195 protein-coding genes, 1 tRNA gene, 7 pseudogenes and 1 CRISPR repeat array (1 of these 204 cut by a window edge) are annotated in these 230686 nt (G+C 39.1%); of the genes and pseudogenes, 113 read left to right on the top strand and 90 right to left on the bottom strand.

Annotated elements, in window-relative coordinates; translation table 11 throughout:
* The 3 genes in view from pstC to pstB are tightly spaced (at most 13 nt apart) and all read left to right on the top strand, a layout consistent with a single transcriptional unit that may run on beyond the window.
* Positions 1 to 157, top strand: partial view of a phosphate ABC transporter permease subunit PstC gene (gene pstC / locus CAP51_RS01010; protein ID WP_087618873.1) — the 3' end only. Its footprint begins 1223 nt before the window's first position; only the last 157 of its 1380 coding nucleotides appear in the window; its start codon lies off the left edge, out of view; its stop codon occupies positions 155 to 157.
* Positions 154 to 1551, top strand: coding sequence for a phosphate ABC transporter permease PstA (gene pstA, locus CAP51_RS01005; RefSeq protein ID WP_087618872.1), 1398 nt, complete (start codon positions 154 to 156; stop codon positions 1549 to 1551). The genes pstC and pstA overlap by 4 nt, the downstream gene beginning before the upstream one ends.
* A 13-nt stretch (positions 1552 to 1564) precedes the next feature.
* Complete coding sequence (gene pstB, locus CAP51_RS01000; protein ID WP_087618871.1) at positions 1565 to 2482, top strand: phosphate ABC transporter ATP-binding protein PstB; 918 nt, start codon at positions 1565 to 1567, stop codon at positions 2480 to 2482.
* A 51-nt stretch (positions 2483 to 2533) separates the two neighbouring features.
* On the opposite strand, the gene CAP51_RS00995 is transcribed toward pstB, so the two are convergent.
* Complete coding sequence (locus CAP51_RS00995; RefSeq protein ID WP_087618870.1) at positions 2534 to 3700, bottom strand: ribosomal protein uL16 3-hydroxylase; 1167 nt, start codon at positions 3698 to 3700, stop codon at positions 2534 to 2536.
* A gap of 196 nt (positions 3701 to 3896) precedes the next feature.
* On the opposite strand from CAP51_RS00995, the gene CAP51_RS00990 reads away from it, so the two are divergent.
* A complete protein-coding gene (locus CAP51_RS00990; protein WP_213062665.1) occupies positions 3897 to 4202 on the top strand; it encodes an antitoxin in 306 nt (101 codons plus the stop codon).
* Position 4203: 1 nt separating this feature from the next.
* Positions 4204 to 4605: a type II toxin-antitoxin system VapC family toxin gene (locus CAP51_RS00985; protein ID WP_087618869.1), complete on the top strand. Its 402-nt coding sequence runs from the start codon at positions 4204 to 4206 to the stop codon at positions 4603 to 4605.
* Between the two features lie 3 nt (positions 4606 to 4608).
* Here the strand turns inward: CAP51_RS00985 and CAP51_RS00980 are convergent, their stop codons facing one another.
* Positions 4609 to 5199, bottom strand: coding sequence for a Maf family protein (locus tag CAP51_RS00980; protein WP_087618868.1), 591 nt, complete (start codon positions 5197 to 5199; stop codon positions 4609 to 4611).
* Positions 5199 to 5582, bottom strand: coding sequence for a DUF2237 family protein (locus tag CAP51_RS00975; RefSeq protein ID WP_087618867.1), 384 nt, complete (start codon positions 5580 to 5582; stop codon positions 5199 to 5201). The genes CAP51_RS00980 and CAP51_RS00975 overlap by 1 nt, the downstream gene beginning before the upstream one ends.
* 143 nt (positions 5583 to 5725) lie before the next feature.
* Between CAP51_RS00975 and CAP51_RS00970 the strand changes: the two genes are divergently transcribed.
* The 5 genes from CAP51_RS00970 to CAP51_RS00950 all read left to right on the top strand — a co-directional run bounded on the left by CAP51_RS00970 (position 5726) and on the right by CAP51_RS00950 (position 11024).
* Positions 5726 to 6919 (top strand): phosphoglycerate kinase, encoded by a 1194-nt coding sequence (locus tag CAP51_RS00970; RefSeq protein ID WP_087618866.1) that lies wholly within the window; start codon positions 5726 to 5728, stop codon positions 6917 to 6919.
* 20 nt (positions 6920 to 6939) lie between these two features.
* Entirely contained in the window at positions 6940 to 7221 is a 282-nt protein-coding gene (locus tag CAP51_RS00965; RefSeq protein ID WP_087618865.1) for a hypothetical protein, read from the top strand.
* Between the two features lie 116 nt (positions 7222 to 7337).
* Complete coding sequence (fba, locus tag CAP51_RS00960; protein ID WP_087618864.1) at positions 7338 to 8372, top strand: class II fructose-bisphosphate aldolase; 1035 nt, start codon at positions 7338 to 7340, stop codon at positions 8370 to 8372.
* Between the two features lie 388 nt (positions 8373 to 8760).
* On the top strand, positions 8761 to 9609 hold the full coding sequence (otsB, locus tag CAP51_RS00955) for a trehalose-phosphatase (protein WP_087618863.1): 849 nt from the start codon (positions 8761 to 8763) through the stop codon (positions 9607 to 9609).
* A complete protein-coding gene (locus CAP51_RS00950) occupies positions 9597 to 11024 on the top strand; it encodes an alpha,alpha-trehalose-phosphate synthase (UDP-forming) (RefSeq protein ID WP_087618862.1) in 1428 nt (475 codons plus the stop codon). The genes otsB and CAP51_RS00950 overlap by 13 nt, the downstream gene beginning before the upstream one ends.
* A gap of 140 nt (positions 11025 to 11164) precedes the next feature.
* Here CAP51_RS00950 and CAP51_RS00945 read toward each other — a convergent pair whose 3' ends face one another.
* From CAP51_RS00945 to CAP51_RS00925, 5 genes are all read right to left on the bottom strand, one after another.
* Positions 11165 to 12352 (bottom strand): MFS transporter, encoded by a 1188-nt coding sequence (locus CAP51_RS00945; protein WP_087618861.1) that lies wholly within the window; start codon positions 12350 to 12352, stop codon positions 11165 to 11167.
* Between the two features lie 413 nt (positions 12353 to 12765).
* Positions 12766 to 13419 carry a glycosyltransferase family 2 protein gene (locus CAP51_RS00940; RefSeq protein ID WP_087618860.1) on the bottom strand — a complete coding sequence of 218 codons (654 nt, stop codon included), beginning with the start codon at positions 13417 to 13419 and terminating at the stop codon, positions 12766 to 12768.
* Positions 13416 to 14018, bottom strand: coding sequence for a class I SAM-dependent methyltransferase (locus tag CAP51_RS00935; RefSeq protein WP_087618859.1), 603 nt, complete (start codon positions 14016 to 14018; stop codon positions 13416 to 13418). The genes CAP51_RS00940 and CAP51_RS00935 overlap by 4 nt, the downstream gene beginning before the upstream one ends.
* Positions 14008 to 14793, bottom strand: coding sequence for a PIG-L deacetylase family protein (locus CAP51_RS00930; protein ID WP_087618858.1), 786 nt, complete (start codon positions 14791 to 14793; stop codon positions 14008 to 14010). Before CAP51_RS00930 ends, CAP51_RS00935 begins: the two co-directional genes overlap by 11 nt.
* On the bottom strand, positions 14781 to 15767 hold the full coding sequence (locus tag CAP51_RS00925) for an acyl-CoA dehydrogenase (protein WP_087618857.1): 987 nt from the start codon (positions 15765 to 15767) through the stop codon (positions 14781 to 14783). The genes CAP51_RS00930 and CAP51_RS00925 overlap by 13 nt, the downstream gene beginning before the upstream one ends.
* A 515-nt stretch (positions 15768 to 16282) precedes the next feature.
* Between CAP51_RS00925 and CAP51_RS00920 the strand changes: the two genes are divergently transcribed.
* The 3 genes from CAP51_RS00920 to CAP51_RS00910 all read left to right on the top strand — a co-directional run bounded on the left by CAP51_RS00920 (position 16283) and on the right by CAP51_RS00910 (position 18603).
* Positions 16283 to 17455 (top strand): KGG domain-containing protein, encoded by a 1173-nt coding sequence (locus CAP51_RS00920; protein WP_087618856.1) that lies wholly within the window; start codon positions 16283 to 16285, stop codon positions 17453 to 17455.
* Positions 17456 to 17605: 150 nt separating this feature from the next.
* A complete protein-coding gene (locus CAP51_RS00915; protein WP_171294689.1) occupies positions 17606 to 17899 on the top strand; it encodes a hypothetical protein in 294 nt (97 codons plus the stop codon).
* 281 nt (positions 17900 to 18180) lie between these two features.
* Positions 18181 to 18603 (top strand): hypothetical protein, encoded by a 423-nt coding sequence (locus CAP51_RS00910; protein ID WP_087618854.1) that lies wholly within the window; start codon positions 18181 to 18183, stop codon positions 18601 to 18603.
* A gap of 33 nt (positions 18604 to 18636) precedes the next feature.
* On the opposite strand, the gene CAP51_RS00905 is transcribed toward CAP51_RS00910, so the two are convergent.
* Complete coding sequence (locus tag CAP51_RS00905; protein ID WP_087618853.1) at positions 18637 to 19311, bottom strand: DUF421 domain-containing protein; 675 nt, start codon at positions 19309 to 19311, stop codon at positions 18637 to 18639.
* Positions 19312 to 19492: 181 nt separating this feature from the next.
* Entirely contained in the window at positions 19493 to 19678 is a 186-nt protein-coding gene (locus tag CAP51_RS00900; protein ID WP_087618852.1) for a hypothetical protein, read from the bottom strand.
* 610 nt (positions 19679 to 20288) lie between these two features.
* Between CAP51_RS00900 and CAP51_RS00895 the strand changes: the two genes are divergently transcribed.
* Positions 20289 to 21689 carry an iron-containing redox enzyme family protein gene (locus tag CAP51_RS00895; protein ID WP_087618851.1) on the top strand — a complete coding sequence of 467 codons (1401 nt, stop codon included), beginning with the start codon at positions 20289 to 20291 and terminating at the stop codon, positions 21687 to 21689.
* Positions 21690 to 21706: 17 nt separating this feature from the next.
* On the top strand, positions 21707 to 23863 hold the full coding sequence (gene katE, locus CAP51_RS00890; protein WP_281249249.1) for a catalase HPII: 2157 nt from the start codon (positions 21707 to 21709) through the stop codon (positions 23861 to 23863).
* A 388-nt stretch (positions 23864 to 24251) separates the two neighbouring features.
* On the opposite strand, the pseudogene CAP51_RS00885 reads toward katE, so the two are convergent.
* Positions 24252 to 24785 (bottom strand): annotated as a pseudogene (locus CAP51_RS00885) (hypothetical protein); the annotation flags it as partial.
* Between the two features lie 425 nt (positions 24786 to 25210).
* Between CAP51_RS00885 and CAP51_RS00880 the strand changes: the two are divergent.
* Both CAP51_RS00880 and CAP51_RS00875 read left to right on the top strand, forming a co-directional pair.
* Positions 25211 to 26095: an SDR family oxidoreductase gene (locus CAP51_RS00880; protein ID WP_087618849.1), complete on the top strand. Its 885-nt coding sequence runs from the start codon at positions 25211 to 25213 to the stop codon at positions 26093 to 26095.
* 331 nt (positions 26096 to 26426) lie between these two features.
* Complete coding sequence (locus tag CAP51_RS00875) at positions 26427 to 28757, top strand: TonB-dependent receptor (RefSeq protein ID WP_087618847.1); 2331 nt, start codon at positions 26427 to 26429, stop codon at positions 28755 to 28757.
* Positions 28758 to 28880: 123 nt separating this feature from the next.
* A CRISPR array of direct repeats spans positions 28881 to 31189; the repeat unit is 28 nt; unit sequence TTTCTAAGCGGTGTATGCCACCGTGAAC.
* Between the two features lie 132 nt (positions 31190 to 31321).
* Here CAP51_RS00875 and cas6f read toward each other — a convergent pair.
* From cas6f to cas1f, 6 genes are read right to left on the bottom strand one after another with little or no spacing between them, the layout of a single operon-like run.
* Entirely contained in the window at positions 31322 to 31915 is a 594-nt protein-coding gene (gene cas6f / locus CAP51_RS00870; RefSeq protein ID WP_087618845.1) for a type I-F CRISPR-associated endoribonuclease Cas6/Csy4, read from the bottom strand.
* 2 nt (positions 31916 to 31917) lie between these two features.
* Positions 31918 to 32934 (bottom strand): type I-F CRISPR-associated protein Csy3, encoded by a 1017-nt coding sequence (gene csy3 / locus CAP51_RS00865; protein ID WP_087618843.1) that lies wholly within the window; start codon positions 32932 to 32934, stop codon positions 31918 to 31920.
* A gap of 23 nt (positions 32935 to 32957) precedes the next feature.
* Entirely contained in the window at positions 32958 to 33845 is an 888-nt protein-coding gene (csy2, locus tag CAP51_RS00860; RefSeq protein WP_087618842.1) for a type I-F CRISPR-associated protein Csy2, read from the bottom strand.
* Positions 33845 to 35089: a type I-F CRISPR-associated protein Csy1 gene (gene csy1, locus CAP51_RS00855; RefSeq protein WP_087618841.1), complete on the bottom strand. Its 1245-nt coding sequence runs from the start codon at positions 35087 to 35089 to the stop codon at positions 33845 to 33847. The genes csy2 and csy1 overlap by 1 nt, the downstream gene beginning before the upstream one ends.
* A 15-nt stretch (positions 35090 to 35104) precedes the next feature.
* Positions 35105 to 38488, bottom strand: a complete 3384-nt coding sequence (gene cas3f / locus CAP51_RS00850; protein ID WP_087618840.1) for a type I-F CRISPR-associated helicase Cas3f — start codon at positions 38486 to 38488, stop codon at positions 35105 to 35107.
* Positions 38485 to 39450 carry a type I-F CRISPR-associated endonuclease Cas1f gene (cas1f, locus tag CAP51_RS00845; protein WP_087618838.1) on the bottom strand — a complete coding sequence of 322 codons (966 nt, stop codon included), beginning with the start codon at positions 39448 to 39450 and terminating at the stop codon, positions 38485 to 38487. The genes cas3f and cas1f overlap by 4 nt, the downstream gene beginning before the upstream one ends.
* Positions 39451 to 39685: 235 nt before the next feature.
* Between cas1f and CAP51_RS00840 the strand changes: the two genes are divergently transcribed.
* On the top strand, positions 39686 to 40744 hold the full coding sequence (locus CAP51_RS00840; RefSeq protein ID WP_087618836.1) for a 4-phosphoerythronate dehydrogenase: 1059 nt from the start codon (positions 39686 to 39688) through the stop codon (positions 40742 to 40744).
* A 6-nt stretch (positions 40745 to 40750) separates the two neighbouring features.
* Positions 40751 to 41731 (top strand): EF-P lysine aminoacylase EpmA, encoded by a 981-nt coding sequence (gene epmA / locus CAP51_RS00835; RefSeq protein WP_087619847.1) that lies wholly within the window; start codon positions 40751 to 40753, stop codon positions 41729 to 41731.
* 106 nt (positions 41732 to 41837) lie between these two features.
* On the opposite strand, the gene CAP51_RS00830 is transcribed toward epmA, so the two are convergent.
* A complete protein-coding gene (locus CAP51_RS00830) occupies positions 41838 to 42335 on the bottom strand; it encodes a hypothetical protein (protein WP_087618835.1) in 498 nt (165 codons plus the stop codon).
* A gap of 133 nt (positions 42336 to 42468) precedes the next feature.
* On the opposite strand from CAP51_RS00830, the gene CAP51_RS00825 reads away from it, so the two are divergent.
* The gene (locus tag CAP51_RS00825; protein WP_087618833.1) at positions 42469 to 42942 is read left to right on the top strand and encodes a hypothetical protein; all 474 of its coding nucleotides are present in this window, start codon (positions 42469 to 42471) and stop codon (positions 42940 to 42942) included.
* Between the two features lie 69 nt (positions 42943 to 43011).
* On the opposite strand, the gene CAP51_RS00820 is transcribed toward CAP51_RS00825, so the two are convergent.
* Both CAP51_RS00820 and radA read right to left on the bottom strand, forming a co-directional pair.
* On the bottom strand, positions 43012 to 44004 hold the full coding sequence (locus CAP51_RS00820; protein ID WP_087618831.1) for a Tim44 domain-containing protein: 993 nt from the start codon (positions 44002 to 44004) through the stop codon (positions 43012 to 43014).
* A 227-nt stretch (positions 44005 to 44231) separates the two neighbouring features.
* Positions 44232 to 45617: a DNA repair protein RadA gene (gene radA, locus CAP51_RS00815; RefSeq protein WP_087618829.1), complete on the bottom strand. Its 1386-nt coding sequence runs from the start codon at positions 45615 to 45617 to the stop codon at positions 44232 to 44234.
* A gap of 316 nt (positions 45618 to 45933) precedes the next feature.
* Between radA and CAP51_RS00810 the strand changes: the two genes are divergently transcribed.
* From CAP51_RS00810 to gyrA, 12 genes and pseudogenes are all read left to right on the top strand, one after another.
* Positions 45934 to 47349 carry an amino acid permease gene (locus tag CAP51_RS00810; RefSeq protein ID WP_087618827.1) on the top strand — a complete coding sequence of 472 codons (1416 nt, stop codon included), beginning with the start codon at positions 45934 to 45936 and terminating at the stop codon, positions 47347 to 47349.
* Positions 47350 to 47491: 142 nt separating this feature from the next.
* Positions 47492 to 47698 (top strand): hypothetical protein, encoded by a 207-nt coding sequence (locus CAP51_RS00805; RefSeq protein ID WP_416255993.1) that lies wholly within the window; start codon positions 47492 to 47494, stop codon positions 47696 to 47698.
* Positions 47695 to 48945: a diaminopimelate decarboxylase gene (gene lysA, locus CAP51_RS00800; RefSeq protein ID WP_087618824.1), complete on the top strand. Its 1251-nt coding sequence runs from the start codon at positions 47695 to 47697 to the stop codon at positions 48943 to 48945. The genes CAP51_RS00805 and lysA overlap by 4 nt, the downstream gene beginning before the upstream one ends.
* Before the next feature lie 6 nt (positions 48946 to 48951).
* Positions 48952 to 49794, top strand: coding sequence for a diaminopimelate epimerase (gene dapF, locus CAP51_RS00795; RefSeq protein ID WP_087618822.1), 843 nt, complete (start codon positions 48952 to 48954; stop codon positions 49792 to 49794).
* A gap of 132 nt (positions 49795 to 49926) precedes the next feature.
* Entirely contained in the window at positions 49927 to 50241 is a 315-nt protein-coding gene (locus CAP51_RS00790) for a type II toxin-antitoxin system Phd/YefM family antitoxin (RefSeq protein ID WP_087618820.1), read from the top strand.
* A complete protein-coding gene (locus CAP51_RS00785; protein ID WP_087618818.1) occupies positions 50238 to 50537 on the top strand; it encodes a type II toxin-antitoxin system RelE/ParE family toxin in 300 nt (99 codons plus the stop codon). Before CAP51_RS00790 ends, CAP51_RS00785 begins: the two co-directional genes overlap by 4 nt.
* Positions 50538 to 50595: 58 nt before the next feature.
* Positions 50596 to 51513, top strand: coding sequence for a site-specific tyrosine recombinase/integron integrase (xerA, locus tag CAP51_RS00780; protein ID WP_087618816.1), 918 nt, complete (start codon positions 50596 to 50598; stop codon positions 51511 to 51513).
* Positions 51514 to 52041: 528 nt separating this feature from the next.
* On the top strand, positions 52042 to 52791 hold the full coding sequence (locus CAP51_RS00775; RefSeq protein ID WP_087618814.1) for an electron transfer flavoprotein subunit beta/FixA family protein: 750 nt from the start codon (positions 52042 to 52044) through the stop codon (positions 52789 to 52791).
* A 16-nt stretch (positions 52792 to 52807) separates the two neighbouring features.
* Complete coding sequence (locus CAP51_RS00770; protein ID WP_087618813.1) at positions 52808 to 53743, top strand: FAD-binding protein; 936 nt, start codon at positions 52808 to 52810, stop codon at positions 53741 to 53743.
* Positions 53744 to 53820: 77 nt separating this feature from the next.
* Positions 53821 to 54651: a helix-turn-helix domain-containing protein gene (locus CAP51_RS00765; protein ID WP_087618812.1), complete on the top strand. Its 831-nt coding sequence runs from the start codon at positions 53821 to 53823 to the stop codon at positions 54649 to 54651.
* A 97-nt stretch (positions 54652 to 54748) separates the two neighbouring features.
* On the top strand, positions 54749 to 55723 hold the full coding sequence (locus CAP51_RS00760) for an MBL fold metallo-hydrolase (RefSeq protein ID WP_087619845.1): 975 nt from the start codon (positions 54749 to 54751) through the stop codon (positions 55721 to 55723).
* Positions 55724 to 56102: 379 nt separating this feature from the next.
* Positions 56103 to 58740 (top strand): annotated as a pseudogene (gyrA, locus tag CAP51_RS00755) (DNA gyrase subunit A); the annotation flags it as partial.
* A 243-nt stretch (positions 58741 to 58983) separates the two neighbouring features.
* Here the strand turns inward: gyrA and CAP51_RS00750 are convergent.
* Entirely contained in the window at positions 58984 to 59370 is a 387-nt protein-coding gene (locus tag CAP51_RS00750) for an outer membrane protein assembly factor BamE (protein WP_087618810.1), read from the bottom strand.
* Positions 59371 to 59480: 110 nt separating this feature from the next.
* Between CAP51_RS00750 and fur the strand changes: the two genes are divergently transcribed.
* From fur to CAP51_RS00735, 3 genes are all read left to right on the top strand, one after another.
* Positions 59481 to 59918, top strand: coding sequence for a ferric iron uptake transcriptional regulator (gene fur / locus CAP51_RS00745; protein ID WP_087618809.1), 438 nt, complete (start codon positions 59481 to 59483; stop codon positions 59916 to 59918).
* 110 nt (positions 59919 to 60028) lie between these two features.
* Positions 60029 to 60337: an MGMT family protein gene (locus CAP51_RS00740; protein ID WP_087618808.1), complete on the top strand. Its 309-nt coding sequence runs from the start codon at positions 60029 to 60031 to the stop codon at positions 60335 to 60337.
* Positions 60338 to 60342: 5 nt separating this feature from the next.
* Positions 60343 to 61110, top strand: a complete 768-nt coding sequence (locus CAP51_RS00735; protein WP_245809046.1) for a hypothetical protein — start codon at positions 60343 to 60345, stop codon at positions 61108 to 61110.
* A 104-nt stretch (positions 61111 to 61214) separates the two neighbouring features.
* Here the strand turns inward: CAP51_RS00735 and greA are convergent, their stop codons facing one another.
* The 3 genes from greA to carA form a co-directional block, all read right to left on the bottom strand.
* A complete protein-coding gene (greA, locus tag CAP51_RS00730) occupies positions 61215 to 61691 on the bottom strand; it encodes a transcription elongation factor GreA (protein WP_087618807.1) in 477 nt (158 codons plus the stop codon).
* 145 nt (positions 61692 to 61836) lie between these two features.
* Positions 61837 to 65070 (bottom strand): carbamoyl-phosphate synthase large subunit, encoded by a 3234-nt coding sequence (carB, locus tag CAP51_RS00725; protein WP_087618806.1) that lies wholly within the window; start codon positions 65068 to 65070, stop codon positions 61837 to 61839.
* A gap of 18 nt (positions 65071 to 65088) precedes the next feature.
* A complete protein-coding gene (gene carA, locus CAP51_RS00720) occupies positions 65089 to 66228 on the bottom strand; it encodes a glutamine-hydrolyzing carbamoyl-phosphate synthase small subunit (protein ID WP_087618805.1) in 1140 nt (379 codons plus the stop codon).
* 498 nt (positions 66229 to 66726) lie between these two features.
* Here carA and CAP51_RS00715 point away from each other — a divergent pair, with 498 nt between their 5' ends.
* Complete coding sequence (locus tag CAP51_RS00715) at positions 66727 to 67149, top strand: hypothetical protein (protein WP_087618804.1); 423 nt, start codon at positions 66727 to 66729, stop codon at positions 67147 to 67149.
* A 65-nt stretch (positions 67150 to 67214) separates the two neighbouring features.
* On the opposite strand, the gene CAP51_RS00710 is transcribed toward CAP51_RS00715, so the two are convergent.
* The gene (locus tag CAP51_RS00710) at positions 67215 to 67751 is read right to left on the bottom strand and encodes a DOMON-like domain-containing protein (protein WP_087618803.1); all 537 of its coding nucleotides are present in this window, start codon (positions 67749 to 67751) and stop codon (positions 67215 to 67217) included.
* A 10-nt stretch (positions 67752 to 67761) separates the two neighbouring features.
* The gene (gene yhbY / locus CAP51_RS00705) at positions 67762 to 68088 is read right to left on the bottom strand and encodes a ribosome assembly RNA-binding protein YhbY (protein WP_087618802.1); all 327 of its coding nucleotides are present in this window, start codon (positions 68086 to 68088) and stop codon (positions 67762 to 67764) included.
* Between the two features lie 194 nt (positions 68089 to 68282).
* Here yhbY and rlmE point away from each other — a divergent pair, with 194 nt between their 5' ends.
* The 5 genes from rlmE to CAP51_RS00680 all read left to right on the top strand — a co-directional run bounded on the left by rlmE (position 68283) and on the right by CAP51_RS00680 (position 72822).
* Positions 68283 to 68939, top strand: a complete 657-nt coding sequence (gene rlmE, locus CAP51_RS00700; RefSeq protein ID WP_087618801.1) for a 23S rRNA (uridine(2552)-2'-O)-methyltransferase RlmE — start codon at positions 68283 to 68285, stop codon at positions 68937 to 68939.
* 129 nt (positions 68940 to 69068) lie between these two features.
* Positions 69069 to 70973 carry an ATP-dependent zinc metalloprotease FtsH gene (ftsH, locus tag CAP51_RS00695; protein ID WP_087618800.1) on the top strand — a complete coding sequence of 635 codons (1905 nt, stop codon included), beginning with the start codon at positions 69069 to 69071 and terminating at the stop codon, positions 70971 to 70973.
* Positions 70974 to 71235: 262 nt separating this feature from the next.
* Positions 71236 to 72087: a dihydropteroate synthase gene (folP, locus tag CAP51_RS00690; protein ID WP_087618799.1), complete on the top strand. Its 852-nt coding sequence runs from the start codon at positions 71236 to 71238 to the stop codon at positions 72085 to 72087.
* 77 nt (positions 72088 to 72164) lie between these two features.
* Positions 72165 to 72476 (top strand): DUF5713 family protein, encoded by a 312-nt coding sequence (locus CAP51_RS00685; protein ID WP_087618798.1) that lies wholly within the window; start codon positions 72165 to 72167, stop codon positions 72474 to 72476.
* A 34-nt stretch (positions 72477 to 72510) separates the two neighbouring features.
* Entirely contained in the window at positions 72511 to 72822 is a 312-nt protein-coding gene (locus tag CAP51_RS00680) for a YqfO family protein (protein ID WP_087618797.1), read from the top strand.
* Positions 72823 to 72833: 11 nt separating this feature from the next.
* Here CAP51_RS00680 and CAP51_RS00675 read toward each other — a convergent pair whose 3' ends face one another.
* Positions 72834 to 73637 (bottom strand): enoyl-CoA hydratase-related protein, encoded by an 804-nt coding sequence (locus CAP51_RS00675; protein ID WP_087618796.1) that lies wholly within the window; start codon positions 73635 to 73637, stop codon positions 72834 to 72836.
* A gap of 95 nt (positions 73638 to 73732) precedes the next feature.
* Here CAP51_RS00675 and CAP51_RS00670 point away from each other — a divergent pair, with 95 nt between their 5' ends.
* Positions 73733 to 74323 (top strand): nicotinate-nicotinamide nucleotide adenylyltransferase, encoded by a 591-nt coding sequence (locus CAP51_RS00670; RefSeq protein ID WP_245809045.1) that lies wholly within the window; start codon positions 73733 to 73735, stop codon positions 74321 to 74323.
* Here the strand turns inward: CAP51_RS00670 and CAP51_RS00665 are convergent.
* The 5 genes from CAP51_RS00665 to dapD form a co-directional block, all read right to left on the bottom strand.
* Complete coding sequence (locus CAP51_RS00665) at positions 74320 to 74793, bottom strand: peroxiredoxin (protein ID WP_087618794.1); 474 nt, start codon at positions 74791 to 74793, stop codon at positions 74320 to 74322. The two genes, CAP51_RS00670 and CAP51_RS00665, sit on opposite strands and share 4 nt — an antisense overlap.
* Positions 74794 to 74815: 22 nt before the next feature.
* Positions 74816 to 75277 carry a hypothetical protein gene (locus tag CAP51_RS00660; protein WP_087618793.1) on the bottom strand — a complete coding sequence of 154 codons (462 nt, stop codon included), beginning with the start codon at positions 75275 to 75277 and terminating at the stop codon, positions 74816 to 74818.
* A 23-nt stretch (positions 75278 to 75300) separates the two neighbouring features.
* The gene (gene queC / locus CAP51_RS00655) at positions 75301 to 75969 is read right to left on the bottom strand and encodes a 7-cyano-7-deazaguanine synthase QueC (RefSeq protein WP_087618792.1); all 669 of its coding nucleotides are present in this window, start codon (positions 75967 to 75969) and stop codon (positions 75301 to 75303) included.
* Positions 75970 to 76064: 95 nt separating this feature from the next.
* Positions 76065 to 76763 carry a 7-carboxy-7-deazaguanine synthase QueE gene (gene queE, locus CAP51_RS00650; RefSeq protein ID WP_087618791.1) on the bottom strand — a complete coding sequence of 233 codons (699 nt, stop codon included), beginning with the start codon at positions 76761 to 76763 and terminating at the stop codon, positions 76065 to 76067.
* Between the two features lie 120 nt (positions 76764 to 76883).
* Positions 76884 to 77705, bottom strand: a complete 822-nt coding sequence (gene dapD, locus CAP51_RS00645; protein ID WP_087618790.1) for a 2,3,4,5-tetrahydropyridine-2,6-dicarboxylate N-succinyltransferase — start codon at positions 77703 to 77705, stop codon at positions 76884 to 76886.
* Positions 77706 to 77931: 226 nt separating this feature from the next.
* Here dapD and carO point away from each other — a divergent pair, with 226 nt between their 5' ends.
* Together carO and CAP51_RS00635 are read left to right on the top strand one after the other, a co-directional pair.
* Positions 77932 to 78660, top strand: coding sequence for an ornithine uptake porin CarO (gene carO, locus CAP51_RS00640; protein WP_087618789.1), 729 nt, complete (start codon positions 77932 to 77934; stop codon positions 78658 to 78660).
* A gap of 180 nt (positions 78661 to 78840) precedes the next feature.
* Positions 78841 to 79452 (top strand): glutathione binding-like protein, encoded by a 612-nt coding sequence (locus CAP51_RS00635; RefSeq protein WP_087618788.1) that lies wholly within the window; start codon positions 78841 to 78843, stop codon positions 79450 to 79452.
* Between the two features lie 345 nt (positions 79453 to 79797).
* Here the strand turns inward: CAP51_RS00635 and CAP51_RS00630 are convergent, their stop codons facing one another.
* The gene (locus tag CAP51_RS00630) at positions 79798 to 81045 is read right to left on the bottom strand and encodes an MFS transporter (protein WP_087618787.1); all 1248 of its coding nucleotides are present in this window, start codon (positions 81043 to 81045) and stop codon (positions 79798 to 79800) included.
* A 56-nt stretch (positions 81046 to 81101) separates the two neighbouring features.
* Positions 81102 to 82256, bottom strand: coding sequence for an acyl-CoA dehydrogenase family protein (locus CAP51_RS00625; RefSeq protein ID WP_087618786.1), 1155 nt, complete (start codon positions 82254 to 82256; stop codon positions 81102 to 81104).
* A gap of 302 nt (positions 82257 to 82558) precedes the next feature.
* Here CAP51_RS00625 and CAP51_RS00620 point away from each other — a divergent pair, with 302 nt between their 5' ends.
* The 5 genes from CAP51_RS00620 (at position 82559) to CAP51_RS00600 (ending at position 88266) form a co-directional block, all read left to right on the top strand.
* On the top strand, positions 82559 to 83338 hold the full coding sequence (locus CAP51_RS00620) for an enoyl-CoA hydratase (protein WP_087618785.1): 780 nt from the start codon (positions 82559 to 82561) through the stop codon (positions 83336 to 83338).
* 2 nt (positions 83339 to 83340) lie between these two features.
* The gene (locus tag CAP51_RS00615; RefSeq protein WP_087618784.1) at positions 83341 to 84858 is read left to right on the top strand and encodes a 3-hydroxyacyl-CoA dehydrogenase; all 1518 of its coding nucleotides are present in this window, start codon (positions 83341 to 83343) and stop codon (positions 84856 to 84858) included.
* An 11-nt stretch (positions 84859 to 84869) separates the two neighbouring features.
* Complete coding sequence (locus CAP51_RS00610) at positions 84870 to 86072, top strand: 3-oxoadipyl-CoA thiolase (protein WP_087618783.1); 1203 nt, start codon at positions 84870 to 84872, stop codon at positions 86070 to 86072.
* Positions 86073 to 86084: 12 nt separating this feature from the next.
* Entirely contained in the window at positions 86085 to 87302 is a 1218-nt protein-coding gene (locus CAP51_RS00605) for a CaiB/BaiF CoA transferase family protein (protein WP_087618782.1), read from the top strand.
* Between the two features lie 118 nt (positions 87303 to 87420).
* Positions 87421 to 88266, top strand: a complete 846-nt coding sequence (locus tag CAP51_RS00600; RefSeq protein WP_087618781.1) for an IclR family transcriptional regulator — start codon at positions 87421 to 87423, stop codon at positions 88264 to 88266.
* 84 nt (positions 88267 to 88350) lie between these two features.
* Here CAP51_RS00600 and CAP51_RS00595 read toward each other — a convergent pair whose 3' ends face one another.
* Positions 88351 to 88785 carry a PaaI family thioesterase gene (locus CAP51_RS00595; RefSeq protein ID WP_087618780.1) on the bottom strand — a complete coding sequence of 145 codons (435 nt, stop codon included), beginning with the start codon at positions 88783 to 88785 and terminating at the stop codon, positions 88351 to 88353.
* Between the two features lie 413 nt (positions 88786 to 89198).
* Here CAP51_RS00595 and CAP51_RS00590 point away from each other — a divergent pair, with 413 nt between their 5' ends.
* On the top strand, positions 89199 to 90881 hold the full coding sequence (locus CAP51_RS00590) for a hypothetical protein (protein ID WP_140404381.1): 1683 nt from the start codon (positions 89199 to 89201) through the stop codon (positions 90879 to 90881).
* 68 nt (positions 90882 to 90949) lie between these two features.
* On the opposite strand, the gene CAP51_RS00585 is transcribed toward CAP51_RS00590, so the two are convergent.
* The 7 genes from CAP51_RS00585 to CAP51_RS00555 all read right to left on the bottom strand — a co-directional run bounded on the left by CAP51_RS00585 (position 90950) and on the right by CAP51_RS00555 (position 94956).
* Entirely contained in the window at positions 90950 to 91735 is a 786-nt protein-coding gene (locus CAP51_RS00585; RefSeq protein WP_087619843.1) for a thiazole synthase, read from the bottom strand.
* 26 nt (positions 91736 to 91761) lie between these two features.
* Positions 91762 to 91959 carry a sulfur carrier protein ThiS gene (thiS, locus tag CAP51_RS00580; protein WP_087619842.1) on the bottom strand — a complete coding sequence of 66 codons (198 nt, stop codon included), beginning with the start codon at positions 91957 to 91959 and terminating at the stop codon, positions 91762 to 91764.
* A 13-nt stretch (positions 91960 to 91972) separates the two neighbouring features.
* Positions 91973 to 92338 (bottom strand): DUF423 domain-containing protein, encoded by a 366-nt coding sequence (locus CAP51_RS00575; RefSeq protein WP_087618778.1) that lies wholly within the window; start codon positions 92336 to 92338, stop codon positions 91973 to 91975.
* A gap of 67 nt (positions 92339 to 92405) precedes the next feature.
* Positions 92406 to 93275, bottom strand: a complete 870-nt coding sequence (rpoH, locus tag CAP51_RS00570) for an RNA polymerase sigma factor RpoH (protein WP_087618777.1) — start codon at positions 93273 to 93275, stop codon at positions 92406 to 92408.
* 157 nt (positions 93276 to 93432) lie between these two features.
* On the bottom strand, positions 93433 to 93666 hold the full coding sequence (locus CAP51_RS00565; protein WP_087618776.1) for a sulfurtransferase TusA family protein: 234 nt from the start codon (positions 93664 to 93666) through the stop codon (positions 93433 to 93435).
* Positions 93667 to 94401, bottom strand: coding sequence for a UDP-2,3-diacylglucosamine diphosphatase (locus CAP51_RS00560; RefSeq protein WP_087618775.1), 735 nt, complete (start codon positions 94399 to 94401; stop codon positions 93667 to 93669). It abuts the gene before it with no gap.
* A gap of 45 nt (positions 94402 to 94446) precedes the next feature.
* Positions 94447 to 94956 carry a peptidylprolyl isomerase gene (locus tag CAP51_RS00555; protein WP_087618774.1) on the bottom strand — a complete coding sequence of 170 codons (510 nt, stop codon included), beginning with the start codon at positions 94954 to 94956 and terminating at the stop codon, positions 94447 to 94449.
* 189 nt (positions 94957 to 95145) lie between these two features.
* On the opposite strand from CAP51_RS00555, the gene CAP51_RS00550 reads away from it, so the two are divergent.
* Positions 95146 to 96867 carry a glutamine--tRNA ligase/YqeY domain fusion protein gene (locus CAP51_RS00550; RefSeq protein WP_087618773.1) on the top strand — a complete coding sequence of 574 codons (1722 nt, stop codon included), beginning with the start codon at positions 95146 to 95148 and terminating at the stop codon, positions 96865 to 96867.
* Positions 96868 to 96922: 55 nt separating this feature from the next.
* Here CAP51_RS00550 and CAP51_RS00545 read toward each other — a convergent pair whose 3' ends face one another.
* Positions 96923 to 97804, bottom strand: coding sequence for a LysR family transcriptional regulator (locus tag CAP51_RS00545; protein WP_087618772.1), 882 nt, complete (start codon positions 97802 to 97804; stop codon positions 96923 to 96925).
* Positions 97805 to 98038: 234 nt separating this feature from the next.
* Here CAP51_RS00545 and CAP51_RS00540 point away from each other — a divergent pair, with 234 nt between their 5' ends.
* From CAP51_RS00540 to CAP51_RS00525, 4 genes are all read left to right on the top strand, one after another.
* Positions 98039 to 98380, top strand: a complete 342-nt coding sequence (locus tag CAP51_RS00540; protein ID WP_087618771.1) for an FKBP-type peptidyl-prolyl cis-trans isomerase — start codon at positions 98039 to 98041, stop codon at positions 98378 to 98380.
* A gap of 177 nt (positions 98381 to 98557) precedes the next feature.
* Positions 98558 to 99700 carry a helix-turn-helix transcriptional regulator gene (locus CAP51_RS00535; RefSeq protein ID WP_087618770.1) on the top strand — a complete coding sequence of 381 codons (1143 nt, stop codon included), beginning with the start codon at positions 98558 to 98560 and terminating at the stop codon, positions 99698 to 99700.
* Positions 99701 to 99797: 97 nt separating this feature from the next.
* Positions 99798 to 102776, top strand: coding sequence for an ESPR-type extended signal peptide-containing protein (locus CAP51_RS00530; protein ID WP_087618769.1), 2979 nt, complete (start codon positions 99798 to 99800; stop codon positions 102774 to 102776).
* A gap of 219 nt (positions 102777 to 102995) precedes the next feature.
* Positions 102996 to 106754: an ESPR-type extended signal peptide-containing protein gene (locus tag CAP51_RS00525; RefSeq protein ID WP_087618768.1), complete on the top strand. Its 3759-nt coding sequence runs from the start codon at positions 102996 to 102998 to the stop codon at positions 106752 to 106754.
* Between the two features lie 180 nt (positions 106755 to 106934).
* Here CAP51_RS00525 and CAP51_RS00520 read toward each other — a convergent pair whose 3' ends face one another.
* Complete coding sequence (locus CAP51_RS00520) at positions 106935 to 107855, bottom strand: LysR family transcriptional regulator (RefSeq protein ID WP_087618767.1); 921 nt, start codon at positions 107853 to 107855, stop codon at positions 106935 to 106937.
* A gap of 91 nt (positions 107856 to 107946) precedes the next feature.
* Between CAP51_RS00520 and metE the strand changes: the two genes are divergently transcribed.
* The gene (gene metE / locus CAP51_RS00515; RefSeq protein WP_245809044.1) at positions 107947 to 110295 is read left to right on the top strand and encodes a 5-methyltetrahydropteroyltriglutamate--homocysteine S-methyltransferase; all 2349 of its coding nucleotides are present in this window, start codon (positions 107947 to 107949) and stop codon (positions 110293 to 110295) included.
* A gap of 63 nt (positions 110296 to 110358) precedes the next feature.
* On the opposite strand, the gene CAP51_RS00510 is transcribed toward metE, so the two are convergent.
* The 6 genes from CAP51_RS00510 to exaC form a co-directional block, all read right to left on the bottom strand.
* Entirely contained in the window at positions 110359 to 110502 is a 144-nt protein-coding gene (locus tag CAP51_RS00510; protein ID WP_087618766.1) for a CcdB family protein, read from the bottom strand.
* A 112-nt stretch (positions 110503 to 110614) separates the two neighbouring features.
* Entirely contained in the window at positions 110615 to 111784 is a 1170-nt protein-coding gene (gene dapC, locus CAP51_RS00505; protein ID WP_087618765.1) for a succinyldiaminopimelate transaminase, read from the bottom strand.
* A 59-nt stretch (positions 111785 to 111843) separates the two neighbouring features.
* Positions 111844 to 114501, bottom strand: coding sequence for a [protein-PII] uridylyltransferase (glnD, locus tag CAP51_RS00500; protein WP_087618764.1), 2658 nt, complete (start codon positions 114499 to 114501; stop codon positions 111844 to 111846).
* Between the two features lie 54 nt (positions 114502 to 114555).
* Positions 114556 to 115767: a formate-dependent phosphoribosylglycinamide formyltransferase gene (gene purT / locus CAP51_RS00495; protein ID WP_087618763.1), complete on the bottom strand. Its 1212-nt coding sequence runs from the start codon at positions 115765 to 115767 to the stop codon at positions 114556 to 114558.
* 145 nt (positions 115768 to 115912) lie between these two features.
* Complete coding sequence (gene nfsB / locus CAP51_RS00490; RefSeq protein ID WP_087618762.1) at positions 115913 to 116563, bottom strand: oxygen-insensitive NAD(P)H nitroreductase; 651 nt, start codon at positions 116561 to 116563, stop codon at positions 115913 to 115915.
* A 201-nt stretch (positions 116564 to 116764) separates the two neighbouring features.
* Positions 116765 to 118276 (bottom strand): acetaldehyde dehydrogenase ExaC, encoded by a 1512-nt coding sequence (gene exaC / locus CAP51_RS00485; protein ID WP_087618761.1) that lies wholly within the window; start codon positions 118274 to 118276, stop codon positions 116765 to 116767.
* Positions 118277 to 118445: 169 nt separating this feature from the next.
* Between exaC and CAP51_RS00480 the strand changes: the two genes are divergently transcribed.
* The 3 genes from CAP51_RS00480 to CAP51_RS00470 all read left to right on the top strand — a co-directional run bounded on the left by CAP51_RS00480 (position 118446) and on the right by CAP51_RS00470 (position 122861).
* Entirely contained in the window at positions 118446 to 119612 is a 1167-nt protein-coding gene (locus CAP51_RS00480; protein WP_087618760.1) for a sigma-54-dependent transcriptional regulator family protein, read from the top strand.
* Positions 119613 to 120089: 477 nt separating this feature from the next.
* On the top strand, positions 120090 to 121799 hold the full coding sequence (locus CAP51_RS00475; RefSeq protein ID WP_087618759.1) for an AAA family ATPase: 1710 nt from the start codon (positions 120090 to 120092) through the stop codon (positions 121797 to 121799).
* Positions 121800 to 121913: 114 nt separating this feature from the next.
* Positions 121914 to 122861: a 5'-nucleotidase gene (locus CAP51_RS00470; RefSeq protein ID WP_087618758.1), complete on the top strand. Its 948-nt coding sequence runs from the start codon at positions 121914 to 121916 to the stop codon at positions 122859 to 122861.
* Positions 122862 to 122893: 32 nt separating this feature from the next.
* Here CAP51_RS00470 and CAP51_RS00465 read toward each other — a convergent pair whose 3' ends face one another.
* The 9 genes from CAP51_RS00465 to CAP51_RS00425 form a co-directional block, all read right to left on the bottom strand.
* Positions 122894 to 124111, bottom strand: coding sequence for a multifunctional CCA addition/repair protein (locus CAP51_RS00465; RefSeq protein WP_087618757.1), 1218 nt, complete (start codon positions 124109 to 124111; stop codon positions 122894 to 122896).
* A gap of 94 nt (positions 124112 to 124205) precedes the next feature.
* Positions 124206 to 126476: an NADP-dependent malic enzyme gene (locus CAP51_RS00460; RefSeq protein WP_087618756.1), complete on the bottom strand. Its 2271-nt coding sequence runs from the start codon at positions 126474 to 126476 to the stop codon at positions 124206 to 124208.
* A 128-nt stretch (positions 126477 to 126604) separates the two neighbouring features.
* Positions 126605 to 129130, bottom strand: a complete 2526-nt coding sequence (locus CAP51_RS00455; protein ID WP_171294693.1) for a putative bifunctional diguanylate cyclase/phosphodiesterase — start codon at positions 129128 to 129130, stop codon at positions 126605 to 126607.
* 558 nt (positions 129131 to 129688) lie between these two features.
* Positions 129689 to 130396: a 16S rRNA (uracil(1498)-N(3))-methyltransferase gene (locus CAP51_RS00450; protein ID WP_087618754.1), complete on the bottom strand. Its 708-nt coding sequence runs from the start codon at positions 130394 to 130396 to the stop codon at positions 129689 to 129691.
* Positions 130397 to 130414: 18 nt separating this feature from the next.
* Positions 130415 to 131251, bottom strand: coding sequence for a methylenetetrahydrofolate reductase [NAD(P)H] (gene metF / locus CAP51_RS00445; RefSeq protein WP_087618753.1), 837 nt, complete (start codon positions 131249 to 131251; stop codon positions 130415 to 130417).
* Between the two features lie 135 nt (positions 131252 to 131386).
* The gene (ahcY, locus tag CAP51_RS00440) at positions 131387 to 132769 is read right to left on the bottom strand and encodes an adenosylhomocysteinase (protein ID WP_087618752.1); all 1383 of its coding nucleotides are present in this window, start codon (positions 132767 to 132769) and stop codon (positions 131387 to 131389) included.
* A 383-nt stretch (positions 132770 to 133152) separates the two neighbouring features.
* A complete protein-coding gene (locus CAP51_RS00435) occupies positions 133153 to 134796 on the bottom strand; it encodes a PepSY-associated TM helix domain-containing protein (RefSeq protein WP_087618751.1) in 1644 nt (547 codons plus the stop codon).
* 3 nt (positions 134797 to 134799) lie between these two features.
* Positions 134800 to 135090 carry a hypothetical protein gene (locus CAP51_RS00430; protein WP_087618750.1) on the bottom strand — a complete coding sequence of 97 codons (291 nt, stop codon included), beginning with the start codon at positions 135088 to 135090 and terminating at the stop codon, positions 134800 to 134802.
* Entirely contained in the window at positions 135074 to 135322 is a 249-nt protein-coding gene (locus CAP51_RS00425; RefSeq protein ID WP_245809043.1) for a hypothetical protein, read from the bottom strand. Before CAP51_RS00425 ends, CAP51_RS00430 begins: the two co-directional genes overlap by 17 nt.
* 249 nt (positions 135323 to 135571) lie before the next feature.
* On the opposite strand from CAP51_RS00425, the gene rraA reads away from it, so the two are divergent.
* From rraA to CAP51_RS00410, 3 genes are all read left to right on the top strand, one after another.
* On the top strand, positions 135572 to 136081 hold the full coding sequence (gene rraA / locus CAP51_RS00420) for a ribonuclease E activity regulator RraA (protein ID WP_087618748.1): 510 nt from the start codon (positions 135572 to 135574) through the stop codon (positions 136079 to 136081).
* Positions 136082 to 136106: 25 nt separating this feature from the next.
* Complete coding sequence (locus CAP51_RS00415) at positions 136107 to 136892, top strand: glutathione S-transferase N-terminal domain-containing protein (protein WP_087618747.1); 786 nt, start codon at positions 136107 to 136109, stop codon at positions 136890 to 136892.
* Positions 136893 to 137022: 130 nt separating this feature from the next.
* On the top strand, positions 137023 to 138165 hold the full coding sequence (locus CAP51_RS00410; RefSeq protein WP_087618746.1) for a hypothetical protein: 1143 nt from the start codon (positions 137023 to 137025) through the stop codon (positions 138163 to 138165).
* A gap of 196 nt (positions 138166 to 138361) precedes the next feature.
* Here CAP51_RS00410 and CAP51_RS00405 read toward each other — a convergent pair whose 3' ends face one another.
* A complete protein-coding gene (locus tag CAP51_RS00405; protein WP_087618745.1) occupies positions 138362 to 139306 on the bottom strand; it encodes a LysR family transcriptional regulator in 945 nt (314 codons plus the stop codon).
* Positions 139307 to 139393: 87 nt separating this feature from the next.
* Here CAP51_RS00405 and CAP51_RS00400 point away from each other — a divergent pair, with 87 nt between their 5' ends.
* From CAP51_RS00400 to CAP51_RS00385, 4 genes are read left to right on the top strand one after another with little or no spacing between them, the layout of a single operon-like run.
* Positions 139394 to 140641: an acyl-CoA dehydrogenase family protein gene (locus tag CAP51_RS00400; RefSeq protein ID WP_087618744.1), complete on the top strand. Its 1248-nt coding sequence runs from the start codon at positions 139394 to 139396 to the stop codon at positions 140639 to 140641.
* A 13-nt stretch (positions 140642 to 140654) separates the two neighbouring features.
* Positions 140655 to 141776 carry a phosphotransferase family protein gene (locus CAP51_RS00395; protein ID WP_087618743.1) on the top strand — a complete coding sequence of 374 codons (1122 nt, stop codon included), beginning with the start codon at positions 140655 to 140657 and terminating at the stop codon, positions 141774 to 141776.
* Positions 141773 to 142471 carry a histidine phosphatase family protein gene (locus CAP51_RS00390; RefSeq protein WP_087618742.1) on the top strand — a complete coding sequence of 233 codons (699 nt, stop codon included), beginning with the start codon at positions 141773 to 141775 and terminating at the stop codon, positions 142469 to 142471. The genes CAP51_RS00395 and CAP51_RS00390 overlap by 4 nt, the downstream gene beginning before the upstream one ends.
* A 13-nt stretch (positions 142472 to 142484) precedes the next feature.
* Positions 142485 to 143228: an SDR family oxidoreductase gene (locus CAP51_RS00385; RefSeq protein ID WP_087618741.1), complete on the top strand. Its 744-nt coding sequence runs from the start codon at positions 142485 to 142487 to the stop codon at positions 143226 to 143228.
* A gap of 64 nt (positions 143229 to 143292) precedes the next feature.
* Here the strand turns inward: CAP51_RS00385 and CAP51_RS00380 are convergent, their stop codons facing one another.
* A complete protein-coding gene (locus CAP51_RS00380) occupies positions 143293 to 143667 on the bottom strand; it encodes a hypothetical protein (protein ID WP_087618740.1) in 375 nt (124 codons plus the stop codon).
* 299 nt (positions 143668 to 143966) lie between these two features.
* On the opposite strand from CAP51_RS00380, the gene CAP51_RS00375 reads away from it, so the two are divergent.
* On the top strand, positions 143967 to 144617 hold the full coding sequence (locus tag CAP51_RS00375; RefSeq protein WP_087619840.1) for a glutathione S-transferase family protein: 651 nt from the start codon (positions 143967 to 143969) through the stop codon (positions 144615 to 144617).
* A 46-nt stretch (positions 144618 to 144663) separates the two neighbouring features.
* Here CAP51_RS00375 and CAP51_RS00370 read toward each other — a convergent pair whose 3' ends face one another.
* Positions 144664 to 145041 carry a winged helix-turn-helix transcriptional regulator gene (locus CAP51_RS00370; protein ID WP_087618739.1) on the bottom strand — a complete coding sequence of 126 codons (378 nt, stop codon included), beginning with the start codon at positions 145039 to 145041 and terminating at the stop codon, positions 144664 to 144666.
* A gap of 98 nt (positions 145042 to 145139) precedes the next feature.
* Here CAP51_RS00370 and CAP51_RS00365 point away from each other — a divergent pair, with 98 nt between their 5' ends.
* A complete protein-coding gene (locus CAP51_RS00365) occupies positions 145140 to 146177 on the top strand; it encodes a zinc-binding alcohol dehydrogenase family protein (protein ID WP_087618738.1) in 1038 nt (345 codons plus the stop codon).
* A gap of 92 nt (positions 146178 to 146269) precedes the next feature.
* Entirely contained in the window at positions 146270 to 146905 is a 636-nt protein-coding gene (locus CAP51_RS00360; RefSeq protein WP_087618737.1) for an NAD(P)H-binding protein, read from the top strand.
* A 26-nt stretch (positions 146906 to 146931) separates the two neighbouring features.
* Here CAP51_RS00360 and CAP51_RS00355 read toward each other — a convergent pair whose 3' ends face one another.
* Positions 146932 to 147852: a LysR family transcriptional regulator gene (locus CAP51_RS00355; protein WP_087618736.1), complete on the bottom strand. Its 921-nt coding sequence runs from the start codon at positions 147850 to 147852 to the stop codon at positions 146932 to 146934.
* A 142-nt stretch (positions 147853 to 147994) separates the two neighbouring features.
* On the opposite strand from CAP51_RS00355, the gene CAP51_RS00350 reads away from it, so the two are divergent.
* The 9 genes from CAP51_RS00350 (at position 147995) to CAP51_RS00310 (ending at position 158604) form a co-directional block, all read left to right on the top strand.
* Positions 147995 to 149035: an aromatic ring-hydroxylating oxygenase subunit alpha gene (locus CAP51_RS00350; RefSeq protein WP_087618735.1), complete on the top strand. Its 1041-nt coding sequence runs from the start codon at positions 147995 to 147997 to the stop codon at positions 149033 to 149035.
* Between the two features lie 177 nt (positions 149036 to 149212).
* On the top strand, positions 149213 to 150178 hold the full coding sequence (locus CAP51_RS00345; RefSeq protein WP_087618734.1) for a PDR/VanB family oxidoreductase: 966 nt from the start codon (positions 149213 to 149215) through the stop codon (positions 150176 to 150178).
* Positions 150179 to 150215: 37 nt separating this feature from the next.
* Entirely contained in the window at positions 150216 to 151271 is a 1056-nt protein-coding gene (locus tag CAP51_RS00340) for an aromatic ring-hydroxylating oxygenase subunit alpha (RefSeq protein WP_087618733.1), read from the top strand.
* Between the two features lie 278 nt (positions 151272 to 151549).
* Positions 151550 to 152035 carry a nucleoside deaminase gene (locus CAP51_RS00335; RefSeq protein WP_087618732.1) on the top strand — a complete coding sequence of 162 codons (486 nt, stop codon included), beginning with the start codon at positions 151550 to 151552 and terminating at the stop codon, positions 152033 to 152035.
* Between the two features lie 268 nt (positions 152036 to 152303).
* On the top strand, positions 152304 to 153404 hold the full coding sequence (locus tag CAP51_RS00330; protein WP_087618731.1) for a BMP family ABC transporter substrate-binding protein: 1101 nt from the start codon (positions 152304 to 152306) through the stop codon (positions 153402 to 153404).
* A 104-nt stretch (positions 153405 to 153508) separates the two neighbouring features.
* Entirely contained in the window at positions 153509 to 155113 is a 1605-nt protein-coding gene (locus CAP51_RS00325) for an ABC transporter ATP-binding protein (RefSeq protein ID WP_087618730.1), read from the top strand.
* 31 nt (positions 155114 to 155144) lie between these two features.
* Positions 155145 to 156236, top strand: coding sequence for an ABC transporter permease (locus CAP51_RS00320; RefSeq protein ID WP_087618729.1), 1092 nt, complete (start codon positions 155145 to 155147; stop codon positions 156234 to 156236).
* A gap of 30 nt (positions 156237 to 156266) precedes the next feature.
* Positions 156267 to 157187 (top strand): ABC transporter permease, encoded by a 921-nt coding sequence (locus CAP51_RS00315; protein WP_087618728.1) that lies wholly within the window; start codon positions 156267 to 156269, stop codon positions 157185 to 157187.
* 46 nt (positions 157188 to 157233) lie between these two features.
* Positions 157234 to 158604 carry an amidohydrolase family protein gene (locus CAP51_RS00310; protein WP_087618727.1) on the top strand — a complete coding sequence of 457 codons (1371 nt, stop codon included), beginning with the start codon at positions 157234 to 157236 and terminating at the stop codon, positions 158602 to 158604.
* Positions 158605 to 158692: 88 nt separating this feature from the next.
* Here CAP51_RS00310 and CAP51_RS00305 read toward each other — a convergent pair whose 3' ends face one another.
* Positions 158693 to 161302, bottom strand: a complete 2610-nt coding sequence (locus CAP51_RS00305) for a Lon protease family protein (protein ID WP_425426720.1) — start codon at positions 161300 to 161302, stop codon at positions 158693 to 158695.
* A gap of 187 nt (positions 161303 to 161489) precedes the next feature.
* On the opposite strand from CAP51_RS00305, the gene CAP51_RS00300 reads away from it, so the two are divergent.
* Complete coding sequence (locus tag CAP51_RS00300) at positions 161490 to 163631, top strand: AmpG family muropeptide MFS transporter (protein ID WP_087618725.1); 2142 nt, start codon at positions 161490 to 161492, stop codon at positions 163629 to 163631.
* 241 nt (positions 163632 to 163872) lie between these two features.
* Here the strand turns inward: CAP51_RS00300 and CAP51_RS00295 are convergent, their stop codons facing one another.
* Entirely contained in the window at positions 163873 to 164547 is a 675-nt protein-coding gene (locus tag CAP51_RS00295; RefSeq protein WP_087618724.1) for a dienelactone hydrolase family protein, read from the bottom strand.
* Positions 164548 to 164726: 179 nt separating this feature from the next.
* Here CAP51_RS00295 and CAP51_RS00290 point away from each other — a divergent pair, with 179 nt between their 5' ends.
* Positions 164727 to 165671, top strand: coding sequence for an NAD(P)-dependent alcohol dehydrogenase (locus CAP51_RS00290; protein WP_087618723.1), 945 nt, complete (start codon positions 164727 to 164729; stop codon positions 165669 to 165671).
* Positions 165672 to 165732: 61 nt separating this feature from the next.
* Here CAP51_RS00290 and scpC read toward each other — a convergent pair whose 3' ends face one another.
* From scpC to CAP51_RS00275, 3 genes are all read right to left on the bottom strand, one after another.
* The gene (gene scpC / locus CAP51_RS00285) at positions 165733 to 167217 is read right to left on the bottom strand and encodes a succinyl-CoA:acetate CoA-transferase ScpC (protein ID WP_087618722.1); all 1485 of its coding nucleotides are present in this window, start codon (positions 167215 to 167217) and stop codon (positions 165733 to 165735) included.
* Positions 167218 to 167360: 143 nt separating this feature from the next.
* Positions 167361 to 168530 (bottom strand): thiolase family protein, encoded by a 1170-nt coding sequence (locus tag CAP51_RS00280; protein ID WP_425426719.1) that lies wholly within the window; start codon positions 168528 to 168530, stop codon positions 167361 to 167363.
* Between the two features lie 99 nt (positions 168531 to 168629).
* Positions 168630 to 170411 carry an acyl-CoA dehydrogenase C-terminal domain-containing protein gene (locus tag CAP51_RS00275; RefSeq protein WP_087618720.1) on the bottom strand — a complete coding sequence of 594 codons (1782 nt, stop codon included), beginning with the start codon at positions 170409 to 170411 and terminating at the stop codon, positions 168630 to 168632.
* A 512-nt stretch (positions 170412 to 170923) separates the two neighbouring features.
* Between CAP51_RS00275 and CAP51_RS00270 the strand changes: the two genes are divergently transcribed.
* The 4 genes from CAP51_RS00270 to rpmE all read left to right on the top strand — a co-directional run bounded on the left by CAP51_RS00270 (position 170924) and on the right by rpmE (position 173686).
* Positions 170924 to 171532 carry a TetR/AcrR family transcriptional regulator gene (locus CAP51_RS00270; protein ID WP_087618719.1) on the top strand — a complete coding sequence of 203 codons (609 nt, stop codon included), beginning with the start codon at positions 170924 to 170926 and terminating at the stop codon, positions 171530 to 171532.
* A gap of 168 nt (positions 171533 to 171700) precedes the next feature.
* Entirely contained in the window at positions 171701 to 172102 is a 402-nt protein-coding gene (gene gloA / locus CAP51_RS00265) for a lactoylglutathione lyase (RefSeq protein ID WP_087618718.1), read from the top strand.
* Between the two features lie 159 nt (positions 172103 to 172261).
* Positions 172262 to 173239: a bile acid:sodium symporter family protein gene (locus tag CAP51_RS00260; protein ID WP_087618717.1), complete on the top strand. Its 978-nt coding sequence runs from the start codon at positions 172262 to 172264 to the stop codon at positions 173237 to 173239.
* A gap of 222 nt (positions 173240 to 173461) precedes the next feature.
* Positions 173462 to 173686, top strand: a complete 225-nt coding sequence (gene rpmE, locus CAP51_RS00255; protein ID WP_087618716.1) for a 50S ribosomal protein L31 — start codon at positions 173462 to 173464, stop codon at positions 173684 to 173686.
* A 76-nt stretch (positions 173687 to 173762) separates the two neighbouring features.
* On the opposite strand, the gene CAP51_RS00250 is transcribed toward rpmE, so the two are convergent.
* The 3 genes from CAP51_RS00250 to epmB are packed head-to-tail and all read right to left on the bottom strand — an operon-like array spanning position 173763 to position 178672.
* On the bottom strand, positions 173763 to 175883 hold the full coding sequence (locus tag CAP51_RS00250) for an EAL domain-containing protein (RefSeq protein WP_087618715.1): 2121 nt from the start codon (positions 175881 to 175883) through the stop codon (positions 173763 to 173765).
* Positions 175880 to 177628: a hypothetical protein gene (locus CAP51_RS00245; RefSeq protein WP_087618714.1), complete on the bottom strand. Its 1749-nt coding sequence runs from the start codon at positions 177626 to 177628 to the stop codon at positions 175880 to 175882. The genes CAP51_RS00250 and CAP51_RS00245 overlap by 4 nt, the downstream gene beginning before the upstream one ends.
* A gap of 36 nt (positions 177629 to 177664) precedes the next feature.
* Positions 177665 to 178672 (bottom strand): EF-P beta-lysylation protein EpmB, encoded by a 1008-nt coding sequence (gene epmB / locus CAP51_RS00240; RefSeq protein ID WP_087618713.1) that lies wholly within the window; start codon positions 178670 to 178672, stop codon positions 177665 to 177667.
* Between the two features lie 176 nt (positions 178673 to 178848).
* On the opposite strand from epmB, the gene efp reads away from it, so the two are divergent.
* From efp to CAP51_RS00200, 8 genes are all read left to right on the top strand, one after another.
* Positions 178849 to 179418: an elongation factor P gene (gene efp, locus CAP51_RS00235; protein ID WP_087618712.1), complete on the top strand. Its 570-nt coding sequence runs from the start codon at positions 178849 to 178851 to the stop codon at positions 179416 to 179418.
* A 438-nt stretch (positions 179419 to 179856) separates the two neighbouring features.
* A complete protein-coding gene (locus CAP51_RS00230) occupies positions 179857 to 181959 on the top strand; it encodes a carbon starvation CstA family protein (RefSeq protein WP_087618711.1) in 2103 nt (700 codons plus the stop codon).
* A 2-nt stretch (positions 181960 to 181961) separates the two neighbouring features.
* Complete coding sequence (locus CAP51_RS00225; protein WP_087618710.1) at positions 181962 to 182264, top strand: YbdD/YjiX family protein; 303 nt, start codon at positions 181962 to 181964, stop codon at positions 182262 to 182264.
* 77 nt (positions 182265 to 182341) lie between these two features.
* Complete coding sequence (locus CAP51_RS00220; RefSeq protein ID WP_087618709.1) at positions 182342 to 183337, top strand: AAA family ATPase; 996 nt, start codon at positions 182342 to 182344, stop codon at positions 183335 to 183337.
* Between the two features lie 15 nt (positions 183338 to 183352).
* Complete coding sequence (locus tag CAP51_RS00215; protein ID WP_087618708.1) at positions 183353 to 184279, top strand: DUF58 domain-containing protein; 927 nt, start codon at positions 183353 to 183355, stop codon at positions 184277 to 184279.
* A complete protein-coding gene (locus tag CAP51_RS00210) occupies positions 184279 to 186369 on the top strand; it encodes a transglutaminase TgpA family protein (RefSeq protein ID WP_171294692.1) in 2091 nt (696 codons plus the stop codon). The genes CAP51_RS00215 and CAP51_RS00210 overlap by 1 nt, the downstream gene beginning before the upstream one ends.
* A gap of 56 nt (positions 186370 to 186425) precedes the next feature.
* A tRNA-Val gene (locus CAP51_RS00205) sits at positions 186426 to 186502 on the top strand.
* A 207-nt stretch (positions 186503 to 186709) separates the two neighbouring features.
* Positions 186710 to 187723, top strand: a complete 1014-nt coding sequence (locus CAP51_RS00200; protein WP_087618706.1) for a tyrosine-type recombinase/integrase — start codon at positions 186710 to 186712, stop codon at positions 187721 to 187723.
* 23 nt (positions 187724 to 187746) lie between these two features.
* Here CAP51_RS00200 and CAP51_RS00195 read toward each other — a convergent pair whose 3' ends face one another.
* Entirely contained in the window at positions 187747 to 188049 is a 303-nt protein-coding gene (locus CAP51_RS00195) for a hypothetical protein (RefSeq protein ID WP_087618705.1), read from the bottom strand.
* A gap of 245 nt (positions 188050 to 188294) precedes the next feature.
* Positions 188295 to 188996: a hypothetical protein gene (locus CAP51_RS00190; protein WP_087618704.1), complete on the bottom strand. Its 702-nt coding sequence runs from the start codon at positions 188994 to 188996 to the stop codon at positions 188295 to 188297.
* 583 nt (positions 188997 to 189579) lie between these two features.
* Between CAP51_RS00190 and CAP51_RS00185 the strand changes: the two genes are divergently transcribed.
* Entirely contained in the window at positions 189580 to 190527 is a 948-nt protein-coding gene (locus tag CAP51_RS00185) for a MobA/MobL family protein (RefSeq protein ID WP_087618703.1), read from the top strand.
* 311 nt (positions 190528 to 190838) lie between these two features.
* On the opposite strand, the gene CAP51_RS00180 is transcribed toward CAP51_RS00185, so the two are convergent.
* Positions 190839 to 192071, bottom strand: a complete 1233-nt coding sequence (locus CAP51_RS00180; RefSeq protein ID WP_087618702.1) for a type II toxin-antitoxin system HipA family toxin — start codon at positions 192069 to 192071, stop codon at positions 190839 to 190841.
* Positions 192068 to 192328 carry a helix-turn-helix transcriptional regulator gene (locus tag CAP51_RS00175; RefSeq protein WP_087618701.1) on the bottom strand — a complete coding sequence of 87 codons (261 nt, stop codon included), beginning with the start codon at positions 192326 to 192328 and terminating at the stop codon, positions 192068 to 192070. Before CAP51_RS00175 ends, CAP51_RS00180 begins: the two co-directional genes overlap by 4 nt.
* A gap of 187 nt (positions 192329 to 192515) precedes the next feature.
* Between CAP51_RS00175 and CAP51_RS00170 the strand changes: the two are divergent.
* Both CAP51_RS00170 and CAP51_RS00165 read left to right on the top strand, forming a co-directional pair.
* Positions 192516 to 192908, top strand: a pseudogene (locus CAP51_RS00170) (HipA domain-containing protein); the annotation flags it as partial.
* 10 nt (positions 192909 to 192918) lie between these two features.
* Positions 192919 to 193161: a helix-turn-helix domain-containing protein gene (locus tag CAP51_RS00165; protein ID WP_087618699.1), complete on the top strand. Its 243-nt coding sequence runs from the start codon at positions 192919 to 192921 to the stop codon at positions 193159 to 193161.
* A gap of 121 nt (positions 193162 to 193282) precedes the next feature.
* Here the strand turns inward: CAP51_RS00165 and CAP51_RS00160 are convergent, their stop codons facing one another.
* The 5 genes and pseudogenes from CAP51_RS00160 to CAP51_RS00145 form a co-directional block, all read right to left on the bottom strand.
* On the bottom strand, positions 193283 to 194128 hold the full coding sequence (locus tag CAP51_RS00160; RefSeq protein WP_087618698.1) for a hypothetical protein: 846 nt from the start codon (positions 194126 to 194128) through the stop codon (positions 193283 to 193285).
* A complete protein-coding gene (locus tag CAP51_RS00155) occupies positions 194115 to 194456 on the bottom strand; it encodes a hypothetical protein (RefSeq protein ID WP_087618697.1) in 342 nt (113 codons plus the stop codon). Before CAP51_RS00155 ends, CAP51_RS00160 begins: the two co-directional genes overlap by 14 nt.
* A gap of 419 nt (positions 194457 to 194875) precedes the next feature.
* Positions 194876 to 195052 (bottom strand): hypothetical protein, encoded by a 177-nt coding sequence (locus CAP51_RS17260; protein ID WP_171294691.1) that lies wholly within the window; start codon positions 195050 to 195052, stop codon positions 194876 to 194878.
* Positions 195053 to 195375: 323 nt separating this feature from the next.
* Positions 195376 to 195615, bottom strand: a pseudogene (locus CAP51_RS00150) (Txe/YoeB family addiction module toxin).
* Entirely contained in the window at positions 195612 to 195866 is a 255-nt protein-coding gene (locus CAP51_RS00145) for a type II toxin-antitoxin system Phd/YefM family antitoxin (RefSeq protein WP_087618696.1), read from the bottom strand. Before CAP51_RS00145 ends, CAP51_RS00150 begins: the two are co-directional and overlap by 4 nt.
* Before the next feature lie 955 nt (positions 195867 to 196821).
* Here CAP51_RS00145 and CAP51_RS00140 point away from each other — a divergent pair.
* From CAP51_RS00140 to CAP51_RS00085, 12 genes are all read left to right on the top strand, one after another.
* Complete coding sequence (locus tag CAP51_RS00140; RefSeq protein WP_087618695.1) at positions 196822 to 197412, top strand: hypothetical protein; 591 nt, start codon at positions 196822 to 196824, stop codon at positions 197410 to 197412.
* 63 nt (positions 197413 to 197475) lie between these two features.
* Positions 197476 to 200223 (top strand): autotransporter domain-containing protein, encoded by a 2748-nt coding sequence (locus CAP51_RS00135; RefSeq protein WP_087618694.1) that lies wholly within the window; start codon positions 197476 to 197478, stop codon positions 200221 to 200223.
* Between the two features lie 21 nt (positions 200224 to 200244).
* Positions 200245 to 201006, top strand: a complete 762-nt coding sequence (locus CAP51_RS00130) for a hypothetical protein (RefSeq protein WP_087618693.1) — start codon at positions 200245 to 200247, stop codon at positions 201004 to 201006.
* Positions 201007 to 201062: 56 nt separating this feature from the next.
* A complete protein-coding gene (locus CAP51_RS00125; protein ID WP_087619839.1) occupies positions 201063 to 201446 on the top strand; it encodes a hypothetical protein in 384 nt (127 codons plus the stop codon).
* A gap of 35 nt (positions 201447 to 201481) precedes the next feature.
* Complete coding sequence (locus CAP51_RS00120; RefSeq protein ID WP_087618692.1) at positions 201482 to 202702, top strand: tetratricopeptide repeat protein; 1221 nt, start codon at positions 201482 to 201484, stop codon at positions 202700 to 202702.
* Between the two features lie 267 nt (positions 202703 to 202969).
* A complete protein-coding gene (locus CAP51_RS00115; RefSeq protein ID WP_087618691.1) occupies positions 202970 to 203284 on the top strand; it encodes a type II toxin-antitoxin system Phd/YefM family antitoxin in 315 nt (104 codons plus the stop codon).
* 85 nt (positions 203285 to 203369) lie between these two features.
* Positions 203370 to 203609: an antitoxin gene (locus tag CAP51_RS00110; RefSeq protein ID WP_087619838.1), complete on the top strand. Its 240-nt coding sequence runs from the start codon at positions 203370 to 203372 to the stop codon at positions 203607 to 203609.
* A gap of 343 nt (positions 203610 to 203952) precedes the next feature.
* The gene (locus CAP51_RS00105) at positions 203953 to 204915 is read left to right on the top strand and encodes an IS30 family transposase (RefSeq protein WP_087618690.1); all 963 of its coding nucleotides are present in this window, start codon (positions 203953 to 203955) and stop codon (positions 204913 to 204915) included.
* 77 nt (positions 204916 to 204992) lie between these two features.
* Complete coding sequence (gene dptF / locus CAP51_RS00100) at positions 204993 to 206597, top strand: DNA phosphorothioation-dependent restriction protein DptF (protein ID WP_087618689.1); 1605 nt, start codon at positions 204993 to 204995, stop codon at positions 206595 to 206597.
* A gap of 2 nt (positions 206598 to 206599) precedes the next feature.
* Positions 206600 to 207901 (top strand): DNA phosphorothioation-dependent restriction protein DptG, encoded by a 1302-nt coding sequence (dptG, locus tag CAP51_RS00095; protein WP_087618688.1) that lies wholly within the window; start codon positions 206600 to 206602, stop codon positions 207899 to 207901.
* The gene (dptH, locus tag CAP51_RS00090; RefSeq protein ID WP_087618687.1) at positions 207882 to 213122 is read left to right on the top strand and encodes a DNA phosphorothioation-dependent restriction protein DptH; all 5241 of its coding nucleotides are present in this window, start codon (positions 207882 to 207884) and stop codon (positions 213120 to 213122) included. Before dptG ends, dptH begins: the two co-directional genes overlap by 20 nt.
* 12 nt (positions 213123 to 213134) lie before the next feature.
* Positions 213135 to 213455, top strand: a complete 321-nt coding sequence (locus CAP51_RS00085) for a hypothetical protein (RefSeq protein WP_087618686.1) — start codon at positions 213135 to 213137, stop codon at positions 213453 to 213455.
* On the opposite strand, the gene CAP51_RS00080 is transcribed toward CAP51_RS00085, so the two are convergent.
* From CAP51_RS00080 to dndB, 6 genes are all read right to left on the bottom strand, one after another.
* Positions 213450 to 214373 (bottom strand): hypothetical protein, encoded by a 924-nt coding sequence (locus CAP51_RS00080; RefSeq protein WP_087618685.1) that lies wholly within the window; start codon positions 214371 to 214373, stop codon positions 213450 to 213452. The genes CAP51_RS00085 and CAP51_RS00080 overlap by 6 nt on opposite strands.
* A 22-nt stretch (positions 214374 to 214395) precedes the next feature.
* The gene (locus CAP51_RS00075) at positions 214396 to 215391 is read right to left on the bottom strand and encodes a DGQHR domain-containing protein (protein ID WP_087618684.1); all 996 of its coding nucleotides are present in this window, start codon (positions 215389 to 215391) and stop codon (positions 214396 to 214398) included.
* Between the two features lie 113 nt (positions 215392 to 215504).
* Positions 215505 to 215864: a DNA sulfur modification protein DndE gene (gene dndE, locus CAP51_RS00070; protein ID WP_087618683.1), complete on the bottom strand. Its 360-nt coding sequence runs from the start codon at positions 215862 to 215864 to the stop codon at positions 215505 to 215507.
* Positions 215845 to 217851, bottom strand: coding sequence for a DNA sulfur modification protein DndD (gene dndD / locus CAP51_RS00065; protein ID WP_087618682.1), 2007 nt, complete (start codon positions 217849 to 217851; stop codon positions 215845 to 215847). Before dndD ends, dndE begins: the two co-directional genes overlap by 20 nt.
* Positions 217848 to 219341, bottom strand: coding sequence for a DNA phosphorothioation system sulfurtransferase DndC (gene dndC / locus CAP51_RS00060; RefSeq protein WP_087618681.1), 1494 nt, complete (start codon positions 219339 to 219341; stop codon positions 217848 to 217850). The genes dndD and dndC overlap by 4 nt, the downstream gene beginning before the upstream one ends.
* On the bottom strand, positions 219328 to 220422 hold the full coding sequence (gene dndB / locus CAP51_RS00055) for a DNA sulfur modification protein DndB (protein ID WP_245809042.1): 1095 nt from the start codon (positions 220420 to 220422) through the stop codon (positions 219328 to 219330). Before dndB ends, dndC begins: the two co-directional genes overlap by 14 nt.
* Before the next feature lie 588 nt (positions 220423 to 221010).
* On the opposite strand from dndB, the pseudogene CAP51_RS00050 reads away from it, so the two are divergent.
* Positions 221011 to 221214 (top strand): annotated as a pseudogene (locus tag CAP51_RS00050) (type II toxin-antitoxin system HigB family toxin); the annotation flags it as partial.
* Positions 221215 to 221216: 2 nt separating this feature from the next.
* Positions 221217 to 221618, top strand: a complete 402-nt coding sequence (locus CAP51_RS00045) for a helix-turn-helix domain-containing protein (protein WP_087618678.1) — start codon at positions 221217 to 221219, stop codon at positions 221616 to 221618.
* Positions 221619 to 221859: 241 nt separating this feature from the next.
* Here the strand turns inward: CAP51_RS00045 and CAP51_RS00040 are convergent.
* The 4 genes and pseudogenes from CAP51_RS00040 to CAP51_RS00025 form a co-directional block, all read right to left on the bottom strand.
* Positions 221860 to 222147: pseudogene (locus CAP51_RS00040) on the bottom strand (integrase core domain-containing protein); the annotation flags it as partial.
* Between the two features lie 65 nt (positions 222148 to 222212).
* Positions 222213 to 222374, bottom strand: a pseudogene (locus tag CAP51_RS00035) (IS3 family transposase); the annotation flags it as partial.
* Between the two features lie 155 nt (positions 222375 to 222529).
* A complete protein-coding gene (locus CAP51_RS00030; protein WP_087618677.1) occupies positions 222530 to 222817 on the bottom strand; it encodes an XRE family transcriptional regulator in 288 nt (95 codons plus the stop codon).
* A 42-nt stretch (positions 222818 to 222859) separates the two neighbouring features.
* The gene (locus tag CAP51_RS00025) at positions 222860 to 223180 is read right to left on the bottom strand and encodes a type II toxin-antitoxin system RelE/ParE family toxin (protein ID WP_245809041.1); all 321 of its coding nucleotides are present in this window, start codon (positions 223178 to 223180) and stop codon (positions 222860 to 222862) included.
* A 962-nt stretch (positions 223181 to 224142) separates the two neighbouring features.
* Here CAP51_RS00025 and CAP51_RS00020 point away from each other — a divergent pair.
* From CAP51_RS00020 to CAP51_RS17110, 4 genes are all read left to right on the top strand, one after another.
* Positions 224143 to 225672, top strand: a complete 1530-nt coding sequence (locus tag CAP51_RS00020) for a TolC family protein (protein ID WP_087618676.1) — start codon at positions 224143 to 224145, stop codon at positions 225670 to 225672.
* Complete coding sequence (locus CAP51_RS00015; RefSeq protein WP_087618675.1) at positions 225669 to 227807, top strand: type I secretion system permease/ATPase; 2139 nt, start codon at positions 225669 to 225671, stop codon at positions 227805 to 227807. Before CAP51_RS00020 ends, CAP51_RS00015 begins: the two co-directional genes overlap by 4 nt.
* Positions 227804 to 228994, top strand: coding sequence for an HlyD family type I secretion periplasmic adaptor subunit (locus tag CAP51_RS00010; protein ID WP_087618674.1), 1191 nt, complete (start codon positions 227804 to 227806; stop codon positions 228992 to 228994). The genes CAP51_RS00015 and CAP51_RS00010 overlap by 4 nt, the downstream gene beginning before the upstream one ends.
* Before the next feature lie 409 nt (positions 228995 to 229403).
* Positions 229404 to 230686, top strand: a 1283-nt coding sequence (locus tag CAP51_RS17110; protein WP_140404380.1) for a BapA/Bap/LapF family prefix-like domain-containing protein, incomplete at its 3' end; no start/stop codon positions are given.

Here is a 230686-nt window from a genome sequence, read left to right as displayed (position 1 = left end):
AGTAACGATTGTTAACCAGTTAACTGGCGATACAGATTTTGCCAGCCCGCAATCATTAGTGGCATTTGCTTTAGGTCTGACCTTGTTTGTGATTACTTTGGGTCTGAACATTATTGCACTTTACATTGTGCGTAAATATCGTGAGCAATACGAATGAGTACATCAAATAGTCCAACAATGGATCAGCTGCCAGAATTTGATCCCAAAAAAGCAGCAGAATTACAGGAAGAGCGTCGTCGTCGTATCGAGGCTTCCTTGGGCAAACGTCATCGTAAAGAAAAAGTATTTAAATCAATGGGCTTTAGTGCCGTAATGATTGGTTTGTTCTTTGTTGCCTTGTTGTTCGGTAGTATCCTGATTCGTGGTTTACCGGCATTTTGGCAGTCTTCATTGGTCACCAATGTTTATTTTGATCCGAATGAGATTAAGGTCGGACCAAAACCTGTACCACGTTCTGGAGAATCTCCAGCTGCATTTGAAGAGCGTTTTATTGCATGGCAGGGTGAATTTGCCATGGTGGACTGGGATAGTTTGCTGGTCAACAGCGTGATCGCCAAAGATCCAAAACTTGCCAGTCAAAAAGATGAGATTATTAATATCTTCAGTAGTTCGGAAAGCTATCGCTTACGCGATATGGTATTGGCCAATCAGAATTTGATCGGTAAAAGAGAAGATATTAAATTCTTGACTGCTGCCAATGTGGATGTCTGGTTAACAGGTAAAATTGACCGCGATTTACCAGATGAGCAACAACAACTGAGTCCGGAAATTCGTCATCTTGCGGATGAAATGAAAGCAGATGGCATTATTACCCGAAGTTTTAATACCAAAATCTTTACCAATCCGGATTCTCGTAGTGCACCAGAGCTCAGTGGTTTGGCCGGTGCCTTCATGGGATCATTGTTCATGATGATTATCGTGATCTTTATTTCGATCCCAATTGGTGTGGCAAGTGCGATTTATCTGGAAGAGTTTGCCAAACAGAACTGGCTGACAGATATTATCGAAGTGAATATCAATAACCTTGCCGCCGTACCTTCGATTGTTTTTGGTTTACTGGGTGCAGCAATTTTTATCAACTGGTTCCATTTACCGTTGTCTGCACCTTTGGTCGGTGGTTTGGTCCTTAGTCTAATGACCTTGCCAACAGTGATTATTACCACACGTGCTTCATTAAAAGCAGTTCCACCATCTATTCGTCAGGCGGCTTTAGGGCTGGGTGCTTCCAAAGTACAAAGTGTATTCCACCATGTCTTGCCGCTTGCCTTGCCGGGTATTTTAACCGGTGCGATTATTGGTGTGGCTCAGGCACTTGGTGAAACTGCACCATTGTTATTAATCGGGATGAGTGCATTCGTTGCCAGTATTCCATCTACACCACTTGATCAGGCAACTGCATTACCTGTACAGATTTATTTATGGCAGGGTAATGAATTACGTAATTTCTTCGAGGGACGTACTGCCGCTGCCATCATTGTGTTATTGGCATTGATGATTGGCTTAAACAGCCTGGCAATTTGGTTACGTAAAAAGTTCGAAGTTCGTTGGTAATTGGAGAAAGATTATGCTAACAACTGAAATAAAGAATATTGATACACAGGATACCGCAGTGAATAATCCACGTACGTCTCAACCAAACGCCAACGATGTGATTGCACAGAGTCCAAATGCACATTATGCATCTGCGCAATTTGATGTGCAGAATAAGCAGAAAAAAACCAATGCGACTGTGAAAATTAGTGCACAGGATGTTCATGTGTATTATGGTGAATCGGAAGCAATTAAAGGTATTGATCTTGATATCTATGAAAATGAAGTGATTGCATTTATCGGTCCGTCAGGTTGTGGTAAATCTACATTCCTGCGTACCTTAAACCGTATGAATGACACCATTGATAGCTGTCGTGTAACAGGTAAAGTCACACTTGATGGTCGTGATATTTATGATCCAAATTTGGACGTGGTATTGTTACGTGCACAAGTGGGTATGGTATTCCAGAAACCGAACCCGTTTCCAAAATCTATCTTTGAAAACGTGTCTTATGGTCCAAAGCTACATGGTCTAGCAAAAAATAAATATGATCTTGAAGAGATCGTAGAAAATAGTTTGCGTAAAGCCGGTCTATGGGAAGAGGTTAAGGATCGTTTGAATCAGCCTGGTACGGGTTTATCTGGTGGTCAGCAACAACGTCTATGTATTGCACGTACCATTGCGGTTAGCCCAGAAGTGATTCTGATGGATGAACCTTGTTCGGCACTTGACCCGATTGCAACGGCAAAAGTGGAAGAATTGATTTCTGAATTGTCCAATCAATATACCATTGCGATCGTAACGCATTCCATGCAACAGGCCGCACGTGTATCAAGCCGTACCGCCTATTTCCATTTGGGTGATTTGATTGAAGTGAACTCCACTGAGAAAGTCTTTACCCAACCTGACCATCAATTGACAGAAGCCTATATCACAGGTCGTTTCGGTTAATTGTTTAGCGCGTCGATGTATGAAGAGAAGAGCCGAACGTGGCTCTTTTTTTTATTCTTCGGGTTCATTTAGCATCAATATCGCCTGATTGACCGCATCTAAAATATCTTCAGCCTGAGTTTCATCCGTTAGAATATTATCTAAAAGAATATTTTCGCCATCTGCCAGTGTCTTAAAAATGTCTTGTGCGCTAGGGCCGATTTCTAGCTTTTCACCATTTGCCCAGAACTCCAGCTTTTGGTCGGACAGTGTGCGATACAGTAAGCGGCTGGCAGGTTCAAGCGTGATATAAAATCCTTGATTTTCCAATTCTTTTAAGTCATTCAGTCGTATTTCATCCAGTTCCGGAATGTTATCCGGATATTTAGGTTCACTGATCAGTTCCATCACTGCTGATTCAAAGCCTGCATTGTGTGCAATAAGCTGTAATAACTTTTGTTTTAAATCGTCAAATTCAGTCTGTTTGATTTCACCAATGTCTTGAGAAGATGATCTGTTGATATCGATCATCGGTGTTTTGGTCGTCATTTGCTCGGCAAAGCGATCACTGACACGATCAATCAGTTGTGCCGGATTGGGCATACGAAAGCCAAAGGAAAAAGTGAGGCATTCATCTTGTGCCACACCATAATGCGAAAGACGAGGCGGGACATACAGTAGATCACCTGGTGCCAGTACCTCATCAAAATCAATCTGCATGTCTGTCAATAATTTTAAGGGTTGATTGGCAATAAGTGCACTGGATTCATCACACCATTGTCCAAGTTGCCAACGACGATGTCCAAAGCCTTGTAATAAAAATACATCATAAAAATCAAAATGTTGACCGACTGAACCGCCTTTAGGCGCATATGACACCATAATATCATCACGTCGCCACTGCGGAATAAAGGCAAACTGTTTCCAGAGTTCGGCCAGTTCAATGGAATAATGGTCAACAGCTTGAACCAGTAAAGTCCAGTAAGGTGGCAATTTTTTAAAGTCTTTCTTGCTCAGGGGGGAGTTTTTAACCTTCCATTCATCATGCCGTTTGCCATTCTGAGTAATCAGACGGGCAGTAATATGGTCTTCTAGCGCCAGTTCCTTGATATCATCTGGTTCAAACATACCGACAATTTCAGGCAGGGCATTACGAACCAAAAGCGGCTTTTTTTGCCAGTATTCTGTGAGGAATTGTTCGGCAGTTAAGCCACCTAAAATGGAAAGTTGTTCGGACATGAAAATCGCCAATACGCAAGAGATAGCATATTGTTACTTGAGTTCAACAATGCTGCAAGTTGTGATGCGCTGTTTGATTTGTTTTTTGAGTAAAGTGTAATGGTTATTTCTTTTTAGGATGACGGTTTTTAATAATTTGTCTATTTCTTGGTAGTTGTATATACTGTATTTACAGTGGGATTTGAGAGGAATAACAATGAATACTAAAACGAAAATGTTCAAAAGTGGCAATTCTTTTGCGATACGGATTCCTAAAGATTTATTACCTCCTGAAATTCCGGAAGAAGTAACAATTGAGTGGCGCAATGGAGAGTGGGTAATTCGCCCGATTCAAAAGCGATCTTTAGCAGGGTTAATGGCCAAGTTTAAAGCATTTTCACCTGATTTTATGCCAAATGGGCGAGAGTTTCATGAGCAAAAAGAACGGGATTGGTCTGGTATATTTGATGAGGACAGTAATTCGCAAATAAAAGAAATAACAGCCGATCCTCAGGAAAAATAATATGCGTTATATGCTTGATACTAATATTTGTATTTATTTAATAAAAAATGACCCTGCTCACGTAGCAAAGAAGTTTGCTCATTTGAATTATGGCGATGCGGTGATTTCAGTGATTACTTTGGCGGAGTTGCGTTTTGGTGCATTCGTTTCAAAGTATCGAGAACAAGAAGAACAAGCAATTTTAGGGCTTTTAGAGGATATTCCAGTATTATCCTTTGATGAAACGATTACATTTAGCTATGCAAAATTAAGGGCAGCTCTTCCAGACAGGCGTAAGGATGCTTTAGACCGATTAATTGCCGCCCATGCGGTTGCAGCAGATTGTATTCTGGTGACCAATAATGAAGCAGATTTTAAAGGCTATCCGAATTTAACATGGGAAAACTGGGTGAGTGGTTGTTAATATTTAAGGTAAAGGAACTTCTAATTCCCGCAAATATTGACACAGTTGAATCAGTGGCAAACCCATCAATGCAGTGTAATCATCGCCATACATTGATTCAAACAAGGTCATGCCTAGACTTTCACATTTAAAACTGCCTGCACAATGTAAGGGTTGATCAAACTGGATATAACGCTGGATTTCGTGGTTTGATAAGCGACGGAATTTAACCTGAAAAGGAATCACGCTGGTTTGGCGATAATTTTTTGCCAAACATTGTACTGAAACACCCGTGCTAAAATTGAGCACTTTGCCGGATTGTCGTTGTAATTGTTGGATTGCTGCCTGTTCGGTATAGGGTTTGCCAATCAATTCCGTAGGAGATTCGGCCAGCCATGCCACTTGATCGGAGCTAATGACAATGGCATCTGGATATTGTGTTGCAATGACGCTGGCTTTTTCAATACTTAGACGATAGGCGAGTTGTTGAGCAGTTTCACCCGCTTGAGCACATTCATCAATATCTGGGCTGATGGTAAGGTAGTTTAAATTTAAACGATCCATTAATGCTTTACGGGTAACAGAGCTGGAAGCGAGAATAATTTGTTGTGCCATTACACTGCATATTCCATCAGGGTATTTAGATCAACAAATTTTAATACGCTTTGATGACATGCCTGTATTTTAATTGGTGGCGCAACTTGATGTTGATAGGCCTCAACCCAACGTTCAACGCAGATACACCAAAAATCACCCGGTTTTAATCCGGCAAAGCCGACTTCGGGTAATGGTGTGATCAAGTCATTGCCCACGCGCTGTGAAAAACTTAAAAATTCTGAGGTCATCTGGGCACATACGGTATGTAAACCATAGTCACTATAGCCGGTATGACAAAAACCATCTCGATAATAGCCTGTGATGGGATCAAAACAGCAACTGGCTAAAGGTTCACCCAGTACGTTTAAACGATTGATTTCCGGATCGGGATGGTACGACATACAACACACCTAAAAACGATAAAGCACTATCATGATAAATGATATTTACCATGAATTTCATACAATATCGAAATATAACTACCTTTTTATTGAGAATGATTTAAAATTTGCCCAATTTTATTGAAACATAATGAGAGAAGCATATGAATTTTCAGCGCATGACAGATTTGGATTTGGCTGGTAAGCGGGTTTTAATTCGTGAAGATTTAAATGTTCCTGTAAAAGATGGCAAAATCAGCAGTGATGCCCGTCTGCGTGCAGCTTTACCTACCATCAAACAAGCACTTGATCAAGGTGCGGCAGTGATGGTGTTTTCTCATTTAGGTCGTCCAGTTGAAGGCGAACCAAAAGCTGAACAGTCACTTGCCCCTGTTGCTGCTTATTTAACTGAAGCATTAGGGCAGGAAGTTCAATTGTTTACAGATTATCTCGATGGTGTTGCAGTACAACCGGGTCAGGTGGTGTTACTGGAAAATGTCCGTTTTAATCACGGTGAAAAGAAAAATAATCCGGAACTGGCACAAAAATATGCCGCACTTTGTGATGTCTTTGTGATGGATGCCTTTGGTACTGCACATCGCGCCGAAGCATCAACTGAAGGTGTCGCACGTTATGCCAAACAAGCTGCCGCAGGACCTTTATTAGCAGCTGAACTTGATGCCTTGGGCCGTGCCATGGAAACTCCGGAAAAACCTATGGTGGCGATTGTGGCAGGCTCCAAAGTCTCTACCAAACTCGATGTATTAAATTCCTTGGCCAATATTTGTGATCAGCTGATTGTTGGTGGTGGTATTGCCAATACATTCCTCGCTGCGGCCGGTTTTAATGTCGGTAAATCTCTGTATGAAGCCGATCTGGTCGATACCGCCCAAAAAATTGCTGAAAAAGTAAGTGTGCCGTTGCCTACAGATGTTGTCGTTGCAGATGCAACGAGTATTCACTTTGAAGACTTTTTAGGTTCGTTGTCAAATTGTCAGTCAACTGTAAAAAAAGTAGAAGATGTGGCTGATAATGATATGATTTTGGATGTAGGTCCTGAAACTGCCCAAAACTTTGCGACGATCTTGAAGCAATCAAAAACCATTTTGTGGAATGGCCCGGTTGGGGTATTTGAAGTGGATCAATTCGGTGAAGGTACCAAGACCTTGTCTTTAGCGATTGCCGAGAGTGATGCATTTTCGATTGCAGGTGGCGGTGATACTTTGGCTGCGATTGATAAATATCAGGTTGCAGATCAAATCGGCTATATCTCGACAGGTGGCGGCGCATTTCTGGAATTTGTTGAAGGTAAAACTTTACCAGCGGTTGCAGTCTTGCTGCAACGGGCTAAAAATTAATTTGGAATTAGGATGTTAAAATGAATATTAAATTATTAGCGGGTTTATTGATTACACTTCCTCTTGTAGCAGTTGCATGTAGCAAAAAAGAAGCGCCTGCTCAAGATCAAGCTACTGCCGAACAAACCACGACAACGGCAGAAGTAACTCCAGAGCAACAAGCAGCGATTGATTCTGTAGACAAACCAAATCCAGAGGCGATTGCAACTGATGATGCAGCGACAGCTGATGCAGCAGAAGCGACCACTGATGACGCAGCGACTGCACCAACTGAATCCACAACAGAACATCCTGCACAATAATTAGTTATTTTGTTGACAAGTCCTCGCTTAGGCGAGGATTTTTATATAAAAAACGTATTTTTAGCTGAATTAAAATCATTCTCAAGGTAAAATACGGTAAGTTTTTGGAGGATATTATGGCACTCATTTCATTACGCCAATTGTTGGATCACGCAGCCGAACATAGTTATGGTGTTCCTGCATTCAACGTGAATAATTTAGAACAAATGCGTGCCATTATGATGGCAGCAGATGAAACCAATTCTCCTGTTATTGTTCAGGCATCTGCCGGGGCACGTAAATATGCTGGGGCACCGTTTTTACGTCATCTTATTTTGGCAGCCGTTGAAGAATGGCCGCATATTCCTGTAGTAATGCATCAGGATCATGGCACCAGTCCAGCCATTTGCCAGCGTTCAATTCAATTGGGCTTTAGCTCGGTGATGATGGACGGTTCATTGGGTACAGATGGTAAGACACCGACTACTTATGAATATAATGTCGACGTTACCCGTCAGGTTGTGGCTATGGCACATGCCTGTGGTGTATCGGTAGAAGGTGAAATCGGTTGTTTGGGTAGCCTTGAAACTGGTATGGCTGGTGAAGAGGATGGCGTAGGCGCAGAAGGCGTACTGGATCATTCACAACTGCTGACCTCTGTAGAAGAAGCACAGCAATTTGTTGCAGACACCAATGTTGATGCGCTTGCAATTGCAGTGGGAACATCGCATGGTGCCTATAAATTTACCCGTCCACCAACAGGGGACATTCTGGCAATTGATCGCATTAAAGAAATTCATGCGGCATTGCCAAATACGCATTTGGTCATGCATGGTTCAAGTTCGGTGCCACAAGAATGGTTAAAAGTCATTAATGAGTTTGGTGGCAATATTGGCGAGACTTATGGTGTACCAGTTGAGCAACTGGTTGAAGCGATCAAACATGGTGTACGTAAGATCAATATTGATACCGACTTGCGTTTGGCATCTACCGGTGCAATTCGTCGCTTTATGGCAGAACATCCAGCCGAGTTTGATCCACGTAAATATTTGGCAAAAACTGTCGATGCCATGAAGCAGGTGTGTGTTGACCGTTATGTCGCTTTTGGTACAGCGGGTCATGCCGATCAAATTCGTCCCATTTCATTAGAGAAAATGGTTGAGCGTTATTAATTTTACTTAAGTTTGACAAGAACCGCTTTTATTGAAAAGCGGTTTTTTTATTACAAAATAAATATTTATAAGATATGAAATAAAAATAAACTGAATAATTTTATATGTTATTGATTTAATAATATATTATAAGGTTTGGATTTGGAATTAAACATTATAAGTTATATTTTTTATTACAAATTAAAATATATTATATCAGTTAGATTGTAAATATTATTTAAAATAACAATACATTGGATATTCATTATGTCACAAATTGATAAATATATTTCAAAATGTGAGGATGTAATGTTGCTTGTGTTTATGTTGTTTTAATGGTAAGTCCAATTGAAATACTGCGCTGATTAATATAATTATTATAAATAACGTTTTAAGCAGGATTCTAATAATGGATAATCATCATGTTAAAAATATTCAATCTTCTGATTTATATTACAGTTCAGCAAAAGAACTGGCGCATTTTATTGTGAGCAAAGAAAAGCATTATTGTTTATTTCTTGATATTGATGGGACCTTGGCAGATTTTCAGATCGATCCTGAAGATACCTTTATTCCGCAGCATACACTTGAGGTGATTCAGAGCATTCGACAGCATAAAGTGCCAGTTATTGCTGTGACTGGGCGTTCAGTAGAGGTCGCCCAACGTCTTTTTAGTCCGATGGTATTGCCCATTGCAGGGACACATGGGCTGGAAATTTGTCTGGATCAAGATATGGTTTTGCAAAGTGATGTGCACACAATAGATTTTCTAAAATTACAACAACAATTAAAAATGATGTGTCTGCCTTATCCTGAACTTCTTATTGAAAATAAAAAATATTCAGTGGCATTGCATTATCGACAATATCCGCAGCTGGCCGAAATTGCACAACAGATTATGCACGAGCTTAGGCAGCATTATCCTGCTTTAAAATTAAATCAGGGAAAATATGTGCTCGAGCTTTTACCAAAACAGGCCGATAAAGGTGAGGCCATTCAAACCATTTTAAATCATTTAAATATGGTTTCTGTACTTCCTATTTTTATCGGAGATGATCTAACCGATGAAACAGGATTTATAAAAATAAATAAGCTGGACGGTATCAGTATAAAAGTTGGACAAGGAAAAACTCATGCCAGATTCCGGCTTGAGAATATTAAAAAAGTTGCAGATTTTTTGACATCATTTTCAGAAATTCTGCATACCTCGGATAAAAAATCTCAAACGACAGATGGAGAATCACTATGTCTAAGTTAATTGTGGTATCGAATCGGGTGAGTTTGCCACATCCTGATCAGCCTTCTGCTGGTGGTTTGGCTGTAGCACTTCATGATGCTTTAAATGAAATTGGTGGCGTATGGCTTGGCTGGAACGGTGAGCAGGTTGATGATGGTCAGCTACCGGCTTTTGATCATATCGAGTGTGATCAGGTAGATTATATTACCTGCGCCTTGCAACGCTCCCATTACCAAAAATATTATTGTGGTTTTGCTAATAATACACTTTGGCCTGCCATGCATGATCGAGCGGATTTGATCAGATTTAAACAAGATGAATATGAAGCCTATCAGCAGGTGAATTATTTATTTGCACAGAAACTTGCGCAAATTGCTGAACCTGATGATGTAATATGGATTCATGATTATCATTTTTTCAGTATGGCTCGCTATTGCCGCGAACTAGGTATGCAGAACAAGATTGGTTTTTTCCTGCATATTCCTTTTGCACCGGCTGATATTTGGCAAGTGTTACCTCGTGCGACTGCATTGATTGAGGATTTGCACGATTATGATGTGATTGGTTTACAAACCGAAAATGATCAGAAAAACTGTATGCAGGTTAGTACATCTTTGTTAAAAGCCATGCAGATCAATGCACATTTAATCAGTTATAAAGGTCACTTGACCACAATAAAATGTTATCCAATCGGTATTCATCCCGATTCGATTCAGGAGCTAAGTGTAGCGGCAGCTCCGCAGGCATTGCCGATGCCGAATAAGAAAGGGACACAAAAAACCATTATTGGTGTTGATCGTATCGATTATTCAAAAGGGCTGATCCAACGTTTTGATGCGCTGGCCGATTTTTTTAATCAATATCCACGCTATCAGACTCAACTCACAGCCTTGCAGATTGCTTGCCCATGTCGTCTGGATATTGAGGCTTATCAGGCGTTGAATCATGCTTTAAACCAGCAGGTGGAACGGATCAATCAACAATTTTCTCGTGGTGATTGGCAACCGATTGATTGTCGTCAAGAGGTAATTGCACATGAATCCTTAATGCGAGTATATCGTGCAGCACAGATATGCTGGGTAACATCCTTAAGTGATGGCATGAATCTGGTTGCCAAAGAGTATATTGCTGCTCAGAATCCTTTGGATCCTGGTGTATTGATTTTGTCGAAATATGCAGGTGCTGCCGAGCAGATGTCAGCTGCACTGATTGTCGATCCGCTTGATGCTGTGGAGATGCGCGAAGCATTAAAAACAGCCATGGAGATACCAAAGTCAGAGCGATTACAACGCTATCAGCAATTAATTAAAGGGTTGTATCAGTATGATATTAATGACTGGCGAAATCAGTTCCTGTGGGATCTAATGCATCATCATCAATTGTTTGAACATTGTATTAAACAGCCTACACATCGTGCAGCACATATGGTGTTCTAAGGATGTCGTGGCATTTAAAATTTGTCCGTTATCTGAAAGGACATCATCACCATCATTCAGATCGTTATTGTATTTATACTTAAACCAGTAACTGTTGAGTTACTGGTTTTTTAAATTTAAGGGGTAATTAAGTATAATTTTTAGGCTTTTACTTGCGTAAAACGATTTAAAAAAGTAATGCTGACCAGTAGAACTGCCATCAACATAAATACGGTACCTAGACCAATCATTTCGCTTAAAAAGCCGACAAGCGCAGGGCCACTCAGTGAACCACTATAGGCAATGGTAGACACCACAGATAAGGCCACAGCTTTTGGCATAATGTTTTGCCGACCTACACGGGAAAACATCACTGGCACAATATTGGAACAGCCAAAACCCAGTACCGCATAGCCTAGAAGTGCCACACTCCAGTGCGGTGCAGCAATGATGATTCCAAGACCTAATGCTGCGCCTGCTGCACTATAGCTAATGATATTCTTTTCACCCAGCAATTTTAGCCAGTATTGCCCGGTAAAACGTCCAATGGTCATGGTGATGGCAAAAAAAGTGTAGGCTAAACCGGCAAAAGAGGCATTGATACCAAATTCGCTGATTAAATAAATCCCACTCCAGTCCATTGCTGCACCTTCGGACAGAAAGGCAATAAAACACACGATACCCATTAAAATAATATAGGGACTAGGCAGACGCTGAGCCGGTTTTGTTTCAGTTACTGAATTTGCTGGCGTTTCATCTGCAAGTTCTGTCAGGCAATGTGGTACTGCCATCATACCAATACCCAATAACATTGCGCTGATGGCAATGGCACTGATCAATGGTGAGATGCTGATCGACAATAAGGCAGTGACCAACATCACACCCGCCAGCCCGCCTAGACTGCACATGCCATGAAAACCAGACATCAGACTGGTGGGACTATTTTTTTCTACCATGACGGCCTGTAAATTAATGGCAACGCCCAGACTACCAACCACAACACCAAAGACAAACAACAGGGCAGCCATCAGTAAGGCAGTATTAAAAAGCGTTAATAAAGGTAGAATAAGCGCAATCGCAAGGATTGCCAGACCAATAATCGCTTTACAACCAACGTATTTGATTAATTTTCCGGTCACAGGCATAGCCAGCATGGAACCGATGCCCATACACAGCAGCAATAGACCAAAGTCGGCATGATTAAGATGTAATCTTTGCTGTGCAAATGGAATGAGTGGGGCCCAGGCAGCAGTACCGAGTCCCAGACTGAAAAAGCTCAGACGGGTTGATAAACATTGTGCATTGAGATCGGTTGAAGTATCAAAAAATGCTGTTTTGGAAAAAATCATCTGTGTCCCACCACATTAAACGTACAGGGCATCCCATTCCAAAGCGTTATCCATAGAAAAAACCCCTGTATGTTTATAGAACTATCTACAAATCTACAGAGGCTTTATTTGGCGGAATTATACACAATTTGCAGGGTTGTACATCACTTTTTTGGCACGCAATAAAATAATTTTGTAACTGTGAAAATGATCATTAAATGCGCAGTCATGGATAGAAAATAATTCGTTTTAGTAATATATTATTTTGTTGAAAATAATTAAAAATTTATTTTAAAAACAATGGTTTATTTTGATATTTGGAATTTATGGATTTCAGAACAGTAAAATATTTTTTGTATTGATAACAGTATTTATTCCAGAAATAGAAAATTTAATTTTAACTTGTAGAGAGGATGAAAGAAATGTGGATAATGCTATGCTTCAAGTTGCTTTAAAAAAGAAGATAATCCATTGGGTGCACGTGCATTTAAACGGCTGCTTGTGGTGACACGAACCAGATTGCTCCAGATGATTTGATATTCAAAATCTAAAAAGCGTTGAATCAATCCTACATCTTCATGACAGGTGAGTGCTTCAAAACCACCGACCTGTAAATAGGCTGCCGCGCTAAAACTTAAATTTGCACCATGAATATGACGATGATCCATACGGTCCTGATAATGGGATAAATATTTTTTTCTGGCTGTTTGACTCAAGTGTTGCCAGCAATCCAGTTCTATCACGCCACAGATGACATCGGCAGGTTGATGCTGCAATTGCTGTTGCAGCCAGTATCGATCGACACGACTATCAGCATCGGTACAGGCAATCCATTGTGCGCCTGTTGCAATCAATTGACGTATACCAAGATCACGGGCGATACCGACGCATTGCGCATCACATTGTAGATAGTCTATCCCCGCCTGTTGAATAATATTTAAGGATTGATCGGTACAATTATCTAATACCACCAGAATACGGACGTCTATGGCAAGTGAGCCAATTTCATCAATGGCGATTTGCATGGCGTGTAGACAAGCGGGTAAATCTGTTTCTTCATTATGGGCAGGAATCACGATACCTATCATATTAATTCCTCTTGTTGTGCCAGACTGTTTTGCTCATATGTCCAGATATCCACCAGAAAATCAGGATCATTTAAATTTAAATAATGCGGCATCTTTAAATGTTGATGGATCAGTTTATGTACCCGATCACCATTGAGTTCAAAACCTGCAATAGGGTGTCGCCAGTGACAACATAAAAGGGTACCTTGTGTCTGCTGCATACTGGCCTGAATTTTTTTAATCAGTAGAATCAATTCTGATTCCGACAAATAATAAGCCATTTCGCTTAGAACAATCAGATCAAAAGCTTGTGTCGGATACTGTTCGGGCATTTGTTTTTGTAAAATCTGTACATGGTTAAAAGATTTCAGCCGATCGCTGGCAAGTTGAATGGCAGTGGTATTGGCATCAATACAAGTCAGTTGTTGACCATGTGCAGCCAGATATTGACTAAAAAAACCATTAGAACAGCCAATTTCCAGAATATGGTGGTACATTGGCTTTAACAGTAAAGCCAGACAAATTTGCCGTTTACGCTGTTCATACCAGCGCTGGGCATAACCCCATGGGTCTGTATTCTCATGATACAGGCGATCAAAATAAGCTAATTTATCCTGCATAAAGATAGACCTCACGTGGCTGTAAAATACGTTCGATGGTGGAGGCTGACAAAATAGGCGGTTGGCCTGTGCTGCGATCTGCTTCGGTCTGGCTTTTAAAACAAGCAATGGCCTGACGTTTTAACGCAAGTTGAGCTGGAGTAAGGATAAGTTGCCATGCCTGCTGCCAGTTAATGCGGGGATCATTTGGACTGGCCCAATGCCAAGCCCAGATCAACACCTGATAACAAGGCAAACCTTGTTGATCGGCAAAACTTTGTACTACGTGTCCTGTGGTTTCATGATCAGGGTGGCCATCTTTTGCATAGGTACAGATCAGTAAATCCTCATTGCTGATCTGTGTTGTTAAAGCCTCATAGAGCAGCTTTTGCTGTGCATGCACTTGTCCATCTTCTAAATTCAGGGCGATGCGTTGTACACGATTTCCTAGACCCAGTACATTTAACGCAGCCAATGATTCCTGTGGACGTATATGATTTAAGTCTTGTGCGGAATAGCGACTGGATTGTGGATGGCTCTGCGTTCCATTGGTCACGGCCAGTAAAAGAATCTCTATATTGAATGTCGCAAGTTGTTGTAATAATCCTGCACAGCCTAGAATTTCATCATCAGGATGTGGGGCGACAATAACCACTCTTTTATATTCAGATACCCACTGGCTAATATCAAGTTTGGGTAATTCAGACAGGTTTTTCCAGTCGAGCCAGCTTTGTTTATCCGTGCCATTACCATAAATGATACGGTCATCAACAATCTCATGTTTTATAGTGTCCATGTAGATGTCTCCTCTAAGGCAAGTTGACCGATACGTTCCAGATCGAAAGCAGCATGACTTTGGCGAATAAAAACCGGTAAATCCGCAGCTAATCTGGCAAAAATAGCATTTTCACAATAGGGTTTTGCCCCTAATGCCTGTCCGACTTGTTCCAGTACAGTATGTGCTGCAAGTTCGGTCTGAGCGCGTAAGATTCGGATTTTTAATTCGTGATTTTCATCGGGGGATTGATCGATTTGCTCGGCAATATCTTTAAAGTATTGTCGGGTTACCGCCAGTGTATGGCTGACTTTACCCAAATACATCATGCGAAATGGGTTCGATTTTTCCTGACAGGCCTGCTGTAGAAAGCTTGCCAAACGTATAGTTGCACCATACCAACAGGCTGCTACACCGGCAGCGCCATGCCAGAAACCAGCTCGAGTTAAATATTGTTGCGGTTGTCCGATATTTTTTACCGCAGTATGTTGCAAGCTGATTTTTGCTGTTTGGGTGGCCTGCATTCCTACGGCATGCCAATCTTCATCATTAATATTGATGGTGGACTGCTGCATGTCGAGAATACATAACTGGGACTGATCATTGTGGTCCCGATAAGTCATTAAGCCATAATCCACCAGTGCTGCCCCAGAACACCATGGTTTTATTCCAGAACAATATCCATCACGATACTTGACTGGATTGGAACCACCTTCGGCTGCCCAGACGGCCCATAACTTATGCGGATCAGCTTCATATTCCAATTCATGCAGAATACTTAAGGCATCGAGATGAGACTCAAACCATTTTGCCAGCGTAAGATCTGTGGCTGCAACATTTGCCAGGATTTGCCAGCGTTGATAGGTCTGACCACTGGCAGGATAAGGAACATGTGTTGATTGTAAAACCAACTGTTTTAAAGTCGTGGAAAGGCGCGAGGCAGAAAAACACTGCTCTTGCTCAAAATCAGCTAGTATCGTTTCAAAATTTATCATTTAAGCTCTCATATTATTTTAGAATACATTTTATGAAGTAAAAAAGAGTGATTATCAAATATACCTATTTTATATTATCGATACATAACATTAGCTTGGTAAATAATTTTGGTGATAGATAGAGTAATTTGTAAATTAAATGATGATATGTAAGCTGAAAAAATAATTTTTGGTATTAATCTATATGAAGTGAAGTGGGATCAAGTTTTATTTATTAAGTTATTCATGTTGTTAAAGTAGATTTTAATCTTTTATTTAAAATTATTGATTAAAAAATCATATTAATAATGTATTTAAAAAGGTAAGTTGCTGTAATTGCTTTGGTCTAAATGGTAATTATAAATTTTTAATATTGCAATAAAAAACAGTCTGTTATGATTAAATGAAAATATGTTCGGTACATTATAAAAACTTGAAACATCTGCTTGGTGTCTTAATCTGAAAATCTATTTTAAGTTGAATAGGTCGTTAACAATGACGTGAATCTATTAATCTAATCATAGGAAGATAAAATCATGGCTACTCAAGAAAATCATGATCAAGATAGAGAGAATCGATCTAATACTTCAAATCGTGGATTTGCCAGTATGGATACCGAAAGAGTAAGAGAAATTGCCAGTAAGGGTGGGCAGGCTGCACATGCCAGTGGCAATGCGCATGAGTTTAGCTCAGAGGAAGCCCGGCAAGCTGGACGAGCTGCACATGCGAGTGGTAATGCACATGAATTTACATCTGAAGAAGCACGTGAAGCAGGTGCATTAAGCCATAAAAATGATCATCGTCGTAGCGATGAGGATGATCGAGATCGTCATCGTGTAAATAGTCGTGGTCGCAGTCGCAATGACGACGACGATTATGACGATCGTGGCAGCAATCGTTCCAATGGACGCGGCCGTAGTCGCAATGACGACGACGATTATGACGATCATGGCAGCAATCGTTCCAATGGCCGTGGTCGCAGTCGTAATGACGACGACGATTATGACGATCGAGGCAGCAATCGTTCCAATGGACGCGGCCGTAGTCGCAATGACGACGACGATTATGACGATCGAGGCAGCAATCGTTCCAATGGCCGTGGTCGCAGTCGTAATGACGACGATGATTATGACGATCGAGGCAGCAATCGTTCCAATGGACGCGGCCGTAGTCGCAATGACGACGATTATGATGATCGAGGCAGCAATCGTTCAGGTGAACGTGGCCGCAGTCGCAATGACGACGACGATTATGATGACCGTGGCAGCAATCGTTCTAATGGCCGTGGTCGCAGTCGTAATGACGACGATGATTATGACGATCGTGGCAGCAATCGTTCCAATGGACGCGGCCGTAGTCGCAATGACGACGACGATTATGATGACCGTGGCAGTAACCGTTCCAATGGACGCGGTCGTAATGATGACGATGATTATGATGATCGCGGTAGCAACCGTTCCAATGGACGCGGTCGCAGTCGCAATGACGACGACGATTATAATGATCGAGGCAGTAACCGTTCAGGTGAACGTGGCCGTAGCCGCAATGATGACGATTATGATGATCGAGGCAGCAATCGTTCTAATGGACGCGGTCGCAGTCGTAATGACGACGATGATTATGACGATCGTGGTAGTAATCGTTCTGATGGGCGGAGGAATAACTCTAATCATCAAAAACGCGATGAACATGGGCGATTTACACGCTAAGGTCTGACTGATTAAAAATCATGGTTTATTCTTCGAGCTGTAATAAAGATATATCTGGACAAAGGCTGGTGATCGCTTTGACTGAGGTAATCATCAAATTGAAGAATAAACCTGTTTCTAAATTGAAAATAATGACTTATTTATATTTTTGTGAGGTTTCATATGTTTAAAATTATTTCTATATTAAGTATTGGGTTTATTTTCGGTCTAACTGCTTGTCAGGACAGAAAAAATCATGATCCGGTTAATGATACAGCACCAGAAACGACCACCCCACATACCTTTCAGTCTGAACCAGGTCCTGATGCGAATTCTCCTAATATTCCAGCCCCAGTTAACAATGACGCACCTCGGGCTGCTGAAATGGGAGATGAAGTTTCACCTACCACTTTGCATGATGATACATCATCCACAGGGACGACTTCCACGAATCCAGCACGTTAATTAAAGCATGTGATTTGGGCATAAAAATTAGATAAAGATGGTTTTTACTTTAAAAACCATCTTTATTCTTATTCTAGTTTAAAATAATATTCAGGCATTTATGTTCAATAACGAACAATTACTTAAATAAAATGTGATATAAATCATCTTTAATAAGTTGAATTGTCAATGATATGTAAATATATTATTTTTTTAGAACAATTATTACAAAAATATCAACATTTAATTACCAAAAGTCATTCATACTTCATTTTGAGTCGATAATTCTAAGGGTTGAGGAAATGCCACAATATTTAAGAGTTGCAGAAAAAGTTTATAAGAAGCTTGAAAAAAATAAGGGTTTTATAGGAGAGACCAATGCAGATCTCAATACATTGATGATTGAAATAAAAAACGAGATTAAAGGCACAGAGTTAAAATTGCTGTACCATCGCATAGATTTTGATAGTCTAATGATGTGTGGAACACAAAGTAAAATCAAGCTGGATTTAAGCTTGATTCCTAAAATTAAAAACTCGCAGGAATTTATTTTATGGCTTGCTGGTTTTATAGAGAAAATCACGACTGGGGGAAAGCGCAGATTACCGCCCCTCGTGACGGAGAATAAATTGCCAGAAGATGTAAATAAAGAATTATCATCTGCGCCAAGTATAAATCATGCCGAGAAAATCGTAGAGTATTTTGTTAATGGAAAAGTGAGCTAATTCATTCGATTCTATGCCTAGAATAATGGATTTCTAGGCATGTGGAGAATTAAATGACTTGGCCCAGCCTATGTGGTCGCAGCGTGAACAGACCTGATCTAGATGTTGTAAATGTTGAGTCATTCCACAATACATGCAGGAATAAAACCTGTCTGTTTCATAAACTGTTGCGGTGATATACGACTTGGGAAATAAAGGTAAGCCCCAGCGCGTATCTTGCGGTGAATAAAAAAGAATACTTAAACATCCATCCGTTTCAAGTAGTGCGCTTTTCACCTGACCCAAATGTTCGATATGTTGTTGGCGCATTTCTGCAAAAAACTCATCATGGGAATATTTTTCTTTTTTGATATCTGAAATGACTAACATGCCATGTTCTACAATATATAATGGTTCACCTTCTAATAATTTTTCGATTTTCTTATTTTTCATCATCAGCCAAGTGGTCATACGATATAATATAATAATGGTGCACATCACCAAAAAGGCCTGAATAATTGGCACATCTTCTACAAACATCGGATCGCCAGCCGCAGAACCTAAACACAAAATAATAGCGAGTTCGAATATAGACAGTTGCCGAATACCGCGTTTACCTGAAATACGCAAGAATATCAAAACAAGAATATACATTGCTGTACAACGAAGCAGTATTTCCAGCATAAAATCAAAAGAAGTGTCATAAATAAATATTTTAAATAAATCCATTTAATCATTGCTCAATATTGTTTGTGATTAGCATAGATAAATCGAATAAAAAAATAAAGGTCTAATCTTTTAATTTTAAGATTAGACCTCTGTAAAATTTTAGTTCTTAAGTATTTTATAGGATATTTTTTTCTTGATTGAATTTTTATAAGACGCTAAAAGGATAATATGAATTTCATATTTAATTTTGTTGTTGGGTATGTTGATTTGCATCGATATGTTTTGAATTTTTTTGTTCATGATCTGGTTGAGGTAATTTTTGTCTATCCGGCTGTAAATGATGACCAGAATGATCTGGACTACGCGGTTCTTCACCATGTTGATTTGGAATAGGTTTCTTTTGGTGATTTTGATTTGAATGACTCATCATATTTCCTCATTGTAATGTGTTGATTTACAACTATCTGGTATATTTCAATCATTTTATTAAAGCAGGAAAAAATAAAAGTGAAATGTAATAAATGTTGCATGATATTTTTTTGTAAGCAATGAAAAATTAAGTGATTGAAATATAATTTAATATTATTTTTATTTGATAAATTAAGCATGGGTTTATATCATATCATTACAAAGTTGAGGTGTTTTTTTACAATCGATATAATAAGAGATTTAATGAGTTTTGTTGTATCCTTCATTAGAAATAATTTTATATATTTAATTGCATAAATTCTCTTTTATATACTGATTCTCAATCAAATTATAGCAAGCTTATAAATATAAATTTAACTTTACTTAAATAATTTTAATTTTATTAAGTTATTTTGAAAAACATGGACAAAATGTTGTATATATCATTTTTCTCAAATGATTCCAAATGTTTCACTGTAAATTTATATTTTATAAATTATTGAAAAAGCTCTATATTTATTATTTTGATGTAATTTTGGATACTTAAATTTACAAAGGTGGAGTATCAATAAAAGAAAGAGATTTTTATATTAATAATGAAGTTAAACATGAATATATAAGGAAAACAAATGCCAATAATTGCCAAGGAAAGATTGTTAAAGCTATTGCACGAAGTTCCTGAAAATTACTATGAGTTGGTCAATTTTTTTCTCGATGCAGATATTTCGATTGCTGATAAAAATATAAAGTCAAAAACTTTCCTGCAACGAGAAATTGATAAATTAAATATAGAAAATTTACAATTTCCGCAACTAAACCAATTAAGAGCATGGCTTGAACAAGAAAATAAATCCACTCGGGAAGAATATCAAAATTATCTTGTAATGCGTAAACAGGGTGGAAAAAGACAATATTTTAGCAATCTGGGGCAGGCATTTGAGTTTTTAACCAAAGTTGCACCGCTTAAACAGGTGGATGGTGCTTGGCTATATAGCACGGTAAATTACTGGAATAATACGGATTTACATGACTTAATCCTGATTTATCTGGAAGAACTGGGAACCGGGAAAGCGACTGCCAATCATGTATGTTTATATCATCATCTTTTAAAAAACTTGGGTTTGGATGAATGGAATTTATATCTTGAAGATGAATATTATCAACAGGCAGCAATACAGCTGGCATTAGGTTATGCACCACCGGAATTTTTACCGGAAATCATGGGATATAATCTTGAGTATGAGCAATTACCCTTACATTTATTGATTACCAATTTTGAGCTTGCTGAACTCGGTGTGGATGCTTCTTATTTTAATCTGCATATTACCATTGATAATCAGGATAATGGCCATGCACATCGTTCCATTAAAATGGTGGAAAAGTTTGCAACAAAATATCAGGACAAAGACAATTTCTACCATAAATTAAAGCAGGGTTATGCACTCAATCAATTGGGAGTTGGTAGTGTGCAAATTATTCGTGAGTTAAATCTCGATTATTTCGTTCATAAAATTTTAAAGAAAAAAGCCATAACTGGGTCACTTATTCATAATAATCGATGTGTTTTTAATCATAAGACGGTCAATCAGTGGCTTTCCAGTCCGGAGCAAGTCGAATTGTTCATTGCCTATTTAGTCGAATCAGAATGGATTAAGTTTGGCACAGATCCGGAAGAAAGCCGTTTCTGGAAATTAATCCATAGTGAAAGTGGGCGAATGTTTGGTGTATTTAATTTGGCTGAAAGACAAATTATTTATGACTGGATTCGTGGTGAGTTTCCTAGTCGATTCAGGATATCACATACCCATCCTATTCCTTATCTACACGATACAGATCGCTTTACTTTAGATTATCTCGCGCAACTTGAACATGAGAAGCTGCAATCAGTGATTCATCATTCGCCTGATATTTCAGACAAGATGAACCAGTTGATTCCCTATCTTGCACCACATTTACATCACCAGAAAATGGGTTTATGGAGTACCCATGTTTATACCCAATTACTCTTTCCTTACGTGTTACAGCCTTGAATTCAAATTTTTAACATATAGCCAATTATGAAGGTAGCCATATGAATAAGCATCAGTCAAAACACAACAACGCAAGTGAAGTTGCTGGAACAGATTCTCCGGATAAAGACAACCATAGTTTGAAATCGGATCAGTTGGATCAATTTCGTAGTGATGCTTCGCATCAGGCATTGACCACCAACCAAGGCGTCAAGATTTCTGATAATCAAAATAGTTTAAGGGCAGGGGTTCGTGGCTCAACGCTACTTGAAGATTTTATTTTAAGAGAAAAAATTACACATTTTGATCACGAACGTATTCCAGAACGTATCGTACATGCGCGTGGTGTCGGCGCACATGGATATTTTCAAGCTTATGCCGGTAATGAGAAATATAGCAAAGCCGGATTTTTAACCGACCCAGATATTCAAACACCGGTTTTTGTTCGTTTTTCTACAGTACAAGGACCACGCGGTTCTGCTGATACGGTTCGGGATATCCGTGGTTTTGCCATTAAATTCTATACACAGGAAGGAAATTTCGATCTGGTCGGAAATAATGCACCAGTATTTTTTATTCAGGATGGGATTAAATTTCCAGACTTTGTCCATGCAGTTAAACCGGAACCTCATACTGAAGTGCCTACTGGTGCTTCTGCACATGATACCTTTTGGGATTTTGTCTCTTTGGTGCCGGAATCTGCACATGCAGTAATGTGGGCGATGTCTGATCGTGCGATTCCACGAAATTTGCGTTCGATTCAAGGTTTCGGGGTCCATACCTTTCGTTTGATTGATGCACAAGGTAAAGGTCGTTTTGTAAAATTTCATTGGACGCCAAAACAGGGATTGGCTGCCTTGGTCTGGGATGAGGCACAAAAACTGGCAGGAAAAGATCCGGACTTCCATCGTCGTGATTTGTATGAAGCGATTGAAAATGGCTTTTATCCGGAATGGGAACTCGGAATACAGATTGTTGAAGAAGAAAACGAAATGGATTTTGATTTTGACATCCTTGATCCGACCAAAATTATTCCGGAAGAATTGGTGCCAGTGATTCCAATCGGGAAGTTTGTGCTGAATCGTAACGTCGATAATTTCTTTGCCGAAATTGAACAGATAGCATTTTGTCCAGGACATATCGTTCCGGGGATCGATTTTAGTAATGATCCTTTATTACAGGCACGTTTATTTTCCTATACAGATACACAAATCAGTCGATTGGGTGGCCCGAATTTTCATCAACTTCCAATCAATAAACCAGTATGTCCATTTCATAATCAACAACGTGATGCCATGCATCAAACTACCATTCACAAAGGACAAGCATCTTATCAACCAAATTCGATTGATAATAACTGGCCGGTTGAAACCCCACCAGCCGAGAAAAATGGCGGTTTTGAAAGTTATCAGGAACGCATTGATGGTCATAAAATTCGTCAGAGAAGTGAATCTTTTGCCGATCATTTTTCTCAGGCACGTTTGTATTATCAAAGTCTAGCACCGCATGAACAAGGCCATGTTGTCGATGCCTATACTTTTGAATTGAGTAAAGTGCAGCGTCAACATATCCGGGAAAGAGAAGTGCAGGAGGTTTTGGCGCAGATTGATCTGGATTTGGCCAAACAGGTCGGGGATAATTTGGGAATTGAGATTGCGACTGACCAGACTTTGCCTAAAGCTGCCGAAAAATCCAAAAAACTTTCCATGCTGGCGTTTATACCGGAAGATATTGTCGCCAAAAAAATTGCAGTATTGGTACATGATGGTGTAAATCCAGACAATATTGCAGCGATTAAAGACTGGGCAGCACAGGAGCAAGCCGTCGTTCATGTATTAACACCTTTAGCTGCGCCAGTAAAAGATGCAAAAGATCAACAGGTTGCATCAGATGGGATGCAAAAGGCTGAACCTTCGATTGCCTATGATGCCGTGATTGTTGTGGATGGTGATAATCTGGACAAAGTAGAAAAAGATGGGGTTGCCAAGCATTATATTCTTGAAGCCTATAAACATCTTAAGCCAATTATTTTGCTGGGTGATAAATCTGGCTTAACTGAAATTTTGGATTTAGAGGTGGATGATGGGGTGTTGAGTGCGGATAAATTTACTGCTGTTAAAAAAGAATTGACGGAGCGTATTCGGCATCATCGTATCTGGTCAAGAGAGGCAGTGGTTAAAAGTATTCCGGCTTAAATGAATTTTGTAATTCAATAAAAATACCCTGAACATTAATTTTCAGGGTATTTTTTATCTTTAATATTAAATGATTTGTATATTAATTGGTCCAGCGATTCCACGCATCACGAACTGCATATTTTGCATGTTCCCATTTTAATCGTGATTCACCTTTAAATTGTTCCCATTTGCTGGATAAATCATCTTCTACATCTTCAAACTTTTTACTCTTATCATAATTCGGACGATTTTTATAACCGAATTGATAGGCATTGCGATAATCCCGATCATAATCTAAATCACCATATACTTCCTGATTATTATGATAATAAGGCGTATAAATATAATTTTCCCGCCAATAAATATCTTCTGGATCACCATCGGCAGTATTCAGATAACCGTTGACTCGATTCCAGCTATCGCGAGTAGCTTCACGCGCTTCTTCCCATTTTAAATGGGAATTATTTTTTGCCTGTTCCCATTTTGTGGCAAGCTCAGGTTCGATATCCTCAAAGGTATAATCTGGGGAATGGATTCTGGATTCATAACCCAAGCGATAGGCCGAACCATAATCCTGATCATAATCCAGTGCACCGTATTTATCCGTAGCAGATTGATAATATGGGGTTGTGGTATAGGTATCTCGCCAATAGGCTTCTTCAATAGTCGGATTGAACTTCTCCGCAGTATTATGTCCTGCCAATGCGCCTGCAATACCACCGGCAATACCGCCAATCACTGCACCTACAGGACCGCCAGCCAAGCCTATTGCTGCGCCTGCTGACGCACCAAAAGCAGTCCCTATACCAGTTCCGACTGGATGAGAGCCGGGTTCATCGGTAATTGGATCTGCATTTAAAGCATCACGCTGTTCCGGGGTTAATGCTTCTTTGTCTGAATTTGGATTTAATTTATTGGAATGAATGTGATTGTCAGTCATGTCTTTACTCCTTGATTTATTAAAATTGAACGATAATTAAGTTGCTCAATGAGATTTACTTTAGAAGGTATTTTTATAAATATAAACGTAGATGTTGTTACGTTATGAGATGTGAATATTTTTTTAGGTGAATATATGTCAAATGTGTTGTTGGTTATTCATAGGAGATGTTACTAAATATATGTTATAAAATTATACAATGTAAAACTGAATAATATTCCAATTTAATGTGATATTGAAAATTAATGGTTTTTCTATTCCATTGCGGTGATCATAAATTATAAAATTTCAAAAAAATTATTTATGCTACATATTATTATATTTTATCTATATTGATTTACGGGATAAAACAATTATAAAAAAACAGCATGCCAAATTATTTGTTAATTTAATATCATCTGATTTTACATATCAAGGTAAATAAAATGGTAAATGTCAATCATGAACAACAATATCCTTCTGTTCCACCCAAACAACATCAATCTCATCAGCCGGGTCAACAGGAAAAAATGCATCCTGAGCCAGAGATTATTAAAGCCACTCACCAAGGCAGTGACAAATTAAAAGATAAGGTGGTGCTGATCAGTGGTGGTGATAGTGGCATTGGTCGTTCCATTGCAGTTCTCTTTGCTCGGGAAGGTGCAGATATTGCAATCATTTATCTAGAAGAGCAGGATGATGCAGAAAAAACCAAACAATGGGTAGAACAAGAAGGTAGAACATGTTTACTGCTAAAAGGGGACTTGAGTGAGAGTCAAACCACAGCCAAGCATGTAGATGAAGTACTTAAAACTTTTGGCAAGATTAATATTTTAATTAATAATGCTGGGGTGCAATATCCTCAATCTGCGCTAACCGATATTAGTGATGAACAATTGGCCAAAACATTTCATACCAATATTTTTGCCATATTTTATTTAACTAGACAGGTTCTGCCGCATTTACATCCCGGTGATAGTATTGTTAATACAACTAGCATTACCAGTTATCAGGGGCATGATGAGTTAATTGATTATGCCAGTACAAAGGGTGCAATTACGACTTTTACCCGTAGTCTATCCAATAATTTGCTCAAGCAGAAAAAAGGCATACGAGTCAATGCGGTTGCTCCAGGTCCGATCTGGACACCATTAATTCCGAGTAGTTTTGATGCCGAGACTGTTGCACAATTTGGGAAAGATACTCCGATGGGAAGAATGGGACAACCCAGTGAAGTTGCACCTGCCTATTTATTTTTATGTTCCGATGATGCTAGCTATATTAGTGGACAGGTCATTCATGTCAATGGTGGAACGATTGTAAATGGATAATCAATAATAGATAGCGTATGGGAATATCTCTTATTTCTACAGTATTTAGTTTCATATATCTATAAAAATGATGGGACCAATGATCTAAAATGAAAATTTGGTCCCAATCAGTTTATAAATATTGCAAGAAAATAAATATCAATAAACGTTCGTATTATTTTGCATCCGTCTTTTATAAATATGCCGTTCGCCTGAATAGGCATGTAAAGTAGCCGTAGTAAGCAAGTGTATCTGTAACGTCAACGGTCGATCCCTGCTATACAGTAGAATAACAGTTGTATAACATAATGTAATACTATAACATAACAATTAACATAAATAGGAGATTACTGTGCGCCCTCATGCTTTATCCATTGCAATTTTACTGTCTATCCATCATGCACATGCTTCTGAAACAGAAGAAATTATTTCTCTACCGCTGATTCAGGTCGATGCAGAACAACTTACTTTGGTGGACAATGTGGTAAAGGTGGAAAACCAGAATGCAGATAATAAGACTTTGGGAGATGCACTAAAACATATCTCTGGCGTACAAAGCAGTGCTTTTGGTCCAAATGCGGGAGCACCGGTAATCCGAAGTTTAAGTGGGAATCGTGTACAAATTCTGGAAGATGGCGCATCAATCTATGGTATGAATGCCATCAGCGGTGATATTAGTATTCCTTTTGATCCTTTGTTTAGCCAAACCATCACAGTCAATAAATCGTCAGATAGTGTACGTTATGGCGGTAATGCCATTGGTGGAAGTGTCAATGTTGATACAGGCTTGATTGATCAGGATATGCCGGATAAAAATGCCAATCTGGAAGTGGTGGCAAAAAAAGGTTGGAACGATTTTAATGCCAAGGGGTTTAAGCTTAATTTAAATAATCAGCATAATTTTTCGACCAATTTTCTGTTTTCTACGCAGGATATTTCTTCTTATAAAATTCACGGAAATAGCAAAGCAAGCGTATGTAATACTGCTTTATTTCCTGCCAGTGGGGGCACCAATACTGCATTAGCTGATGCCTGCCAAAAAGAAGCACGGATTCAACAGGTATATAACACTGCTTCACAGCCTTATATTGATCAATTTATGACAGAAAATCCAGATTGGGCAGATGGTACATTTTCATTTTATACCGATCAACCCACTTCAGTTTGGAGTGGTAAAACCTATATCAATCCGGAAAACCCTGATTATGTTCCAGATACACCCAAATATACTCAAAATAAAATCAATAGAGATGTGACACCGGACTACAAAAATAAACTGGGCAATAGTTATTTTGAGAATCAGCATTATGCCATTGGGAGCACTTATTTATTTGATCGCGGCTATATTGGTATCAGTGCAGATTCGAAAAAAAGTGAATATGGTGTACCGGGATTTTCGCTGGAAAATAAATCATTCCAAGCCAATTATGATGATGGATTGCCCGTTGGTGTCAAAACTGATCAACGAAAATATACGCTACAAAGCCAGTTAAATTTTGAATCACCTTTTTTAAACCAAATCCAGTTTAATACCAATAAATTGATCAACACTTCTGGTGAATATTTAGGGGCAGAAATTGCCAATCGCTATAAATTTGATACGCAACAGGCAGAATTATTACTCAAACATCAACCGATGAAATTGTTAAGTGGTTTTGTTGGATTGAATTACGTCGATCGCAAAGTTAAAGGGCAGGGCGAGTTACGTTATCTACCTGATCTCAACACACAAACACAGGCAATATTTATTAAAGAAAAGTTGGATTTTAACTGGTTAGAATTAGATGCAGGCTATCGTACAGAGCGGGTAGAGCATAAAGTTCAGGACAGTGATTTTAAGACATCCAGAAATTCACCCAATGTAGAATTAAAGGATCGTAAATTAAATCTGGATAGTTTTAATGTCGGATCATATCTAAAATTTAATGATTTAATCGGACTAAAATTACGTTATTCAGTTTCGGAAAGAGCGCCGGAAATTAATGAGTTATATGCAAGTAATGCGCATTATTCCATTATGCTACAAGAAGAAGGGAATCAAAATCTTAAAGAAGAAAAATCCAAGAATCTAGAATTAACAGGATTGATTCATTATAAGGATTTCGATTTTGAGGCGACTGTTTATAAGATGAAATATGATAATTATCTATATCTGACCCATTCAGGTTTACAAACAGCAAATCGTTTGCCGCTCAAATATTGGACGCAGACAGATACTGAAATTACTGGTTTTGAAATTGATGTCAAACAAAAAGTTGATTTAAATTATTATGGCAATTTGGTTCTTTCTGCTTTTGCAGATTTAGTCAAAAACAAGAACCTGAATCCGAATGAATATAGCCTGTTTAATGACGGCAATTATTTGCCGAATATGCCAACCAACCGTTATGGGGCAAATATTGAATGGGAGAAAAATGATTGGTCGGCCCGATTATCCAGTATTTATTATGATAAACCTCAGTATCTGGGTAAAAATGTATCTCAGGAAATTCCTTTACCTGCATATAATATGGTTGATCTACAAATTCGTAAACATTTAAAACTACATAATGCAGATTTTGATGTATTTTTAAATGGTTCAAATTTGTTAGATGAAGATGCTCGACCACAAAATTCACCATTAAAATATATTGCACCACTTCCCGGGCGTGGATTTCAAATTGGGGTAAGCATGAAACTTTAAGTATTAAGTAATTTTTGTTTGATAACATCAAGACAGCCGATGATTTTAAGGACTATAGGCTGTCTTGATGAGGTTTTATATCTTTTTAAGCGACCTATGCGGTAGAGTAAAGAATTTTTAAGGTTTCTAAGCGGTGTATGCCACCGTGAACGGGGCATTCTGTGCGAAATACGATATGGTTTATTTCTAAGCGGTGTATGCCACCGTGAACAGGCATACAACCATGTTGTTAATAGTGTGAAGTTTCTAAGCGGTGTATGCCACCGTGAACAACAGACCAAGGCACAAAAATGGTTCAATGAATTTCTAAGCGGTGTATGCCACCGTGAACCAAAGAAAATTTTGCAACAGCTTATGATCTTTTTTCTAAGCGGTGTATGCCACCGTGAACGCATATTTAAGTGTAAGCAATGGCTTTGCATGTTTCTAAGCGGTGTATGCCACCGTGAACAATACTGTCAAGAAAAAAATATAAGCTGGCATTTTCTAAGCGGTGTATGCCACCGTGAACAAAATTCACGTATCGCATGGGGGCTTCAAGCTTTTCTAAGCGGTGTATGCCACCGTGAACTATATAGCAACGCATACGCACGTGTATATAGATTTTCTAAGCGGTGTATGCCACCGTGAACTTATTCAGCAAAACATTTAATCGAACGCAATCTTTCTAAGCGGTGTATGCCACCGTGAACTTGACGTGTTGCAGCGTGACAATGGCGGACGTTTTCTAAGCGGTGTATGCCACCGTGAACCTAAACTTCGATCTGTATAACTTGCCCCGATGTTTCTAAACGGTGTATGCCACCGTGAACTTCGCACATCATAACAACTGTAGTTATGTTGTTTTCTAAGCGGTGTATGCCACCGTGAACATCCAGCAATACACTTTAATGACTGATGAAATTTTCTAAGCGGTGTATGCCACCGTGAACTAAATGAGCGTGAACTATCCGCTAACAGGTATTTTCTAAGCGGTGTATGCCACCGTGAACTGTGCCAATCCGCCCCAGTACGCTCTATTATCTTTCTAAGCGGTGTATGCCACCGTGAACCGCACACGTTTTTCGGAAATGCGGACAAAACATTTCTAAGCGGTGTATGCCACCGTGAACATTGATAGAGACATCTGTTGTTTTTCTTTTAATTTCTAAGCGGTGTATGCCACCGTGAACATTCACCCCAACAGGTAACCCAGAAGTAGACTTTTCTAAGCGGTGTATGCCACCGTGAACGCCTGCTCCCATGCCGCGATGTCGGCAGCATATTTCTAAGCGGTGTATGCCACCGTGAACTATTCAAAACCGCATCACTGTAATGTGTTCAATTTCTAAGCGGTGTATGCCACCGTGAACGAGATTGGCGACAATCCTATGCGTCCATCAAGTTTCTAAGCGGTGTATGCCACCGTGAACGATGTATATACAGCGACGCCGCTTAGAAGACTTTTCTAAGCGGTGTATGCCACCGTGAACGCATTATGGCAAACAGATACAGCACGCACCATTTTCTAAGCGGTGTATGCCACCGTGAACAAGATGTGCACACTATCGTTGTAGACTTGGATTTTCTAAGCGGTGTATGCCACCGTGAACACTGGTAATCGCTCAATATCATTAGGCCAAAATTTCTAAGCGGTGTATGCCACCGTGAACGTAGTGAGCTGTTCGCCAGCACGTTGAATGTATTTCTAAGCGGTGTATGCCACCGTGAACTTCGCACATCGTAACAACTGTAATTATGCTGTTTTCTAAGCGGTGTATGCCACCGTGAACCAGATACTATGAAGGTATGGGGATCAATCATCTTTCTAAGCGGTGTATGCCACCGTGAACAGCGAGGCAACTTCATGAAAAAATGCACTTTATTTCTAAGCGGTGTATGCCACCGTGAACCTTTCTTCTTTTTTCTGGCTTCTTGCAAAAAATTTCTAAGCGGTGTATGCCACCGTGAACAAAAGCCAACAATGTCCAAGGAAGATTTTTTTTTTCTAAGCGGTGTATGCCACCGTGAACCGGTATGCGAGGACATCGAATGCTTTCCGAATTTTCTAAGCGGTGTATGCCACCGTGAACGCTCTGTATGAAAACCTGAATAGTTATCTTTATTTCTAAGCGGTGTATGCCACCGTGAACATTCATCAATAGAATAGATTTCTTGCTCACCCTTTCTAAGCGGTGTATGCCACCGTGAACTTGATGATGCTGCGCCATAGTCACCAGTTGATTTTCTAAGCGGTGTATGCCACCGTGAACTACAGAATTTGCGATTGGAACTTTGGTAGCTTTTTCTAAGCGGTGTATGCCACCGTGAACAAAAATTTGGTTATAGCCCTGATGGATTGATTTTTCTAAGCGGTGTATGCCACCGTGAACTCCGAAACACCTAAATCCCAAAACGTCATCACTTTCTAAGCGGTGTATGCCACCGTGAACTGTAATCATAAAGCAAAAAATAAAGTTATAACAGTGCTTTAACTCTAAAAAGTAATAAATACCCAAAGTTTTAAGCAAAGTTATAACTTATTGATTTTATTAAGCTGTTAAAGAGATCAAAAAAATATTGGGTTAAAACTCAGGAACTGTCGCTGTTCGGCTGAGTCCATATGTCCCAAATTTTTTATTATTCGCTTCATCAGCGAGGGTTTTCCCGATATAAAGTCTAAACTTTCTATCATGGCTTAAACTCTTTAAATTGATATAAGGTTCAGCATTAGGCTGTTGGATTAAATCTTTAAAATGGGATTCTGCTTCATTTAATGAAATATTCCTTCGAGCTGCCTGATGCACAATCCGTTGTTCAATCGTCAATTTAGGATTTGCTTTAAAGTAACACGCATATCCTGTGATTTTCCCTTGTGGGACTTCTCTTGGGCTTGTGGTATGTACATAATCTGTTAAACGATCAAGCCATTTATTGAGATTAAGCTGTATCAGTTCATTTTCAGAGTTAGCAAATATACGAATTTTTGAACCTAAAAAACCAATATGTTTTTGTTCATTAATCCGATATTGGGGAAAAGAAACCCCATAGGGAATCTGTTCCTGCTCGTCTTTATGTTCGACAAAAGCGAGGTGGAGTTGAGTATAAAGTTTGGACCAGATGAAATATAAAGATATTTCAGTTTGCTCAATGAGGGTGATTTCTTGGTAATAGAGCATAATTACTCCTTACCACTTTGGCCAAAAACACCACCACGAACTAGAACAGCCATCACATAATGTTCTTGTTCAGGATTTTCTAAACTTTCACCTAATGCATATTTATCAAATAAACTAAAGAAATCTTTTTTGTCTTTAGGTGTGCGATAGGCTTTACCCAAATTAGTTACGGCTCCATACGGTTCAATGGCTATAGCCATTTGCTTATTATCAAACTCTGGATACCAAGTATCAATTGTACGTAAAGCATTACCGATCTTTTGTGAGTGCATTGCTGCAACATCATTGACGTGATAAAGAATTTTGCTTTTTTCACCTTTGCCTTTATCTAGTACAAGTTCTTCACTTGGATAAACTTCTTGTCCATTGCCAACAAGAGCATAAGCTTCAATGTTAATCAATAAATAGGGTAATTCACCTTTAAGTGCTTGTGCTATTTTATCTGTAAGTAATTGAATATTATCGTTAATTTTATTAAATTCGTTGAGTTTATATTGCTTGGCATCGAATGTAAGCGGTTTTTCTTCACCTGTCAATGTCACAATGACTTCCACTTTTTCAGCACCGACTCGGTTACGCCATAAGAAACGAGCATTGGCGATATTTAATGCGTAACGTTTTGCCAGTTCAGTAAAGCCGTATGTAGAGATATAGTTTTTAGCAATTTGATTGTAGGATTGTAAAAATGTTTCGTTATTACATGCAGATGGATTTTCTATACCACCTAATACTTTTAATGTAAAAGAAACTTTTAACGTATCTTGATTTTCACCTAAAGCACAAGCATCTACAGTTTGTAAATTTGCTTTCTCAACTTCTGCATTTAATTTTGTTGGGTCTCCAGCAACCGCAGGTTTTAGACGATTGGAGATTGTTCCTCGAACAGACTTTGGAATAAGTTTTAATGCACTTTGTTCGGTGCGATTATCCCAATTAGTTCCATAGAAATAACCATCTGATGGTACTAGTTTTTTTTCAAATGCTAAAACACTCGCAATTGTATTTTCTTTTTTAGCCATGATTAAAACTCCTTAATATATAATTAGATAGATTGGTTTTGGCAAAGGTAGAGGTTGTTATCAAGATCAACATAATATTGCCATAATAGTTGATCAATATTTTCAATACGATAGGGCATGACAAACTCACCAAGTGTGATTATGGCTTCAGTAAAACGGTGTGGTGTATTTGCATCTCTTTGGTTTGTGGCTTGTCCAAGTTCAGAAATTCCTTGAAAACCAACAGCAATTGGTACAAGCCAACCTTTTTCTTTACGGCTACTTGACCACGCTACTTTGCCATGTTCATCAAGTGCTGAGTTATGCGTTACTTTTAAATAATCTAATACAGCATCTAAGGCATCTTTTTGCTCATTTTCCATTGCATGCTTGACTAAATCACGACGCTCAATAAGAACATGACCTAGCATGAGTTTATTAGAAATTTTTCTAAGTTCTTGATCTTCATCCTCATCTTCATCAAAACTTAGAATTTGGCAGTTTTTTAGTGAAAGTACATCACCACTAGCAAATTTCATTGTTAATACAAGTTGTTTGACTGTCTGTAAAAGTTGTTCAATCTGATCTGGACTGATATTTTTATATTCAATTAAAAGTGAAACTTCTAAATGACATCGTGCTTCCTCAATAAAAGCAGGGCGATTACCATCTTTATCCAACGGATTTGCTGTGCCAACAATCGAAGACACAAAATCACCATGACCTTTGTAGGTTTGCAAATTGAACTCATGGCAACTTACAGCAATTTTATCTAAAGTAATGTCAGCAAAATTTAGTGCTTGTAGCTTACGTTGCAAAGCATGGATGGCACCTAGCCAAGCTGTCATCGCAGGAAAACCAATGGTAAAGGGGCTGCTCATAGCATTGGCATTATGGATTTTAAGATGAGGAATTAAAATAAAACGACGCATTAAAAAAACTCCTTATCTTTTTTCACAGCTTCATTTACCACCGTTTTGACGTGTAAAAGCTCACCATCCCCTAGTTTAAAGGCATCTTGAATCACTTTTTCATAACTTTTTAAAATCCAACTTGCAATGACTTTTGCGAGTTCATTACGCCATTCATTATCTCGTTCATTTTGATAAGCATCGTCCAACCAAATACGTTGTAATTTAGGTAAAGTTTCATAATAGTCTTGATTAGACCAGCCTTCCTCATAATGCTTACGAATTTTAAAAGCTTCTAATAAAATGCGATCAATTATAAAGTGAATAATGTTGCGAATAGCTTCACGAATATCATTATTATTTAGTTCAATCTGCATAAATTTATGCAATTGAGTAAAACTTTCTTGAAAATTATTACGATACAGACACTGTATAAAAAAATCTGTTTTAGGCAAATGAATAGAACGCTTTTCTAGTTTTGGTGGGCAGCTTGATAACAAATAAGCACGTCCAGCATTTTGGCTATTTAATACACTCACATTTTGTGGTTGTGTTCCACCAAAAGCGGTTACGGTTAAATCATAAATATCAGCATAACCAACATCATCTAATTCATTTTTTTTACGATACTCTTTGGCTTGTTTAGTCTGTTCGGAGAAACGTAGATGATCAATACGCTGTTTTAATTCTGTGATTAATCCGGAGGGTGTTAAAATAGACAATAAATGGTAATCTTTGTTTTTAATTGGAAAATAAACTTGCTTAATTAAGTGATCTGTTCTTGATGTTGTATCAGCAGCTTTGATTTTTAGAAAATCAGAACGTAAATTTTCAAAATTTGCAGTTGGAGTACTAATAATTTTTTTTAATTTTTCATCATTTTGTTCTAGATTATCCAAAAGGGTTTTGCCATTTGATAATTGGATACTTAAAAATTTAAATACGTCCATTGCCGCAGCATTACCAAAAACATCCAATGGATAATCCACATTACCACTACGTAAATAACCATCACCACTTTTTTTACTATTGGCAATAATGCTTGATGTTTTAGCACTAGGATGACTAAATTTACTCGGATGACTTACCATAGAAAGTTGTTTAACTCGGTTGGCAGCATCAGGTAACCATTCTGCCAGACTAAATTTGCTTGCTGCTTGCTGTTGTAAATCAGCAATCTCATAATCATCTTTTGCTTTTTTTAAACGATTTTTGAGCCATAGGACTTTACGATCATTTAAAAATATCTTTATATTTTCTGTCATACTGAATTTCCTCGATTATTCTTTATCCAAAACTATTAGACCAAATTGATCCGAATATATTAAGTTTTTGCCCTCAAGATATTCTGGCAACATGATTTCCCCATATTGTTTTGATAATTTTTCAACCTCTTGATCAATATCATCTATATCAGGATTTCGTGCAATAGCTAAACGACATAGAATGTCGTAATAATTACGATTTAGCCAAAGTCGTTCAGTTTCCAACCTATTCAATTCAAAATTTTTAATGCTGTACCAACTTGTTCGATCAAGATACTCACCAAAATCATCTTTGATACACATCGTAAGCTTACGATTTTTAAAAACTCTAAAAAGTTGAATGTTAGGTGAGCTTTGCCGAAATGGATTAAAACGTTGTGACAAAGCTGTCAAATACCATGTTTCATTCAGCCAAGCACTAAGAAATTTAGCACCATGGTTATCATAAGAGGTTAATTGATAGGCAGTCACTGCATGTTCAAGGTCAGCCAATTTTTTCTTAAACTCTAAAGGTTGATTTGTTTGAATACGTGGAATTGCATTAATACCATTTCCAATATTTGTAATGTCTAAGAGTTGCTTTAAATCCTTTGTATCTAGTCTAAAACGGTTATTTTGTTCAAAACCTGGTTTTTCAAAGGCAACTTTAGCTTTGCGTAATGCCCTTATGTTATATTGCATTAGCGCAATATTCGGTTGTTTAATATTTTGTTCTAATTTACGATGGCGTAAAACTCGTCCAGAGAGTTGAATAATAGAACGATAAGAAGATGGTTCTATAATCGCCCAATCAAAATCATGATCTCGTCCGACTTCCTCCACAGGTGTTGCCACTAGAATAAAAATAATATTTTCACAATCTGTATGGTCTAAATGCTGACGAATTATTAGGTCAGAAAAAGCTTTTGCTTGCTCACCTTGCTTTTCTTTGCGTTTTAGGACGTCATCTAAATGATGCTCTTGTTCACTGCGTAGCAACAACACTTGTCGACTGTGATATGCCATGATACGAGGCGCGATATTGTCTGACCATTCAGCATTAAGTAAATATTGGGTGAGCGCGACGCAAGGTGGAATATTGGCAATACGAATTACGCCAAACGAAACTTTTTTACCTGTTTTTAGATCAATCGTATGATGTGCTTGATGTAGGGTTTCCGCTTCTCGTTTTATTCGTTCAAAATATTGATTTTGGATACTTTGATCCAATTTATCTTTGGTTTTTTCTATCACCAAATCCTCGCACTCTACGATATAGGCTTTATGCTTAACAATCTGTTTTTGTAGATAATCTGAACGTACTTGTACAAAGCTATAATGAAAATTTTGATATTGCTTAATAATTTGTTCATCACGAGATAAATGAACAGTCTGAACTTTTGTTTTAAACTCATCCACCCACATACTGATGACATCATTATTTTTAATTTTCTTAAATGCACAATACAGTTGCCATCCATGTTGATAAGCATTAAAAAAACCTTCTGCCAATGCGGGTGGAATAGTGGCTGACGAAATCATGACTTTTCGTCCCAACATGCCTGTTAAATGAATCAAACGAGCAATTGCAATTAAATCCTGACCATTAAAATCATCCACTTCATCAATAACCAAGTCAGAAGATGATAGGCGTAAACTTGGCAGAATATATTTTCCACCACGTTTGGTTTCTGTTGCTGTCATGATGTGATCAATGGTACAAGCTAAAACAGGTTTATATAAGAATGCTTTATTCTTTTCTGACTTGCTTTTCATTGAAGGGTTTGTCGGAAAAAGTGCATCCATAAACTCTGCTTGTGGCATGTCTTCATAGAGTAATTCATTGTCTAGTAATTCTTCTAATGATTCTGAGCCAAGTTCTTCGATATTATCGTCTTCATCTTCTTTATGGTTAGTTTTTTGATGATGTAATTCTTGTACGGCTTTAGAGCCAATCAAAACGGCTAGTTCATCCTTGGATAAACCAATATCATGAGTATATGAATCACCGGTTTGTAAGGTAAGTGTTCTTAAGCCAAGTGCAAGGATATATCGGAGGGAGTTTCCTCCTTCGGATAAGGCCTGCATAATCTTGGCATTGGCAATGGTTTTCCCTTTACCTGTACTTGCCATATTGACAATAAACCAACCTTGGTTTTTCGAATTTTCATTCTTAATATCGAATTGCTGAATTGCTTTGACGGCTTGATCTTGCCATTCAAATTCTTGAGGACTTTTTTTCTTCAACTTTTGTAAATCGTAAGCAGACTGCATTTCTTCGGCTAAGCGACTCAATGATTGTGACACTTTTAAAGCATTATCACTAACCCGAACGAGATGCTCATCCAGTTTTTGTTTCGGCTGTCTGGTTTTTGAATCTGTATTGGCAATTAATGTTAATGATGTTTTCCATTTTAAATCGGCATCACAAGAGGAATAATAATGGTCTCCTAACATTAAACATAAGCGTGCATGATGCAAAACGATTCGCCAACTACCATCTTGTAATGTTTGATAAGCATTATCTGTTTCTTGTAGTAAGCGATTTGCCCATTTCGTTGTTTGTTTTTTCCATTCGCTCGATTGACTTAGTAAACCTTGTTGAAACTCGAAACATTTTTTTAATCTTTTTTGATAATCTGTTTCATCTTGCTTATTTTGATAGCCCCATTGTGCAGAAATAATTTTTAGTAAACTTGATAGTTCAGATTTTTCTTCATCACTATAATGTTTCCTTTCATCTTCATTTTTTAAATCTGGTAGGCGATGATGTGAAACAATCAGCCATGCAACCAATTGAGCAATTGGTGGAAGTTGATCTAGGGCATGAGTTTGGTCTAATCCTTTTGTAATCGTCGCCTTTAAAGCATCTTCTTCCCAATTTTGTTGAATAAGTAAATTCAACCAAGTCTGGTCGTTTTTAGTATCACCCGAATGTTGAACTAAGGCATGCAGCAATAAACATGAAATCCATTCATGTCGTAGAGGATCTCCTTTTTTGGAGTTATCGTTTAATTTCTGCTGAAATAAAACACTGGCTTTGCCCCAGTCATGTAAAAGGGCAGACATAGCCACCAAAGCTTTAATCAAAGGCAAATAGTGCCAATCGTTTTCCCATTTATTTTGCGAAAGTTTTTTCTGAGTTGAGTTAACAGGCACAATCCCTTCACAATTAAATTTATTACGATTACCAACAATCCACATGAGTTCGCTGCGACGACGGCTACGTATCCAGTGACATGAAACAGCAGTATTTTTCGTAACAGTTTTACGTAACAACCGTTTTACTGCCAATAACCCATCTTCAGTGATCACCGTTTGCCAAGTGTTATCACCAATTCGATCTGCAAAAGCATCTAACACACGACGAGTACGGGGCAGGGCTTTTTTCTCGCATTGGGAGATGAACGTGACAATCATAATTCATCCCCTTGATTTGAGAAGTTTTTGCAAGCTTGCGCTTTTACCTGATCAAACATCCAATCCAAACATCGATGTTCAGTAAATTTTTGCAGCACTTGTTGGCGGAACTCTTGCTCGGACATGCCTTCTTTTGCACAGATAAATGCATAGGGTAGGATTACCGCGTCTTTGATTAGATCAGCAACATCAAACACCAATGCACCCCGTCGGGTTTTACCATGCATCACGGCAAAACCGTGAGGAATGCCTAACACCCAAAGCGTAGTTGCAGCTAAGCCGTATGCCAGATAATTACCATGATTGAGAAAATCATTGGCTAAATCACCTTGTTCAGGATTTCGTTCAAAACTCAATTTACAGCGTGTCGCTGCAATTTTATAAAGTTGCTTGGTGGTCTGCGCTTCAGCAAGGAGTAAATCACCAACTTTATTTTGCATTGGAATTTTCTTTTCAAAACCATTTAAGGCTTGTTGTATATCCTGATCCTCCAGATAAAAACCTTCATTTTTGAGGTCTTGATCTTTTGCCCACACTTTACGGATAAACTCAATTCGTGCCAGTTGAAATTGCTTGGCAACTTCCAGTCTTTTGCCATCGTCAAACCAGAACGATAGCCAGCCTTGTACATATTCGGTCGGGCGATATTCACTTTGCGGTGTTAACCATTCAACTTCTGCACCGTTAAATAATGGTGTCCCACCGCCACCACAAAATCCGACTAAAACGCCGGCACTACACAACATACGCATCGCAGCTTGCGTAATCGAGGTGCCTGTACCAAGTAAAATCACTGTGGTATTGGCAATCGGAATATTCCAGTATTGATTTTCATTTTTCGCTTCGGTTAAGTACAACACCCGACCATCTTTTTGCATGACCCGACAATGTTCAAGATAGTAAAGATTGGCACGTTTGGAATGTAATATTGCTTTTAGATCTGATGGATTAAGTTGTTCCATATTTTTTGCTCTACATTTTTTTATGATCTTAGACAATCGTGCATGATTTTTATAGATTGTGGCTTGATTTAAGCGACACAATCTGACACCTGAGTTTTAACACGCTATTTTTATAGGAACGGGTTGGTCTTAGCGCTACAATGTTTTGCCAAATACCATATCTCCCGTTAATCTAGGCATTTTAAATTCGGTTGTTGGCTTGAGTAACTGGTCAAAATCTTTTATAGGTAAGTTTATGAATATCGTTGCTGATGAAAATCTGGCATTTACAGATTATTTTTTTGCTGATTTTGGCACTATTCGGCAACATGCAGGGCGTACTTTACAGCAGCAGGATTTGGTGGATTGTGAGGCCTTGCTGGTACGTTCCGTGACGCAAGTAAATGCCACGCTGATTCATGATACACCGATTCAATTTGTAGGTAGTGCTACCATTGGCACCGATCATCTGGATATTGCAGAATTGGATCAGCGGCAGATTCACTGGGCCAATGCGCCAGGCTGTAACGCCCAAGCGGTTGCAGAATATGTGGTGACAGCTTTATTAACGCTTAAACCTGAATTGATTGAAGCAGGGCAGTCATTTTGTCTGGGTATTGTTGGTTTGGGTAATGTGGGAACACGTCTGGCAGCTTTGGCGCAACATATTGGCTGGCGTGTGATCGGTTCCGATCCATTTACGCAGCATCAGCAGATAGAACAAGTTGATTTTCAGACCTTATTACAAACCAGTCATGCCATTTCTATTCATGTGCCATTAACCAAGACCGGCGAACATGCCACACAACATTTATTTGATGCACAGACATTGCAACAATTACCCCCAGATACAATCTTAATCAATAGTGCCAGAGGACCTGTGATTGCCGAAGATGCCTTGATTGCAGATATAGAACAGACTGGGCGACAAGTGGTATTGGATGTGTTCGAACATGAGCCAGTGATTTCAGAAAAATTATTAAGTTTATTAAGTTTGGCAACGCCGCATATTGCCGGTTATAGCTTAGAGGGTAAGGCAAGAGGTACACAAATGATTTATCAAGCTTTTTGCCAGACCTTTGGCTTTGATGCGCATAAACGCTTTGAAAGCCAGTTAGAGGCTTGTCCACAGCTTTTTCAAGGTCGGGATTTTAAAAATATTTTAATGCAACATCTGCAATCCTTATACGATATTCGTCAGGATGATGCCAATGTTCGCGCCTGTTTAAATCATGGTTTTGTGGATCAAAAAGCCTTTGATCTTTTGCGCAAAACCTATCCTTTACGACGTGAATGGTCGGCTTTTGGGGCCTAATTGATGATGGATTTTAAGAATACTAGCCAACCGACTTGTGACCTAGAAGCACTAAAAACCCGTGCAAAAATGTATGCACGTATCCGCCAGTTTTTTGCCGAACGGGACGTGCTGGAAGTTGAAACACCAATTTTATCAGGTGCTGCTGTGACCGATGTTCATCTTGCTTCGGTTGCGGCACAGCGCCATGTTAACGGACAATTACAGACCCATTATTTACAGACCTCACCTGAATTTGCCATGAAACGGTTGTTGGCCAATGGTAGTGGAGCGATTTATCAGATTTGTAAAGTTTTTCGTGATGATGAACATGGTCGTAAGCATAATAGCGAATTTTCTATGTTGGAGTGGTATCGTCCGGATTTTTCCTTAAAAGATCTGATGTTTGAAACCACTGATCTATTAAACATATGCTTGCAGGATCGCTTTGATACGGTACGTCCAATGATTCTCAGTTATAAACATGCTTTTCAGGACAGGTTGGAGATTAATCCGTTACAAGCCAGTCTAAAAGATTTAAAAACATGTGCTGATCGGGTCGGTTTGAATATTGATTTGGGCGAAGATCGGCTGGCCTATATGGATTTGCTCTTTTCACATTTTGTGGAGCCAAGTCTCGGGTTTGATACACCCATATTTTTAACTGATTTTCCACCTGAAATGGCTTCCCTTGCCAAAGTCCAAATTGATGAGGATGGCGAAGCTGTTGCCGCACGTTTTGAAGTCTATATTGAAGGTCTTGAACTGGCCAATGCCTATGATGAACTGGTTGATGCCGAAGTGTTAAGACAACGCTTTATTGAAGATAATCAGGCACGTCAGCAACAGGGGATTGAACAGATGCCAATTGACGAACACTTACTGGCTGCTTTGCCGCATATGCCAGCCTGTTCCGGGATTGCATTGGGATTGGATCGTTTATTGATGATTGCCATGAATCGGTTAAAACTGGAACAGGTGATTGCTTTTCCAGCCGATCGTGCTTGATTGGTTAAGCCTAATTTTTGGATAGGATGTTTGCTAATTGTTTTAAAGTATTTGGGTATAACTCAATATACCCAAGATGACTTATATTGATCGTGCTTTGTTGATTTTAATGTGCCAACAAAGTATCAATCAACGCTTCAAAATGCAATTGGATATCTTCTGCCAATATCGTGTACGTATTATCAAACTGTACCATCGGATAGCCTTCTTTCCAGAATGGAAAAACATCATTTAGATCAGGTGTTACCACTGCATCTTCAAATACAATACTTTGTGTAATGAGTAGCAGCACTTGTGCAGTTTCTGCACCATCAATCTGTAAATAATCAATACCATGCTGTTTTAAAATACGAATACGGTCTTTTTTAAAGCGTACCTTTTTGGCTTGCCCCGGGTGAAGCTGAAACCGTAAGGTGATTGCCTGTGAAAGATAATCTTCAAAACTCTGATTAAGCTCAACTAAAGCATGTTTAAAACTCTCCTGACGCTGGGTTTTACCGCCACGTTGAATGACTTTATTGGATAATGTTGATAGTCTGACTTTCTTTAAATCATGTAATTTTTCTGATAATTCAGGTGATAGCGATCTGGAGTTGTTTGACATAAAAAATGATCCATAAGTAATTGCAAAATTATAAACTGTCCTGACCTTAAAATATATCGGATAAATGGTTGAAAAACTTGAATCGGGTTATTTATTATAAAGATGGGGATGAAAATCTATTTAGGACAAATAAATGAAAAAAACTTATCTTTCTTTATCATTGTTGGTATTTATTCCATGTTCTTTATATGCCAAAAATCCCCCACAATTTCAGGATTATCCTGCAAAAACGTTTGTTGGGAAAAATCAGCCATTAAAACTGAATGCACAAAGCAAAAAATATCGGACGTTATTCACACAAATGTCACAGCAAAAGCCAAACTTTGCAGGGCAGTATGTCATGGAAACAGTAGGTTGTGGTGGTGGATGTAGCTTTGCTTTAGCCTTTAATGCCAAAACGGGACAGAGCTTTATATTGCCGGATACTTTTGCCGATTGTTATAGCGTACAAAAAGGTTTTACCCAAAATGACATTTTTTATCAAAAAGATAGCCATCTAGTCATTGCAGTGGGTAGTCGTTATGGTGATCAGGAAAAGTGCGAAACCGTATATTACCTCGTTGAAAATGATCAGTTTAAACAAATAAAAATGATTGCTGCAAAATAATTTCTTTCCATGAAAGATGGATATAAAAATGGCAACTATTAAAGTTGCCATTTTTTGATTTCTCAGATATTAAACTTGTTGAATTCCTGCAACTAACCACTCAGTAGAGCTACCGACTGGTTTTACAAAATGCCAGATTTCGGTAAATGGTTGTGGTAAGGCATTTAAATCTTCACTTACTGTTCCAGTAAAACGCACACTAACCACGTATTGACCATTTTCAGTACTTTGATCAATCACGTTTGCAGTCAGATTACTAAATTCTGCAACATCGGTATTATTGGCAACATCCGAATAAATCGCCTGATACATGTCAGGAGTGAAATATTTACGAATTTCTTCGATATTGGTGGCATTGTTCATCGCTTGAATATGGTTAAAGCGTTGACGTGCGAAACGCAGGAAGGTTGCCGGTTCGCTACCATCAGGTAATTGGTTGCCGCTATTGGTTGTTGCACCACCAAAAGGCGCTTGTACTGGTGCTTGACCACCATTCACAGGTTGACCAAAGATATTGGTATTTCCTGCTGGAGGTGTTGTACCAAAAGGTGATGAGGTTTGATTACGTGTGCTTGCACCACTGTTATTGGGTGCATAGGGATTACCTGTACCTGCGAATTGTTTTTTCGCAGAAAATTTACGAAACAGGAAGAAAGCAGCGGCAGCAAGAATAATCAACCAGAACCAGCTAAAACCACTTTTTTTCTCTTGAGCAGCCTGTTCACCATTTTGCCAGTTAGCGGCTTGTTCATTCGGATTGGCTTTTTGGCCATCATCAGCCATTGCATTTGCAGCCACTGCACCTAATGCCGCACCAGCAACACCAGCCGCTACCATACCGCCAACATTTGAACCACTACGCTGCGGTTGTTGTTGTGCTGTAGCAGGTGCTTGATTACGATATTGAGTATTCTGGTTTTGGTTATAACTTTGGCTAGAGCTTGGAGCGCGGGACATCCCGACACTTTTACCACCGCCTGCACGTTTGGCTTCTGCAAGGGGCGCAGCCAATAAACTTGCCATCATTAATGCGACAACAGCACCGCGTGCTTTATTTTGCATTGTTTTAATATTCCTATGATCAATAAAACTTCTTACCCTCAATAATGCGGGTTTTATATCAAATTTCAAGGCTAAGTTTGTGATTTTTGTTAGAAAATTTAATAAATTGCTTGCATGATTCCTGTTAAAGGCATGATTTGCAAAATACTTTTTCACTTAATCAGCCGATCTATGGAATGTATAAAAAGTAGGGACAACGTTAAACTTAATGCTGCATGGCGCATAGTTTATTCATCACAGATATCCATAGCCGCTTGTAGTGCTTCATGCAGTCGTGCCACTGAAATGACGTTTAAGCCTTTGATTGGATTTTGTGGTGCATTGGCGCGCGGTAAAATAATGGTTTTAAAACCATGTTTATGTGCTTCTTTTAAGCGTTCCTGACCATTGGGAACAGGGCGGATTTCCCCGGAAAGTCCCACTTCACCAAAGACCGCAAGATGCTGCGGAAGTGCCTTGCCCCTTAAACTTGATGCACAGGCCAGTAATACTGCCAAGTCTGAGCCTGTTTCGGTAATTTTTAAACCACCAACGATATTGACATAGACATCTTGGCCTACGGTTTGTACACCACCGTGCCGATGCATGACTGCAAGCAACATGGATAAACGATTTTGCTCCAGTCCCAATGCAACCCGACGCGGTTGTCCATGTGCATCATCGACCAGTGCCTGAACTTCCACCAGTAAGGGACGCGTACCTTCACGGCTAATCATCACCACAGATCCGGGAATGGCTTCATCATAACGGCTTAAAAAAATGGCCGAAGGATTGGCGACTTCTTTTAGTCCCTTATCGGTCATTCCGAACACGCCAAGTTCATTCACTGCACCAAAGCGGTTTTTAACAGCGCGAATCATGCGGTAACGAGAGTCGGATTGTCCTTCGAAATAAAGTACACAATCCACCATATGTTCCAGTACACGAGGGCCGGCAAGCGCACCTTCTTTGGTGACATGACCGACGATAAACAGTGATGTGCCAGTGTGTTTGGCAAATCGGGTCAGGATGGCAGCAGATTCACGAATCTGGGAAACACCTCCGGGCGCAGACTGAATGGTTTCAGTATAGAGTGTTTGAATTGAGTCTAGCACAGCCATTTGTGGACGTTCGTGGGCCAGAACTTCGCAAATGCGTTCGACACAGGTTTCTGCCATGACTTTCAGGGCATTTAGAGGCAAGTCCAGACGTTTCGCCCGCATTGCCACCTGAGACAATGATTCTTCACCTGTAATATAGAGCGCAGGTTGTTGGCTTGCCATATAGGTTGCTGTCTGGAGCAGAATGGTAGATTTACCAATACCGGGATCACCACCAATTAACACCACTGATCCCATTACTAGCCCACCACCGAGTACCCGATCAAACTCACTAATACCAGTAGAGGTACGGGATTCACGGCTTAGCTGGATTTGATCCAGCGTGGTAATTTGACTGGTTTGACCAGCATAACCGCCGGTTTTAATCCCGGATTTTGCTCGGTGAGGGGTGACATTTTCTAAACGTGCTTCGACCAAACTGTTCCATTCTCCACAATCGGGACATTGTCCTACCCATTTGGGATGGTCTGTTCCACAATGTTCGCAACGATAAACAGTTTTGGCTTTACTCATAATGATGATCTTGGATTGGATGCTAAATATACTTTGATGAAAAACAATGTAGTGACTTGTTTTGTAAAAGTAAAGGCAGCGCATGCGCTTTATTTGGATTATTACGACAAACTATGTCGTATGGATATAAGGTTTGCTGCACGGATATAATGCAAATTACTCAAAATATTTTGGTGCAGGTAATTAGGAATGCCTGTAATTCGTGCAAAAGTATAAAAAGTATAAAAATAATCAAAAATAATTCAGTTAGTGCTTTTCTCTCTATATGAATTGGAATATTTTTAGCAGGAAGAAATATAGTAGGTGTATTAAAAAAATGTCATATCCACACGATTTACCGCAAGGGGATCCAGAAAGTCTGCAACGCAGCCTATCCAACCGCCATTTGCAATTGATTGCAATTGGTGGGGCAATTGGAACAGGTTTGTTTATGGGTTCCGGTAAAACCATTAGCCTAGCAGGTCCTTCGATTCTGTTTATCTATATGATTATCGGATTGATGGTGTTCTTGGTTATGCGAGCACTGGGTGAATTATTACTTTCGAACTTGCAATATAAATCCTTTATCGATTTCTCTACCGATTTGATTGGTCCATGGGCTGGTTATTTTGTCGGGTGGACCTATTGGCTATGTTGGATTACCATCGGGATTGCCGATTTATCTGCGATTATTTATTACTTGCAGTTTTTCAACGGAGGACAGGAGTTTAGTCCGACCGAAGGGGCATTGATCAGTATCGCAGCGATCTTGTTTATTATGGGGCTCAATCTGGTCACTGTACGGCTGTTTGGTGAAATGGAATTCTGGTTTGCCATGGTCAAGATTACAGCGATTATTGTATTGATTCTCGTGGGTTTTTGGATGATCTTCACTGGATTTACCACCGATGCAGGAACAGTCGCTCAATTTAGCAATTTATGGTCAAATGGCGGATTCTTTCCGACTGGTTTTGATGGGTTTTTAGCCGGATTCCAGATTGCGATTTTTGCGTTTGTGGGCGTTGAGCTGGTGGGAACCACCGCAGCAGAAACACATGATCCAGAGCGTAATCTACCTAAAGCTGTAAACTCTATTCCAATTCGTATCATTATTTTCTATGTATTGGCATTGTTTATCGTGATGTCAGTTACGCCATGGAATCAGATTGATCCTAAAGTCAGTCCATTTGTAAATCTATTTTCACAAGCAGGTATTGCCGCAGCTGCAATTATCATGAATCTAGTGGTATTGTCTTCGGTGATGTCTTCGATGAATAGTGGGGTTTTCTCTACCAGTCGTATGCTATTTGGTCTGGCAAAAGATCATCAGGCGCCTCAGGGCTTTGGTAAATTGTCTAAATCCGCAGTACCGGCAAATGCCTTGTATTTTTCAACTGTATGCTTACTGGCAGGTGCAGGATTACAGTACCTTGTGCCAAATACTGTTGAAGCATTTACGCTGGCAACCACTTTGTCCACGATTTTGTTTATCTGTGTCTGGATCATCATTATGTGGAGCTATATCAATTATAGAAAGCAACGTCCAGAGCTACATGCAGCATCAACTTTCAAACTTCCGGGTGGTGTATTTACCTGTTGGGTGGTGATCATTTTCTTTATTGGGACTGTGTATATCCTGTCACTTGAAGCCGATACTTTTAAAGCATTAAAAGTCAGTCCATTGTGGTTGGTGATTCTGGCAATTGGCTATTATGTTTTCTATAAGCCGAAATATCTTAAAGGAAGAAAATAGGTCGGTTAATCACGGTCAATACAAAACGTCAGTTGATACTGGCGTTTTTTTATACCTCAAGATGCTTTAAGCACATGAAATGCTTTGGTCACTTTATAAATCAAGCTATACTCAACAATAATCAATAATGAGCATTTTGATTATGCGTACTTTGTGTCTTATCGGTTTATGTCTTTCTTCTCTATGTGGCCTTGTTGCTTGTGGTCAATCTGGCGCATTGATGCTGCCTTCCGATCCAAATTATGACAAGCGCTCGGAATATTTGCTCTACAAAAAAGACAAACAGACCGTTCAGGAAACACAATCATCGTCACAGCCCTCAGATCAGGATTTAGGTAGTCAACAATGAGTTTTACACGTCAACAAGGCGTTTTACACGCTGAAAATTGTTCCCTTGAAGATTTAGCTCAGCAATTTTCTACACCTTTGTACGTGTATTCCAAAGCTGCTTTTTGCAAGCATTATCTGGATATGGATGAAGCTTTTGCATTTATTGATCATCAGATTTGTTTTGCTGTGAAATCCAATTCCAATATTGCTGTGCTGAATGTATTGGCAAAATTGGGAGCCGGTTTTGATATTGTGACCGGTGGCGAACTGGCACGTGTGCTTGCAGCAGGTGGTGATCCATCGAAAATTGTATTTTCCGGTTTGGGCAAATCTGAAGCCGATATCGCCAAAGCACTGATCGTTGGTATTGCATGTTTTAATGTGGAATCTCATGCAGAACTGGATCGTATTCAAAAAGTTGCAGCAGGTTTAAATAAAAAAGCACCGATTTCCTTGCGGGTTAATCCGGATGTCGATGCCAAAACCCATCCTTATATTTCAACAGGTTTAAAAGAAAATAAATTTGGTATTCCGAGTGACAGTGTATTCGATACCTATCAATATGCTGCGAGTTTGCCGAATTTGGACATCATTGGAATTGACTGTCATATCGGTTCCCAACTGACCGAAACCAAGCCATTTGTTGATGCGCTTGAACGGGTACAAGTGATGATTGAACAACTTAAACAGTTAGGGATCACCTTAAAACATATTGATATTGGCGGTGGTCTGGGTGTTACCTACAAAGATGAAACACCCCCAACTGTTGCAGAGTATGCAAATGCCATGCGTCCGCAACTGGAACAACTGGGTTTAAAAGTCTATATGGAGCCTGGTCGCAGTATCAGTGCCAATGCTGGGGTGTTATTGACCAAAGTGGATTTGCTCAAACCGACTTCGCATCGTAACTTTGCCATTGTTGATGCAGCAATGAATGATCTAATTCGTCCGTCTTTATATGAAGCCTGGATGGATATTGTTTCGGTTACGCCACGTAAAAATACCGAAGTCAAAACTTGGGATGTGGTCGGTGCCATTTGCGAAACCGGAGATTTCCTCGGTAAAGATCGTGATCTTGCGATCAAGGAAAATGACACCCTTGCAGTTCTTGGGGCTGGTGCATATGGTTTTGTGATGAGTTCAAATTATAATTCACGTGGCCGTGCGGCAGAAGTCATGGTCGATGGTGATCAGGCATATCTGATTCGCAAGCGTGAAACCATTGAATCGCTTTGGGCCAACGAACAGTTATTACCACAGGAGTAAATTGAGATGCTATTGGAATTTACCAAAATGCATGGTTTGGGCAATGACTTTGTGGTGATTGATCTAGTTCGTCAACGTGCTTATCTGGATAGTTTGACGATTCAGCGTATGGCAGATCGCCATTTCGGGATTGGTTTTGATCAACTATTGATTATTGAACCACCGGAAGATCCGACAGTTGATTTTAAGTACAGAATTTTTAATGCTGATGGTTCCGAAGTAGAACAATGTGGTAATGGCGTGCGTTGTTTTGCCCGTTTTGTCTACGAGCATCAATTGACTTATAAAACCAAAATCCGGGTGCAGACCAAATCGGGCATTGTGGAGCCTGAACTGGGTGCAAATGGCTGGGTGCGGGTCAATATGGGCGAACCAAAATTTTTACCCGAACAAATTCCTTTTGTTGCTGACGATGTCCAAGCGCTTTATCCGTTACAGTTAAAAGATTTAGAAATTAAAGTCGACGTAGTGAATATGGGCAATCCCCATGCCGTGATTTTGGTGGATGATGTACTTAAAGCCAATGTCGCAGCAATTGGACCACAAGTAGAATCCCATGTACGTTTTCCGGAACACGTTAATGCAGGATTTTTGCAGGTTATTTCACGCAATCAGGCACGTTTACGTGTTTATGAACGTGGAGTAGGTGAAACACTGGCATGTGGTACAGGGGCATGTGCTGCGGTTGTCAGCGGCATTCGTCGTGGTTTACTGGACAATAATGTCAATATTGAACTGGCAGGTGGTATGTTGAATATTGCATGGCAGGAAGGCGATGTGGTGTGGATGACTGGTCCGACAGCGAAAGTTTATGATGGACGCTTTGATTTAAGATATTTTCAAGGTTAATCATTGAAATCTTAAAACCTATCTACGCAATGTAAGATAGGTTTTTTTATGGAATTAAATTAAAAAGACTTGTGTATTGCATTGTAGTAGTTAAAATGATTAAAGTGACTACTTTTTTTAATAGGGTGTATTATGCAGGTTATCAGTGCAAAAGATGCAAAATTACGTTTTGGTGAATTATTGGATACCATGCAACGTGAACCTGTTTTAGTGACCAAAAATAATCGTCCAGTAGGTGTATTTGTTTCCTTAAAAGATGTACAAGGTACACACTTAGAGCAACTGTTTTACACTGGGGAAGACGATTATGCGGATTGGGAAAAAGCAAAAATTTTACAGGCAATCGCTACCATCGAAAAAGATGCCACGCAAGTAAAATCGATGCAAACAGTTCATTTGACCGCATTAGAAAAAGCACGTGAATTGGTTGCAAGTCGGCAAAAATGAATTATATCGTTCTATATTCACCAGAAGCCGAACAAGATTTAATTGAGATTCTGGCATATGGTATAGAAAGATGGGGTGAACAGTTAGCCGAAGAAATGTATGTAAAAATTACTGGGCAATTGGAAACTTTATATTTTTTCCCTTATCGTACCAAAGCTAGACGATTCAATACGCGTGAGAAATTGATTTTGGATACCCCTTATCGGGCAATTATTTTAATTGATGAAAATAAAAAACAGGTATTTATTTTACGCATACTCCATACATCTAAGCACATAGATGAAAGATACAAATGAAATAGTTTTACCGTGGGGATCTAGGTTTAGAATAAAGAAGGGTCACATAGGAACTTAAATGAATCAGACCATCAATCCAGTTTTACACAATGCTCTCCCAGACTGGCTCGATCAACTTGCCATACAACAACATTCACAACATACTATTGCAGCCTATCATCGAGATCTGGTGGCATTTTTAAGCTACTGTGAACAACAAAATTTACAACCACAGCAATTACAAATCAGTGATTTACGACAGTATATGGGCTATTGCATCGAACAGAAACAATGGTCGAACCAGAGTGTGCAACGGGCTCTATCTGCAATTCGTCAATTTATGCAGTGGTTACAGCAACACGGTACACAGGTTGATGCCAACTTTAAAGATTTTAATATTAAACGCCAACCTCGACCTTTACCGGGGATGTTATCGCCTGAAACACTCAATCAATTACTGGATCAGGCGGCACCACAATCGGAAAATGATCAATGGTTATGGGCACGGGATAAAGCCATGCTGGAACTCCTGTATTCCAGTGGATTACGTTTAAATGAACTGGTCAACCTAAAACTGTCAGATATCGACTGGTCACAACACTTGGTCAGAGTAAAAGGTAAGGGCAATAAAACACGGATTATTCCCTTTGGAGGAAAAGCAGAACAGGCTTTGCGTCACTGGTTAAGCTTGCGTATAGTAAAAACGCTGGATCACGATTTTATTTTTATTTCACGTTCCGGACAAAAGATTTCTGACCGACAAGTTCAGAATCGGATCAAACAACAGGCCAAACGGGCGGGATTAAGTGCCGATTTACATCCGCATTTATTACGACATTGTTTTGCCAGTCATTTATTATCGAATAGTGGCGAATTACGAACCGTACAGGAAATGCTGGGTCATAGTAATTTAACCACGACGCAAGTCTATACCCATCTGGATTTTGACCATTTAGCCAAAATTTACGATCAGGCTCATCCACGGGCGAAAAAATAACATTTTAAAAAAGCATCAGGTGACCGATTAGTCATTGCCATTGTAAGCGTTGAACTGCATTGCTGGATGTTGATGAGTCGGTTTCCCAGTATCTATTTTTAACTGGTTTGGATCGTTTGAAAGATAGTCGGTAGTTGTTTTGGATATTGTGATGTGAGCATTTATAAGAGCTATTTTTCTAAAAGTACATTTATATAAATATATTTGAAAATTAAATAGTTATTTTAAATTCTTTGTTATTTTGATCTTTAAAGATCGAGAAGGAAATGATACTTTTTAATGTGAAAAAGTTTGATAAGACTCATTCGATATTTTCATAAACTATACTGCTATAAAGTAATAAAATACATTGTTAAATCAGGTGGCTTGATCTTGATAAAGATTTTTATTTACGTCTTTTTACATCAAGTTCACGAATCTGACTTGACCGAAATGCCCAATGCAATGCAAGATAGTGCACTATAATTTTAAGCATAAGAGTTGTATAAACTCTTCCATATTCATTTGTAAAAACAGCCGAGGAATTACATGAAGGCTCTTGTCGCTGTAAAACGTGTGGTGGATGCCAACGTTAAAGTACGTGTGAAAGCGGATAATACTGGGGTTGATTTAACCAACGTTAAAATGTCAATTAACCCATTTTGTGAAATTGCTGTTGAAGAAGCTGTACGTTTAAAGGAAAAAGGCGTCGTTTCGGAAATCGTGGTTGTTTCTATTGGCCCTAAAGAAGCGCAGGAACAAATTCGTTCTGCGATGGCATTGGGTGCAGATCGTGGTATTTTAGTTGAAACCACAGATGAAATTGGTGCTTTGGAAGTTGCCAAAATTTTAAAAGGCATTGTAGAACAAGAAAAACCGGAACTTATCCTTCTTGGTAAACAAGCGATTGATGATGACTCTAATCAGGTCGGTCAAATGTTGGGTGCTTTACTGGGTGCAGGTCAAGGTACTTTTGCATCAGAAGTTAAAGTTGATGGTGGTAAAGTTCAAGTAACACGTGAAATTGACGGTGGTTTACAAACTGTAGAATTATCGCTTCCAGCGATTATCACTACGGATTTACGTTTAAATGAACCACGTTATGCTGCTTTGCCTAACATCATGAAAGCACGTAAAAAACCACTTGAAACAAAAACTCCGGCAGATTATGGCGTTGCGACAGGTACCAAGCTGAAAACTGTTAAAGTTGAAGCACCGGCGGAACGTAAAGCCGGTGTACAAGTGAAGTCTGTTGATGAATTAATCGACAAACTTAAAAACGAAGCGAAAGTCATCTAAGATAGGGATAATAATCATGAGTATTTTAGTTCTCGCTGAGCACGACAATAAAACATTAAATGGCGCAACTTTAAACGTTGTTGCGGCAGCTCAAAAAATCGGTGGTGATATTACTGTATTAGTGGCAGGTGAAGCTGCACAAGTAGTTGCAGAACAAGCTGCCAAAGTTGCTGGTGTAAGCAAAGTATTACTTGCTGACAATGCTGCATATGCACATCAATTGGCTGAAAATGTGGCTGGCTTAGTCGCTGATATTGCCAAAGGTGGTTATAAATATGTACTGGCTGCATCAACCACAACTGGCAAAAATATTTTGCCTCGTGTTGCTGCATTGCTTGATGTCAGTCAAATTACCGATATTATTGCTGTTGAAAATGCCAATACATTTAAACGTCCGATTTATGCAGGTAATGCGATTGCGACTGTTCAATCTGATGAAGCCATCATTATTGGTACAGTACGTACGACTGCATTTGATGCAGTTGCAGCAGAAGGTGGTTCTGCCACAATTGAAACTGTAAGCGAAGTCAAAGATGCGGGTATTTCTACCTTTATCAATGAAGAAATCGTGAAACTGGATCGTCCTGAACTGGCTGCTGCACGTATCGTTGTTTCTGGTGGTCGTGGTGTTGGTTCTGGTGAAAACTATCACAAAGTACTTGATCCATTGGCAGACAAACTGGGTGCTGCTCAAGGTGCATCACGTGCTGCGGTAGATGCTGGCTTTGTACCAAATGATTTTCAGGTGGGACAAACTGGTAAAATCGTTGCGCCTGATCTGTATGTTGCAGTGGGTATTTCCGGTGCAATTCAGCACTTGGCAGGTATGAAAGATTCCAAAGTGATCGTAGCGATCAACAAGGATGAAGAAGCACCGATTAATAGTGTTGCAGACTACTGGTTAGTTGGCGATTTAAATACTGTTGTACCAGAATTGGTATCTAAACTGTAATTTACGCTCCTACGCTGTAACACGTATTGAAGACGCTCTTTGGCTATCCAAAGAGCGTTTTTTATTGGAAATATTTTATGAATATGCAGCATGAAATCAGCGATTTATATTCGTCATTAGTGGCATTAGCCAAGGCAGATGTTGCACGGGATTACTTATGTATTCGTGCTAAAAATCAACATGGTCTGTCCAGCGTTAAGGTCAACCAACTGCATTTGGGCATCATTGTATCTGGTGAAAAGAAAGTCAATATGCAGAATCTAAAAATGTCATTGCTTGCTGGTGACATCTTGATTATGAAAGCTGATGCAATTATTGATGCAGTGAATATTCCAGATCAACATACAGGCGAATATCTTACAATACTTGTGCCTGTTTGCGAGGAAGTGATTCAGGCGACCCAGTTGATCTGGGCAAAACCGATTACAGATAAAAGTAATGACATTTTTAAATTTTCGATTCGGGATTTTGCTTTGGAACTGTCCACATGGCAGGCAGCATTATTTAATCATGATCTGGCGCAGGCAAGATTGTGCATTGTGGGTATTTTGCTTAAATTATGTCAGTCTGGACATGCAGATATTTTGGTGATTCCAGCTCCAAATCTTTCCAAAAAAATTTATCAATCGGTGATGAACGAACCGCAACGGGACTGGCAATCACGAGATATAGAAATGCAAATGGCTTTAAGTGGTGCAACCTTACGAAGAAAATTAAGTGCAGAAGGCACGACTCTAAGAGAAACTATTACCCATGCCAGATTGGCTTATGCATTAAGCCTTTTATATTCAAAGAACCTGCCTTTGAAAAGTATCGCAGCAAAATCTGGATATCACTCGGTTGCTGTGTTTAAACATCGGTTTTATCAGAGATACGGTTTTGATCCACAAGTTCTGTCCATGAATTAACTCAAACTTGAGCAGTTTGTACATTGAATTGAGCGATTTTATCTGCTCGAACTGATTACAGTGAATATACATCAGGCAATCAATGGGTAAAATCTACATGAATCGTTTTAAGTTTTTGGCATTGGCAGTTTTGCTCAGTGCAAATATTGCATCTGCTCAGCCCATTATACCAGCTCAACAAGTCAGAGCAGTTCAACAAGTCGATGGTTATTTTGTGCAAAATATTGGGAATTTGAAAGTCACTGCGTTATTTGATGGCGAATTTGGGTTGCCGCGTAGTGATTTGTTGCGTATTTCCAGTGAACAGGCTGATCAACTTTTTGCAGAAAATTTTGTTCCTATAGATGATCAAAATCAGATTGTGACGGATTTTTCAGCATTTCTTGTACAAACACCTACACAAAATATTTTAATAGATGCCGGTACAGCAAAATGTTTTGGTCCAACGCTCGGGCATGTGCTAGAGAATTTAAAGCATGCTGGCATACAACCAGAGCAAATTGATACAATTTTAATCACACATGCACATCCTGATCATCTTTGTGGCATTACTGTAGATGGAAAAATGGCTTATCCGAATGCCAAAGTTTATTTAGCTAAGCAAGATGCTGAATATTGGACATCAGCGCATAACGAAGCAGAAGCCAGCCATTTTTTTAAGCCATTATTTAAAATGACTCGAGATGCATTAAAACCTTACCAACAAGCGGGGCAGTTGGTGGTATTTACTAAAACTTCTTTTAATGTACCCAATGTTCAACTTTTGGCTACTCCGGGGCATACCGAAGGGCATTCATCTTATTTGGTTGATGGGAAAAATGGACAGAAGTTTCTAGGTCTAGGTGATATTGTGCATTATGCTGCGGTTCAATTTCCTTATCCTGATGCGATATATAAACCGGATACAGATTCTGATCGTGCAGTATTAGCACGTAAGAATATTTTTGAACAGGCATATCGGAAAAAATGGTGGATTGGTGCGGCACATATTGCTTTTCCGGGCATTGGGCATATTGGTGAAAATGTAATAGGCTACCGGTGGGTTCCTGCGCAATATCGGGTAATAAAGTAATCTTGTACATATGCTGCTATTGATAAAGATGAAAAATAGCCATGCAATGTCCATATTTGAACAGTAATTATTTTTCAATGAAAGCCAAACAATATGCGAAAAGAACAGTGTTTATACAGCGTGTATTTTAACCAAATCGTAAGGATTTTTCAGATAGATTTAGAAACTTAAAACTCTGTTTTTAACTTATTCATTTTAATTAATTTTTTACTATAAAAAAATACTATTTTTAGATGGTTAAACTCCCAGTTAATAGGTCCTTTATGCTATAATTCAGGGCTGTATTTTTATTTTTTGGTTCAGGTTTTTGAGCTAAATTTTTGCAGGATTGAAGACATAAAAACAGATAGAACACTCTATCTGTAAATAAGGAGTTTGCATGAGCGTATCGGAAATCCGACCGATTGCGATTGAAGATGAGTTAAAGAATTCTTATCTTGATTATGCAATGAGCGTCATTGTGTCACGTGCTTTACCTGATGTACGTGATGGCTTGAAACCAGTACACCGTCGTGTACTGTTTGCGATGCACGAATTGGGTAACGACTATAACAAAGCCTATAAAAAATCTGCACGTGTGGTAGGTGATGTCATCGGTAAATATCATCCGCATGGTGATAGCGCAGTCTATGAAACGATTGTTCGTATGGCACAGGATTTTAGTTTACGTTATTTACTGGTCGATGGTCAGGGTAATTTCGGTTCGGTCGATGGTGATAGTGCCGCAGCAATGCGTTATACCGAAATCCGGATGACCAAACTCACGCATGAACTACTTGCCGATTTGGAAAAGGATACGGTTGACTGGGTCGATAACTATGATGGCTCAGAACGTATTCCCGATGTATTGCCAACCCGTATTCCCAACCTGCTGATCAATGGTGCTGCAGGGATTGCTGTGGGGATGGCAACCAATATGGCACCTCACAACATCACAGAAGCGATTCATGCCTGCCTTGCCTATGTGGATAATCCCAATATTTCCATCGAAGGTCTGATGACGCATGTCACTGGGCCGGATTTCCCGACTGGCGGAATCATCTATGGTAAATCAGGGATTTATGATGCTTATCGTACCGGTAAAGGTCGTTTGCATATCCGTGGTAAATATCATATTGAAACCAATGAGAAAACTGATCGCAGCACCATTGTATTTACCGAGATTCCATATCAGGTCAACAAGGCCAAAGTCATTGAGCGTATTGCCGAACTGGTTAAAGAGAAAAAGCTGGAAGGCATCAGTGAAATACGTGATGAATCTGATAAGGAAGGTATGCGAATCGCCATTGATTTAAAACGTGGTGAAAATGCAGAAATCCTGGTTAATAATCTATTTTTAAATACACAATTACAAAATTCCTTCAGCATTAATATGGTTTGTCTGGACAATGGTCAACCCAAATTAATGAATTTGAAAGATATTGTTGCTGCATTTATCCGTCATCGTCAGGAAGTTGTGACTCGTCGTACCATGTTTGAGTTGCGTAAGGCACGTGAACGTGGACATATTCTGGAAGGTTTGACAGTTGCTTTAGCCAATATTGACGAGATCATTGAAACCATCAAAACCTCGGCCAATCCGGGTGAGGCACGTGAACGATTATTGGCAAGTCAGTGGCAGTCAGGTGGTGTCATTGCATTACTGGAAAAAGCTGGTTCGGTATCAGTTCGTCCAGATGAAATTGAAGGTGAAGATTCCGAGCATCCATTTGGTCTAAATGGTGAAAACTATCGTTTATCGCCGGCTCAGGTCAGTGCTATTCTGGAATTGCGTTTGCACCGTTTAACCGGTCTGGAACAGGATAAACTGCATGCCGAATACAGTGAGATTTTGGGGCAAATTGCCGAATTAACAGCGATTTTGAACGATTTTAATTTATTGATGAATGTTATTCGTGAAGAGCTTGCTGCGGTATTGCAACAGTATGGTGATGCACGTCGTACCGAAATTATTGAATCGGGTGTGGACTTCTGCCGTGAAGACTTGATTCCAGAGGAACAGGTGGTATTGACTGTTTCTCAAACGGGTTATGCCAAGACACAGCCACTTTCGGATTATGAAGCACAACGTCGTGGTGGTCGTGGTAAATCTGCAACCAGCATGAAAGACGATGATTACATTCAGCATTTACTGGTGACGTCCAATCATGCAACGGTATTGTTCTTTACTACGCGCGGTAAAGTGTACCGCTTGAGAACATTTGAAGTACCGATTGCTTCTCGTGGTGCCAAAGGTCGTCCGATGGTCAATTTATTGCCACTGGAAGCCAACGAAAGCATCACAGCAATTCTGCCGTTAAAAGAGTTTGCTGAAAATCAGTATATCTTTATGGCAACCGCATCAGGTACGGTAAAACGTGTTGACCTAGAGCAGTTTAGTAATATTCGTGCCAATGGCTTGCGTGCGATTGAATTGAGCGATGATGACACCTTGATTGGTGTTGCCATTACTGATGGTTTACAACAAATCATGTTGTTCAGTAATGAAGGTAAAGCGATTCGTTTTGCCGAAACTGATGTACGTTCAATGGGCCGTATTGCAAAAGGTGTCCGTGGTATGCGGGTTAACTTTGCAGGCAGTGCTCTGGTTGATGAAGATACCGAATTGAATGATGATCAGGACGATAATGATGATAGCGAGAGCAATTCTAGCAGTCGTATCGTTTCCTTGGTGGTTGTGCCTGAAACTGGTGAAGTTTTATGTGCCTGTGCCAATGGTTATGGTAAACGTACACCTGTAGGTGATTTCCCGACCAAAAAACGTGGTGGTAAAGGAGTGATTGCCATTAAGACCAGTGAACGTAATGGTGAACTGGTGGGTGCCGTCGCAATTGATGAACATAAGGAATTATTGTTGATTTCTGATGGTGGCACCATGGTGCGTACGCGTGCGGTAGAGATTGCCACAACGGGTCGTAATGCACAAGGTGTTCGTCTGATTCGTCTTGCAGAAGATGAGGTTCTGGTCGGTTTGGCGGCATTACAGGACTTGTCGATTGATGATGAGGAAGAAGAGCCGGTAAATGACGTTGCTGATGGACGAAGTGAAGATGTATTAGACAATGATCCGGAAGGATCAGATCCTCAGGCTTCAAACGAGGAAGATTAGTCTTATACAGGTTTAAGTAGGAATAAGGTGTCTTTGGATGCCTTATTTTTATCAGAATCGTTTCGTTGCAAAATATATAAAAAACCAGTCATTTCAAATGACTGGTTTTTGTTCCTCGTATTTTCATCTCTTCAATATGGAGAATGATGATTTAAAGAGGTGGAGCGGTTAAGATCGCTTCTTTAGAGCCTGGAAGACCTGGTTGGCTTTCTGGAATAGTTTCTAAACCTTCTATTTGCGAAACGACGCCAGATTGGTTAAAGTATATCTTTAAATGTTGACCTTTTGACTCAGGTATTTTTGCTTTTTTGGCGTATGTACCAGGGATATAGTTGTATATATAGTCCCAGCGTAAAGGGTTTAAAGGATCGCTAATCGTTGGACTACCGAGCAAAAAGCGCACTTGTTGTGGTGTCATACCAACTTTGACCTGAGCGGCTTGTGATTGAATAAGAGGCGTTCCCTGCGGAATATCTATTTTATAGACACAGCCAGAAACGAGAAGGGTTAAGAACATGGACAACATAAATTTTTGCATTTTGCTACACTATCCCACAGATTTTTAATGCGCAGAGTTAAAAGTTAGATCATACTTTATCTTATTGTGCTTGCATATGACCACTTAATTTTGTTGAGAGATTTATTTACATGGCGATTACAAATCAAGATTTACGTAAAGCTGGCCTTAAAGTCACCTTACCACGTATTAAGATTTTAGAATTATTGGAAAATTCAAAGCAACACCATTTAAGTGCGGAAGATATTTATAAAACACTCCTAGAACAAGGTGAAGATGTTGGCTTGGCAACGGTTTACCGTGTTTTGACTCAGTTTGAGGCAGCAGGCATTATTCAACGTCATCATTTTGATAATAATCATTCTGTATTTGAAATCATGCAGGAAGATCATCACGATCATCTGGTCTGTCAAAGTTGTAATAAAGTCGTTGAATTTACCAATGATACGATTGAAGAAGAACAACATACCATTGCAGAACAACATGGATTTACTTTAACTGGTCACTCTTTAAATCTGTATGGCTATTGCGATAGTCCGGAATGTCAGGAAGCTTTAAAGAAAAAATAATCTCCAATGTAATGATGTGATTCGATTTAAAAAAGCGTACAAATACAGTACGCTTTTTTTATATAAATTATTTTCAGATTTTAGTTCAGCGTTTATCGGGATATTAAATTTTGCAGAATATTGAACTCGCCCGGCAGATTCTTGCTGTAGTTGATTTGATTCCATATGGACGGGTTGCCAGCTATGGTCAAGTCGCAAGGCTGGCAGGTCTGCCTAGACATGCACGTATGGTTGCCAAAGTGCTACAACACACGGATGATAATAGTGAGATTCCATGGCATAGAGTGGTCAATGCCCAAGGACAAATCCGAACCACTGGTGTTAATGCAAAAGGAGAAAATATTCAAAAATTAATGTTGCTGGAGGAAGGAGTTACGTTTAAAAATAATAGGATAGCGTTAAAATATTTTGAATGGTGATAATAATGCAGAAAAATTTGGCAAAGATAAAAATTATTCCGATGATCCTGGCATTGTCTTCGATGTCTACGATGCAAATTACAATGGCTGCACAGCAGCAAAAAGTGACGGCTTTGCCATTTATTGCTGTCAAAATGACGCAAGATGCCCTACAAAATATTTGTCTCTCTATTCAAATCAACTGTCGTAATGATGCACTGGGTTTATGGCAATTAAAAAATGATCCGACAGCCTATTATCTGATTGATAATACACCGCAAATGATCAAACTACAGAAATTTGATGGACAATATAAAGTACTAGACCATTGGAATTTTAAGGATTATCAGCATTCGAATCAGGCACCTATCCACGATTATGATATGGCACCTGAAGGATTATCAATTTATCCAGCACTTTATCCCTTGAATAAAACAGAGAGGGCAATTGCAATATTAAATCGATATTTTATCGGTTATTCTGGTGGTGGCGCACATGAGAATGTTGCTGATTTTGTTAGACTTGAAGCCAAAGGCAAATATCAAGTGGGATTAAAAGATATTCCATTTTCTTATTCTCAAATGATCCGGGCTTGTTTTAGCGAACAGGAATATAAAACATCGCCGCATTGCCATGATGAAGTGTGGGGCATTTTACAGATTGAGTTTAAGGACATTGGTCAAAAATATTATCAATGGACACTCAATTTTTTAGAATATGATTGGCCTGCATTCGAGCCGGAAAGCCATAAGCAAGTGCAGAAAAGCAAAAAAGTGGTGATACCGTTTCAATAATAATATTTCAGCTAGACTATATTAGATGTGATAAAAAATAAGGTTGATTTGAAAAAATTGATGTCATAAAAAACTTAACCCCTCATATTGAGGGGCTAAATTTTTTACAAATATTCAACTTTAACAACTTCGTATTCAACTTCACCCTGTGGGGTAGTGATTTTTGCATCATCACCTTCGTTTTTGCCTAGCAGACCACGGGCAATAGGGGAGTTCACAGAAATTTTATTAATTCTAAAGTCTGCTTCATCATCACCTACAATTTTATAGGTTTTTTGTTCTTCGGTATCCAGATTTTCAATGGTCACTGTTACACCAAAGACCACTCGGCCATTTTGTTCAAGGTCTTTGACATCGATCACTTGTGCAGCGCCAAGTTTCCCCTCGATATCCTGGATACGACCTTCGCAGAAGCCTTGTTGTTCACGTGCAGCATGATATTCGGCATTTTCTTTCAGATCACCATGTTCACGTGCTTCTGCAATCGCTTGAGTAATACGTGGACGATCTACAGTTTTTAACTGCTGTAATTCTTTTTCCAAAGCTATTTTGCCTTCGGGTGTCATTGGGTAGCGTTGCATAATTTTCCCTCACATCCAGAGAGTTATGATAAATAATACATATAGAATTTGCTAAACATTAAAAATGCTAGGTTCAGCAAGTTTCTTAAGTACCAAAAAAAAACTTCCGCCACCTCCGTAAAGGTGACGGAAGTGTCGAATATGATTAACCTACTGTTTGTAAATCCTGTAAGCGATATACATCCATTGGTAATTTGATTCCTAATGCTTGGCAGACTGCATCAGCACCATTCAATGTCGTGGTGTAATACACTTTGCCTTGTAATGCAGAGCGGCGAATCGAGAACGAGTCTTGCTGTGCTTGTTTACCTTCAGTGGTATTAATAATGAGGTGTATCTCGCCATTTTTCAAGCGGTCAACAATATGAGGGCGACCTTCTGTGACTTTATTTACACGTTCACAGGCGATGCCAGCCTCATTAATCACATCAAACGTACCACCTGTTGCAACCAGTTTGAAGCCATGTTCGACCAGTTGTTTGGCAATTCGTGCAACATGTGGCTTATCCGAATCACGGACTGATAGGAACACATATTTGGTTTCGCCTTCAGTTGGCTTACCAGGTAAGCGATCATTGGAACCCAATACTGCTTTGTAGAAGGCCTCACCGAAAGTTTTACCCACACCCATGACTTCACCAGTTGATTTCATTTCTGGCCCAAGTACAGGGTCTACACCCGGGAACTTGGCAAATGGGAAGACTGCTTCTTTTACCGAGTAGTAAGTTGGGATAATTTCAGTGGTAAAGCCTTGGGATGCCAGCGATTGACCCGCCATACAGCGTGCAGCAACCTTAGCCAGCGATTCACCAATACATTTCGATACGAATGGTACCGTACGAGATGCACGAGGATTCACTTCCAGAATATACACATCATTGCCTTTAACAGCAAACTGGACATTCATAAGGCCAACTACGCCCAATTCTTTTGCCATGGCAACAGTTTGGCGGCGCATTTCATCCTGAATTTCGGCAGACAATGAATAAGGCGGGATAGAACATGCCGAGTCACCAGAGTGAATCCCTGCTTGTTCGATATGCTGCATAATACCGCCAATCACCACATCTTTGCCGTCAGAAACGCAATCGACATCGACTTCGGTTGCATCATCAAGGAAATGATCCAGTAATACTGGTGCTTCATTTGATGCTTGTACCGCTTCACGCAGATAACGTTTCAGCTCTTCTTCGTTATAGACGATTTCCATCGCACGACCACCTAAAACATAGGAAGGACGTACAACCAGTGGGAAGCCCACTTTTGCTGCTTCGGCAATGCCTTCTTCAGCAGATTTAACAATACTGTTACTTGGCTGACGCAGACCGAGTTTCTGAATCATTTGCTGGAAGCGTTCACGATCTTCAGCACGGTCAATCGCATCAGGAGAGGTCCCGATAATTGGTGCACCAGCTTCTTCTAAGGCACGTGCCAGTTTCAATGGTGTTTGACCACCATATTGCACGATGATACCTTTTGGTTTTTCGGTACGGACGATTTCCAGTACATCTTCGAGTGTAATTGGCTCGAAATACAAACGGTCTGAGGTATCATAATCGGTTGATACTGTTTCTGGGTTACAGTTGACCATGATGGTTTCATAACCATCATCACGCATCGCCAGTGCAGCATGCACACAACAGTAATCAAACTCGATACCTTGACCAATACGGTTTGGTCCACCACCAATCACCATGATTTTTTCACGATTTGATGGATTGGCTTCACATTCTTCGTCATAAGTCGAATACATATAGGCTGTGCTAGACGCAAATTCTGCTGCACAAGTATCGACACGTTTGTAGACAGGATAAACACCCAGATTCCAGCGTTGTTTGCGGAACTGCTTTTGTGAAATTCCCATCAAATCTGCAATACGAAGATCAGACAAACCTTTGCGTTTAAAACTGCGAATATTTTCGGCAGTAAGATCACCAAAGCCTAATGTTTTGATTTCTGCTTCAGTTTTGACAATATCTTCAATCTGAATCAGGAACCAGCGGTCAATTTTGGTGGCTTCAAATACATCGTCCAGACTAAAACCATGACGGAATGCATCAGCAACGTACCAGATCCGTTCTGGACCGGGAACTTTTAGCTCAACTTTGATTTTATCTTTGATATTTTCAACATCATCGGTAATTTTTTCATCAAAACCACTCACGCCAACTTCCAGACCGCGTAAGGCTTTTTGTACCGATTCTTGGAAATTACGGCCAATCGCCATGACTTCACCGACAGATTTCATCTGTGTGGTGAGCACGGGTTCGGCTTGTGGGAATTTCTCAAAGTTAAAGCGAGGAATTTTGGTGACCACATAGTCGATAGATGGTTCAAATGATGCTGGTGTAATACCACCTGTGATGTCATTTTTTAATTCATCAAGGGTATAACCTACAGCAAGTTTTGCCGCAACTTTTGCAATCGGGAAACCTGTGGCTTTAGAGGCGAGGGCAGAGGAACGAGAAACACGAGGGTTCATCTCGATTACCACCATACGTCCATCTTTCGGGTTGATCCCGAATTGTACGTTAGAACCACCAGTTTCCACACCGATTTCACGCAATACTGCAATCGATGCATTCCGCATGATTTGATATTCTTTATCGGTCAGAGTTTGAGCTGGTGCAACGGTAATTGAGTCGCCAGTATGGACACCCATTGGATCAAAGTTTTCAATGGCACAGACGATGATACAGTTGTCTTTTTTGTCACGGACAACTTCCATCTCGTATTCTTTCCAGCCAATCAATGATTCATCGATCAATAATTGATGGGTTGGAGAAAGGTCAAAGCCACGCTCACAAATTTCCAGAAATTCTTCGCGGTTATAAGCGATACCACCACCAGAACCACCCATGGTAAATGATGGGCGGATAATCACAGGGAAACCGAAACCTGCCTGAATTGCTAAGGCTTCTTCCATAGTTTCTGCGATGGCAGCTTTTGGACATTCCAGTCCGATTTTACGCATTGCCTGATCGAATAATTTACGGTCTTCGGCTTTTTCGATGGCATCTTTGCTTGCGCCGATCAATTCCACGCCATATTGTGCCAATACACCATGTTCATCAAGGGCAAGCGCACAGTTAAGTGCGGTTTGTCCACCCATGGTTGGCAAAACTGCATCGGGACGTTCTTTTTCAATGATCTGTGCAACTGTTTGCCAAGTGATTGGCTCAATGTAGGTTGCATCAGCCATGGCAGGATCGGTCATGATGGTTGCTGGGTTAGAGTTAACCAAAATGACACGATAGCCTTCTTCACGAAGGGCTTTACAGGCTTGTGCGCCAGAATAGTCAAACTCACAGGCTTGACCAATCACAATTGGACCAGCACCAATAATTAAGATGCTTTTAATATCCGTACGTTTAGGCATGATTTACTCGCTCTTGAATTACTGTTTTGCTGCTTCAATCAGTTCGATAAAGTGATCGAACAATGGGGCACAATCGTGCGGACCTGGGCTGGCTTCGGGATGACCCTGAAAGCTAAAAGCAGGTTTGTCGGTACGATGAATGCCCTGATTTGTCCCGTCAAATAGGGAACGATGAGTGACTTTTAAAGTCGCAGGCAAGGTGCTTTCATCAACGGCAAAACCATGGTTTTGTGATGTGATCATTACCGTACCATCTTCAATGTTTTGAACCGGATGGTTGGCACCATGATGCCCGTGACCCATCTTAAGTGTCTTGGCACCAGAAGCAAGTGCCAGAATCTGATGACCCAGACAAATACCGAATACAGGCAGAGTCGTTGTTTCAATCAATGTTTTTACCGCTGCAATAGCATAATCACATGCTGCTGGATCGCCTGGACCATTGGACAGGAATACGCCATCTGGATTGAGTGCCAGAACCTTTTCGATTGGTGTTTGAGCCGGTACCACAGTTAATTTACAGCTGCGATCTGCAAGCATACGCAAGATGTTGGTTTTGACACCATAGTCGTACGCTACTACATGGTATTTAAGCTCAGGTTTGCTAAAACCCTGACCTAATTGCCATGAACCTTCTGTCCATTCAAAACCTTCTGGATCACAGCATTCTTTGGCAAGGTCTAGACCATTTAAGCCACCGAATGCGCGTGCTTTGGCAAGGGCTTCTTCTTCCGAAATATTTTCACCAGCCAGAATACAGCCGTTTTGTGCACCTTTATCACGTAAAATACGGGTTAATTTACGTGTATCAATATCGGCAATGGCAACCACGTTATGTTGTTTTAAATAGTCACCTAAAGATTGTGTTGCACGGAAATTGCTGTGTAAAAGGGGTAAGTCACGAATAATCAGACCATTTGCCCAGACTTTATGAATACGGACAGACTCAGTATCTTCTTCATTGCAACCAGTGTTGCCAATATGTGGATAAGTCAATGTCACAAGTTGTTGTGCATAACTTGGATCAGTTAAAATTTCTTGATAGCCTGTCATGGCAGTATTAAAAACGACTTCACCAGTGGTGAATCCCATTGCACCGATAGACGTTCCTTTAAAGATCGTTCCATCAGCAAGGGCTAAAATGGCGGGGGTGCTCAAACCAAAGCTCCTGAATTTTAAGCTGTAAAAAAGCGAGAAGACTAAAAAAAAGAAGGAAACGTGTGTACGTCCACCTTTGGTCTACTCGCTTGTAACTTAAAAACGTATTGTACGCATGAAGTAGTGAAAAGTCCATTTAAAAATAGCTAAAACTTGGTGGAATATAGTTTATGAAAATACAGCATAAAATAATCAGATAAAGTGTAGAAGTGGCTGATCGTTATTTGCGTTTTGGGATTTAAGCTGCTTAAAAATAAAGTGTCCTATTCTATATAGATAGCATTGGAGGTTGTACATAATTTAAACATTATTTTCGATATTCGACCACCTTATCAAACAATAGAAACTGTATGGTTTTTTTTACACCAAAAGTATTTTGCTGCTATTCATCGGAAAGTTTCCTCAAACATAAATTGTCAGACAATTCTTATCACTGTTTAATTCAAAACATAGTTAAATAATGATCAATTAAAATCCATTGATAGAAGGACTTTTATCATGACAGAACATACGCCAAAACCTCAAGAACCCGTGACAGCAGAAAAAGTTACAGCAGAAACACAGAAAGCGGAAACTGCTGAACAAACAACAAAACAGGATTTTGCAGAACTTGTTCAAGCACAAATTATCGAGTTAAAACAGGATTTTCTAAATAGAATTGAATCAATCAAGGCGCAGTTTCCGCTTTCTCAGGCAGATTTGCTGGAACTCAAAGATGTGGTGAAAGAAGAGTTTTCAACTGTAATAGAAGATGTGAATCAGGTCTCCAAAGAAATTAAGCAGGAAATAAGCGATATTTCTGCAAAACATAAGGAACAACTGGCAGAAATCTTTAAACGTTCAAAACAGCATACGGTGGAAGCCTTAAATAAAATTAACCTATCACAACCAAAGGAAAAGAGTGATCAGACTGAATCCTGATCAGCGATATAAAGTAAGAAAAAGAACAGGCAAATTTAGATTGGCATGTTCTTTTTTTATGTCTTTTAAAGTTGATGTAGCCAGTCTCTTTTATTATGAAAATCTGCTTGGCGACCACTGTGTTGCATGGCAAACAAATGTTGTTGCTTGGCAGTAAGGATAACCGCTGATAATCCTAAAAAGATATCCCGACTTTTGAGTTGCTGCTGATATAAGAAAGGATTGATATCCAGAGTGGCTGTCATGCCAAACTTGGTTCGTTGCAGATCAACCAGTTCTATATCATTGGCAGTTTGAGGGGGCATACTTTCAGGATAACGATATTCTTCAAATTGATAGGCTTGCCATGCATTTGAGGAGGAAAGGTTAATTTCCCGATAGATATCCTGATCTTTCACGCCAATAAAAAGTTCAAAACAGGTTTTTTCCCAGAGATAGTCCCGACGGGGGAAACCTGCCACTTTATCATCCCAGATAATCAGCTGGTTGGGATCATTGACCCAAAACCCGACCTGAATGATGCCTGTACCGGGTGTTTCTATGGCACCAATCAACTGTATATCATGTGTTGGTTCAAAAGAAATTAAATCGAAAGTTGCCATAATTAACCAATCAGGAATTGATTAAATGTGCGTAGCGCACAAGATTGGAAAGTTTCTGATTTTGTTGCGGTGCTTTTTTATAAAGCAATACAATTTTACCAATTTGTTGGACGTTCTGTGCCTGAGTACGTTCAATTAATTCGGCAATGAGTTGATTGCGTAACTCACGATCTTCTCCGCCAATTTTTACCTTGATCAGTTCATGGTCATTTAAGGCGCGCAAGGTTTCTTCGATGACATTATCTGTCAAACCATGGTTACCAATCATGACTACAGGTTGTAAAGAGTGACCAATTTGACGTAAACGCTTACGTTCTTGAATTTTTAATGCAGACATCATTGCAAACCACTTATAAAAACGCTTTATTCTAATCTTTTTTTTATGATAAAACTAATCAATCAGATGATTTTATTTTATATTAGAGTTTTCTTTTAAAGAAATTCAGCTTTAAAGCGACAATCACTTACTGCAATTGGATTTTTTTTCACGTACAATGTTCAATGTTTTATCGATTTCTTCAATGAACTATCATGGCAACCAAAATTACCAATCAAAAATTATCCAAAAGTAGTCGAGCCTGGATGCGTGAGTATTTAGATGACCCTTTTGTAAAAAAAGCTCAAAAAGAAGGTTATCGTGCTAGAGCTGCATATAAGTTACTAGAAATTCAGGATAAATATAAGCTGATCAAACCCGGTATGACTGTGGTTGACTTGGGCGCTGCACCGGGTAGCTGGTCTCAGATCGCAGGTAAACTGGTTGGAAATAAAGGGCTGGTGATTGCCTCAGATATTTTGGAAATGGATGCTTTGCCTGATGTGACCTTTTTACAGGGTGATTTTCGTGAGCAGGAAGTTTTCGAAAAATTGTTAAATATTTTAAATGGACGCACGGTAGACCTTGTAATTTCCGATATGGCACCCAATACATCAGGTAATAGGGCTGTCGATCAACCACGACAAATTTATTTATGTGAGCTGGCACTGGATTTTGCACAAAAAGTACTGGGTTCACATGGACAAATGGTGGTGAAAGTGTTTCAGGGAACTGGATTTGATGAGTTCCGTAAACAGATGGTAGACAGTTTTGATGTTTTGAAAACTGCAAAACCTGAGGCTTCTCGTGCCAGATCAAAAGAGGTATTTTTGATTGGACAGGGACGGAAAAAAGCGTTACAAGCTCAGTAGCAAATTGTCTATTTATAGACATGCTTATGAGCTGTAAAGCTGTTAGAATTTGTGTTTAGCATTTTGGTTAGGTAGAGTTTTCAGTTTGAAATCACATCTACTCAGTTTAATAAATATGGGAATAATGCTTTGAGCGATATCTTCAAGAATGCCGTATTGTGGCTGATTATCATCGGTGTTCTGATACTAGTCTTTAGTAATTTCAGCGGCCAGAATAAGACTGATACCTTAAATTACTCTCAATTCGTGACGGCTGTTGAAGCGAAACAGATCAAACAGGTCACAATTGATGGCGAACGTATAACTGGTACCAAAGCGAATGGCACTGAGTTCGAAACGATTCGTCCAGATGTTTTTGATCCACAATTTGTACCAAACTTGTTGCAAAATGGTGTGGAAGTTCAAGGAACTGCACCACATCGCCAAGGCTTATTGATGCAATTGTTAATTGCCAGTTTTCCAGTATTACTGATCATTCTGCTGTTTATGTTCTTTATGCGGAACATGGGTGGCGGTGCCGGTGGTAAAGGCGGACCAATGAGCTTTGGTAAGTCTAAAGCCAAAATGTTATCTGAAGATCAAATTAAAGTGACATTTACCGATGTTGCAGGATGTGATGAAGCCAAACAGGAAGTGGTTGAGATCGTTGATTTCCTCAAAGATCCTGCCAAATTTAAACGTCTGGGTGCATCTATTCCAAAAGGCGTATTGATGGTAGGGCCTCCTGGTACAGGTAAAACCTTATTAGCAAAAGCCATTGCCGGTGAAGCAAAAGTTCCTTTCTTTAGTATTTCCGGTTCTGACTTTGTCGAGATGTTTGTCGGTGTGGGTGCTTCCCGTGTTCGTGACATGTTCGAGCAGGCAAAACGTCATGCGCCTTGTATCATTTTTATTGATGAGATTGATGCGGTAGGTCGTCATCGTGGTTCTGGTACAGGTGGTGGTCATGATGAACGTGAACAGACCTTGAACCAGATGTTGGTAGAAATGGACGGTTTTGAAGGCAATGAAGGGATCATCGTCATTGCAGCAACCAACCGTGTTGATGTACTGGATAAAGCATTGTTGCGTCCGGGACGTTTTGACCGTCAAGTGATGGTCGGTCTGCCTGACATTAAAGGTCGTGAACAGATTTTGAATGTCCACCTGAAAAAATTGCCGTCTGTAACAGGTGTTGATGTTCCTGTTCTGGCACGAGGTACACCGGGCTTTTCTGGTGCACAGCTTGCCAATCTTGTCAACGAGGCAGCATTGTTTGCAGCTCGTCGTAATAAAAATACCGTCGATATGCATGACTTTGAAGATGCAAAAGACAAGATCTATATGGGACCAGAACGTAAATCCATGGTGATTCGTGACGAAGAGCGTCGTGCGACGGCTTATCATGAATCTGGCCATGCGATTGTTGCAGAAATTCTTCCTGGTACAGATCCAGTACATAAGGTCACTATCATGCCACGTGGTTGGGCATTGGGTGTGACTTGGCAATTACCGGAACAGGATGCGATCAGTAATTACAAGAGCAAAATGCTCAATGAAATCTCGATTCTGTTTGGTGGTCGTATTGCTGAAGAAGTCTTTATTAATCAGCAATCGACTGGTGCTTCCAACGATTTTGAACGTGCAACTAAAATGGCACGTGCAATGGTTACCAAATACGGTATGTCGGATAAACTGGGTGTGATGGTTTATGAAGACGAGAATACACAGGGCTTCTTTGGTAATGTCGGTAATCGTACGATTTCCGAAGCAACCCAACAACAAGTCGATAGTGAAATCCGTCGTATTTTGGATGAGCAATATAAGGTTGCCCGTGACATCATTGAATCACATAAAGATGTTGCACATGCGATGGTAAAAGCCTTGATGGAATGGGAAACCATTGATCGCGATCAGATTCGTGACATCATGGAAGGTCGTGATCCGCAGCCACCAAAAGTCTATGTTTCGGATAATCCGGTGCCTTTGGCTGAGGTCAGTATTTCAACTGATCCAACCACCCCGCCACCATTGCCGTCTTTACCTAAAGCTTAAGATTGCAGAAACCACCTTCGGGTGGTTTTATTTTGTAAATTTGAAAACTTCGAAGTGTAAATAACTCACAATAAATCGAATTGCTAGATAAAAAGATATGCCTACAAAAAAGCTGAGTATAAGCTCTAGCTATTGTTGAAGTTTAGTCGGATAAAGGACCCAGTAACCGATAATTAGCAGATGAATAACTTTTATAAATTGTACGCTTGTAAATACAAAAAATGAGTACAATAGCATTGTATCATTTAGGATTTTTAATATTATGCATTTAATCCCATTGCCATCAAAAGTTTTAGATTGTGGAAAACAACAATTGGATTTATCCGTACCACATATTATGGGAATACTAAATGTCACACCGGATTCTTTCAGTGATGGTGGATTGTATTTCGATAAAGCTCAGGCCATAGAATATGCTTTAAGCATGATTGACGATGGTGCAAGCATTATTGATATTGGTGGGGAGTCAACCCGCCCACATGCTGCTGTCGTGTCGATTGAGGAGGAATTACAGCGTGTAGTGCCAGTTGTAGAGGCACTGGCGAAACATGATGTTATTTTGTCGATTGACACTAGTCAGCCGGAGGTGATGAATGCAGCTGTACAGGCGGGTGCTCATATCTGGAATGATGTTCGGGCATTAAAACGTCCCCAGGCTTTAGAAACCGCAGCGGCACTGAATATTCCTGTGGTGTTGATGCATATGCGTGGTGAACCAGATACCATGAATGATTTGGCAAATTATGATCATGTCACTTTGGAAGTAAAGCACGAATTGCTGGAACGCGTTGAACAGGCATTGGCAGTGGGTATTCAAACCAAAAATATTATCATTGATCCCGGATTTGGTTTTGCCAAAAATGCCAGCCAAAATTTAACATTATTACGCGAATTATGGCAGCTTAATGAGTTGGGCTATCCGATTTTATCAGCACTATCGCGTAAACGCTTTATTGGTGAAGTATTAGATGGTGCAGCACCCATGGATCGCGATATTGCGAGTGTTGCAGGACATCTATTTTCAATTCAACAAGGCGCATCAATTGTTCGTACCCATAATGTTAAAGCTACAGCAGATGCGATTAAAATGTGGCAAGCAATACAAACCATCTAAATTAACAAAGACATACTCAATTAGAAAATTGAGAGAATGACAAATGATGATGACCAAAATGTTGAGGTGAAAAATAAATGAATGATGATCTATTGTTGCCAATGTATGAAGATGATTATTATGCGGATGATTTGGTTGATCAAATCAAAGCTGTACTTATCGATTTTTCTCAGCGTGTACAGAAAACAGCTAAGCCAGAAGATATTTACATATTTGCCAATGAGGTAGTACAAAAGATCAATCGCTTAAAACCTGTATTTGAAGAACGGGAATGTGCTATTGATGATATTGCTGCCGATTATATTGCCGAAGCGATGCTGATGATTGTTCAGGATTCTGGATATTTTGATTTTGACATACAGGAATTGATGGCATACAAGGAATTTTAATGCATTGTATTTTGAATGCTTGAGATAGAGGCTTATGCTAAAACTGATTTACTATGTGCCAGAATCGCATCTGGAGGCCACCAAAACCGCGATCTTTCAAGCGGGTGCAGGCGGTATTGGCGATTATTGCGAATGTGCATGGCAAGTGAAAGGGATTGGACAATTTAAACCGATGAATCAGGCAACACCGTTTATTGGTGAAGTCGGAAAACTGGAATGCGTGGAAGAATGGCGAGTAGAAACGATTGTGCATGAACACGATGCATTTGCTGTAAAACAAGCTCTTCAACATAGTCATCCTTATGAAGAGCCTGCTTTTGAATTTATTCAAATAATCGACATTTAATTATTTCAATGTTAATTGAATTGAGAAAAATCAGGTTTACGTTTTTCTTTAAATGCAGTCAGTGCTTCCAGCATTTCTGGTGATTGTACCCGTTTCATAAAAATTCTGGCTTCATAATCAATCCATTCTACAATCTCATCAAGATTGGCTTTCATTAATGCTTTTGCTTGTTTAAGCGATGCTAAAGGAAGCTGTGCAAGATGTTGCGCTGTTTGTTCTGCTTGTAAATAGGAATCTTCACTAATTTGTGAAATTAATCGCGCCTGTAATGCTGTTTGTGCATCAAATTTACGGGCAGAAAATAATAAATCTGCTGCCAGTAAATAACCTGCCTGTTGCTGCAATAATTTGCTTGAGCAACCTTCAGGGGATAAGCCTAGGCTGGTAAATGGGAACTGGAAAATACTTTTTTTATCAGCATAAACAAAGTCGGCATGTAAAAGTAAAGTTGCACCAATACCAATTGCAACACCTTTTACCGCAATAATCAGTGGTTTGGAGAATTTGGCTGCAGCTTGTAACAGTAAAAATGAGGGATGAAGCGTATCACTGGTAATCACTTGAGTATTGTTGATGTTTTTGGCAAAGTCCTGCATGTCATTACCGGCACTAAAATCTGCATTGGCGCCACGTAAAATGACACTTCTTACTTCGTTTGCAGCATCAGCCTGATATAATGCCTGCTCGATTGCAAGGTATAATTCACCATATATTGCATTTTTGGCTTCAGGGCGATCAATTGCTAGAGTTAAAACGCCATTTTGTAATTGGGCCTGAAGATGGGGAATCTGAGTATTTAAACAATCTAAGCTCATTTTTTCTATCCAAGAGGAAATATCATGGGTTTAAGGTGAATATAGTTTTAGCAAAGTTTGGGAAAACTGTACAGTTCACACAAATGGATGAGCTTATGTTAGGCACACAAAAAAAATTTGATTATCTCGTGTTTATTGGGCGTTTTCAGCCTTTTCACTTTGCCCATAAGGAAGTGATTGATATTGCATTTGGCATGAGTGAAAACGTTATTCTGGTTTTAGGCTCTGCACAAAATGAACGTACCATTAAAAATCCATTTTCTATTGCGGAACGTGAACAGATGATTCTGGGGAATTTTAATTCTGAGGTGCAACAGCATTTATTTTTTGTTCCGATTATTGATTTATATAATGATAAAAAATGGGTAAAGGCAGTGACAGATGGGGTTGCGGCGGTGACAGGAGAGGGGCACAAAGTTGGTTTGATTGGCCATTTTAAGGATGAAAGTTCGTATTATTTGAGATTATTTCCAGAATGGGAATTGGTAGAACTGGATAATCTAAAAAATGCCTTATCGGCAACTCCATTACGGGAGAAATATTATCAAGGTGAGATTGATCGCGAACATTTTCCTGAGAACGTACAGCAATTCTTACAACAATTTAAAAACAGTGAATGGTATCCAAAGCTACAACAATATTATTTAAAACAGGATTTGTCCGTTGTGAATCAACAAGAAGCCTAAGCTTCTTGTTGTTGTAAATTTTTAATTTCTGCCAAAACGATTTCGGCATGACCAGCAGCTTTTACTTTACGGAAACTTTTAATGAGTTTGCCTTGATGGAAAATAAAAGTAGAGCGTTCTATGCCCATTACTTTTTTCCCATACATATTTTTCTCTTTAATCACATCAAAATGTTGACAGAGTTTTTCGTCAGCATCACTGATCAAAGTGAAATTAATGCCTTGTTTCTCGATAAAACGCTCATGACTTTTAAGGGAATCACGCGATATGCCTACAACTTGGATATCCAGTGCCTTAAACGCATCATTAAACTGTGTAAACTCATTGGCTTGTGTGGTACAGCCCGGCGTTGAATCCTTGGGATAAAAATAAAGCACAAGCCAATTCTGTTTGAGCTGACTTAGATTGATGTCGCCTTGTGTCGAAGGCACACTAAAATCAGGTAAGCGAATATCTTCTTGTGTATCCATTATAATTTTATCCCAGTCAAGATTATTTTTTCGCAGCAGCTTGAGCTTGTTGCGTTAATTTGGTTAATTTCTGATCCAAATCCGTTCCTACACATTTTTTAATGCTGTCACCTTGTTTTTTCATTAAGGAAACTTGTAGTTGTTCAAACTTGGTTTTATTTTTTGCATTGGCTGCACTTTGTAATTCCCATGTTTCTGCTGTAGTCACTTGACCTTCGGCAGTCACACTACATGAACATAATTTATTAACATCAGCTTGTGTTAATGCTTTATTGGCTACGGCTGTTTTATATTTAACGCTACAGGCTTTGACCAAACCACCACGAATATCCGAGCTTTTTGCCGCAGTTTCTAGACTTTTTTGATATTCCGCTTTTAATGCTTCAAATTCTGCTTGTGAACTATTGGCATCGGCTGCAAAAGCGGCTGAACCAAATAGGGTTGAACAGGCAATAACACCAGCTGTAAGTAATTTGATATTCATAATATTTTATCAGTTCCTAAAAATCACATGATATAGCGTGTTGGATCTGCAACATTTGCCTCGATAAAGCCTTGATGGCGTAATCGGCAGCTATCACATTTCCCACAAGCCCGGCCCTGATCGTCGGCTTGATAACACGATACGGTTTGGGAATAGTCTAACCCATGTTTTAATCCGAGCTGTATGATATTCGCTTTGGATAAATGTAACAGAGGTGTTTCAATTTTAATAGGATGGCCTTCGATGCCGGCTTTTGTCGCCAAATTTGCCATTTTTGTAAAGGCATCGATATATTCCGGACGACAATCGGGATAACCGGAATAATCCACCGCATTCACGCCAATCACAATGGCTTCAGCTTCCTTAACTTCGGCCAGTGCCAGCGCATAGGATAAAAAGATGGTATTACGCGCAGGAACATAGGTAATGGGAATACCATCTTGTAATTGTTCTGGTACATCTAGATTATGATCGGTGAGAGCAGACCCACCAATATTGCCCAGATCAATATTGATAATACGGTGTTCAAGTGCAAATTGTTGTGCCAGGATTTGGGCCGCTTTAAGCTCGCTGGTTGAGCGTTGACCATACATAAAACTAATGGCATAACAATCATAATGTGCAGCAGCCCATGCCAGACATGTACTGGAATCTAAACCACCTGATAATAAAACAACAGCTTTAGGGCGCATTGAACCAACCTATATCAAAAATTGCAGCGCTTGAATTTTATCACAGTCACATCTCAAGGAGGCATCAACTTGACAGGTCTAGGATAAAAATCGATCTAACGACCCTTTTCATCCTGCCAGAGCAGTTTGTGTAATTGCAATTGAAATTTGACTGGCAGATGGTCTTGTAAAATCCATCCGGCAAGTTGGCGGGCAAAAGCGGGTAATCTAACATCACCTTCTATCGCAAAAGCAGGAGAAAACCATACTGTCCCTACTTTTTGAGCCAATTGATGTCGAGCAAGAAAATCTTTTGCCCATTGATAATCATCTTCATCGCTAATGACGAATTTGATTTGATCATGTTGTGTAAGATGCTGATAGTTGTCAATCAGATTGCGATGTTCTTCACCACTGGAAGGAGTTTTTACGTCGACAATACGGGACACACGTGTATCAACCCTAGAAATATCCAACGCACCGCTGGTTTCCAGAGAAACACGATAACCTTTATTACATAGTGCACTTAATAAGGTTAGGCAATTGGGTTGGGCGAGGGGTTCACCACCGGTTACACAGACAAATTTTGCTTGATAGGAAGCAATTTGCTGATAAATGTCTTCGAGTGTCATGCGTTTACCGCCTTCAAAAGAATAGGTGGTATCACAATAATGACAACGCAAAGGGCATCCAGTTAATCGAACAAAAACCGTCGGGCTGCCGGCTTCGTTTGCTTCGCCTTGCAGGGAATAAAAAATTTCGGTAATTTTTAAACCTGCCGCAGGATCGGTAACAGGAATAAACTGGTTGCGCATAGACACAAATAAAATATCAGACAGAAATAGAAGGCCGATGATTTTACCCTAAATTAAATAAAAAAGCCCTCTACATTTATGTGAGGGCTTATTTTTTATTTTGGTTAATACTGCTTTGACTTAATCAGCACGTAATAAATCATTTAAGCTAGTTTTGGCACGGGTCTGTGCATCTACGCGTTTTACAATGATTGCTGCATATAAGCTATATTTACCGTCTTTCGATGGTAAGCTTCCAGGTACAACAACTGAACCTGCTGGTACACGACCATAATAAATTTCGCCAGTTTCGCGATCATAGATACGGGTTGATTGACCAATATAAACACCCATTGAAATCACGGAACCTTCTTCGATAATGACACCTTCAACGATTTCTGAACGTGCGCCAATAAAACAATTGTCTTCAATAATCGTCGGACCTGCTTGTAACGGTTCCAATACACCGCCAATACCAACACCACCTGATAAATGTACATTTTTACCAATTTGTGCACATGAACCAACTGTAGCCCAAGTATCTACCATGGTACTTTCATCAACATAGGCACCGATATTGACATAAGATGGCATTAATACGACATTTTTTGCGATGTAGCTGCCTTTACGTGCAACAGCAGGAGGAACTACACGGATGCCAGCATCTTTAAATTGTTGTTCAGTCCAAGCAGTAAATTTTGTATCTACTTTGTCAAAGAAACGTAAGTCGCAAGATTCAATCACTTGGTTATCATTTAATTTAAATGACAATAAAACGGCTTTTTTTAACCATTGATTAACAACCCACTCACCACCTTGTTTTTCTGCTACTCTTAAAGAACCATTATCCAAACCTGCTAGGGCTTGTTCTACTGCGTCACGGATGTCCTGAGGACAGTTGCTACTGGATAATTGGGCACGATCTTCAAAGGCTTGTTCGATAATTTGAGCGAGCTGGGACATAATCTTGTTCCGAAAATAAAATTTTGCAATATTCTACACGATTGGTTAAAGTTGCACAGTATTTTGTAATTTTTTGAAATAAAAATTATAGAATCAATATGTTATATGAAATGTATCAAAAGATTACAAAGAAAAAACAAAAAAACAGTCACTTTATCTCGTTTTTCACGTAAAATTACCCATAATTCAAACAACAATGTCGTTTGGGTATCTTGAGGAGTATAAAATGAAAATGTTACGTGTTTTAGCTGTAGCTGCCTTGGCAAGTTCTGCAACTTTTGCAATGGCAGATGAACAAGTCATCACTGAAGAAGGGATTGCATCTTTCTCTACTTTTAAACCAGCATCTGTTCGTGCCGAAGTGGGCACAACTGGTTACGGTGGTGCTTTAAGCTGGAGTGTTAATCCATATGTTGGTTTAACAGCTGGTTATAACGGTGGCGATATTTCTTGGTCTGATGATATCAAAGTCAATGGTACCAAATACGATTTAGATATGGACAATAAAACTGCTTATTTAAATGCAGAAATTCGCCCATTTGCCAACTGGTTCTATGTTGCTGCTGGTGTGGGTTATTTAGATAATACATACGATCTTCAAAAACGTATCGGTAATGGTAATACATTAAGCATTGATGGTAAAAACTATCAATTAGCTGTAGCTGGTCAAGAAGGTGGTGTTAAAGGTAATTTGCAATATAATAATGAGTTTGCACCTTACTTAGGTCTTGGTTTCTCTCCAGCAATTACTAATCGTTGGGGTTTATTTGGTGAAGTTGGTGCGTACTATACTGGTAATCCAGAAGTTGAGTTGGCTCAATATAACTTAGCTCCTGTTTCTGGTAATACGACTTCTGCTCAAGCTGCTGTTGATCGTGAAGCGCATAAAATTGCAAATGACGACAAATACAAATGGGCTCCAGTTGCTAAAGTTGGTGTAAGCTTCCGCTTCTAATTTTTAGTCAAGTAATCCATTGATAAAAGCGAGCTTCGGCTCGCTTTTTTGTATATAGGATTTGTGTTTCATCCTAGTAGTAATTTGATACATAAGTTGTCGCAAGATAAAACCTTTTAATACTTGCAAGTTTCTCAATAACATATTAAAACTAACAAGAGTTCATAACAGGGAAACACAATGAAGCTGTATTATGCGCCAGGTGCATGTTCTCTTGCATCACATATTATTTTAAATGAAATTAATGTTGATTTTGATTTGGAACGTGTTGATCTTAAAACACATACCACAGAAAAAGGGCAGGATTATTATACGATTAACCCAAAAGGTTATGTCCCTGCACTGGAAATTAATCCGGGGCTGATTCTTACCGAAAATGTTGCGGTCTTACCATTTCTAGCACAGCATGATCCAAAACAGGATCTTATCCCGCCATCAGGTTTGGGACGAGCCAAAGTACTCGAATGGCTAGGATATTTAAATTCCGAATTACATGATGCCTATGCAGTCTTTTTTGCTCAACCCATGGATGACGAGACTAAACAACGAGCTTATGTCGAAATTGATCGTTTATTACAATATGTAGAGGATTATTTGGCAGAAGTTGATACGGATTATCTGGTTGATGATAATTTCGGTCCGGCAGATGCGTATCTTTTTGTGTTGACAAACTGGTCTAAGGGTATAGGACACGATTTGTCTAAATTTAAAGAAATTAATGATCTTCGAGATGTGGTGTCGCAACGTCAATCTGTACAAATTGCGATGCGGGATGAAGGTTTAATTGATTAAAACTTATTTGATTAAAGCATGAATGAGATTTAATTTCACAGTTATATTCTGAACTGGAAAGTAAAAGTATTATCATGTTTAGGCCTATTGATGATCTATCAATAGGCCTTTTAATTGTTGAAATAAATGATTTAAAAATGAAGGAACATAGAAATCGTAACCGAACAAACAAGCATAATGGATCTTTTATATTGTAGATTTAATGTTTTGGTACAGCTGATTTTTTCGATTCATAAGACATGTATTTATCCCCTTTAAATAAGACATACGGCATGTTTAAGTTATAAACATGCCGTAGTCATCCGCTATTAAATTTCTAAGGAATGATCTCTATTGATCTTATTCTTATGCAGCTTTTTGCGGATCATAGAGTTTTTCTTTGATGAATAATGCAGGGATTAGACCGCAAATAAAGTAGGCCGCACCCATTACCACAAAGCCCATACCAATCGAACCGCCACTGGCAAGATAGCCAATGGTTGCAGGGGCAATGGCCGCGCCTAAACGCCCCACATTATATGCGCCGCCAATGGCTGTACCACGGATAATGGTTGGAAAGCTTTCTGTCATATAGGTTGCATTTACACCATAAGGAATACCATATAGGAATCCAAAAGCCACCAATAAATATAGGATATTTGCAGGGGAGTTATAAAATACAATCAGGGGCAGAAAAATTGCAGTACCCATTGCACCAAAAGCATAAGTAAAACGACGACCTAATTTATCCGCCATAAATCCGGCCAGAACTTTACCTAAGATCATTGCAGTATATGTGCCTACCATATAGGACGTCATTTCTTTGAACTTCATCCCCAGTTCGCTTTCCAGATAGGTTGGCATCCAGTTGTTGACACCATAGTAACCGAATTGCAGAAAACCAGCAGTTAAAGCCCACAAGATAAACATGTTGCGATTTTTCTTGTCCTGAAAAATAGTTTTCCAGGTCGATTCTGCTTTTTCTGCTGGGTTGAGATCAACTTTTTTGAAACGATTTTCTTGCCATGATGCAGGTTCTGGTACCAAAAAGTGCATAAGAATCGCCATGATAATTGGAATAGCTGCAACATAAAACAGCATGCGCCAGCCATGATCCGGAATGATCCAGCCTGCAAGCAATGTTGCGACAATATAACCAACCGTCCATCCAGCTTGGAGCGTACCGAGGATTGTGGTGCGATATTTTGTTGGGACGTATTCAGCCATCAATGTATTACTGGCGATATATAAAGAACCTAAACCTAATGATGCGAAGAAACGTAAAATACCAAATTCCCAAAAACTATGGGTAAATCCAAGACCACAGGTGAGAATTGAGAAGGTCAGAATCGAAATGACCACGACCCGCACACGACCAAACTGATCACATGCCCAGCCACCAAAAATGCCGCCGATTGCCATACCCGCAAGTGTAAAACTACCCAGCATGCCGGCTTCTACAGAACTCAGTCCAAAATCTGCTTTAATGCTATTCAAGCTATATGAAAGCAGCATTAGATCTGCACCATCTACCAGTAATGCCAGAAAGGCAAAGAAGAAAGCTATTTTCCACGTATGTGGGCCAATCCTAGCGAGTGTATTTGTTACAGTCATAATCCATTACCTAAAAAAAGGACCAGTCATAAGGGAATGATGACTGGTCCAAACTGTTAACGAGTTGCTTCACGGATCATATTACGAGCAATAATGACCTGTTGAATTTGTGTTGTACCTTCATATAAACGGAATAGACGTACATCACGGTAGAAACGCTCAATGGCATATTCACTGATATATCCTGCACCACCATGAATTTGCACACCACGATCTGCAACACGACCACACATTTCGGTTGCAAACATTTTTGCACATGAGGCTTCAGTGCTTACATTTTTGCCTGCATCACGCAAACGGGCTGCATCCAGTACCATACATTTTGCAGCATAAATTTCTGCCTTGGAGTCTGCCAACATGCCTTGAATCAATTGAAAGTTGGCAATTGGCTGATTAAATTGTTTACGTTCAATCGCATATTTTAAGGAGTCATCGAGCATACGCGTTGCTGCTCCAACACTCAGTGCCGCAATATGAATACGTCCTTTATCCAGCACCTTCATTGCGGTTTTAAAGCCAATACCTTCTACACCACCAATTAAGGCAGATGCCGGAATACGACAATTTTCAAAGATGACATCACAGGTATGCGCACCTTTTTGTCCCATTTTTTTGTCACGTTTACCCAGTGAAATACCAGGAGTTTTACTATCGACAATAAAAGCCGAAATTGCAGAAGAGCCTTTTATGTCTGGATTGGTACGTGCCATAACTGTAAATACACCTGCATGTGGTGCATTGGTAATAAATCGTTTGGTACCATTGAGAATATATTCATCACCATCTTTTACTGCTGTTGTTTTTAATGAGGCAGCATCAGAACCGGAATCTGGTTCGGTTAAACAGAATGAACTGATGATTTCACCACTGGCCAAGCGTGGTAGAAAATATTGTTTTTGCTCTTCTGTACCATCAATGATCAAACCAGAAGCACCAATACCATTGTTGGTACCGATCAGTGAACGAAAAGCAGGGGAAGTACGGCCCAGCTCAAATGCAACATAAACTTCTTCTTCCATGGTCAGGCCAAGGCCTTCATATTCTTCAGGAATTGTTAAACCAAACAATCCTAACGCCTTCATTTGCTGAATGATTTCCGATGGAATTTCATCTGTTTCTGCAATGAGTTCTTCATTTGGGATTAATACACCCTCAACAAACTGATGAATCATATCGATCAACTGGTCTAAGGTTTCCTGATCACGAACCATGTTCTAACTCCATTTTAGAATTGATGAGCTTAGTGGCATATCTGTAGCTTGGTTGAGTTTGATCGACTCAACAAATTTTCATGCATACTAATTCAACTTTGATACAATAATCAATATATATGAAAATAAATTTCGCAATGCGATATATTTATCGTTTTTAAATCAATATTAATGATCTGTTTATATTTTATTTTTAGTAATTGGCAGAATTTGTAAATATTTTATACGTTATTTTTGGAATTTACAGCATCAAATAACAAGTATATTATGTTTTAAGTATCGCAGTGCGAAATGAGATTACTATGGAAAGTCAACAAATTTTGAAATTAGATATCCGTGAAGATGGTGTAGCAATCATTGAAATACATCGTCCCGAAGCGAGAAATGCTTTGAATCTTGCTTTGCGCCAAGCGCTCTCCGAGACCTTTCGGCAATTGAATCATGATGCTTCTGTTCGCGCCATTGTATTGACCGGTGGTGAAAAGGTTTTTGCTGCTGGCGCTGATATCAAGGATTTTGCCACTGCCAGTACTGCCCAGATGTATTTACGTCATACCGAACAATACTGGCAAAGTATTATTGACTGTACCAAGCCGATTATTGCTGCTGTCAATGGTTATGCGCTGGGTGGTGGTTGCGAGCTTGCTATGCATGCCGACATGATTATTGCTGGTCGTTCGGCCCAGTTTGGACAGCCCGAAGTGAAACTAGGCTTGATGCCTGGCGCAGGTGGCACTCAGCGGTTACTTCGGGCGATTGGCAAATTTCAGACCATGCTGCTGGTACTGACTGGTAAATTTATTGGTGCTGAGGAGGCCAAACAAATGGGACTGGTTTCCGAAGTGGTTGAGGATGCAAACACGATTGAACATGCAGTGGAACTGGCAAAAACGATTGCCGGTTTTTCTCCTATTGCAGTACAGCAAATCAAGGAAGTTACCAATCTAGGACAGGATATGTCCTTGCAAGCGGCGTTGAGTCTAGAGCGTAAAGCATTCCAGATTTTATTTGATACCAAAGATCAAAAAGAAGGTGTGAATGCTTTTTTTGAAAAACGTCCAGCTCGATATCAGGGAGAATAATCATGGCAATTCAAATAATGGCACTGATTGGTACAGGTGTTATGGGAATGGGGATTGCACAAATCGCAGCGCAAGCCGGCATTGATGTACGTTTGTTTGATGCCAGAGCTGATGCGGCTGAGCAGGGTTTGGCAAAACTCAAACTTACCTTGGAAAAGTTACAGGCGAAAGGGAAAATTAGCCAACAGCAATTTACCGATACACTTGCTCATTTACATATTGTAGAAAATATTGAAGCAATTGCCGGGGTCGATTTGGTGGTTGAAGCTATCATCGAGAATCTGGAAATTAAGCAAAATTTGTTTAAACAGCTTGAATCAATTGTCTCGGACAGCACCATTTTGGCAACAAATACGTCTTCACTTTCCGTCACTGCGATTGCTTCGGTGCTGGAACATCAGGGGCGTATGGCTGGACTACATTTTTTTAATCCTGTACCACTGATGAAAGTGGTGGAAGTGATTGCTGGATTTGCAACAAAAGAAGATGTGATAACCGAGCTGCTTGCCTTTGCTTCACACATTGGACATTGTGGTGTCCGTACCAAAGATACACCTGGATTTATTGTCAATCATGCTGGTCGTGCTTACGGTACAGAAGCCCTGAAAATATTAGGGGAAGGTGTGACTACAGTCAGTGAAATCGATCGTATTTTACGTGAAGGTGCAGGATTTCGCATGGGACCACTGGAGTTGTTTGATTTGACAGGTCTAGATGTGTCACACCCTGTTATGGAATCAATTTTTAACCAGTTTTATCAGGAAGACCGCTATCGTCCACATCCATTAACTCGCCAAATGTTAGCTGGTAAAAAAGTCGGACGGAAAGTAGGTGAAGGCTTCTATAAATATGTCGATGGCGCTAAGACAAACGAAGCACCAAGACAGACTGTACCACAAGTTGCGGCTTATTCGTCAGTCTGGATTAAGGCAGATCGGGAACAGGATGCTGTAATCCTACGCCAGTTTATTCAGATGCAAGGGCTGGTTTGTGACAATGCCGAACAACCTGCATCTGAGAGTTTAATTCTGTTGGCAACTTATGGTGAAGATACCACCACTGCGGCATTACGTTTTGGTGTTGATGCAACGAGGGCGGTCAATATTGATCTGCTGACAGACTTTGATAAACATCGTACATTGATGCCATCCATTGTGACACAACAATCTTATATTGATCAGGCACATGCGATTTTTGCCAGAGATGGTCATGGGGTCAGCATCATTGCAGAAAGTGTTGGCTTTATTGCACAACGTGTGCTGGCAATGGTTGTGAATTTGGCCTGTGATATTGCTCAACAAAAAATCGCCACAGTCACAGATATTGATAAAGCAGTGAAATTAGGATTGGGGTATCCCTATGGACCGATTTCATGGGGAGATGTGCTTGGAAGTGAGCGTATTTTACTGATTCTGGAACGTATGTATAGCAATACGGGCGATCAGCGCTATCGACCAAGTCCTTGGTTAAAACGCCGTTCAGCGCTAAACCTGTCTTTACTTCACAGCTCTACCATTTAAGGAATGATGAAATGTTAAATGCCTATATTTATGACGGTGTGCGTACACCATTTGGCCGTCACGCTGGTTGTCTGGCGACGGTTCGGCCTGATAACCTAGCGGCACATGTGATTAAAGCATTACTTGAAAAACATCAGCTTCCCAATGATATTTTTGCCGATGTAATTTTGGGTAATACCAATCAGGCAGGTGAAGACAGCCGTAATATTGCTCGTCATGCCACTTTGCTTGCCGGGCTGGATGTTAAGACGCCGGCACAAACGGTCAATCGTTTATGTGCTTCCGGTTTAGCTGCGGTTATTGATGCAGCCCGCGCGATTACCTGTGATGAAGGAGATATTTTTATAGCGGGCGGAGTGGAGTCTATGTCTCGTGCGCCTTTTGTATTTGCTAAATCTGAAGCACCTTTTAGTCGTGACTTTACTGTATTTGATTCAACCATCGGCGCACGTTTTCCAAATCCGTTGCTAGAAAAACAATTTGGCGATGACACCATGCCAAAAACAGGAGATAACGTTGCGGTTGAATATGGTATCAGTCGTGAAGCGGCAGATATTTTTGCAGCAGCATCACAAGCCAAATATGAAGTCGCACGACAATCCGGTTTTTTTGACGGTGAAATTGTCGCAGTAGAAGTGGCACAGGGGCGTAAATTGCCGCCTAAACTGGTGAACACAGATGAGCATCCACGTCCTTCTTCTAATCTTGAAACCTTACAAAAGCTTCGACCATTGTTTGAAGGTGGTGTGGTGACAGCAGGCAATGCTTCTGGCGTGAATGATGGTGCAGCGGCATTATTGATTGGTTCTGCACAGGCCGAACAGACTCTGGGTATTAAGCCCATGGCAAAAATTCTTTCCTCTGCGGCTGCCGGTATAGAACCACGTATCATGGGTGCAGGCCCGATTGAAGCCATTAAACTGGCATTGAAACGTGCCAAGCTAACGCTAGATGATATGGATATTATTGAAATTAATGAAGCCTTTGCCTCACAAGTGCTGGCCTGTTTAAAGGGACTGGATATTGCGTTTGATGATCCACGAGTGAACCCGAATGGTGGTGCGATTGCAGTTGGTCATCCGCTGGGTGCTTCGGGTGCTCGTTTGGCATTATCGACAGCGCGTGAGTTACAGCGTAGTGGCAAAAAATATGCTGTGATCAGCTTGTGTATAGGTGTGGGGCAAGGTCTCGCAATGGTTATTGAACGGATATAAAAGAGAAAAGACATGGGTGCATTAGAGGGAATACGTGTACTGGATTTAAGTCGAGTGCTGGCTGGTCCGTGGTGTGGTCAAATCCTTGCCGATCTGGGCGCAGAGGTGATCAAGATTGAACGTCCAAAAACAGGTGATGACACACGTTTGTGGGGACCGCCGTGGATGAAAGATGATCAGGGTGAAGATACTCACGAAGCTGCATATTATCAGTCGACAAACCGTAATAAACTGTCTATTGCAATTGATATTTCGACAGTTGAAGGTCAAGAGCTGGTGCGTGCGCTGGTGGCTGAATCTGACGTGCTAATTGAGAACTATAAAGCAGGTTCGCTTAAAAATTATGGTCTAGACTACGATACATTAAAAGAAATTAATGACAAACTGGTGTATTGCTCCATTACTGGCTTTGGTCAGACTGGACCACGGGCAGCAGAGCCGGGGTATGATTTTATTATTCAGGGAATGGGCGGTTTAATGTCTGTGACCGGAGAAAAAGATGATTTGCCGGGTGGTGGTCCACAAAAAGTCGGGGTCGCATTTGCCGATTTAGCCACAGGCTTGTATTCAACCATTGCAATTCAGGCTGCCTTACTGAATCGTACGATCACGGGGCTGGGACAATATATTGATATGGCTTTGCTGGATGTACAAGTTGCGACACTGGCAAATCAGGGTATGAATTATTTGGCATCGGGTAAAGTGCCGGGACGATACGGCAATGCACATGCGAATATCGTACCTTATCAAGTCTTTAAAGCTGTAGATCAGGAGTTTATTATTGCCTGTGGTAATGATAAACAGTTTGTTGCCTTAAGTCAGGCCATTGGATTGGCTGACTTGCCCAAAGACCCACGTTTTGCCACCAATACTTTACGGATCAAACATCGTACCGAAATTGGTGAACTGCTAGCAGCACATTTTATGACCAATACGGCAAAACATTGGGTTGAAGTAATTCATGCAGCCAAAGTTCCTGTGGGTTTGATCAACAATTTACAACAGGCATTTGCAGAACCTCAAGTTCAGGCGCGCAATATGCTAATTGAAATGAAGCATCCATTAAAAGATAAACTGCAAGTGATTGGTTCGCCGATTAAACTTTCACGTACACCGGTAGAATACAAGAAAGCACCGCCAATGCTGGGCGAGCATACTGATGAAATCTTGGCTCGAATCGTTGATCGCGAAAAACTGGCAGCACTACGTGATAAAGGTATCGTTGGATAATTATTCGCAGTTATCTTGAAGAAGCAACTTTTAATCGGTTGCTTCTTTGCCATCAATACAAGATTTATATTATAATTTTCGCCATGCGAAACAAAATTAAAGAGTTTAGGCGAATTAAATGACAGAAGTAACCGAGGCTGAACAGGCAGAGAAGCTACTTGCTCCATTAAGACATGAACTTTTGCATCCCATTGAAGATATGCAAGATGAAAATGATCGTCAATATATTACGGCGCTTGCTCGTGGATTAGAATTATTACGTTGTTTTTCGCCCAAGCATCCACATCTGGGTAATCAGGAATTATCCCATATGACAGGTTTACCCAAACCGACTATTACCCGTTTAACACATACGCTGTCACGTCTGGGTTATTTAAAACAAGTACCCAATTCAAGTAAATTTCAGCTTTCGGTGGGCGTGCTTGCTTTTGGTTATTCGATGTTATCCAATTTGTCGATTCGTTCTATTGCTCATCCGTATATGAAAGAGTTGGCGGATTATGCAGGCGCTGCAGTTGCCATGACAACTCGTGATCGTCTTAACATGATTTATCTGGATGTTGTGCAAGGTAAAGGCAATATCACCATGCGACGGCAGGTGGGTACTTATTTACCGATTCATTTAAGCTCAGTCGGACGTGCCTGTTTGGCAGCCATTCCTGTTGATGAACGTGAATTTTTACTTAATGCCATTCGAGCCCGACATAAAGATGACTGGATCAAAATTAATCGTGAATTAGATAAGGCATTTAAAGATTATCAGGATTTTGGTTATTGTTTTTCGATTGGTGAATGGCATAAAGATGTAAACTCCGTTGCTGTACCGTATTATCATGAGCAACATGGATTATTGGTCTTTAACTGTGGAGGACCAAGTTTTATTCTCAATCGTGAAAAGCTAGAAGATGATATTGCGCCACGCTTATTACATATGGTTAACAATATCCGCAATGAAGTTGGTTAAGGAAAGGGAATAGTCTGGGCCGATCCAAGAAGCATTCAGAAGCAAGCTTCCACAGGAAACTTGCCCATCATATCAATTTAGTTGCTATTTACGGATAATCATCAATGTGGCTGTTGCATGAGCATAGATTTTATTGTTTTCATCAATAATACGGCCTTCGGTGATCACCAGTGTTCGTCCTAAATTAATCAACTGTCCGACACCACGATAGGTCTTTCCGGATTGCATGGGACGGATCATTTTAATATTCAGATCGGTGGTGACAAAATTAACCCCTTTTTCCATCATGGTATGTGCAGCAGCGCCAGTGACGCTATCCAGAACCGTTGCACCAAACCCACCATGGATGCCACCTTGTAGATTGATATGTGTATCTTCCGGAGTTACTTCATAGACAATATAACCTTGTTGTACTTCAACCAGTTTCATTGGAATAATCTTGGCCATGGGTGCGTGCGGGATTTCACCATTTTTAACAGCGGTTAAAAATTCTAAACCTGTATATTCGACCTTAGACATCTATGAATACTTCCTTTTTTGCGATTTCCTTTATTTTAATGTTTTTTGGATTAATTTAAAATAAAATACCGCATTGTAAAATAAAATTTTATATTTATCTTGTGGTATTTTACTTATTATCGTTTGTACTCGTTATGTGATTTCAATATAGATAAAACCTCAACGTACCAATAACAAATGCAAATATTAATAAAGGCTTAAGAAGATGAGACTAGAAGGGAAAATGAATTAAGCATCAAAAATAGTGTTTGTTTTTTTATACAAAAATAATAAAAAATGTTAAAATCATCAAAATATTTTTTTATTTAGTTTTATATCTCACAATTAAAAAGTGTGCATTTATGATTTATATCCCTTATCTATTGAGATCTGAACTGATTCAAATCGATCCGTTGTTAGATATAGATTGGCAAATGCAGCTCGAAAACATTTTTGCATCTCTTGATATGGATGTGAAAATAGAAATTGATAAACAAATTTTACGTCCCAAACAAATCATTTGGCATCGTATTTCTAATACCTTTGAAAGCAAGGTCGACACTTCACTTCAGGTGTTAAAGTTTAAATTAGAAAATCCACGTATGCGAGAAGTGGTCAGTAATATACTGGATTCTTTACAATTTATTCATCAAAACAATAACGTATTATTTTTTGCAGACTATATTGAAAATGTTTTAAAACAAATTGATGAAATTGTGGTTGAAGATGATTTGAAACTCCTTGAGGAGAAAGAATCAATTCGTAAGGTTTTTTTATATCATATTGCCAAAATTATTCGTAAAAAAGAGCTGGTGATTGTTGATAACATTCGACATCTCACTGCCGATCAAGTGAAAAATTTTATTCTTGAAGTATATATTAAGCATCAAATTCTCGGTTATTGGTATCGACCTTTAAGTTCATTTGAGGTGCAGCAGGAAAAACATTTTTTCTTTAAATATTATATTCGTAAAGAACAAAAAATTCGTAAATTTGCCGTAGTTAAAACGAGCCGATATTATTTCTTTTTGGCGCCTGGGAAAAAAGTTGAAGAGAATATTTATTCAATTCGTCGTTTTTTGACCGAACAAGTAATTGAATATAATAATAAAACTTATATTTTTGGTTTGGTTCTACCCCTCAATCCAGCTGCCGAAAAAAGCTATATCGACTGGTTCAAGTCACTGATGGAAAAAATGGTGACCATTGAATATAAAGTGCATAAGACTGTGATTGATATAGTGGCACAAATGGAGTTTAGCTTTAGTCAGGAAATTACCCCATTATTTATAGAACCTATTGCATTGACAGAAAAAAATCTTGATTTGGTGATTTCTAATCATATTCTCAATATTGAAAATGTCATTGTAGAAAAAATTTTGACGCCATTGAAAAGAGCACTGGAACAGGATTTAACCCATCAGGATGAATATGATTTTGTCTTTCATAGTCTGCGTAATATGTTTCAAGAAATGCTGAACTGTTTTGATGTTTTTAAACAACAACCTTTATTAATTTTTAATCATAAAATACAAGAATTTGGCTATAGATTGCTCAGTTACTTAAAGTTATTGGAACGTCGTCGGGATGAGTTGTTTGTCCCTTTATCGGCAGAGGAATATAAAATTGTCAATCGTCGGGCACAGGCTCCGATTGAGGCGCTGTATCATGCAATTCAACATAAACTGGAACAATATCTGGCTTTACAGCTCGAATTGAAAGAGGTTGAACGCACTCGAGTCAAACGTTCAAATGGTGGTATGTTTAGTGCGTTTTTACCGAAACAGAAAGTACAGAAAAGCTATGGTGACTTATTTCATGATGCAATGCTGTTAAAGAAAATGGCATATCAGGATTTATTGTTTATACCCAGACAATACAAAAAATATTGTGTGATGATTCAGGATGAAAATCTCATGTCCATTCAAGGGTGTGAAACATATTACGCATTTAGTAATGGTGAAAATGGCATTAATTTATTACCGATTTTATTCCATATTCAGAATGATTTAACCGATTTTAGTATTGAAAAAATTTTTACCACACTCAATCAGGCCATGGTGACTTATAATCCTTTTAGCCCGCAAAAAGATGATGGATTTTTTATAGAAAGTTAAATTAGAAAAGCAAAAACCCTATCCATGACATATATCATCAATAGGGCAGAATAAAGCAAGAAAGAATATTACTTAAAGAAATATCCCGTTTCTGGTGAGCTAGCATGTGCCAGACGTTTGCGTGGCATACGACCAGCAAGATAAGCTTCACGACCAGCTTCTATGGCTTTTTTCATGGCACTTGCCATTAGGATAGGGTGTTGTGCCTGTGCAATCGCGGTATTCATTAACACACCATCACAACCCAGTTCCATCGCAATTGCAGCATCACTTGCAGTACCGACACCGGCATCGACTAAAACAGGGACTTTGGCATTTTCGATAATTAAGGATAACGTGTGCGGATTTAAAATACCCAGACCAGAACCAATTAGGCTGCCTAAAGGCATGATCGCTACACAACCCATGGATTCAAGTTCCTGGGCCACAATAGGATCATCCGAGGTATAGACCATGACATCAAAACCGTCATCAATCAAAACTTGCGCTGCTTTTAAGGTTTCCACTACATTGGGATAAAGAGATTCCTGATTCCCCAGCACTTCAAGTTTGACCAGATTGTGCCCATCAAGTAATTCGCGCGCCAGTTGACAGGTACGTATTGCACTTTTTGCATCAAAACAGCCAGCAGTATTGGGAAGAATGGTATATTTTTCTGGCGGAATCACCGAAAGCAGATTGGGCTGGTTTGGGTCTTGTCCGATATTTACCCGGCGAATGGCTACGGTAACAATTTCTGCTCCACTGGCTTGTATCGCTGCGCCAGTTTCTTGTAAATCCTTATATTTACCTGTTCCAACCAATAAGCGTGAGTTAAATTCGCGTTGTCCTATTTTAAAGCTTGAATCTTGCATAATGTTTTTAGCTATAACCTCCATATTTAACCGCCACCCACTGCATGGATGATTTCTATACGATCATTTGGCGCAATTGGTGTTTCGGCCAAACGACTTTTGGGAATGATTTGCTCATTCAATTCGACTGCAAACCGTTTACCTTCCAGATGAAGGTCCTGAACCAATGCTAACAGGTCAAGGTGGGTTGTTTGTTGGCTTTCGCCATTTAAAATAATGGAGATGGTCATATCGTATCTAGTGTGCTGTTTTAAATGCTTGCCATGCCAGTGTGAGCCAGCCCAGAATCATGAATAAACCGCCAATTGGTGTGATTGCACCCAAACCTCTGGGTAGGCCGAGTGCCATGATATAGAGTGAACCACAGAAAAAGACAATACCAATTTGAATCAACCAGAAGGGTGTTTTGATTGCCAGTTGCGGTAAGGTCCTGGCGATAATGCCTAAAGCCAGTAAACCCAAAGCATGATAAAAAAAGTAATCTGTAGCCGTTTGCCACCAGACCAGTTGCTCAGGAGAGGCAACTTTTTTTAAACCATGCGCCCCGAATGCACCCAACATAACGGCAAGTGCTAAATTTATTGCAGCGATACCCAGCCACATATCGTGCTCCTATTTTTTTGTAACCAATAAAAAGGCATCTAAATGATGCCTAAGTGTAACCTGATTTTTAGCCCGCAGACATGGCAACTTTGATTTTTTCCATTGCATTTTTTTCGAGCTGACGGATACGCTCTGCGGATACATTATATTCTGCTGCAAGTTCGTGTAAAGTGGATTTATTATCATCCAACCAGCGACGTTGCAGAATATTACGTGAGCGATCATCCAGTTGTTCCATGGCTTCATGTAACGCATGGGTATTTTGGTCTTCCCAGTCTTCTTCTTCAATTAGGCGGGCAGGATCGTAGCGGTTATCTTCCAGATATAATGCTGGCGCAGTGTAATGACTGTCATCGTCATCATCATTTTGTGCTTCAAATGCAGCATCATAGGCAGTGAGGCGACCTTCCATTTCCAGAACTTGTTCCGGGGTCACGTTTAAATCATTGGCAATTGCCTGTGCTTCTTCCAGTGTGAGTTTTTTACTGGATTTTTTTAGACTGCGTAGATTAAAGAACAATTTGCGCTGTGCTTTGGTGGTGGCAACTTTAACGATACGCCAGTTACGAATTACATATTCGTGAATTTCGGCTTTAATCCAATGGACTGCAAAGGAAACTAGACGCACGCCCATGGTCGGGTCGAAGCGTTTTACTGCTTTCATCAGGCCTAAATTGCCTTCCTGAATTAGATCCCCCTGTGGTAAACCATAACCTGCGTAACTGCGTGCGATATGAACCACAAAACGTAAATGTGACATTACCAGCATTTTGGCAGCATCAAGATCCTGATCATAATAATAGCGTTCGGCAAGTTCTTTTTCTTGCTCTGCGGTTAGAATCGGAATTTGATTCACCGTACTGATATAGGCACCGAGATTTACACCTGGCGCAGACAACGACAGGGGCATCAATTGGTTGCTACTGTCAGTAGTCATGTAAACTCCTTGATAGGGTATGGAATTCCCAAAGCTTTATCTTAAAGAGAAGCCCAATAATATGTAAGTGAGAATGCGTTTAAATATGTAAATAAATAATTTTAAAGTGAGTTTAAGCGCTTGGCAATCGCTTTATCGATCACCGAAGATGTATTGGTTAATTTTCAATATAATAATGAAATTCATCATTTTGAATTTCAGTTTTCAGTAATTTAAGTTGTTGTACCTGACAAAAATGCACCAGATCCTGCTGACTATGGGGATCGGTACTTTTAACCAAAATAATTTGACCTGATGGCAGGGTTTTTAAGGTACGTTTTAACATTAAAATTGGCATCGGGCAGGGTTGTTGCCGGGCATCGACAAGCTGGTTAACATGAAGTTCGGACATTTAAAATTGCCAGTCAAAAAATTCTATATCAGTTGCAGAGCGCAATAACAAAACTTTAGCACAACCATGCTGCGCTTGCCCATCTTTTTCACGCCAGTCACCTAATACGATACGCTGTTGTGTCGGTGAAATCTCATGAATTGCAGGACGATGGGTATGTCCATGAATCAGCAGATTGATTCCCTGAATTTGTCGCAATACTTCTGCCTGATTGACATCAATGGGTTGATAATGCTGAGTTGTTTGCCGAGCCTGACTTTTTTTACGGAAAAAATCGCCTAAACGTTTTTTTAAATAAAAAGGTAATAATTTCAATATGCCAAGTAATAGCGGATTACGAATAATTTTTTTAAAGCGTTGATAAGCTACATCATCAGTACATAAAGCATCGCCATGTTCCAGCCGGATGTGTAAACCTTGCCATTGATAGATATAAGGTTCAATTAATAGTTGTCCGCCAAAACGGTCCAGAAATTGTTGCCCCAGAACAAAATCACGATTGCCACACAGAAAATAAACCGTGTTTCCAGTTGCAGTAAAGGCTCTGAGTTGTTTGACAATCGGCAATAACCATTCTCCGGGATCGCCATCGGATAACCAGGCATTAAACCAGTCACCTAGAATATAGAGTGCAGTGGGTTGCTGTTGATAATGTTGTAGTAATGATAAAAACCCGTGAACCAGTCGGGGGTGATCTTCTGAGAGGTGTAAATCCGAAATAAATAATTGTTGCATAAGTATCAGCTTCCCTCCTTATGAAAAGGAGGGAAAGAAGATGGATTATTCAGCAATGATTTTTGCAGATTCAATCACAACATTTTCTAATGGCACATCTTGATGGTAGCCACGGCTGCCAGTGCGTACGTTTTTGATGGCATTCACTACATCCATACCTTCAACAACTTTACCAAATACAGCATAGCCCCAACCTTGTGCGGTTTTACCGGTATGGTTAAGGAACGCATTATTTTTCACATTGATAAAAAATTGTGCAGATGCAGAATGTGGCGCTTGTGTACGCGCCATTGCCACAGTCCCTTCATCATTGGTTAAGCCATTATCAGCTTCATTTTCAATTGAATCGCGGGTTGCTTTTTCCTTGAAGTTTTCATCCATACCGCCACCTTGGATCATAAAACCATCAATCACACGGTGAAAAATCACACCATCATAGAAACCATCACGAACATACTGTAAAAAGTTCTCTACAGTTTTAGGCGCTTTTTCACTGTTTAACTCTAGTACAATACGACCTTTATTGGTGTTTAATTCAACTTGAGGAAAACTCATTGATACATCTCCTGATCATGGACTGTAAAAAGCCATGTGTTTTTAGTTGAGAGAAGGATAAGCAAACTGTAAACTGCATGGCAAGTAAAAAAACAAATTTTCCATATAGAAAATTGCTATTTTGAGCAGGATTCCCGAAAATTTGTACTTTGTTGTTTAACTTTAACCTAATTTTAGTGATGTATGACTATGAACTCAAAAGATGCTGTAACTCATGTGCCGAATATTCCTTCAACAAATTCTGATGTTGCAAGCGAACAGCAAGTACAGCAACAGCCGGGTTTAGATTTCATCCGTCAGGTGATTACCGATGATCTGGACAGTGGTCGTACACAACATGTGGTAACACGCTTTCCACCTGAACCAAATGGTTATTTACATATTGGCCATGTCAAAGCCATTTGTCTGAATTTTGGAATAGCAGAAGAATATAACGGTTATTGTAATTTGCGGTTTGATGATACCAATCCGGATGCCGAAGAGCAGGAATATGTTGATGGTATTGCCAATGATGTCAAATGGCTGGGATTTCAGTGGCAAGATCAGCCACGTTATGCTTCCAGCTATTTTGAGCAATTGTATCAATGGGCATTGCAATTGATACAACAGGGCGATGCCTATGTGGATTTACAAACTCCGGAAGAAATTCGTATCAACCGTGGTAATTTTAATGAGGCGGGTAAAAATTCACCGTATCGTGATGCCAGTGTAGATGAAAATCTGGCACGATTCGAGCAAATGCGTAATGGCGAATTGGGCGAAGGCGAAGCGGTATTGCGTGCCAAAATTGATATGGCCAGCGCAAATGTCCATATGCGTGATCCGATTTTATATCGTGTGTTGCATTCCGACCATCATCAAACAGGGGATACCTGGAAAATTTATCCGATGTATGATTATGCTCATCCGTTATCCGATGCCATTGAAGGGGTGACACATTCCTTGTGTACATTGGAGTTTCAGGATCATCGTCCATTCTATGATTGGGTGATTGAAAAAGTTCATTCACAGGCTGTGCCACGTCAGTATGAGTCTTCCCGTTTAAATATTGACTACACCATTACCTCAAAACGGAAATTACGTCGTCTGGTTGAAGGTGGCTTTGTCAATGGCTGGGATGATCCGCGTATGCCAACTGTGGTCGGTATGCGCCGTCGTGGTTTTACCGCAGAAGGCTTAAAAGATTTCTGTAAACGTGTTGGTGTATCCAAAACGGATGGTATCGTCGATGTGGCGATGCTGGAATTTTGTATTCGTCAATCACTGGAAAATACTGCTGCACGTGGTATGGCTGTGTTAAATCCATTAAAAGTCACCTTAACCAATTTGCCTGAAGAACTGGACTTAAGTCATGCGCGTCATCCAAATGTGGACATGGGAGAACGGATTATTCCTTTGACCAAGGAAATCTATATTGATCGTAAGGATTTTGAAGAAGTTCCACCAAAAGGCTTTAAACGGTTGATTCCACAGGGGGAAGTACGTTTACGTCATGCCTATGTGATTAAATGTGATGAAGTGATTAAAGATGCCAATGGCGAAGTGATCGAATTGAAATGCTCAATTGATCCGGACACACTGGGTAAAAATCCGGAAGGCCGTAAAGTCAAAGGTGTAATTCACTGGGTCTCTGCTTCCAAAGGTATTCCTGCCGAAGTGCGTATTTATGAGCGTTTATTTACTGTAGCCGATCCGGAACAGGGTGAAGATTTTCTGGAAAATTTAAATCCAGATTCTCTCAAAGTGGTGCAGGCTGTGGTTGAACCAGCATTGGCTCTGGCAGAAAAAGAGCAGCGTTTCCAGTTTGAACGGGAAGGTTATTTTGTCGCAGATCGCTATGATCATTTATATGAAAAACCAGTATTTAACCGTATTCTAGATTTAAGAGACAGCTTTAAAGCACCTAAATAAGTCACGGTTATTTTATTCAGCGGATCTAAAAAAGACTTCAAATTTGAGGTCTTTTTTATGCTTTATGTCTTGATTGTTTGACCAGCTCGATAAAGTGCTGTGCAGCTTTACCCAAGGGTCTTTCCCGACTCCAGACCAGATCGATACATAAGGTAATACTTGGACAGAAATCTTCTACATCAATGAGTGCCAGCGTTTGATTTTTTAAATGATCTTCAATATAGGATTGCGGTAAAAAGCCCCAAGCAAGACCAGCATGAATAATATCCACAGCAAAATATTGATTATCTGTTTGCCAACTATGATAAGACAATTGCAAAACTGAGGTGGATTGATTTTCACGGCTATTAAACACGATCTGGCGATGCTGTAATAAATCATCATAACTGGCTTTTTGATGGTATAAGGGGTGATTAGGCGCAACTACAGCCACCATATTTTCTTTACCAATTTCGATAAATTGTTCAATCCCATTTAGGCTTTGACGTTCCAGTAAAATGGCAAAATTGACGCGACCCGACAATACCGATTCCAGTGCTTCCTGTTGCGGTAAGGTTAAAATTTCTAATTTTAATAAAGGATAATATTCACTAAGTTGCCGAAATATATTGGTCCAGATCAGGCTTTCCAATTCTGTGGCAAAGGCAATACTCAAGACTGGTTCAACATGATCGGCAAGTTGTAGAGCGTGGTTCTGCCATTGTTGCATCACGGCTAGTGTTTGTAAGGTGGATCGGTAAAGACTTAAAGCAGCCGGTGTTGGTTGTGGTTCGCGTTTGGAGCGATCAAACAGACTTAATGCCAATTCATCTTCGAGTTGGGAAATCGCCATACTCACAGCTGAGGGGGCTTTACCCAGTTTTCGCGCGGTGGCAGAAAATGATCCGGTTTCTATCGCGGTTTTGAATACCAGTAAAAGTTCCTGATTAAGATTCATCAATGATCTTCCCAAAAATAAAAAAATGCAGTCCAAAGGGGAACAAGGACTGCAAATACGATAATCTGCCTGGAGAACAGATTACCTTAAAATTGATCATTGGGCATGATTCTTATCTATCAATCTTGTTTATTAATATGGCGATTAAAAAAGCAAAATCAAGGTGTAATCTTTGCTTTTATTGTTTGTTAGAAACAGTTTATCATATGTTCATCAGTATGGGACATCAAAATCATGACAGAACAGTTGGAAATCATAGACTTAATCGTGGGTGAGGGGAAGGCAGCAGTCAAAGGTGCATTGATTAAAACCCACTATACTGGCTGGTTAAATGATGGAACAAAATTTGATTCCTCCCATGACCGCGGTCAATTATTCCAGTGCGTGATTGGTACAGGTCGGGTAATCAAAGGCTGGGATCAGGGAATTATGGGCATGAAAGTGGGAGGTAAACGAAAACTTATTGTACCTGCGCATCTTGCCTATGGTGAACGTCAAATTGGTCAAATGATTCCAGCCAATTCGGATTTAATCTTTGAAATAGAATTATTTGAAGTGCTTACTCGGGATGAGTAGAACGATCCTATACAAATCTTTTTGATTTAAAAAAGGATTGAATGATTGCTGAGTATTTTCCGTTGCCTCACATTGTAACGGAATTTATAAAAACTAGTATTTATGTCAAAATTTGCGCTATAAATATATCGATAAGGAAAAAATAATAACGCTGACCCAATTGCCAAGGGGAAATTGATGTCTGATATGCTATGCGAAAAACGCGTGTTAGATCTACAACATCAATTATTTGATGCTGCATCTGCATTGTTGCCTTGGAAAGATGTAATTTTAAAAATACAGGATATCTTTTCAGGGTCTGCCGCCTGTTTTTGTTATGAATATGAGAATAATACAACACAGGTCATTGCAGGGAATTGTGATCCTTATTATGCGGATTTATATCAACATGAAATTGTATCGCATAATATTTTATGGCGCTCAATGCAACAGGACAAGATTGGCACAATTTATACCGATCAAATGATTCTGCCGAAACAGCAATTTAAGAATTCTATATTTTATAATGAATGGTATCGTCCACAGGATGAACATAGTGCATTAAATATTAAAGTTGCAGAAAATCAGCAAGGTTCTGGCTATTTTGTAATTAATCGTGGCGGGTTGCAACCCGATTTTGACCAGATAGATTTACAAAAAATGCAATATATTGCACCGATATTGGTACAGGCGGCAAAGTTGCGACAGCAATTTGGTGAATTATTGTTGACACAAAAAGGGCAAAATTTTGATCATGCCAATATTGGTTTTGTTTTAACCACAGCACAGGGTAAATTATTATATGCTAATCAACTTGCAGAGCGATTTTTAACGTTAGCTAATTCACCTATTTGGATAAAGAAAGGTCATATCACGACGGTTATTGCACAGCAACAAAAACAATTGCATCAGTTTATGTTGAATGTGAGTCGAATACATCATGTATTGGTGGGTAACCAAGAGCTTATTTTAAGCAATCCATTGATGCCTTTATTAAAATTTGTGGTGTCAGTTGTTCCGGTTTATGACCAACAGACATTATCTTTACCTGTGAATCATAGTGTGGTGGGAATATTTATTCGACAATTGGGTTTTGATCAAACCATGTCTAATCATTTAAAAATACAACAGTTATTAGGACTGAGTCCCAAAGAGGCATTAATTGCGAGTTATTTATTGAATGGGCAATCGCTAAAAGAAGCCGCAATGCAAGAAGAGATCAGTATTACCACCGCTAGAACACATCTGGCTCGAATTTTTAGAAAAACCAACACCTATAATCAGAATCAACTCATTGCCCTATTGGTACAAATCCTGTCTTTGTCCTGTTTTTCATCATAAAAATTTAGATTTGTGCATTTTGTCATTCATTTAGAGGACATACAAAGCGTTTTTTTTCAGGTGCAATAACGGTAAATATCTAAATGAGAATTTACCCATGAATCGTATTTTTAAAACAATATGGAATAAAACATTAGGTTGTATGGTGGTGGCATCAGAGCTTGCTAAAAGTGGTCATGCTACTGCTCATTCAAAGACAACGGTGATTCCTGCTACATCATCTATAGCACCCATTTTTAAGTTGTCTATATTTGTACTGGCACTGTCGGGAGTGATTGCAAATAGTGTGGTTTGGGCAAGTACTTGTACGTTAAATGGTGGTGGTAATGGGGGAAGTGTTGCCAATACTGGCTTTTCTATTGCTTGTGGCCATTCAAACAATATATCAGGCGCTTTTGGAAGTGCAATCGGTGTAAATAATAATGCAGCAGGTGAATCAAGTAATGCAATAGGTTTTGGTAATAAAGCGGAAAATAAATCAAGTAATGCGATAGGTGTTGGTAATACTGCAGAAAGTGCGGCAAGTAATGCGATAGGTTACTCTAATAAAGCAACTGGGGTTTTTAGTAATGCGATAGGCGCTAGTAATGAAGCATCAGGTAGCGAGAGTAGTTCTATAGGTACGAATAATAAAGCATCAGTTCACTTGAGTAATGCGATAGGTTCTTATAATAAAGCAGAAAATGAGGCAAGTAATGCGATAGGTTATTCTAATGAAGTATCTGGTTATGCTGGTAATGCCGTTGGTTATGCAAATAAAGCCTTAGGTCGAGATAGTAATGCTTTTGGTTCTGGAAATACAGCATCAAGGGATGCCAGTAGTGCATTAGGTTATAGCAATGAGGCTGGAAAAAATAGTAGTGCAGTGGGGTTTAGGAACAAAGCGTCAAATGAAGCAAGTGCAGTAGGGTATGTCAATACAGCATCAGGTTTTCAGAGTAGTGCTTTGGGCAATATAAATATGGCGGTGGGTGTAGCAAGTAATGCCGTGGGTTCTTTTAATCTGGCATCAGAGGATTACAGTAGTGCATTAGGTTATAGCAATAAGGTATCCGAGGCAAGAAGTAATGCTGTAGGTTATATGAATGAGGCATTAGGGGAAAGAAATAGTGCTGTTGGATATAACAATAAAACTTTCGATGAATTAAGCAGTGCATTGGGTGCAAATAATACAGCAGAAAGTACTAATAGTAGTGCTGTGGGTTATCAAAATACTGCATCAGGTTCAGGCAGTAATGCCTTTGGTGCAGCGAATCAGGCGAGTGGAGATGGTAGTAGTGCCTTAGGGTCTGAAAATACCGCATCAGGAATAGAAAGTAGTGCGATGGGTTTTGGCAATATAGCATCAGGTGGCTATAGTAGTGCAATAGGTTATGGCAATACGGCATTAGCAGACGAAAGTATCGCAATAGGTTATCAAAGTGAAGCACAAGCTATAGGAAGTACCGCAATCGGTTATCAGGCGATTGCAGATCGTGAATATACCCTTTCGGTGGGTTCGGTAGGGAATGAACGTCAGATCACCCATGTTGCCGCAGGTGTATTTGATACTGATGCCGTCAATCTATCCCAAATAAAAATGCTAACAAATGGCTTTGGGGGTGGAGCAAACTTTAATAATGGTGTATTTACTGCTCCCACCTATGTGATTCAGAATAATAATTATCAGAATATTGGCAGTGCCTTTACTGCTGTAGATAGTAAATTGACAAGTTTAGATAGCCGTTTGACTACAGTAGAAAATAATGCTGGCGGTGGTCAGGGCGCACAGGGGGATAGTGCGTATCAGGTTGCGGTGAATAATGGTTTTGCAGGCACAGAACCAGAATGGTTGACTTCACTTAAAGGTGAGCAAGGCTTACAGGGTCTAAAAGGAGATCAGGGCGATAAAGGTGACAAAGGTGATCAAGGAATAGCAGGGTTAAATGGCAAAGATGGTGCAAAAGGAGATAAAGGTGACAAGGGTGATCAAGGGTTACAAGGTTTAAAAGGGGATAAAGGCGAACAAGGATTGCAGGGCTTACAAGGCGATCAGGGGTTAAAAGGTGATCAAGGCTTGCAGGGTTTAAATGGACTCAATGGTCAGGATGGTAAAGACGGGCTTGATGGTTTAAATGGCAAAGATGGCGCAAAAGGAGATAAAGGTGACAAGGGTGATCAAGGAATAGCAGGGTTAAATGGCAAAGATGGTGCAAAAGGTGATCAGGGTTTAGAGGGCAAGAGTACCTTTGAAATTGCAGTGCAAAATGGTTTTCAGGGAACTGAACAACAATGGCTTGATAGTCAAACCAATCCTTATCTTGCAATTCAATCTAATATTTCAAAAACGCAAAGCAAGCCACAAGCGACAGGAACAGATGCGATTGCACTTGGCGCGGGAGCAATTGCTCAGGGTAACCAATCGATCAGTATCGGTGTTGGTAATAAAGTGACAGGTCATAATGCAGGCGCAATTGGCGATCCGAATATGGTCAGTGGTAATGATAGTTATGCAGTGGGGAATAATAATAGCGTTGCAGGGGATAACACATTTGTACTCGGAAATAACATTAATACTCAAGCTAAGAACGCTGTAGTACTTGGCAATAATTCTACATCAAACCGTGATAATACTGTTTCGGTGGGTGCTGTTGATAGTGAACGCCAAATTATCCATGTTGCAGCAGGCACACAGGACACCGATGCAGTCAATGTAAAACAGATGAAAGATGCGGATACTGCAACTTTAAAATCAGCTCAGAGTTATGCCGATCATGGTAATGCCACAACTTTACAAAGTGCACAACGTTATACGGATAGTCGTATTAATCACCTTAATCAGAACTTTAAGGAGTTTAAACAAGATACTTATGCGGCCGTAGCATCCAGTATAGCAATTGCTTCTTTACCTCAACCAAGTAGTGCAGGATATAAAATGGTCAGTATAGGTGCTGGTACATGGAAAGGTGAGCAAGGTATTTCTATTGGTGTGAGTGGTGTTACAGAGAATAATAAATTTATTTTCAAAGCTGCAAGTACTGCCAATACTCAGGGGGATTTTGGAGGGGGGGCCTCTATTGGCTGGCAATGGAAATAGATTGAAGAGGCCTTGTTAGCTTGTGGTAACAAGGCTTGTATGTTAGAGAATCGCTTTGTTTAAATCAGTTCAATGTGCTTATTAATAAAACATCGTCATTAGTCTTATTTTAGTCGAAATTTATCTTCAAATATTTATGTTTTGTCATTCATTTAGAGGACATACAAAGCATTTTTTTTCAGGTGCAATAACAGTAAATATCTAAATGAGAATTTACCAATGAATCGTATCTTTAAAACAATATGGAATAAAACGTTGGGTTGTATGGTGGTGGCATCAGAGCTTGCCAAAAGTGGTCATACTACTGTCTGTTCAAAGACAACCGTGATTCCAGTTACATCCTTCACAGCCCCCATTTTGAAGCTATCTGTAATGGTGGTGGCACTGTCAGGAGTTATGGGGAGTCGTGTGGCGTGGGCAGATACCTGTACTTTAGATAGTGGTAATGGAGCGAGTACAGCGGGTTTAGGTGCATTTGCTTGTGGTATGAGCAATGAAGCATCAGGGCTTTTGGGTAGTGCAGTGGGTGCTGGCAATGAAGCATCAGGAAATGCCAGTAGTGCGTTAGGTTATAGCAATGAGGCAGGAAGATATAGTAGTGCAGTGGGCTTTATGAACAAAGCATCAAATGAATCAAGTGCATTGGGTTATAAAAATTTCGCATCAGGTTTTCAGAGTAGTGCTTTGGGCAATATAAATATGGCGGTGGGTGTAGCAAGTAATGCATTTGGTGCTAATAATCAGGCGAGTGGAGATGGCAGTAGTGCCTTGGGTTATAGCAATAAGGTATCCGAAGCAAGAAGTAGTGCTGTGGGTTATATAAATGAAGCATCAGGAGGAAGAAATAGTGCCATAGGCTATAACAATAAAACTTCCGATGAATTAAGCAGTGCATTGGGGGCAAATAATATAGCAGAAAGTACCAATAGTAGTGCAGTAGGTTATCAAAATACTGCATCAGGTTCTGGTAGTAATGCATTTGGTGCTAATAATCTGGCAAATGGTAATCGAAGTAGTGCGTTAGGCAGTGAGAATAAAGCATCAGGTCTAGAAAGTAGTGCAGTGGGTTTTGAAAATAGCGCATCAGGTCATTATAGCAGTGCGATTGGTTATTTGAATACATCTTTCGGCAATGGAAGTAATGCAGTAGGGATAGCCAATCGTGCCTTAAATAATCGTTCTAGTGCATTGGGTAGTTTTAATGCGGCGGTTGGTTCAGGCTCGGCAGCAGTAGGGAGTGCATCTGGTCAGATAGTTAGTGTCATTTACGACGATATCAATGATCCTCACAGTATCATTACGCATGTAAATGGTATTGCTGTCACTGCAACGGGAGAGAGTCTGGAGGATATTACTCATATTCAGGGTTTGGAAATAGATGCGACACAGCGAGAAGCATTTATCTATGCGATTGAAAATGGCGGTAATGTTGCTTTTGGATCGAATAGTAGTGCGTTAGGTGTAGAAAACAATGCTATTGGTCATACAGCGAGTGCCGTAGGTTATGGTAATAAAGCATCAGGTGAGAGTAGCAGTACAGTTGGTTATTGGAATACGGCATCAGCCACAGCAAGTACTGCCTTAGGTTATCAAAATGATGTATCGGGCGAAGCATCCAGTGCAGTCGGTAAAAATAATAGTGTGCTTGCTGAAAACAGCAGTGCTATAGGGAATCATAACCATACTGCTGGTCAGCAAAGCACAGTGCTTGGTAATCAGAATAATGTGCTGGCAGATTCAGCTGCTGCAATTGGTATTGGCAATCGGATTACAGGTGAATTTGGTAGTGCATTGGGAATTGGCAATCATGTTTTTTCTAATGGTGCCAGTGCAGTGGGTAATCATAATATTGCTTTCGCTGAAAGTTCGGTTGCAGTAGGGAGTGCTTCTGGACAGCCACCTCAATTGACGATTGAAAATGATGTGTTAATTGCAGTAAATGGTATTCCAGTGACTGCAACAAGTAATGATATTTTTAGCATTACTCATGTTAATGGTGTTGCTTTGGATTATACCCAGCGTGGCATTCTGATCAATGAATTGACTCAGGGTGCAAATGTGGCATTGGCAAAAAATAGTAGTGTATTTGGTGTGCAAAGTGCAGCAATTGCTGAAAACAGTACTGCCATTGGTTATGCTGCTGTGGCAGATCGGACCAATACTGTTTCAGTGGGGAAAGCTGGTGCAGAAAAACAAATTGCCAATGTTGCCGCAGGTGTATTTGATACTGATGCAGTCAATCTGTCCCAAATCAAAATGCTAACAAATGGCTTTGGTGGTGGAGCAAACTTTAATAATGGTGTATTTACTGCCCCCACCTATGTAATTCAGAATAATAATTATCAAAATGTTGGCAGTGCCTTTACTGCTGTAGATAGTAAATTGACAAGTTTAGATAGCCGTTTGACTACAGTAGAAAATAATGCTGGCGGTGGTCTGGGAGTACAGGGGGATAGTGCGTATCAGGTTGCAGTGAATAATGGTTTTGCAGGCACAGAATTAGAATGGTTGACTTCACTTAAAGGTGAGCAAGGCGCAAAAGGAGATAATGGAGATCAAGGCGAACAGGGATTACAAGGTTTAAAAGGCGATAAGGGTGATAAAGGAGATACAGGTTTAAATGGACTCAATGGTAAAGATGGGATTGATGGTTTAAATGGTCAAGATGGCGCTAAAGGAGATAAAGGAGATCAAGGCGAACAGGGATTACAAGGTTTAAAAGGCGATAAGGGCGATAAAGGAGATGCAGGTTTAAATGGACTCAATGGTAAAGATGGCGCAAAAGGAGATAAGGGAGATCGGGGCGAACAGGGATTACAAGGTTTAAAAGGTGATAAGGGCGATAAAGGAGATACAGGTTTAAATGGACTTAATGGTCAGGATGGTAAAGATGCGTTTAAACTTGCATTGGAAAAAGGATTTAATGGGACAGAACAGGAGTGGCTGGATTCACTTAATGGTACAGGAGATCATCCGTATTTTGCTGTACAAAACGATGTGAATAACGATGAAACTCAACATGCACAAGCACAAGGCGAAGCATCTATTGCAATTGGTCAAAGCATAGTTGCCACTGGTAAACAGTCCATCAGCATTGGTCAGGACAATGCAGTCTCAGGTGACCATTCTGTTGGGATCGGTGATACCAGTATAGTGACTGCAAATAACAGTTCTAGCCTTGGTCATCATAATATAGTTTCAGCTGATAATAGTGTTGTAATAGGGAGTAATATTACGATAACTGCTGATAATAGTGTGGTATTGGGAAATGGGGCAGCAACAGATCGTGATTATACAGTGTCTGTCGGTACAACTGATCAGGAACGTCAGATTATTCATGTCAAGGCAGGTACGGCAGATACTGATGCTATCAATGTTAAACAACTAACAGAGGGGAATGCGCTTACACTCAGTGCAGCGAAAACCTATACTGATACCACTGTCATAACACTACGTAGTGAAGCAGCAATAGAAACTGTACGGGTGAATCAGGCAATTATTGATGGTGATGTTGCGACATTAACCCATGCTAAAACTTATACTGATCAAAGAGAAATAGCGGTACGTTCAGATCTCATTGCTGCCGATCAAGTGATTTTGGAACAAGCAAAAACACATGCATCACAGCAAAGTGAGGTTGCAGTGAGCAAAGCACAAAGTTATACAGATAGTAAAGTGAATGCATTAAGTGAAAACTTAACGCAATATCAACGTCAAGTAGATGCACGTTTTTATGAACAGGATAAAAAAATTAATCAGCTTGGCGCAATTGGTGGGGCATTGAATGGAATGTCTATGAATGCGGCAAGTTTATCCGGACGAAACCGGGTTGCAGTCGGTTTAGGGTCTCAACGTGGTGAACAAGCTGTTGCAGTGGGTTATCAGATTGTTCCTACTGCAAATACCAGTGCTTCACTGGGAGCTGCTTTTGCCAGTGATCAGCAGACGATTAGCGCAGGTTTTGGTTTTAGTTGGTGATGTTCTTTACTTTTAGATTTGGCTTGAAGGTTTAATATGAACGAAGGGATTTAGCCATTAACATAGTGCATATTGGCTAAATCCCGGAATTTTCATTATAGTCAAAGGTGAGGTGCGATGTATGATAACTTGTACTAGCTCAAACCTGATCTGACAGTTATCGATATTTTATTAATGTATCTAGTCAGAATAATAACTTTGCCGTTTATTGGAAAATTTCTGTAATTGTTTTAAGAAACCGTGGAAATAATCTTTGTCTTTATCTTCTGTTCTAAACCCTGCATATAAAGTTCTGCGTAAACCTTCAGGAGAGATACAGTCCAGACGACGACTGGTGACCCAGCCTTTTTGTTCATATTCATACACCACCCAATCCGGTAAAGCCGAAATTCCCCGACCACTGGCGACCAGTTGAATCAGCATTTGTGTCAATTCTGTGGTGCGAATCTGTTTCGGCTGAATATTCGCAGGAATGAATACATGGGCCATGATGTCCAGACGGTGTTTATCTACGGGATAAGTGATTAAAGTTTCTTCTGCCAGTTTTTCAATTGTAAGGTGCTCATCTCGTACCAGTGCATGTGTGTTTGATAAGACCAGACGAGATTCATATTGAAAAATAGGAAAGTATTCAATGCCTTTAAGTGCAATCGGATCGGCAGTAATCAGTAAATCAAATTCTGAATTTTGTAATAATTCATGCGGGTTCATTTCAAAACCGGAAGCAAAATCCAGATCGACATCAGGATATTGCTGGCGATATTGATTGAGCAGCGGCATCAACCAGTCAAAGCAGCTATGACATTCCGAAGAAAAAATAATTCGCCCGGTTTGACCATGTACCAATCTCACAATATCGGATTGAGCCAACTGAACTTGCGGCAGAATATCATCAGCCAGCTTGAGTAAACGCAGACCGACATTGGAAAATTGTAAAGGACGACTCCGCCGATTGACAATTTCTACGTCATACCAGTGCTCAAGTTCTTTGAGTTGATGTGAGATGGCAGAAGGCGTCAGGTTTAAATCTGCTGCGGCAGAAACCAGTGAACCATGTTCGCGCAAAGCTTGTAATGTTCTAAGGTGGCGGAGTTCCAGCATATAAATACATAATTTGTGAATATAATTCAATATAACATGAAAATAATGAGTTTGCTTCAAAATGAATTTTATTTGATTATTGTTCTATCAAATGAATTTTATTAATTTTAATATTGAGGCAGATCTGATGGGTATTCAAACGCATATTTTGGGTTATCCCCGTATCGGTGTGAAACGTGAACTGAAGTTTGCTGAAGAAGCATATTGGAAAGGTGAAAGTACACAAGCGGAGTTTCTGGAACAAGCACAAGCAGTCGAAGTTGCAAATTGGCAAGCACAAGTGGATGCAGGGCTTTCATTACTGACTGTCGGTGATTTTGTTTTTTATGATGCGATTCTGACGCAAGCTGTACGTTTGGGCGTGATTCCAGCACGTTTTGCAGAAAGTGCAAAATTGAATCAGGTCGATCAGCAATTTTATCTAGCTCGGGGTCGTGCGCCAGGTTGTAGCGATGTGGCTGCACTGGAAATGACCAAATGGTTTGATACCAACTATCATTATTTAGTGCCAGAATTCACTTTAAATCAGGAATTTAATGCGGATTTCTCCGATTTATTGGCGCAAGTCGATCGTGCCAAAGCATTCAATCAGCCTTTAAAAGTAGTTGTTCCTGGTTTGCTGACATTCCTGTATTTATCGCGTATTGTCGATGGCAAAGCAGAAAAAGCAGCAACAGCCTGTGGTTGTGGTTCTGAACATACAGAAGCGGCAGCAGGCTATATTGCAAATCATGCCACATTAAAATTTATAGATGCTTTGGTACCTGTTTATACCAAGTTATTTGATGATTTAAAAGCCCGTGGTGTGGATTATATACAGGTTGATGAACCCATTTTAGTGCTTGATCTTGCCCCAGAATGGCAAGCTGCATTTGAACGTACCTATAATTTATTACAACGTCGTGATGGTTTAAAGCTGATCATCAGCACTTATTTTGAAACCTTGGGTGAAAATTTAAATCTTGCAGTGAATTTACCCGTTGCAGGCTTACACATTGACATTACCCGTGAAAAAGCAGGCGAATTTTTCTGGAAAAAAGTCATTGACCAGTTACCTGCGCATAAAATCCTGTCATTGGGCTTAATCAATGGTCGTAGTGTCTGGGCAAGTGATTTGGTACAACTGAATGATATCATTGCCACAGCGAAAAAATCTTTAGGTGAGCGTTTATGGTTGTCTACAGGTAGCTCATTACTCCATGTACCTGTGGATTTACGTTCTGAGCAAGTGCCTGCGGAAATTGAGGGTAAGTTGGCATTTGCCCGTCAAAAGCTGGATGAATTGGTGGCATTAGCCAATGGCAATATTAGCGGAAATCCAGCATTAAACTTTGCTTCACAGGCAGCGTTTGACTTACAGGGGCAGGCACGTCAGGAATCATTTACTGAGCGTTATGCAGCACAACAGGCAAAATTTAACTTCCCATTATTGCCAACCACAACTATCGGTTCATTCCCACAAACTGCGGAAATTCGTGCCGCGCGTGCAGCATGGAATAAAGGCAATTTGTCTGATGCCGACTATGAAGTAGCAATGAAAAAAGAAATCGCCTATGCCATTGAGCAACAGGAACAGCTTGATATCGATGTGTTTGTGCATGGCGAAGCAGAACGTACCGATATGGTGGAATACTTTGCAGGTTTATTGGATGGTTTCTGGTTGTCTAAATTTGGCTGGGTACAATCTTATGGCTCGCGTTGTGTCCGTCCACCGATCATTGTTGGTGATATCACGCGTCCAAATGCAATGACAGTAAAATGGATTACTTATGCCAATTCCTTAACCGACAAAATCGTAAAAGGCATGTTGACAGGTCCTGTTACCATTTTGAACTGGTCATTTCCACCCGCACATCGTAGCCGTCGTGAAGTGTGCTTGCAGTTGGCAGAAGCGATTCGTCAGGAAGTATCCGATTTGCAAGATGCAGGCGTGGAAATTATCCAGATTGATGAAGCCGCATTCCGTGAAGCTTTACCGCTGCGTACCGCAGATCGTGCCGATTATTGGGACTGGACGGTGAAATCATTTAAACATTGCTCAAGCAGTGCCAAAGTGGATACACAGATTCATACTCATATGTGCTATTCAGATTTTAAAGATTGTTTACCGCAAATCACTGCGATGGATGCCGATGTGATCACGATTGAAACCTCACGTTCTGGTTTACAGTTACTCGAAGTGTTCCATCAACAAGGTTATCCAAATGCGATTGGACCGGGTGTATATGATATTCATAGTCCACGGACGCCAAGCGCAGATAATATGCGTGTAGTGATTGATGGTGCATTAAAAACCGTTCCTGCCGAACGCCTTTGGGTGAATCCAGACTGTGGTTTAAAAACCCGTAACTGGGATGAAACCCGTGCAGCATTGAGCGAAATGGTGAAAATGGCAAAAACAGTACGTGCGGAATTAGAAGCTAAAAAAGCCACTGTATAAGCTCAAAAATAATAATATCCAGTTTAGCGCGCCGTATCATTCGTGATGCGGTTTTTTTTATGATTATATACCGCTAATTAAAAAATCTAACGCATTGATAATGATTTCCCGATGTTGATCAAATACAGTTACGGAAGAACCAAGTTCTTTTTTTGAAATGCCTACCAATTGCGGTGTCATTAGAATATATTTTTGCTCCAATTGCATGTCCAAGATGCATATTTGAACGACTGAGCAAATGCACGATAATAATGATTTAAAAACGCATTACTTCCCAACAAGCAATGCGTTTAGATAGTTTCTTATACACAAAAAAGCATCAAAGAATCTGTTTTAAGCGTTTAATAACTTCTTCGCATTGTTCAATGCTTGCAACCAATGCCATACGCACATGGTTCTCGCCTGGATTTCCTTGATCTGTGGTGCGGGAAAGATAGCGACCCGGTAACACCTTGATGTTAGCTTCACTCAATAATTTTTTGGCAAAGGCTTCATCATCATTGACTTGTAACCAGTAATAAAAACCGGCATCTGGTTTCTTAAGCGGTAGTAAATTGCCTAATTCCTGCTGGAATAAATCAAATTTTTTCCGATAGGCTTTACGGTTTTCTTCAACATGCGTTTCATCATTCCATGCTGCAATCGAAGCAAGTTGATGCTGTACCGGCATGGCTGCACCGTGATAGGTACGATATTTAAGATAGGGTGCCAGTAGAGCGGCATCACCTGCGACAAAGCCGGAACGCATGCCAGGTAAATTGGAGCGCTTGGACAGAGAGTGAAAAACGATACAGTTTTTATAATCATCACGGCCAATTTCTGCACAGACTTCAAGCAAGCCCACGGGTGCCTGATCAAACCACAGTTCGGAATAGCATTCATCAGATGCAATAATAAAACCGTATTGATCCGACAATTGAATCAGCTTTTTAAAATCGTCTCTGGATAACACCGCGCCGGTTGGATTACCCGGTGTGCAGACAAACAGAATGGCGGTATTTTGCCAGACTTCACTGGGTACCTGATCAAAATCACCTTTATAATCATTGGCAATCGTGCAATTGACGAAATAGGGCTTGGCACCAGCAAGTAGCGCAGCACCTTCATAAATCTGATAAAAAGGATTTGGCATCACCACATAAGGGGTTTTGCTGCGATCAATCGATGCTTGTACAAAGGAAAAAATAGCCTCACGGGTGCCGCTGACCGGTAAAATCTGAGTTTCTGCATCAATGCTGTTGAGCTGAAAACGCTGTTTTAACCAGTTGGCAATGCTTTGGCGTAATTCGGGCAGGCCTTTGCTATTGGGATAGGTGGAAAGATGATTAAAATTTTCACTGATGACTGTTTTTACAAATTCAGGTGCAGGGTGCTTTGGCTCTCCGATTGAAAGGGGAATCAATGGCAAGTTTGCTGGCACAACATCGGCAAACAGTGCATTGAGTTTTTCAAAAGGATAAGGATGGAGTAACGCCAAATCTGGATTCATTGCAAACACTCTAGTTAAAAAATATGTTGGTTAAAAATACATTCATCAGTATGGGGGCATCATCCATGTTGAATGGTGACCCGATTCGATGCTTCATCTAATGCCAATTTCAATTTCTCGGCAAAATCACTGGATTCCTCTTCATTTAGCGGCATACCATCCTGTTTGGTGACGAAGAAAATATCTTCTGCTTTTTCACCGAGTGTGGCAATTCTCGCAGAATGAATATCTAGTCCTTGCATCATAAATAAACCGCCGACGCGCGCCAGTAAACCGGGTTGGTCAAGTGTGGAAATTTCCACCATATTCTGGTTTAAGGCATGATTCAGTCGGATATCCACGGTATTTTCGACTTCAAAATGACGAAGTTGTCGTGGAATAATACGTTGCATCACTCCAGGATATTGATCGGCATGGCGTAATGCCTGCACCAATGCACCAGTGACCTGATGTATGCGTTCCGGATCAGACATAATACTGCCAAGGCGATCATGAATCACATAGGTATCTAGTGAAAAGTTGGTGGCTGCTGTGATAATACGGGCGTCTTGTACATCCAGATTCATGCGATCCAGTACAGCAACCGTGGTGGCAAACAGGTTTGGTGTATCACGAGTGTAGATAAATAACTGTACCGCTTTACGATGTTCACGGATCAATACCAGTGGATCAGGATTGTCACCATGTCGTAGAATTGCGCTGGTATGCCAGACGATTTCATCAGCACTTTCTTTGAGGAAATAGTCATCGCCCAATTCTTGCCAGACTTCCTCAATTTCCGTGGTGGGGAATTCATCAGCCAGAATATCAATCGCTGCAAATTTGGTATCTTCGATCAACATTTGATGATCGACAGGACGGTCAATACCAGCACGAATAATTTCCCGTGCCTGTGAATAGAGTTGGCGTAACAGTGAGGCTTTCCAGTTGGTCCACAAGGTTGGGTTGGTGGCGTTGATATCGGCAACAGTAAGGCAATATAAATAATCCAGATGTTCCATGTCGCCCATCTGTTCGGCAAAACCCTGTACCACATCCGGATCGGAAATGTCTTTCTTCTGAGCAGTGAGTGACATGATCAGATGGTTACGGGTGAGCCACGCCACCATTTTTCCTTCACGTTCGGTCAAACCATGCTGACGGCAGAACTCAATGGCATCTTCTGCACCTAATTCACTATGATCGCCACCACGTCCTTTGGCAATATCGTGGAATAATGCTGCCAGATAAATAATATCTTTGCGGTTTAAACGCTGGAATACACTACTGACCATAGGATATTGCTTGCTAAACTCAGGTTCGGCAAAGCGGTTTAAGTTACGAATCAGCAATAAGGTATGTGCATCTACGGTATAAATATGGAAAAGGTCGTATTGCATCAAGCCCATGATTTGACCAAAGGCCGGAATATAATGTCCCAGTACACCATAGCGTTTCATTGCGACTAAAGTTTCGTATAGACGATATGGCGAGCGGATAATAGCCATAAATAAGGCTTGATGAACCGGATTATCCCGAAAGTTCTGATTAATTTTTTTGGCAGCCAGAATCAATAGACGTAAGGTTCTGGCACGAATGCCTTGAATATCAGTACGGTTTGCCATCAAATAAAAGACTTCCAGAATGGCGCTTGGACTTTCTGAAAATACTTTGTGATGGGTGACGGCAAGCTTGTCATCAACCAGTTTGAAATTCTGATTCAGATCGATAATTTTGCGTTCATAATCCGGCAAACGTGGGGTAATCACCGCTTCATTAAAATAATTGAGCAATAATTCATTCAGCGTGGAAACCGTCTGTGCAGTACGATAATAACGCTTCATAAATTGTTCGATGGCATGATTTGGGTGTTGACCTTCTTGGCGAACATAGCCCATTTTTGCTGCAATTTCACGTTGATAATCAAACAGCAGGCGATTTTCATCACGCTTTCTTAATCGATGCAAATGATGACGAATTTCCCATAGGAAGATTTCGGCTTCTTCTAATAAACCCAGTTCAAATTCACTGATAAAGCCTAAATGTACCAGATCATAAATCCGTTGCACCCGAAAGTGCCGTTTGGCAATCCAGCCAATTTGATTCATATCCCGTAAGCCACCGGGTGCATTTTTGATATCCGGTTCCAGATTGCTTTCGGTATTATTGTGTTGTTCGTGACGCTGGCGTTGTTCCTGCATTTTTGCATCAAAAAAGGTTTTATCCGACCAGCCTTCGGATACGATGCGGCGTGGCCATTTACTCAGGCTTTCTTTGCCAGTCAACAAGCGAGATTCGATGAGTGAGGTTGCAATGGTAAGATCGGCCTTGGCTTGCTCAAAACACGATTTTAAAGTGCGTACACTGATGCCTGGTTTAAAATTGCCAACATCCCATAGAGAAGAAACAAAGGTTTTGATTTTTTCTTCTGTTACGGGATCAATCTCATCTTCCGAAAGAATCAGGACATCGACATCGGAATACGGCAACATTTCCCGCCGACCATAGCCGCCTACGGCAAAAAGACCAAGGTCTGTCTGTTCCAGTCCGGCATTTTTCCATAAAAAACGCAAGACCAGATCAATCTGATTGGAACGTTCGGTGACAATTTCACGAATGGAGGTACCCGAATTAAAGGCTGCATCGAGTTGCTCTTCAATCAGGCTACGCCAGTCATTAATGCCTTTAAGATCCTGTCCTAAAGTGACGAAATCGGAAAGCGGGGCAAGCTTGGCCATATACATCATTTCTCTACATAAAAAAGCCCAAGACAATTTGGGCTGATTTGGTGATTAATCTGTGAATTTCTCTACAACCACGAGCTGGGCCGTGGTGACTGCATGTTTACGGGCCTGATCCGTGGTTTCTGCCCGGGCAGTGGCAACCCCCATACGACGACGGCGAAAGCCTTCCGGTTTGCCAAACAGGCGCAAATCACTCTCCGGATAAGCCAGTGCTTTGTCCAGATTGGCATAGGTTAGATTGGTCGCATCCTGACCAGCATAGATTACCGCACTTGCAGCCACACTATGTCGGATGGTGTTGACTGGTAGGCCAAGAATGGCACGGGCATGTAATTCAAACTCGCTCTGGAACTGACTGGCTAAGGTTACCAAACCCGTATCATGTGGGCGTGGTGAAACTTCACTAAACCAAACCTGATCACCATTGATAAATAATTCCACCCCAAAAATACCGCAACCACCCAGTGCTGTAGTGACTTTATCGGCAATACGTTTTGATTCTGCCAATGCTGCATCTGTCATTAATTGTGGTTGCCAGCTTTCAACATAATCGCCAGAGTCCTGACGGTGTCCGATTGGATCACAAAAGTGGGTTTCGATGGCACCTGTTTCAGGATTTTTTGCCCGTACTGTCAGTAGGGTGATTTCAAAATCAAAATCAATTTGTGATTCGACAATGACTTTACCCTGATTCACCCGTCCGCCTTGCATGGCATAATTCCATGCCGCATCCACTTCCTCAAAACTGGTGACACGGGATTGCCCTTTACCTGAAGATGACATGATTGGTTTGACAAAGTTCGGATAACCAATGTCATCACAGGCAGCGCGGAAACTTTCCAGACTATCGGCAAAACGATAGGTTGATGTAGGTAAACCAAGTTCTTCGGCGGCAAGACGGCGAATGCCCTCACGATTCATGGTGAGGTTGACTGCTTTGGCCGAAGGAATCACAGTAGCGATATTTTCCGCTTCAATTTCCAACAATACTTCTGTTGCAATGGCTTCAATTTCAGGAACGATTAAATGAGGTTTAACGTCATCGATGAGTTTTTTTAATGCCTCAGCATTACTCATATCCAGCGTATAACTACGATGGGCAACCTGCATGGCTGGTGCATGATCATAGCGGTCTGCGGCAATGACTTCGACACCCAGACGTTGTAATGAGATCACAACTTCCTTGCCCAGTTCTCCAGAGCCTAAAAATAATACTCGTGTAGCAGATGATTGTAACGGCGTACCAATGCGAACAGTCATGTAATAGAAATCCTGAAATATGCAACAAAGCGTTTGAATCTAAGCATAACAGAGAGATGCGGATTCAAACAGTCTCGCATTGCTGTTAACTGTTTAAAAAAGTGACTAATGTTTACGCGAATGGATATTTTTCCATTGGGAAGACTTAAATAATTTTAATCACATCTTCTGTTTTTAAACGCCCTTTGGGTAAATCTGCATTGAAATCTGCATCACTATGATAGCCTAGTGCAAGTAAAACCACACTGCGTAAGCCTTGTGCCTGAAAGTCAAATACTTGATCCAGAATTTCATGACTGAAACCGCCAATTGGGGTTGCATCAATATTGGCTGCCTTGGCAGCAAACAGGGCACTACCCAATGCAATATGCGTCTGGTTCTCGACCCAGTCGTTGATCTTATTTTGCTGTTTATAGAGATTAATATAACCCTGACGAGCTGTTTTTTGCGTTTCTTTTGATTCAGGTGTTCTAAAGCGTCCTGCCTTGTCTTCGGCATCCAGAATTTTATCTAGGTGGGTTTGATCAATATCGGATCGAACAGTAAAAATAATGACTTCGGAAGCATTTAAAACCTTGGGAATATTATAAGCAAAGTTATCGGGCATGGCTTCGGCAATTTTTTCTTTGGCACCCTGACTTTGTGCCACAATAAATTGCCATGGCTGAATATTAATCGATGAAGGCGTTAAACGTAGAATCTCAAGCAATTGCGTTAGTGTTTCTTCTGGAATTTTTTTATTTGCATCGTAGGCTTTGCTAGTATAACGGGATTGCGCTAAATCAAGAAAATTCATAATACACCTGATGGATAGGAAGTGATCTATAGAATAAGGCCAGTGGGAAGATACCGATAGCTGATTTAATGATAACTAAATTTAATCATGACTGTTAGGGCGTGTTAAGAATTAAATCGTATCTGATTTGAAGAGTAAAAAGTAGAGGCATAAAAAACCCAGATCCGAAGATCTGGGTGGGAGAGAAGGGGTAAATGGGAGTTAGAAAAAGCCCATTGGTTTGGTTGAGTAACTGACCAACAAGTTTTTGGTTTGTTGGTAATGGTTCAACATGTCTTTGTGGTTTTCACGACCAATACCTGATTTTTTATAGCCGCCAAATGCAGCATGGGCAGGGTAGAGGTGATAACAGTTGGTCCATACACGACCTGCCTGAATTGCACGACCAGCGCGATAGGTGGTATGTGCAGAACGCGACCATACACCAGCACCCAGACCATAAATTGTATCATTGGCAATTTTGATGGCATCATCAAAATCTTTAAAGGTAGTGACTGACAATACTGGTCCAAAAATTTCTTCTTGGAAAATCTTCATGCTATTGTCGCCTTTAAAGATCGTTGGTTCGATATAGAAACCTTGACCTACATCATGACGTGCTTCACCACCGGTCAATACCTGTGCACCTTCTTCGCGACCAGTTGCGATACAGCCAAGGATTTTGTCCTGTTGTTCTTGTGATGCTTGCGCGCCAATCATGGTGTCGGTGTCGAGCGGATGACCCGTTTTAATGCGTTTTACACGTTCTACTGCTTTTTCCAGGAATCGATCTGCAATGCTTTCCTGTACTAGCGCACGGGAAGGACAGGTACAGATTTCACCCTGATTCAAGGCAAACATGGCGAAGCCTTCAAGGGCTTTTTCCAGATAATCATCTTCACGATCAAGAATATCTTCAAAGAAGATGTTTGGTGATTTACCACCCAGTTCAAGGGTTACAGGAATAATGTTTTCAGTTGCATATTGCATGATCAACTGACCAACTTGAGTTGAACCGGTAAATGCAATTTTGGAAATACGTGGACTAGTTGCCAATGGGCGACCCACTTCTGCACCAAAACCGTTGACAATGTTCAGAATACCAGCTGGTAAAATATCTTGAATCAATTCAGCCAATACCAGAATGCTGACTGGTGTTTGTTCTGCTGGTTTAAGGACGATACAGTTACCTGCCGCCAGTGCTGGTGCAATTTTCCATGCTGCCATCAGAATCGGGAAGTTCCATGGAATGATCTGTCCAACGACACCTAATGGTTCATGGAAGTGATAGGCAATAGTATCGTGATCAATTTCTGAGATTCCGCCTTCCTGTGCACGAATACAACCGGCAAAATAACGGAAATGGTCGATGGCAAGTGGAATGTCCGCTGCCAGCGTTTCACGAACAGGTTTACCATTATCCCAAGTTTCCGCAACTGCTAGTGTTTCTAAATTTTCTTCCAGACGATCAGCAATTTTTAATAAAATATTGGAGCGTTCGGTTGGAGAAGCATTGCCCCATTTTTCTTTTGCTGCGTGCGCAGCATCTAAGGCAAGTTCGATATCTTCTACAGTGGAGCGAGGTGCTTTTGTAAATATTTCGCCATTGACCGGAGAAACATTATCAAAGTATTGTCCTTTAACTGGCGCAATCCATTTGCCACCAATAAAGTTTTCATACTGTGCTTTAAACTGAATTTTTGATCCTTCAGTATTTGGGTCTGCATAGCGCATATTGACATCCTTTTGTCTAAGTAACATAGTTAAATGTATCCACGACATGATACATATATACTTAACATATCGCTGATGGCGCAGATACAATGTAGTATTGTTGAAATAGCATAGCAATATAAGGTTGGCAAAAGGTTGGAATTCCTTTACTTTGGATAAGGATGTTACAATGCTACTAAATAATGATGTAAATCAACAACGTAAAGAAATTGAGCGGTTAAAGAATAAGGCAATCATTAATGCCGGCGAAAGTGCCTGTTTGGGGCAATCGATTGCCAGCTCTTGGCAACGCTCAAAAGAAGCAAAAATTCCCGAAGATCGTGTGGCAGCGCCGATTACAAAAAATACACAATTTGAATCTGTGCTTGATCGTGCCATGAATCTGTGTGCCGATGATTTAAGGCATGTTGCAGACAGTTCCTCAATGGTGATTGCAGTTGCCGATACCACCTCATTGATCCGCTGGGTGGGTGCAAGTTGTCATATGCGTAATGCGGCTGAAAGAGTCCATTTTGTCAAAGGTGGGCAATGGCGCGAAGATTTTGTTGGAACCAATGCACTGGCACTTTCGTTGAGAACACGTCAATCAAGCTGTGTTTTTTCCAATGAGCATTACATGAGTTCAATCCATGACTGGGTATGTTATGCGGCCCCGATTTATGACAATACCAAGCAATTGATTGGTGTAGTCGATTTATCCACCAAATGGAAAAATCATAATAGCTTGGGTGTTCTTGCCGCAGAGCGTTGCGCTGGGATTATTCAGAGTGCGCTGGAATTGGTGCAGCAGGCTCAACTAAAACTCAAATGTTTTGGTGCCCCACAAGTGCAGTATCAGGGACGAACCATTTCGCTTACACCACGACAAATTGAAATCGTGACCATCTTGACTTTATGCAAGCAGGGTATGACGCTGGATCAATTGCACCATGCCTTATATGGGGAAAGAAAGGTCAGTCTTGGTACCTTAAAAGCGGAAATGTCACAATTACGTGAGCTATTGGGCGGCATGCTGGGGTCTCGGCCATATCGGTTACTACTGGATGTTCATGCCGATTTTCTGGAACTGGAAACGGCACTGGATGCGGATTATGTCCAATCAGCCTTACAGTTTTATACGGGTGTTTTTTTGTCTAAAACAGAAAGTCCTTTTCTAACCGCTTGGCGGGATTGTATTGAATCTCGGTTAAGTGAAGCAATTTTTAAAATCGAAGAAAAGGATTTATTGCTCAAGCATATTGCTTATTTTCCGGATGCGTTGGATGCGGTTGAGCGGTTAATTGAACTTATGCCACAGGATCATCCTGTTCATCGTTTATTTAAACGTTATCAGTAAAAATTGATGGATAAGCGATATAAAATTGAAGGATTTTAATGAGAATACGATCGTGTTTGGTTGATAAAGCTGAATTTGATAAAGCTATTGAAAATAGCAAAATAAAAAAAAGGGATATTGCTAGTGAACAATATCCCCAAAGTTGGGAACGGGAATTAAGTATTTAAGTCATCAAGTTAGATGTGACTTTTATAATTTCAATAACTCAATCAAATAGCATTAAAAAATATGTGTTCGATTTTCAAATGGATACTTTGCCTATCGATATAAGCGGAGTATGAGAAAATCTATAATTTTTCGCTACCTACAAAACACCTACCATTTGTAGTGATTTATTGTGGAGAGGCTTTACATTATCGTATTTGATCCAAAAGGCTTAGGTTAAGTCCGTGAAACAAGGCAGAATAAAAGAATATTTTATTGCATCAAGTTTTTCCGCTAAACTTAGGCCTGAATTTAAGCCATACGATTGTATTTATGAAACAAGAAACTGCCCTGAAATTATTAAAAGCTGGTGAAAATATATTTTTAACCGGATCGGCAGGTGCGGGGAAAACGTATACCTTAAATCAATATATTCAATATCTAAAAGCCAGGAAAGTTACGGTTGCCGTGACAGCATCGACCGGGATTGCTGCAACACATATGAATGGCATGACTATCCATACCTGGGCAGGGATTGGCATTAAAGATACTTTAACTGAATCTGAATTAAAGCGTATGTACGAACGTAAATATTTACGCGAACATATTGAAAAAACGCAAGTATTGGTAATTGATGAAATTTCCATGTTACATGCCAAACAGCTGAATTTGGTCAATCAGGTATTAAAATTTTTTAAGGATTCAGATGAGCCATTTGGTGGAATTCAGGTCATTGTATCGGGTGATTTTTTCCAGTTACCACCGGTTGGACGAAATGGTGAATTAAACCGAGATAAATTTGCTTTTATGTCGGATGCCTGGGTTGAAGCCAAATTTCGGGTCTGTTATCTGACGGAACAGCACCGTCAATCAGACAGTGTTTTGGATCAAATTCTTAATGCAATTCGTCGGCAGGACATTTCCGAGCAGCATATCCAGCATTTGCTTCAGACCAAGCATCAAGCGCATCAAAATGAAATTGTTACCCGTCTTTATACGCATAATATGGATGTGGATAATTTGAACCATCAACATCTGGAACAGATTGATGGCAAGATAAAACGTTTTGATGCCATTGTTGATGGTAATGAAAAATTGATTGAAACCTTAAAATCTTCGGTTCGTGCACCGCAGCAGCTTGAATTAAAAAAAGGTGCCAAAGTCATGTTTGTTAAAAATAATTTTGACATGGGGTATGTGAATGGCAGTATTGGGGAAATTAAGGGATTTGTCGAAGATGAAGAACAAGGCATCTTGCCACAGGTGCTGATGAAAGATGGCTCGACCATTGTTGTTGAGCCTGAAACTTGGTCAATTGAAAATGAACAGGGACAGGTCTTGGCCAGTCTTACCCAGATTCCGCTTCGTCTTGCATGGGCAATTACCATTCACAAAAGTCAGGGCATGACGCTGGAAAGTGCAGAAATTAATCTGGCCAATACCTTTGAAAAAGGTCAGGGCTATGTGGCATTGTCGCGGCTAAAATCTCTGGAAGGTTTAAAACTGGTTGATTTTAACCCTCAGGCACTTGAACTGGATCGGCTTGCCATGAAAGCCGATAGCCGTTTTCAGGAGTTGTCCTCTGAGGCAGAACAGCATTTTGCCGAGATGGATTTGAGTAAGCAGCATGATGCCTTTATTCGTCGTTGTGGTGGAACGCTGAATTTGCTTGAGATTGAACGTAATGAGAAAAAAATCGGCAAAAAAATAAAAGAAAGTTATAGCACCAATACGCTTGAGGAAACCAAGGCTTTATTTGAGGCGGACTATGAAATTGAAGATATTGCTGCCGAACGAAAATTGACAAAATCTACAATTATCAATCATCTGGCACGTTTATCGCGTGAACAAAATTTAAATATAGAACGGATTAAACCTGATGAAGAAGATTTAGAACCGATTCGCGCAGCCTATAAAAAATTGCAAAAGCGCAATAATGCCGAAGACATGAATGATGATGGCAGCATTAAATTGCGTCCATTGGTCGAAGCCACCCGTTTGAGTTATGAACAGGTGAGATTGGCACTGTTGTTTATTGTTTAGGAAAGATATGTGAATAATTTAATTACAATTTAATATGATCATAATCTTGTTAAGAGTGTAGTAACTTATATTATGAAGATACAAGTCATTTGACGATAATGAGAAATTAAAACCATGTCATTAGATTTATCAGAAATTTTAGTCATAGGGGTTTCAAGTAGGGCATTATTTGATCTTGAGAAAGAAAATGAGCTGTTTACTTTACAAGGTATTTCAGGATATCGTGAATATCAGCAAAGTCATGAAGATGAAATTTTAGCGCCAGGCACTGCTTTTTATTTAGTTCAAAATTTACTACATCTAAATATAAATGCGAAAAAAAGAATTGTTGAAGTAGTTGTGATGTCAAGAAATAGTCCAGAAACAGGCGTAAGAATCATGAATTCTGTAAGGCAGCATGGTTTGGATATTACTAGGATGGCTTTTAGTGGTGGTGAACCATTAGCATCTTACATTGATGCTTTTGATGTGGATTTATTTTTAAGTAAAGACCAAAAAGATGTTCAGTCAGTTATAGATTCTAAAACTTGTGCCGCAGCATTTATATTTGATCCGCCACACGAATTTAGGCCTTTAGATCATCGCGTAAAAATCGCTTTTGATGCAGATGCTGTATTATTTTCAGATGAATCAGAGCATCGCTATAAAACAGAGGGTATGGAAGCATTTCATCAATATGAAAGAGAACATGAAGATGAACCTCTAGCCGAAGGGCCTTTTGCAAAATTGCTTATAAAACTTTCTAAAATACAAGATGAGTTACCATCTACCATTGAGCTTTCTCCTTTAAGATTAGCTATTGTTACTGCCAGAAATGCACCTTCTCATATGCGAGTGATAAAAACTTTACGTAAGTGGGGAGTATATGTAGATGAGGCCTATTTTTTAGGAGGATTATCCAAAGATAAGATATTGAAAGCCTTTGGTGCCCATATATTTTTTGATGATCAAGCTGTCCATTTAAAAAGTGCTTCAAAAATAGTACCATCGGGTTTGGTCCCCTATAGTTCGGAGTCACCTTTAAGTAAATTATTATTACAAAGTGAGACTATTGAGAAATAAGAATATTTAAAAGGTCTTATACCAGAGCAAAATTATTTATTCTTCATAAAACTACGAATAAAGATCATACGTTGTTCGGTAAGATGCTCACCAATTTCTGCACCTTTTAAATCGGCAGGAATGTCGATTTTTAATTCACGAATCTGCTTGGCTAATTCTTGCAATACATCTGCCTGTGGATAGGCTTTATCTTCGAAATTTAAGCGGCCACGGGCATCACATAAACAAGCCTGACTAAACCAGACCACAAATTCCGGTTTGCGTAATACATCAAGATTTTTTAGTAATTTCCAGATAGTACTTGCTTTTAATGTAAACAGTTGATGGCACAGTAAATGAAACTCGCAAACTTTTAAGGCCAATTGTTGATATTCGGTAGGTACTTTGAGCCGTTGGCAGAGCGTCTTGACTGGTTCAATACCACGTTGTTCATGCATGATATGGCGTGGTAGGACATTAGCAGGGGTGAGTGCCTTACCCAAGTCGTGGCATAACACAGCAAAACGCACCATTGTGCTAAATTGATTCTGACAGGCTTGTTGTAACGACATTAAGGTATGAATGCCGCAGTCGATTTCGGGATGATACTCAGGGCGTTGCGGGACGCCAAACAAGGCATCGATTTCCGGAAAAAGAATTTTTAAGGCATCGCAATCTTTTAATACCTGAAAATAAACATCGGCATGGTCTTCTGCTAATGCACGTACGGTTTCTTTCCAGACCCGCTCGGCAGTTAAATGTTCCAACTCACCCGATTGGGAGATGCGCTGCATCAATGCCAAGGTTTCATCTGCAATTTTAAATCCGTAGGCGTGGTAACGTGCGGTAAAACGTGCCACGCGTAAAACCCGTAACGGATCTTCAATAAATGCATCGGAGACATGGCGTAGGATACGCTGATCTAGATCTTGTTGCCCATGATAAGGATCAAAAATATCACCGGCTTCGTTCATTGCCATGGCATTGATGGTGAGATCTCGACGATAAAGGTCTTGTTCTAGTGTAATTTCAGGAGAAGTGTAAAAATCAAAGCCGCCATAGCCATGGCCATTTTTCCGTTCGGTACGGGCTAGGGCATATTCATCTTTAGTGTCCGGATGTAAAAAAACCGGAAAATCCTTACCCACGGGCTGGAAACCCTGTTGTATTAATTGTTCTGGGGTTGCACCCACCACCACATAATCTCGTTCGGTGATTGGACGCTGTAATAAATGGTCACGGACTGCGCCACCTACCAAGTAAATTTGCATGAAAAAAACCTCTATCGTTAGGAATACGATAGAGGCTTTTTAAAAATTTACAAGTTAAAACTGTAGTTCAAACTTATAAATGAACAATAGATGATTACTGTTCTGCCTGTTGAATTTCTGCAACGGTCAATGCGGTCATGTTGATGACACGACGTGTCGTCGCAGTTGGTGTCAGAATATGTACAGGTTTAGCTGCACCCAACAGAATCGGTCCGATTGTGACGTTATTACCAGAAGTTGATTTCAATAAGTTAAATGAAATGTTGGCAGCATCCAGATTCGGCATAATCAATAAGTTGGCAGAACCTTTAAAGCGTGAATTCGGGAATGCAAAATGACGAATATTTTCATCCAGTGCTGCATCAGCATGCATTTCACCTTCAACTTCCAGCTCAGGCGCGATTTCGGATAAGATACGATACACTTCACGCATTTTTTGTGCGCTTGGATCATGTGCATCACTACCAAAACTGGAGTGAGAGAGCAGTGCAATACGTGGTGTCATGCCAAAACGACGCACTTCTTCTGCTGCCAGAATGGTCATCTCTGCCAATTGTTCCGCAGTCGGGTTGGTATTCACATAGGTATCTGCGATAAAGACATTGCGATCTTCAAGCATCAGCGCATTTAAGGTAAAGAAGTTGCTGCGACCTTCTTTCAGACCAATCACATTACGTACAAAGTCTAAATGAATGTCATAGCTGGAATATGTGCCACATAGCATCCCATCGGCTTTACCAAACTTAACCAGCATGGCAGCAATTAAAGTTGAACGACGACGTGTTTCACGCTGTGCATATTCTACTGTAATACCGTTACGTTGATTGGCTTGATAATAATCTTTCCAGAATTCTTCATAGAACGGATTCTTTTCTTGATCGACAATCTCGATGTTTACACCATTTTGTAAACGTAAACCGAGTTTTTTGATATTGTCTTCAATGATTGCAGTACGTCCCACCAAAATTGGTTTGGCCACACCATCATCAACTGCAATTTGTGCTGCACGCAATACACGTTGATCTTCACCTTCGGCATAAGCAATTCGTTTTGGATCGCTTTTAGCCTGTGCAAAAATCGGTTTCATGATAAATGCAGAGTTGTAGACAAATTCTGATAAGCGTTGACGATAGACAGAAAAGTCTTCGATTGGACGGGTTGCGACACCGGAATCCATCGCAGCTTGTGCAACGGCAGGGGCAATTTCCAGAATCAGGCGTTGATCAAGTGGGCGAGGGATTAAATAATCACGACCAAACGATGCAGATTTTTCACCATAGGTTGCTGCATCTGCTTCTACATGCGCCATGCGTGCAATGGCATGAACACAGGCAATTTTCATGTCTTCATTAATGGTGGTTGCACCAACGTCTAATGCACCACGGAAGATATAAGGGAAACACAGCGCGTTATTGACCTGATTTGGATAGTCAGAACGACCTGTCGCCATGATGGCATCCGGACGAACTTCATGTGCATGTTCTGGTAAAATTTCCGGATCAGGATTGGCGAGCGCAAAGATAATTGGATCTTTTGCCATATCCTTGACCATTTCTTTGGTCAGAATACCAGCCGCTGATAAGCCAAGGAACATATCTGAACCAGCAATCACTTCATGCAGTTTGGTTTCAGGAATATCCTGCATATAGCGTTTTTTGGATTCGTCCAGACCTTCACGCGAAGTCGTAATCAGACCGCGGGAATCGGCAACGATAATATTTTCTTTTTTTGCACCCAACGCACATAACAAATCTAAACAGGATAACGCTGCGGCACCTGCACCAGATGCGACAATTTTAATTTCATCAATTTTTTTATTTACGATTTGCAAGGCATTGAGCAAAGCAGAACCAACGATAATACTGGTACCATGTTGATCGTCATGGAATACCGGAATATTCATGCGTTCACGTAGTTTTTTCTCAATATAAAAACATTCTGGCGCTTTGATATCTTCTAGGTTAATACCGCCAAATGTAGGTTCCAATGCGGCAACAATATCTACAATTTTATCTGGATCGTTTTCTGCAATTTCAATATCAAAAACATCAACGCCAGCGAATTTTTTAAATAATACGCCTTTACCTTCCATGACAGGTTTAGAAGCAAGCGGTCCAATATTACCTAGACCCAGTACCGCAGTACCATTACTCACAACAGCAACAAGATTTCCACGGGCAGTATATTTTGCTGCCAAAGTTGGATCACGTTCTATTTCAAGACAAGGAACAGCAACACCAGGAGAATAGGCAAGTGCTAAATCATGTTGATTAACGAGTTGTTTACTAGGAGTGACGCTGATTTTACCTGGGCGCGGAAATTCGTGGTAATACAAAGCCTGTTGCTTTAAAGATTGATCGTCCATTTTACTCTCTATTACGTTAAGCACTTAAATACTATAAATTAAGCAAGATCAATAAAATTTTTGGTGAGCTACTATAGCATTTTATAGACATATACAATAGTACCAAGTGTTTATTTTAAGGGGCGAAATTACATGACATCTGTGATGAGAAACGGGCAGTTTTTGTAATTCGTTAAAAAATCAGTTGCCTGCTGTGGGGGCAAGGGCTTACCGATTAAATAGCCTTGTAGAAAATCACAGCCTTCCCGCATTAAAAAGTCATATTGTGCTTGTGTTTCAACACCTTCAGCAACCACTTTTTTCTCCATGGTTTTGGTCATGGCAATGATTGCCCGGACAATGGCATCTTGATTGGCTGTGCCAATTTTTGAGACAAAACTGCGGTCAATTTTGATGATGTCAAATGAAAATTGTGCCAAATAAGCCAAAGAAGAATAACCTGTCCCAAAATCGTCTAAAGATACCTTGATTTCCCGCTGTCTAAGCTGATGCATAAAGTGTTTTACATCGTCTGTATTTTCCATGATGGAAGTTTCGGTAATTTCCAGCTCCAATTGACGTGAAGAAATGCCATGTTTTTTAAGGGTACAATCAATTTCTTCAATAAAGTTTCCACGTTGAATTTGCTGCGCAACGATATTGACTGATACACTGATATTTTTAAAACCCAAATCCGACCATTTTTTTATTTGGGCGCAGGATAGATTCAGCACAATTTTACCAATAGTAGAGATCAGGCTGGTTTCTTCGGCCAGCGGAATAAATTGTGCAGGGGGAATGATGCCATGTTCGGGATGATCCCAGCGTACCAATGCTTCAAAACCATCAATGGTTTTGGTTTTTGCATTGAATTTTGGCTGATAATAGACGGTTAGCTCATTTTGCTGAATGGCACGACGTAATTCGTTTTCAAGATTGACCCGGGAAGCCGAAGACAAGCGTTTTTCATTATGGTAAATCCGAATGGTATTTCCACCAATGCGTTTTGCTTCAAGTAAGGCAAGTTCGGCATGGTTATTTAAACTGTCCATCTGACGACCATGTTCAGGGAAAATTGCCACCCCGATTGAAATGGTCATGATCAATTCCTGATGATTAATCTTAAAAGGCTCGTCAAATGCGGCGATCAGTTTTTCACAATGCAATGTGACCTGATTTGCCATTTTTCCACATTCCAGAATTACCGAAAAATCATCGGCATTCAGCCTAGCAACCACCACTGCTTCGGCATTGGCTTGACGTAAACGATTGGCAACCTGTCGTAATAATTCATCACCACCATGATGGCTAAGTAACTCATTATAATAACGAAAACGATCGAGATTAATACGAATAATGGCAAATTGGGTTAAAAATTTTAAACTGTTGGTTAAATAATTGTGTAGTTGATGATTAAAATAATAACGATTGGGCAAGTCGGTTAAAGTATCATAAGTTTGTAAATAGGAAAGGCGTTTTTCTGAGGTTTTTCGTTCGGTTAAATCCGTTACAATCCCAATATACTGGCTAATTTTATTTTGCGCATCATAAATTGCATTAATATGCATCCATAAAGGTAATTCTTTGCCATCGCTTAATTCTTCAATGATTTCACCTTCAAACTCACCTTTATTCATCAATTGTCTTAAAATAGATAAATGAATTTGCTGAAGTTCTGGTTTATTACTTTGAGTGATATCAAAAACATGACGACCTAATAATTGTTTTTCGGTTAGATTAATTAAAGTAAGATAATAAGGGTTCACATCAACATAATTTAATTTTTCATCCAGTATAAAAATACCCTGTGCTGCTTTTTTAAATACACTGGCAGAAAGTTTTAATCGTTCTTCTGCTTTTTTTTCACTGTTAATATTACGCCGAATACCGACCATACGAATGGGTTTATTGGTTTTGGGATCACGCTGAACCACGCGCCCCATATCATGCACCCAGATCCATTGTTCAGTTTGATGAAATAGTCGATACACTGCCTCATAGCGCGAGCTAAAACCGCGCAGATGTTGACGCATTTCATATTTAACCTGTTCAATATCATCACAGTGAATAAAACTACTTAAATGATGGATATAATGGTCCATATTTTTAATGTTATATCCGAATATTTTTAAGAAATTACTGGTATCAATCAGCCGATTGTGGATATCCCAATCCCATGATGCAATCCCTGCGGTTTCGTGAACCATTTCCAGGTTTTGATGAGATCGTTCCAGTCGTGCATTCATTCTTTCAATATCAAATGTTCGTTCCTGTACTTTTTCTTCGAGTAGGCTGTTATTGCGTTGAAGTTCCTGTTTAATGAGTTCCGAACGGTTTTTTTCTTCTTCAAGTTCAAGTGAAAGTTGATAGATTTGTTGTTGTTCTTTTAAATTTTCTTGTCTTAATGCTTCATTTAAAATTTTGGTTTTCATCAGGTTAATACGTGATTCTGAAATGAGATAACCAATATAGAGAATGACGACTGTGTAGGCATAGATACAAATAACATATAGAAACTTGTTTTCCGAGGCGATATCAACAAAGTGGACTTTTAAGATGGGAAACAGCGTAGGAATAATAAATGCCAGAAATAATTTATAGTGATAGGTCAGAAAAAATAGGGCAGTGATTTGTACGGTAATATGACATAAGACGAAAAGTCCAATAAATAGCATTTCTCCTGTATTAATACGTTGTCCTAGATGTGTATTAGTCAGTTGTATGCCTAATGCGATAAATATGCCACTGAGTATTGTTGAAAAATATAGAAATATGGTTTTAGTCTTGTTGGATATGGTTCGTTCTAAAATCATTAATTGGGTGATAATAATGCCAATAATCAGTAATATAACGGATATACTTGCCCAAAGTAGAATGGACGATTTTATATAATGTGTATTTAATGCATAAGTGGTAAAAATGATAATTAAGAAAAAACCGAGAAAGAACAATTGTGTCCTGAAATTTTTAATTGACTCGTCAAGCTGCAAACTTTTCAGTCGTTTGAGGTAATGACTATTTTGAGTATCCATATTCAACATAGTTTTCCTTTGATAGGAAAGTACACAATTTATACGTGTTTAATAATAAGTGTTACCCAACTAAAAATCATTGACCTAATTCAGGTATTTTGTTTAGATCATGCTAATTTTATTATGTTTAAAATACAGTGTGCCTGTTACAAAAGCAAGCGCCTGATGAATGTTTCTTATACTAATTGCATTATTATATATTTAAAGTGAATTAAAAATACTCAAAGCAACTACTGGCGCAGTTTCGGTACGCAATATTCGATCCCCAATGGTCCACGAGGCAAAACCCTGCTGATTGGCAAAATCAATTTCACTTTGACTCAAGCCACCTTCCGGTCCAACCAATACGGCAATTTGTGCAGGTAAGGGTTGCCGTAACTGGATTTTTTCCTGACTCAGTGCCATGACCAGTTTTAGATCAGCCTGATTCTGGCTAACCCAGTCCTGTACAGTGAGGGGCGCAAGAATCTGTGGAATACGGTTCATGCCACATTGTTCACACGCAGCAATGGCAATACCTTGCCAGTGTTCAATTTTCTTTTGGTCACGCTCGTATTTAAGGCGCATTTCACAACGTTCGCTGGTGAGAAGCTGGATTGCATGAACGCCAAGTTCAGTGGCTTTTTGAATGGCATAATCCATGCGGTCGCCTTTACTCATCACTTGTCCGAGGGTGACTTGAAAAGCTGGCGTATGATCCTGTGGATGAAATACATCAACTAATACAAAGGCATTTTTCTTATTAATTTCGACAAGATGAACCTGATATTCACCGCCTTTTCCATTAAATAAGATGGCCTGATCATCAATTTGTGCCCGTAATACTCGGCACCAGTGATGAAAAACCGCTTCTGATAAGGCGACTGTTGTGCCTGCTTGCAGTTCTGTATCGATATAGAAGCGGTTCATGGACAAGTTCCTGGGAATTTAAGCCAGACCCAAATCAACCACCAGTTGTCGGGTTGGTTCGGTATGATTCATGGAATAGAAATGCAGACTTGGTGCGCCACCAGCAATTAAACGCTCACACAGTTTAAGCACAACTTCATGACCAAAGGCCTGAATGCTTTTGCTGTCATCACCATAGGCAGCCAATTGTTTACGAATCCAGCGTGGAATTTCTGCACCAGTACCATCTGCAAAGCGAATCAGATTGCTGGCATTGGTAATTGGCATGATACCCGGTGCTACCGGAATCGTGATGCCTGCTTTTTGCAGACGGTCAATAAAGTAGAAGTAAGCATCTGGATTGAAAAAGAACTGTGTGATCGCCGCATTGGCACCTGCTTGTACTTTTTCAATAAAGCGCTGAATATCCTGATCAAAACTGTCTGCCTGTGGATGCATTTCCGGATAGGCTGCAACTTCAATCTGGAAGTGATCACCAGCATGTTCACGGATAAAACGCACCAGATCCTGCGCGTAAGGCAATTCACCTAAGCCCACCTGACCGGAAGGCAAGTCACCGCGCAGGGCAACGATACGATTGATTCCTTGAGACTTATATAAATCTAGCAGTTCGGCAATACGGGCCTTGTCATCACCAATACAGGATAGATGTGGTGCGACGGGTGCACCTTTGCCATTAAATTCTTCAATCGCTGCTAACGTGCGTTCACGTGTTGAACCACCCGCACCATAGGTAATTGAAAAGAATTCTGGTTGTAGTAATTGTAATTGTTGGTGTACAACTTTAAGTTTTTCGGCACCTACATCAGTTTTCGGTGGAAAAAATTCAAATGAAATCGGAATGTGTTTAGACATGGAAAATCCTTTTATGAAAATCTTTACCTGAAAAGACGCCCTCAATGACCAGCATTCAGAACGTCTTTTTTAGTACCGAATATCGTTGAAAATTCTGTTATTTATTCGATACTACTGGGCTCAAGACTTACATGATTAGTATTTATAAGCGTCAGATTTAAACGGACCTTCAACCGGCACACCCAGATAATCTGCCTGTACCTGTGTTAACTGGGTCAATACTCCACCAAAACCTACAACCATGGCTGCGGCAACTTCTTCATCCAGTTTTTTCGGTAAAAGTTCGACGCGAATATGTTTGGTTTTTTCTTCAGCAGGAAGATCGGCAAATTTTTCTGCAAATAGATGCATTTGAGCCAGAACCTGATTGGCAAAAGAACCGTCCATCACACGTGAAGGGTGACCGGTAGCATTACCAAGATTGACCAGACGACCTTCGGAAAGCAGAATTAAATAGTCATTTTCGTTTTCTGAACGATAGACCTGATGGACTTGAGGTTTAACTTCAACCCATTTGTAACCACGCAGATAGTTGGTATCAATCTCTGTATCAAAGTGACCAATGTTACATACCACTGCACCAGATTTTAAGTTATCTAGCATCACTGAATCACAAACGTGATAGTTACCTGTGGTAGTGACAATCAAATCGGTATTTTGTAAAAGTTCTAAGTTAATGTCTTCTTTTTTACCGGTTTGCACACCATTTTTATACGGTGAAACCACTTCGTAGCCGTCCATGCAGGCTTGCATAGCACAGATTGGATCGACTTCGGTAACACGTACAATCATGCCTTCTTGACGTAAAGATTGTGCAGAACCTTTACCCACATCACCATAGCCAATCACTAGCGCACGACGACCAGACAACAACATGTCTGTACCACGTTTAATGGCATCGTTCAAAGAGTGACGACAACCATATTTATTGTCATTTTTGGATTTGGTCACGGAGTCATTGACATTGATGGCAGGGACTTTGAGTGAACCATCTTTCCACATTTCGTGTAGACGGGCAACACCAGTCGTGGTTTCTTCGGTAATCCCGTGAATATGGTTTAATAGTTCTGGATATTTGTCGTGAACGAGAGCAGTTAAGTCACCACCATCATCCAGAATCATATTGGCATCCCAAGGGGTACCATTCACATTGATTTGCTGTTCCAGACACCAGTTATATTCTTCTTCGGTTTCGCCTTTCCATGCAAATACTGGAATACCACTTGCTGCAATCGCTGCGGCTGCATGATCCTGAGTGGAAAAAATATTACATGATGTCCAGCGTACCTCTGCGCCCAATTCAACCAGTGTTTCGATTAACACTGCAGTTTGAATGGTCATGTGGATACAGCCGAGAATTTTTGCGCCTGCCAATGGTTTTGCAGCAGCATAGCGCTTACGCAAACCGATTAAGGCAGGCATTTCTGCTTCGGCAAGTTTGATTTCTTTACGACCGTAATCGGCAAGGGAAATGTCGGCAACTTTATAATCTGTGAATGAAGCATTAACCGCGTTCATTAGGATCTCCTGAAAATATTGATGATCGTTCTGTTCGCGGATGCCGTTGTTGGTTATTTGTTTGAATAGATAACCGAAAAGTCGAGCCTGGCAAATTGATTCTGATACAGGCATGTATCGATCATATTGTCGCAGCATCCCTCGACTAATAGCGCAGTATTATACTTGCAATTTATTCATACTTCCATTGCAATTTTATTGATTCGCCTGATTTTAATCCATCATTTGTTGCTTTAATTAATAGACGACTTTGATGTTATGTCTTGCGATTCAAGTAACGATTAAGACGATTGGTTAATGAATATCGTACTTTAAGAAGAGTGGATAAAAATGTATGAGCACATCAAGTCTGAATCATTCAGACTTGATGTTTTAATGCTGGATCATGCTTCTGGATGAACAGGCTGTTGTGTTGTCCAGATTGAACCCACAGGCGCAATTTTTCTTCTGGCATTGGCTTGTTGATAAAAGCGCAGGAAACACACGGCAAAGATGAGCGCAAAAATATCAATCCATAGCAGAGTGCCTTTTGCATACCATAACCCTAAATCCGGCCATGCCCATGCAATCAAGCTGGTGACTGGAATAGAGAACAGTATGATGGCGATCGCCAGTAATAGATGTGGTAGTGCTTTGGCAGCACCAGCGACAAACGCATAGACAATACTGATGATGAAAATAGCATAATAACTGTACATCATCAACAGATTGATATTATCAGGATTTGGGCTGATCACATAAAACCAGCGTATGGCAGATAAACTGCCAAAGATACCCAGAACACAACCCAGACATGCGCCAATGGTAAGATTAGCCATGAATTTAACGTCATTACGTTGTTGCGGAATGGGCATATTTGCGGTTTTTTGTTTTTTCAGGCGAGTTTCTACCCATAAAATATTGCCGGAATAGAATAAATAGGCACCGCCAATGCCAAACAGTAGATAAATCCAGCGTGTGATATCCCCGCCAAAGTTACCAAAATGTAGGCTAAACATGGATTTAATGACTTTTTCAGCGACCGAGCTTTGCGTATCCAGTGTGTTGGTTTTAAAGGCTTCAGTCTGATAAGGATTAAAGCTCATATAATCGAAATTATCACCCCGTAACATTTGGTTCGGGCTATATAAGGCTGCAAATCCACTGGCTTTTTCCGGTGTATCCAGATTATTCAGGCGCATGCCATCAATACGATAATCAGGTGCGGACTGCTGTAATCGATGATAAATATTTTCGACATCAAGTTTAGGCTGTGTTTCGGCAAGCACCATTGGCGCAGGGCGTTCAAACAGTGGCTTGTCTTTAAATGCTAATTGTCCCAATGCACCATAAAATAAATCATGAAATGCAAAAACAATCACCGAAATGGCAATAATAATATGAAAGGGCAGACTGGTAATCCCAATCACATTATGGGTATCTAGCCAAAAGCGTTTTTTGTTTTTACCGGGACGGATCGCAAAATAGTCTTTTACTAGGGTTGGTAGCAGGACAATTAGACCTGACAGAATCGCCAGAAAATATAAAACAGCCACAACACCCATGACATAAACACCCAGTGTATGGTGTCCGAGCATGCCCGGAATCCCAGCTGTTTCATGGAGTTGCTCAATTAGCCAGCCAATTTTGGAAACATTTTCCCGCTGAACGATTAAATTACCTTGCTTATCCAGCGATGCCAGCATAGTGGTTTGGGCGCTGTCAAAATGATGATCTTGTTCTGCCTCTTCATGCGGTACATCCCAAAACATCGGTGCATTAAAGCCTTCTTTAGCGTGAAAACTTAATGTAAAGCCCTTGAGGGTTTCTGGATATTGCTGCTGGACTTTTTCCACCAGCTGATTGTATTGATTGGTCTCAATTGCTGGCAGTTGTTGTTGCGGTGGTGCGGCCCATTTGCTTAGATCGTGTTGAAACATGGTTAAACCGGCAGCAAAGAAGCAAATAAATAGGAAAATGCCTGCGCTAATACCAACCCATGTATGAAGATTTTTGGCAATTTTGATTAAATCGGCACGTATTTTCATGATTTAACCTCGTAGCCAGAAGACGCAGGCATAGGCAATTAGATTGGCGATGCTATAGGTGACAACTGCCTGCCAGCCTTTGGGAAATAAATAAGCCAGAAAAAATAATGCCATCCACACCCACGGAATGGTCCACATACCAAATTGTGGTACCAGTGAACGCTCGAAGTGTCCCAAGGTTAACAATGAAACCAGACTACCCATGGCAATACCGAAAGCCAGTCCAAGGAATAATCCGGCAAATGTTTTACTCCACCAATCAGGTTGTATCTTTTGATTATTTTTCGATTTCATGTGCAGTGTACCGTTTAAAAAGTGCAATAAAAGGCAGTAAACACCACATGACTGTAATGATCGCCATCCAGACGAAAACTGCAACGTGTTTTGGTAAAGCATAGAGTAGAATCAGCAAACCAAAAATAAGAATAAAAGCGCCGATATAGCGCATCCATGCAGCCAGATGCTGTTTTAATAAGGTTTGATTGGGATGGCAAAGATACAGGCTGATGCATCCCAGAAAACTCATGAGAATACCAAAAGATTTCATATCAAGTAGCAGGATAAATAAAAGTAATTATCATTTAAATTTATTAAAAAAGAAAGTCCGAAAAGGATTTAAACATTATTTATATGCTTTTTAACTCATTTTTGCATCTGTAAATGGCTAGTGAAAATCGAGTCATTGGTCGAAAGGCGATGTAAAAAACTGTACAAGCGAGCAAAGAAAGGTTAAAACATTGACATAAAATAATTGAGCAATCATGGAGTAATCAAAATGAGTGTGGCATTCGTTACGTGTGATCTGTTGGATGATAATGAAGCTAAGGATTTACAGGTGGTATCACCTTCGATTGATGGGAAAAGCTTTAAAAGCTATGGTGCACGTAAAACTTTTGGCGGTCAGGTGGTTACAGTAAAGTGTTTTGAGGATAATTCCCGGGTTAAGGAATTATTGGCGACTGATGGCACAGGTAAAGTGTTGGTGGTCGATGGTGGCGCATCAATTCGCTGTGCATTAATGGGTGATTTAATTGCCGAATCTGCGGTCAAAAATAATTGGAATGGCGTGATTATTTATGGTTGTGTGCGTGATGTTGATGCCATTGCCGAACTGGATCTAGGGGTTCATGCACTGGCAGCTATTCCACAAAAAAGTACGCGTAAAGGGATTGGTGAAACAGGTGTGACTTTGTATTTCGGTGGTGTGGAAATTGCACAGGACGATTATATTTATGCAGATAATAATGGTATTGTGGTTGCAAAAGAAGCTCTGGTGCAATTATAACTTTGATTAAGCTGTAGGAATCATTATGCGGAAAATTGCACATCAGGTACAGATCATACAGGCGTTGGCATCAAGCGTGACCGAAATGGGGCGTGGCATTATGGGAACGCCATTTCCCAAGCAACCGGAAAAAGCCTTAAAACTCTATGAGTTTGAAGGATGCCCATATTGCCGTCGAGTCAGGGAAGTATTGACCTTTTTAAATCTGGATGTGGAAATTTATCCCTGTCCCAAAAATGGCACCCGTTTTCGTCCTTTGGTAAAAGAACTCGGCGGTAAGTTGCAATTTCCATTTCTGATTGATGAAAATACCGGAGATCGGCTGTACCAGTCAGAAGCAATTATTGCGCATTTATTCAAATACTATAGTGCAGATGGCAAAGTCCCGCTGGCTTACCTGAACTATTCCAAACTTCCCGTTGTGGCTGGTGTTGGTGTATTGATTAGCGGCTTATATGGCATTGTCGCCAATGGTCATAATAAGAAGCATGCAGCACCGGAAAAATTACTGGAATTATGGAGTTTTGAAGCCAGTCCCTATTCCCGTGTGGTCCGAGCAAAACTAACCGAACTGGAACTTCCTTATATTCTGCATAATCTTCCCAAGGAACGCTGGCAAGATCAGGGACTTGCCAGTTTACGCTTAAAACCGGGCAAATATACGCCTTTAAAAGGTGGAAAACGGGAAAAGGCGATGCAACGTTTGGGTGGCAAAATCCAGTTACCTTATCTGGAAGACCCCAATACTGGCGTAAAAATGTTTGAATCAGAAGCGATTACACTGTATCTGAAACAGCAGTATGGTGGATAATATGGATTTAAGTAAATTAAAAGGGGAGAAAAAAGTTCAGGTTATATATTCTCTATCATCTGATATTAAAAATGCTGAGTTCCTTTTTTCATTGATTCAATGAGAAAAAGGCAATGCGAAACAGGCTGCTATGCAGGCATTAGCTAGTTTTGATTATGAACCAGCGTACTCAACTTGGCTAAAGTTGATCAAAAGTAAAAGCAAAGGAGAAAAAATATTTATCGGATCAAATTCCGACTCTATTTCAGACATTATTGCGAATGAATTTCTTATATTTTTAGTGCAATTGATTGAGCAAAAAAAAGGTTATATTCTTTCGGAAAGTCAGTTATCTAACTTTAAAACATTTATATCAATAATGTTGGGGAAAGGAAGTGAGAAAATGCAGGAGGTATATAGATTTGTCGCTCAAAATTCTGATAAATTAAGTACCTTTAATTTTAATCTAAATTCAAAAGATTTGTTTATAAATGATTATTTACATTTTTATAATCCAACAGCAGATGATATAAAAAGAATTTTTCCCGCTATTTTATCAATGTCCATTTTAAAGGGTATGGATAACAGATTGATTCAATTAGCAAATGAATTAAATGAAAAGTATAGTGAAAATTGGCTATCTCCGGTTTTTCTCTCTAATCTTTTGATGCAGCCTGCGCATGCTGTTTTTGATGATTTTTCCGATAATTTACATGACACAGAAAAGTCAAAATATTTGTATGATACATTTGGCGCTTTATTTTTTGATAAAGAAATTAAACAGCATGCTGGACTGTTATTTTGGGGACAATATAAATATGGTGAAATAGATTCTCGTTTTGCATTTTCCAGACCTTTATGTGAAAATTTAGATGAAAGATGGTATTTGCTTTTCACTCAAAATAATCAAGGAAAGGTTACATTACAAGCATATAATCGTAGTGGGGTATTTTATGAATCTTTTGATGAGTTATTTGTGGAAATACTTCCAGTGAAAATTAATGACCCATACATTGAAAAAATTTTAAAAGATTATTTTATTCAAAAAGAAAAATTACACAATGGTTTCAGTACATTATATATCGAAGCATTGAACATTCTTGATTGTGAAATTGGTGTAGATGTTATAAAAAGATTTATTGAATGTAAAGATAATGCTGTGGACAAATATTATTTAAAATCAATAATAAATCAATTTAGTAATTGGTCAAATCAAAAAAAACTTGAATTTTACCAAACACTTCCATCTAGATTTATACTGTCTGAAGAAATTGAAAATCTTGAAAAACAATAAATATGATTAAATACTCAACAAATTTTGTTTGATGAGTGAAAATGTACGATGATCAAATGGCAAGTATGAAAAAGTTATGTAGAGCATGAAAATGTTTGAATCAGAAGCGATTACACTGTATCTGAAACAGCAGTATGGTGGTTAAGTATATGAGATGATTTATTGTCATGAGATTTTAAATCATTCCTTTCAAAGATTAACAAAAGATTTTTAAAATCTCCTGTCTTAAAAAATTATGGCGGGGATTATCTTGTAAATCCTGATGCCAGAACATGCCCATACGAATATGTGGCAGTTCAATCGGCAATTCAAAAATGCGTAAGCTTTGATCATAATGCAGATGTTTTAAAATACTTTGCGGTATGGTCAAAATCGCAGTCGGATGTTGGGTGAGTACTTGTAAGGCTGTGGCATAGTGCTGGCAGCGTAAAAAAATCTGTCTTGACTGTTTTTGTTGAAGCTGTTGTTGGCGATGAAGATAAATATCTTCAACCAGTTGTCCGGTGCGGCGTGAAGATACACCAATATGCGGTGCTGACAAATAAATCTCTTTATTCATCTGTTGTTGTGCGGTACACACCACAAAAAAATCTTCAACCAGACACTGAAATTGTAATTTTTCATCGTTATGCTGCGCCAGATCAATGACAAAATCAATTTGTTGTGAGGCCAGATCGGCGCGCATATTTTTACGATCCAGTTTTGAACTCAAGAACTGGATTTCCGGATTGAATTGCTGGAAATGTGCAATCAGTTTGGGGAAGATCAAGGGTTCGATTTCATCATGTACAGCGATTTTTAATTGTTGTAAGGTTTTTGGATCAAATGACTGTTGTTGCAGGCTAATATTTTGCAGACTGATCAGTGCCTGTTTAATGGGGAGATAGATCTGCTGTGCAAAAGCTGTGGGCAACATTTTATTGCCTGTACGAATAAATAGATCATCGTGCAACTGTAGCCTTAAACGCTGTAAGGCATGACTTACGGCTGATTGGCTGATACATAACAGATGGGCCGCTTTGGAAATACTTTGTTGTTCGAAAATGGCAATAAATAAGGGATATAGATTGGCATCTATACGATAAAACTGGGGTAGGTCAAGATTGCTGTTTTTAGACATAAGGTTATGAATATTGTTCATGATTGGCTATAGATTAAAATCATTTCATTCATATTAATTTTTGCACTATGCTGTTGTAAAGTAAAAATCAGATAAAAAGGATATTTTATGTTTGTCCTATCCGAACGTGCTCAGGATTTTATTGTACGCAGCAAAGCATTTATACAGCAGGAAATCGAACCGGTTGAAACACAATTTTGGCATGACGTTCATCATTTAAATGTTGATGGCGACTGGACCAAATGGTCATGGCCGGCACAACTTGAACAATTAAAAGCCAAAGCCAAAGCTGCCGGATTATGGAACATGTTTTTGCCTGATCCGGTATTAGGTGCCGGATTGTCGGTACAGGAATATGCGCATATTGCCGAACTGACTGGTCGTAGCCTGATTGCACCGACTGTATTTAACTGTAATGCGCCTGATAGTGGCAATATGGAAGTCCTTTGGCGCTATGGTACAGATGCCCAAAAACAGCAATGGCTGATGCCTTTGCTGGAAGGTAAAATCCGTTCCGTGTTTGGTATGACTGAACCTGAAGTTGCTTCTAGTGATGCGACCAATATGCAGGCCACCGCAGTGGTAGAAGGGGATGAAATTGTTTTGAATGGCCGCAAATGGTGGTCGTCAGGTTTGGGTGATCCGAATGCCAAAATCATTATTTTTATGGCGCATACACCTGATCCAAGTAAAGATCGTCATCATCAGCATTCGATGGTGTTGGTACCGGTGGATAGCGAAGGAGTAACGATTGAACGTATGTTGCCTGTATTTGGCGACTATGATGCTCCACATGGGCATGGACAGATGAATTTTGACAATGTGCGTGTGCCTGTCAGCAATTTTATTGGTGGTGCCGGTCAGGGCTTTGAAATTGCACAGGGACGTTTGGGACCGGGACGTATTCATCATTGTATGCGTTGTATCGGTGCGGCAGAAAAAGCACTGGAATTGATGATTGACCGTGGTATGTCACGTCATGCATTTGGCAAAGAAATTCTGAAATTAGGTGGTAACTTGGAACGGGTTGCGGATGCAAGAGTAGCGATTGATCAGGCCAGATTATTGACCTTGTATGCTGCCTACAAAATGGATACTGTCGGCAATATGGCGGCCTTAACAGAAATTTCTGCGATTAAAGTGGTGGCACCAAATGTATTGCAACAGGTGGTGGATATGGCAATCCAGATTCATGGCGGTGCAGGTGTATCCCGTGATACACCTTTAACTGCTTTTTTTAATCAGGCACGTAGCTTACGTCTGGCGGATGGTCCTGATGAAGTACATAAGAGCATGATTGCCAAACTGGAATTGAAAAAACGCGGCTATGGCCGCAAAAAGCCATCTGAACAATAAGAAGGGAATTCATATGTCAGTGATTGATATTGGCGGTCAAGTCCGCAAAGGCGAAGAACTGGATATTCAGGCTGTTGAAACATGGTTAACACAACAGGGTGTGCAACTACAAGGAACGGCACAGGTCACACAATATTCCGGTGGTGCATCAAACTGGACTTATCGGCTGCAATATGACAATGTCGATTTAATTTTACGTCGCCCACCTAAAGGTACCAAAGCCAAATCGGCACATGATATGGTACGGGAATATACCGTGCAAAAAGAACTCACCCCATTTTATCCAGTGCTGCCGGAGATGGTGGTATTGTGTCAGGATGAGGGCGTGATTGGTTGCGATTTCTATGTGATGAAACGTATAGAGGGCATTATTCCCCGTGCTAATTTACCGAAGGAGTTACAACTTGACGAAGCACAGGTGCATGAATTGTGTATCAATGTGCTGGATAAACTGATTGAATTACATCAGGTGCCATATCAGGGCACTGCGCTGGAAAAACTTGGCAAGGGTGAGGGCTATTGTCGCCGTCAGGTTGAAGGCTGGGACAGTCGCTATGCCAAAGCACATACGCCGAACGTACCCGACTTTGCTTTTGTGCGGCAATGGCTGCTGGATAATATTCCGGCTGATTCTAGCACCTGTGTAATTCACAATGATTGGCGTTTTGACAACATCGTACTTGATCCGGCACAGCCAACCAAAGTGATTGGTGTACTGGACTGGGAAATGGCAACACTCGGCGATCCTTTAATGGATTTGGGTAGTGCTTTGGCCTATTGGGTACAGCAAGATGATGATGCCTTGATGAAGTCTACACGTCGCCAGCCCACCAATTTAAAAGGCATGCTTACCCGTCAGCAGGTGGTAGATTACTATCTGAGTAAAACAGGATTACAGCCTGAAAACTGGTCTTTTTATGAGGTATTTGGATTATTTCGTCTGGCAGGCATCGCCCAGCAAATTTATTATCGCTATTATCATCAACAAACCGATAATCCCGCCTTTAAAGATTTCTGGATCGTGATTCATGCCTTGCATATTCGAGCTTTACAATTGATTGCTCAACAGGATAGTGAAGCCAATACACTGATTCAGGAATTTTCGGCAAAATTGCAGGACATATTAAAACAATGACCACGATTTATTTTGTTCGTCATGGACAAGCGTCTTTTGGTGCAGAAAGTTATGACAAATTGTCCAGTACCGGTGAGCAGCAAGCAGTGCTACTGGGTCAGTTTTTCAAACAGATTTTAAAACAGCAGCCTGTGGTGGTTGCAGGCAGTATGGTACGTCATCAGGAAACAGCAGCACTTGCATTGGCACAGTGTTTTCCAGAAACAGAAATACTGACAGACAGCGTCTGGAATGAATTTAATCATCAACAAGTTTTTGCCCAATATGAACCACGTTTTTTGCAGCCGGAATTGTTGAAGCAGGATGTGGCACAGGAAAGTAATCCCCGAGCTTATCTGGCAAAGATTTTTGATGGCGCAATTGATCGCTGGATCAGTGCCGAGTTCGATCATGAATATGAAGAAACTTGGCAACATTTTAAAGATCGGGTTGAGCAGGCTCTGCAAAATTTATGTGTCCAACTGGCACAAACGCAGCTACGTTATGCCATTGTATTTACCTCAGGTGGCGTAATTTCTGTGGTGGCAGGTAAAATTTTGGGACTGGACGCCAAACATACCTTTGCACTCAATTGGGCCATTGCCAATAGTAGTTTGACCACCTTGCGTTTGGTCGGCAGTGAACCACAATTACTTAGCCTGAATGAACATCATTTTATCAAGGCAGCACGTTCTGATTTACTGACATGGATATAAAAGGAAGCATGGCATGAGCAAAACGATTTTAATTACAGGTGCAAGCTCCGGACTCGGTGCAGGGATGGCACGGGAATTTGCTGCCAAAGGCTATAATCTAGCGCTTTGCGCCCGTCGCTTGGAAAGATTACAAGCATTACAGCAGGAAATTCAGCAGCAGTATGCGGTCCGGGTCGAAGTGAGAACGCTAGACGTGACTCATTATGAGGATGTGTTTACCGTATTTAAGGCATTTCAGCAGGATTTTGGGACGATTGATCGGATTATTGTGAATGCTGGTGTGGGTGATGGACGACGCATTGGTAAAGGAAATTTTGAGATTAACCGTGCGACGGCTGAAACCAATTTTATTTCTGCATTAGCGCAGTGTGAAGCGGCAGTCGAAATTTTTCGTGCCCAAAATTCAGGGCATCTAGTGGTGATTTCCTCTATGAGTGCTGTACGTGGCTTACCTAAACATTTGTCGACCTATGCTGCAAGTAAAGCAGCAGTTGCCCATCTGGCAGAAGGTATTCGGGCAGAGTTGATCAATACACCGATCAAGGTATCCACGATTTTTCCGGGGTATATTCGGACTGAGCTCAATGAAGGGGCAAAAAAACTACCTTTTGAAGTCGATGAAAAAACGGGTTGTCAGGCGCTGGTTAAGGCTATTGAAAAACAACCGGTTAAGGCCTATGTACCGCAATGGCCATGGTTGCCAGTGGGTCTGGCCATGAAGGTATTGCCATTAAAATGGGTCAATAAATTAAGTTAAGGTTTTGAAGTAGATATAAAAGAGCCATGCAAATTTGCATGGCTTAATATTGCATAGTTAAAGCTTAGTGTTGTGCTGCTTCTTTAACATCTCCAGCAGTTTTCTCGATTGCGCCAGCAACTTTTGCTGTAGCATCTTTAGCCGCTGTTGCAGTCGCATCCGCTGCATCTTTAGCTGCTTGCTTGGTTGATTCTGCGGCTTCTTTGGTTGCATCCGCAGTTGCTTCGCCAGCTTGTTCTACTTTGTTGGTAGCATGATCGGCAGCAGCTTCAGCATCGGTTTTCGCTTCATCCAGTTTTACTTCTGCTTCTTGTGCATCATGGTCTACATGTTGCTCAACTTGATCTGTTTTTGCTTCTACAGCGGCTTCGTCTTTTTTAGCACAGCCTACCATTGCAACGGTTGTAGCTAAACCTAAAGTGATCAATATTTTATTCATGTTTAATCCTCGTGGATATGAAGTTGTATCAAAAAATTATTTACCGTTCTTGTTTGTCTATCATACGATGAAGAATGGTTTTTTTGAACGGGTGTCACAGTTTTTTTCAGCATATTAATCATGGGAAAAACTTATTATAGATCATACTTTGATCTATACCATCATGCTCCTTATCAATTGTAAATAAATTAATAAGTATTGCAGCATAATTCAATTGGGATAGCTCTGGCTTTTGTTATGCTTCTATATTGTAGGGTTAAGCAGAATTAATGACCAATTTATTGAACAAGCAGACAAAAATGGCACAACTTGAAATATGGGGAAGACAAACATCATCAAATGTACAGGCCTTGATGTGGTGTGTTGCAGAATTGAATTTGGCTTATATCCGTCATGATGTTGGGCATCGCTATGGCGGAAATGATCGGCCTGAATTTCTGGCAATGAACCCGAATGGCACAGTACCAGTGTTACAAGATGGTGATGCGGAGCCATTGTGGGAAACGGGCGCAATATTACGTTATCTGGCGGATCAGTATGGTAGCGATACATTTTGGCCTAAAACCAGCCATGTCCGTGCTCAAATCGATAAATGGGCAGAATGGTCAAAATTGAATATCGCCTTGAATTTTACCGGACCTGTATTCTGGCGTGTTATACGGACTGCGCCATCCAAACGTGATCCAGCTGCAATACAACAGGCTATCGCTGCTTTGGATCATTTTCTTGATATTGCAGAAGTACAGTTAACACAACATCCTTTTCTTGCTGGTGAATTTTTTACACTGGCTGATATCCAGTTCGGTCATGTTTTATTTCGTTATTTTGACATTCCGATTGTTCGTACAACCCGGCCTGCACTCTGGCGATATTATCAATCGCTAACCCAACGTGCCGCATTTCAGCAGCATGTCATGTTATCTTATGAAGAGTTACGAGTTTTGGAATAAGATTTATAAGCCGACGATACGGTAAAACAAAAGGATAAATTATGTCTCATAAAGGCAAACTGGATTCTAATTCTAAAGGTTTACCATACAGGCTAATATGTGCATCTCCCCAGTCTTTAAGTGCGATTAAAATTGGTGCTAATGTCTGGCCTAATTGTGAGAGTTGATATTCGACTTTGGGTGGGACTTGCGGATAAACGGTACGAATAATCAGTCCATCTTGTTCTAGTTCTCTGAGTTGATTGGTCAACGTACGTTGGGTCACGTTGGGTATATGCTTTTTCAGTTGATTAAAGCGCAGAATTTTTTCTTCGAGCAGATGCCATAGAATAATGCACTTCCATTTTCCATCAATCAAGCCAATGGCTGCTTCGACAGAACAGCCGGGAACACAATCAAAACGTGAATGTTTAAGTTTGGCCATAATGGTATCCTTTTTGACACTATGTATGAAATTTGTCTGTATAACCTAATTGTAATAGTAGTGTAGGCTATCAATATTCTCAACAGGAGTGTATGACCATGAAAGCAGTTGCCTATCAACAAAATGGTTCGATTGATCGTGATGATGCCTTAGTCGATATTGAAATTGCTGAACCCGTTGTTCAGCCCCGAGATTTATTGGTAGAAGTAAAAGCCATTTCGGTGAATCCGGTTGATTATAAAATCAGACAGAATGTTGCAGCAGATGCCGGACAATGGAAAATTTTAGGCTGGGATGCAGCAGGGATTGTTCGAGCTGTAGGTGATCAGGTACAAAATTTTAAAGTCGGTGATGAGGTCTGGTATGCGGGGGCGATTAATCGGCAGGGCAGCAATGCACAATTACAGGCAGTTGATGAGCGTATTGTGGCACACAAACCTAAAAGTCTGAATTTTGCACACAGTGCGGCATTACCCTTAACGGCGATTACTGCATGGGAAATGCTATTTGAGCGGTTACAGGTACAATCACCTATTTACCAAAATAATGACTCAAGCCATGATCAAAATAAACCAAGTATTTTAATTATTGGTGCAGCCGGTGGGGTAGGTTCTATTGCAATCCAGTTATTAAAGGCCAGAACTGATTTAAAAATTATTGCCACAGCCTCTCGACTTGAAACAGAAGCATGGGTAAAACAGCTCGGTGCGGATTTTGTGATTAATCATCAACAGGCAATGCCAGCGCAAATTAAGCAACTTGGTATCGATGCGCCACAATTTGTTTTTTCTACCAGCCATAGCCAGCAATATTTATCACAAATTGCCGAATTGATTGCACCGCAGGGTCGTTTGGGATTGATTGATGATCCAGATAGTTTTGATATTAATGTATTAAAGCGTAAATCTGTCTCTGTGCATTGGGAATTCATGTTCACCCGATCTTTATTTACTACACCTGATATTCAAAAACAGGGCGATTTGTTGCAATCGCTTGCCGAGCTGGTAGATCAGGGTGTGATACAAACTACAGTCACAGAGATTTATGGAGCAATTAATGCAGCCAATCTGAAAGCTGTACATGCTTTGTTGGAACAAGGGCGGGTAAAAGGTAAAATTGTGCTGGAGGCCTTTTAGTCAAAGTATGTTGTCGTTAAGCAAAGACATCACAGATTAGATCTGAATTGTGTTAGGGTAATGCGAGCACAGAGAATATAAGGATAAAAAACATGAAACTGATGATACTTGGTGCCACTGGTTTGGTCGGTGAATATGTATTACAGCAAGCCTTATTGAATCCGGTCATTACCCAGATTATTGTACCTGTAAGAAAGCCGCTTGCACTGGATTATGAAAAACTTCAGGTGGTTGAAGTGGATTTTGAGCATTTACCGGAAGACGATGCTTTCTGGCAGGTCGATGCAGTTATCAGTGCTCTGGGCAGTACCATGAAAAAAGCAGGTTCCAAAGCAGCATTTCGTCATGTCGATTATGATTATCCTCTAATTTTTGCCAAAAAAGCCCAGCAACATGGGGCAAAAATTTTTGCCCTGAATTCTGCTATGGGGGCCAGTGCCAACTCACCAATATTTTATAGTAAGGTCAAAGGTGAGCTAGAACAGGCACTTACGGATTTAAACTTTGTATCCTTGACTTTGGTACGTCCCGGTATTATTGCAGGTGAACGCAAGGAATCACGTCCGGTAGAACAATGGACGCTCAATATACTGGAAAAAATTAAGCCCATTTTACCCAAGGTTTTACAGCCAAGTCCTGCTCAAAATATTGCCAAGGCACTGTTAAAGAGTGTGGTTGAGGCCAAACCGGGTGTTCATATCATTTCTGCGTCACAGTTGGCCGAGTAAAGTATCAACCGAATTTAATTGATCATTTAGATGAATTTTGAAGTTTTAAGCTGTTCCATTTTTTCAATGATTTGGTTCATCATGATCTGTGCAGCTCTGGATACTTGGCGTTTGGGTGCCGTACATAAAGCCAGTGTCAAGGGTTGCACACCTTTTTCATGAATTGGAATAAATTTTAATTTCTTTTGTTGCAGCAGGGTATAGGCATCAAGATAACACATAATTGAGATACCCAAATGCTGTTGGAGTAGCGAGCTGATCATTCTAATGTCATTGCATTGTGTTTGCCTTTGCGGTACAAATTGATGACGTTTGTAGATGGATGTGACCCGATCATGAATCACTAAGGGGGCATCGGCAATGATATGGTGATAATCGATGGTTTCGGAAAGTTGAATTTTGTCGCGCTGTGCCAATGGATGTTCGGGCGACATAACAAAGCCGAGCGGAATTTCCATAAATGAAATCACATCCAGATGCGAATGCTGTAATGGGTCCAGAATCAAACCAAAATCAATTTCCGTATTGACAATTTTTGCGGCAATTCGGTCACTATCATGAATTTGAATTTGAAAATTAATCCAGGGAAATTTTTCATTAATTTCCGCAATACACTCTACGATAAAGCCTTCACTCAAAGCAGTAATCAAACCAAATTCAATCGAACCACGCTTTAAGCCTTGAATCTCATCAAATCTGGTACAGGTCTGTTTGAAATCTTTTTGCCAGCGTAAAATATCGGCATATAACAATTCACCTGCCAGTGTTAATTTTAAGCCATTTGGAATTCGTTCAAATAATTGCACGCCCAGCTCTTCTTCCGCCAGTACAATCTGTCGATGTACCGCAGAAACCGAAATATACAGGCTATCGGCAGCTTTACGTAAGCTACCATTTTTGGCCACTGCCAAAAAATATTCGGAGAATCGGGAAAATGGAATATTCATAACTGGCTACCAAGTTTATGGTGTTCTAAAAAACAGAATGAAAACTTCAGATCATTATAATAGACAGAATGTTAGAAATACAGCAAATTAATCACAACAGATCAATATCGTTATTTCTAATTCCATAGAGGCAGTCAAGGATATGAATATATCTATCGCAACCCATAATTTAAGCTTACCGGATCATTGCAGTTTTATGTCCCAGGATTGGGATTTGTTGGCAAAATACTGGTATCCCGTTGCCCGTATTGAAGATATCCAAAATGCGCCAGTCAAGGCAATGTTACTGGACGAACCTCTGGTGATTTACCGTATTGCAGATGAAATTGTGGTGGCCAAAGATGTTTGTCCGCATCGTGGGGTTCCTTTGACATTAGGCAAGCATGATGGTGAAGGTGTAGTTTGTCCCTATCATGGCTTGCGTTTCGGTTCACAGGGGCGATGCAATCGTATTCCCTCCAGCCCGGATCAACCGATTCCAAATAAACTGAATTTGTTGACTTATCCGGTGGTATTACGTTATGGACTGGTGTGGACATCTTTACAGTCCACAGAAGATGCAGTACCACATATGCCTTTGTGGGATGAGGATCAGGTTCAGCGTGTGGTTTGTCCACCTGTCGATATCCATGCCTTTGCCGGCCGACAAGTGGAAGGTTTTCTGGATGTTGCACATTTTGCCTGGGTACACACCGGTACATTTGCCGATCCTAACAATCAACTGGTACCTGCGTATACACCACAAGAAACTGCTTATGGTTTTATGGCGGATTATTACAGTACGGTAGGTGATTATCCAGCCAGTGATGATTTTAAAAAAGAAGAAGACTTTAGTGTATTACGGCATTTTGAACTGCATGTACCATTTACTGCGACGTTGACCATTCATCTGCGTAATGGTGCCAGAATGGTGATCATGAATGCTGCCAGTCCGGTTTCGGCACGAGAAACACGGTTATTTGCACCGATCGTTAAAAATTATGATTTGCAGGATGATGAACAGGAAATCATCGACTATAACCTGAAAATTTTTGAAGAAGACCGTTTAATGGTGGAAACACAAAAACCTGAGCGTTTGCCACTGGATTTAACGCTGGAGGCACATATTCCTGCCGATCGTAGTTCAATTATGTTACGTCGTTGCTTAAAAAAAGCTGGTTTTGGTGATTTCTTTTTGGTCTAAGTTAGGGCATTAAAATCAGAAATATAGTGTGTTCTGTTTTTTAGAACAATATGTACAAATCATTCTAATAGACAAGAAAGATGTTTATATAGATACTGGAAACATCAGCAAGATTGTGTAAATACAGGTGTGTTTTTGCATGGTGATTGTTGATTTGGTAAATACGTGGTGATGAAAATGGCAAATTTGGCAGTGGTGGTTGATCGTCTGGCAAGACAGGGTAAAGATAATCTTGAGATTTCATTGGTGGCTCAGGATCAGCAGACTTTACCGCAATGGCATGCGGGAGATCATATTGATCTATATTTGCCTAATCAGGTGATTCGTCAGTATTCCTTAACCGGTAGTCCACGTGATCAGGATGAATATTGCATCTGTGTGAAAAAAGAACGTCAATCCCGTGGTGGATCACGTTATCTCCATGAACAATTGCGTATTGGTCAAACACTGGAAATTTCTGCACCACGCAGTGCTTTTCCTTTGCTTGATGCAGAGCACTATTTGCTATTGGCTGCGGGTATTGGTATCACTCCATTATTGGCGATGGCAGAAGAGCTTGAAGCACAGCAAAAAAGTTTTGAATTGTTTTATTATGTCAAACATAGCATGGATGTGGCATTTACCAAACGCTGGTTAAAAGGTTTTCAGTATGGACAATGCCATGTGCTATGTAGTGCTGAAGGTCAGTCAATTCGTAAGGGGTTGCCTGATGTGTTTGATACGGTACAGGCAGGCACACAGATTTATCTATGTGGTCCCGAAGCATTCATGTTGTTTTGTCAGGATGCTTGCCTGAGCAAGGCTTGGCAAGCGGAGCAAATTCATTTTGAAGCATTTGCTCCGTTGAAACAAAAAGTTGTCGATGAGCAACAACAGGGTTTTATCGTGCGCTTAAATTCGACCGGACAGGAATTTATCATTCCACCTGACAAAACCATCGCACAAGTTTTGGTCGAACAGCAGCTTTCTATTCCCTTGTCTTGTGAAATGGGTATGTGCGGTGCATGTTTAACCCGAGTATGTCAGGGTGAAGTGGATCATCAGGATACGGTTCAAACTGAAAGTGAAAAAAATGCCAGTGAGCAATATATTGCATTATGTTGTTCACGAGCCAAAAGTGCAGTTTTAGAAATTGATCTTTAATTGAGTCTGTTTTTGTATTTTTAGATACGAGGTGCGTATGAACGCAATCCCAGTAACAAATTTAGTTAATAAACCCTGTTATAGCGATTTTGATGCCAGTGACTGGGATATTTTATCTTTGCATTGGTATCCGGTTGCGCGCATTGAAGATGTTAGCACCACACCGCAGCAGGTTACCTTACTTGATGTCAAAATGGCGTTGTATCAAACCGAAAGTGGTGATATTCATCTGGTACGTGATATTTGTCCGCATCGTGGCGTACCTTTGACCAAAGGCTGGGTAGAGGGTGAGGAGATTGTCTGTCCTTATCATGGCCTGCGTTATAACTCGGAAGGAAAATGTACAAAAATTCCAGCTCAACCGGAACTGACCAAAATTTCTGATCGTTTTTCTTTAACTAAGTTTCCAGTGGTGCTGAAATATGGTTTGGTCTGGACCAGCATTCAAAGTCGTGATCCGGCTACTGCGAACTTTCCGGATCTGGATACTTGGGAAAGCGAAGGCCATCAATCTATCTTGCCACCTTTTGTCGATATTGGTGGTTCCAGTGGTCGTCAGTTAGAAGGCTTTATTGATGTGGCACATTTTGCCTGGGTTCATCATCATGCCTTTGCTGATCGTGATAATCCTGTGGTACCGAAATATTCGACCGAACGTACCTCTTATGGTTTACATACCGAATATGTCAGTAATGTCAGTAACTATCCACATGGCTTGCAGCATCTTGCCCCAGCAGATTTTCTATGGAAACGGGTGTTTGATGTTTATCCGCCATTTTCTGCAATACTCACCGTTCATTTTCCACAAGACGGTATTTTGAAAATTTTAAATGCTTGCTGTCCGGTATCACACAATAAAACCCGTTTATTTGTACCGTTGACCCGTAACTTTGATACCACTGGGGATTTACAAGCGGTTTATGATTTTAATGCACAAATTTTTGCTGAAGATCAGGATCTGGTGGAAAGTCAAAAACCGGAAGAGTTACCGCTGGATATCAGTATGGAAGCTCATTTTGAAGCAGATCGCTCCTCAACGACCTATCGTCGTATTCTTGCCGAATGGGGTTTAAGTAAACGATATATCATCTAAATTTAGACTTCGCTATTTATTCTTTTCTCCCAAAATTCTAAAGTGTAAATAGATTGAAGTTAATTTATACCTAATCCAGATATTAAATGGATTAGGTGTTTTTTTAGTTAATTAAAATATGTGTATTCTATTTTAATGGTGACTTTATTTTTCTAAAAATTATTGATTCTAAAATTAAGAGGAAAAGTTAATATTGATTTATATTGCGAATAAATAAAATTATATGCTATTTATAATAAGAACATTTTAAATTGATCCTGTTTTAAGCGAGTAAAATCATGAGTCGACCAAGCCATACCCAAATTCTTCGTTTCCTGCGTCTGTCCAATGAGGTCGGTCGTCGTGCAATTTCATTAGGTCATCACCCTTTTGGTGCAGTTCTAGTGGCTCCTGATCATGAAACAGTGTTGCTCACACAATGTAATATTGATACGGTCAACCATGCAGAAGCGACCTTGGCACGGGTGGCAGCAACCAATTATCCGGCGGATTATTTATGGCAATGTACTTTATATACTGCGGTGGAGCCTTGCTGTATGTGCTCTGGCACCATCTATTGGGCCAATATTGGTCGAGTGGTTTATGGCATGACAGAGAAGCGCTTACTAGAATGTACAGGGAATCATGCCGAAAATCCGACCATGAGTGTGGATTCAAAATATGTGTTTGATCATTGCCAGAAAGATGTCGATTTAATTGGACCAGTGCCCGAAGTAGAAGAAGAAACTGCAAAAATGCAAATGGACTTCTGGCAAGTGCGTTAAAATGAAACACGTAGCATTATAAATAAAAAAATTATGCACTAAAATTATACATTCATCATTTTTTATTTCTATCCAAGTTGGAATAAATCTCACTTGGATATTTTTTTTAATATTTTTTCGGTCATTTTAAATAAAAAATAAAAGTTGGAACAGTTATTGCAATAATGATTGAAGTAGAAATATTTATATGTCGTTTTATACCGGATTGGGTTAATCCAGAATAGAACTATAAATATTTTGCCATGACATATATTTTGGAGAAAATCAAATGCAACATATTCGCCAGCTTAAAACCGGATTAAAAAAATTAGCCGGAGTATTAATTGCATCAGGTACTGTAGGACTGTTCAGTCTGGGGCAGGCATATGCAGTGGATAAAGCCGCATTTGTCTATATCGGACCAACCAGTGACCATGGTTGGACTTATTCTCATGATCAGGGCCGAATCAAGGCAGAACAACAGTTGGCAGGTAAATTTAAGACTTCTTATATTGAAAATGTACCGGAAACAGCCGATGCCGAACGTGTGATTCGTCAACTTGCTCAACAAGGCAATAAAGTTATTTTTGCGACATCGTTTGGTTATATGAATGCCATGGAGAAAGTGGCAAAACAATTCCCAAATGTCGTGTTTATGCATGCAACTGGCTATAAAACAGCAAAAAATCTGGGTGTGTATGATGTAAGAACCTATGAAGGTGCCTACATGCTTGGTGTGGTTGCAGGTCAGAAAACCACAAGCAATGTACTTGGTGTTGTGGCTTCTTTCCCAATTCCGGAAGTAGTACGTAATATCAATGCCTATACGCTGGGTGCACAAAGTGTTAATCCTAAAATCAAAACCAAAGTGATTTGGGTTAATTCATGGTTTAACCCGGGTAAAGAGCGTGATGCTGCGCTGGCTTTGATTTCACAAGGTGCGGATGTACTTATGCAAAATACCGATTCTCCAGCGGTGGTACAGGCAGCTGAACAAAAAGGCAAATTTGCCTTTGGTTGGGATTCAGATATGAGTAAATTCGGTCCCAAAGCACATTTGGCAGCTTCGGTTCTACATTGGGAAAAAGTGTATACGCCTGTGATGACACAGGTTGCCAATAAAACATGGAAACCAAGTTCAATCTGGTATGGCGTGCGTCAGGGTGCAGTCAATATTGAAAACTTTGGTCCGGGCGTTTCAGCAGCTGCAAAAACCAAAGCATTGGCAGTACGTGATGCCATTCAAAGTGGCAAATTCCATCCATTTACTGGACCGATCTACAATCAGGCTGGTGGGCTTGTGATTGCTCAAGGTAAATATCTGACTGATGCTTCATTAAGCAAAATGAACTATTACGTTAAAGGTGTAGAAGGTTCTTTACCAAAATAATGGATCGATATTATGAATCCGGATTGTGGTTTACGAACCACAATCTCCAATTTTCATTAGCGTGTAGATGATGCTAGACGTGGCCATAAAATAGAGCATGAATGATGAATGTATCTGAAGATTTATTAAATACAACATCGGCGGATAAACCTCTTGCAATGACGTCAATTCCGCGTCTGGAATTGATCAATATCAGTAAAAGCTATAATTCGCTTAAAGCCAATGACAGTATAAATTTAAAAGTCAAACCGGGTCAGATTCACGCCATTTTAGGTGAGAACGGGGCTGGCAAAAGCACGCTCATGAAAATCATTTATGGTGCGACCAAAGCAGATACCGGTCAAATTGCCTGGAATGGCAAGGAAGTTCGGATTGATAGCCCGGCAATGGCAAGAAAGCTGGGTATTGGCATGGTTTATCAGCATTTTTCCTTATTTGAAACGCTTACTGTCGTTGAAAATATTTCACTCGGTCTGGATGACAAAATTGACCTTGCCGAATTGAGTAAAAAAATTATTGAAGTTTCCGAACAATATGGCTTACCCGTGGATCCACGTCGTGAAGTGTATTCCTTGTCCGTGGGCGAACGGCAACGGGTCGAAATTATTCGTTGTTTATTGCAGAGTCCATCCTTGATTATTTTGGATGAACCAACTTCCGTGTTGACTCCACAGGCGGTACAGCAGTTGTTTAAAACCTTGCGTCAACTCTCGGCACAGGGTGTTTCTATTCTGTATATCAGTCATAAATTACATGAGATTAAAGACCTGTGTGATGAGGCCACAATTTTGCGTAATGGCCGGGTTACAGGAAATGTCGATCCGCGGGAGCAAAGTACCAGTGATTTGGCTCGGCTGATGATTGGACGGGAATTGCCGACTTATGTGCGTAGTGACTATGCTGGTGAACAAACTGCATTATTTCAGGTAGAACATCTTGATTATCTTTCGGATGATCCATTTGGCGTTTCACTTAAGGACATCAATCTGGAAGTCAAAACTGGTGAGATCATTGGTATTGCCGGGATTTCCGGCAATGGTCAGGCCGAATTGCTGTCTTTGCTTTCAGGTGAAACCATTGGCAAGACTGGCAAGATCAGTCTGGAAGGTCGTGATATTAGCAGTTTAAAGGCAGGTGAACGTCGTAATCTGGGTCTGGGCTTTGTTCCGGAAGAGCGTCTTGGACGTGGTGCTGTGCCGAATATGAGCTTGTCACAAAATGCCTTATTGACTGCATTTCGACATGGTTTAACCAAACTGGGCCTGATTGATTTTGCCAAAACTAGACAATTTGCCGAGCAGTGTATTGCCAAATTCAGTGTGAAGGCCAGTGGGGCAGATGCCGAAGCCCGTTCCTTGTCTGGTGGTAATTTACAAAAATTTATTGTGGGACGGGAAATCCTGCAACAGCCGAAATTTTTAATTGTTTCGCAGCCGACCTGGGGCGTTGATGTCGGTGCTTCCATGTTTATTCGTCAAACCTTAATTGATTTGTCCCGACAGGGTGTCGCTATTTTGGTGATTTCTGAAGAATTGGAAGAACTTTTTGAAATCAGTGACCGTATTTGTGTGCTTGCCAGTGGGGAATTATCGCAATCCATTGTGACACGGGAAACCAATGCCGAACAAATTGGTTTGTTAATGTCCGGCATTCATCGTGAACAGCATACGGAAATGAAAGATTCCCAAGCCCCATCAGCACATGTGTGATGAGAAGTGTTGACTAAAACTAGGTGACAAAATGCATTTATTAGAACCTCGAGAACATCCTTCTCGCTTAATGAAGTGGCTCTCTCCAGTTGTTGCATTACTGGCAATGCTGATTGTAGGCAGTATTTTATTCATGCTGTTGGGTGTGGATCCTCTACAGGCATTGTATGTTTTTTTTATTGAGCCGATTACTACGTCCTATGGCTGGAGTGAGCTGGTGATTAAAGCCAGTCCATTGATTCTGATTGCGTTGGGACTGGCCGTTGGCTTTCGTGCCAAGTTATTTAATATCGGTGCCGAAGGTCAGCTCATCATGGGTGCAATTTTTGGTGGTGGTGTAGCCATTTTATTTCAGAATCAGGTCGGTTTCTGGATTCTACCTTTGATGATCATCATGGGTGCATTAGGCGGTGCAATCTGGGGTGGTATCCCGGCAATCTTAAAAACCCATTTTAATGCCGAAGAAACCCTGACCACATTGATGCTGAATTATGTGGCGATGTTTATTTTACTGTATTTGATCAATGGGCCGTGGCGTGATCCAGATGGCATGAATTTTCCACAAACCATTATGTTTAGTGAAAGTGCAACCTTGCCGATTATTTTTGAAGGAACACGGGTCAACGCATCAATCTTTATTGCCATCATCGCAGTCATCGTCTTTTGGATATTTGTGAAAAAAAGCATGAGCTCCTATAAATTGGAAGTCAGCGGACAGGCACCTCTTGCGGCTCGATATGCGGGTTTTTCTGCCAAACATGCAGTATGGACCAGTTTGATTATTTCCGGAATGATGGCGGGCATTGCAGGGATTTGTGAAGTGGCAGGCCCGATTGGTCAGCTCAATCCAAATCTTTCTCCGGGTTATGGTTATGCAGCCATTATCGTGGCGTATTTGGGACGATTGAATCCGCTGGGCATCGTGTTATCTGGTCTGTTTATGGCACTGATTTATCTGGGTGGTGAAATGGCACAAATGCAATTACAACTACCTGTTGCAATTACCGGGATTTTTCAGGGCTTATTACTATTTTTCCTGTTGGCGTCTGATGCCCTGATTGAAAACCGCTATCGTTTTGCCAAGAAAAAAGTTAAAGCAGCTGATGCTTTAGCCAGTCAATAACTTGTTGTCAACAGTAAGAGGACGCACAAAATGGTTTTAGATATTACAGCAATTTTGGCAGGAACTGTGGCAGCAGCAACACCACTGATTTTTGCCGGTTTAGGTGAATTGGTTTCCGAACGTACCGGAGTGATTAATCTGGGGGTAGAAGGCATGATGCTGGTGGGTGCAATTGCCGGTTTTGCCTTTGCCGCACAATACGAAGCCAGTGTCGCCAGTGCCTTACTGGTTGGTGGGCTGGCAGGTATGATCATGGCACTGATGTTTGCTTTTTTTACGTTATCTTTAAGTACCAATCAATCGGCCTGTGGTTTGGCATTGACGATTTTTGGTATCGGGATTTCTGCCTTTATCGGGCAAAATTATGTCAGTACTGCTTTGCCGGGTTTGGGTAGTTTAAATATTCCATTATTGTCAGAGATTCCTTTCATTGGGCCGATTTTATTCCAGCAAAACTATGTCGTGTATTTGTCTATTCTGGCCTTTTTCATTGTTTGGTGGGTACTGGCAAAAACACGTCTGGGCTTGTTGTTAAAAGCGGTAGGTGAATCGCCAGAGAGTGCACATGCTATGGGATATAACGTGTTGGCAATTCGTTATGGTGCAGTGTTGTTTGGTGGTTTGATGGCAGGCATTGGTGGTGCATTTTTATCGACAGTTTATACGCCAATGTGGATTGAAAATATGGTGGCAGGGCGTGGCTGGATTGCCATTGCACTGGTGGTATTTGCTGCATGGAAACCAACCCGTTTGATGTTGGGTGCTTATTTGTTCGGTGGCGTAACCATCTTGCAATTTCATGCACAGGCACTGGGTATTAATGTTCCGAATGAGTTTTTAGCTGCCTTACCGTATGTTGCAACCATTATTGTATTGGTGATTATTTCTCGTGATAAAAAATTATTGAAAATGAACTTGCCAGCTTCACTGGGTAAAACTTTTGTGCCTTGATCTAAGCGTTGTTTCTTTTAAATTGTAAATGAAGTTTGGTGATGGAATGAAGATTATCAGTGCTGACTATGTATTGACCATGAATGCTGCGCTGGACTGTATTGCCCAAGGAGCGGTATTGATTGATGGCAGTATTATTCAGGCGGTTGATTCGCTACATAAGTTGACACAACGCTATCCTGAGGTAGAAATACAGCATTATGCCGATGCTGTATTAATGCCGGGATTGATCAATAGCCATTGTCATTCCGGATTGTTGCGGGGAACAGCCGAAGGATTGCCGGTATGGGATTGGTTGCAGCAATATATTGATCCAATGCATCGGGTATTGCAGGCGAATGACGCAAAAGTTGCTTCTTATTTATGTTATGCAGAAGCGTTATTGTCCGGTACAACCACAATAGTAGATATGTGGCGTTATATGGATGGCAGTGCCGAAGCTGCAAAAAATCTGGGAATACGTGCAGTCTTGGTCCCTTATGTTGCAGAACATCCAGATCATGACTATTTTGAAACTTTGGATAGTAATGAAGCCTTGATTCAGCGTTGGCATCAACAAGCGAATGGTCGGATTAATGTCTGGGTAGGGCTGGAGCATTTATTTTATGCAGAACCAGCAGCGTTGCAACGCATTTTAAAGCTGAGTAATGACTATCAAACCGGTTTTCATACCCATAGTAATGAAAGCCGCTATGATGTTGCAGAAAATCTAAAGCGTTATGGTATGCGCCCGATTCAAACACTTGAAAAGCTTGGATTGCTTGATGTACCGCATTGTCTACTGGCACATTGTGTCTGGACGGATGCCGAAGAAATTAAGATTCTACGAGATCATCAGGTTGGTGTGGCACATAATCCGATTTCCAATATGAAACTTGCTTCCGGCGCAGCACCGATTGTCGATATGTTGGCGCAAGGTGTGGCTGTTGGACTGGGTACAGATGGAGAAAAAGAAAACAATAATCTGGATATGTTTGAAGAAATGAAAACAGCCTCGTTATTAGCGAAATTTTCCCAATTAGATGCTGCGGCACTGGATTCATGGTCGGTTTGTCAGATGGCGACCAGTGTGGGCGCACGGGCATTAGGCATGGAAAAATCCATTGGTTCAATTGAAGTCGGTAAGTATGCCGATATGATTGCCGTTGATATTGCAACGCCCCGTATGACCCCTTTGATTGATCAGGGCAAGTTATTTAATCTCCACACCAATCTGGTGCATGCAGTACAGGGGCAGGATGTGCGAATGACCATGGTCAATGGTGAAGTGGTTGTAAAAAATGGCAAGTTATTACATGCCGACTTGCAGGATTTAATTGATCAGGTCAATTTGGCTGCACCGGAGTTGTTTAGACGACGAGAGCAATGGTTAAGTCGACATGGGCAGGCAATTAACGAATTACAAAATTCGTTTTAGCATGATGATAAAAAACTAGCCTGATAAAAATATCAGGCTAGTTTTTATGGGCTCACATCATGATCACAGTAGTCGTAACCACTTTAAGTTATGATGATTTAGGATTGGCAGCGGTTTTTTCCAGTTCATCTACAACAGGCTGCTCATCTTTTAGTTTGGCTTTTTTCTTGGTTTTTTTCTTTTTCTTCTTTTGTTCCTCTTCAATATCACCATCTTCGACGGCTTGCCAATATTCCAACTGTTCCATTACCGCAGCAAAAATAGAATCCTTGCTATAACGACCTTTTTTGTCCAGTGTACCCACTGCACGCGACATCAGGATTTCCAGTGCCTGTTCAATGGTATCGATGGCATGAATATGGAATTGTCCTTGTTCAACTGCATCAATTACATCCTGACGCAGCATCAAATGTTGCATGTTTTGTCGTGGAATGATGACGCCTTGTTTACCGGTAAAGCCTTGTAATTTGCAGGCATCAAAGAAGCCTTCAATCTTGGCATTCACACCGCCAATCGGCTGGACTTGTCCCAATTGGTTCATGGAACCAGTGATAGCCCAGGATTGATCAATCGGAATCTGGCTGATGGCAGAGATGAGAGCAGACAGTTCGGCAACAGTTGCACTATCGCCATCGACTGCACCATAACTTTGTTCAAACGCCAGTGCCGCAGAGAAATGGAGGGTTTGGGTGCGTCCAAAATGGGCTTTCAGGAAGCTTGCCATCAATAACACGCCTTTGGCATGTAACGAACCGCCTAGCTCTACGCTGCGTTCAATATCCAGAATATCGCCGCCGCCCTGATATACCGAGGCAGTCAGACGAGAGGGCAAACCAAACTCGACATCGGCATAATGAATCACCGATAAGGCATTGATTTGCCCCAGACGATAGCCTTTGGTTTCAATTAATTGTGTACCACGCGATAAATCCTGCCAGTACAATTCACGCAGATAACCCAGACGATATTGACGATGCTTTAAAGCAAGACCAATATGCTCGGCAGTGACAATTGTTTCATTTTTTTGAACCGCATGATGATTGGCTTCTCTGATTAAATCCCCTAGTGTAGAGGCGTGTAAAGAAAGCGATTTCTGATCTTCGGCCTGACGGCTGGAATCGGTCAGTAATGCTGCCAAAGCAGAACGGTCAAAAGGCAGTAATTTATCTGCCTGTACATAGTCGACAATGAGATGAATGTAGGCCTGCTCATTTTCTTCATTGCGGGTCAGGGTGTCGGTGAAATCGGCACGGATTTTAAAGACGCTGCCGAGTTCCGGTTCATATTCCAGAATTTCATAATAAATTTGTGGCTCTGCCAGCAAAATCACTTTGACGTGCAGGGGAATGGCTTGAGGTTCGATGGAAATACTGCCGGTCAAGGTCAGCATATGTTCCAGTGATGAGAGCTTCAATTGTCCCGATTTCAAGGCACGTTTTAAACCTTGCCAAGCATAGGCATGTTCCAGCAGTTGTTCTGCTTCTAGAATCAAGAAGCCACCATTGGCACGATGTAATGAACCAGAACGGATCAAAGTAAAATCGGTAGTGATGGTACCCATTTGCGTGAGCTGTTCCACATGACCCAATAGGTTGTAATGGGTTGGAAAATCCTCAAAAATAACCGGTGCGCCAGAATTAAGCTTGTGTGTGGTAATCACATTGACCTGATAACGGGCAGGGACACGGTTAAATGTGGTCGGGCTAAAATCTTCTTCTTCACGATCCAGAATCAATTCAACATGATTGATAATATCCTTTGCATACAGTGTCAGATAGCGTTCCAGACCTTCTACGTGTTCAAAGCGATTTAAAATGGCTTTGATTTTTGGTTCAACCACTTGTTTGGCGATATCATGATTGAGATCAACCACTTTATCTCGCGCGATATCTTCCAAACTTCCCAGCTTGGAACCTAGACGCTCGAGTTTTTTGTCCATATAGCGCATATTGGAAGCAATTTTGATCCGCTCTTTGGAACTCAAGGCGTCAATATCTTCTTGTGTCAGTTCCGGCGCTTCTGTAGTGCTGGCATCATAGGGCACAAAACAGTGTTCTTCATTTTTGGACACCAGTTTTAAGGACAGGGTTTCACCTTCTTGTGTCAGTTCAATCAGGGCATTTTGTTGTTGTTGACTGATTTGCCCACGGATGGCTTCAATTTGCTTTTGATACACTTCTGCGCCAAAACGACGTTCCAGTTGTTGCAAAATCGCAATCCACATGTCATGTATGGCTTTTTGGAATTTTGGTGCTTGTCCTGCGGTTAGTTGCAAGGCAATTGGCTGACGGGCATCTTCAAAATTATTGACATACACCCAATCTGGTGGTGTTGGCAATTCTTTGGCATGTTGTTGCAGTAAACGCTTGATCATGGTGCGTTTACCCAGACCTGCGGTACCGACAGCAAAAATATTATAGCCGGAGTAAGGTAGGCTAATGCCTGCTTCTACTGAAGCCTTGGCACGGTCTTGCCCTAAAAAATTGTTTAGGGGCTTAATGCGTTTGGTCGAACTTGGAATTTTTTCTAGGTCGGGAATATGGGTCAGTTGTTGCGTTTGCAATCTGGTTTGCGAAATGGTCTGACCAATGTGTGGATTGTTTAAGGCACTCGATTGATTTTGTTCAAGTTGAAAAGGCTGAGCATGAGATTGTGTTTCGGTAATAGCATTGTGGACAGCATTTTGGTTTGAAATCACAGAATTTTCCATAAAACGAGGTATTGGGTCGTATAAACAGTGTATATAAAGGTGACAGTTTTATTGCTTTAATTCAAGTGTAATTCTAAGATTACATCTCTTCGTTTGCTTCGTCAGTAAAAACTTGTTAGAAAAACAGATTACTGCTTGCAGATATCTTTATCGGTTGATAGGAAAATAATCATAGATGAGCAGTAAATCAAAAAACTGGGCCAATGCATTTTCAGCATTTTTGGACCGTCGTGCCATCATTATGCTGTTTTTGGGCTTCTCGGCAGGGATTCCCATTCTTTTGATTTTTTCCAGTTTGTCCTTGTGGCTAGGTGAAGCAGGCATCAATAAAAGTGCAGTGACCATGTTTAGCTGGGCTGCTCTTGGTTATTCCTTTAAATTTGTCTGGGCACCATTAATCGATGAAATTCCAGTACCGTATATGACCAAGAAACTGGGACGCCGCCGGGCATGGCTATTGATTGCCCAGTGTCTGATTATTTGTGCGATCTGTGTCATGGCGATGTCTAATCCGGCACTGGGACAAAGTGCTTTAATACAAATGGCAGTCGGGGCAGTGTTGTTAGGGTTTGCTTCGGCTACACAGGACATTGTAATTGATGCCTACCGGATTGAACTGGCTGAAACCGAGATGCAGACTGTACTGGCATCAACTTATAATGCTGGCTACCGTATTGGCATGATTGTGGCAGGGGCAGGTGCTTTATTTATTGCCTCTGGTTTGGGGACAGCCAAAGGCAATTATATTTATGAAGCATGGCAGAGTACCTATTTCATCATGGCAACTGTGATGGTAATTGGTTTGATTACCACGTTGCTGGTCCGCGAGCCACAGGTTAACCGGGTCTATAAAAATTATCAAAAATCTGATTATTTACGTCTGGTGATAGTATTTTTATGTGCAGTTGCCAGTTTTGTGACAGCATTTATTGTGCTAGGACAGGTGATTGGACAGATTGCTGTCGCCGATCCATTTTTATCTTTTGCTTTGGAAGCCGTGCGATTTATTGGTTCTGGTGTCATTGCTTTTGTGGTTGGCACCTTATTGGTCAAAGCCGGTGCAGTCAATAAACAGATGGCCGTTGAAACTTGGGTTGCCCCAATTGCAGATTTCTTTAAACGCTACGGGGTCAAACTGGCACTGGTACTATTACTGTTGATTGGTTTTTTCCGTATTTCCGATATTATTGCCGGGGTGATTTCCAATGTCTTTTATCAGGACATGAACTTTAGTAAAGAGCAAATTGCCGAGGCGGTCAAAATTTATGGGGTGTTATTTACCTTAATTGGCGGTTTTCTCGGTGGATTGTTATCGCAGCGTTTTAATATCATGAAAGTGATGTTTATCGGTGCGGTACTTGCCAGTAGTACCAATCTGATTTTTATCGGATTGGTCAAGTCTGGTGCTGCCACTTCAGATGTGACGGTCAGTGTCGGTGGACAGCAGTATCAGGCCAGTACCGATGAAGTCGGATTCTGGAAAGTAGAAGTCCCTAGCAGTGTTTTAATGAATGACAAGGAAATTGTTACCAGCGTTGCCTATCAAAATCGGGATTATCAGGTGCAACGTCAATTGCCTTTTCTACATACACAGCCCGACCAACCGATACAAATACAATTTTTACCTTTAACTGGTGATGGTGTTTTACAAAAAGATGAACTGGGCCAAAGTCTGGTGGTGGACGGACAAATCTTGGGCTTAAATGCAGAGCAGCTGGCGCAAAAAAGTGTGGTGACATTGGCATTGGATGGTCAAAATTTTGAAGCCAAAATTGATCAAAATGGCAGCTTTAGTGTAGCAATTCCAGGCGACACCTTAGCGAAAGCCAATCGCCATCAGATCAGTGCACGTTATGCACTCGGCACACAGGAATTACAAGCCCTGACCAGTTATCAGGTTGATACAGCAAGCCATTCGCAAAGCTATCAATTGAATAATTTACTTGATCCTTTACCGTTAATTGATCCTCATCAGGCAAGTTATACCGTATCGGGTAAAGTGGTGAAAGAATATAGCAAATTATGGCTCTATCTTGCCATTGTGATGGATAATCTGGCATCGGGTTTGGCGGGTGCAGCATTTATTGCTTTTCTGTCCAGTTTAACCAGTGTGTCATTTACCGCAGTACAGTATGCAATTTTTAGCTCCTTGATGACCTTAACACCAAAAATTTTGGGTGGGTATTCGGGTACAATTGTGACCAATATCGGCTATCCAAATTTCTTTTTGATGACCACTTTGATTGGTATTCCGATTCTAGTTCTAGTGGTTTGGGTGGCAAGGTTGTTGCGGCAACATGAACAGAATATTTCCTAAAGGGTGGGTGATTACATTTTAGGAAACATGCTTAGATGAGTATTTGGTTGCCAATGTCGACAGTGTATATTTCCAATTTTAGCTGGATGATCAGCATTGCTTGGATAATGCAGTGATAATATTGATGCCTTGTCTACTGAGCAAGGCATCAGTTTCTTATCATTATATACTTCACGGCCAATGTCGCTAATAAAATACAATTGAGGTATATGAAGATGGTAAATCGCTTGATCAATGGATTTTAATGTTTTAATTCCCGCTCAAAAAAATCCAGCGTGCGTTGCCAGACAATTTTGGCATCAGCTAAACCACGGCTTAAACTGCGAAAACCATGTGGCATATTGTAGGTATAAGCTTCCACTCGATCACCTAAAGCAGTGATTAATCTATTACGTTTTGAGGCAGGACAAATAGGATCTATATTGGACCAATGCCCTTGGAGTAGGCGAATTCCATCTAGTGTTTCATTATTGGGAATTCCACTACCTTCCATTCCCAGAGAATGATGATAGACCACAGGGGCTAATAGATCTGGACGTTTTGCCATTTGGATCACATAACCTCCTGTCAAGCATTGACCTAACATGCCTAAACGTCCATTGCATTGTGGATCATTTTTTAATATGTCTAGTAATTCATTGATTTCTTGATTGGTATCACTATTTATACTATTCGTTCGTCCGGCTTTCGACACCATGGCACGTACACAATAACGCACAGCACCGCCTGTAAATAAATTTGGCAAGTAAACCAGATAGCCCATATCAGCTAATGCCTGTGCATCTTCACGATAAAAATCCAGTATGCCAAAAAGCTCATGTAACAATAAAATGCCCGGTGCTTGTTCGGGCTGTTTTGGGCTATAGATTTCAACATCTATATCACGGATGGAAGTACTTATTGTCGCTATTTTCATTTTAATACCTTGATTGTTTTCCAGCGAGTGTTGCCGTTTAATGTATATTTGACAATATGTATTGTCAAGTGTAATAGAGTTGTATATAAATACACCTATATGTGAAGGTTTATGTTTTATTATTTTTAAGCACAATTCATGATCCACACCTTTCTCGCTATATAACAGGATTGATATCAATGGAAGCAATTACAACAAAAGGCTGGGGTTTAAATGCAAAATTATCTTTAGCACAGGTTAAATCGCCGCATTTATCCGATGATGATGTGCTAGTAGAGGTACATGCAGCCTCGGTTAACCCCAAAGATTGGAAATTAAATTATCATTTGTCTGTATTACTTACTCCTGTCACGACAAAGTTTCTTCCGCCATTATTTGGCGATGATCTGGCTGGCATTGTGGTGAGTAAAGGCAAAAATGTCAGTCAATTTGATCTTGGTGATCGGGTTTATGGTATGGACATGCGTTTACGTACTGCATCATTGGCAGAATACACCTCAATCAATCAAGGTCGGATTACGCATATACCTGAACATTTGAGTTTTCAGGAAGCAGCATGTGTACCGCTTGCCGCACAAACTGCGTTACAGGGATTAAGAAAGGGTGGTGCTAAAGCTGGCAGTTCAGTTCTTATTATTGGCGCATCAGGTGGAGTAGGAACCTTTGCTGTACAGATTGCAAAAGCACTCGGTTGTCAGGTCACGGCAGTCTGTAGCACCCGTAATATTGAGTTGGTTAAGTCATTGGGTGCGGATGAGATTATTGACTATACTTTGGGAGATTTTAGAGCCAGTGCAGGAACATTTGATCTGGTTTTTGACGTGACTTCTCATGAAACAGCAAAAAGTTGTAAAAAGTTACGAGGAGACAATGGCTACTTTATTTCTACAGGTGGGAATGCAACAGCGGTATTGGGAACATTTTTCCATCGCGCAAAACATACCGCTTTGATTAAAGTTGAGTCCTATAAAGAGGATCTGGATCAAATTTCACAATGGATCGCGGCCAGTCAAGTCAAGGTGATTATCGACAGTATTTATCCTTTGGTTGATAGTCAAGCCGCATATGAACGTAGTCGTTCCGGACGTAGTCAAGGTAAAATTGTGATTCAGATAAAATCATAGTGATAATTAAGAATTATGGTAAATCTAGGCTGTTGTTAAGCAACAGCCTGATTATAATCTATTACATATGACCGGTTTGTTCCAGCTTGTCATGCCAAGATAAGGCTTCCCTTAAAATATGTGGTGTGTGACCACCAATCGCACAGGCTCGATCAAAATAATCATTCAGTGCTGCCTGATAATCAGGATGTACACAGTTGTCGATGATAACGCGGGCACGTTCCCGTGGCGCAAGACCGCGTAAATCTGCCAAACCTTGTTCTGTGACCAGAATATCCACATCATGTTCGGTATGATCAACATGACTTACCATCGGCACAACGGAGGAAATTGCACCGCCTTTGGCAATGGATTTGGTCACAAAAATAGAAATATGTGCATTACGGGCAAAGTCACCAGAACCGCCAATACCGTTCATCATGCGTGTACCGCTAACATGGGTTGAATTAACATTGCCATAAATATCAAATTCAATCGCTGTATTAATGGCGATGATCCCTAGCCGACGAATCAGTTCCGGATTATTGGAAATTTCCTGTGGACGCAGCACAATTTTATCTTTGTACTGATCCATATGCGCAATAACACGTTCTGCATATTTTGGGCTGACGGTTAATGAACAACCGGAAGCAAAAGTCATTTTGCCCGTATCAATCAGATGAAAGGTACAATCCTGTAATACTTCTGAATACATTTCCAGATTTTTGAAGTTTGAGGTTTCAAAACCAGCCAGTACCGCATTGGCAATGGAACCTACACCGGATTGCAATGGCCCCAGATTTTCAGGCAGACGACCTGCGGCAACTTCCTGCTCAAAGAAATGAATCAGATGATTGGCAATAATTTGCGTGTCTGCATCAGGATCTGTCATTAATGCTGGCGTATCGGGAATATGATTCTCCACAATTGCCACGATTTTTGCTGGATCAACTTTAATGCCAATTGTACCAATCCGATCATTTACTTCAATCAGTGGAATAGGGCCGCGATGAGGACGGGTAGCAGGTGCATAGACATCATGCACACCTTCCAACGTTACAGGCAGGGTGTGATCAATTTCTACAATCACTTGTTTTGCCATATCGACAAAACCCGCAGAATTACCAACTGATGAGGTTGGAATGATATAGCCTTCTTCGGTAATGGCAACCGCAGAAATAATGGCAATATCAGGTTTCGCAATCATATGATGGCGCATTTGATCTAATGTTTCAGATAAATGCTGATCGATAAACATCACTTCGCCACTGTTAATGGCTTTACGTAATACGGGATCTGCCTGAAAGGGCATACGACGTGACAGGGCATGGGCAGCGGCAAGCTTGCCATCAATCTGATTACCTAGACTGGCCCCTGTGACAAAGGAAATTTTAAGCGGATGGGTCTTGGTGTGTTCTGCCAGTGCCAAAGGCAAACTTTTGGCATCGCCTGCACCGCCAAAGCCACTCATACCCACAACCATGCCATTTTTAATCAGTTGTACAGCCTGTTCAACTGGCATGACTTTATCTTGTACAGCAGCTAAACGAATACGATTTGTAGACATCGTGTTTACTCACCTAGATTTGAAGCATGAAAAATCCTGTCCCTACGTTGCAAAACGAGGAAAATGAAAATTTCAGTCTGTAAAATTTTTAAATTAAATGAGGAATACGCAATGGCTTGTATTCATCATTTAATGTGCTGGAATTAATAGAGTTCAATCGCGATAGCAGTTGCTTCACCACCACCGATACATAATGCCGCAATACCTTTTTTACCACCTGTGCGTTTTAAGGCATGGATCAGCGTGACAATAATGCGTGAACCGGATGAACCCAATGGATGACCCAATGCACAGGCCCCGCCATTGATATTGACTTTTTCTGCATCAAGCGCAAAAGCATCAATTGCAGCCATAGTCACCATGGCAAAGGCTTCATTGATTTCCCATAAATCCACATCACTTGCTTGCCAGCCAGTCTGTTTTAATACTTTTTCAATGGCACCAACGGGCGCAATGGTAAACTCTGACGGATGCTGTGAATGGGATGCATAGGCCAGCACTTTTGCCAAGGGTTGCAAATGACGTTGCTGTGCTTGCTCTTCAGACATGATGACCAATGCAGATGCACCATCACTGATGGAACTTGAATTTGCCGCAGTAATGGTACCGTCTTTGGCAAATGCAGGTTTCAGTGTCGGGATTTTTTCGATATTGCCTTTGGCTGGTTGTTCGTCTTGTGCAAAAATCACCTCACCTTTGCGGGTTTTAACCGTGATCGGTGCAATTTCGTCTTTAAAGTAACCTTCGCCAATGGCTGTCTGGGCACGAGTCAGTGAGCGAATGGCAAACTGATCCATTTGCTCACGGCTATAGCCTTTTTGATCGGCCATTTGCTGTGCCAGCACACCCATAGACAACCCGGTTTCGGCATCTTCCAGACCTTCAAGGAACATATGATCCTTGATCTCGCCATGACCCATACGATAGCCTGTGCGAGCTTTGGGTAACAGATATGGGGCATTGCTCATGGATTCCATACCACCAGCCACCACAATATTGGCGCTGCCAGCTTTAATCATGTCTGCTGCCTGCATCACAGCCTTCATACCGGAACCGCAAATTTTATTGATGGTGACAGCACCGGTAGAATCAGGTAATCCAGCTTCACGCATGGCTTGACGGGCAGGACCTTGCTTAACGCCTGCGGGTAAAACACAGCCAAAAATCACTTCATCAATATCATTTGGGCTAAGATTGGCCCGTTCAACTGCTGCCTTGATGGCAACTGCCCCCAGATTTGGTGCAGTCAATCCGGATACCGTCCCTTGAAAACTTCCCATTGCAGTTCGTGCTGCATTTACAATAACGATCATTTTGATTTTTCCATTGCTTTATTGGGCTAAAACAAGTATTGCCCATGATGATGGTATACCCATTGGCAATACTTGGGTTTAATGATTTAAGCCAATCATTTAAGATTGTGCAGTGAAATAATCCTGAGAAAACTTCATGATCAGGTTTGAACCTGCCTGAATATTTGCAATTCGGGCAGTCAGATTCGGCAAGAATTTGGTTGCAAAATATTCTGCAAGTACCAGTTTGTTTTGATAAAACTCGCCTTGCTGGTCTTTGGCAGCATTGGCAATTTTGGCAAACATATAACTAAAGCTGAGTAAACCAACCGCATGTAGATAATCTACTGCAACTGCATTTGAGAAATTTGCTTCAACTTTGGCTTGTTCAATAATATATTGTGTTACGCCTTCGACTTCATTACATGCAGCCAGCGTTTTATCTTTAAGCAAGTTTAAATCTGTATCAAGTGTATGACTGAAGTCACGGATTTCGGCAATATATTCTGCGATAAACTGACCATTATTTTTAATGGTTTTACGACCAATTAAATCCTGTGCCTGCACACCATTGGTACCCTCATAGATTTGGGAAATACGCAGATCACGAATACATTGTTCCATGCCCCATTCCCGGATATAGCCATGGCCACCAAAGCACATTTGTGCATCAAGTGTAGACTGGAATGCCATATCTGTTAAAAATGCCTTGGCAATCGGCGTTAATAAAGCAACACGATCATTGGCTTTCTTCACTGCTTCGGCATTCGTTGAGAATTTGGTGATGTCGAGTTGTTGACCAACATACACGGCAAATGCACGAGATGCTTCATTATTGGTACGGACATTAAGCAACATACGGCGTACATCGGCATGCACCAGAATACTGTCTGCTGGTTTTTCCGGTGATTGGGCACCAGTCACGCTACGACCCTGTAAACGGTCTGTGGCATATTGTGCGGCATTTTGATACGCAAATTCAGATGCGCCAATGCCTTGAATCCCCATGGACAGACGTTCATAGTTCATCATCACAAACATGGCTGCCAGACCTTCGTTCTCTTTACCCACCAAGAAACCTTTGGCCGCATCAAAGTTCATAACACAAGTTGCAGAACCTTTAATCCCCATTTTATGTTCGATTGAACCTGCACTCACCGGATTACGTTCGCCCAGAGAACCATCTTCATTGACTAGAAATTTAGGCACGATAAATAACGAAATCCCACGAGAACCTGCCGGTGCATCTGGAGTTTTTGCCAGAACAAGATGGATAATATTCTGGCTTAAATCATGCTCGCCACTGGTAATAAAGATTTTTGTACCAGTGATATTATAAGAACCATCAGTATTTGGTTCTGCTTTGGTTTTGATAATTCCTAAATCTGTACCGGAATGGGGTTCGGTTAAACACATGGTGCCTGACCATTCCCCAGTGTACATTTTTGGCAAATACGTTTCTTTTTGCTGTTGAGAAGCGCAGTTATTTAGCGCCATGCCTGCACCGACTGTTAATAGCGGGTAGAGCATAAATGCAGGATTGGTGGCAAAAATCATTTCATCGGCCAGTACGGTTAACATTTTCGGCATGTTCTGACCGCCCCATTCCTCATCGGCACCCAAACCAATCCAGCCACCTTCGGCATATTGGGCAAATGCCTCTTTGAAGCCTTTTGGTGTCGTGACTGTACCTTGATTAAAATGGGCACCTTCTTCATCGGCATTACGGTTTAAATCCAGAATCACATTTTTGGCAAATTTGGACATTTCTTCTAAAATTGCATCTGCCGTTGCAATATCAATATGGTTTAATTTTTCATTGTTTTGCCAGAATTGGTCTGCTTTGAATACATCATTCAAAATAAAGTGCATGTCGGCCAGAGGCGCATTATAAATTGCCATTTTAAAATCCTTTTGCAATTGACCAACGCATCAATGGCAGTTGATCAAAGAGGGAGATAGAACATATACCGAGTTCAGTTCGGTCACGATCAATGGCGAAAACAATAGAATAAATCCGGCAAAAAAGGAATTTTTGCACTTTGTTCTGAACTTGTCGGTTCCCAATCATTGACTTTTTTGTAAAACTATGAACTTAAAATTTGTTTTTTGATAAAATTAAAGCTTATCAACTACTTTAGTCGTATAGTAATTTGATAAATGATTGTATTTATTTGCTAAAAAATACTATGAATGATTAAATTATGTTCAAAACATCATTAAGACTTGAATTTTGTAAGCTAATGGGATTATTTTAAATAGGCATGTAATGCATTTTTGATCAGTGCATTATTTTGATCTCTTCACGATAAAAGACATCTCATATTTTGGATTGCATACAGATTTTACGTAAATTTGTAGGATGTAATTCGGGATATGAAATTATCTCCTGATGTTATTTTTAGGTATTGGCAATGAATATGCAAGCTAAAGATCATTTTCTTTCCCGTAAAGAAAAAATCTTATTTATGGCAGAAAAATTATTGTTGGAAAATAATCAGGAAATTACACTGGAGGAACTGGCCTTTGAGTTGGATATTGCCAAGGGCACGATCTATCGTTATTTTAAAAGTAAAAATCAGTTATTTTTGGAACTGATTATTTTAAATGAAAAGCGGTTACTGGAAATATCAAAAAAATATAATAGTAGTATTGGCTTATATATCTCGAAATATATGTTATTTAATATGTTGAATTCCAATAGAACCATCATGTTACATATTATTGAGGAAGATTTAACCAATAAAGAGAAAAAACTCAATCAATTGTTTAATGAGCTGTATCAAATTCGGGATGAAAGAATTTTATTGATTAAGGATATCACGCAGGACTATCTGAATACGCAAAATAGTTCAATTTCAATACGTGATTATTTGTCTTATGTGTGGTCATTAACTTATGGTGCTTCATTATTGTTAAATTCAACACATTATCAGAAATCAATTGGCTCCCGTGAACGATTGATTAAGCTATACATTAATCAGGCCTTTATGATTACCAGCCAAAATAATATCCCCAAATAAAATTAACTTGATGATATTTTTGGAGGTGTTGATTTAAAATCACGCGCCACTTTAATTCTGTTGATATTGGCAGAATTTAATAAAATAATCCTGCAATTTGATGTTTATACAAGAAAACTTTATATTAGCAATGATGTTGTTTAATGTTAAACCTTAGGAATAGTAACTATGCGAATGCTACATACCATGCTACGAGTAGGCAATCTGGAACAGTCTCTCAAGTTCTATACTGAAGTGCTCGGTATGCAATTATTGCGTAAACGTGATTATGAAGAAGGACGTTTTACCCTTGCTTTTGTTGGTTATGGTGATGAAGAACATCATACTGTACTCGAGCTGACCCATAACTGGGACACTGATCATTACGATTTGGGCAATGCTTATGGACATATTGCCATAGGTGTGGATGATGCTTATCAGGCCTGTGCCGAGATCAAGGCACGTGGGGGGAAAGTCGTACGTGAGGCAGGGCCGATGAAAGGTGGTGTGACGGTAATCGCTTTTGTTGAAGACCCAGATGGCTATAAAATTGAATTAATTCAACAAGATCAGAATGCACGAAATAACTAATACCGTTATGTTGAATTTATCCTATATAGATTTGAACAGATAAAAACAGGTTAGAAGGGAATAAATAAATCTCTTTCGTAGATTTGCTTTATCAATAAAGCTCAGTATGATAGCGAAAGTTTGCGATTCGACTGGGCTTTTTTGCCAAATAGGGACGTTATGTTTAAATTATTAGCCATAGACCGTTTTACAATATTATTGGTATTGATGGTCATTCTGGCAACCATTGTGCCGATCAGTGGTCAGCCTGCACAGATCTTTAATACACTCACCACCATTGCAATTGCCATTTTATTCTTTTTACATGGGGCGAAACTCTCTCGTGAAGCAGTGGTGCAGGGAATTATGCACTGGAAATTGCATGCGCTGGTGTTTGCATTTACTTTTGCAATTTTTCCCATTATTGGTTTAATGGCTAAACCTGTTTTACTGCCTTTATTGGGACAGCAACTGTATTGGGGCTTCCTGTTCATGTGCTTTTTGCCCTCAACGGTGCAATCTTCGATTGCTTTTACTTCGGTAGCAAAGGGCAATGTGGCTGGTGCAGTATGTAGTGCTTCATTTTCTAATATTGTTGGTATGTTTATCACCCCGATTCTGGTGAGCTTTTTTATTCTGGGTAAAACCCAGCATGATTTCGATCCAACCGCTTCTATTATCAAAATTTTATTACTGTTGCTGGTGCCTTTTATTTTGGGGCAAATCCTCAGACCTTATGTATTTCCATTGATGAGTAAAGCCCCCAGTATCGTCAAGGCATTTGATCAGGGCAGTATTTTGATGGTGGTTTATGGCGCATTTAGTAGCGCTGTGGTCGCCGGGTTGTGGCATCAGGTTAATGGCTGGACCTTATTCTATCTCACCTTGGCCTGTTCGGTTTTATTAACCATTATTATGCTATTGGCCTATTATTTACCGAAATGGTTAGGCTTTAATCGTGAGGATCAGGTCACTATCTTTTTCTGTAGTTCGAAAAAAACACTGGCCAGTGGTGTTCCTATGGCTCAGATTTTATTTATTGGACAACCGCTGGGTATGATTGTGTTGCCGATTATGATTTTCCATCAGATCCAGTTGATGGTCTGTGGTGTGATTGCTGCAAAATGGTCAAAACAGGCACAGCAGCAGGAAGAATAAAACACGAGAAGGATTAGCTATTCTGACAAAGTTTCGCTATAATACGCGCACTTGTTGTGCCTTGCTCTGACACTTGCAGTCTCGGTGGGCCAAAAGAAATGGTCTGTTGTCGTGTTTGTCTGCTGAGTTGAGCTTTTGCAAAATTTAGCCTTTTCCTCAAGTTTTGAGAGTGATGAATTGCGATGGCAGCTTAAGCCTTTCTTCATTTAGGAGTCATCGACCATGCGTGCCGATATTCACCCAAAATACCAAACATTAGTTGCAACCTGCTCATGCGGTAACGTGATTGAAACACAATCTGCATTAGGTAAAGATACAATTTATCTGGACGTTTGTTCAGCATGTCACCCATTCTATACAGGTAAACAAAAATCTGTAGATACTGGTGGTCGTATTGATAAATTTAAACAACGTTTTGCTGGTATGTCTCGTAGCATCAAACGCTAAGATACATCGTCAAAATGATAAAAACGGGCAATTTGCCCGTTTTTTTGTGTCACATAAAAAGTTGGAAAAGTGCAGTTTAACCTGCACTATCAAGGAAATGATTTTGTTTTGCCTGAAAATAATCGCCTTGTAAATAACGTACATCAATATTCCAAGCATTGGCAAATAGGGTCATGTCATTAAGTTCGCTGATTAGGAATTTAACATCATGATCATATTGTTTAAATGAATCCAGTTTCTCCTGAAGTTCAACCAGACTGTCATCATGAAGGAGTTGTACCGTAAACTCAGGTGCCAATTTTGCAAATGAAATCTTGAGTTGTTGCAAGATATTAACGCAATAGATGGATTGACCAAAATTGGTAACGGCAATGCCAATATTATAATCCTGAATCGCCTGAATAAATTTCGCAGTGCCACTGATATTGGCCAAAATATCCTGTTCTTCAAATTGAAGAATCAATGGGCGGGTATATTTTGAATTAATTAGATTAACCAGTTTCGATAGCAAGGGAATGAGGTTGGGATCACTCAGGCTAATTGCATGGAGATTGACCACGATACGACTTTTAGGGCAAGTGGTCAGGAATTGATGCAGGCGTTTTGACGCTTCTACCAAGACCCAGCGATCGGCTTTGATGGCCAGTTCTGGATTGGCCGCTAAACCTGCAAAAGTCTCCAGTGAAACAGCCTTATTCTCATATTGAAAACTGGCGGTCACTTCATAAATATGGGTGTCGATATCTTCTTTGTCATACAACTGTTGAAAAGATAACTGAATGGTATTTTGATCAATTTGCTCAGAAAGTGCTTTTTGTGTGGCGTCACTGGGCACGTTATAGGATAAGGCCGGTTCGGGCGTTACCTGTTCGGTAATTGGTACGCCAAAATTGATTTGTATTTTTTCTGGTACAGCTTCAGCTGAACTGGTTAATTTAGTTTCCAGAATCACAGCTTTGGGGTCAAAGCTTTGTTTAAAGGTTTGTTGCAGTAATGCAGTAATCTCATTTTCTTGTGGTAAATGATCCAGTAATTGCGCTGATAAATGAACATTGACAGGATAAGTTTGCTGCAAAATATTGAGTTGTGTCGGAAGCTGTACAGAAAGTTTTTTAAGATTTTGTGCCAAGGTGGCTTGATCATTCACTGCCTGAGTGGTTAAAAATACAGTTTCTGATAATCTTAAAAATTCATTTTCGGTCAGCGATGCCAGATTTTTCTCTAATTCGGCAAAATAAGCCCGACTACTATTCCATGTTTGCGCAATGACCTGTTGTGGTAGTTGATCTACAATATACAGAATGACTGCCAATTTTGAATTTTGGATAAATGCAAAGTTTAGTAGATCGTATACGTCCTGTACTGAGGCAAAACCCGATCCCTGCTGTCCAATCTTTGCTGTAGACAACTCATTTTCAGTTACAATAATGAGTTGTAAGGCAGGTTCATCGTCAAATTCGGCATTAGAAAATTGTAGACGCAGGGTATGATCTTTTAAATGTGGATTGCGACTAGTAATCTCTAAAACAGGTTGACTTAAATCACCCTTTGAAAGTTTTTTAAAGAATTGCTTAAATTCAGTGATATCTTGTGGTTGCAGAATATCAAGAATAGGTAAACCTGAAAATTCTTCCGGGTCGTTGGCACCGAATAACTTTGCATATTGTGGGTTTACTGATAAGTGTATGCCTTCTTGAAAAATAGCCACAGCATGTTCAGTGGTTTCAACCAGACTTTGGGTTTGCTGTTGTAATTTATCAATTTCCAGATTGAGTTGTAGTTCACGGCGAACCAGACGACTATAAATTGAGGCACGATATAAACTTAAGGTGAGATGATCCAGATGTGTGTGATCAATGATGTCATAAATACCCAATTTTAAGATTTTCAGTGCTTCAGAACTTTTGGTATTCATGTCACTAAGCAAAATCACCGGAATTTTTTTATTTTTGCCATGAATAATGCTAAGTGCTTGTTCAAAATTAAAGTCATAGGCTGCATGAAAAATAATCACATCCCACTGTAGGTTGAGCATCTTTTCAAACGACTTCTGATCGTCCAGTAATTTACCTTGTACCCCATTTAGGTGCTGTTCCAAAGTTTCAGTAATTTTATTAAAGGTGATTTGCTGATTATCAACCATTAAAAAACGAATGACATGACTTTGGAGCTTTTTATCAGTGGTTGTTAATTTCATTTAAGAGATTCCCACAAATCTTGTGTTTGTAACGATGTAAGTTGATGCTGAAAATATCGATCCATCAGGGGCTGTTTTGATCTTTCGAGTAAATCAAAACTAAAGCTGGCACAGCTCTGTGTCAATATGCTGCTTTGCTTTAAAAAGATTTTAAACTCATTTTGCCCCATGCGTAGCAACAAGTTCTGATTTTCATAAAATACTTGCGCACTCGGTAAGATGATGGCGTAATCCTGTTCATCATTTTTATATAAAATTGCAGGATGATAAATGGTTTGTGCAGTATTTTGCTTTGGAATAGAAACGGCTACAGGGCACATGGATTTGGTAATTAACTCAATACCAAATTCCAGTGTCTGGTGATTGGTCTGTTTCATCCAGCGAATCAGCGCACCAGTCCAGAGCGCCTCTGGATTTTCTTTAATTAGAATAAATTCGCCTGTTCTTAAATTTCGGATGACCTGATTATGCCATTGTAATCCATAACCTCTTTCACTGCGGTTGGTAATTTCGGCATGATAGATTTTGGTAATTTCGGCATTAAATCGTTGTTCATAGGTACGTGAAGAGAGCTGAATTTCTCTATCGCCCGTAATTTGAGAAAGAACCTGATTGTTACTTTGCAGCGAAAAGTCGATGTCTAAATCCAGCGTTTCCTTAAAATGTTTCGCATGCGATAAAAAGAAATGTGCCGAGGTAATGCCGAGTGTGACTTCAAGGGTGCCTTGATCTTCATATCTAGGCCGAATTCGGGTTGGATTTAGATTAAGTGTGGTGACAATATGGCGTTTTAAAACATGCGTTAAAGATTTTTCTTCTGTCTTGGAATAATAATGTGCATTTGGACGTAAGGTGGATTCTATATAGGAAGCCAGCTCCATTGTATTGATATAATAAAAGTTTTTATCCTGTACATCTTTATGTAAATTTAATTTTGGACCAATATCGGATTGAATATCAAGATAATAGTGGCTTTGTGTGCCTTGATTTTTAGAAAAATGAATCAGTGAGGTCCAATAAGAAATACATAGCATTAACTCCTTGATTTCAGACTGGCGTAGTTTGTGGCTATTCAATAAAAATAGCAGAATTAACTGTGCAAAAGCTTTTTCGGTAGAGTCAATGTTGCTAGGTTGCTCAGTTATTTTTTCAACTTTATCGAGATTAAAGTGATATTCACAGGCGATCTGATAAATACGATATGCCGATGTCCAGAAGTTTTTAGGGACATCAAGATAGAGCAATTGTAAGGAATAGAGTAGATTGGTCAGATGGTTGATGGCTAAAATTGCGGTCTGTTTACGGAATATATTTAATTTCTTCTTTAAATTAAAATCGAAGAAAGAAAATTTATGGGTTTCTAATGTTGCCTGGGTACGTTTAAATAACTCGATATATAACAAAGCATGATTGCTTTTAATTTCCAGCACCAGTTCGGAAATTTGTTGATCACGTTTGGTATCTAGCAATGAATTACTTAGATAATGTTGTTCCAGAGACAATAACAGATGAGATAGATTCGGTTCGATTTGCTGAATGATCTGAAAACGGACAAAATCATGGCAATTGAAGCGCCGCAATTCAAGTAAGGTAATAAAGATTTGTTTTGCGGCTTCACCCAGTTCAAGCTCTGCTAACGATGCGGTCCAGACATCAACATCTGTTTTAAGATTGGTGATATAGGTCAAATGATCAAGATCTAATACAATAACTTCACGAAACAATTTGTCTAGCTTTACCACCATTCTTTGCACCCCTAGTAAAACCTGTTTACCTACATCCTAATAAATATTTAATGGAGTCTTATGCTGCTCCCCATGAATCTCTCTCACCAACTTTGGCATCAAATAACCCGGTAATTCTTTTAATAGGTCTTGGTATATATTTTGTGCCTTTTGATCTGAAATCAGAAAGTGTGAAGCACCACTTACTTTATCCAAAACATGTAGATAATAAGGTAACACACGTGCTTGAAACAGTCGATAGCTGAGTTCGGTCAAGCTAACATAATTGTCATTTATTCCCTTTAAAAGTACAGATTGGTTGAAAATTGTCACGTCATGTTGGATAAGTTTTTGCATTGCCGTGTCAAAATTCGAGTCGAGTTCATTGGCATGATTACTGTGGACGACCATGATATTGTTTAAACGACTTGATGACAGAATATGCAATAACGCATCATCAATACGTTGTGGAATTACCACAGGCAGCCGTGTGTGGATTCTTAGAGTCTTGATCTGGGGCAGTTGTTCAAAATAACCTACCCATTTTGCCAGCTTTTCATTGGATATAGATAGCGGATCGCCCCCACTTAGAATAATTTCGTTGATGTCAGGATGGGCTAGAATATAGGGTTTAATTGCCAGCCAGTCTTTATCTTTGGGTAAATTTTCCTGATAGGGGAAATGCCGGCGAAAACAATAGCGGCAATGGATGGCACAGGCACCAGTGAGTGTCATCAAAATTCGGGATTTATATTTATGTAACATGCCCGGTAAGGCATTGGCATCGCGTTCACCTAAAGGGTCCAGACTAAACTCACTATTTTCCTGCATTTCCAGATGATGAGGAAAAACTTGTAAAAATAGGGGATCATAAGCATTTCCAATCTGCATCTTTTGTACGAATTGTCTTGGAACACGCAGTTTAAATTGCTGATGGGCAAGTAGCGCCTGAGAATTTAGATCATCGGGGGAGAGATTTAAACAGGAAATTAGCTCAAAAGGATCGGTAATTAGATCACTCAGTTGCGATTGCCAGTTTTTCTCTTGGAATAAATAGTTTATCATTCGACACGATTTGGATAATGCGATAGGGCATTATATAGGGTCTGTTGACATTTGATAAATAGGTAGCGTTGTTGGTTAAAAGTCTTGTGCTGTACATGGCGCATATCGCAACCATCGATGAAATATCAACAGACTCTAACATAGTGATAGTTTATTAAGTTTGGAGTGTGCCAGTTATGGCCTATTATTCTACAAATGAATTCAAGCAAGGCTTAAAATTGATGCTTGATGGTAACCCATGTTCAATCATGGAAAATGAATACGTAAAACCAGGTAAAGGACAAGCCTTTAACCGTGTGAAATTGCGTAATCTTAGAACTGGTAAAGTATTGGAAAAAACCTTTAAATCAGGTGATTCTCTGGAAGCAGCCGATATCGTAGAAGTCGAAATGGACTATCTATATAACGATGGCGAAATGTGGCATTTCATGAATCCTGAAAACTTTGAACAGCTTGCCGCAGATAAAACTGCAATGGGTGATGCAGTGAAATGGTTAAAAGATGATTCCAACGAAAAATGCAGCATCATGTTGTTTAATGGTGTGCCTTTAAATGTAAGTGCACCAAATTTCGTGGTATTAAAGATTGTTGAAACCGATCCGGGTGTTAAAGGTGATACTGCTGGTACAGGTGGTAAACCGGCAAAACTGGAAACTGGTGCGGTGGTACGTGTACCATTATTTGTACAACAAGACGAAAGCATTCGTGTGGATACACGTACAGGTGAATATCTGGAACGTGCTTAATTGCCATTTTTTGTGCAATTTGTTAAAAGGACGATGGAAATCGTCCTTTTTTAATGCCAAAGTCGTAGAAAAGAATAGTGAAACAGGGATAAAGTCACAAGAATACAAATACTAAATACAGTAAACTAAGTCCATTGATATTTCATGATTGAGTCGTGTTGTAATTTGGCTGACATAAAGGCGTTATAAAACTTGATAATGAAAGATCAATACATCTATCTTTATCAACTTTTACCACGATCAATATGGAAAATGGGTAACCGTAGGGCTAAGTGAGCACAATCGTGACAAGATCTAAATTTTGCCTAGACATTGCGAATCTGATGTTTGATCAGATGTAAAAACAACACGCTTAGGTTGAGTTTAGCTTAATTGTCAAGATCAAGGATGAGATATCAACAAGTCTAAAGCTTGTAGAATCAATTGATGAGGTTAAACATGGATGCGATTCAGACAAAATCTACGCTACAGTCTAAAATTATCTGGAGCTTGGTGGCAATTGTAGGCGCAGTATCTTTTGGGGTGCTGGCAGTCAGTCGAGGTGAGCATGTCAATGCAGTATGGCTGGTACTCGCCGCCATTTGTATTTATAGCATAGCGTATCGTTTTTACAGTTTATTTATTGCACAGAAAGTATTTGAGTTAAATCCTAATCGTCTGACACCAGCGCATCGTTTAGCTGATGGTCTGGATTATGTGCCGACCAATAAATATGTTTTGTTCGGACATCATTTTGCTGCCATTGCCGGTGCAGGCCCTTTGGTTGGGCCGATTCTTGCTGCCCAAATGGGTTATCTGCCCGGGACCATCTGGCTATTGGTCGGTGTGGTATTGGCAGGTGCTGTTCAAGATTTTCTGGTGTTGTTTATTTCGACCCGGCGTGATGGGAAATCATTGGGTGAAATGGCAAAACAGGAACTGGGTTCCTTTGCCGGTATTATTGTCATGCTCGGTGCGCTGGGGGTAATGATCATTATCCTTGCTGTACTGGCACTGGTGGTGGTCAAGGCACTGGCACATAGCCCATGGGGCGTGTTTAGTATTGCAGTAACCATTCCAATTGCCCTGTTTATGGGTGTTTATATGCGTTATATCCGTCCGGGTAAAATCGCAGAAGTTTCTATCATCGGTTTTGTCCTGATGATGCTTGGCATTGTATATGGTGGACATATCGCTGCTGATCCTTATTGGGGACCATTTTTTACGCTTTCAGGTACACAGTTAACTTGGGCACTGATCATCTATGGATTTGTTGCTTCGGCCTTGCCTGTCTGGTTGTTACTGGCACCGCGTGATTATCTTTCGACCTTCCTGAAAATTGGCGTAATTGCTGGCTTGGCTATCGGTATTGTGGTGGCATTGCCGGAAATGAAAATGCCTGCGGTAACGCATTTTATCGATGGTACAGGTCCGGTATTTTCGGGTTCAATGTTCCCGTTCTTATTTATTACCATTGCTTGCGGTGCGATTTCTGGATTCCATGCGTTGGTTTCAAGTGGTACCACACCCAAACTGGTCGATAACGAATCAAATATTCGTATGATTGGTTATGGTGGGATGTTGATGGAATCGTTTGTGGCAGTGATGGCGATGATTTGTGCCACAGTACTTGATCCAGGTATTTATTTTGCCATTAATGCGCCCGCAGCTGTTTTGGGAACAACTGTAGAAAGTGCTGCCGAGGCAGTACGAAATCTGGGCTTTGTGGTAACACCGGAAATGTTGACGGTACTGGCAAAAGAAGTGGGTGAAGAAACGATCTTGTCACGTACAGGTGGAGCACCGACTTTTGCGATTGGTATGGCGCATATTATTTCCGAGATTTTTAATAGTCGTGCCATGATGTCATTCTGGTATCATTTTGCCATTTTATTTGAAGCATTATTTATTTTGACTGCGGTAGATGCTGGTACACGTGCTTGTCGTTTTATGGTGCAAGATACGGTTGGTATTGTGATTCCCGCAGTAAAAAATTCACATAATTTCTTTGGTAATTTACTAGGTACAGCTGTTGCAGTGGCAGGTTGGGGCTTCTTTGTCTATCAAGGCGTGGTTGATCCATTGGGCGGGATCAATTCATTATGGCCGTTATTCGGTATCGGTAACCAGATGCTTGCAGCCATGGCATTGATTCTAGGCACAGTCATTTTATTTAAAATGAAAAAACAGAAATATGTATGGGTGACTATTGTTCCGACAGTTTTTCTGTTCATTACATGTATGACGGCTGGCTGGCAAAAGATTTTCCATGAAAACCCCAAAATCGGTTTTCTGGCGCAGGCCAATCGTTTTTCTGATGCATTAAGCCGCGGTGAATTACTTGCACCCGCAAAAACTGTTGCGGAAATGCAAACCGTGATTTTATCCAATCAGATTAATGCGGTGTTATGTGCATTCTTTATGATTGTTGCGGTGGTAATGTTGATTGCGTCCATAGGTGTCATTCGTCGTGCATTAAAAAGCCCTGTACCAACAGTTAATGAATCGGAAGCGATTTATACCGATGTTCCTATGACTGCAAACAGTGTCAAGGGAGAGTAAGTATGAATTTTAAAATGGCGCTACAAGGTAAGACAATTATTGTGAAAATTATTAAATTCACGATTATGTCGCAAAAGAATCTATTGCTGTCGCCAAAGAACTGGTCACGTGTTGCAGTATTATGGCAGCGCTTGCAACAAAGTTTTCGGTTGATGGTTGGGGTGCCTGATTATCAAACCTATTTGACTCATATGCAAATTCATCATCCAGATTTAACTCCCATGGATGAAAAGACTTTTCATCGTTACTGTGTGGATGCACGTTATCCGAGTAAGGGCGGTAATATGAAGAAATGTCCGTGTTAAATAAGTGCTAATTTTCAATTAGTCATCGATAAAAAATAGTGTACTCTAACTGAGTGCACTATTTTTTTGGAAGAACGATGCTTTTGTCCAGAGCAGAAAACCAAACAGCTAAACCAGATCATCAGTTAAACGACGACCATATTGCAAATCATGAACTTGCAAATCATGAACTTGCAGACCAAATTGCTGCAATTTATCCGAATCTTTTGCAATATTTGGATAGTTTAAATCAAATCGTTCTAGACAAATCCCAGCAAATTAAACTTTCTGTCTGTGCACTGATTGCCGGCGGACATGTCTTATTCGAGGATTTACCCGGATTAGGTAAAACCACGCTGGCACAGGCTTTGGCAACACTTTCAGGTTTACATTATCAGCGTATTCAATTTACCAATGATTTATTACCCAGTGATATTTTGGGGAGTAATATTTTTCATCCTGAAAAAGCCCAATTTGAGTTTAATCCCGGTGCAATTTTTAGTCAGATACTGTTGGCCGATGAAATTAACCGCAGTAGTCCGAAAACCCAAAGTGCCTTGCTTGAAGCAATGGAGGAGGGCGCGGTATCGATTGAAGGGGTACGTCATGTATTGCCGAAACCATTTTGGGTGCTGGCTACACAGAATCCCCTGCAACAATCAGGCACCTATCCTTTACCAGAATCCCAACTGGACCGGTTTTTGATGCGTTTATCGATGGGCTATCCTTCAGCTGAAGCGGAAAGAATTTTATTAAAAGGTGAAGATCGCCGAAAATTACTGGCGCATATTGAGCCAATTTTGACAGTACATACTGTTCTGCAATTACAGCATCTGAGAGCACAAGTGCTGATTTCCGATCAAATGATTGATTATTTACAAGCGTTGGCTGCTTGGAGCAGAAGCAAGGTGGTGGGGTTGTCTACTCGAGGATTGCTGGCTTTAAAACGTGCTGCACAGGCATATGCGATCGTTGAGGGACGCTATTATGTCATTCATGAAGATGTACAGGCTGTCTTTGCTGCTGTGGTTGCCCATCGTATTCATTTATCAGAAGCCGAAGTGCAACAAGCACTTAAACACGTTCCCTTATAGAATCTGGCACGCTCTATGTCTTTGTTAGAAAAGTATTGGCAAAATTGGCTGAGCAGACGCTTTCAGTTAAAAGGTTCTAAAACGCTGGCACAGCGAGATGTGTTGGTATTTTTTAATCGTGAAGGCTATCTTTATCTGGTATTACTGTTAATTACTTTTATTGCAGGTATTAACTACGGCAATAATCTGGTTTTAGCCCTATGCTTTTTGCTATCAAGTATTTTACTGTTGAGCTTTTATCTGGCATTTCGACAGTTATATGGGTTAAACATTGCTTATGAAGTCGCAGAGCTAGGACAAGCGGGACAGCCTTTTACGATTAAATTCAAATTTATACCGCAGAAAAATCAAATTCATTTACATTTGCGCTGTGAGTATCTACAACAGGCAAAAAAAATCACCATTTTAAAATCTCCCCTCGTTGTGCAGTTTGATCATATCGTTTCCAAGCGGGGACTGTATCAACTGACACCTTTATATTTTTATAGTGTCTATCCTTTTGGGATTATCCGTGCGTGGAGTTTTGTCTATCCTCAAAAACAGATCTGGATTGCACCGCGGCCAATAGAAGTAAACTTGACCCAGTTTGGCTTTAAATCATTTTTACAGCAACAGCAGCAGGGGACAGAAGATTTTAGTCACTTACGAGAGTTCCAATCTGGTGATGCTTTAAACCGGATTGCATGGCAACAATATGCCAAAGGACGAGGATTGCTGGTTAAACAATTTGAAGAAGTCCCCCATCATGCCTTAAATTTTTATTATGAGCAGATGCCCGCAAGTTTACATGAAGAAAAATTGGGGCAGCTCATGTATCTGGTGGAACAAGCTCATTTGCATCAGGCTGGTTTTAGTCTGACTTTACCGAGTCAAAGTTTGCCTTTTGGCATGGGCGAGCAGCATTATGATCAGGCCAGATTAATACTGGCACAGGAGCCATGATGCTATTCAAAAAAAATAAAGCAAAAACACTGGCCCAAACTAGCCTCCATCAGAAAAACTATCAATCCATATTATTGGCATTGTTTGCTGTATTGATTCCACATTTTTTTTATATGCCTGTCGGCTTAAGTCTGTTAATGGCTGCGTTATTGGTCATATGGCAAGTTTTATTATATCGCAAAGGTAATTTCCGGCAGGCACAATCCAGATGGCTGCAATATACCGTTGTAGTTGTGGGACTTGGTATTATTTTTTTGCAGTACAAAACTTTTTTTGACGTCGAAGCTGGTTGTGCAGCATTGGCCTTGATTCTATTAGGCAAAGCATTTGAGGTTAAAAATTATCGTGATGCCATTATCCAATTGAATTTTGCTTTATTTGTTGTGGCAAGCTTATTTTTGTATGGACAAGGATTAATACTGGCAGTTGCTGCACTAATCGGGGTATTTGCATGTTTTTATGGCATGTATCAATTGCAAAGCTATCATGCTGCTTACGAAGAAGTGCTTATTCAGGAGGTTTCTTCCAAACAGTTACGTCAACAGGCATTTAAAACAGTAGGCAAGCTGCTGTTAATTGCAATGCCAATCATGGTGGTATTATTTTTATTTTTCCCGCGCTTACCGCCATTATGGAGTATGCCAACCTCGAATCAGCAAGCCAAAACCGGCGTCAGTGATGAAATGTCTCCGGGGGATATTGCCAGATTAAGTCAATCTAGTGAACTGGCATTTCGTGTCATTTTCCCTATGCCACACTCTTTGCCACCAAAATCACAACTCTATTGGCGTGCTATGGTTCTGGAAGACTTTAATGGGCTGAAATGGACGCAGAATGATCGTAACAAATATGCAGCATTTGTACAGCAAAAAGACCTGAGCAATCCGCAATCCATTCTGCCAGTTTGGTATCAACTGCCTGAGAGTACTTCGCGTTTTCAGGTAATAGATTATCAAATGATCATTGAGCCAACCTTTCAAAACTGGACCTATGCTTTGGACTATAGTATTGCTGCACAGCCCTTACAGCTAAAGCCGGATTTAAGTATACAATTGCCTTTTCCCTTGACTCGCCGCCGCCAGTTTGAGTTTAAATTATTACAACCGAATCCGGTTGCAAATCTTGAGATTTCAGAAGAACTCCGAAAACGTAATTTAGCTTTACCCGCACAAGCCAATCCGCAAACCAAAGCATTTTCCGCACAGTTATGGCATCAGTCGGGAGAAAATCCGCAGCGATATGCACAACGCATTTTAAACTGGATTGGTCAAGAGAATTTTTCTTATACCTTGTCACCACCTTTATTAAATGGTGATCGAATCGATGATTTCCTGTTTCGCACCCGTGCGGGATTCTGTGAGCATTATGCTTCTGCTTTTGTAAATTTAATGCGGATGGCTGGGATTCCTGCCCGTGTGGTGGTTGGCTACCAAGGTGGGCAAGCTGCACCGGATGGACAAACATGGGAAGTGCGCCAACTCGATGCTCATGCATGGACTGAAGTCTGGTTTAAAGATCAGGGGTGGGTGCGTATTGATCCTACAGCTGCGATTGCGGCAGAACGTATTGAGCAGGGCATGCAAAACTATGCCCAAAATACTAGCTTGTTTGGCGATGCTCATTTCAATCGATTGCAAAGTCAGTGGCTGACACAGGCCAGAATCTGGGCGGATTATGTCAATTATCAATGGCAAAGCAAGGTGGTTGGATTTGATCAAAATAAGCAGCGTAACTGGTTACAACGATTCTCTATAGAACATTTATCTCAACAGCTTATGCTTCTATTATTGGCGATCATCAGTATTATTGGCACTGTGATCTGGTATTTGTCACGAAGTCAGCGTGTGCCACAATCCAAACTCGATCGCGCATTGCAACAACTGTCTAAACGGCTCAATCATATCAAATTACAACGTCTGGAAAATGAACCTGTTTTAAGCTGGTTGAAACGCATTCAACAGCATAATGGTGTGGATGAACGACTGACCAAGATTATGCAACTTTATACACAGCATACTTATATCAACAATTTATCCAAGGCAGAATTAAGGCAGTTGATTGATTTGATTGGAAAATATACATTTGCATAGAAATTAAAAGAAAATCACTTGTCTGTTTTCCAAAAAATGCTATGATGCACGCACTTAGGCGTATAGCTCAGTTGGTTAGAGCGCTACGTTGACATCGTAGAGGTCTCCAGTTCGAGTCTGGATATGCCTACCAAGTTTTAATGCTTAAATATCAATTGCTTAAGCTGCTAAAGTTGGAAAAGAACCTCAGTTTTTAATGCTAAATTGGTCAGCTTGAGGGTGCAAAATACTCAAAATTTGCGTCAAAAACACCTTATCATTTCCGTTTTAGCACCATTTCGACACCAAGTATTTATCTTGGTTTTCGTGTTTGGTGCTGCTACGACACCAAGGTGATTTTATGCAAAAACCAGTGAAGCGCGGCAATTCATATCGGATTCAAGTCCGCTACAAAGATCTCCGTGATACAGCCACAAGAGATACAGCCCGTGAGTGTGAGCAATGGGCAGCTACTCGTCTTCTTGAATTGAAAGCACAGTACAGCAATTTAATTACATTACAAGAAAAACCGCCGTATCCTTTCCGATCTTTATTTGAAAAGTATTATCTTGAAGTTGGGAGACATAAGCGTGGTTACACTTACATCAAACAACAGTTAAGTGCATTTGATCGATACTTTGGCGATATGACACAAATGTCTATCCATGATATTACACCGCAAAAAGTGACAAAATGGCGCAACGATAGGTTGAAGGAAGTTTCGTCGGGTACTGTGCAGCGTCAAATGTGCCTATACTGTTCAATATTCAATTATGCAAAAAATGAATTGTTTCTCATTGCTGAAAATCCATTTGCAAAAGTGGCCAAGCCCTTAAAGCCTAAACCTCGTAACCGATTAATTAGTGCAGATGAAATTAATAAAATTCTAGCCGCATCCAATTATAAGTCAGGAACGACGCCATCGACACCAGGGCAATACGTTGCTTGGGCGTTTCTATTCGCTATGGAAACTGCCATGCGTCGTGGTGAAATTATTGGAGTAACCTGTAATAACATATATAAAGATTATATCCATTTACCGATTACTAAAAATGGTGATTCAAGAGATGTACCTTTATCTAAGGAGGCTAGAGCATTATTAGACTTGGTGCCACATAAAGATAGAGTCAAGCTGATACCTCACAATGACAATTCGTTTCGCCTATGCTGGCAACGCACTTTGAAGAAAACAGGCTTATCAGGATTAATTCATTTTCATGATACAAGACATGTTGCTATTACCAATTTTGTAAATAAGCGGAAATTGCCAGTTGAGATATTGGCAAAAGTGACAGGGCATAGAGATATTAAGACTTTGATCAACACTTATTACAATCCTAATGCATCGGACATTGCTAAAATGATGAACGCTTAAAAGAAAAGGGAGCTGTTGCTCCCTTAATTTTTACGTCTTGCACCACGTTTTACCGTTACACTAAGATTTTCTAAAATTGGTATGACTTCTTTGGGGTCATATAGGTGCTTGGTATCCGAGCCTTTATTGAAAATACGCAATTTCTCTATGAGTGCTTTGCGTGAAATATTGAACCGCTCTTGTAGCCATGATGCATCTACACGGTTGGGTAGTTGCTCTGTTTTTAATTCGATCACAGTACCCACATTGGGGATTGTATCGTTTAAAAAAACTTGTGGAGCTTGATCAGATTCAATTACCATTACATATTTTTTTATAATTCCCACATTATTCTCCGTTAGAAATTGATTTTAAAATAATTGCAGAGGGTCAGCAATACAACTAATTTAAAATGAACTTTAGCAAATTAATTTTAAAAAAGATGAGTTTTATGCAAAAAATCAAAAAAAAGACTTATTTTTTTATTATATCAGTAAATAATCTTTTGTTAGTTCTAAATTATAGCAACGTTAACTACTCAGCTCATTTAAAATAAATGAGCTAATAACGTATACTGCCTTATCTTTTAATTTTATGATTTAGTTTTAAAAGGATTTCTTGGATCAGATAAAATAGAGTTTTTCTTATTATTGAACTTTCTTCCTTCTTCTGAGAATTTAAATTCTTTAGTTTCTGATTCTAAAAATAACTCTTTTCTAAAATAATTTTTAGTTTGATAAAGCTCTATCATCTTAAGTGTAATATCAAGATAATTCATTTCAATATCTTGAGATTTTAAAAATGATATAAACACACTTCCTATAAAAAATTTTTCATGATTTTCTTTCTTCTTGTCTTTTATCTTCTGATTTCTTTGCTTATATGAATTGCTGAAAGAGTTTTTAATCTCATTATGTGCTTTTTGTTTAATTTGATCTGGAATTTTTCTATTGTAATTTTTTAGCATTTTTATTGCTATTTTTAATCTGTCATCAGTCTGAGAGGAAGGGTCTTCATATCCACTAAAATCAACGATATCATTTTCAATATAAGAGCGATTTCTCTTTCCTATTGCACAGATAGATTCCATTGATTTTTCTAATCTGTCTAATGCTAAAATTCTCTGATATTTATTTTTCAGTTTTTTGATGTCTTCTGTTGTAAATTGATTTGCTGTTTTCGATTGAATCAATTGTAATACTAACTCATCTGAATGAGTACGTCTTGCTATCTGTCTTAAGTGTTTTTCAACCCTTAAAGTAATATCATTCACTGTTAATTTAACTCTAGCCATTTTTAAACCATATCTAATTAAGAAAATGTTGGTATATCACAGAGTCTCAAAAAAAATCGTCATAAGTTGAGTTTTTCAAAAAATACTACTCTTTTGTTAATTTATGGCTGTTAATAGTGGGACAGATAAAAAATCTTTTTTGCGAATGCAAAAAAGATTTTTTATATCTCGTATCCGTGTCTTTTAAATTATCGCTTCGCTCTAATTTAAAAGACACTTCTCCTCGTGCTGCGCAGCCCTTTTAATTTTTAAGTCTATGATTATTAATGATTATATGGTGTTACTCTTAAGCGCTATCGGCGTTACTCGTATATTTAAATAGTGTTACTCTTATTTAGTTAAGCTGTTACACGTTTTTTATAAACATCTTATGCATTTGTTTTTATTGATAAAAATTTATATTTTTTAACTTTTTTAGTTTGTTATTCTTAATTTAGGGGGTTTGTTACTCATGCAGTTTTTTTGAGTGTGTATTTTTTGATCATAATTTAAGTTTTTTTCATTTTTCTTCACGAAACGAATCATGAATTTTTAAAATTTCGTAGGATCCGATATTGCAAATAAATCAAGATCGGAGATAGAAATGTATTATTTTCATTTAAGTCACAATGTTAAAGGCAATAGTCAAAAGAAATTGAGTGATGGTCATTCAAAGTATCGATTGTCAAAAAGTGCATATCACTATATTACTCGTACTTTATATTTTTCTAAGCATAAAAATGAAATTGAAGAGCTTGAATATTGTGCTTCATATCATATGCCAATTTGGGCTGAAAATCATCCTGATCAGTTTTGGTATGCAGCAGATCAATATACAAGTGAGACCCGACGAACCTCATCACATATTACAATCGCTTTACCAAAAGAGTTGAATAAAAATCGCCGTATTGAATTGTCTGAAAGATTAATGCATGAATTTTGCGGTCAATATAAAATGCCATCAACAATTGCAATTCATAATCATATTGCTGCACTGGATGGTCATTCAGAACAACCACATTTACATTTATTATTTTCAGAAAAATGTATGTTGGATAATATTCAACGTTCCCCAGAGCAGTTCTTCAAGCAATATCGTCAAAAAAATCCTGATAAAGGTGGTGCATTAAAAATAACGGCTGATGTGCTTGGATTTGGTCGTAATATATTATTTCACTACCGAACAAAAACTGAGAAAATAATAAATGAGTTTTTAGAAAAATATGCGCCAACAAAAATTGTAGAAATTCATGGTATTCAATTAGAAGTGAGTAGTGCAGTATCGTGCTTATCAAATGAAGATTATAATAAAAAATATGGAACTAAATTAAAGGATGTTCCTCAAATTTCTCGGCAATTACTGTATAGCGCCGGTCCTGAAGATCAAGACAAAGTGGCAAATTATAGAAAGGAGATTCGGGAAATTCGTCAAAATAACCTGTGTGAACTCTATAAAAAAGAGTATGAGTTAGCGTTGGCTAAAAAACGTGAACAGGAAAATGCGAATATACATCATATTGTTCAATCGAAAAATCTAGATTATGATTTTTAATATATATACATTAAAAAACCAAGGTCGGTTATCTCTGATGAGCCAGTTCAATGGATTTAATCAGTCTTTATTCAACCTTTGATTTTAATCGAATGATCCGTCTATGCACTTTCTATAGACGGATCATTTGAAATTAGTCTTAGTACGATTTTGATCCTAGACAAAATAATGGACACGTAGTCCCTCTAAAGATAACTTAACGTTAACTTTGGAGATGTAAAATGGCTATAGACTTACTGATCCTGATTAATCACAAGTCATTTGCAACTCGCTGGCAGCAAGGATTAAAAATGTTTGGGATTGAGTCTTATCTATTCAAATTTTTTATTTTTGTCATGGCGATAATTTTTGGCTGAAAGATTTGAAGTCATGATATTCGATATTGAAGATTCGATAGACTCACGTAAACCATTAAAAACCTGAACTTGGTTGGAAGATTTAAGATAATCCGTAATATTGTCGCTTAGGTGTTCTATGATTTCTTTCGGATTTCTAATCCTAAATTGGGAACTTTTAGCCAACTTAATCAGGTCTGATATATTTGGAAATTCTTTGCTGCCATCGAGTTTAAGTGCCATTTTATGATCAATCGTTTGATAGATGAGCGTGTGGGTAATATCGAATGGCGGTGAAACAAAAATATTCTGCATATCAGGGGAATATTGCAGTGCAAAGTTTTTAAGATGTGCATCACCATTACCAATTAAACAGTTAAAAACAATATACCGATACATTTTTTCAACTTCGTTTGGATTGTCTGTATAGAGATAAGTTGCTTTTAACAAAGCTTCATAGCTTCCTGTATATTTTGCGTCAGGATCATTAGATTTCTTCATTAAGGTGCTAAAGTCTTCATATCCAAGTCTTGTACCATCATGACTTTTATCAAAACGCTCAACCACATAAGTTTCTAAATTTTCAGAAAGATACGTTTTTGGTGGCTCAAGTCCACAATAGCGGGCAGCTTCCATACAAACAAATTCATTGACCGTCAGTAATGGAAACTCCGAATCAAAGGTTTTTACAATTAAATCCTTTTGCTGAACCGTTCTATCGGTCTGGATCGTTGTTGCATTGGGTATGCTGACTTTAGGTTGCATCCCTGCCAAGGAATTTCTAAGATAATATTTTTCTAATAATTGTGGGAACAGTGGCTCATTGTTGCTATAGGACAGAATTTCACCTAGACTTAAAGATTCAGCTTCGGGTAAATTCAACTCACTTTTATAGGAGAGCATTCCTATTCCCTGACTCCCTTGTAGAGCCAGTAAATACATATCATTGACTTTGGCATATCTTGCCAGTTTTTCAGCAATAAATCGGCGATTAAACCCTTCTGGGAGATTCTGGGAAAATATAGGATGAAGTGAACCAGATGAATAGCCATCCATACCTTTTCTGGTCATTGTGAGTGATACGGGATGCTTCTCTTGGGTCGGTTGATAGTGGTGTACAGAACCATAGGTCAATACCCCTAATTCCATTTGATTCGTACAAATCGTAATTGTATTGATTTTACGAGGTAGATTGACGTTCGTGTTCATTTTTCATCCTCGGAGAACATATCTTCAATCTCATCCCAGTCGGGTAGAGTATGTTTCTTTGGGGTGGCTTCAAATTGTAAGCCAACAGCAGCCAGTACACGTTCAAATATATCAAATGACCCAGTAAAACGGCCATTCTCAATCTCGGAAATCGTTGTTTTATTTATCCGTGTCAATTCTGATAGCTTTTGTTGTGTATAGCCGAGAGCTTTCCTCTCTCTGCTTACTTTTTTACCAATTTCTAGCCTACTTGCCATAGCATCTTACCATATCATATTAGCCCTATAGCTAACATTATATGATGTATTAACTATATTAGCTATATAGTTAACTTTAAAAAATTTAAACCAATCTTCCATGAATAAGAATAATTGAGTCATTGATATAAGAATAAGGCTATGGCTGGGATACGAGATGCACGTATTATTACTAAATCCGTAAAACGTTAGGTTAACGCATAATCGAGTCTGTGAGTTGCTTGCTAAAGTGTGTACTGATCCCAAACAGGAAATCCTTGAATATTTACAGCGTGATATTGCTAATGTGGCTTTGGGAAATAAAGATAACCATAGTCGAAATACGGCAATTCAACGATATGCTGATGGACGTATTGCCTTAACGCCACTTTTTGATTTTGCGCCGATGTGGTTACATCCTGACAGCATTGCCAGAACTACTCGCTGGGAACAGGATGATAAGGGTGGTTCACCGAATTGGGCATCAGTCTTACAACAGATTTATACGGTGACAGGTATTGACCCGTCAGCATTGCAAGCCGAACTTGTGAATCTCTTACCTAAATATCGGCAACTGATTCACTATATGCAGCAACTCGAGAATATGAGTCATGGATAAACGTTATCGTCCAAGAACAGGAAGTGAGGAAGTGGCTTACCGTCAACACGCATTTGTTACAATTATGAAGCATCCCGAATGGCCTTTTTATCAAGTCGCTCGTTACTTACGGACGGAACTGCATCTGACATTACAGGAAATGGCAAAGCTCACTCGTCTAGCATCACAAACCATTCAAAAAATGGAACAGGAAGATAGCAATCCAACGCTAGGCTCTATGCAGAAATTATTATGACCCTTTGGATTGTCGCTTGTGATCCAGTAATATTCTTAGTTGAACTCATATGACTTACCGAGTATTGAAATATGCGAATAACTATATAAGTTGACTACTTGTTTATTATCAGATGATGTTGCTATTTCTTCCGTAAATATCTTTCCATTTGCAGTTGCTCAAAAGTATGCCACTGATAACGCTCTTGCCCCCAAAAAGACTGTTTAATATACACAATATGCCGAATAATAAATTTTTGATATTTCAGTAATTGTTGAATACGCTGATCATCATAATGAATATCGACTTTTTGTTGCCGCAGTGCTTGATAAAAATAGCGGTAATCCATGCTCATATTTTTTAACACTTCATCAGGTGCGATAGGGTAGAGCGGCTGACTCAATCCCTGTATTGCTTTATTTTCGGTAATTACAAGATTAGAGTGCGGATGAGATTCTCTTGCAACTTTTAATGATGAGTGTGATGGTGTTGATTCAACATTGACTGGCTGTAATATTTGTTGAATCGAGTTAGATGGCATAGAAGGCTGGATTGCTTGAACTGAATTAACTAATGATGTAACTGTTATTGTTGGAATAGGAGTTGGTTCTACAGGTTGATTTTTAGGTCCATTCTTTACTGTCATTAATTGTTTTAACTTTTTATAGTCGATCGTATAAAAGTTAGTTTGTACCCATTTATTCTTTGCCAATTTATGTGTAATTAGAATACCTGCATGTTTTAATTTTGACACGACTCGCTTGATCGTAGAGACACTATATAAACCAAGCGTATCTACCCACTGTTCATAGCTATGAAACCAGTACTTTTTATTTTGATGAATTTTGACTTCATTACTTTGTAAACAATAATGTAGTTTTTGCAAGAATGTAGCGGCTGCCACGCCGTACGCTTTGGCAAGCGTCGGCGAAGCAATTAAGGGATAGTCTCCTGAAATAAGAAGGTTATTCTTACTAGCCTTGGACATAGCGTACTCCAAGAACACGCCCAGCACGTTCAATCATTTTTTGACGTTGGTGTGTACGAAATGCCCACAGAGAGCAGAGGTTGTTATCTTGATTGAGTTTGGCAACTTCAAGTATCTGCTTATCACTCATTTCACGCAAGCAGTGACGAATAATTTGATGCGCATATTCAAGCTCTTGTAATACAGAGCTTGCGGTATCAAGTGCAATATAAATGTTTGCTAAATTTTGACGGTGTGGATTCGAAATGGATTTACCAAGTTCAACAATGAGTTGCGAGGTTTGTTTTTTAGGTGTGCAAGTGTTTGCACCATGAAAAATTGCGTTCATAGTTGTCGTCCTAGATAAGTTTTAAATACTTACCAGCATCACTTTCCTACGGTGATGGTGGCAGCTCAACAGGAGTAGGAAATACTGAATCTAGGCTCAGCCAACCTTGCGGTTGTCCTGTCAAACTGCCATAACGACTGCTTGAAACAGTAAGCAAAAAAATAGCCGCTAGTGCGACGTTTAATTTGCACCTAGATGATATCAGGTTTCCTACGCCCGAACACAGATTTTGCTGTGTAAGACTAGATTAGCTGGGTATACCTTAATCTGTCAACGATCAAATTCAATATTTTTACAAAACACAACATTAAATAATACTTTGATTATTCTGAAGATATTTTAGATTATGGACGGCCAAGAAATTTGTTATTAAAAGTACTTACTACTCAAGGTAATGACATTAAATATTGGTCTTATTTTTAAGCAAGTGCTAGTAGTTCATCTTTGTGTTTTTCAATTACACGTTTAGCCGCCTGAAGAACAATACGTTTAGTTGCTTCACCATCACCAAATTGCATAGGTAAAACAGACACTGTTTTGCTGCTTGGGCGATCTTTTGGGTCCGCAACTTCAAAGTCGTTAAGGCGTTTTATCATATTGTGCTGCCATATTTTATTTAATATTCAGTATATTATAACGGAAAATCAATATGGCTGCCAAAAGAACATCAAAGTTGATAGAAAATTTTTCATCACTTTATTTTTTCGGTCTGTTAGATTTATTGATTCATTTTATTCTTTAATTTTAATAAAGAAGAATAGTCCATTTTAGGCTTATCCACTAGGACAAAATGAGCAAATGGATAGAGTTAATTTGAGCTTATCAGAAATATCAGAGACTTAGCAGGATATTTTATCCAACTGGCAATACGATAAGGGTTCATGTACCTTTATTTTTGTTGTATGTTGCTTGATTATAATCAAGACATGGCAGTGATAATTGAATCGGATGTAACCTTATAAACGATGTGATCTCCCTTGTGGATACGTCTTGACGAGTATCCTGATAAATCCGTTTAAGATGTTCTGGCTTACCAATACCATCAAATGGTGATCGTTTTGTCTTTAATCAGGGCATTAATTCTTTTAAGTGTTAGCTTATCTGTATATTGCCAGTATAAGTAATCTTCCCAAGCCTCATCAGTCCAACTTAAAATCATTCTTCAATCAGCTCATGGTTAATTATTCTATCTGTTTCTATCTGAGCAATTGAATCACGTAATCTTTTCGCATTTACAGGGCTTTTAAGTAGATGAGCCGTTTCTTCATAGGCATTGAAATCATCTAAGCTAATTAACACAGCTATTTGGTTATTCTGTCTAGTGACAAGTACTGGAGAGTGATCATCTATGACACCATCCAGTACCTTTGCTAAGTTATTTCGTAGATCAGAATAAGTAACAACTTTCATATACACGCCTTATTCAAGTAATAATTATTGTATCTGCTTTAGTACAATACTATGAATTATTCAATCTGATCAGCAGCTACTTTATGTATATATTTAATAGGAATGGCTAGTTATGTTGTGCATATACAACGAAAGCTATCTGAAGTCATCTGGAGTAATTTGAAAGTAGAATGATGATGCGCATACTCATCATCATTCCAAAACGTGGCTATTATAAATGTTTGAAGAAGCCAAAAACTCGAATCTACATTCGAGTCAGGTGACCCCAGTCTGCTAAGACAAAAAAGAAAATAACATATTAAGTATTTGATAAAAATAGAATAAAAATTTATTCTAATTTGAATTTTATATTAAAGATTAGAGAGATAGCTGTAAAATGGTTCAGCGTTTTGATATAAAAAGTTACAATTATGGTTAATTTATTTTTTAAAGAAAAATACTTTATGGAAGTAAGACTTCTCTCATTGACTCAATATTGAGTTAATTTTATCATGCACTTGCTGACCTACATTGTCAGTCGGTTTTAGCAGACCGTTGATCCAGCACAAAGAATAGCCTGTCTATTTTTTGTGGACCTTCTCGTCCCTCTTTTATCTTTTTTATGGTAGGGCAGAAGGGGGACGTCTTTGACGTGCTGGTTCCTTGGATCCCAGTCTGCTAACCCTCTTTTGTTCTGCCACCATTATTTAGCAGTAATTGGCAGAACTTCTTAAGATTCAAGGAGTTTGTTATGTCATATCTATATTTTTTTATTTGCGCCTCCCCGCCGTTTCATTTTATTGTGTTATCTGCTAATAGAACATAGGTTTTATTTTAAAAATGTATTATTAAACATAATGATTAACTGAAAAATCTAAAAATAGATAACTCAATGAATAAATGAGTTACTAGATGCTACTGTATTTAAAAAAAGATTGATCAGTTATTTCTTTTATTGCATGCGTGGGTAAATGTTATGTCTGTTGAAGTTATTGATTTAGAAACACCAAAAATAAAAACTTTGAAAGGAATTTATAAAAATTCTTTTATTTTAATTTTTATACTTTGTTTTATTGTGAGTGTATTAAGTGAAGGTTCTTTTGTAGGGATATTTTTTCTATGTTTTATACTATTGGGTATACCTATTTTGGGTGTTACAGCATTTTATATTTTATTTTGTATAAGATTTGGGATAGGTTTTATTAAAAAGAATCAGAAAAAATGTGAGGAAGCTTTAACAAAGCTTGGCTTTAATATTAAGTATTCTGGCATTGGTATTTGTATTGATACAGATCAAAGAAAGATGGCTTTTATTGGTAGTACCAATTCTAAAACAGTTATTTGTGATTTCTCAGATGTCCGCTCATGGCATAAAGATGCATTTGTTGAGACAACTCAATACCGTAATCATGAAAATGCCTATGCAGGTTCAAAATCAAAAACTCATTTTATTCATATCGTCGTCCGTCTCGCTGATCCGGAATATCCTGAAGTACGATTTATTGCTTATAGCGACAGAGATGCAAGTATGTGGATTGCTCGCATCGATGCGTTGATCAATGGGTAATTAAGTTTAAATCTTCCATTTGAAAAAATATCTGAATAAAATTTTGAATATATAGGATAACGTATGACGCATAAAATTATTTTACCAACATTGCTTGCAATTTCTGTTGGTAGTTTGATGGTAGGTTGTGGGGGCGGTGGAGGTGATTCTGTAAAAAGTAATCCAACACCTACACCAATTCCAACTGATCCAACGCCAGTTGACCCCAAACCAACAGACCCGACACCTACGCCGGTAAACAAGGTGAAAGTTGGTGTTATTGATAGTGGTGCTGATGCTTCCAGTAAGTTCTTAACAGGACAGGTACAAAAGGTTGTTAATTACAGTGAGTCAGCAACTGGCGAAATTGTAGCGAAAGATATTACATCGGCAGGTTCAAGTGAACAGGATATGTCGATTCGTAAACATGGTAGTGTGGTATCAACTATCATTGCGGGTAATGAAGTTGAAGGCTCAACTAAAGGTGCTGCAAACGGTATTGCTGAAATTTATGCAGGTCAAGTAACAATTGATGCAGAGGGGACTGGCTCAACCAATGTCAACTTTAGCGCAATGGCACAATTGCAAGAAAAGTATGGCGTAAATGTCTTTAATGGTTCTTTTGCTGCTGAAGGTTATTTAGATCCACGTTCTAGCGCATTTGTTGATGCTCAAAAAGTGGTGGATAACGGTGGCGTGATTATCCTGTCAACCGGGAACAAAGGTTCTACGGATGCTTCGATGGAATCTTATATGCCTGTAACCCAAGAATCTCTTGAAAAGGGTTTCCTTGCTGTAACAGGTATGAATGAGGACAAATCCGGTCTACATGAACAGGCAAATGCATGTGGTAAAGCCGCACGTTGGTGTTTAGCCGCAGATTATGTGAATGGCCCTGTTGGTATTGAAAAAGATGGTACTTCTGGCCTGTATTATTTTATGGGTACTTCGGGTGCAGCACCTCAAGTTACAGCCGAAATTGCACAGGTTTGGAGTAAATACTCTTGGATGACTGCTGCACAGGTTCGTCAAGCAGTTTTAACTACAGCGACCTATGTTGATGATGGTACAGGGACTGACCAGTTGTTCAATGAAATTTATGGTTGGGGTTACTTTAATACTGAATCAGCACTTAAAGGCCCGGCATTGTTTAGCAAAATCTTTGGTGATAACTTTGAAGCTACTTTGGGTGCGGATGATATTAGTACCTTTGGCAACAACATTTCCGGGGATGGTGGACTAATTAAAGATGGTGCAGGTACGCTGATTCTAAGTGGTCAAAACACCTTTACGGGGGAAACTACAGTTGATGGCGGTATCTTGCAGGTCGATGGCAAAGTAACGTCTAAAACAACCGTTAATAATGATGGTACACTTACAGGTAAAGGTCAAGTAGGCTCATTGACCAATAACGGTACTGTATCTACTGCCAGTGGTGCTTTAACAGTTAATGGCAACTACACGCAATCTGCTTCTGGTAAATATGTTTATAGTCTTGGCAATACATTGAATGTAACTGGAAAAGCTGACTTAAATGGTTCTTTGCAGGTTTACGCTCAAGACCAAAACTTGATCACTACAGGTGATCATACGGTATTAAAAGTAAATGGCGGTTTAACTGGACAATTTGCTGATTACAGCTCAATTAGCCCATTCCTGAAAATCTCGGCTGTTAGTTACGATACAAACAGCGTGTTTGCAAAAATTGATTATGCCGATAGTAAAGAAGCAGGAACAATTAAAGGTGGTGTCAGTGAAGTTGCAGGTTCATTGACGAATCAGCTTATGAGCAATGCAAATAACAGCATGCTTGAAACTGGTCAAGCCAGTAAATTGACAGAATATGTTGCAGGCTTACAAAGTGTCACAACCAATGAAGCTGCTCAAGCTGTATTGAATAGTAACTCTGGTGCATTATTTGTAGAAGCTCCATCTGTATTACTGCGCAATGAATCTGTGATCAACAATCAAATTGCCCGCCGTACTCATGCCGTTACCAGTCATGCTAAGAGTGGTGCTTGGGGAACAGCTAGTTATACCGAAAATCGATTAGAAGCAGATGGTTGGAATGCTGTTGATTCTAAAACCTATGTGACTACGTTAGGTGCTGATTATGCATTCGGCAATGATGAAAAAAATGTGATTGGTGGTTATGTTTCAAACTACATTAGCAAGTCCGATTTCAACGAATTGGATGGCAAAAATGATGTTGATTTAATCACACTTGGTTTATACGGTAAATGGACAGCAGACACAGGCCTATATACGGCAGCTAATGTTCATTACGGCAAAGGTGATAACAAATTTAAGCGGAACATCTTTGATGGCGAAAATTCGCATCAAAGTAATGTTGAGGCTGATATGACTAATCTAGGGGCTTATGGTGAGATCGCTTATCCGTTTGGTCGCACGTACCTTTGGTCACTTACTCCATACTTAGGTTTGAGCTATAACTCGATTGATATGGATGACCTTAAAGAAAGCAATGAATATGGTTTATCAATTTCTGATAGTAAAACAGAAGAATTGAAAGGTCATATTGGTTTCCGTTTTAACTATCAAGTTACGCATGACTTCACAGTGAATGCTTTTGCAGAATATGCAAATGCTTTCAATCGTAACCTTGCAGATGTGGTAATCAAGTCAAATCTTGACGAATCAGCGACTGTGACTTACAAGTCTCCTGAATTTAGCAAAGATTATACTTTCTACGGCGTGGGCTTTGATTACATCACACCTAATCAACAGTGGAATGTCTTTGGTGATATTGCAGGTGAAGCAGATAATTCAAAAAATTATCAGCTTCAACTTGGTTTGAAATACCATTTCTAAGATTAAGAAGAGTACAACAATATGAATATACAACTTAAAACTGTAATGATTGCCAGTACCGCCTTACTGGCAATGAATATCACTACAGCAAAAACAGTATCTAATAGCTTAACACTGCAACAAGGATTAAATTGTCTAGACTGGACTAAAAAAGAACAATCTTTTACCAATCAATTGGCAATGGGTGAGCGGGGCAATATGGCACAATATGGTATGGCCTCCATTAATCAGCAGTTTAAACAGCAATATAGTAAGCAAAAATCGAAAGTGGTGAATGATCCGGATGATGAAAACTTCTGCGATGATTGCCCTGAAACAGTTGTTTATTTGCCTAAAAAGAAAAATAACTCGATTAATCGTATTGAAACCCTGATGCAGGTTAGTGCTATAGGAATGAATACGAAAATCTATCGTAATGGAGATTTACAAACCACCAAACAAATGCTCGAAAAAAATGCCAATATTAAATTTAATGCCTATACCGAGCAGCAATATAAAAAATTTAGAACTTTATCCAATACACAAAATCTTCCTGAAGGAACTGATTTACGTGCGTATAGTTTAAAGCTCTATCAACAATATCCTGATCTAAAAGTATTCAAGGGTTATGAATATAAAAATGGAAAGTTATACTCTCCAAAAAATATTTTTATTGTTACTAAGTCATATAAAAGTAAAACTCCATATGGAATGGGGAGTATTGCTTATCTGATTCTATATGATAATCCTATGAATTCTTCACAACATATTATGGAATGTGGTTATAGTGATGATTATTATTAATAATCTAAATGTCATATTTAAATCAAATTAATTTATTTAGTAGCGAGTTTAATAAAATGAAAAAACTATTTTTAGCTGGTTTATGCTTAAGTCTTTCAACTTTGGCCAGTGCAGGGGTAAAAGAAAGCCTTGTCGGAAAGCGTTTAGTCTTAGACTTACCAGATGTAGAATGTGCAGGATTATCTTTTTCTAAAAATGGTAAAGATGCTGCAATGTATGCAGAACTGGGGCAATGTCAGGATCCTTTACCACTCAGAGTCAGATGGTTAGATGATAAGACTTTTATTTTAATCGAAAAAGTCAGAATTAGTAATATGTCATCACCACGTAGCTTTTTATATAAAGTCAAAAGCATTAATAAGGACTACGTGCAACTTACTCAGATATGGACCGGTTGGGGTGATTTAAAAGACGATACTCTCGGTTATTATCTTAAATAATAGTCATATTTAAGAATATCTATTTGGGAGGGAATATGAAATTAAATCAATATTTAATAATTATGGGATTATCTTTAACCTGTATAATGCCACTGACAAGTTTCGCCCAGCAACCTAATTTCGTTGATCTAAAGGCAAAATTTATAGATTTGCAGGTTGCTGCCAGATTAGGACATGCAGCTTCACAAAATGAATTGGCAACAAAATATGCCTTGGGTGAAGGAACAAAACAGGATTATAAAAAAGCCTTTGAGTGGTATGTTAAGGCAGGATCTAAGGGTTTGGCAATCGCTCAAAGAAACGTTGGTGTGATGTATGAACAGGGCTGGGGAACTGAAAAAAATTTACAGCAGGCATTAATCTGGTATCAAAAAGCCGCTCAACAAAATTTATCTTCTGCTAAAGATGATGTAGTCCGACTATCTGCCAAGCAAGTAGTCGCAACCCCTACTACACAACCAGGATATATTGTCCCTGCTCATACCGTACAACAAACTATTCCACAATCCATAGAGGTTTACCGTAAGCAGACCTTTACAGAAAGAATGACTATCACTGAATATATCTTTCAGAATCAAAGTAATCAGCTCTATATTAAAGCAGATGACGCAGATTACCAGAATTCAGTGATAGAGTTTAATGGTAAACAATATTCCTTAAAGCAAATTTATGCACCTTATTATCAGGATCCGCATGACGATTATTCTAAATACTTTGCCAATGATGTTTCTCGTATTGCTCAAGTATTTTTACTAAATAATGATGAACTGGTTATTATTTTATCTGCTAGCCCTCGTAATTTTGGCATGTATTTTTATCAGCCATTTGGTTTATCACTCATCAGTATCAAGAATGGTATTGCATCAGTTAAAGGAAACCTGGAGGGTTTGACCTATAATGCACAGGCATTTGTGATTAGCCCACAGGGACTTGAATTAGTCCAGTTTGGACCAGCACGCGATACTGATGGAAAAAATGAGGTTGAATATGATGAGCGGTTATCAGCTATCTACCAAAACGGTAAACTCAGTTCTAAGATCGTACCATATACCAAAACCTATGAAAAACAGGTCAAGCCAATCATTTGTAAAATGTATCTAGCACATACTTATCATGAATCACTATATGATCATGAAAGTGGCTATGATGTTTTCAACTGGGCAAATGTTCCTAGCTCGACAGAACAGGAAGAGGCTACGCTTAAAACAGGTGGTGTTCAGGCTTTAGCTATACTGGAAAAGAAATATTGTAAGTAGATCGCTCTAGATTTCATTATAGAAGGTTATGGTAGGACAGATGAACCAGAATAGGTTATTTCTCAAATATTAAAGTGATTAAAAATGAAAAACCATTTTATTCAATTGAAGCTCAGTATCAGGGAACTGATATGAATGATAATGATCGGATTATCAAAGTCAATTGAACTTTACGTTATACTTATACTCCAGATGGTGAGGATTACCAACAGAAATGACAATCTTAAAGAATGGCTATATTGATATCTATAGGATGAGGTTTTAAATATGGACAGATTAACTTTTATTGATGGTGCGGTTGTTTCAGTGATTGATCTTTGTAACTCTTGGAGTAAAATTGTTCAAAGTATTAAAGATAGCCATAAACCAGTTTTTGTTTGCACGAACGATAAGCCTGAAGCTGTTGTTATGAGTCTTGAAGAATTTCAAAACATGCAGGAAATTGTTGAAGCTGTTCGTCGTGAACAGCTAGGGCAAGAAATGGCTTTTAATCTTTTGGAGATTGCTCAAATGACTGGTCAGCCGATCAAACAGATGAATCTGAACAAAAATGGTATGTTTGAAGAAGTAGGAAAACAATAAGCACAGCTGTTGGTGATACTTATCGAATTTTCGTAAAATTGGGTTCAGATCTGAGTATAGAATGTTTATAGTTAGTGGTGAGATGATGAGTAATACAGCTAAAGTTTTTATGAATGGGCAAAGTCAGGTGGTACTACTGCCCAAGGAATACCAATTTAAAGGTAAAGTAGTTTACATCCGTAAAAATGCCAAAGGGGAGGTGGTTTTGTCCGAAAAGCCTCGCACATGGGCAGATTTTTTCAATGAAACTCGTGATTTACAAGGGCTTGAAAACTTCATGGTTGATCGAGAGCAAAACATACCAGTAGAGCGAGATTTGTTTTAAGGAAATGTAGTTTAAGACTGCCAAAGGCTTTCATGATTTGAGCAATGATTGTATGAGTACCTGCCTCGTATATCGATAGGCTCTCTAGGTCAATTGCCATCGCAATATGAACAATTCATTGCCAACATATTTGTATCGTATTTAAGGTGAGTGGTAACAACTATGGTAAGTTATACTTATCATGAGAGGAATGTAGTATGACTCCTACATTATTTATCATCATAGAAAGTTATTTTATATCGTAGATTCAATAATCAAGTGCAACACATTTGTATATAGTTGAAAAAGTTAGGTGTATTACAATCATTCTGATTTTTTTCAACTCGCAATTGGAAAGCACAAAATGAAGCACTACACCCAACTTTCTCAAGATGAAAGATACGAAATTTATGAAGCTTTGAAAAGCAATATTTCGCTTTCACAGATTGCACGTTCATTAGGACGTTCAATCTCTACAACCCATCGTAAAATTAAACGAAATACCGGTCAACGTGGCTATAGGCCTAAACAAGCTCAGCAGCTTTCAAAACAACGTAGATACCATAAATCATCTGAGTTCTCAGAATTTGCCTATGCCTATGTTGCCCATCTATTGCACTGCAAATGGTCGCCTGAGCAAATAGAGGGAGCATTAAGATATCGTGGTTGGTCAGATGTGCCTTGCTATGAATGGATTTATCAGTATGTCTATCGGGACAAGGCTCAAGGCGGTAAACTCTATCTACATTTACGAAGCCAAAAAACTTATAGAAAACGTGGTATTAAGAATAATGATCACCGAGGTCAAATAAATAATAGAACCAGTATTCATTGTCGTGATGTTGAAATAAATAATCGAACAAGACTAGGAGACTTTGAAGCAGATACTGTGATTGGCAAGCATCATAAAGGCGCTATTTTAACCTTGGTTGAGCGCAAGAGTTTATTTATTCATATTGTCTATCTTGGTATAACAAGGCAGTCAACGAAGACGATAGATCACTGTATAGTGCGCTTAAAAAGCAGCCAAGCCTATAGTGTGACATTTGATAATGGTAAGGAGTTTTCAGAGCATCAACGGCTTCAAGAGCGAGGAATTGATACCTATTTTGCTGATCCCTATAAATCAAACCAAAGGGCACGCAATGAAAATAGTAATGGTTTAATTCGACAGTATCTGCCAAAATCATCATCATTTGATGGCGTGACTGCCGAGCGGATTCAGGAAATAGAAGATGCCTTAAATCATCGTCCACGGAAAACTTTAGGATGGCTTACGCCCAGTGAAATGATGGCTAGTTATCATACCATTGCACTTGCTGCTTGAATCCGCCTATTATAAGCTTGATTTTATGGTAAATTAAATAAATTTAGAATATTGATCAATAGCATAGTGAGGGTGTTATGCAGTTTATTAATGCATTAGGTGTATTATCAAAATCTTCATCATATGCGGTTACAACAGAAAATGAACTTGATGAGAACTTAACCACAGTAAAAGAAAGTTTATATGTTGCTATGCCCATTGAACACGATGTCATGGAGTTGTTGGCAGGAATAACAGAAAAGTCAAAAAAAGTTATTTTTCTTTGTGGAAGTAGTGGGGATGGTAAATCCGAATTATTAGTGCGAGCTAAGCAGCAGTATGACAGCCCTTATATTAAGTTCCATTTAGATGCTACACATAGTTTTGAGCCACACGATACGGCTATCGTTACTTTAGACAAAATTTTTAGTGAGTTTGAAGAGGGGAATCATTCTTTAGTCATCGGAATAAATATTGGGATGCTAGGAAACTATGCTGAAGAAGCACAAAATTCTTCAATTAGGCAAAAGCTGAAAAAATACTTAGAGTGTCAAGAAAGCTCAGAGGACTTTAATTTTATTAATTTTGAGAACTATCCAAAATTTGAAATTACTAAGGATGGTTATGATAGTGAGTTCCTGCTACAGATTCTTCATCGAATAACTTCACCTACATCTGAACTTTATAGATTATTCGAGAGAGAGGAATTTGAAGGATTAAGTGGTCCTGACTTTTTAAAGTTTGTAAATTACAAGTTGCTTTGTAATATACAAATACAACGAGTATTAGTTGAGCTATTACTGAAAATTAGATTATTCCGAAATCAGTTTATTACTGCCAGAACATTTTTAGATTTAATTTATGAGCTTGTAGCAGGGAAAGACTATCTTTTTAATAATCTATTCAGTTGCAGTGATAATGAAATTTTAGAAAAAGCTATTGAATTTGATCCATCTAGATTGAGAACCAAGACAATTGATCGTTTCGTAATTGCATATGAATTAAGCGGCCTCTCTGACGACTTTCAAGTATTCTGTGAACAAATTTTATCAGAGTTAATGATTAAAAATTTAAATAGCTCTAGTTCATATATAAGACTATTTTACTTGTTGAAATTTATAGACTTAGGTAATAATTTTCACAAGAAATTTGAGGAAGATTTTACAGAAAATTTATTGTTGAGTTATTTAGATATTTATAGGAATCATAAATACTATGATCCAGCTAAGTCTAAACAAGTTTTAAGAAATTTCTATAATAAAGAGCTATTTAGTGCTTTAAGAAGTTATATAAATAAGAAAGCCCCATATTTGGAAGATGATCAATTTTTAATGACTGAATATGAGAATTATCAAGTAATTTCACACCTCAAACTCACTCCTGATTTTTCGGCAATAGAAAACACCCAGCAAAAAAAGGGAAGTGGGAGCTTCAATGTCTATATTAAAATTAAAGATTTTTCAGAAGAAAGTAGAGACCTAAGAGATAGTTTTTCTATAGATATCAATTTGTATGAGCTATTAAATAAATTAAGATTAGGATATAGGCCAAACAAGAATGATAGAAGTGTAGTAGTTGTTCTGAATGAAATTGTAAATAGATTAATAAACTTTGCACATAAATCTAGTCGAATTAATTTTAAAAGTAGTTCGAATGAAATTAAATTTATTTTAGAAGATAATTGTATTGAGGTTGGGGGCTGAGGATGAGCTTAATTAATAACTTAAAGCCAGCTAGTAATAGTATGGCAACATTTTATCCTATCAGTACTAACGAGAATAGTAATGACTTCAATTGGGATACTGTAACTAACCTATTTCTAAAAGAACTTTATGGGTTAGTCTCAGAAAATAAAATAGAAACTGAATTGAAAATATTTCATCAGGAGTTTGAAGAAAAGTTTAAACATCAAGTATCTGATAGGCAAGCTTGGCAAGTTATTGAAGATATTTATTTTTTAAACAAAAGTGTTGCTAAGATATCTCCTAAATTGCGTATTTTTTCATTATCGGATGATACCCATAACTTATCAGCTGAGAGAAGAATAGTTAGCCTTCTTAAAACCTTACTAAAAAGAGGTTATGTCTATCAAGATGAAGTAAATAACTTAAATTTTATAGAACAACTAATTTTTGAATCATTTGAGAAAATGTTTCCCAGCAATGCGTTAGATATTTCGGGGATTAACTCCTATTTGCCTAAGCTATCAACTATTTTTTCAGAAGATTTAATTTTTTTAACTACTAACTCAAAATATTTTTTAGAAAATATTCAATTGTTTATAGAGATTTATATCTGTATCTATACAGCTCAACTATCAATAGTTATAAATAGTTGGAGAGAAGCTAAAGAGCCCGAAATTAAAGATTGTTATTTCATTTTGGATACGGAAAGGGCTAGTCGGGAACGTGTATCATTACAACGAAGTGGTTACAAATTGGTGGAGAAAGGGCTCGAATCAATATTTCCTATACTTGCATTAACTGAAAGCTTACAGAGTAATGTGGAACAAAAAGTCCCTTTATGGCAACTAAGAACAACTTTAACAGATCAAGACATTGAACCCTTAAAAAAATATTGCCAAGACTTTTCTAAAGATCGTGGTCTACCAATTTCTGATAGCGATTTACTGGATTTATCATCAATTTTAGATGAATTACAGCGGTTATATAAAGCACAATTCGCTAAAGGGGAAACACGAGCAAGCCGCAATGTTAATGTTGTACGAGCAATAAAAAATATAATTCTTAAACCTTTTACGCAATCTAGAGGAAGTGCGGGAACAGTATTTGTTCTTACTCAAGAATATCTATTGTTGTTGACTAATTTAGTAATTGGTAAAAGAGAAAAGCTTCGATTATATGAAGTCATTAAAGAGCTAGAGCTACGAGGAATATTTTTTGATAAGGAAAGTAGGAAAGCCTTAGTTGAGTTTTATGAACGCTTAGGTAATGTAGAAAAAATGAGTGATAGTGGGGATGCAATCTATGTCAAAAAAACAATATGAAGATTTTTTAGTTGAACTCTTTTTTGACTGGGCTGAAAGTCATTTGAAAATAGGTGAAAAATTACACTTTAAATCTCCAGATGATAATAACAGCTCAAAGCTGTTTAAGGCATTCCAGCGAAAAGCTATTTCTTCTTTTTTACTTGGAAGTTATAGTCTTTACTATTTTACATTAAATGGTTACAAAGTCATTCCTGTACTTCATTCAGACCTTGATATTGGTTATTCTGAAAATTATATCTCTCGTCTAAGAGATTTAGTTTCAAGCCAAACAGGGGATTTCAAAGATTCTATCTTACTTATTATTCATAACTCTTCTCTAGATACATTGAATAATTCCTCCAGAGACTTGACATTAACGGATAATATTTGGAATCCAAAGAAAATTTATCAATCTTTGATGAATTTTATTGATGAAAGTCCTTTTAAAGACCATCAAATTTCTAAACAACTTTTAAAACATCAGTTTGAACTTATTCTTGCTGATGGCGCAACGATGTTCGGCTTTAGGGAGCTCTTTAATGCTGTTCAAGATGGAAAAATTGAATTTAATGAGCTTGGTTATTTAAATGATTCTGCATTAGAAAGCTGGAGCGGGTCTAATATAAGCCAAATTGAGAAGCGGTTAGGGGAAAATAAAAGATTAAAAGATGATATTGAATATATAGTTGAGCAATTTCCAACTGAATATGTTGAAAAATTAGTTGATTTGGATTTTAGTGAGAAATTTATTGAGAAGTATTTTGATAAGAATGACCTAGAATCATGGAGAAAGAATTTAGACTTCGGTGAGTGTCAGCAAGAACGAGAAAGAAATTCTATTGATTTCATTGAATTCTCAGGATTAACTACTTCTGTTGAAAAGTTTTATCATAGAACTAGAGGTGATGGTTCTCAGAAAGGAAGTGCTGCTGTTCGTGATCATCATTTAATTTTAGAGGTCTCACCGCTTACTTCATTAATTAACATAGATATTTCGTTTGTAAAAGGTCAGTTGGCTGAGGGTGATTTTAAACCAACAAGAAAATTTAAGAAGTCTGCTGATTTTAAAATTAATAATAGATCTAGTAAAAGAACCATATTAGAAGTAGAGATAGAGTTTGACGGAGAAATTAAGTATTTAGATTTTGAGATAAAAAGATCTAAACCAAAAGAGTGTTTTAAATTTAAAATTCTCATAATTCCTGAAAATATTTTTCCAATTGATTCTTTTGCAAATAAATTTTTACTAGTACCATCTAAAGAACAGTTGGTACTAGAAACGGATCAATCTGATTTTAGCTTTAATAGTAATATAGACTCTATTTATACTCTAGAAAAATGTGGTGAAATTATTGATATCAATGATTTTGGAGCTGTAGATTTTGATAGGCTACTCAATACAGAAGAACAGGTTAATTTTAGTCTTAGAAATGGTGAGAAAACTTTAAATTTTGAAGTTCAGGGTATTTTATCTGTTTCGAGTTTGAGCTTACCACTAATCTTTAATATTGAAGCTTATCAACATTTTTTTAATGACCAAGTCTTTGGAGTTTATAATGCAAGGAATTTACGGATTTCAATCTTGGGGCGAGAATACAAGATTAAAAATGAATATAGAAAGTTACTTGATTTGGAAGTTCATCTAGTAGAAGAGAAAATAGTTTCTAATAAAACTGCTTTTGGATATGAAATTACTGTTGATGATATTGTTTCAAGTTATCCTATTTTAGGAGATGCTTATACAAAGCTGTATAGCTATCTAGAACAGCGAAATACAGTAATAAGTTTGGTTTCATGGGGAGTTGAATTTACGAGTATAGTTGAATCTATAGTCAATGAATATGTGAAACTTATACATGAAATTCCTACAAAAAGGATGCTCTCTTCTGATGCTAAGATGTTGGTTAATATTGGTTTCTTTAGATTGGATGGATGTGAATATATAAGTCCTATCCATCCACTAAATCTCTCATATTTTTTAAATTTAATAAAAACATGCCGTGAAGATCAAACAAATTCTTTTGAAACATTACATGCAACTACTCTTCGGAGGCTTAATGCTGAAGGCTTGTTGCCTTTTAATTGGCATATTGATCATGAATTTAGTTATAGTCAGGTCGTAATCGAGCATCCTATGTGGATTAAGGTAATACCCAAAAAGTTGACAAAGCTAGACTATATTAAACCTTTGGTTCGACAAAAAACTAATGAATTTATTGAAGCTTTTAAAATTTTGTTTAATCAAGGTGAAAGAGATACTTTATTAATAAACTCAATCCATAATGAATTTAATCAAGAGCTATTCCTTGGTTTAGTTGACTTTATTCAGAGAGTCAAAGCCCAAGATGTTCCAAAAATTCACGTCAATTTATATGATGATGAGTTGGTTAATACCTACTTTGACGTAGTGGCTGATGCCACAAGCCAAACTGATCTGAAAAAACTATGTAAGTTATCGATAAAAGATCTAAATTCAGATCAAGTCGCCGATCTCATTCGTAGAAGAATTACATATAGTAAATTTGAAATTACGAGTGAGATGAAGTTTAAATATGCTCATCTAACTTTTATTCGAAATAATACTCCTGTTGAAGTTGCAAATGTTGATTTAAAGGCTGAAAAAACAGGAATTGCATGTAGAGGGTTACTTGCTGGAGAGACATCTTATCATCAAGAAAACACTTACTTTACAACAGCAGGATTGAAAGGTTTACCTCATCACAATAATCCTGCAATTCAGATTGTGCAACGTTATAGTGCGCTGAGCCATGCGGCTTGGAAGAATCAAAATTTCTATGAATCAAATGGCTTATCATTAAAAGTATCTAATAAGCTACAGCTTCTTCTTGATAGTGCGTATGAAGACAGCTTATGGACGGTTATTATTGATCCAAAGGTAACGTTAGATTTTTTTAAAACTCAGCAAGATGTTGTATTAATTCATTATTCTGATAATTATACCAATTCAGCAAATTATGATGCGATTACGGTAACTAAGCGTAGAGATCTTTATGATCAAATTCTTAGTCAAGGAGAACCTGGGAGAATTGATGAATTCAATGCTTTTAATGGTGAATGGCTATTAAAAATGTTGACTATGCAGGAAAAAGATAGACGCGAAAAGAAAAGCATTATTGCTGCATATAAGTATATAAATTGCCTCCTTTTTAATAGTGATATTATTTGGGTGCCATTAAGTGTAGCTGAGATGATTCGAGTATCGGGCAACATTGGGTTGAAAATGGGAGAGTCTGATTTCAGTACATATTGTCAGGGTAAAAAGTATGGTGTGATTTCAGATGATGTTCTATTTGTTGGTTTTAAAAATGGACGGATGTATCTACTTCCATTAGAAGTTAAAGTTGGACAAAAACAGAAACATGATAAAGGTATTCTACAAGCTAAAAAATTAAAGCAATACTTAGAAGCTTGTTTATTTGGAAAAAGAGATTTAGCAGGGCATTTATATAGAGGTTTGTTTGTAAGACAAATCATGATGCAAGTAGAAAAATATCAACTATATCAGACCTATTCTGAGAATTATTTTGATCAATTATTGAAAGAACGTGAGTGGTGGTTACAGGGTGACTATCAATTAGCAAATATTCAGAATTATCCAAAAGGGTTTGTCCTTGCATTTATTGAAAGTAATACTTTCTGCCAAGAAAAATTTACTTTGGACGAGGATATTCTTGTTATTAAGCTACCAGGTGCTTGCCAGAATCAATTTATCTCTAAGCCTTTGAACGAGCTAGTGGCGTATTGCGAGAGCAAGAGTCTAGTTCATATTCCTGAGAGTTTTATTTTAAAAGGTGAAACTAATTTTACTGATATAGAAATCATAGAAGAGTCGGATGCAAGGATCCTTGAAGAGTTGAATTATATTGAAGGAGTGGAAGATCAAGCTTCACTTCAAAATGAAAGCAGCCACAATCAGTTTGACTTGTTCTCTAGTTTAGAAGAGCCTGAGGCAACTGAGGCAACTGAGGCAACTGAGGCAACTGAGGCAACTGAGGCAACTGAGGCAACTGAGGCAACTGAGGCAACTGAGGCAACTGAGGCAACTGAAGAAATTGTACCAATACTTGTTAAAAGTAATAGGCCATTGCGTGTGCTTTTAGGGGAAAATACTTTTACAAGTGAACAGCTATATTGGGAACCAACTAATACAGCTAAATTCATGAATACTAATACAGGTATCATCGGTACTATGGGGACTGGTAAAACACAATTTACGAAATCACTCATCACTCAGTTGATACAGAATCAAGATAAGAATGTAAATTCTGCCCCTATAGGTATCTTAATCTTCGATTATAAGTCTGATTATGTAGATGATCCATTCATAGAAATTAATTCAGTACAAACACATAAGCTTTATAAATTACCTTATAACCCTTTAAGTCTCTTTGGGGATACCCCAATGTTACCAGTACATACGGCTCGTAGTTTTTCGGATACGATGGCAAAAGCATTTAGTCTGGGTGTTAAGCAGCAGGCTACATTACGTAAATTAGTTTTAGATGCATATGAGCAAGTAGGCATTGATAAAGCTGATACCACTACATGGCGTTTACCAGCACCAACGATCAAAGATATTTGGAATCTATTTGAGGCTACAGAGCCTTCTATTGATTCATTATATGCAGCTTTGGAAAGCTTAAATGAATTAGAAATTTTTGAGTCGAATAATAATCTATGTTCTAGCTTATACGACTTACTAGATGGTGTATTAGTCGTTGAGTTAGCTGGATATCCAGCTCAAGTCCAGAACCTTGTTGTTGCTTTGACTTTGGATTTGTTCTACTCGCAAATGCAGAAAAAGGGTAAACCCCAAGTTCAAGAAGACTATAGGCAGATTACTAAGATGATTCTTGTTGATGAAGCTGACAATTTTATGTCTCAAGACTTTCCAAGTTTACGTAAGGTTCTCAAAGAAGGTCGTGAATATGGGGTAGGTATGGTCTTGTCCACACAAGACATTACACATTTTAAAACTGGGGAAAATAACTACTCAGCTTATATTCTGACGTGGGTAATTCATCGTGTAGCGCAGATTAGTAATGGCGATATTAAAGCAATATTTAATGTTGATGATAAATCTGAACAAGAGCACTTAATGGAAACGATTCGTAAGCTTGATAAGCATTACAGCTTGTATATTGATGGACACAAGAATCTTGTGAAAATGAAAGACAAGGCTTTTTGGGAGCTATGTCAACAGGTACAGGTTTCTTGAGAGGAATAGTAAATGAGTAATGATGAACCTAAATTAAGTGAGGCCCAATTACGTAAGCAACAAATTTCTACTGCTAAAAAAGCAGCAGAAATTGTGACGTTACGTGAGTGGTATGATTCAACGGTGCATGGATATGAGTTAGAAGAATATTTTAAATATTTTTCTAATTTAGGCAGATTAGGTAAGGAGCTGCATAAACGTGGAGTAAAAAGAGTCACGGAACTATATGAAGCAGATAATGGGCTATTTGTAGAAGCTACTTTTGTGCGTAGTGATCTGGATTTATTAGGTCCTCTGTGTGCTTTGGCCTGCGTATCTAGCAAAAGATCATGAACTCTTTTTTCTCATTTGTATAAAATCTTTTCCAAAATCACTTCTATTATAAAATTCTTCAGCTAATTTTAAATTAAGATTATAAATATAGCTGGAGATATAAGTAATAGATTTAATTTTATTAGGAATTGAAGGATTTTTTTCGTCAATTTTTAAAAAAGATTGATAAAATTTATCATCTATTTTAGGTAAATCATGGCAGGTTATTTCTTTATTAAAGTCTAATAATATAGTTTCTGCATTGTAATTTAATTCATTTCTGAGAGCTGATGGGTAAGAGCTTTGATACATATTAAAGTGAGATAAAATAATTTTATAGATAGCTAACTCTCTATCCGTTGCCTGTGAAATTAATATTTGTAAAATTTTTTTGAATTCCTCCCAAATTACTTTATGTGTCGTATCAACTTTATTAAATGATATTTTAATATTTCCATATCCATCATCAATACAATCAGTTTCAAAAAAATAATTTCCATAACCAATTTTTATTGGTGATGAGTTTAGTGCTAAATAAGCATCATTGATCTTTTTTGCATACTCTGGGGTTAGATATACATAGCCTTTATTAAAAAAACGAAGTAAACAACTTAGGTTGAAAAATAATGAATAATAAAGTGTTACAAAAGACCAACTTCCAGATGATTTATTAATCAATTTATGATAGTCATTTAATTGGATAAATGACTTGTTAAGAAATAGTTCAGATTCACAAAAAATTAGTTTAAAATAATCTTCTTTTTTCAAGGAAATATCAAAGCATAAATTAGTAGTCGAACTGATATTTTGTAAACGGTCGCTTATTACTTTTTTTAATCGCCAGTGGGTTGATTTTTCAACTGGAACTCCATATTGAATCCTCGGGAGAATATATTTGTTCCGTGTATAAATGAAAGCTGTATTGAAAAAATCACTCATTTAAAAATAGCCTAGATATTTATTAGAACAAATTAGATTTATCTATTTCACCATATTGTGAACTATTTTCTTTACGGAGTTCATCTTTCATGTCATTTAAAATAGCAGAATATGTTGCATTACTAGTTCCTTTATACGTGTCGTAGTTAATTCTTGAAATAGGTTCTAAGCAAGCTGTTAACGATTTTACTTTTAAATCTCCAAATTTTTCTAAACTAGTATCAGTGATATCGTGAAAAATTGCTAATGAAGCTTTGAAAATAAGACCGTTAGTTATTTTCGCTTTATTAGATTTACTTTTTATTAAAGTTACTTCTAATGCCGCTAGATAATTTTTTAAACCTTTATAAATAGTTTCTATATCTTTATCTTTAAAAAAGCCACTTTCAAAGATGTCATTCGTAGCTTGATTGAATGTAACACGTGTAATTTTTCCAACCATACTTTTAGATGGAGAAAGTAAACCAGTCATTACACTATCTTCATTAAGTAAATCAAAAATTTTACGTTGCTTGTCTTCTTTTTTAGTTTCTCTTCCTGATAAATTTTTTATATCTAGTAAAAGATTAGTAGGTACACCTTTTTGAGTGGTATTTATATCAATAAATAGATTAACTTCATCCATGGTGTTTAGATTGTTAAAAATTACCACAGGAATATGATAGTTTTTACCGGATTTAAATAAGCCATAAAGTCTATGTTGTCCATCTAAAACCATGAAACCATGTTCGTTTTCTTTAAAGGTAATAGTATTAGCTTTTTTATTGTAGCTAAATTGAACAGCATCTTGGGCACTTAAAATAAGTGCGGATGGAATAATTCCATCTCTATTATTCATATAGTTAGCAATATCTTTCGCTCGAGATTCGTTTAAAGATCTTTGAAAGCCTTCTTTAGGGTCTTGATCTCTTGATGATACGTAACATACTTTTTCTAAAACTTCAGTTGGTAAAACGGCTATATAAAATTCTTGTTTATTTTGAGTACATACTAATGCATTGAAAGAGTGTGTAGACATCAGAAATCCTAGGTTTAATTTAATTAATTTTCTAAATTGTATCAAATAAAATTTAGAAAATTATTTTTTTGTAAAAGATTAAAAAGCAAGTCTATAATGACTTGCCTTTGATTTTATATATTTGCAATCAAACCTTCAGAAGATTTATATCGAACCGACATAGCACCAACACCTCTATGAATATGCCCACGCATTCGATCAAGCAAAACTTTGTTTTCTAAAGGTTCGTCGGCATTGTCCTCAACATATCTAAGAAGAGATAAGAAAAGGTCTGTATTTTCACCTGTTAAAGTATAAGCATTAAATTCAGAGCCATCTTCATTAGGTAGTGGGATATTACCTAAAGGTCCTTCTTCTAAAGACATCATAAGTGCAATACGGCAAAGTAGATTGGGAGTTAAACCAGTACGTTGCTTTAGCATACGAAGGCGAGTAGTTGCCTCAGATGAAATTTTAAGCTTGCTGTAATGCAATTCTCTTCTCCGTATTTGTACGTTTCAGATCAGTAAAGTACCCTGATAATACTTGGGTTGAAGCTAGTTCATGATTATATTCAAGTAAGTAGCTTTCAGAAATGAACTTTTCTAATTGATTAATATATGAATCATCAATTTCAGTATCAGTTGATAGAATAATGACCTGATGACTAACATGAGGAAAATATAACTTCATTAAGTTATCACGATGTTCCCGATCTAAACGTCCTAATGGAGTATCTACAATCATTGGTAAATGACGACCACTGGTTTTAGCTAGTGCCCATAGCATTGCAATGGCATAAATCTGTTTTTCGCCAGCAGATAACGCTGATTTTTCAATAGAATGCCCATTTTTTTTGATCAAACATGTACTGAAATTTTTCGTATCAATATGAAGGTCAGTAATAAAGTTCTTTTTGCGTAGAAGAGAGTTAAAAATTTCTACAAAGTTCTGACGAACCTGAATAATCTTTTGCTCAAGTAATGCAGTCTCAAAATCAATAAGTGCTTTAATACCTTTAGCTGCTAATGAGTTTTTGTGATTTTGAAGTTCAAAATCAACAACAGCTTCGTTGGCTGATTTTAGGCTACGCTCTACCGTGACAATGTCCCAACTGAGTTTACGATATTCTTCATCTTTCTGATCCAGAATTATATCAAGTTCGCCTAATTTACGTTCTTTTTGCATTAATTCGTCTAAATACGCGTTTGAATCCTCGGCATTTTCTGCCCGAGCAATAGAGAATTCTGTTGCCTCTTTCTCCTGAGTTAGCTGTACAAAACGACTATAAAGCGCTTGAACTTGTATTTTAGTTTCTGATTCTAAATCAATTAATTTTGCCAGAGATTGTTTAGGTTTTGTTAGTTCACTAAATGCAGGATGAAAACTTATCTCTGATTGTGTATTAAAATAACCTTTAAGGAATTGATCTAGGTTTTCCCAGTGATCTTCTGTCCATAATTCTTCTTTTTGTACTGAGCTGCTTTGGAATGATGCCAAAGTTTGCTCAATAAGGTGTCTACTTGCAGATTGATCGGCAGAAGAGGCTTCTAAATGTGTCATGAATTTGGAAATAAGTTTAGGTGCAAACAGAAACGGAAGTAAGTTATTGGCTAAATTGGTAAGCTCTTGCTTACATAAATTAATTTCTTTATTCAGTTGGGATAGTTTTGTTTTTAATTGATCATATTTCAATGCGATTGCACCGCCTTCAGATACAAATCGTAGTCTTTTTTGCTCAATATTTTTTAATAAGGCTTGGTGTTCAAATTTAAGTTGAGCACATTCATTTTTTAAATTTACTTCTTGAGATGTAAGATGATTTAAACGTTGGGTAATAGCCTCAATATCATTTTGATTAGCATCATTCAATTTATTGCGATTTAGATAAGAATGCAGATCTAGACGTAGTTTTTCAATTAGATCAATTCCAAGCAGGTTTTTAATTGCATCTGATAACATAGCATTATTATCTTCAGCAATATCTTGAATTTTCTCACCATCAAAAAAGAAAAGCTGTGAAATACCAAAGGGGATCAACTCTAATAGAAAGTTTTCCCATTCTTGCTCTGGTACAGAAGTAACAGTTTTCCCGTTCTTTTTTAAATCTAGATTTTCTCGCAGTTGGTTATCTGAACCAATGGCCCATGAACGACATACAGTAAATTCAGCAGGAATACTTCCTTCCGTATAAATAAAATTGAGTTCAACTCTAGATGTACGTTCTGGATGGTTATGATTTATCTTACCTATAAGATATTGATGATATTCTTTTTGACTAATACCTAAACCAAGTGCACGTCTACCATAAAGAGCTAAACGGATCGAGTCTAAGAAAGTTGTCTTACCTGCACCATTTCGCCCCCCAATTAAGATAATAGGTTGAGTAGTTGAGGTTGATGAGTTCTTTGGCTCAAGTAAAAACTCTGTGCGCTGACCATATAAACCAATATTATCAAGTATTAATGATTTAATAATCATGGCTTAGCTCCAACATTATTTAATAAATCTAACTGCCCAGATGAAGCTTCTTCAGTAAATGAGGATTCATCATCATCTACTTCAATAATTTCATTAATGTCTTGCTGGGAATTACGAGCAGCTAGAATACTTGCTAAATCACGCCATTCTTCATTAAGTACTTTATTTAATTGGTTATGGATGTTGTGGCGTCTTTTAAGACCATGGGAGGCTTTCTCTACCCCAATTAATTTTACCATGAGCTCTGTAGGGATTTTATGTTCCTTACAAATCGTATCAAGTAGTGCAAAGTCCTGAGTATTGTATAAGACACTATCTTCAATCTGCCAATCTAGTTCAATACCTAAAGTTTCTTTAACGATCTGTGGAACAGAGTCAGCCCAGTCCCCACTTTCTGAACGCCATATTCTACGAATTTCATGTAGTTCTTCAGGATGGATGAGTATGGGAGCTTCACCAATCGGAGCTTCTGCTTGAACTAGTTTTTGAACTTCTAAAAGTTTTCTTAGAAGTACTTTACGGAATTCAAGTTTATAAGGCCCTGGCACGAGTTTACCATTTGCATGGTTAAAGGCAACTTGACCATTACGGCGTTTAAATTCTCGATAGTTGAACTTTTTCTCAGGGTCCTGAGTTGATGACAGTAAATCACGATATTCAAGTAAAGGTTCTAGCCATTCTTCACCAGATTCGACCATGGCTTCCATTGACTTATCATGTTGAACAACGGTACATACCCAGCATCCAAAACGTGAATTACCACAGCTTGGTGTCGTTTTATCAACAACGAGAGGACATTCTCCTGCTTGAGCATTTCTATACATGGTGACAAGTTCACGATTATCATTATTCCAAGGTGACTTGTTCTGTAATAGATAGTTCCAAACATCATCTGTTGAAAAAGTTTCTATCGGTGCAAATACAAATGCATTTAGTAAAGATGAATGGCGAGCTAATTTTGTACCTTTAATTTTATGCATTGCAATGACTTGAGCACGCGTAGCACTTTCTGAAGAGCGAACACCTAAGACAACAACAACCTCTCCAAACTCAGCAACACGTTGAGTAATGAACTCATTTGCAGGTTCAATTTTAAGACGCTCTGTACACCAACGAAATTTGTTACTTGGTGCTGGATAGCCACGACCAAGAAGGTTCACCCAAAAAGAACGTTCTACACGAGGACTTACTTTTTGGACTTTAAAAGGTAGACCTAATTCATCTGATTTTTTTTGAATATTGTCCAAATTCTTATCGATGTACCGAACAATAACAGGTGTTTCGACTAGCGTATCTGAGCTGATCACATAAACAGGTTTTTGTCTTTGTTCTTTAGGAAGATTAGCTAAAGCATTCCAAACTAGTTGTAATGCACAAGTTGAATCCTTACCACCTGAGTAACCTACTACCCAAGGTCTATTGTCAGATAAATAAACTTCTTGAATAGAATTGTAGATATCTTTTAGAGTATTGGTCTCAAAAATGCTCATTTAGACCCTCTTTATATGTATCGCGACTTGCTTGGATAGAATCGAAATAAATATCTTCAATTCTTTGTGATTCAGTGCTCAATGGTATCCCTAAGATTTTTTGAAGATGATTAGTAACTAATACAAGATTATTACGTGATTTATTAATCTTACCTGCTACTAAAACACGACCACTCCACAAGGCTAGATTTTTTCTAGACCAGTCAATTAGCATTAATTTACTCAAATATGATTGCCAATTATTACTATGGTTCTCTAGGAGAATATTACCCACTCGAGCAATAGCCTGTAAAGCTATACCATGAGCATGAATGTAATCTTGTCTTAGCTGAAATGTACTGGTTTTACCCTCGAGTAGATTTAGCCAACCAGGTATGTATTGTATAACTTCTTTCCAGAATATGGTTGAAATATTAATTTTTTCATCTGCTGAAATATCTGATTGCTTAAAATTTAGTAATTCTTTGGTCGCTTGATGCAATGAACTGAATGTAAACAGTTTTGATGATCGATGTGAAATACTTGATTTTTCAAAGTCGGTATAGTCGGAAAAAAGAGGAATTTTATCAATCATTGTTTTGGTGATATAAGTTTGTTCATCCCTATGATTAAAAAGTAATTTTATAGATTGAGCCGGTCTTACTGCATGCATATTAAGGTCGGCAAACATTTGCTGAGAACGTTTTAAACCTGTGTCTGCATAAATTACTACTGAAATGGTTTCATCACCTAGGTAAGGCGTCACTTTTATTGCTTCTTCAATTGCAGCGCGTCTATGCTGTCCATCATTAATAAGTACGGTGGCGTCCATGGAAATTTTAAGCTTTCCCATGTTGTTTGATATTTCGCTTGGTTCAAATTTAACATCACCATCTACACATGCGCATAAGGAAGACATGATATATTCCTTTGGATTTTCAGTGATATATCGGCTTATTTGTGGGATGCGAGCTTTATTGAGTGTTCTTTGAGCTCGGAGTGGAGCAGGTAATGACTCATCATTGAATTTAAAAAATTTAGGCACAAATTTGAGCGGTACCATTATGACATAAAATGCTGAACGTGCCTGTAAACCTTGCATTGCAACGAATTCGAACCAATTGCCATCCATAATACTTTTACAACTTTAATTGAAACCTAAACACAAATGATCATATCACAGGACGTTAGTATTTTCTATTTGGACGTTTACTTTAATTAAATTTACTATTAGATCTAGAATAATTTTAAGTTGAAAACGTATTTGTTTTTATAAAAAGAGTTAGATGAGTTGGCTTGCAAAAAAATCGGTTTTTACAGCAATTTTGTATTCCTACACACAAGACATCTTGCAAAAGTATGATTTTTAATAATTTTGGGTACTATGGGCTGTTCTCATTTGATAAAATAGTTAAAAAATGACTATCTACATGCTTTAGATTGAATATTTAATGACTAAATTGCTGTTTTATTAAATAAAATGTAGACTGATTTGCTTCGTTAAGTGAAATGAGAACACGCTCTAACAACTTCTTAGAAATCATAGTTTATAGTTGTACAAATTTTGACTTTTGCAAGAAGTCTATATAATTCAGGTATACCAGTATCAATGCTATTTTATACAAGAAAGATTGATTTAGTACTGGAGTAAACCATTAATGACGGATATTTAAGCGTTGCTGTTTCATTAATGAAAGCGAATGAGCCTAATGATTTTGCTGTAATGAAACAGTTATTTCCTGCTGTAGATAAGGTTGGAAAGTTTCATGTATTTGATATTGGTGGAAATAAAATTCGATTAATTGCTGTTGTAATGTATCGTGCGAAAAAAGTGTATATCCGCCATGTACTTTCACATAGTGAATATGACAAAGGTTGTTGGAAAGAGGATTAGCCATGAATGCAATGATTAAACAAGCTGTGGAACATTGGCACTTTGTTTCACCCTTACTGAGTAAACCGGAGAATCAGGAAGACTTTGATGCTTTGACTGAAGCATTAGATGAACTACTTGATGTCGTAGGTGATGATGAATCACACCCATTAATGGGATTGATCTATCAGTTGGGTGATTTAGTTTCTCAATATGAAAATGAACACATCCCAATGCCTCAAGGTGATGGTCGTTCAGCATTAGCTTTTTTAATGGAACAGCATCATTTGTCACAATCTGATTTACCGGAAGTTGCAACTCAATCTATTATATCTGAAATTTTAAATGGTAAGCGTCAGTTAAACATTAAACACATTAAAGCACTTTCGGATAGATTTAACGTATCTGCTGACACCTTCTTTTAATAGTAGTTGCATTCTATTCCTCATTTATGATGCCTTTTTTCTATCGTGAAAAATTCTGTTTAAAGCCCGCATAACTGCGGGCTTTTTTGTTGCCTGAAGAAAGGTGGCATATAGAGATTTGGCTTTTTCACAAAAATATTGAAATAGTGACTAAGCCATCGATACTTTTTGCTATTCTAAATCCCCAATTTCTATAAAACCAGGTAATCCTCCCATAAATAACCGAAGTTAAAAGTAGGTGTTAAGTAGCCAGTAGAGGAGGCTTTCCTTTGTTAGCTTGGTGTGGTCTTTCATGATTGTAATGCCACAGCCAATCCGTTCCGTAATCCTGAACTTCTTCTAACGTATCAAACAAATGCTTGCTCAGCCAACTATAACGTATAGTTCGATTATATCGTTCAATATACGCATTTTGCTGTGGCTTACCCGGTTGAATATATTTAATATGAATACCATGCTCAGTAGCCTAGCGTACAAATTCGTGACTGATAAACTTGGGGCCATTATCGCATCGGATCACTAACGCTTTAAATTGCCGATTTGGAGTGGAGTATTGGCAGCAACAATAGCTGGAGTTCCAGTAGAAGCTCATGGTCTACGATAGCCTAGCTGTGATTTAAGCCCATTGGCTTTCATGAGGCGATAGATTCGATTAATTCCACAGTTTTCACTAATATCTTTTAAATCACACTGAATCTTGCGATAACTGTAGATTCCACCTGACTCTAGCCAAAATTGCTTGATCAGTCCTATAAGTCACTATTGTTGTTTGTCCTCATTGCCTGTGTGGATGGAATAAAAGGCTTCTCTGATACAATTTGTGTATTCTTATTTAAATGAACAGCTATTCTCATTTATAGCTGAACACCTGTTCTTATTTTACTTGGATATAAAATATCTATGTTGTTGCATTAAGCTAAACATATATTTATCTTCTTACCAAGTGCTGTTGCTGCCCTTGCAAGTGTTGTAAGAGTTAAACTTGTATCCGACTCATCTAACAGTCTATTCAATGATGCACGGCTAGTATGCATCTTACTTGCCATTTCTGTTTTGGAGATTTTTTGGACTTTCATTGCTTCTGATATTTGCCACGCCAAAACTCTCTTAATTGCAATAGCAGTTGATTCATCTAAAAGTCCTTCTTCCTCCAAGAAGTCATCAAAATTACTTCCAAGATGAATATTGTCGTTAATCATGGCGCATCCTCATGTTCTTGAATTGCTTTGACCTTTGTTTACTTAATTCCAAATCAGATTTTGGAGTGGATTGACTTTTTTGATAAAACCATGAAATAGAACCATAAAATTACCATCCACCGTAAAAAATATACGTGCTATCCCATTAGAAATATGGCTTCGTATTTTCCATAAGTTAGCATCCATCTTACGAACAAGGGGCATTCCAATCGGGAATCCAAACTGTATCGTCTTAATATCAGTTCCTATTGTCTTTTTATCAATAGCAGGCATGTTTTTTAACCAATCTCGTACAGGTTCATTGCCAGCTTCACTCTTGAAAAATAAGACAATTAATGTAGGTTCTATTGGAAGTTCATACATTAGCCAAACTCATATTTGGATAAAGAAATTGTATCATTTTTGGTACACACTATTAAGTGATTTACAATCAAAATTGTCCAACTTAGGTAGGAATGGGGGTTCAGATAGTTGTTGATTTTGCATACAATTCATTAAATTTATCTTGATACCCATATCTAATCATATTTTCCCCATAATACGGAATAGCTTGAAATATGAGAGTTGGAAAGATTACATGGAAATCTAGGTTTGTTAGGTGCATACTAGAAGAATTGTTATATTCATTAAGATTTTTAATTTCATGGAGAAATAATTAGTTACATAATAATTATTAGCACCAAATAGACATCAATTGAGTTTAACCTATTGAAGTTAAAGCATTAAAACTACGTTGACATCGTAGAGGTCTCCAGTTCGAGTCTGGATATGCCTACCAAATATCGCTGTTAAATCAGCAACATAAAGCCCACTGCAAAAGTGGGCTTTTTTGTTTTCGGCATATTTCGACAAACTAAGTCTTGTTTTAATGTGGATAATTCACTGATATTAAGTCAAATGAATTTGTTTACCGATAGCTAATCCATTTAGGTTTTACTATTTTTCATTACTCACAAATATTATGGTTTATTATCTTTTAATAGTGACAATGTCAGTATTGTACCTAAACTTAATATTTTGCTTTGTTCTATATTGTGTCAATAAATTTAACATTGTATTTTTTCGGTAAAGGAAACAATAAGAGTTTTTATCATTAAACTGTGTTTTAAATATTAATAGTGAATAAAACATATTTTTTTATTTTTATTTTAAAAGATTAATAAATTCAATGTTTTAATTTTTGTAAAGTAAATAATATAATGATAAAAGCTGTCTTAAGTTTATCATTGTCAGCATATTTTGTGCCTAAGTATACATTTTAAATTAATAATATTTATAGGCAAAAATATATTTCTTATAACATTTGATATGGGTTAAGTGGCTGAATGAAATTGTATTCTTTTAAAGGATCGACAGATAAGAATCAGAAAAAGTTTTTTTGTCTTTCTTTTTCGGTTTGTATCTCTATATTATACCTGCCCACAACGTATGCAAACGAATCGACTTTAACTTATAAAGAAAAGGTAGCGCGCTTATTGGCACCACCATCGGATGATCGTTATAAGACTGTTCAACTGCAACAATTGAGTGATTTTGAATTCGATCAAAGCAAAGTTCAGGAATTACCAGTTGTAGGGGCGACTTCGCAACCATCTGATTATTCTGATTCTACAGTTGCACTGCCGGGAAAAATCAGTCTGGTTGATGCGATTAAAATTGCTATACAGCGTAGTCCAGATATTGGGCAAACAATAGCTTCTTTGGCTGCACAAAATGCCAATATTGATGTGGCAAAGGCTGGCTATTATCCTCAGCTTTCAGGCGGAATTACCACAGGTGATTTCACTAGTGGGGAGAGGGGACGCCAATTAATTGGTTTAACTGCGACTCAGATGCTTTACGATTTTGGCAAAGTTAAATCAAGTGTATCTGTTCAAGAAGCACAGTTGCAGGTAGAACAGGCAAATGTTCTGGTCGCGATAGATAATATTGCATATGATGTGGCATCTTCGATTATTAATATTGAGCGTTATAAACAAAATGTCCAAATTGCTGAGCAGCAAATCGAAGGAATTCAATATATTTTATCCATTGCCAATTTGCGTGCAAGGGCCGGTATCAGTAGTCAGTCCGATCCAATTCAGGCACAATCTTATCTTGAATCGGCACAATCAAGTCTAATTGCCCAACAATCATTATTGCGTCAATACCAACAACATTTACGTACTTTGCTTGGCTTTGAGGTGGAAAGTAAAGCATGGGAAATTCCTCAGAATCTGGCAATTCTTTCTGATCTTTATGAAGAACCAAAATTTAATATTATTCCACAGATGTTGGTTGCACAGGCTTCCGTTGAAGTTGCCAAGTCTCAAAAAAAGCAAACAACTTTAAGCCGTTATCCAACAGTTTCTGTAAAGGGTTCTCTAAATCAGGCGGTTAATGGCGTGAATCCAAATAACAACAAAGATAATGGTTTATATAGTTCAGTGATGCTTGAAGCATCCAGTAATTTCTATCAGGGTGGTTCTATTGCAGCGCAGGCACGTTCTGCTAGTTATGCAGAAGAAGCTGCAAAAGCAAAAGTGAATGCTGCTTATCTAGATATTTTGGCACAAACACGAACTACCCGTGAACTAATCGATAATAAACAACTTCAAATGAGGGTTTTAAACGCTAGACAAATGACCACAGTAAAAACCCGTGAGTTGTATCAGGAACAATATAAATTAGGTACTCGCTCTATTCTGGACTTATTAACTGCAGAAATGGCGATTCACTCTGCCAACAGTGAATTTGAAAATGCCAGATATGATATTTATAACAGCCTAATACAATATATCAGTATAACAGGACGTTCACGTCAGGTTTATAACCTTAACAATATGTCAATTCAGGGATTCGAGGTGCAGCCATGACCCCATCATTTAATTATCAACCCTGGTTGCAAGCCGTAGTCACGATTGCCAAACATTATCGTATTGAACCATCGGAAGAGCGTATTCGTTTACAATTGGATTGGAACAAAAATCAAAGTGTTGATGATGTCATGCTGCTCATGTGTCGTCAGATTGGTTTAAGTTTCAGGAAAGTCGCATATACCAAGGATGTATTAAATCCATGGCGACTTCCGGTGATTGTAGAATTTCAAGATGGACAGGTTGGTGTCATTGATAAGGCTGATACATCGGGCAATATCAGTATTCAATTTGCTGGTGAGCATGGTTTATCTCAAGTCTATAATGTTGAAACACTTCATGATTTGATTCTTCAGGTTTATATTTTGCGTCCGGAATCTTCTATTCCTGATGCAAGGGTTGATGAATATATCAAGCCTTATCAGCAAAGCTGGTTTTGGTCGATTGTCTTGAGAGATTGGCGACGATATATCGATATTATGTTCGCTTCTCTGATTGCCAATGTACTGGCAATTGCAACGATTATTTTTTCCATGCAGGTATATGACCGGGTCATTCCATCTCAGTCGATTCCAACATTATGGGTACTGGCTGGCGGCGTATTGATTGCTGCAATTTTTGAATTTGTATTACGTGTATCTAGAATTTATCTCTCAGATATTATTGGTAAGCGTGCAGATTTACGCATTTCTGATCGTGTTTTTGGCCATGCTCTAAGAATTAAGAATAATGAACGTTCAAAATCTACAGGAACATTTATTTCACAAATTCGTGAACTTGAAGGCGTCAGAGAGTTGGTAACATCAACAACAATTGGGGTGCTTGCAGATTTACCTTTTTTCTTCTTGTTCTTGGCAATTTTCTGGTTGATTGGTGGAAATCTGTTCTGGGTTATGGTGTTTGTTGTGCCATTAATGATTATTCCGGGATTGTTGGTACAAAAACAACTGGCAAAACTTGCACAAGAAGGAATGCGCGAATCTTCAATACGGAATGCTATTTTGGTTGAAGCAGTGCAGGGAATCGAGGACATTAAATTGTTGCGAGCAGAATCCCGTTTTCAAAATCAATGGAACCACATGAATGAAGTGTCTGCTGATATTAGTATGCAGCAACGTAAGATTGTAGGAATACTTACTGCGTGGACACAGAAAATACAGGGTCTTACTTATGCCATTGTAGTTTTAGTGGGATGTTTTGCGGTTATTAAGGGTGATATGACTACAGGGGCATTGGTTGCTTGTTCAATTTTATCTTCACGTATGTTGGCACCAATTTCACAAATAACAGGCGTATTAGGCCGATTCCAACAAGCAAAAGTTGCAAAAAATAGTCTTGATGAATTAATGCGCAAATCTGTTGATCAGCCTGATCATAGTCATTTGATTCATAAGCCAGCGATTAATGGTGACTATGAGCTAAAAGGTGTGGCCTTTCAATATAGTGAAGAGGATACCAAGCCTACTTTGATTATTTCGAAACTAAAAATCAAAGCAGGCGAGAAAATTGCTATTTTAGGTCGAAATGGTGCAGGTAAAACTACACTATTGCAGTTGCTTTCGGGAATGCAGTTTCCGTTGAAAGGGAAAATTAATCTTGATGGACTTGATCTTTCCTTAATTGATCTTGCTGATGTTCGTCGTGATATGGCACTCTTGAATCAAAACGCCCATCTATTTTATGGCACAATTCGTGAAAATATAACCTTGGGTGCACCTTTGGCTAGTGATGAGGAGGTGATCAATGTGCTTAAGTTCACGGGTGCTTTAAGTTTTGTGGAAGAAAAGAAAGAAGGACTGGATCATCTGATTCTCGAAGGTGGGATAGGTTTTTCTGGTGGGCAACGACAGGCATTATTACTTGCACGATTATTAATTCGTCAACCTAATATCTTATTACTTGATGAGCCAACAGCCTCTATCGATGACGTTTCAGAAAAGCAATTAATTGATAATCTAAAACAATGGTTGGGGCACCGGACATTGGTGGTAGCAACACATCGGCGTGCTGTGCTTGAACTAGTAGATCGTATTATTGTTATTAATGATGGCCAAATTGTCATGGATGGTCCTAGGGATCAGGTACTTAGTCAGCCCACAATTCCTAAACAGTCTCAAACGGGAGAGAATCCATGAGTGAAAAATTAAAAATGCCAAAACACTCGAATCATACCTCCTACCAAGAACCATCATTACCTCGTGCAAGTCTGGTGATATGGCTAATTGGAATAGGCCTGCTTACGCTACTTTTATGGGCATGGTTATTTCAACTTGAGGAGGTTTCCACTGGGACGGGTAAAGTGATCCCTTCTTCTAAAGAGCAAACTATTCAGTCACTTGATGGTGGTATTTTAACCAACTTGTACGTAAATGAAGGCGATATTGTTGAAAAAGGTGAAGTTCTGGCACAACTTGATCCAACTCGTTTTGCGTCAAATGTAGGTGAGTCGGAGTCACTTTTATTGTCTGCTCAGGCAACTGCTGCACGATTAACAGCGGAAGTAAATGGTACAGCATTGGTTTTTCCTGATGCTGTGAAACAGCATCCGAATTTGGTTCAGGAGGAAACAAGACTCTATAATTCTCGTCGTTTCAATTTGCAAGAAACCATATCGGGTCTACAACAAGCATTGCGTTTGGTTGAGCAAGAATTGGCAATGACAGAACCACTTGTTGCAAAAGGTGCAGCAAGTGAAGTTGAAGTGTTGAGATTGAAGCGTTCAGCAAATGATTTAAGAAATCAAATAAATGATGCACGTAATAAATATTATGTTGATGCTAGAGAGCAGCTTTCCAGAGCAAATACTGATATTGGTCAACAACAACAAATTGTGAAAGGACGTTCAGATACATTAAGCAGAACCGTTTTTAAAGCCCCTGTTCGAGGTATTGTTAAAGAGATTGCGGTGACTACAGTGGGTGGTGTTGTTCCTCAGAATGGTAAACTCTTGACGATTGTGCCACTTGATGAGCAATTGCTAATAGAAGCAAGGATATCTCCAAGAGATATTGCCTTTATTCATCCAGGTCAGGAAGCTTTAGTAAAAATTAGTGCCTATGACTACTCAATTTATGGTGGTTTAAAAGGTAAAGTCACTGTGATTTCACCAGATACAATCCGTGATGAAGTAAAACAGGACCAATTTTACTATCGGGTATATATCCGTACAGATTCTGATAAATTATATAATAAAGAAGGTATAGCATTTAATATTACACCAGGTATGGTTGCAACTGTTGATATCCGTACAGGACAAAAAACGATACTTGATTACTTGCTTAAACCATTTAATAAAGCAAAAGAGGCTTTGCGTGAGCGATAATATAACTATATAGATTAACTTATATAATAAAACCCCAGTTATTGGGGTTTTATATTATTATAATTTGTTGGTTTGGATTTAGAATATAGTTTTATAATGTGTTTTTAATATTGCAATTATTTAAAACATATATTTAAAATTTTTATTAAAAATAAGTATTCTCTGATAAGTATTTCAATTTACCCTTAAAATTAGTTTTTTAATAAAAACATTTATAAACAATAACTTAATCTTATTTTAAAAGTGACTATTCAACGTTATACATTTTTGTTCTTAATATATGTGATGAAGTTGTTATTTTTTCATTGAATTGGGTATTTGTTTTATTTATCTTTGTCATGGAGTGAACCTTAAATTAAAGCTTAAAAAATTTATTTTTGATGGATAAATATCCAATTAAGAGGTCGGTATGGCAGAAATAAAAGTTGTTTCTAAAGATACTCATAAAACTTTAGAAGAAGTACAAGGGAATACTGTATCTTTGAATGAAGATTCAGTAATTATATTAAAGATTAATCCAGATGATGTTTTAGAAATAAAAAGAGATGGAAATAGTGCAGTTATTATTCTGAAATCTGGCGAAACAATAATAATTGTTAACTTTTTCAATGAGGGATCAAATAATAGTCTTGTTCTCGAAGATGATAACCATAAGCTGATTTGGGCTCAATTTACTGATCAAAGTGGGGCTTTGCTAGATAACGCAGTTTATGGTTATATCGATAATATAGAGCCCTTACTTTATCATGATGGTATAAGTCCATTATGGGCACTTGCACCTTTAGCAACAGTAGCGGCTTTAAAATTACTAGATAATGATAATCATCATTTTGCTAAAGATACGACTCCACCGGATAAACCATCTACACCGGAAGGCTTTGTAGATAATGAAGGTAACGAACAAGGTGCCTTCCCAGGTGGTACATCAACAGATGACACGACACCAGGTATTGTGATTGGTGATGTTGGCGAAGATACCCCAACATTGTATGTTGATGGAGAAGAAGTCGAATCAGTTTATGATCCAGAAACAGGTACATTGACCCCAGTAAATCCGTTACCGGAAGGTGAGCATGACATCACTTATACCGTGACAGATCCAGCGGGCAACGAAAGTGCACCAAGTGATCCGATCGTGGTGATTGTAGATACCACAGCACCGGATAAACCATCTACACCGGAAGGCTTTGTAGATAATGAAGGTAGCGAACAAGGTACCTTCCCAGGTGGTACATCAACAGATGACACGACACCAGGTATTGTGATTGGTGATGTTGGCGAAGATACCCCAACATTGTATGTTGATGGAGAAGAAGTCGAATCAGTTTATGATCCAGAAACAGGTACATTGACCCCAGTAAATCCGTTACCGGAAGGTGAGCATGACATCACTTATACCGTGACAGATCCAGCGGGCAACGAAAGTGCACCAAGTGATCCGATCGTGGTGATTGTAGATACCACAGCACCAACCCAACTGGCGATTACAGAAGTGATTGATGATGTTGAGTTTGTCACCGGAGTAATTACAGCAGGTGGCTATACCAATGACCGTACCCCAACAGTCAATGGTACAGGAGCAGAGTCAAATGCGCTGATTACCTTAAAAGATACTGATGGTAATGTGTTAGGCACAGCGACAGCAGATGCTGATGGTAACTGGAGTGTAGAACCAACATTAGCGAATCAGCT

The organism is Acinetobacter populi, from assembly GCF_002174125.1.
GTDB lineage: Bacteria > Pseudomonadota > Gammaproteobacteria > Pseudomonadales > Moraxellaceae > Acinetobacter > Acinetobacter populi.
Note: the sequence above shows the minus strand (reverse complement) of the source record. Positions and strands in the feature narration are given on the sequence as shown.

Bases quoted from the DNA above. Each gene is read 5' to 3' on its own strand.
- rpmE (WP_087618716.1), top strand. From the start codon at position 173,462: ATGCGTGCCGATATTCACCCAAAATACCAAACATTAGTTGCAACCTGC.
- fba (WP_087618864.1), top strand. From the start codon at position 7,338: ATGGCACTCATTTCATTACGCCAATTGTTGGATCACGCAGCCGAACAT.
- exaC (WP_087618761.1), bottom strand. From the start codon at position 118,276: ATGCGCTATGCAGACCCAAATACTGAAGGATCAAAAATTCAGTTTAAA.
- CAP51_RS00385 (WP_087618741.1), top strand. From the start codon at position 142,485: ATGAGCAAAACGATTTTAATTACAGGTGCAAGCTCCGGACTCGGTGCA.
- CAP51_RS00460 (WP_087618756.1), bottom strand. From the start codon at position 126,476: ATGGACGATCAATCTTTAAAGCAACAGGCTTTGTATTACCACGAATTT.
- CAP51_RS00810 (WP_087618827.1), top strand. From the start codon at position 45,934: ATGTCATATCCACACGATTTACCGCAAGGGGATCCAGAAAGTCTGCAA.
- CAP51_RS00555 (WP_087618774.1), bottom strand. From the start codon at position 94,956: ATGAGTTTTCCTCAAGTTGAATTAAACACCAATAAAGGTCGTATTGTA.
- CAP51_RS00935 (WP_087618859.1), bottom strand. From the start codon at position 14,018: ATGCAGGATAAATTAGCTTATTTTGATCGCCTGTATCATGAGAATACA.
- CAP51_RS00470 (WP_087618758.1), top strand. From the start codon at position 121,914: ATGTCATTAGATTTATCAGAAATTTTAGTCATAGGGGTTTCAAGTAGG.
- CAP51_RS00520 (WP_087618767.1), bottom strand. From the start codon at position 107,855: ATGCTGGAACTCCGCCACCTTAGAACATTACAAGCTTTGCGCGAACAT.
- carO (WP_087618789.1), top strand. From the start codon at position 77,932: ATGAAAATGTTACGTGTTTTAGCTGTAGCTGCCTTGGCAAGTTCTGCA.
- CAP51_RS00715 (WP_087618804.1), top strand. From the start codon at position 66,727: ATGACAGAACATACGCCAAAACCTCAAGAACCCGTGACAGCAGAAAAA.
- CAP51_RS00300 (WP_087618725.1), top strand. From the start codon at position 161,490: ATGAGCAGTAAATCAAAAAACTGGGCCAATGCATTTTCAGCATTTTTG.
- CAP51_RS00595 (WP_087618780.1), bottom strand. From the start codon at position 88,785: ATGTCTAAGGTCGAATATACAGGTTTAGAATTTTTAACCGCTGTTAAA.
- CAP51_RS00375 (WP_087619840.1), top strand. From the start codon at position 143,967: ATGGCACAACTTGAAATATGGGGAAGACAAACATCATCAAATGTACAG.
- CAP51_RS00245 (WP_087618714.1), bottom strand. From the start codon at position 177,628: ATGGTGGTAAAGCTAGACAAATTGTTTCGTGAAGTTATTGTATTAGAT.
- CAP51_RS00840 (WP_087618836.1), top strand. From the start codon at position 39,686: ATGAATATCGTTGCTGATGAAAATCTGGCATTTACAGATTATTTTTTT.
- dndB (WP_245809042.1), bottom strand. From the start codon at position 220,422: ATGCAAGGTTTACAGGCACGTTCAGCATTTTATGTCATAATGGTACCG.
- CAP51_RS00215 (WP_087618708.1), top strand. From the start codon at position 183,353: ATGTCTTTGTTAGAAAAGTATTGGCAAAATTGGCTGAGCAGACGCTTT.
- folP (WP_087618799.1), top strand. From the start codon at position 71,236: ATGCATTTAATCCCATTGCCATCAAAAGTTTTAGATTGTGGAAAACAA.
- CAP51_RS00350 (WP_087618735.1), top strand. From the start codon at position 147,995: ATGAATATATCTATCGCAACCCATAATTTAAGCTTACCGGATCATTGC.
- csy2 (WP_087618842.1), bottom strand. From the start codon at position 33,845: ATGCGTCGTTTTATTTTAATTCCTCATCTTAAAATCCATAATGCCAAT.
- gloA (WP_087618718.1), top strand. From the start codon at position 171,701: ATGCGAATGCTACATACCATGCTACGAGTAGGCAATCTGGAACAGTCT.
- CAP51_RS00545 (WP_087618772.1), bottom strand. From the start codon at position 97,804: ATGAATCTTAATCAGGAACTTTTACTGGTATTCAAAACCGCGATAGAA.
- CAP51_RS00230 (WP_087618711.1), top strand. From the start codon at position 179,857: ATGGATGCGATTCAGACAAAATCTACGCTACAGTCTAAAATTATCTGG.
- rpoH (WP_087618777.1), bottom strand. From the start codon at position 93,275: ATGACTACTGACAGTAGCAACCAATTGATGCCCCTGTCGTTGTCTGCG.
- CAP51_RS00400 (WP_087618744.1), top strand. From the start codon at position 139,394: ATGTTTGTCCTATCCGAACGTGCTCAGGATTTTATTGTACGCAGCAAA.
- CAP51_RS00225 (WP_087618710.1), top strand. From the start codon at position 181,962: ATGAATTTTAAAATGGCGCTACAAGGTAAGACAATTATTGTGAAAATT.
- CAP51_RS00335 (WP_087618732.1), top strand. From the start codon at position 151,550: ATGAGTCGACCAAGCCATACCCAAATTCTTCGTTTCCTGCGTCTGTCC.
- CAP51_RS00615 (WP_087618784.1), top strand. From the start codon at position 83,341: ATGGCAATTCAAATAATGGCACTGATTGGTACAGGTGTTATGGGAATG.
- CAP51_RS00995 (WP_087618870.1), bottom strand. From the start codon at position 3,700: ATGTCCGAACAACTTTCCATTTTAGGTGGCTTAACTGCCGAACAATTC.
- CAP51_RS00435 (WP_087618751.1), bottom strand. From the start codon at position 134,796: ATGAAAATACGTGCCGATTTAATCAAAATTGCCAAAAATCTTCATACA.
- CAP51_RS00920 (WP_087618856.1), top strand. From the start codon at position 16,283: ATGGCTACTCAAGAAAATCATGATCAAGATAGAGAGAATCGATCTAAT.
- fur (WP_087618809.1), top strand. From the start codon at position 59,481: ATGGCGATTACAAATCAAGATTTACGTAAAGCTGGCCTTAAAGTCACC.
- CAP51_RS00770 (WP_087618813.1), top strand. From the start codon at position 52,808: ATGAGTATTTTAGTTCTCGCTGAGCACGACAATAAAACATTAAATGGC.
- csy3 (WP_087618843.1), bottom strand. From the start codon at position 32,934: ATGGCTAAAAAAGAAAATACAATTGCGAGTGTTTTAGCATTTGAAAAA.
- dptG (WP_087618688.1), top strand. From the start codon at position 206,600: ATGAGCTTAATTAATAACTTAAAGCCAGCTAGTAATAGTATGGCAACA.
- CAP51_RS00680 (WP_087618797.1), top strand. From the start codon at position 72,511: ATGCTAAAACTGATTTACTATGTGCCAGAATCGCATCTGGAGGCCACC.
- pstA (WP_087618872.1), top strand. From the start codon at position 154: ATGAGTACATCAAATAGTCCAACAATGGATCAGCTGCCAGAATTTGAT.
- CAP51_RS00130 (WP_087618693.1), top strand. From the start codon at position 200,245: ATGAATATACAACTTAAAACTGTAATGATTGCCAGTACCGCCTTACTG.
- CAP51_RS00380 (WP_087618740.1), bottom strand. From the start codon at position 143,667: ATGAATAAAATATTGATCACTTTAGGTTTAGCTACAACCGTTGCAATG.
- CAP51_RS00965 (WP_087618865.1), top strand. From the start codon at position 6,940: ATGAATATTAAATTATTAGCGGGTTTATTGATTACACTTCCTCTTGTA.
- metE (WP_245809044.1), top strand. From the start codon at position 107,947: ATGAATTTTATTAATTTTAATATTGAGGCAGATCTGATGGGTATTCAA.
- CAP51_RS00910 (WP_087618854.1), top strand. From the start codon at position 18,181: ATGCCACAATATTTAAGAGTTGCAGAAAAAGTTTATAAGAAGCTTGAA.
- efp (WP_087618712.1), top strand. From the start codon at position 178,849: ATGGCCTATTATTCTACAAATGAATTCAAGCAAGGCTTAAAATTGATG.
- CAP51_RS00825 (WP_087618833.1), top strand. From the start codon at position 42,469: ATGAAAAAAACTTATCTTTCTTTATCATTGTTGGTATTTATTCCATGT.
- CAP51_RS00980 (WP_087618868.1), bottom strand. From the start codon at position 5,199: ATGGCACAACAAATTATTCTCGCTTCCAGCTCTGTTACCCGTAAAGCA.
- CAP51_RS00820 (WP_087618831.1), bottom strand. From the start codon at position 44,004: ATGCAAAATAAAGCACGCGGTGCTGTTGTCGCATTAATGATGGCAAGT.
- CAP51_RS00220 (WP_087618709.1), top strand. From the start codon at position 182,342: ATGCTTTTGTCCAGAGCAGAAAACCAAACAGCTAAACCAGATCATCAG.
- CAP51_RS00660 (WP_087618793.1), bottom strand. From the start codon at position 75,277: ATGAATATCAAATTACTTACAGCTGGTGTTATTGCCTGTTCAACCCTA.
- CAP51_RS00080 (WP_087618685.1), bottom strand. From the start codon at position 214,373: ATGAGTGATTTTTTCAATACAGCTTTCATTTATACACGGAACAAATAT.
- CAP51_RS00670 (WP_245809045.1), top strand. From the start codon at position 73,733: ATGTTAGGCACACAAAAAAAATTTGATTATCTCGTGTTTATTGGGCGT.
- CAP51_RS00785 (WP_087618818.1), top strand. From the start codon at position 50,238: ATGAATTATATCGTTCTATATTCACCAGAAGCCGAACAAGATTTAATT.
- CAP51_RS00180 (WP_087618702.1), bottom strand. From the start codon at position 192,071: ATGAACACGAACGTCAATCTACCTCGTAAAATCAATACAATTACGATT.
- CAP51_RS00975 (WP_087618867.1), bottom strand. From the start codon at position 5,582: ATGTCGTACCATCCCGATCCGGAAATCAATCGTTTAAACGTACTGGGT.
- queC (WP_087618792.1), bottom strand. From the start codon at position 75,969: ATGCGCCCTAAAGCTGTTGTTTTATTATCAGGTGGTTTAGATTCCAGT.
- CAP51_RS00210 (WP_171294692.1), top strand. From the start codon at position 184,279: ATGCTATTCAAAAAAAATAAAGCAAAAACACTGGCCCAAACTAGCCTC.
- queE (WP_087618791.1), bottom strand. From the start codon at position 76,763: ATGCGCAACCAGTTTATTCCTGTTACCGATCCTGCGGCAGGTTTAAAA.
- CAP51_RS00430 (WP_087618750.1), bottom strand. From the start codon at position 135,090: ATGAAATCGAAAAATAATCAAAAGATACAACCTGATTGGTGGAGTAAA.
- CAP51_RS00590 (WP_140404381.1), top strand. From the start codon at position 89,199: ATGCAGCTCGAAAACATTTTTGCATCTCTTGATATGGATGTGAAAATA.
- CAP51_RS00175 (WP_087618701.1), bottom strand. From the start codon at position 192,328: ATGGCAAGTAGGCTAGAAATTGGTAAAAAAGTAAGCAGAGAGAGGAAA.
- ahcY (WP_087618752.1), bottom strand. From the start codon at position 132,769: ATGAACGCGGTTAATGCTTCATTCACAGATTATAAAGTTGCCGACATT.
- CAP51_RS00145 (WP_087618696.1), bottom strand. From the start codon at position 195,866: ATGAAAGTTGTTACTTATTCTGATCTACGAAATAACTTAGCAAAGGTA.
- CAP51_RS00340 (WP_087618733.1), top strand. From the start codon at position 150,216: ATGAACGCAATCCCAGTAACAAATTTAGTTAATAAACCCTGTTATAGC.
- CAP51_RS00455 (WP_171294693.1), bottom strand. From the start codon at position 129,130: ATGCTATTTATTGGACTTTTCGTCTTATGTCATATTACCGTACAAATC.
- cas1f (WP_087618838.1), bottom strand. From the start codon at position 39,450: ATGGAACAACTTAATCCATCAGATCTAAAAGCAATATTACATTCCAAA.
- CAP51_RS00410 (WP_087618746.1), top strand. From the start codon at position 137,023: ATGCAGGCATTAGCTAGTTTTGATTATGAACCAGCGTACTCAACTTGG.
- CAP51_RS00480 (WP_087618760.1), top strand. From the start codon at position 118,446: ATGCTACTAAATAATGATGTAAATCAACAACGTAAAGAAATTGAGCGG.
- CAP51_RS00155 (WP_087618697.1), bottom strand. From the start codon at position 194,456: ATGAACGCAATTTTTCATGGTGCAAACACTTGCACACCTAAAAAACAA.
- dndC (WP_087618681.1), bottom strand. From the start codon at position 219,341: ATGAGCATTTTTGAGACCAATACTCTAAAAGATATCTACAATTCTATT.
- CAP51_RS00750 (WP_087618810.1), bottom strand. From the start codon at position 59,370: ATGCAAAAATTTATGTTGTCCATGTTCTTAACCCTTCTCGTTTCTGGC.
- CAP51_RS00805 (WP_416255993.1), top strand. From the start codon at position 47,492: ATGCGTACTTTGTGTCTTATCGGTTTATGTCTTTCTTCTCTATGTGGC.
- CAP51_RS00360 (WP_087618737.1), top strand. From the start codon at position 146,270: ATGAAACTGATGATACTTGGTGCCACTGGTTTGGTCGGTGAATATGTA.
- CAP51_RS00190 (WP_087618704.1), bottom strand. From the start codon at position 188,996: ATGGCTAGAGTTAAATTAACAGTGAATGATATTACTTTAAGGGTTGAA.
- cas3f (WP_087618840.1), bottom strand. From the start codon at position 38,488: ATGATTGTCACGTTCATCTCCCAATGCGAGAAAAAAGCCCTGCCCCGT.
- dptF (WP_087618689.1), top strand. From the start codon at position 204,993: ATGCAGTTTATTAATGCATTAGGTGTATTATCAAAATCTTCATCATAT.
- CAP51_RS00270 (WP_087618719.1), top strand. From the start codon at position 170,924: ATGAATATGCAAGCTAAAGATCATTTTCTTTCCCGTAAAGAAAAAATC.
- CAP51_RS00710 (WP_087618803.1), bottom strand. From the start codon at position 67,751: ATGGCAACTTTCGATTTAATTTCTTTTGAACCAACACATGATATACAG.
- CAP51_RS00540 (WP_087618771.1), top strand. From the start codon at position 98,039: ATGACAGAACAGTTGGAAATCATAGACTTAATCGTGGGTGAGGGGAAG.
- CAP51_RS17260 (WP_171294691.1), bottom strand. From the start codon at position 195,052: ATGATAAAACGCCTTAACGACTTTGAAGTTGCGGACCCAAAAGATCGC.
- CAP51_RS00790 (WP_087618820.1), top strand. From the start codon at position 49,927: ATGCAGGTTATCAGTGCAAAAGATGCAAAATTACGTTTTGGTGAATTA.
- CAP51_RS00905 (WP_087618853.1), bottom strand. From the start codon at position 19,311: ATGGATTTATTTAAAATATTTATTTATGACACTTCTTTTGATTTTATG.
- CAP51_RS00045 (WP_087618678.1), top strand. From the start codon at position 221,217: ATGAATGCAATGATTAAACAAGCTGTGGAACATTGGCACTTTGTTTCA.
- CAP51_RS00940 (WP_087618860.1), bottom strand. From the start codon at position 13,419: ATGATAGGTATCGTGATTCCTGCCCATAATGAAGAAACAGATTTACCC.
- CAP51_RS00990 (WP_213062665.1), top strand. From the start codon at position 3,897: ATGAATACTAAAACGAAAATGTTCAAAAGTGGCAATTCTTTTGCGATA.
- CAP51_RS00880 (WP_087618849.1), top strand. From the start codon at position 25,211: ATGGTAAATGTCAATCATGAACAACAATATCCTTCTGTTCCACCCAAA.
- CAP51_RS00405 (WP_087618745.1), bottom strand. From the start codon at position 139,306: ATGAACAATATTCATAACCTTATGTCTAAAAACAGCAATCTTGACCTA.
- CAP51_RS00140 (WP_087618695.1), top strand. From the start codon at position 196,822: ATGTCTGTTGAAGTTATTGATTTAGAAACACCAAAAATAAAAACTTTG.
- CAP51_RS00325 (WP_087618730.1), top strand. From the start codon at position 153,509: ATGAATGTATCTGAAGATTTATTAAATACAACATCGGCGGATAAACCT.
- CAP51_RS00365 (WP_087618738.1), top strand. From the start codon at position 145,140: ATGAAAGCAGTTGCCTATCAACAAAATGGTTCGATTGATCGTGATGAT.
- CAP51_RS00465 (WP_087618757.1), bottom strand. From the start codon at position 124,111: ATGCAAATTTACTTGGTAGGTGGCGCAGTCCGTGACCATTTATTACAG.
- CAP51_RS00950 (WP_087618862.1), top strand. From the start codon at position 9,597: ATGTCTAAGTTAATTGTGGTATCGAATCGGGTGAGTTTGCCACATCCT.
- CAP51_RS00600 (WP_087618781.1), top strand. From the start codon at position 87,421: ATGACAGAAGTAACCGAGGCTGAACAGGCAGAGAAGCTACTTGCTCCA.
- epmA (WP_087619847.1), top strand. From the start codon at position 40,751: ATGGATTTTAAGAATACTAGCCAACCGACTTGTGACCTAGAAGCACTA.
- CAP51_RS00765 (WP_087618812.1), top strand. From the start codon at position 53,821: ATGAATATGCAGCATGAAATCAGCGATTTATATTCGTCATTAGTGGCA.
- rraA (WP_087618748.1), top strand. From the start codon at position 135,572: ATGAGTGTGGCATTCGTTACGTGTGATCTGTTGGATGATAATGAAGCT.
- CAP51_RS00775 (WP_087618814.1), top strand. From the start codon at position 52,042: ATGAAGGCTCTTGTCGCTGTAAAACGTGTGGTGGATGCCAACGTTAAA.
- CAP51_RS00165 (WP_087618699.1), top strand. From the start codon at position 192,919: ATGGATAAACGTTATCGTCCAAGAACAGGAAGTGAGGAAGTGGCTTAC.
- CAP51_RS00260 (WP_087618717.1), top strand. From the start codon at position 172,262: ATGTTTAAATTATTAGCCATAGACCGTTTTACAATATTATTGGTATTG.
- CAP51_RS00315 (WP_087618728.1), top strand. From the start codon at position 156,267: ATGGTTTTAGATATTACAGCAATTTTGGCAGGAACTGTGGCAGCAGCA.
- CAP51_RS00320 (WP_087618729.1), top strand. From the start codon at position 155,145: ATGCATTTATTAGAACCTCGAGAACATCCTTCTCGCTTAATGAAGTGG.
- CAP51_RS00675 (WP_087618796.1), bottom strand. From the start codon at position 73,637: ATGAGCTTAGATTGTTTAAATACTCAGATTCCCCATCTTCAGGCCCAA.
- CAP51_RS00930 (WP_087618858.1), bottom strand. From the start codon at position 14,793: ATGGACACTATAAAACATGAGATTGTTGATGACCGTATCATTTATGGT.
- CAP51_RS00370 (WP_087618739.1), bottom strand. From the start codon at position 145,041: ATGGCCAAACTTAAACATTCACGTTTTGATTGTGTTCCCGGCTGTTCT.
- CAP51_RS00010 (WP_087618674.1), top strand. From the start codon at position 227,804: ATGAGTGAAAAATTAAAAATGCCAAAACACTCGAATCATACCTCCTAC.
- CAP51_RS00030 (WP_087618677.1), bottom strand. From the start codon at position 222,817: ATGATTAACGACAATATTCATCTTGGAAGTAATTTTGATGACTTCTTG.
- CAP51_RS00105 (WP_087618690.1), top strand. From the start codon at position 203,953: ATGAAGCACTACACCCAACTTTCTCAAGATGAAAGATACGAAATTTAT.
- scpC (WP_087618722.1), bottom strand. From the start codon at position 167,217: ATGTCTACAAATCGTATTCGTTTAGCTGCTGTACAAGATAAAGTCATG.
- CAP51_RS00985 (WP_087618869.1), top strand. From the start codon at position 4,204: ATGCGTTATATGCTTGATACTAATATTTGTATTTATTTAATAAAAAAT.
- CAP51_RS00075 (WP_087618684.1), bottom strand. From the start codon at position 215,391: ATGTCTACACACTCTTTCAATGCATTAGTATGTACTCAAAATAAACAA.
- CAP51_RS00450 (WP_087618754.1), bottom strand. From the start codon at position 130,396: ATGAACCGCTTCTATATCGATACAGAACTGCAAGCAGGCACAACAGTC.
- nfsB (WP_087618762.1), bottom strand. From the start codon at position 116,563: ATGAATTTTCTTGATTTAGCGCAATCCCGTTATACTAGCAAAGCCTAC.
- rlmE (WP_087618801.1), top strand. From the start codon at position 68,283: ATGGCAACCAAAATTACCAATCAAAAATTATCCAAAAGTAGTCGAGCC.
- CAP51_RS00290 (WP_087618723.1), top strand. From the start codon at position 164,727: ATGGAAGCAATTACAACAAAAGGCTGGGGTTTAAATGCAAAATTATCT.
- otsB (WP_087618863.1), top strand. From the start codon at position 8,761: ATGGATAATCATCATGTTAAAAATATTCAATCTTCTGATTTATATTAC.
- CAP51_RS00630 (WP_087618787.1), bottom strand. From the start codon at position 81,045: ATGACTGTAACAAATACACTCGCTAGGATTGGCCCACATACGTGGAAA.
- CAP51_RS00280 (WP_425426719.1), bottom strand. From the start codon at position 168,530: ATGATCGTTATTGTAAATGCAGCACGAACTGCAATGGGAAGTTTTCAA.
- CAP51_RS00685 (WP_087618798.1), top strand. From the start codon at position 72,165: ATGAATGATGATCTATTGTTGCCAATGTATGAAGATGATTATTATGCG.
- radA (WP_087618829.1), bottom strand. From the start codon at position 45,617: ATGAGTAAAGCCAAAACTGTTTATCGTTGCGAACATTGTGGAACAGAC.
- CAP51_RS00355 (WP_087618736.1), bottom strand. From the start codon at position 147,852: ATGAATATTCCATTTTCCCGATTCTCCGAATATTTTTTGGCAGTGGCC.
- CAP51_RS00295 (WP_087618724.1), bottom strand. From the start codon at position 164,547: ATGAAAATAGCGACAATAAGTACTTCCATCCGTGATATAGATGTTGAA.
- CAP51_RS00250 (WP_087618715.1), bottom strand. From the start codon at position 175,883: ATGAAATTAACAACCACTGATAAAAAGCTCCAAAGTCATGTCATTCGT.
- dapF (WP_087618822.1), top strand. From the start codon at position 48,952: ATGCTATTGGAATTTACCAAAATGCATGGTTTGGGCAATGACTTTGTG.
- CAP51_RS00760 (WP_087619845.1), top strand. From the start codon at position 54,749: ATGAATCGTTTTAAGTTTTTGGCATTGGCAGTTTTGCTCAGTGCAAAT.
- CAP51_RS00830 (WP_087618835.1), bottom strand. From the start codon at position 42,335: ATGTCAAACAACTCCAGATCGCTATCACCTGAATTATCAGAAAAATTA.
- CAP51_RS00900 (WP_087618852.1), bottom strand. From the start codon at position 19,678: ATGAGTCATTCAAATCAAAATCACCAAAAGAAACCTATTCCAAATCAA.
- CAP51_RS00110 (WP_087619838.1), top strand. From the start codon at position 203,370: ATGAGTAATACAGCTAAAGTTTTTATGAATGGGCAAAGTCAGGTGGTA.
- CAP51_RS00970 (WP_087618866.1), top strand. From the start codon at position 5,726: ATGAATTTTCAGCGCATGACAGATTTGGATTTGGCTGGTAAGCGGGTT.
- metF (WP_087618753.1), bottom strand. From the start codon at position 131,251: ATGTCTAAACACATTCCGATTTCATTTGAATTTTTTCCACCGAAAACT.
- CAP51_RS00125 (WP_087619839.1), top strand. From the start codon at position 201,063: ATGAAAAAACTATTTTTAGCTGGTTTATGCTTAAGTCTTTCAACTTTG.
- lysA (WP_087618824.1), top strand. From the start codon at position 47,695: ATGAGTTTTACACGTCAACAAGGCGTTTTACACGCTGAAAATTGTTCC.
- CAP51_RS00635 (WP_087618788.1), top strand. From the start codon at position 78,841: ATGAAGCTGTATTATGCGCCAGGTGCATGTTCTCTTGCATCACATATT.
- CAP51_RS00310 (WP_087618727.1), top strand. From the start codon at position 157,234: ATGAAGATTATCAGTGCTGACTATGTATTGACCATGAATGCTGCGCTG.
- CAP51_RS00565 (WP_087618776.1), bottom strand. From the start codon at position 93,666: ATGTCCGAACTTCATGTTAACCAGCTTGTCGATGCCCGGCAACAACCC.
- CAP51_RS00345 (WP_087618734.1), top strand. From the start codon at position 149,213: ATGGCAAATTTGGCAGTGGTGGTTGATCGTCTGGCAAGACAGGGTAAA.
- CAP51_RS00575 (WP_087618778.1), bottom strand. From the start codon at position 92,338: ATGTGGCTGGGTATCGCTGCAATAAATTTAGCACTTGCCGTTATGTTG.
- yhbY (WP_087618802.1), bottom strand. From the start codon at position 68,088: ATGTCTGCATTAAAAATTCAAGAACGTAAGCGTTTACGTCAAATTGGT.
- CAP51_RS00025 (WP_245809041.1), bottom strand. From the start codon at position 223,180: ATGTATGAACTTCCAATAGAACCTACATTAATTGTCTTATTTTTCAAG.
- CAP51_RS00275 (WP_087618720.1), bottom strand. From the start codon at position 170,411: ATGGCAATTTATAATGCGCCTCTGGCCGACATGCACTTTATTTTGAAT.
- CAP51_RS00610 (WP_087618783.1), top strand. From the start codon at position 84,870: ATGTTAAATGCCTATATTTATGACGGTGTGCGTACACCATTTGGCCGT.
- pstB (WP_087618871.1), top strand. From the start codon at position 1,565: ATGCTAACAACTGAAATAAAGAATATTGATACACAGGATACCGCAGTG.
- CAP51_RS00395 (WP_087618743.1), top strand. From the start codon at position 140,655: ATGTCAGTGATTGATATTGGCGGTCAAGTCCGCAAAGGCGAAGAACTG.
- CAP51_RS00085 (WP_087618686.1), top strand. From the start codon at position 213,135: ATGAGTAATGATGAACCTAAATTAAGTGAGGCCCAATTACGTAAGCAA.
- CAP51_RS00625 (WP_087618786.1), bottom strand. From the start codon at position 82,256: ATGGTTCGTGATCAGGAAACCTTAGACCAGTTGATCGATATGATTCAT.
- CAP51_RS00200 (WP_087618706.1), top strand. From the start codon at position 186,710: ATGCAAAAACCAGTGAAGCGCGGCAATTCATATCGGATTCAAGTCCGC.
- CAP51_RS00530 (WP_087618769.1), top strand. From the start codon at position 99,798: ATGAATCGTATTTTTAAAACAATATGGAATAAAACATTAGGTTGTATG.
- CAP51_RS00415 (WP_087618747.1), top strand. From the start codon at position 136,107: ATGCGGAAAATTGCACATCAGGTACAGATCATACAGGCGTTGGCATCA.
- CAP51_RS00925 (WP_087618857.1), bottom strand. From the start codon at position 15,767: ATGATAAATTTTGAAACGATACTAGCTGATTTTGAGCAAGAGCAGTGT.
- greA (WP_087618807.1), bottom strand. From the start codon at position 61,691: ATGCAACGCTACCCAATGACACCCGAAGGCAAAATAGCTTTGGAAAAA.
- CAP51_RS00895 (WP_087618851.1), top strand. From the start codon at position 20,289: ATGCCAATAATTGCCAAGGAAAGATTGTTAAAGCTATTGCACGAAGTT.
- CAP51_RS00135 (WP_087618694.1), top strand. From the start codon at position 197,476: ATGACGCATAAAATTATTTTACCAACATTGCTTGCAATTTCTGTTGGT.
- CAP51_RS00560 (WP_087618775.1), bottom strand. From the start codon at position 94,401: ATGCAACAATTATTTATTTCGGATTTACACCTCTCAGAAGATCACCCC.
- dapD (WP_087618790.1), bottom strand. From the start codon at position 77,705: ATGTCCCAGCTCGCTCAAATTATCGAACAAGCCTTTGAAGATCGTGCC.
- xerA (WP_087618816.1), top strand. From the start codon at position 50,596: ATGAATCAGACCATCAATCCAGTTTTACACAATGCTCTCCCAGACTGG.
- CAP51_RS00115 (WP_087618691.1), top strand. From the start codon at position 202,970: ATGGACAGATTAACTTTTATTGATGGTGCGGTTGTTTCAGTGATTGAT.
- CAP51_RS00160 (WP_087618698.1), bottom strand. From the start codon at position 194,128: ATGTCCAAGGCTAGTAAGAATAACCTTCTTATTTCAGGAGACTATCCC.
- CAP51_RS00020 (WP_087618676.1), top strand. From the start codon at position 224,143: ATGAAATTGTATTCTTTTAAAGGATCGACAGATAAGAATCAGAAAAAG.
- dndD (WP_087618682.1), bottom strand. From the start codon at position 217,851: ATGATTATTAAATCATTAATACTTGATAATATTGGTTTATATGGTCAG.
- CAP51_RS00330 (WP_087618731.1), top strand. From the start codon at position 152,304: ATGCAACATATTCGCCAGCTTAAAACCGGATTAAAAAAATTAGCCGGA.
- CAP51_RS00390 (WP_087618742.1), top strand. From the start codon at position 141,773: ATGACCACGATTTATTTTGTTCGTCATGGACAAGCGTCTTTTGGTGCA.
- CAP51_RS00945 (WP_087618861.1), bottom strand. From the start codon at position 12,352: ATGATTTTTTCCAAAACAGCATTTTTTGATACTTCAACCGATCTCAAT.
- cas6f (WP_087618845.1), bottom strand. From the start codon at position 31,915: ATGCTCTATTACCAAGAAATCACCCTCATTGAGCAAACTGAAATATCT.
- CAP51_RS00620 (WP_087618785.1), top strand. From the start codon at position 82,559: ATGGAAAGTCAACAAATTTTGAAATTAGATATCCGTGAAGATGGTGTA.
- CAP51_RS00425 (WP_245809043.1), bottom strand. From the start codon at position 135,322: ATGAGTTTTCTGGGATGCATCAGCCTGTATCTTTGCCATCCCAATCAA.
- csy1 (WP_087618841.1), bottom strand. From the start codon at position 35,089: ATGACAGAAAATATAAAGATATTTTTAAATGATCGTAAAGTCCTATGG.
- CAP51_RS00510 (WP_087618766.1), bottom strand. From the start codon at position 110,502: ATGCAATTGGAGCAAAAATATATTCTAATGACACCGCAATTGGTAGGC.
- CAP51_RS00550 (WP_087618773.1), top strand. From the start codon at position 95,146: ATGAACTCAAAAGATGCTGTAACTCATGTGCCGAATATTCCTTCAACA.
- CAP51_RS00665 (WP_087618794.1), bottom strand. From the start codon at position 74,793: ATGGATACACAAGAAGATATTCGCTTACCTGATTTTAGTGTGCCTTCG.
- epmB (WP_087618713.1), bottom strand. From the start codon at position 178,672: ATGATAAACTATTTATTCCAAGAGAAAAACTGGCAATCGCAACTGAGT.
- CAP51_RS00535 (WP_087618770.1), top strand. From the start codon at position 98,558: ATGTCTGATATGCTATGCGAAAAACGCGTGTTAGATCTACAACATCAA.
- CAP51_RS00605 (WP_087618782.1), top strand. From the start codon at position 86,085: ATGGGTGCATTAGAGGGAATACGTGTACTGGATTTAAGTCGAGTGCTG.
- CAP51_RS00120 (WP_087618692.1), top strand. From the start codon at position 201,482: ATGAAATTAAATCAATATTTAATAATTATGGGATTATCTTTAACCTGT.
- CAP51_RS00735 (WP_245809046.1), top strand. From the start codon at position 60,343: ATGCAGAAAAATTTGGCAAAGATAAAAATTATTCCGATGATCCTGGCA.
- CAP51_RS00185 (WP_087618703.1), top strand. From the start codon at position 189,580: ATGTATTATTTTCATTTAAGTCACAATGTTAAAGGCAATAGTCAAAAG.
- carB (WP_087618806.1), bottom strand. From the start codon at position 65,070: ATGCCTAAACGTACGGATATTAAAAGCATCTTAATTATTGGTGCTGGT.
- CAP51_RS00525 (WP_087618768.1), top strand. From the start codon at position 102,996: ATGAATCGTATCTTTAAAACAATATGGAATAAAACGTTGGGTTGTATG.
- dptH (WP_087618687.1), top strand. From the start codon at position 207,882: ATGTCAAAAAAACAATATGAAGATTTTTTAGTTGAACTCTTTTTTGAC.
- CAP51_RS00015 (WP_087618675.1), top strand. From the start codon at position 225,669: ATGACCCCATCATTTAATTATCAACCCTGGTTGCAAGCCGTAGTCACG.
- dapC (WP_087618765.1), bottom strand. From the start codon at position 111,784: ATGAATCCAGATTTGGCGTTACTCCATCCTTATCCTTTTGAAAAACTC.
- CAP51_RS00475 (WP_087618759.1), top strand. From the start codon at position 120,090: ATGAAACAAGAAACTGCCCTGAAATTATTAAAAGCTGGTGAAAATATA.
- purT (WP_087618763.1), bottom strand. From the start codon at position 115,767: ATGACTGTTCGCATTGGTACGCCGTTACAATCATCTGCTACACGAGTA.
- glnD (WP_087618764.1), bottom strand. From the start codon at position 114,501: ATGGCCAAGCTTGCCCCGCTTTCCGATTTCGTCACTTTAGGACAGGAT.
- CAP51_RS00585 (WP_087619843.1), bottom strand. From the start codon at position 91,735: ATGCAAGATTCAAGCTTTAAAATAGGACAACGCGAATTTAACTCACGC.